We start from the raw sequence: 230,686 nt of genomic DNA, 5'->3' as shown, positions 1-230,686 counted from the left end.
GATCGTTGGTCTGAACAGCCGTGACACCGACATGGGCGTTAACCCTACCAAGGGCAAGAAGCTCGACAACATGCGTGCTTCGGGTAAAGACGAAACCATCGCTCTGGTTCCACCGGTGAAATTCACCCTGGAACAAGCTCTGGAATTCATCCAGGACGACGAGCTGTGTGAAGTGACACCTAAGTCCATCCGTCTTCGTAAGAAGATCCTGGACGAAGGCGAGCGTACCCGCGCTGCCAAAAAAGCCAAAAACTAAGTCACTTAGTTAGCGGTTACAAAAACGCCCCCGACCTTGCGGTCGGGGGCGTTTTTTTGTGTCCGGGATTTGCTCTGTAGCCGCTGCCGCAGGCTGCGATGGGCCGCGCAGCGGCGTTGCGAACTCGTATCGCAGCCTGCGGCAGCGGCTACAGGGCCGAGGGTTAGAACACCATCAGCTTCTCGCTGCTGTTTTTACGTTCAACGGCCTTGGGGATGTACGCGCAATAGCCAGGGCGTGGGCCTACTCGCGGGTGGTTGCGGCACGTGTCGGGGCGCTTTTCGTAGATGGTGCACATGCGCGATTTTCGATCCAGAAACAGGCAGTCGTTATTGCTCATGCGCTGCAGGGTGAAAATCCCCGACTTCTGGTTGAAGCGCTCTACGATCCCTTCTTTCTGCAGGCGCTTGGCGATGTTCTTGGGCGGGTCACCCAGCTCGAACTCATCGACGAGGCCGATGCGGACAAGGTCCTTGACCTTGACCTCGACCGGCAAGGTGCAGCAGCTGGAAATGCAGGAGCCGCACATGGGCGCGGAGTATTTGGCCCAGGTATCGAGACGGTCGATTTCCGCGGCGGCAATCAGGTTGGACTTCATCAGGCTTATATTCCAGCGTGCATCAGGGCGCGCGATCATACCGGGGTTGGTGAACGCGTGAACAACCATTTGCCGGATTTTCTCTCAAGGCCATGTTTTGAGGCGCTTTGCGGTCGGCCTGCCTCGTTTTGGGGCGGTGTGCATTCGGTCAGTTTTATTGCGCATATCAGCAAAAAAAACCCGAATCAAAGCACGTCCTGTCGGTCGAACGGTCTAGTCTGAACCCATTCTTTCTTCGAATCGCTTCATCTCGCTGAGGTTGTATCGATGGCTCAGGAACCGCTTGTTTGTGACGCACAGGTGGCCGCTTTTCGCGCTGCCGTCCTCGCCAAACTGACTTACGCGGTGGGTAAGGACCCGGATCACGCGTTTGACCATGACTGGTTTGAAGCCATTGCACTGGCTGCCCGCGACCATATGGTCGAGCACTGGATGGACCACACGCGGCAGATTTATCGCAAAGGCCAGAAGCGGGTGTATTACCTCTCGCTGGAGTTTCTGATCGGGCGGTTGCTGTACGACAGCCTGAGCAACCTGGGGCTGCTGGATGTGGCGCGTGAGGCCATGGCCGAGCTTGGGGTCGACCTGGAGCGCATTCGCCTGCTGGAGCCTGATGCGGCCCTTGGCAACGGTGGCCTGGGTCGATTGGCTGCGTGTTTCATGGAAAGCATGTCGAGTCTGGGAGTTGCTGCTCATGGTTACGGCATTCGCTATGAGCACGGGTTGTTCCGGCAGAGCATTGTCGATGGCTGGCAACAGGAGCAAACCGAGAACTGGCTGGATTTCGGCAACCCCTGGGAGTTTGAGCGCGCAGAGGTGGTGTACGACGTCGGCTTCGGTGGGGCGGTTGAAACCCGGCTGGACGAGCACGACGAGCCGCACCAGACCTGGTGGCCCGGTGAAACCGTGCGGGCCGTGGCCTATGACACGCCGGTTGTCGGCTGGCGCGGGGTCAGTGTCAACACCTTGCGTTTGTGGCGGGCGAGGGCGCTGCACGATCTGCACCTGGAGCGTTTCAATGCCGGTGATCACTTGGGTGCTGTCGCCGAGGTGGTCCGTGCAGAAAGCATTTCGCGGGTGCTGTACCCGGCAGACAGCAATGATGCGGGGCAGGAGCTGCGGCTGCGCCAGGAATACTTCTTTGTCTCGGCCTCGTTACAGGACCTGATCCGGCGTCATCTTAACCAGCACGATTCATTGCTCAGCCTGGGCGAGCATGTGTCGATTCAACTGAACGACACGCATCCGTCGATTGCGGTCGCGGAACTGATGCGGGTGCTGGTCGATGAGCATGGCATTGCATGGGAAGAAGCCTGGAAGGTCACCGTCGATACCTTGTCGTACACCAATCACACTTTGCTTCCCGAAGCCCTTGAGACATGGCCGGTAGGGCTGATGGAGCGTCTGTTGCCGCGGCACATGCAGATTATTTATTTGATAAACGCACACCATATCGATGCGTTGCGGGCCAAGGGGATCCACGATTTCGACGTGCTGCGTGCGGTGTCGCTGATCGAAGAAGACCACGGTCGCCGGGTTCGCATGGGCAACCTGGCGTTTTTGGGCTCCCACAGCGTCAACGGTGTGTCCGGGCTGCACACGCAATTGATGCGCAGCACGGTCTTTTCCGAACTGCATGCGCTCTACCCGAACCGGATCAACAACAAGACCAACGGCATTACCTTTCGCCGCTGGCTGTACCAGGCCAATCCGGCCCTGACCTCGATGCTGGTCAAGGCGCTCGGCAAGGAAGTCCTCGATCGGCCCGAGCAAAAACTGATCGAACTGGAACCTTTTGCCGAGCAGCCACAGTTCCGCATCCAGTTCGCCGAGCAACGCCTGAAGAGCAAATGCACCCTGGCGGCGCTGATTCAGGAACGGCTGGGGATCACGGTCAATCCGGAAGCCCTGTTTGATGTGCAGGTCAAACGCATCCATGAGTACAAGCGCCAGTTGCTCAACCTCTTGCACACCGTGGCGTTGTATCAGGCGATTCGGGCCGAGCCGGGAACCAACTGGGTGCCGCGGGTGAAAATCTTCGCTGGCAAGGCCGCCGCCAGTTACCACCAGGCCAAGCTGATCATCAAACTGTCCAACGACATCGCCCGGATCGTGAACAACGACCCAACGGTACGGGGTCTGCTCAAAGTGGTGTTTATCCCCAACTACAACGTCAGCCTGGCGGAAAGCATCATCCCGGCAGCGGATTTGTCCGAGCAGATTTCTACCGCCGGCTACGAGGCTTCAGGTACCAGCAACATGAAGTTCGGTCTGAACGGTGCCTTGACCATCGGCACGCTTGATGGCGCCAACGTCGAAATGTGCGAGCGGGTAGGGGCTGAGAACATGTTCATTTTTGGTCTGACTTCGCGTCAGGTCGAAGCGCGCAAGCGCAGCGGTGAATTCCATGCCGGGCCTGACATTGCGGCTTCGCAACGGCTCGATGAAGTGCTGCAGGCCATCCGCGGTGGCGTGTTCTCATACGACGATCCCGCACGTTACACCGGGTTGATCGACTCGCTGATCGAATATGACCGGTTTTTGGTGTGCGCTGACTTTGATGCGTACTGGGACGCTCAGATGCGGGTCGAGGCGCTCTGGCACGACAAGGATGCCTGGTGGCGCATGGCAGTATTGAATACGGCACGCATGGGCTGGTTTTCGTCGGACCGGACGATCCGGGAGTACGCGACCGAAATCTGGAAGGCCCTTGAATAGACCTTCTGCCCGCCTCAAACGACTGGGGCATATGCCGTTATTCGGCAGCCCCGGGCGGTTTATTTCACCCGTTAACTGAACCCGCTCGGCCGGATCTGCGTCTGACTAGAAGATTTGCACGACAACACGCGTTAAACTGCGCGGGTTTTTCGCCCTCTCCCCCTTGTTCGGAGCCTTACATGTCCCGCGTTACCCTGAGTCGCTATTTGATCGAGCAGACCCGCAGCAACAACACGCCTGCTGATTTGCGTTTCCTCATCGAAGTGGTGGCGCGTGCTTGCAAAGAGATCAGCCACGCCGTGTCCAAAGGCGCCCTGGGTGGTGTTCTGGGCAGCATGGGCACCGAAAACGTACAAGGTGAAGTGCAGAAGAAGCTCGACGTGATTTCCAACGAAATCCTGCTCGAAGCCAACGAATGGGGCGGTCACCTGGCCGGCATGGCGTCCGAAGAAATGGACAATGCCTACCAGATCCCGGGCAAATACCCGAAAGGTGCCTACCTGCTGGTATTCGACCCGCTGGACGGTTCGTCGAACATCGATATCAATGCGCCTGTCGGTACGATCTTCTCGGTGCTGCGTTGCCCGAACGAATACCTGACCCAGAACGAGCCGTTGAATGAAAAGGCTTTCCTGCAGCCAGGGACCCAACAGGTAGCTGCCGGTTACGCCATCTACGGCCCTCAGACCATGCTGGTACTGACCTTGGGCGACGGCGTCAAAGGCTTCACCCTGGACCGTGAAATGGGCAGCTTCGTACTGACTCACGAAGACATCACCATTCCTGACGCCACCCAGGAATTCGCCATCAACATGTCCAACCAGCGTCACTGGGAAGCCCCGGTACAGCGCTACGTCGACGAACTGCTGGCAGGCGAAGAAGGCCCGTTGAAAAAGAATTTCAACATGCGCTGGGTCGCGGCGATGGTTGCCGACGTACACCGTATTCTGACTCGCGGTGGCCTGTTCATGTACCCGCGCGATAGCCGCGAGCCATCCAAGCCGGGCAAACTGCGTTTGATGTACGAAGCCAACCCGATGTCGTTCCTTGTTGAGCAGGCGGGCGGCGCTTCTACTGACGGCCACCAGCGCATTCTCGACATTCAGCCAGAAGGCCTGCACCAGCGTGTAGCGGTGTTCCTGGGCTCGAAAGAAGAAGTGGCGCGCATTAGCTCGTACCACAAAGAGTAAGCCTCCATACCCTGTAGCCGCTGCCGGCGATGGGCTGCTCAGCAGCCCTGATGTCAAGGGCCCTCGGCCCTTATCGCAGCCTTTGGCAGCGGCTACAGTGTTTCAGCAAACATCACGAGTCGCGGCGTTTCAGACGGACCGCTATTTCTGGATTTACGATTGTTTCGCCATCGGACACAGCCTCGTTCCTTCGGTAGCGGCTACGGACAAAACCTCCCTCGCATTACCCCACCCAACAAATCCCTCTCCCCGCCGGGAACCTGCCCGCGCTTTTCTCTTCTAAGCTTGCATCTGGCAACTCTGCCGACTTTTCATCCAGGAGCTTTTCCATGAAGTTGCGTTATGTGGCGATGTTGTCGTTCTGCGTGTTGCTGACGGCGTGCAGCAAGGTTAATCAGGAGAACTACTCCAAGCTTTCGTCGGGCATGACCAAGGCCGAGGTTGAGAAGTTGCTCGGCACACCCACCGATTGTTCAGGTGCGCTGGGGATGTCGAGTTGCACCTGGGGCGACCAGACGAGCTTTATCAGCGTGCAATATGCGGGCGATAAAGTGCTGATCTTTTCGGGGCAGGGTTTGAAATAAGACGAACCAGGAGCGTTTAATATGACACGTCTTTTGGCCAGCTTTGGCATCGCGCTGTTGTTGGCAGGGTGTGCCTCGTCCGAGATGGATTCCCTGGCACCGAAAACCGTCGAAAGTGTCGACCTCAAGCGCTATCAGGGCACCTGGTACGAACAGGCGCGGCTGCCGATGATCTTCCAGCGCAACTGCGTACAGTCTGAAGCGCACTACACCCTCAAGCCCGATGGCAACGTGGCGGTGTTGAACCGTTGCCGCGATGCTCAGGGCAAGTGGCAGGAAGCCAAAGGTACAGCCAGCCCGCAAGTGGCCGGCAAAACCGATAAATTGTGGGTTGAGTTCGATAATTGGGTGTCGACCCTTCTGCCAGGCGTGACCAAAGGCGATTATTGGGTGCTGTACTTGGGGGACGACTACAGTACGGCGCTGGTGGGTAACCCCGACCGCCGTTATTTGTGGTTGCTGTCGCGCAAGCCGCACATCGATCAGCAAGCCCGTGACGAGCTGCTCAGCAAGGCTCAGCAACAGGGCTATGACACCACACGCTTGATTTGGCGAACGCCGGATTCAGAGATGCCTAAAGGCACGAAGTAACGAAGAAACGCCCCTCAACCTGCGTTGAGGGGCGCTGGCTGAGGGCTTAGCCGCGCAGCAGGGTCTTCCAGGCGCGGTTCTGGTAAACAGCGATGGCTTGTTGTTTGCGAGCGTTGAGCAATTCGTCGTTGCTCTCCAGGTCATCAGTGATTGGCTGGTTGGCCAGGTCCTGCAACTTGTTCATCTCGCCGTACAAACGGTCCACTTCCGGAATTTCCAGCACGCCGCGAGCCAGGCGCAACCAGGCCTGAATCCGCTCGATGCGTGGCAGTTGCTCAGCCAGGTCTTCAGGTTGCTGCTGGTAGCGATTCAAGCGCAAGGCAATCGCTTCGTCCGACAGCAGGCGCGGCAGCCAGCTGGCGAGCTGTGCAGCACCCTGGCGATTGCCACGGGTGGTACCGCGGTCGACGGTCCAGCTGCGGGCCATCAGCCAGCGTGAAGTATTCAGCGAGAACTGGCCCCAGCGCGGGTCTTCCAACTCCTCAAGGAACTGCTCAGGTGCGGCTTTACGCACGTCTTCGTCGTCCTGACCCACGTTGACCAGCGGGCGCCAGTCTTCGAGCAAGGCGTCGAGCGCGGCACGCAAGGCTTGCGTCGAAGGACGCGGAGCGGCTTGTCCAAGGCTGCTGACCAGCGCGCGCAGATCAATCAGCTGCTGAACCCAGTCTTGCAGCAGGCGCCAGTGGCCATTGAAACGATACTGCTCAGCCAGACGCTGGCTGCTGCCCAGCAGGTGCCAGGCCAGCGCGGTGAAAGCGTCGTCCAGCGGCATTTCAGGTGTCAGTTCGGGGGCTGGCAAGCTCACGGCGTAGCTGTTGGCGTCGAACAGGCGATAACCACGTTCGGCCTTGCTGATGTCACACGGCATCAGGGCCAGCTTTTCGGCCAGCTCGGCGGCCAGTTCCAGCAAAGCAGCCGGCTCACCTTCGCGCAGCTCGAGTTCCAGCTCGCAGATTTCTTCTTTCTGCTTGCCGGCGATGACGTGACCCAGGTCGAGAGCGGCCTCGATCACGACTTTGGCCTTGCCGCGGCCCCAGGAAATTTCAGCACGTTCACGGACGAAATCCGTGGTGAAAATCGGCTTCAGGGTTTTTTTGTCCAGCTCGGCCAGTTCTTCAGGCCAGCATTCGCCGTCGAGCTTTTTGATGTCGAGCTTGGCTTTGGGCAGGTTCCAGTCGTACTCGTTACGTTCAGACAGCCCGGCAATGCTTTGGCCACGGGTCTTGAGGGTCTGGATAACGTCTTCGCCGTCACGACGCAGGCGCAGGGCAACCTTGGCCTTGGCCAGGTCGCGCTCAGGCGTGTCGAAGTACTGGTTCAACAACTCACGGCTTTCCCAGCCACTTTTGTTGCGCTTTTTCAGCAAAGGGTGCTCGCGCAGGGCGGCGAGGGTTTCGCGGCTGACGCGGAGTTTGATTTCGGTTTCTTTCTGCATGGCCGGAAAATCCAGGATCGGTGCGCAGCCGGGAAAAGTGTGGCTGCCAAGGCCGTGCAGTGTACAGGACAAGCCGGCCTGGCGGGCCGCGCGGGTTTATTCTGCAGCACAGATGGCTCTATGATGGGACTTGCCCAGCTAACAGGATGTCAGCGCATGCCTTTACCTTCCCTGAAAGAGCAATTCGCTGCCTTGATTGGCACGCCGTCGGTCAGTTGCACCCAAGCCCATCTGGATCAATCCAATCGTGCCGTTATCGACTTGCTGGCCACCTGGCTCGCTGAATTGGGTTTCAGTTGCGATATCCAGCAGGTCAGTCCCGGCAAATTCAATTTGCTCGCCAGTTTTGGCAGCGGGCCCGGCGGGCTGGTGCTGGCAGGTCACAGCGACACCGTGCCCTACGATGAAGCACTGTGGCAGACCGATCCGCTCATGTTGACCGAAGTCGATAATCGCTGGGTTGGCCTGGGCAGTTGCGACATGAAAGGTTTTTTCGCCCTGATCATCGAAGCCGTTCGCCCGCTGCTCGATCAACCGTTCAAGCAACCGCTGCTGATTCTTGCCACCTGCGACGAAGAAACTTCCATGGCCGGCGCCAGGGCCCTGGTTGAAGCGGGCCGTCCGCTGGGGCGTGTGGCGATCATTGGCGAGCCCACCGGGCTCAAGCCGATCCGCATGCACAAGGGCGTGATGATGGAGCGTATCGACATTTTGGGGCGTAGCGGCCACTCGTCCGATCCAAGCCTGGGCCACAGCGCCCTGGAAGCCATGCATGATGCCATCAGCGAGTTGAAAGGCCTGCGTCAGCAATGGCTGCACGAATATCGCAACTCCCAGTTCAGTGTGCCGCAGCCGACCCTGAACTTCGGCTGCATCCACGGTGGCGATAATCCCAACCGGATTTGCGGTCAATGTTCGCTGGAGTTCGACCTGCGACCTTTGCCGGGGATGGACCCGAACGCATTGCGTGCAATCATTCGCAGCAAGCTGCAGCCTTTGGCCGAGCGGCATCAAGTGAAGATCGATTTTGCCCCGATTGCGGCCGGTGTGCCGCCGTTCGAACAGGCCGCCGATGCCGAGTTGGTGCGTGTCGCCGAGCGCCTCACTGGGCATCGCGCCGAAGCAGTAGCGTTTGGCACCGAAGCGCCTTATCTTCAGCAGCTTGGCTGCGAAACCGTGGTGCTGGGCCCGGGCGACATCGCCTGCGCGCATCAGCCGGGGGAATACCTCGAAATGTCACGTTTGCAGCCGACAGTGCGTCTATTAAGTCAACTGATCACCCACTATTGCCTGACCCCTTCGGCGCAGTAAATCGCCGATGCCCAGGTCCGTACACACAAGGAGAGCACGCGTGTCGCCAAGACTGTTTCGACGATAACTATCAGCCCGTTGTGCGTTAGCTGTTTCTCCCCTTTTTAGGCGGCTCATTTTTTACAGGCTTTAGTTATGCCCGATTACGTTAACTGGCTGCGTCACGCGTCTCCCTACATCAACGCCCACCGCGATTGCACTTTCGTGGTCATGCTCCCCGGCGACGGTGTGGCGCATTCCAACTTTGGCAATATCGTTCACGACCTGGTGCTGTTGCACAGCCTGGGTGTGCGGTTGGTGCTGGTCCATGGTTCGCGCCCGCAAATCGAAAGCCGCCTCGAAGCCCGGGGTCTGGTTCCGCATTACCACAAGGGCATGCGCATCACCGATGCACCGACCCTGGAATGTGTGATCGACGCCGTAGGCCAGTTGCGCATAGCGATTGAAGCGCGCTTGTCGATGGACATGGCGTCATCGCCGATGCAAGGGTCGCGCTTGCGTGTCGCCAGCGGCAACCTGGTCACCGCACGCCCGATCGGGGTGCTGGATGGTGTGGACTATCACCACACCGGCGAAGTGCGCCGGGTTGATCGCAAGGGCATCAATCGCTTGCTGGATGAGCGTTCGATCGTGCTGCTTTCGCCATTGGGTTACTCACCGACCGGTGAAATTTTCAATTTGGCCTGTGAAGATGTCGCCACCCGTGCGGCCATCGACCTGGGCGCAGACAAACTGCTGCTGTTCGGCGCTGAATCGGGTTTGCTCGACGAGCAAGGGCGATTGGTACGCGAGTTGCGCCCCCAGCAGGTGCCGGCTCACATGCGGCGTCTGGGCAGCGATTACCAGGCCGAATTGCTCGAAGCTGCGGCTGAGGCGTGCAGTGGCGGCGTGGCCCGCAGCCATATCGTCAGCTACGCCGAAGATGGCGCGCTGCTGACCGAGTTGTTCACCCGCAATGGTGGCGGCACGCTGGTGGCGCAAGAGCAGTTTGAAGTGACGCGTGAAGCGGCGATTGAAGACGTTGGCGGCTTGCTCGACCTGATCAGCCCGCTGGAAGAGCAGGGCATTCTGGTGCGCCGCTCGCGGGAAGTGCTGGAACGCGAGATCGAACAGTTCAGCGTGGTTGAGCGTGAAGGCATGATCATCGCCTGTGCGGCGCTGTACCAGATTGCCGATTCGGACGCGGGTGAGCTGGCGTGCCTGGCGGTGAATCCGGAGTACCGTCATGGTCGTCGTGGCGATGAACTGCTGGAACGCATCGAAAACCGTGCGCGGACGCAGGGCTTGAAGACCTTGTTCGTCCTCACGACCCGTACTGCCCATTGGTTCCGTGAGCGCGGCTTTGAGCCAAGCAGCGTGGAGCGCCTGCCAGCGGCGCGGGCCTCGCTGTACAACTTCCAGCGTAATTCGAAGATCTTCGAGAAAGCTCTTTAAAGCCACACCCTTCTGCATGAGCGAGCGTGCTCGCGACAGGATCAGCGCGGTCTGTCATCCCAACCGCGTTGTCTGCATCGCGAGCAAGCTCGCTCCTACAGGGTTGTGGTGTGTCTGCGGCCCCTCAAAACTCCTGCAAACACAGTTCATCGATCACGGCCTTGCCCATGTCGCACAAATAGTGCGAAGCCCAGGCATGACGCTCCCCCGTCTTTATCCAGCGCGGCATCGAGTGCCAGCTTTTTGGCGCAATACTCAATTACTGATCGCCAGAATGCTCGCTTGGTACGAGGCTACAAACAGGTCGAAGTCGCCTTCTTCCTTTTGTTCGGTCTCGGTTTGTTCGAGCAAGGACTGACGGGCTTTTTCTTCGAAAGCAGCCAGGTCTTCAGGGCTTAGCGGTTCGCTGCGGAAGAACTCGGCGTGCGCCAGACTCTGGCGCATCGAGAACTGGGCGAAGCTTTCCTTGTGCTCGACCATGCTGGCCAGGACTTTGGCTGACGGGGTCAGCGATACGTCCTTGACCTTGTTCAGTTGTTCATTCAGCGCTTTGCTGTGCAGGTCGCTGCCGTGGCTTTGATCGAGCAAGGCCGCCAGTGGGGCAATGCGTTCCATCAGCTCGGTGGCCCATTCCTTCATGTCGACGGCTTGGCCGTCGCGCTGCAATTGCAGGCCCGGACGGCGACCTTCCTTGACCACGCTCAAGAAGTTCGAGGTGCAGCTGCCACAGGCCGAACTGTCGAATTGCGGGCTTTCTTCCAGCGCGCAATACAGCAGGAAGGCGTCCAGGAAGCGGGATTCCGGCAGATCAATGCCCACGGGAAGGAACGGGTTGATGTCGAGCAGACGCACTTCAACGTATTGCACGCCACGCGACACCAGGGCCTGGATCGGACGTTCGCCGGTATAGGTCACGCGCTTGGGGCGGATGTTGGAGTAGTACTCGTTTTCGATTTGCAGGATGTTGGTGTTCAGTTGTACCCACTCGCCATCCTTGTGCGTACCGATTTCGACGTAGGGTGCATAAGGCGTGGCGACGGCTTTGCGCAGGCTGTCGGTGTAACTGTCGAGGTCGTTGTAGCACGGCGTCAAACCGGCCTGGGCATTGCTCTGGTAGCCCAGGTCGCTCATGCGCAGGCTGGTGGCATACGGCAGGTAAAGCGTTTCGGCATCCAGCTGTTCCAGCTGATGTGCACGACCGCGCAGGAAGCCGGCATCCAGTGCAGGCGAGGCGCCAAACAGGTACATCAGCAGCCAGCTGTAGCGGCGGAAGTTACGAATCAGCGCGATGTAGGCGCTCGACTGGTAGTCGCGGTCGGTGCCGACAAAACCTTCGGCCTGCTTGAGTACGGGCCACAGCGCTTCGGGCAGCGAGAAGTTGTAATGGATCCCGGCGATGCACTGCATGGTCTTGCCGTAACGCAGCGCCAGGCCCTTGCGATAAACGTACTTGAGCTGCCCGATATTGGACGTGCCGTAGTACGCGATCGGGATATCTTCTTCGGCCGGCAACGGGCACGGCATCGAAGGGCTCCACAGGTACTCGTCGCCGAGCTTGCTGTAGGCAAAGCGATGGATCTTGTCGAGGCTGGCCAGCGTGTCTGCCGGGTCTGGCAGGGCCGGGGTGATGAATTCCAGCAGCGACTCGGAATAGTCGGTGGTGATCTGATCGTTGGTCAGGGCCGAGCCCAGTTCTTCGGGGTGCGGGGTCTGCGCCAAACGGGCATCCGCGGTAACGCGCAAGCATTCACGTTCGATACCGTGCAGGCATTGCCCCAGCAAGGTGAGATGAGTGTGCTCGCTGAGCAGAGCCAGGCGGCGGTTGAGAAGTTGGCTCAAGTTGGATTCCTTCACGCGTCAGTCGCCCCAATATGGGGGTGGTCAGGACGGTCTACAAGGGTGAAGTTGAAACTGGCGTGGTCGCCTGGCGTTGGTAAGTAAAACGTTGTTGCATGCCTGTATTCGGCCCTTGGCGCTCCGAGCGCATTTCAGCACCGCATTTGCAGTGCCGAAATTAACTCAAATGACCCAGGGACCGCTACAGGACAGCGAAGGTGCCTTGTGCTTTTGCGACCAGCTTGTCGCCTTGCAACACGTCAGCTTCGACCACCAGCGTGCGTCTGCCCGGGTGGATGACTTTGGCGATGCACAGCACATCGCCTTCAGACACGGCCCGCATGTAGTTGATCTTGCACTCGATGGTGGCGCTCTGCTGGTCGAAGCCGTGGGAGCTGGAGCACGCCAGGCCCATGCTGATATCAACCAGGCTGAACAGGGCGCCTCCGTGCAGCTTGCCGGCGCGGTTGCGCAGCTGAGGTTCCAGGCTCAGCGCAACGTGCGCTACGCCGTTTTCCACAGACTGCACGCGGCAACCGATTAATGTGCTGTAGGCACTTTGGGTCAGGCTATCGGGGAGCGACATTAGCGTTTCTTCAACTGTTTGGCGTTGGCAAACAGCGAAGCCATCGCATTATTGCTCGGCGCGGCGGCAACGCTTTCTTTGCGTGGCGCCGTGTTGTGCTGGCGTGGGGCCGAGCCGGGGCGTGCGCCGCGAGCACCGTCGATTTTCTCGCCGGGGGTGTCGCTCATGCGCATCGACAGGCCGACACGTTTGCGCGGGATGTCGATTTCCATGACCTTGACCTTGACCACGTCACCGGCTTTCACGGCTTCACGCGGGTCTTTGATGAACTTCTCGGACAAGGCCGAGATGTGCACCAGACCGTCCTGGTGTACGCCGATATCGACGAAGGCCCCAAAGTTGGTCACGTTGGTGACGACACCTTCCAGAATCATCCCTAGTTGCAGGTCTTTGAGGTCTTCGACGCCTTCCTGGAATTCGGCAGTCTTGAATTCAGGGCGGGGGTCGCGACCGGGTTTTTCCAGCTCTTGCAGGATGTCGGTGACCGTTGGCAGGCCGAAAGTTTCATCGGTGAATTTCTTGGGATCAAGGCGTTTGAGGAAGCTGGCGTCACCGATCAGCGAGCGAATGTCGCGCTCGGTGTCCGAAGCAATGCGCTTGACCAGCGGGTAGGCTTCCGGGTGAACGGCCGAGCTGTCCAGAGGGTTGTCGCCATTCATCACACGCAAAAAGCCTGCGGCTTGTTCGAAGGTTTTTTCGCCCAGACGGCTGACTTTCTTCAGCGCTGCCCGGGTTTTGAACGCGCCGTTTTCGTCACGATGATTGACGATGTTTTGTGCCAGTGTGGCGTTGAGCCCGGAAATACGGGCCAGCAGCGCGACTGACGCCGTGTTCACGTCCACGCCGACGGCGTTCACGCAGTCTTCAACCACCGCGTCCAGCCCGCGTGCCAGCTTGAGCTGGGACACGTCGTGCTGGTATTGACCGACGCCGATGGATTTCGGATCGATCTTCACCAGTTCGGCCAGTGGATCTTGCAGGCGTCGGGCAATCGACACCGCACCACGGATCGATACGTCCAGATCGGGAAATTCCTTGGCGGCCAGTTCCGACGCCGAGTACACCGAGGCACCTGCTTCCGAAACCATCACTTTGGTGACTTTCAGTGCCGGGTATTTTTTGGCCAGATCGGCCACCAGTTTGTCGCTTTCACGGCTGGCGGTGCCGTTGCCAATGGCGATCAGCTCAACCGAATGCTTGGCGCACAGGGCGGCCATGACGGCGATGGTCTGGTCCCACTTGTTGTGCGGTACGTGGGGGTAGACGGTGGCGTACTCGAGCAGTTTGCCCGTGGCATCGACCACGGCCAGTTTGCAGCCGGTGCGCAGGCCCGGGTCCAGGCCGAGGGTTGCACGCGGGCCCGCGGGAGCGGACAGCAGCAAGTCATGCAGGTTGTGGGCGAACACATTGATCGCTTCGGTTTCTGCGGCGTCACGCAGTTCACCCAGCAAGTCGGTTTCGAGGTGGGTGTACAGCTTGACCTTCCAGGTCCAGCGCACCACTTCACTCAGCCATTTGTCTGCCGGGCGGTTTTGATTCTGCAGGCCGAAGCGCTCGGCGATCATCATCTCCCCGGGGTGCATGCTGCCGGGCAGCTCTTCACCCACTTTGAGCGAGGAGCTGAGAATCCCTTCGTTGCGGCCACGGAAAATCGCCAGTGCGCGGTGCGACGGCATGCTTTTGAGCGGCTCGTCGTGTTCGAAGTAGTCGCGGAACTTGGCGCCTTCCTCTTCCTTGCCCGGGATCACACGGGCGCTGAGGGTGGCTTCCTGCTTCAGGAAGCTGCGCAGCTTGTCCAGCAGGCTGGCGTCTTCAGCGAAGCGCTCCATGAGGATGTACTTGGCGCCATCGAGTGCTGCCTTGACGTCGGCGACCCCTTTTTCGGCGTCGACAAAGCGTGCGGCTTCGGTTTCAGGGCTCAGGCCAGGATCGTTGAACAGGCCGTCAGCCAGCTCGCCGAGGCCGGCTTCCAGGGCGATCTGGCCCTTGGTGCGGCGCTTTTGCTTGTACGGCAGATACAAGTCTTCGAGGCGGGTCTTGGTGTCAGCGAGCTTGATGTCGCGGGCCAGCTCGGGGGTCAATTTTCCTTGCTCTTCGATGCTGGCGAGGATGCTGATACGCCGTTCGTCGAGTTCACGCAGGTAGCGCAGGCGTTCTTCCAGATGGCGTAACTGGGTGTCATCCAGGCTGCCTGTCACTTCCTTACGGTAGCGAGAAATGAAGGGTACGGTGGAGCCTTCATCCAGAAGAGCGACGGCCGCTTCGACCTGCTGCGGGCGCACGCCAAGTTCTTCGGCGATGCGGCTGTTGATGCTGTCCATAAATCCACCTGACAAATTGTGATGCAGGCTCGCACGCCCGGGCTTTAAGGCTTGCGAGGCTGGTTGAGCGGCCTGGAAGGCACCGCTACCTGGGCCAAAAGGGCAGCCTGTTGACCCGCGAAATCAGAAAATTACGGCGTCCGTTGAAAAAATAAATCCTGCCGCAATCATTAAAAATCCAAGATTGCCTGACACAAAAGGCGGCGCATTATAACCAGCGTTCCCGGATTCAGGGGACAGCGCGCTGTGCTTGCAATGATCCTGGTGCTGGTTGTGAAGGAAAAATCTGCTAACAATGCACACGATGCGTATAACAGCAGCTAAGCCATAATGCGCGCCGAGATCAAAGGAGCATCCAATGAGCAGCACTGCACAAACTGCTGAAGGCGAAAAAATCCTCATCGTTGATGACGATCCCGGGCTGAGCAGCCTGCTGGAACGTTTCTTCGTCAGCAAGGGCTATCGTGCCCGCGCTGTGCCTAACGTTGAACAAATGGACCGTTTGCTGGCACGCGAGGTGTTCAACCTTGTGGTGCTGGACCTGATGCTGCCCGGTGAAGATGGCCTGTCAGCCTGCCGCCGTCTGCGCGCAGCGAACAATCGGGTACCGATCATCATGCTCACCGCCAAGGGCGATGAGTTGAGTCGTATCAAGGGCCTGGAACTGGGTGCCGACGACTACCTGGCCAAACCGTTCAACCCTGATGAGCTGATGGCCCGGGTGCGTGCGGTATTGCGCCGTCAATCGGCTCCGGTGCCGGGTGCACCGGGCAGCGAAGACGAAAGCGTCACCTTCGGTGATTACGAATTGTCGCTGGCAACCCGTGAGCTCAAGCGTGGCGATGAAGTTCACATGCTCACCACCGGTGAGTTCGCGGTGCTCAAAGCTCTGGTCATGCATGCCCGCGAGCCGTTGACCCGCGACAAGCTGATGAACCTGGCGCGTGGTCGTGAATGGGATGCCCTGGAGCGTTCAATCGACGTTCAAATTTCCCGCTTGCGCCGCATGATCGAACCCGATCCTTCCAAACCGCGCTATATCCAGACTGTCTGGGGCGTAGGTTATGTGTTCGTGCCGGATGGTAATGCCGCCAAGTGATTGATCATTTGTAGGAGCGAGCCACGCAGCGTGTCCCAGCGCCAGCGTGGCTCGCGATCCAACTTTTTGCGGGTCTCCGAACTCGCTCCTGCAAAGTGTAAAAGCAGCTGTCTATGAAAACCCCTCTCTGGTTTCCCCAAAGCTTTTTCTCCCGCACTCTCTGGCTGGTCCTGATCGTTGTCCTGTTTTCCAAGGCGCTGACGCTGGTTTATCTGTTGATGAACGAGGACGTGCTGGTTGATCGCCAATACAGTCACGGCGTGGCGCTGACCCTGCGGGCTTACTGGGCTGCGGATGAAGAAGACCGCAACAAGATTGCCGATGCGGCCGGTTTGATCCGTGTCGTGGGGGGCGGTGTGCCCGAGGGCGAGCAACACTGGCCTTACAGTGAAATTTACCAGCGTCAGATGCAGGCTGAGCTGGGGGCTGACACCGAGGTCCGGCTGCGGGTGCATGCGCCGCCTGCGTTGTGGGTGCGGGCACCGAGCCTGGGTGATGGATGGCTGAAAGTCCCGCTGTACCCGCATCCGTTGCGGGGGCAGAAGATCTGGAGTGTACTGGGGTGGTTCCTGGCCATCGGGTTGTTGTCCACCGCCTCGGCGTGGATTTTCGTCAGCCAGCTCAACCAGCCATTGAAACGCCTGGTCTATGCCGCACGTCAGTTGGGGCAGGGGCGCAGTGTGCGCCTGCCGATCAGCGACACGCCCAGTGAAATGACCGAGGTGTACAGTGCATTCAACCAAATGGCTGAGGATGTCGAGCAGGCGGGTCGTGAGCGCGAGCTGATGCTGGCGGGCGTGTCCCATGATCTGCGAACCCCGCTGACGCGCTTGCGGCTGTCTCTGGAGTTGATGGGTAACCACAGTGACCTGACAGACGACATGGTGCGCGACATTGAAGACATGGACGCCATCCTAGACCAGTTTCTGGCATTTATTCGAGATGGCCGAGATGAGCCGGTCGAAGAAGTCGACCTGTGTGAACTGATCCGTGAAGTGGTGGCGCCTTACAACCAGAATGAAGAGAAAGTGCGCTTGCGGCTGCAGCCCATTCAGCCGTTTCCGCTGCGCAGGGTGTCGATGAAGCGCCTGCTCAATAACCTGATCGGCAATGCTCTGCACCATGCGGGCGAAGATGTTGAAGTGGCGGCTTATGTATCTGGAGACACCAGCGCTCCCTATGTGGTGTTGAGTGTCATGGACCGCGGCATGGGGATTGATCCTGCCGAACTCGAAGACATCTTCAATCCGTTCATTCGCGGTGACCGGGCGCGAGGCGGCAAGGGCACAGGGTTGGGCCTTGCAATCGTCAAGCGTATCGCCTCCATGCACGGTGGCAATGTCGAGTTGCGTAACCGCGCGGGTGGAGGTCTGGAAGCACGGGTGCGCTTGCCACTGGGCCTGATGCTGCCACGAGGCGCAGTGTAGTCTCGACGGGAATTCTGTAGCCGCTGCCGCAGGCTGCGATGGGGTGCGCAGCGCCCCTGTTGTTCAAGGTTCTTCGGCCCTTATCGCAGCCTGCGGCAGCGGCTACATCAGTGCTTAGCCTTTGCCTTTGGTGCGGGTCATGTTCGGGCCGCTGTTCTTCTCGAGATGCTCAATGATGATCCCGGCTACGTCCTTGCCCGTGGTGGTTTCAATACCTTCCAGCCCTGGCGATGAGTTGACCTCCAGCACCAGAGGGCCGTGGTTGGAGCGCAGGATATCAACCCCGGCCACACTCAATCCCATGACCTTGGCAGCACGGATCGCGGTCATGCGCTCTTCGGGCGTGATTTTGATCAGGCTGGCGCTGCCACCCCGATGCAGGTTGGAGCGGAACTCCCCCGGCTTGGCCTGGCGCTTCATGGCTGCGATGACCTTGTCACCCACGACAAAGCAGCGAATATCGGCGCCGCCGGCTTCCTTGATGTATTCCTGCACCATGATGTTTTGCTTGAGGCCCATGAAGGCCTCGATCACCGACTCGGCAGCGGTGGCGGTTTCGCACAGCACCACACCGATGCCTTGCGTTCCTTCCAGTACCTTGATCACCAGCGGAGCACCGTTGACCATCTCGATCAAGTCGGGGATGTCATCCGGCGAGTGGGCAAATCCGGTGACCGGCAAGCCCAGGCCGCGGCGTGACAGCAGTTGCAGCGAGCGCAACTTGTCCCGCGAACGGGCAATGGCCACCGACTCGTTGAGCGGGAAGACCCCCATCATTTCGAACTGGCGCAAGACCGCGCAGCCATAAAACGTGACCGAAGCGCCAATGCGCGGGATCACCGCGTCAAAGCCTTCGATCGGCTTGCCGCGATAGTGGATCTGCGGCTTATGACTGGCAATGTTCATATAGGCGCGCAGGGTATCGATCACTACCATTTCATGGCCTCGTTCGGTCCCGGCTTCAACCAGACGACGAGTGGAATACAGACGCGGGTTACGCGACAGCACAGCGATCTTCATGCAACACCTGTGGCAGAGGTAGTAGTGACCGGAAATACCGGCTTGTCTTGTACGTATTTGAGCCCCGGGTTAACGACCAATTGACCGTGGACCAGGGCTTTGGAGCCCAGTAGCAGGCGATAGCGCATGGATTTTCGGCAGGCGAGGGTGAATTCGACCTCCCAGACGCGATCACCCAGTGCCAGGCCCGTGCGAATCACATAGCGCACCTGCGCATGGCCGTTGGAGCTTTTAATGGTTTTCATCGCAACCAGCGGCGCTTCGCAGTGGCGGTGACGCAACTGGACCAAGGTGCCCAGATGGGCATTGAAACGAACCCATTTCACACCGTCGCGCTCGAATGGCTCGATTTCGGTAGCGTGCAGGCTGGAGGTACTGGCACCGGTGTCGATTTTCGCCCGCAGGCCCGCGACTCCCAGATCGGGAAGCGCCACCCACTCGCGCAGACCGACAACGGTCAAATGGTCAAAAGTCTTCAATATAAATAACCAGCGTTTAACGTATCCGGGCAGCAGGAGAAACCCTGCAGGTCAATCATCGGCGAGGGCTGGAAAGCCTTCAGCGGTATTCACGCAGAATATCCGGCAAATGGCGACAGTTATCTACGTGTAGGCTACTCCCGTGCTGGGCATTCTATCGGCTGGTTTGATTCCTTGGATCATCAGAAGTGGTAGTACAGTTCCGACTATTTGAAAGAAGAGGAATCCAAATGGCGCAGAAGCAGGCAGAGGACGACAAGATCCGGCTGGACAAGTGGCTATGGGCGGCACGTTTTTATAAAACCCGTGCCTTGGCCAAAGCAGCGATCGAGAGCGGCAAGGTTCACTGTCGCGGCGAGCGCTGCAAGCCGGGCAAGGAGCCACGCGTGGGCGATGAACTGCAAATTCGCGTAGGGCTTGAAGAGCGCACCGTTGAAGTCAAAGCGCTGTCTACGGTGCGGGGTGGTGCTCCACAAGCCCAGTTGCTGTACGCCGAAACCGAGCAAAGCATCGTCAAGCGTGAAAACGCAGCCGCCTTGCGCAAAGCGGGAGCGATGGGCATCAGTACGGACGGCAAGCCGACCAAGAAACAACGCCGTCAACTGCATCAATTTCATGGCGCCGGCAGTGTGGAGTGAGCCAGTCCTGAAGGCCGTACGTCGAGTCTGTGCACGTATGACTTGTAACCGTCCATGTACGGCGCCATATAGGTTTATTAGTTTGCGGGCTGTTCCCGCTGTCAGCGTTTGATTCCGCGCTTTGTTAGACTTGAACACATTTTGTCACCCATTCAGAACTCTATTCTTATGTCCGATTTACACAAAACAGATGCTACACAACGTTTCATGTTCGACAGCAATGACGCCCGCGGCGAGTTGGCTTCTCTGGAGCACAGCTACGCCGAAGTGTTGGCCAAACACAACTATCCACAGCCGGTACAACAGCTGTTGGGCGAGCTGATGGCGGCGGCTGCGTTGCTGGTGGGCAACCAGAAGATTGACGGTTTGCTTAGCCTGCAGGCCCGCTCTGAAGGCCCGGTGCCCTTGTTGATGATCGAGTGCACCAGTGAGCGTGAAATACGCGGTCTGGCACGTTTCGACGCGGACAAGATCGCGGCGGATGCCACCCTGGCAGACCTGCTGCCCAACGGCGTGTTGGCCATTACCATTGACCCGACCGTGGGCAAGCGCTACCAGGGCATCGTAGATCTGAACGGCACAACGCTGGCAGATTGCTTCACCAACTATTTTGTGATGTCCGAGCAAGTGCCGACCCGTTTCTGGCTGGTCGCTGATGGGCAGCGTGCTCGAGGCATGTTCTTGCAGCAACTGCCTGCCGACGTCATCGAAGACGAAGACGAGCGTGCCGACAGTTGGAGCAAGTTACTGATGCTGGGCGATACGCTCAAGGCCGAGGAGTTGCTGGGGCTGGATAACGAAACTATTTTGCATCGCCTCTATCACGAAGAAACAGTACGTCTGTTTGACGGTCAGGCCATTGAGTTCAAGTGCAGCTGTTCGCGTGAGCGCTCCGGTAATGCATTGACCAGCCTGGGCCTGGAAGATGCACAAAAAGTGGTCAGTGAGCACGGCGGCCATCTCGAAATTGACTGCCAATTTTGTAACGAGCGTTACCTGTTCGATGCTGCAGACGTGGATCAATTGTTTGCCGGTGCCGGGGTTGAGTCGCCTTCCGGGACTCAGCACTAAAACGTTTCAGCGCAGGTAAAACACCTGTCAAAGCCCGTTCTTACGCGGTTCTGACAGGTGGGGCCTACTCTTTTTGGGCTTTTCTGGCATAATCCGGCCCACTTTTTTCGCGGTAGTAGTGCAATTTTTTCTACTACAAAACGTTTGGCGCAATCGGCCAATGGCCGACGGGGAACCTAATGACGCAAGCTAATAACGCCGTGTACACCGATCTGAGCATCGACGATCTGGTCAAAGAAGCCCTGAGCCGTGGTGAAGGCGAGCTTGCCGACACCGGCGCACTGGTTGTCAAAACCGGACACCGTACCGGCCGTTCACCGGCTGACCGTTTCATTGTTGAAGAGCCGACCACTCAGGCTGCAATTGCCTGGGGCCCGATCAACCGCAAGTTCCCGGCTGACAAGTTCGATGCCCTGTGGGATCGCGTTGAGGCTTTCAACAACGTGCAAGAGCATTTCGTTTCCTACGTGCATGTAGGGGCTTCCGAAGACCACTACCTGGCCGTGAAAATGACCACCCAGACTGCCTGGCAGAATCTGTTCGGTCGTTGCCTGTTCATCAACCCGGCTCAGTACAACCCGGCTGGCCGTGACGAGTGGCAAGTGCTCAATGTGGCCAACTTCGAGTGCGTACCTGAGCGCGATGGCACCAACTCCGACGGTTGCGTGATTCTCAACTTCGCCCAGAAAAAAGTGCTGATCGCCGGCATGCGTTACGCCGGTGAAATGAAGAAAGCCATGTTCTCGGTGCAGAACTTCCTGCTGCCTGCTGCCGACGTACTGCCGATGCACTGCGCCGCCAACATTGGTGAAGAAGGCGATGTGACCCTGTTCTTCGGCCTGTCCGGCACCGGTAAAACCACCCTGTCCGCTGATGAAAGCCGTTACCTGATCGGTGATGATGAACACGGCTGGGGCGAAGGCGTGGTGTTCAACATCGAAGGCGGTTGCTATGCCAAGTGCATCGACCTGTCCGAGAAGAACGAGCCGGTCATCTGGAAAGCCATCAAGCACGGTGCCGTCCTGGAAAACGTTGTAATCGACGAGGCCAAGCACGCCGACTATGCCGATGTCAGCCTGACCCAGAACAGCCGTGCCGCCTATCCGCTGGAGCACGTTGCCAAGCGTTCCGAGAAGAACCTGGGCGGGGAGCCAAACGCTGTGATCTTCCTGACCTGCGACCTGACTGGCGTCTTGCCACCGGTGTCGATCCTCAGCGAAGAGCAAGCGGCTTACCACTTCCTGTCTGGCTACACCGCACTGGTGGGCTCGACTGAAATGGGTTCGGGCAGCGGCATCAAGTCGACATTCTCCACCTGCTTTGGTGCACCGTTCTTCCCGCGTCCGGCTGGCGAATACGCTGAGCTGCTGATCAAGCGCATCCGCGGCTTCGGCTCCAAGGTTTACCTGGTCAACACCGGCTGGACCGGTGGTGGCTACGGTGTTGGCAAGCGTTTCAACATCCCGACTACCCGTGCGGTGATTGCAGCGATCCAGAGCGGTGTTCTGGTTGGCGCCGAAACCGAGCACCTCGACACCATCAACCTTGACGTGCCGTTGGCCGTTCCGGGCGTCGACACTGTTCTGCTCAACCCACGCAACACGTGGGCTGACACCGCTGCCTACGACGAAGCTGCCAAAGCATTGGCTGGCCTGTTCGCTGAGAACTTCAAGAAGTTCGACGTCAGCGACGCGATCAAGGCTGCCGGCCCGAAGGCGTAAGCATTCGGCCAGTGCGTTGATCCACAAAAAAACCGCCTGAAAGGGCGGTTTTTTTGTGTCTGCGATTCAGCCTTCCAGGGTTCGCGTATCCCATTGGCCGCTCTGGATGGCCGCATACAGCATGCCGATGGTCAGTGGCACCTTGTCGCCCCGGCCTTTGGCGCTGCGCTTGAAGTGCGGGTCATTGCCCGCGGGCTGAAAATAACGGTACGCATCGTAATCGGCCAGTTCCAGCCCGAATCGTTCCTCAAGTGTTTCCATCAGGTGTTGGGCATCCGAGCCATTGCAGCCCAAGTCCCCGTTGATTGATGTCCTCAGGCTGATGGTTTTGTGTTCCGGCAGGCCGATTTCTTCATGCAGCAACTGCATCAGCTCGCGCAGGGTGTGGGTGTCAGGGAGGTCGGCGGCGAGTTTCATCATGGAAGGTCCGTAAGGCGGTTTACTTGATGTTAAGTGTGCTTTTAAAGGTGTCTTTGAACATTCTTTTGATGGTGCTGCTTTCGGTGCTGGTTAGTCGATTCCCAGAGGGTGAGTTTTATTCAGCGCCTGCATTCAACCTCTGGCATCGAGGCATTCTGACTCAGAAGATTTACACGCATAAGGAATGAGTCACCCCTCACACACAGATATGAGGTCATATCATGACACTTGCCATGCTCGCTAAAGTCGCTGCCTCTGTAACCGATCTGAAAAAGACCCCAGGGGCACCTACGTGAAAGCGGGGGATATTTCTATTATCGCTTGGTGGTTCTGGTGCTTGATGTAGGTCGACGTGATGACAATGGCGCCTGCAAAGCAGCAAAAAAACGCCTTCACTGAGGTTTTCGTCTGCATTCGAGGCATCCCGCCTGACCCTGTATCATCCCCTCTCAATTTGCCCCCGACCTTTTCTCGATCGACTGTATATCTCGCGATAAAGTTTTGCGCTTTGCAGCGGTCAATGGAGTGACAGTGATGCATAACACCCTGGAACAGGTTTTCGGCTATCCCCAGTTTCGTGCCGGGCAAGAAGCGGCGATCGGTGCCGTGCTGGACGGGCGTTCGGCGGCGGCGATTTTTCCGACGGGGTCGGGCAAGTCTTTGTGTTACCAACTGCCTGCGCTGCTCTTGCCGCACCTGACACTGGTGGTGTCGCCTCTGCTGGCGTTGATGCAGGATCAACTGGCGTTTTTGCAACGCCACGGGATTGCCGCGGCCAGTATTGATTCGGCCCAAAGCCGGGAGGACGCCAGTGCGGTGATGGCACGGGCCAAAGCCGGCGAACTGAAGATTCTGATGATTTCGGTCGAGCGCCTGAAGAACGAGCGCTTCCGTAACTTTTTGCAGCAGGTACCGATTTCATTGCTGGTGGTGGATGAAGCGCACTGTATTTCCGAATGGGGGCATAACTTCCGCCCGGATTACTTGAAGCTCCCCGACTACCAGCGCCAGTTCAACATCCCGCAGGCCTTGTTGCTGACGGCGACCGCGACGCCGAATGTGATTGCGGACATGCAGGCCAAATTTTCGATTGCAGAATCGGACGTTGTCACCACCGGTTTCTATCGCGCCAATCTCGATCTGTGGGTCGAACCCGTCTCCGGTGCCGCCAAGCGTGAGCGTCTGGTGCAGTGGATGGGCGAACGCAGCGGCCAGCCGAGCATTGTGTATGTCACCTTGCAAAAGACCGCCGAGCAGATTGCCTATCACCTGAACCAGCATGGCATCAGCGCCAACGCTTATCACGCCGGGTTGCCTCATGATCAGCGTGAAGGCATTCAGCGCCAGTTCATGAGCGGGCAATTGAATTGCATCGTGGCGACCATTGCATTTGGCATGGGGATCGATAAAAGCGATATCCGTAATGTGGTGCATTTCGACTTGCCCAAGTCGATTGAGAACTACAGTCAGGAAATTGGCCGGGCTGGGCGCGATGGCCAGCCATCCGAGTGTCTGGTGCTTGCCAATCGTGACAGCCTCAACGTGTTGGAAAACTTTGTGTACGGCGATACGCCTGAGCTGCAAGGTATCCGCTGTGTGCTCGATGAACTGCGGGCAGCGATTCCCGAAGGGCAGTGGGAATTCATGCTGTTACCTTTGTCCGATCAGAGCAATATTCGTCAGTTGCCGCTCAAAACCTTGTTGGTGCAGCTGGAATTACGGGGCCTGATTGCGCCGCGTTATGCCTACTTTGCCGAATACCGCTTCAAGTTCCTGATTGACCCTGAAGTCCTGCTGGCCAGGTTCGAGGGTGAGCGCCAGCAGTTTGTTTCAGCGATCATCCAGACCTCCAGCCGCGCCCGAACCTGGGCCACGGTCAATTTCGACGCGTTGTACGCGCAGCACCAGGCCGACCGCAATCGGGTGGTCAAAGCGCTGGATTACTTCCAGGAGAAGGGCTGGATCGAGCTTGAAAGCAAGCAAATGACAGAGGTCTACAGCGTGCTGGTGAGTGACTTCGATCCGCAAGCACTGAGTCAGGAGCTGCACCGTTACTTCACGGCCCATGAGCACGGCGAGATCGTGCGCATCCATGCAATGCTGGCGTTATTTGCCAGTGATACCTGCCTGAGCTATCGTCTGGCGCAGTATTTTGGTGACGAGCAGGCGCCGCAGCTGTGCGGGCATTGTTCGGTGTGCGCGGGTCAGGTCGCACAGTTGCCTGAGCCTCCTGCACTGTTGCCGCTTGTGGATAAAAACGTTGCAGCGCTGTGCGGCGATTTTATCCACAGGCATCAGGCGTTCGTCGGGAGTTATCCCCCGGCGGAACGCCTGACACGTTTTCTGTGCGGAATCAGTGTGCCGTTGTTTACCAAAATGAAGGCACGAGCCATTCCGGGATTTGCGGCTTTGGAAAACTATCCGTACGCCGACGTCCGTGAATGGGCTGCGAAAGAACTGCTTTCTCTGTAGATACTCTGTTGCCGATCAAGCACCGCAGCTTTGCGACTACAGATCGTAGCAGTTGCCGAGCTCAGCGAGGCTACGTCCGGCTGCGCAGCAGTCGTAAAGCCCGATTGGATGCGCCACCTCTACGGATTCCGCCCGTGTAGCCCCTGCGGCGGCTACACGGGCGGGTATTGGCTAGCCCAACAGCTCGCGCAGCACCCGGGTGAAATCGCGGCAACTGGCTTCTTCATCGGCGTGGCGGCCATCGCGAACCACCCACTGGCCGTTCACCAGCACATCGCGTACCTGGCGATCGCCGCCGGCAAACAACCAGCGATTGAGAATGGCGTCGTCCTGAGCCGTGGCCAGGTACGGGTCGTTACCGTCGAGCACCAGCCAGTCGGCGCGCTGGCCAACGGCCAGACCGGCAACCGGTTGGCCCATGGCTTGTGCACCACCGGCCAGAGCTGCGTCGTACAGGGTTCGGCCCACCATTGGCTGATCGCTGCGATACAACCGGTTACGGCGCTGATCACGCAAGCGCTGGCCATACTCCAGCCACCGCAGCTCTTCGACCACGCTTAACGAGACATGGCTGTCCGAGCCGATGCCCAGACGGCCTCCTTGGGCGAGGTAATCCACTGCCGGGAAAATACCGTCTCCCAGGTTGGCTTCGGTGGTCAGGCACAGCCCGGCTACGGCCTGGCTTTGCGCCATCAGACGGACTTCGTCAGCGTTGGCATGGGTGGCGTGCACCAGGCACCAGCGTGCATCGACATCAACATTGTCATACAGCCACTGGATGGGGCGTTTGCCGCTCCATCCCAAGCAGTCGTCGACTTCCTTTTGCTGTTCGGCAATGTGGATATGCACCGGGCAGGTCGAATCGCTGGCGTGCAAGACCTGCTGGATTTGTTCCGGGGTGACGGCGCGCAGCGAGTGGAAACACAGACCCAGCTGTTGCATCGGGTGTTGCGCCAGCAGCGGCTTGAGTTGCTGTTGCAGTTTCAGGTACTGCTCGGTGCTGTTGATAAAGCGGCGCTGACCTTCATTCGGGGTCTGGCCGCCAAAACCTGCATGGCTGTAGAGAACCGGCAGCAAGGTCAGGCCGATCCCTGTCGAACTTGCGGCTTCGCTGATGCGCAGCGCCAGCTCCGCCGGATTGGCATAGGGCTGTCCGGCGGTATCGTGATGCACGTAATGGAACTCCGCGACCGAGGTGTAACCGGCCTTGAGCATCTCGATATACAACTGACGGGCGATGACGCCGAGCTGCTCGGGGCTGATTTTACCCACCAGCCGATACATCAGGTCGCGCCAGGTCCAGAAGCTGTCATTCGGGTTGCCGGCCACTTCAGCCAAACCGGCCATTGCACGCTGGAACGCATGGGAATGCAGATTCGGCATGCCCGGCAGCAGAGGCCCGTTGAGACGTTCGGCGCCGTGTGCGTCGGCATTGGTATGAATGTGAGTCAGATAGCCTTCGGCGCTGACCTCAATACGGACATCGGTAGCCCAGCCTGTCGGTAAGAGCGCACGCTCAGCAAAAAAGACGGACATCGGTTCAGACCCCATGGTTTGTTATTTGTATATACATATACAGACGTTTGCCTGCCCGGTAAACTCCGGCAAGCTACGTCCCCTAACTCATGAACAAGGATTGCCTGTGTCGACTCCGCCTGTCGTGTCCCCGCTGGCTGCCCACATGGGCGACAGCCCGGCACCGCTTTACGCCCGAGTAAAGCAGATGATCACTCAACAAATTCAGAGTGGTAACTGGCCGCCGCATTACCGCGTGCCTTCTGAAAGCGAACTGGTCAGCCAGTTGGGTTTCAGCCGCATGACCATTAACCGTGCGCTGCGTGAGATGACCGCCGACGGCTTGTTGGTCCGCATGCAGGGTGTCGGTACATTCGTAGCTGAACCCAAAACCCAATCGGCGTTGTTTGAAGTCAACAATATCGCCGATGAAATTGCTGCACGCGGCCATCAGCACAGCTGCAAGGTCATTACCCTGGGCGAAGAAACTGCAGGCTCCGAACGTGCCGCCGTACTCGATATGCGCGAAGGGCAGAAGGTCTTTCACTCGTTGATCGTCCATTACGAAAACGGGATTGCCGTGCAAATTGAGGACCGTTTCGTGAATGCCCAGGTGGCACCGGACTACCTCAAGCAAGATTTCACTCTGCAAACGCCTTACGCCTATTTGTCCCAGGTCGCGCCGCTGACAGAAGGCGAGCACGTGGTTGAAGCGATTCTCGCTGACCCGCAAGAGTGCAAGCTGCTGCAAATCGAGCCCAGCGAGCCCTGCTTGCTGATACGCCGCCGCACATGGTCAGGCCGCCAGCCCGTGACGGCTGCCCGCCTGATTCACCCCGGTTCCCGTCATCGTCTCGAAGGACGTTTCAGTAAATGAACGAGCTGAAAGTGTTACGCGCCGCCGATTACCCGCGCATGCCCTGGAAAAATGGCGGCGGCAGTACCGAAGAAATCACCCGCGATGCCGGCGAGGGCCTTGAAGGCTTTGGCTGGCGTCTGTCGATTGCAGATATCGGCGAGTCAGGCGGGTTTTCCCGTTTTGACGGCTATCAGCGCGTGATCAGCGTGCTTCAAGGTGCGGGCATGAGCCTGGACGTTGATGGTCAATTGACCCGACCACTGTTGCCGTTCGACGCTTTCGCCTTCAAGGGTGAAAGTGCAGTCAACTGCACGCTCACGGATGGACCGATTCGCGACTTCAACCTGATCTATGCCCCTGACCGTTACAGGGCACGGTTGCAATGGCTGGACGCTGCCACGCCACAGAAGTTGTTCAGTTCGGCCCATACGGTGCTGATTTTCAGCGCCAGCGAACAGGTCTATGCGCAGCTGGGTAACACCCATCACGAACAGCTGGGGCGCTACGATTGCCTGCAGCTCAACGGCAACCATGAATTGCTGGACATCATGGTCAAGGGTCGTTGTTGCCTGATCGAGTTGAGCGCGATCTAAACCTCTGCACTGAAACTGCAGGGGCGAGCTTGCTCCTGCAGGCGACGCGATCTGCCTGATACACCCCATCGATCTGATCGCGAGCACGCACGCGCCTGCAGGTGTGGGATCAGATGATTGATTTGTTCCTCAGCCTGTTACCGAACGCCCCAAAAAGACGCATCAAGTAACAACTTTGCGTTTTACGCGTCCTCCCCCAGAAATGCCCCACTTCGTTTAAAGCCTGTATTTACGGGACTTTCAATATTTTCATTGACGGATTCATCAGGTTGGCCGTTTACTTGCATATGCTTGTATGTACAAGTACATAAGTGTGCGTCTGCCCATTTTTGCCTGACGCATCTGCCCATCGCTGAGGAGTTACCCGTGACTTCAACTACCCCAAAATCGCCTGCTGCGTTCACCCGCCACCGTGACGGTGAAATCCGTGCAGCACGCGGCACCCAGCTCACCGCCAAGAGCTGGATGACCGAAGCACCGTTGCGGATGCTGATGAACAACCTCGACCCGCAAGTGGCCGAGAACCCGACCGAGCTGGTGGTGTATGGCGGTATTGGTCGCGCGGCGCGTAACTGGGAGTGCTACGACAAGATTGTCGAGAGCCTGACCAACCTCAACGATGACGAAACCCTGCTGGTGCAGTCGGGCAAGCCGGTCGGTGTGTTCAAAACCCACAGCAACGCGCCCCGTGTGCTGATCGCCAACTCCAACCTGGTGCCACACTGGGCCACGTGGGAGCACTTCAACGAACTCGACGCCAAGGGCCTGGCCATGTATGGGCAGATGACCGCTGGCAGTTGGATCTACATCGGTAGCCAGGGCATCGTTCAGGGCACGTACGAGACCTTCGTTGAAGCCGGGCGCCAGCATTACAACGGCAGCCTGGTGGGCAAATGGGTACTCACCGCCGGCCTGGGTGGCATGGGCGGTGCGCAGCCTCTGGCCGCCACTCTGGCCGGTGCCTGCTCGCTGAACATCGAATGCCAGCAGAGTCGCATCGATTTCCGTCTGGCGACCCGTTATGTCGACGAACAAGCCGTGGACCTGGATGACGCGCTGGCGCGTATCGCGAAATACACCGCTGAGGGCAAAGCCATTTCTATCGCCCTGTGCGGGAATGCTGCCGAATTGCTGCCAGAAATGGTCCGCCGTGGCGTACGTCCGGACATGGTCACCGACCAGACCAGCGCTCACGACCCGCTTAACGGCTACCTGCCCAAAGGCTGGACCTGGGAACAGTACCGCGACCGCGCCGTGACCGATCCGGCTGCCGTGGTCAAAGCCGCCAAAGCCTCCATGGGCGAACACGTCGAAGCCATGCTGGCGTTCCAGAAAGCCGGTATTCCGACCTTCGACTACGGTAACAACATCCGTCAGATGGCCAAGGAAGTCGGCGTCGAAAACGCCTTCGACTTCCCGGGTTTTGTACCGGCTTATATCCGTCCCTTGTTCTGCCGTGGCGTAGGCCCGTTCCGCTGGGTTGCGCTGTCGGGTGATCCGGAAGACATTTACAAAACCGACGCCAAGGTCAAAGAACTGATTGCCGACGACGCCCACCTGCACAACTGGCTGGACATGGCCCGCGAGCGCATCAGCTTCCAGGGTCTGCCGGCACGTATCTGCTGGGTTGGCCTGGGTCAGCGCGCCAAGCTCGGCCTGGCGTTCAACGAAATGGTACGCAGCGGTGAGTTGAAAGCACCGATCGTGATCGGTCGCGACCACCTGGATTCGGGTTCGGTGTCCAGCCCGAACCGCGAAACCGAATCGATGAAGGATGGCTCGGATGCAGTCTCCGACTGGCCGCTGCTCAACGCCTTGCTCAACACCGCGAGCGGCGCGACCTGGGTTTCGCTGCACCACGGCGGTGGCGTTGGCATGGGCTTCTCGCAGCATTCGGGGATGGTGATCGTGTGTGATGGCACCGACGAAGCGGCCGAACGCATTGCCCGCGTCCTGCACAACGACCCGGCCACCGGGGTGATGCGCCATGCCGATGCCGGCTACGACATCGCCATTGACTGCGCCAACGAGCAGGGCCTGAACCTGCCGATGGTTAACGGCTGATTGCAGGCCTTTGTAGCCGCTGCCAAAGGCTGCGATCGAGCCCGAAGGGGCCGCGCTCTTTCAAAAGATAAGGCCCTGGGGGCCTTATCGCACTGCGGTGGCTACACATACGGTTTTTAAAAATTTCGCAACGCGTGAAGGAGTATTAACGTGCTTGAGCTAAACCTGATTCCCGGCCAATTGAGCCTTGCCCAACTGCGTGACATTTATCAACAGCCGGTCGCCCTCACGCTGGACGACAGCGCCTCGGCGCAGATCGATGCCAGCGTGGCGTGCGTTGAGCAGATCCTTGCCGAGAACCGCACCACCTACGGGATCAATACCGGTTTTGGCTTGTTGGCATCAACCAAGATTGCCAGCGAAGACCTGGAAAACCTCCAGCGTTCGCTGGTGCTGTCCCATGCCGCCGGTATTGGCGAGCCGATCAGCGATGCGCTGGTGCGCCTGATCATGGTGCTCAAGGTCAACAGCCTGGGCCGTGGTTTCTCCGGGATTCGCCGGGTAGTGATCGATGCCCTGATTGCACTGATCAACGCCGAGGTTTACCCGCATATCCCGCTCAAGGGCTCCGTCGGAGCCTCGGGTGACCTGGCGCCTTTGGCCCATATGTCGCTGGTGCTGCTGGGCGAAGGCAAGGCGCGCTACAAAGGTGAATGGCTGGATGCCGTCACTGCCTTGAAGCAAGCAGGCTTGCAACCTCTGACGCTGGCCGCCAAAGAAGGCCTGGCGCTGCTCAATGGCACCCAAGTGTCCACAGCGTTTGCCCTGCGTGGCCTGTTTGAAGGGGAAGACCTGTTTGCAGCCGCTATGGCGTGCGGCGGCTTGACGGTTGAAGCGGTGCTGGGTTCGCGCTCGCCGTTTGATCCGCGCATTCACGCAGCCCGCGGCCAGCGTGGCCAGATCGACGCGGCAGCGATTTATCGTGATCTGTTGGGCACCCGCAGTGAAGTTTCCGAGTCGCACAAAAACTGCGACAAAGTACAAGATCCGTACTCCCTGCGTTGCCAGCCACAAGTCATGGGTGCCTGCCTGACCCAATTGCGCCAGGCTGCTGAAGTACTGGGTATCGAAGCCAACGCCGTGTCGGATAACCCGCTGGTATTTGCCGAGCAGGGCGATGTGATTTCTGGCGGTAACTTCCACGCCGAACCGGTGGCGATGGCTGCCGACAACATGGCGCTGGCGATTGCCGAGATCGGTTCGCTGAGCGAGCGCCGTATTTCGCTGATGATGGACAAGCACATGTCTCAGTTGCCGCCATTTCTGGTGGCCAACGGTGGCGTCAACTCCGGCTTTATGATCGCCCAGGTGACCGCCGCGGCCTTGGCCAGTGAGAACAAAGCGTTGTCGCACCCACACAGCGTCGATAGCATTCCTACGTCGGCGAACCAGGAAGACCACGTGTCGATGGCTCCTGCGGCGGGCAAGCGTTTGTGGGAAATGGCCGAAAACGTACGCGGCGTGCTGGCTGTCGAGTGGCTGGCTGCATGCCAGGGGCTGGATTTGCGTGATGGCCTGAAAACCTCGCCCAAGCTTGAAATCGCACGCAGCACGTTGCGCAGCAAGGTCGCGTTCTATGAAAAAGACCGCTTCTTCGCCCCGGATATCGATGCCGCGATTCAGTTGCTGGCTTCGCGCTGCCTGAATGCATTGGTGCCTGCCCAGATCCTTCCAAGCCTGTAACTCTCAGACGCAGGGGGTCATTCGGCCCTCTGCGTGTCTGTTTTCGCCGACAAAAATAATTAAGGACGCGAAATGCAAAGCCAAACTCAAGGTTTGAAACGCGGGTTATCTGCTCGCCACATTCGTTTCATGGCGCTGGGCTCAGCGATCGGAACGGGTCTTTTTTATGGTTCAGCCGCTGCCATCCAGATGGCTGGACCTGCGGTGCTACTGGCGTACCTGATCGGGGGTGCGGCGGTCTTTATGGTGATGCGCGCCCTGGGTGAAATGGCCGTGCGCAATCCAGTCTCAGGATCGTTTGGCCAATACGCCACGACGTATTTGGGGCCGATGGCAGGTTTTATTCTCGGCTGGACCTACGCCTTTGAAATGATCATTGTGTGCCTGGCCGACATCACGGCCTTTGGCATTTACATGGGGTTCTGGTTCCCTGAGGTCTCGCGCTGGATCTGGGTGCTGGGCATCGTGCTGCTGATCGGTGGCCTCAACCTGTGCAGCGTCAAAGTCTTCGGTGAGATGGAGTTTTGGCTGTCCCTGCTTAAGGTTGCCGCAATTGTGGCGATGATCCTCGCAGGCTTCGGCATCATGCTGTTTGGCATTGGTGCGGCGGGTAGCACCGACGCTGCGGCGACCGGTATCAGCAACCTCTGGGCTCACGGTGGTTTCCTGCCCAATGGTGTCGGCGGGTTGATCGCTTCGTTTGCGGTGGTGATGTTTGCGTTTGGCGGTATTGAAATCATTGGCATTACCGCGGGTGAAGCCAAAGACCCGCAACGCGTTATCCCCAAGGCGATCAACGCCGTGCCGTTGCGGATTCTGCTGTTCTATGTGCTGACCCTGTTCGTGTTGATGGCCATTTACCCATGGACTCAGATCGGCAGCCAAGGCAGCCCGTTTGTACAGATTTTCGACAGCCTGGGCATCAGCTCTGCGGCCACCATTCTTAATATCGTGGTGATCTCGGCGGCCGTGTCGGCGATCAACAGCGACATCTTCGGGGCTGGGCGCATGATGTTTGGTCTCGCTCAGCAAGGGCAGGCCCCCAAAGGCTTTGCCAAAATCTCCAAGCACGGTGTGCCATGGATGACGGTGTTGGTGATGGGCGCCACGTTGCTGGGCGGTGTAGTGCTGAACTACCTGATTCCGGAAAACATCTTCCTGGTCATCGCCTCGATTGCCACGTTCGCCACCGTGTGGGTGTGGTTGATGATTCTGGTGACTCAAGTGGCCATGCGCCGTTCCATGACCCGCGAAGAAGTGGCTGAGCTCAAGTTCCCGGTTCCGTTCTGGCCGTATGCGCCGATCGCAGCCATCGCGTTTATGGTGTTTATCTTTGGCGTGCTCGGCTACTTCCCTGAAACCCAGGCTGCGTTGATGGTGGGTGCAGTCTGGATTGGCTTGTTGGTAGTGGCTTATCTGTTGTGGGTCAAGCCGCTGGCCGGACGGGCGGTTAAAGTGGCTGCCGAGCTTTCCTGAGTATTTGATCCTGTACGGAGTGATGCAATGAAAACCCTTTGGCAGCACTGCAATGTCGCAACCATGGCCAATGGCGCTTACTCGATTATCGAGGATGCGGCCATCGTCACCCGTGATGAATACATTGAGTGGATTGGCCCGCGTTTACAGTTACCCGAGGACGAATATGGCCAGGTTTATGGCCTGGAGGGCGCGTGGGTGACGCCGGGGCTGATCGATTGCCACACGCATACGGTGTTTGGCGGCAATCGTAGCGGCGAATTCGAGCAGCGCCTGCAAGGGGTGAGCTATGCCGAAATCTCTGCGGCCGGGGGAGGGATTGCCAGCACCGTGCGTGCGACTCGCGCTGCAAGCGAAGAGGAGCTGTTCGCCACTGCGCGTCAGCGTTTGATTTGTTTGTTGCGTGACGGTGTGACCAGTGTCGAGATCAAGTCAGGTTATGGTCTGTGTCTCGAGAGTGAGCGCAAAATCCTGCGGGTGATTCGTCGTCTTGGCGAATCCCTGCCGGTGACGGTACGCAGTACGTGCCTGGCAGCTCATGCCCTGCCACCGGAATACAAGGACCGGGCAGACGATTATATCGATCACATCTGCCACGAAATGCTGCCCGCGCTGGCAGCAGAAGGGCTGGTGGACGCGGTCGATGCGTTCTGTGAATACCTGGCGTTTTCACCTGCTCAGGTTGAACGGGTGTTTGTTGTGGCGAAGCAGTTGGGCTTACCGGTCAAACTGCATGCCGAGCAGTTGTCATCGTTGCACGGCTCCAGTCTGGCGGCGCGTTATCAGGCGTTGTCGGCGGACCACCTGGAGTTCATGACCGAAGAAGACGCCCAGGCGATGGCGGAGGCCGGAACAGTGGCCGTGTTGTTGCCCGGTGCGTTTTACTTCCTGCGTGAAACCCAACTGCCGCCGATGGACGCCTTGCGCAAGCACGGGGTGAAAATCGCTATCGCCAGCGACCTCAATCCGGGTACTTCGCCGGCGTTGTCGCTGCGTCTGATGATGAACATGGCCTGTACCCTGTTCCGCATGACCCCCGAAGAAGTCCTGGCGGGTGTGACCCAGCACGCTGCTACTGCCTTGGGCATGGGTGAAACCCATGGCTCGCTGGAACCCGGTAAGGTTGCTGACTTTGTGGCCTGGAACATTGATCGGCCGGCGGATCTGGCGTATTGGCTGGGTGGTGATCTGGACAAACGCGTCGTGCGCAATGGCGTGGACGCAGTGCTTTAGGAGAAAAAGTTGTGGATAAGGTTCTGACATTCAAACAAGGCCGCGTGCCATTGCTGATCAGCATGCCTCACGCGGGCTTGCGCCTGACGCCTGCGGTTGAAACCGGGCTGATTCCCGAAGCACAAAGCCTGCCGGACACCGACTGGCACATTCCCAGGCTTTATGAGTTTGCGGCTGAGCTGGGGGCCAGCACCCTGGCGGCAGAGTATTCGCGCTTCGTCATCGACCTCAATCGGCCCGAAGATGATGCGCCAATGTATGTAGGAGCGACTACGGGGCTGTTCCCGGCCACGCTGTTTGACGGCGTGCCGCTGTTCCGGGAAGGCCAGGTGCCGACCGCGGCCGAGCGGGCGACCTACCTGGAGCACATCTGGAAGCCCTATCACCAGACGCTTCAGCAAGAGCTGGCACGGCTCAAGGACGAGTTTGGCTACGCCCTGCTGTTCGATGCCCATTCAATCCGCTCCCACGTCCCGCACCTGTTTGAGGGTCGGCTGCCGGACTTCAACCTGGGCACGTTCAATGGTGCCAGCTGCAATCCGGCGCTGGCCAGCGAGCTGGAAGCGATTTGCGCCGGATACCCGGCCTACAGCCATGTGCTCAACGGGCGCTTCAAGGGTGGCCATATTACCCGTCATTACGGCAGCCCTGCCGACAACATTCATGCGGTGCAACTGGAGCTGGCCCAGTGCACATATATGGAAGAGGTAGAGCCTTTCACTTACCGCGAAGACCTGGCCGCACCGACCCAAGTCGTGCTCAAGCAGTTGCTGGCACGGATTATTGAATGGGGCCGCGAACGTCACGCCTGACCCTTGCAGGAGCCAGTGCGCTCGATGGCAGACGTGTGGAACACCTGAGAAACAGCGTTCCACCACCGCGCGAGCAAGGTCGCTCCTGTGAAATTATTCACACTTTTTTAAGCGCATGCTCATTGGGGCCAATCGGGTTTATGATGCCAGACGGCAACATTTTCCAGCCCCATGGAGTGCGTAATGCAAACCTTGTTCCCGCAGATCAAACCCTACGCCCGGCATGAGCTGGCAGTTGACGCACCCCATGTGCTTTACGTTGACGAGAGTGGCTCGCCCGACGGCTTGCCTGTGGTGTTCGTTCACGGTGGTCCGGGTTCGGGATGCGATGCCAATAGTCGCTGCTATTTCGATCCCAACCTGTACCGCATCATCACCTTCGATCAGCGTGGTTGCGGGCGGTCGACGCCGCACGCCAGTCTTGAAAGCAACACCACGTGGGATCTGGTCGCCGACATGGAGCGCATCCGCTCGTATCTGGGCATCGATAAATGGGTGCTGTTTGGCGGTTCATGGGGTTCCACCTTGTCATTGGCGTATGCGCAAAGTCACCCCGAACGTGTTCACGGCTTGATCCTGCGCGGTATTTTTCTGTCCCGGCCACAAGAGATCGAGTGGTTCTACCAGGCAGGTGCCAGCCGCATTTTCCCGGATTACTGGCAAGACTATGTGGCACCGATTCCAGAAGAAGAGCGGCACGACTTGCTTGGCGCGTTCCACAAACGCCTGACCGGCAATGACCAGATTGCCCAGATGCACGCGGCCAAAGCCTGGTCGACGTGGGAGGGGCGCACTGCGACGCTGCGACCCAACCCGCAAGTGGTCGACCGCTTTTGCGAGTCGCATCGGGCGCTGTCGATTGCCCGTATCGAATGCCATTACTTCACCAACAGTGCGTTTCTTGAACCCAATCAGTTGATTCGCGACATGTACAAGATTGCCCACTTGCCGGGGGTCATTGTTCATGGTCGCTATGACGTCATTTGCCCGCTGGACAACGCATGGGAGCTGCATCAGGCCTGGCCGGACAGCGAATTGCAGGTTATCCGCGACGCCGGTCACTCCGCGACTGAGCCGGGAATTACCGATGCGCTGGTGCGTGCCACCGAACAAATGGCCCGTCGTCTGCTCAACCTGCAGCCCGATGAAGCATGAAGGGCTTACTGCAACGTGTGACGGGTGCGCGGGTTGAAGTGGCGGGGGAGGTCGTAGGCGCCATCGATCAGGGGCTGCTGGTGCTGGTGGCCGTCGAGCCTGGCGATACACAGGCCAATGCAGCCAAGTTGTTGAACAAGCTGCTCAACTACCGCGTGTTCAGCGATGCCGAGGGCAAAATGAACCGGTCGCTGGCCGATATCGGCGGTGGTTTGTTGCTGGTGTCCCAGTTCACTCTGGCAGCCGACACTCAAAATGGCTTGCGCCCGAGCTTTTCCACGGCCGCCCCTCCCGCATTGGCACAGGCACTGTTTGACCACCTGTTGACCGAGGCCAAGCGCCTGCATCCACGGGTCGAATCAGGGCGTTTTGGGGCCGATATGCAGGTGCATTTGGTGAATGATGGCCCCGTGACTTTTATGTTACAAACCTAATACCCAGAAATACCGTGTTTTCGTCCGAAAACAGGGGGTTTTCACATGAAATACTTACGGACAGTGGATGCGTTGTAGCGCGGCCTACTAGATAATCTCGCGTTACACAGAGACCTATCCGGCACGTCAGGGGAATCATTTATTCCTTCGGCTGTCGGAACAGTGCTCGCCAACCCGGCATGTAGATCGCTGGCCGTTGGTTTCATCATCTGTATTCGGCGAGGTTTGCTCGTGATTGTTAGTCCAATTAATGCACCAAAAATGTCTGCCAAGCGGTTGCGTAATGCACTGGTGACGGGCTCTGCGCTCTTTTGTTTGTTCGGTGCGGGTCAACTGTGGGCATTTAGTCTGGATGACGTGGCGGCTGAGGCGAAAACCCTCGCCGAACAGAAGTACCAAGCCCCACGCAGTAATTTGCCTAAAGAATTCCGCGACATGAAATTCGCGGATTATCAAAAAATCCGTTTTATCGGCGACAAGGCCCAGTGGGCGGATCAAAAGACACCTTTCAAGCTGTCCTTCTATCACCAGGGCATGCATTTCGACACGCCGGTAAAAATCAACGAAGTGACCGCCACCAAGGTGGAAGAAATCAAGTACGACTCAAGTCGTTTTGATTTCGGTGACGTTCAGTTCGATCCTAAAGTGACCGAAAACCTCGGCTGGGCCGGTTTCCGCGTGCTGTATCCGATCAACAAGGCGGACAAGCAGGACGAGATCATGACTATGCTGGGCGCGAGCTATTTCCGCGTAATCGGCAAAGGTCAAACCTACGGCCTGTCGGCACGCGGCATGGCGATCGATACTGCTTTGCCCTCGGGCGAAGAGTTCCCGCGTTTCACCGAGTTCTGGATCGAGCGTCCAAAGGCAGGTGACAAGCATCTGGTGATCTTCGCCTTGCTGGATTCGCCTCGTGCCACTGGCGCCTATCGTTTCACCTTGCGTCCGGGTCTGGACACGGTGGTTGATGTCAAATCGCAATTGTTCCTGCGCGACAAGGTGACCAAACTGGGCATCGCGCCGCTGACGAGCATGTACCTGTTCGGAGCCAATCAGCCGTCCAAAGTGCTGAATTACCGCCGCGAACTGCACGATTCGTCGGGCCTGGCGATTCACGCCGGCAACGGCGAGTGGATCTGGCGTCCATTGAACAACCCGAAACACTTGTCGGTGAGCAACTTCTCGGTTGAAAACCCGCGCGGCTTTGGCTTGCTGCAACGTGGTCGTGACTTCAGCCACTACGAAGACCTCGATGACCGCTACGACAAGCGCCCGAGTGCCTGGATCGAGCCACAAGGTGATTGGGGCAAAGGCTCCGTTGACCTGGTAGAGATTCCGACCGCAGATGAGACCAACGACAACATCGTTGCGTTCTGGAGCCCGGACACGTTGCCGGAGCCCGGCAAGCCAGTTGACTTTGCCTACCGTCTGCACTGGACGCTGGACGAAGCGGCGCTGCACCCGACTGACAGCGCCTGGGTCAAACAAACCCTGCGTTCCACCGGTGATGTCAAACAGTCCAACCTGATTCGCCAGCCAGATGGCAGCGTGGCTTACCTGATCGACTTCGAAGGTCCTTCGCTCAAGGCCTTGCCTGAAGATGCGCCGGTGCGCAGCCAGGTCAGCGTGGGTGACAACGCCGAACTGGTTGAAAACAACGTGCGCTACAACCCTGTTACCAAGGGCTGGCGTTTGACCTTGCGCCTGAAGCTCAAGGACCCGAGCAAGTCCACCGAGTTGCGCGCAGCATTGGTTCAAGACGTCGTAACGCCAGCACCAAAACCTGCAGCGCTGACTAAGGCTGAAAAAGCCGCGGCCAAGGCTCAGGAGAAGAAAGCACACGCGGCCAAGGACGCAAACAAACCTGCAGCCGAAGCGACCCCTGCCACGCCAGAACCGGTGAAGACTGAGAAAGTGTTGACCGAAACCTGGAGCTACCAGTTGCCAGCCGATGAGTAATATTAACGTTCCGTCAGTCTCGCTTGACGAGTACTTGGCGCATTTGCCGTTGAGCGATGAGCAACGCGCCGAGTTGGCGAGCTGTGAGTCGTTCGCCGAGCTGCACGCGAGGTTGTCGGCGCAAGCGGACACTGATGCCCAAGAGGCCGCCCAGGCCTCGGTCGGCACGCGTCTGAACCTCAGCTCGGCTGCGGAGCTGGAGGAAGCAGAAATGCTTGGCCTCGATGCCAGCGGCCGCGTGATGCTCAAGGCGACGCCACCGATTCGGCGCACCAAAGTGGTGCCCGAGCCTTGGCGAACCAATATTCTGGTTCGTGGCTGGCGGCGCCTGACCGGGCGCAGCAATCCCCCGGCTCCCAAAATTGACGAGCGTGTGCTGCCGCATGCGCGCTGGCGCACGGTGGGGTCGATACGCCGCTACATCCTGTTGGTGCTGATGCTTGGTCAGACCATCGTCGCGGGCTGGTACATGAAAGGCATCATGCCGTACCAGGGCTGGTCGTTCGTCGATCTCGAAGAGATCATGCACCAGCCGTTGATGCAAACCGCACAGCAAGTACTGCCCTATGCCTTGCAGACCAGCATCCTGATCCTGTTCGGAATTCTGTTTTGCTGGGTGTCGGCGGGTTTCTGGACAGCCCTCATGGGCTTCCTGGAGTTGCTCACCGGCCACGACAAGTACCGGATTTCCGGTGCCAGCGCGGGCAACGAGCCGATCCCGGAACAAGCACGTACCGCGTTGGTAATGCCGATCTGTAATGAAGACGTGACCCGCGTATTTGCGGGCTTGCGTGCCACGTACGAATCGGTTGCGGCCACGGGTGACCTGGATCGCTTCGACTTCTTCGTCCTCAGTGACAGTAACGACCCCGATATTTGTGTCGCCGAGCAGCAGGCCTGGCTGGATGTGTGTCGCGAAACAGAAGGCTTCGGCCGGATCTTCTATCGTCGTCGCCGTCGCCGGGTGAAACGTAAAAGTGGCAACCTCGACGACTTTTGCCGTCGCTGGGGCGGCGATTACAAGTACATGGTGGTGCTGGACGCCGACAGCGTCATGAGCGGCGAGTGCCTGACCAGCCTGGTGCGCCTGATGGAAGCCACACCAGACGCCGGCATCATCCAGACCGCGCCACGTGCGTCGGGCATGGATACGCTGTATGCGCGCATGCAGCAGTTCGCCACCCGGGTCTACGGGCCACTGTTTACCGCGGGTCTGCACTTCTGGCAGTTGGGTGAATCCCACTACTGGGGCCACAACGCGATCATCCGGATGAAACCGTTTATCGAGCACTGCGCCCTGGCGCCGTTGCCTGGCAAAGGTGCATTTGCGGGTGCGATTCTGTCTCACGACTTCGTTGAAGCCGCGTTGATGCGCCGTGCCGGTTGGGGCGTGTGGATTGCCTACGACCTGCCGGGCAGCTATGAAGAACTGCCGCCGAACCTGCTGGACGAACTCAAGCGTGACCGTCGCTGGTGCCACGGCAACTTGATGAACTTCCGCCTGTTCCTGGTTAAAGGCATGCACCCGGTGCACCGTGCGGTGTTCCTGACCGGCGTCATGTCGTATCTCTCGGCGCCGTTGTGGTTCTTCTTCCTGCTGCTGTCGACGGCCCTGCTGGCGGTCAATACGCTGATGGAGCCGCAATACTTCATGGAACCTCGTCAGCTTTATCCGCTGTGGCCACAATGGCATCCGGAAAAAGCCGTTGCCTTGTTCTCGACGACCATCGTGCTGCTGTTCCTGCCTAAATTGCTCAGCATCATTCTGATCTGGACCAAGGGCGCCAAGGCGTTCGGTGGCAAGTTCAAGGTCACGTTGTCGATGTTGCTGGAAATGCTGTTCTCGATGCTGCTGGCACCGGTGCGCATGATCTTCCACACCCGCTTCGTACTGGCTGCATTCCTCGGCTGGGCGGCAACCTGGAACTCACCACAACGTGACGACGACTCCACCCCGTGGAGCGAAGCCATACGGCGCCATGGTCCGCAAACCCTGCTGGGTGCGGCCTGGGCTGCGTTGGTGTTGTGGTTGAACCCAAGCTTCCTGTGGTGGCTGGTGCCGATTGTCGGTTCGCTGATGCTGTCGATTCCGGTGTCAGTGATCTCCAGCCGGGTCAAGCTGGGCCTCAAGTCCCGCGACGAAAGCCTGTTCCTGATTCCTGAGGAATACGCGCCGCCACGTGAATTGTCAGCCACCGCTGAATACACCTACGAGAACCGTTACCGCGCACTCAACGACGGTTTTGTCCGGGCCGTGGTTGATCCGCAGCAGAACGCCCTGGCCTGTGCCCTGGCGACCTCGCGTCACCGCGAAGCCGAGCCGATTGAGTGGCTGCGCGCCGAGCGCGTACGTCAGGCCCTCAAGCTGGGGCCCAAAGCGATCGACAATAACCTGCGCATGGCACTGCTGAGTGACCCTGTTGCGTTGGCACGCTTGCACGCGCTGGTGTGGAACGAGGGGCACGAAGACTGGTTGAACGCCTGGCGTGAATCAGTGGCCGCAGACCCTCACGCGCCACTGCTGCCATTGAAACCTGCTGCCTGATCCCTATCGCGAGCACGCTCGCTTCTGCAGAGTGATTGAATCACCTGCAGGAGCGAGCGTTTTCGCGATGAGGACGCTGTTACCCCCGCCTGCCGTGCTTTTCCATCGCAAAACTCGTCTCATAACCCTTCAGTGAGTTAGCATCCGTCTCCGAATGGGTGAGTGCCCGGCTGTGCTGGCTTTCAGTATTGAGTCCGCCGCAGGTCAATGCCTTTATTGAGTAGGTTCAGGGGAGTTGATGATGAAGAAGTTTCTATCGAAACTGCTGTTCGGTGTCACTGCACTATTGGCGGTTAACGCAGCCCATGCTGGCGCCATTGATGACGCGGTCAAGCGCGGCACGTTGAAGGTGGGCATGGACCCGACCTACATGCCCTTCGAGATGACTAACAAGCGCGGCCAGATCATCGGTTTCGAAGTCGACCTGCTCAAGGCCATGGCCAAGTCCATGGGCGTTAAGCTGGAAATGGTTTCCACCGGTTATGACGGCATCATTCCCGCCTTGATGACCAACAAGTTCGACATGATCGGCAGCGGCATGACCCTGACCCAGGAACGCAACCTGCGCCTGAACTTCAGCGAACCCTTCATCGTCGTCGGTCAGACCTTGCTGATTCGCAAGGAGCTTGAAGGCAAGATCAAGTCCTACAAAGACCTCAATGACCCGCAATACCGCCTGACGTCGAAGATCGGCACCACGGGTGAGATGATCGCCCGCAAGCTGATGTCCAAAGCTCAATACCACGGCTATGACAATGAGCCAGAAGGCGTGCTGGATGTGGTCAATGGCAAGGCTGATGCTTTCGTCTACGACGCACCTTACAACGTTGTTGCCGTGAACAAGTTCGGCAACGGAAAACTGGTGTTCCTCGACAAGCCCTTCACCTACGAGCCGCTGGCTTTTGGTCTGAAGAAAGGCGACTACGACAGCATCAACTTCATCAATAACTTCCTGCACCAGATCCACGAAGACGGTACTTACGATCGCATCCATGACAAGTGGTTCAAGGACACCGCCTGGCTCAAAGACATGGAGTAAGTGCGATTCCCTGTAGCCGCTGCCGCAGGCTGCGATAAGGCCCGCAGGACCTTCAAGATTTCAGGACTGCTTTGCAGTCCATCGCAGCCTGCGGCAGCGGCTACATAAAGCCGTCCGCGCTGACCTCTACGGAAATATTGCAAAGTGATAAAACAAAAAAAAGCCCAGTGGCCATGGCATGTATTGACCGTGCTGGTGCTGATCGGTCTGGCAGGTGCGTTGTATTACGCCACCTCCCTCATGTCATACGAATGGCGCTGGAACCGTGTTCCGCAGTACTTCGCCTATCAGGCTGAAGAAGCCCAGCGAGCCGCTGAAACCTCGACGGTCATTGAGCTGGTACGCAAAGGCGACAACGCCGAAGTCGTGCTGCGCGCCGATGATGGCAGCGAGCAGCGCCTGACCGTTGCCGACAACAGTCTGCAGCTGGCTGAAGGCGACGATGTGGACGAAGGCGATGTGGTTGGCGTTAACCGGCATTGGGCCGCAGGGCCGTTACTTTTAGGCTTGTGGACGACCGTCTGGTTGTCGTTGGTGTCCGGGATCCTGGGTTTGATCATCGGATTGGCCACAGGCCTGTGCCGGTTGTCGAATAATCCGACCCTGCGCGACCTGTCGACACTGTACGTCGAACTGGTGCGCGGGACGCCGCTGCTGGTGCAGATTTTCATCTTCTACTTCTTTATTGGCACCGTACTCAACCTGTCCCGCGAATTTGCCGGCATTGCCGCGCTGTCGTTGTTCACCGGGGCGTATGTGGCCGAGATCGTGCGTTCGGGCGTGCAGTCCATTGCTCGCGGACAAAACGAAGCGGCACGCTCGCTGGGCCTCAACGCCAGCCAGTCGATGCGCTACGTTGTACTGCCGCAAGCCTTCAAGCGTGTGCTGCCACCGTTGGCCGGGCAGTTTATCAGCCTGGTCAAAGACACCTCGCTGGTGTCGGTAATCGCCATTACCGAGCTGCTGAAAAGTGGCCGCGAAGTCATCACCACCTCGTTTTCGCCGTTCGAAATTCTGTTCTGCGTGGCGGGCCTGTACCTGTTGATCAACCTGCCGCTGTCGCATTTGGCCAGCCGGCTTGAGCGGAGGCTTGCACAAAGTGATTGAAGTTCGCGAACTGGTAAAAGTCTTCGATACCCGTGGGCAGGTTGTCCGTGCCGTCGACAACGTCAGCACCACTGTCGCCAAAGGCGAAGTCCTGGTGGTGATTGGGCCGTCGGGCTCGGGTAAATCGACCTTTTTACGCTGCCTCAATGGCCTGGAAGAATTCGATTCCGGCTCGGTCAGCATCGACGGTGTCGACCTGGCCAACCCGAAAACCGACGTCAACGCCTATCGGCGTGAAGTCGGTATGGTGTTCCAGCATTTCAACCTGTTCCCGCACATGACCGTGCTTGAAAACCTGTGTCTGGCACAGAAGGTCGTGCGCAAGCGAAATAAGACTGAGCGTGAGGCCAAGGCCCGGGCCTTGCTGGAAAAGGTGGGTATCGGGCAGAAAGCCAATGAATACCCGTCGCGCCTTTCGGGTGGGCAACAGCAGCGTGTGGCGATTGCCCGGGCGCTGGCGATGGAGCCCAAGGTGATGTTGTTTGACGAACCCACCTCGGCGCTCGACCCGGAGATGGTGGGCGAAGTGCTGGACGTGATGAAGACCCTGGCCCGCGAAGGCATGACCATGGTCTGTGTGACCCACGAAATGGGCTTTGCCCGGGAAGTGGCGAACCGCGTTCTGTTCTTTGATCATGGCAAGTTGCTGGAAGACTCTGCGCCGGAGGACTTCTTCAACTCACCTAAAGACCTGCGTGCCCAGGCGTTCTTGCGTCAGGTACTGTAAAACCCCCTGTAGGCGCGAGCCTGCTCGCGCCTACAGGGTGATGATCAAACCTTGAAACGCCCCACCAGTGTCTGCAAATGCGTACCCAGTCGTGCCAGCTCGATGCTGGACGCTGCGGTTTCTTCGCTGGCAGCGGCGGTCTGTTCTGATACGTCACGCACGTTAATCACGCTGCGGTTGATCTCTTCCGCTACCGCACTTTGTTGCTCGGCAGCTGCCGCGATTTGCTGGTTCATCCCCTGAATGGTCGACACGGTGCGGGTAATGTTGCTCAGCGATTCACCTGCGCGGCGGGTGAGTTCGACGCTGTTATCGGTCAGCAGGCGGCTGCTGTCCATGCTGCTGGACACTTGCAGGGTGCCGCTTTGTAAACCTTCGATGAGCTCTTCAATCTCTTCGGTGGACTTCTGGGTACGTTGCGCCAGGCTACGCACTTCATCGGCAACCACGGCAAATCCCCGGCCGGCTTCGCCGGCCCGTGCTGCTTCGATGGCCGCGTTGAGCGCCAGCAGGTTGGTTTGCTGGGCGACCGATTTGATCACGTCGAGCACGCTGCCAATCTTGTCGCTTTCGCGCTTGAGATGGCCCATGGCTTCGGTTGAATGGCCCACTTCCAGGGCCAGTTTTTCGATCTGGGCGATGGCTTCCCCGACGACTTTGTCGCCTTCGCGAGCTTGCTGGTCGGCGGCGAATGCAGCTTCGCGGGCTTCTTCTGCGTTACGTGCCACTTCCTGCACCGTTGCGGCCATTTCGTGCATGGCGGTCGCCACCTGATCGGTTTCGACTTTCTGGCTGTTTACCCCGGCACTGGTTTGCTCGGTGACCGCTGACAGCTCTTCGGCAGCACTGGCAATTTGAGTGATGCCATCGCTTATGCCGCCAATCAACTCGCGCAGACTCTCGGTCATTCGCTGAATAGCCTGCTGCAGCTGGCCCAGCTCGTCGCTGCGGTCGGTTTGGGTGTTATGAGTAAGGTCACCTGCCGCAATGTATTCAACGGTCTTCAGCGTGCGCTGCAGCGGGATGACGATCTGGCGGGTAATGGCCCAGGCGGCCATGATCCCGATCAGCAGTGCCAGCACCGCACAACTGATCAGCAGAGTTTTGGCTTGCTGGCTGTCCTGGTTGCGCTTAACCATTTGCAACGTCGAGAGCTTCTGGCTCAAGTCGATCAGGACATTGCCCTGCTGCTGCATGCGCTCAAATGCTTGAGCTTGGCTCTGAGCGCCCTGGTGCATGTCGGCAAAAGCACGGCGGTAGTCGGTGACAGCGTTCAGTTGCTGCTGCACCAGCACGATATCCTCAGGTGTGACCAGTTGTTTGCGCGACACCTCCAGTGCGGCGTCCAACTCGCCCAGGCGGTTATTCACTTCGCGTTGCGTGTCTGGCGTGGGTTGTCGCTCATAGGTAAAACGGGCAATGCGCAGGTCTTTGGTCAGGGCGGTGATGGTCGAAATGGTCGCCAGCTTGTTGCCCCGGTCGATCACTGAAACCAGGCCATTCCAGCCGGTTGCGGTGATCAGCAAGGTCAATATCAATACCAGACCGAAGCCCAGGCTGAGCTTACGATTGACGCTTATGTTGCCGAGAAACTGAGCCAGCCAGCGGTACATGATGATGCTCCTGAAATAACCCGATCGCCTGTGCTTCTCGGTCTTTAGTGGGGTATCAGGGCATCGGCGCGGCAGACAGGAACTGTAGAGCAGTGACGGAATGTGTGACGCAGGTCAAATGTAGCCGCTGCCGCAGGTATCGCACCCTGCTGCAGCGGCTACAGATTCCGGGAAGGCTAGAACAGGCGGGCGAGCAGGGCGGTAACGGCGGTTTCAACCCTCAGGATGCGAGCACCCAGTTGAACCGGCTGCAAGCCAGCCTTGGTCAGCAGATCGATTTCATAAGGGATCCAGCCGCCTTCAGGGCCGATGGCCAGTGTCACCGCCTCACTCAGCCCGCGGGGGCAGGCCGGATAATCACCAGGATGGCCAACCAGGCCCAGCGTGCCTTCCACCAGAGCTGGCAGTCGGTCTTCGACGAACGGTTTGAAGCGCTTTTCGATAATGATCTCAGGCAATACGCTGTCGCGTGACTGTTCCAGGCCCAGAATCAACTGTTCACGAATGGCTTCGGGCTCCAGGAACGGGGTTTGCCAGAAGCTCTTCTCGACCCGGTAACTGTTTACCAGCACCACTTGAGGCACACCCATCGACGCTACGGTTTGCAGAACCCGGCGCAGCATTTTCGGGCGCGGCAGGGCGAGCAACAGCGTGAGGGGCAGTTTTTCCGGCGGTGGCTGGTCAAGACTGAGGATTTTAAGCTCGGCTTCCCGGGGTTCAAGGCGCACCAGTTCGGCACTGCCCATCAACCCGCCGATACGGCCCACCCGCAGACTGTCGCCAATGGCGGCCCGGTGAACCTCCTGCATGTGAGTCAGGCGCCGATCGCGCAGGATCACGCGGTCGGCAGCGATGAAATCAGCCTCTTCGAGGAGCAGCAGGTTCACGCGTGTGGCGCTGGCGGTTGGGCATTGTTGTCGCTGTCAGCCGGTTGATCGTCAGGGTGGTCGCCACGCTTGCTGATCAAGCTGCCAAACAGAATGCCGATTTCAAACAGCATCCACATCGGGATCGCCAGCAGGGTCTGGGAAAAGATGTCCGGCGGGGTCAGGATCATGCCGATCACGAAGCAGCCGATGATCACGTACGGTCGGATCTTGCGCAGGTATTTGACATCGACAATGCCGATCCATACCAGCAGAACCACCGCGACCGGGATCTCAAAGGCCACGCCGAACGCAAAAAACAGGGTCATGACGAAATCAAGGTAGCTGCTGATGTCGGTCATCATCGAGACCCCTTCAGGGGTTGCCGCGGCGAAGAACTTGAACACCAGCGGGAACACCAGAAAGTAGGCAAAGGCCATTCCGGCATAGAACAGGAAGATACTGGAGACCAGCAGCGGCACGGCAATGCGCTTTTCGTGCTTGTACAGGCCCGGAGCGATAAAGCCCCAGATCTGGTGCAGGATCACCGGAATCGCAATAAACAGCGAGACCATCATGGTCAGCTTGAGCGGAGTGAGGAACGGCGAAGCCACGTCAGTAGCGATCATCGTGGCACCCACGGGCAGATATTCACGCAATGGTGTGGAAACCAGGGTGTAGATCTGCTGCGTGAAGGCGAACAGCCCGGCGAAGATCAGGAAAATTGCCGCGATGCAGCGCAACAGACGGGTACGCAGTTCAGTCAAGTGCGAAACCAGCGGCATTGGCTGGTCGTCTTCGGGCTTCTCGTTTCTGGGGATGTCGCTCATGCGCTTAAGGGGCTCGCGGTGGCAGGGTTGAGTCGTGTGGCGCTGCCGGTTGAGGCGCAGGGTCGGATGGGGGCTTGGTCAGGCTCACGGGCGCAGGGCTGGCCGGCTCGACCGCAGTTGCAGGGGCAACTGGCGGCGTGACTGGCGGCTTTACGACGTCGTGCAGAGGCGCCAGGATCTTCTTGGCTTCCTCTTCCATCGACATGATGTGTTCGTTGTGCAGCTGCCGACGAATTTCGTCAGCGCCGATTTCACGTTCAACTTCCTGTTTGATCGCATTGAAACTGCGTTTCAAGCGCCCGACCCACAGCCCCGCGGTTCGCGCGGCGCCTGGCAAGCGCTCTGGACCGAGCACCAGCAGGGCCACGAGGCCGACGAGCAGCAGTTCACTGAAGCTGATACCGAACATTAGTTTTGGCTCACACGTCTTTGCGGGTCGGCTCTTCGACTTTTTGTGCCTGCACGTCAATCGTGTGCGGCTCGTTCAAGGTCGAAGTGGTGTGTGGCTGTTGTGGCGCAGCGGTGGGCTGTGCAGGCGGAACCACGGGTTCAGCGGGTTTTTCGTCGTCGTTCATGGCCTTGCGAAAGCCTTTGATCGATTCGCCGACGTCAGTACCCAGGTTTTTCAGTTTTTTGGTGCCGAAAACCAGGACCACGACGATCAGAATGACGACCCAGTGTTTCCAGTCAAAAATGCCCATGATGAGCTCCTTAGCGAAGAGGTTTAGGCGGAAGGCCGCGAGGCTTTTTCCACGTGGCCGGAGGTGCCGATGCGGCGTTCGAGTTCATCCAGCACAGCCTGTGGATGCTGGCCCAGTTGAGCGAGCATGATCATGCTGTGGAACCACAGGTCTGCCGTTTCATAGATGACATCGCTGCAGTCACCGCTGATGGCGGCGTCCTTGGCTGCGATGATGGTCTCGATCGACTCTTCCCCGACCTTCTCCAGTATCTTGTTCAGGCCCTTGTGGTAAAGGCTGGCGACATAGGAGCTGTCTGGCGTGGCGCCTTTGCGTGCCTCAAGCACTTGGGCGACGCGGCTCAAGGTGTCAGTCATGGGAATGTCCTGCGTTATAAATGGCATGTGGATCTTTAAGCACCGGGTCTACTGTTTTCCACGCGGCGTTTTCGTAGACGCGGTAGAAGCAGCTCTGACGACCGGTATGGCAGGCGATGTCACCGATTTGCTCAACCATCAGGATGATGACGTCGGCGTCACAGTCCAGGCGCATTTCATGCAGTTTTTGCACATGGCCGGACTCTTCACCCTTGCGCCACAGTTTGCCACGCGAACGTGACCAGTAGATGGCACGGTTTTCGGCAGCCGTCAGGGCCAGCGATTCGCGGTTCATCCAGGCCATCATCAGGACGCGCCCGGTTTTGTGGTCTTGGGCAATCGCCGGCACCAGGCCGTCGCTGTCCCATTTGATCTCGTCCAGCCAGTCTTTCATGTTTGACTCCAACAACGGCTCTTGGCCTTATGGCTCAGGCCGGCGATTTCATAGTTTGCCAGCCTCACCCAGTAGTGGCTAGAACTCCTGCGGAGTTGCCATTTATCGGCGCACGATCAGGTACAAGCCTACGGCCAGCAGGATCCCGGCCGGCCAATAGCCAGCGGTGTGCAGCGGGCCGACACTGGCCAGCAGGGCCCCCGCGGCCAGATGCCCGGCACCCAGCAAGCGCAGGAACCAGCCGTCCTTGGGCTCGCGCACGATCAGCTGCTGATTTTTGGCGTGAGGTTGTGACATGCGCTCCAGCAGATCGCGGGTCATACCGGCCAGATGCGGGATTTGCTCGACCTGGCTATGCAGGTTGCGCAGCAACGTTTTGGGGCTGACGCGTTCACGCATCCAGCGTTCAAGGAACGGTTGGGCCGTGCTCCACAGATCGAGGTCGGGGTACAGCTGGCGGCCCAGGCCTTCAATGTTGAGCAGGGTTTTTTGCAACAGGACCAACTGCGGCTGGACTTCCATGTTGAAGCGTCGCGCGGTCTGGAACAAACGCATCAGCACCTGGCCGAAGGAGATTTCTTTCAGTGGCTTTTCGAATATCGGCTCGCACACGGTGCGGATCGCTGCTTCAAACTCGTTGAGCTTGGTGTGTGCCGGTACCCAGCCCGAATCGATATGCAGCTGAGCCACACGCCGGTAATCACGCTTGAAAAAGGCGAACAGGTTGCGGGCGAGGTAGTCCTGGTCTTCGGGGGTCAGGCTGCCCACGATGCCGCAGTCGATGGCGATGTACTGCGGGCTCCACGGGCTGACGGTGCTGACGAAGATGTTGCCCGGGTGCATGTCGGCGTGAAAGAAACTGTCACGGAACACTTGGGTGAAGAAAATCTCGACCCCGCGCTCAGCCAGCAGCTTCATGTCCGTGCGCTGGTCGGCAAGGGTGGCCAGATCGGTGACCTGGACCCCGTAGATACGCTCCATGACCAGGACTTTGGGGCGGCACCAGTCCCAGTAAATCTGGGGTACGTAGAGCAGCGGCGAACCTTCGAAGTTACGCTTGAGCTGGCTGGCGTTGGCAGCCTCGCGCAGCAGGTCGAGCTCGTCGTAGATGGTTTTTTCGTAGTCGCTGACGACGTCCACCGGGTGCAACAAACGCGCATCGGCACTCAGGCGCTCGGCGGTTTTGGCCAGAATGAACAGCCAGGCCAGGTCAGAGCCGATGATCGGTTTGAGGCCCGGACGCACAACCTTGACCACCACTTCTTCGCCGGTCTTGAGCTTGGCCGAGTGCACCTGGGCAACGGAGGCTGACGCCAGCGGTTCGATGTCAAAACGGCTGAACACGTCGTTGATCGTTGCCCCCAGCTGTTCTTCGATCAGTTTGACCGCCAGTTGCGGATCGAACGGCGGCACGCGGTCTTGCAACAGCATCAGCTCATCAGCGATATCGGCAGGCAGCAAGTCGCGACGCGTGGACAGGATTTGCCCGAACTTGATGAAAATCGGCCCCAGGTCCTGCAATGCCAGACGCAGGGCTGCGCCCCGGCTCAGCTCCAGCTTTTTACGGGGAAACCAGCGCCACGGCAGCGCATAGCGCAGTGAGAGCATCCACCAGGGTAATGGCAGGGCAAACAGCAAATCATCAAGGCGGTAGCGAATGACGACGCGCTGGATACGAAACAAACGGCGTATGGCAAGCAGCTTCATGCGTTATCGCTGGAATTGAGGGATCGGGAAAGGCGCTCAAAGCGCGCCTCAAGGCGATCCAGATCGAGTTTGAGCTGGTCGAGTTCGTCAAAGCGCGCTTGCGCTTCATTTTCACCGACCAACGTGCGGGCTTCTTCGCTCAGGTATTCGGCCAGGTTCTGGTTGAGACTGGCGAACCCCTGCTGATACCAGTTGGCGCGGCTGCGCAGATGGCCGCCGATCAATGCCGTGGCCACGGGACCGATCCAGCGCGAGAGTTGGTACTCCCAGTCCAGCTCCAGGTCTTGCAGCACTGCCGCCAGTTCCATCAGCACGGCGCTGTCGCCTTCGAGTTCGACCTCGGGGCTGTGCAACAGGGTGCTTTTGTCTTTGCTCAGTGCCAGGCGCATCAAGCTGGAAACGGGGGCTCGCAGTGTGCAATCAGCGTCGGCCGCCCAGTGGGCAGCCAGCAGCAGGCCTTCATCGCCAGGCATGATAAACAGGTGCAGGGACGGGCTCGCGCATTCGACCGCAATCACTTTGCCGGTCAAGGGCTGCAAGCGCGCCAAGGCAGTGCTGTCCAGGCGCAAGACGCGGTTGATACCGCCCTCGACGCTGGCGAGAAGGCCACTGAGCAACATCAGGGCTTGATGCCGCGGTGCAGCGCGACGATGCCTGAGGTCATGTTGTGGTAGGTCACACGGTCAAAACCGGCTTCGACCATCATCGACTTCAGCGTCTCCTGGTTAGGGTGCATGCGGATCGATTCGGCCAGGTAGCGATAGCTCTCCGGGTCGTTGAGGATCAGCTTGCCCACCATTGGCATAAAGGCGAACGAATAGGCGTCGTAGACTTTGGACATCAATGCGTTGGTCGGCTTGGAGAACTCCAGGACCAACAAACGGCCGCCCGGCTTGAGTACGCGCAGCATGGAGCGCAGGGCGTCTTCTTTGTGGGTCACGTTGCGCAGGCCGAAAGCGATGGTCACGCAATCGAAGTGGTTGTCCGGGAACGGCAGCTTTTCAGCGTCGGCCTGAACGAACTCAATGTTGCCCGCCACGCCTTTGTCCAGCAGCCGATCGCGGCCGACCTTGAGCATGGAGGCGTTGATGTCGGCCAGCACGACCTGGCCGGTGGGGCCTACCAGGTGCGAAAACTTGCGGGCGAGGTCGCCGGTGCCGCCCGCGATGTCCAGCACCCGGTTACCTGGGCGTACGCCAGAGAGCTCGATGGTGAAGCGCTTCCACAGGCGGTGCATGCCGCCCGACAGAACGTCGTTCATCAAGTCATATTTACCGGCTACCGAATGGAACACCTCGGCGACTTTTTCCGCCTTTTGGCTTTCCGGTACGTTTTTGAAGCCGAAGTGAGTGGTGGGTTCGGCATCGCTGCCTTTGCGCTGATCAGTCATATCGCTGTCACCAGAAGAGAATGCTGGCCATTCTAATCCCGGTGGCCGGCTTTGTCTTGACGAGGGTGAAGGTAAGTATAGTGACGGCCTTATCTATCTGGAGTGAACCAATGGCACATATCAGTGTTGAACGTACCCACAGCCTGGGCCTTGAAGCTGCACGTGAAAAAGCCAGGCCACTGGTGGAAAAGCTGGCAGGGCAGTACGGGCTGACCCCTGACTGGTCGGGTGACACGGTAAAACTCAAGCGTTCCGGGGTTAACGGTACATTGGCGATTGGCGAAAAAACCATCAAGGTTGATGTGCAACTGGGGCTATTGATGTCGGCGATGAGCGGCATGATTCAAGCTGAAATCGAGCGCTCACTGGATAAAGCGCTGGCCTGAGGGTGAACGCAGCGTTGCTGCCAGCTTCTGATTCGACTGGCAGCAAGCGGACTTAGCGTCTACACCTGATTCAGGTGAGCATTTTGTTCATCTTGATGATTCGACGATCTGGCTCACTGACGTCGCGACTGCACATTGAGGGGAACACGATGGCTGCTAAGAAACCGGCTGCAAAAGAAAGCAATACGTGGGCAAGCAAGGTTGAAGAGTATTCACGCAAAATCTGGCTGGCAGGCTTGGGCGTGTACTCAAAGATTGACGCAGACGGCAGCAAGCTGTTTGACAGTCTGGTCAAGGATGGCGAAAAGGCGGAGAAACTGACCAAGGCTTCAGGGCCCAAGGCGACAACGTCCACCCGTTCCAAGGTCGAAGACGTTAAAGAATTGGCGCTGGGTAAATGGAGTGAATTGGAGGAAGCCTTCGACAAGCGCCTGAGCAGCGCGATTTCGCGCATGGGTGTACCGAGTCGTGATGAGGTCAAGGCCCTGCACGCCAAGGTTGAGACACTCACCAAGCACATTGAAAAACTGACGGCGGCCGCTGCCAAGGTGACGGCCACCAAAACCACGGCGGCCAGCAAGCCGGCTCCGGCTAGGGCTACGGTTAAAGCGGCCGCGAAACCTGCGCCAAAAGTGGCTGCCAAACCGGCGGCTAAAGCGGCAGCCAAACCCGCCGCAAAACCAGCGACCAAACCGGCCTCCAAGCCCGCGGTGAAACCCGCTGCAGCCAAACCTGCAGCCGCTAAAAAGCCTGCGGCCAAAAAACCGGCTGCGAGTAAAAAACCGACCGCCGCAAAAGCCCCTGCCGCCCCGACATCAACCGCTTCTGAAGTTAAACCGGCTACGCCAGCTTCTTGAGACGGTTGTGCCTGCAGGAGCGACCCGCGCGCTTCTGCAGGGCTTGCGGTGCGGTTACAGCATCAATTTGACGATGGATTCGGAAGGGTCGCGGGATTTTCCGGCTTTTTTCAGTTCGGCCAGATAGTCGGCCCACAAATCTTCCTGGCGTTGACCCAATTGATACAGGTAATCCCAGGTAAACAGGCCGCTGTCGTGGCCGTCGTCAAAGGTCAACTTCAAGGCGTACTGGCCAGCAGGTTCGACCTTGCTCAGGCCAACATTGATTTTGCCAAATTGCAGAATCGGCTTGCCGTGGCCTTGAACCTCGGCGGAGGGGGAATGCACGCGCAGAAATTCGGCAGGCAGATGAAACTCTTCGCCTGACGGGTATTTGAGGGTGAGGGTCTTCGAGGCTTTGTGCAGGTTGATGGCGCTGGGAATCATGGTCATAACCTATGGTCATCGCATAAGCACTGTAGCCGCTGCCGCAGGTTGCGATAAGGCCAAAGGCCTTCAGTGATCTCAAGATCCTGCGCCAACGAGGTTGGCGATCGCAGCCTGCAGCAGCGGCTACAAGGTGTGCACGCGGGCTTACAAGATGTAGCGCGAGAGGTCTTCGTTTTCGGCCAGCTCGCCCAGATGGCTGTTCACGTAGTCGGCGTCGATGCGAATCGGCTCGTCTTTTTGTGCACTGGCGATATCACCGGCACTGAAAGAAACCTCTTCGAGCAAACGCTCAAGCAGCGTGTGCAGGCGGCGAGCACCGATGTTCTCGGTTTTTTCGTTCACCTGCCAGGCGATTTCGGCCAGGCGCTTGATCCCTTCAGGCTGGAACTCGATGTTCAGGCCTTCGGTTTTCAGCAGCTCGCGGTATTGCTCGGTCAGCGAAGCATGTGGCTCGCTGAGAATGCGTTCGAAGTCTTCTGGTGTCAGCGCCTTGAGTTCGACCCGGATTGGCAGGCGACCTTGTAGTTCGGGCACCAGATCGCTTGGCTTGCTCAGGTGGAACGCACCGGACGCGATAAACAGGATGTGGTCGGTTTTGACCATGCCCAGTTTGGTGTTGACGGTGCAGCCTTCGATCAAGGGCAACAGGTCGCGTTGAACGCCTTCACGGGACACATCGGCGCCGCCGACATTACCGCGCTTGGCAACCTTGTCGATTTCATCGATAAACACAATGCCGTGCTGCTCAACCGCTTCCAGGGCCTTGGCCTTGAGTTCTTCATCATTGACCAGACGGCCGGCTTCTTCGTCACGCACCATTTTCAGGGCTTCTTTGACTTTCAGCTTGCGGCTTTTGCGCTTGCCTTTACCCATGTTGGCAAACAGGCTTTGCAGCTGATTGGTCATCTCTTCCATGCCAGGTGGCGCGGAGATATCAACCCCCGCCACATCGGCGACTTCGATTTCGATTTCCTTGTCGTCCAGCTGGCCTTCACGCAGACGCTTGCGGAACAGCTGGCGGGTGTTGGAGTCCTGCGGTACGGCGGCTTCTTCGCCGAACGTGCGCGCTGGCGGCAGCAGGGCGTCCAGAATGCGCTCTTCAGCGGCATCTTCGGCACGATGGCGAACCTTGACGATCTCTTGCTCGCGCAGCAGCTTGATGGCGGCGTCAGCCAGATCACGAATGATCGACTCGACGTCACGACCGACATAACCAACTTCGGTGAACTTGGTGGCTTCAACCTTGATGAACGGTGCGTTGGCCAGTTTGGCCAGGCGACGTGCGATTTCGGTTTTGCCGACACCGGTCGGGCCGATCATCAGGATGTTTTTCGGGGTGACCTCAACGCGCAGCTCTTCGGGCAGCTGCATCCGGCGCCAGCGGTTACGCAGGGCAATGGCAACGGCGCGCTTGGCGTCGTCCTGGCCGATGATGTGGCGATTGAGTTCGTGGACAATTTCGCGGGGAGTCATGGACATAGTAATTGGCGTTCCTCTAGCTGAATCAAGGTACACAAACGGGCCGGCAATGGGCCCGACAAGTGGCTTACTCGGCGAGGTCCTGCTCCTCAATAGTGATGTTGTGGTTGGTGAACACGCAGATGTCGCCAGCAATGCCGAGTGCTGTTTCGGCGATTTCACGGGCCGAAAGCTCGGTTTTCATCAACAGGGCGCGGGCTGCTGCTTGGGCGAATGCACCGCCTGAGCCCATAGCGATCAAGCCGTCTTCCGGCTCAACCACGTCACCGTTACCGGTGATGATCAAGGACGCGTCTTTGTTGGCCACGGCCAGCATGGCTTCAAGGCGGCTCAGCGAGCGGTCGGTACGCCATTCTTTGGCCAACTCGACAGCGGCGCGAACCAGATGGCCCTGGTGTTTTTCCAGTTGGCCTTCAAAGCGTTCGAACAGGGTAAATGCATCAGCGGTGGCACCGGCGAAACCGGCGATAACCTGGCCGTGATAGAGACGACGGACTTTTTTCGCGTTGCCTTTCATCACGGTATTGCCAAGGGAAACCTGGCCGTCGCCAGCCATGACGACTTTGCCGTGGCGGCGTACTGAAACGATGGTGGTCAAGGGAGAGTCTCCACGCAGCGGGGCGAAAATGCCTGATGGAGATACATATGGGGGTTGTCGCGGATATTTCAACAGCGGGGAGGGAATGCGGATGAATGGAGGGACGTCATCGTGAGCACGCTCGCGCTGCCTGCAGGCGCGAGCGTGCTCGTGATGGTCAGCGGCGTTGTTGCAGCAACAGGTTGTTGAACCCGCCACTCGCCAATTGCTTTTGGGCCACGGTCAGTTGTTCGCGGTTACTGAACGGGCCGACCAGCACTCGATACCAGGTTTCGTCTTTCACCGTGCCCGATTCGACCGAGGCGGACTGGCCGAGCAGGATGATTTGCGCACGCACCTTGTCGGCATCGGCTTGCTTGCGGAACGAGCCCGCTTGCAGGAAGAACTTGGTCACCGGTGCCGCCTTGGCCACCGGTGGCGCAGGTGGCGGGGTGAGGCCATTCAGGGCGGCCTGAGCACGGACCGTGTCGATTTTTGCCGCCTCGGCAGGCGTCACCGGCTTCAATGGCGCAGTTTGTGGCGTCGGCAGGGTTTTTTCCGGTACGGCCTCTGGCGGCACGATCACTTCAGACTCGGGCAGCAGCGTATAGAAGTCGTACTTTGGCTTGACCGGCTGCGTCGGGCTCGGAGCGGTTTTATTGGCCTCAGCGACTTGCGAAGCCTTTTGCTGCTCTTGCTTGACCCGTTTGACGTCGTCGCCCTTGCCAGGCTCGAGCTTCATCAAAAAAACGATAAAGGCGCCTACGGTCAGGCCGATGGCCATCCATAGCCAACCCGGGATCGGTTTTTTGGTCGGTGCCTGATACCGGCTGGCGCCGCGCTTTGGGGCAGGTTTTTTCTTGGCGGCCAACTTACATGCGCTCCAGAGTTTCCAGACCCAGCAGTTCCAGGCCTTGCTTGAGAGTACGGCCGGCCAGTGCTGCCAGGCGCAGGCGGCTTTGTTTCTGTGCTTCGTCTTCGGCGTTCAGGATCGGGCAGTTCTCGTAGAAGCTGGAGAACAGGCCTGCCACATCGTACAGGTACGTGCACAGGGTGTGCGGCGTGCCTTTTTCTGCAACGTTGTTCAGGACTTCACCGAACTGAGCCAGTTTGGCTGCCAGCTCTTGTTCTTGCGGCGCTGCCAGCACGATATGGCCGTCTACTTGATCGAAACGCTTGCCCAGCTTGCGGAAAACACCTGCCACACGGGTGTAGGCATACAGCAGGTACGGTGCGGTATTGCCTTCGAAATTCAACATCAGGTCGAAGTTGAAGCTGTAGTCGCTGGTACGGTGCTTGGACAAGTCCGCGTATTTCACGGCACCAATGCCGACCACTTTGGCGATTGCGCGCAGTTCTTCTTCCGCCAGTTCCGGGTTTTTCTCTTTAACCAGCGTGTAGGCGCGCTCTTTGGCTTCGTTGAGCAGGTCGATCAGTTTTACCGTGCCACCGTCGCGGGTCTTGAACGGACGGCCGTCAGCACCGTTCATGGTGCCGAAGCCCATGTGTTCCATTTCCATCGGGTGGGTGATGAAACCGGCCTTGCGTGCTACGGCGAACACCTGCTGGAAGTGCAGCGCCTGACGCTGGTCAACGAAGTACAGGACGCGATCGGCTTTCAATACACCGCTGCGATAGCGGATGGCTGCCAAGTCGGTAGTGGCGTACAGATAGCCACCGTCAGCCTTGACGATGATGACGGGCAGCGGCTCGCCTTCGGCGTTCTTGAACTCGTCGAGGAACACGCACTGAGCGCCGTTACTCTCGACCAGCATGCCCTTGGCCTTGAGGTCATTGACCACATTGATCAGGTCGTCGTTGTAGGCGCTTTCGCCCATCACGTCGGCCATGGTCAGTTTTACGTTCAAGAGTTCGTAGATTTTCTGGCAATGCGACAGCGAGATGTCTTTGAACTTTGTCCACAGGGCCAGGCAGTCCGCGTCGCCGGCTTGCAGCTTGACCACCAGGCTGCGGGCGCGATCCGCAAACTCGGGCGATTCGTCAAAGCGTTGCTTGGCCGCACGGTAGAAGTTCTCGAGATCAGACAACTCGTCGCTGGTGATCGGGTTTTCTTCCAGATAGGCCATCAGCATGCCGAACTGGGTGCCCCAGTCGCCCACGTGGTTTTGACGAATGACGTCGTCGCCGAGGAATTCCAGGACGCGCGCCACGCCGTCGCCAATGATGGTCGAGCGCAAGTGGCCGACGTGCATCTCTTTGGCCAGGTTGGGCGCGGACATGTCGATGACGGTGCGCATGGCTGGAGCAGCCTTGCGGACGCCGATGTGGGTATCGGCCAGGGCTGCGTCCAGGCGCGAGGCCAGGGCCTGTGTGTTCTGGAAGAAGTTCAGGAAGCCCGGGCCGGCGATTTCAGTCTTGCTGATTTGCTCATCGGCCGGCAGCGCGGCGATGATTTTTTCGGCCAGGTCGCGGGGCTTCATGCCGGCCGGCTTGGCCAGCATCATGGCGATGTTGCTGGCGAAGTCGCCGTGAGTCTTGTCACGGGCGTTTTCCACCTGAATCGCTGGCGTCAGGCCTTCAGGCAACACACCTTCTGTGACGAGTTGAGCTAGGGCTTGTTGAATCAGCTGGCGAATGGTGTCTTTCATGGTCTTCTCTTTCGACCGCAAGCGCGGTAGCGCTTCAGTGCGCAGGTGGAAAAACTGGGTATTGTCCGCTAACGGGGCGGCAAGCTTCAAGCCTTAAGCCGCAAGCCGGTAGCGATGCTTCATGGGGTGACACGTATTCATTTATAACGTGTGACTGCGTCAGCTTAGTAAAGGTCGACCGGATCGACGTCCAGCGACCAGCGTACCTGACGGCCACTGGGCATTTGCTCCAGGATCAGCAGCCATTGGTTGAGCAGTCGATGCAGGGGCGCCCGGGCAGTGGCTTGCAGTAAAAACTGGGCACGATAGCGCCCGGCACGGCGCTCCATGGGGGCCGGTACCGGGCCGAGCAACTCGATGCCGCCCAGGTTAAGTTCGACCAGCAGGCGTTCGGCTTCAGTGCAGGCTTCATCCAGAAAGCCTTCGGCCTGGCCCGGCTTGTGGGCTTCGGCGCGCAGCAGTGCCAAGTGCGCAAACGGCGGTAAACCGGCCGCCCGACGCTCGCTCAAGGCTTGCTCGGCGAAAGCGAAGTAACCTTGTTCGGTCAATTGAATCAGCAGCGGATGGTCAGCCAGATGGGTCTGGATGATCACTTTGCCCGGTTCTTCGGCGCGCCCCGCACGGCCAGCGACCTGGACGATCAATTGAGCCATGCGCTCGCTGGCGCGGAAGTCACCTGAGAATAAACCGCCATCGGCATCCAGAATCGAAACCAGGGTCACCCGCGGGAAGTGATGACCTTTGGCGAGCATTTGCGTGCCGATCAAAATACACGGCTGGCCCTTTTGAATCGTGGCAAACAACTGATTCATCGCGTCCTTGCGCGAGGTGCTGTCGCGATCGACCCGCAGTACGGGGTAATCAGGAAACAAAATTCCCAGTCGTTCTTCTGCCCGTTCGGTGCCTGCGCCCACGGGCCGCAGATCGACCTTGCCGCATTGCGGGCAATTGCGCGGCACGCGCTCGACATAGCCGCAGTGGTGGCAGCGCAGTTCTCCAGAGCGCTGATGAACGGTCATTCGGGCATCGCAACGCTGGCACTCCGACATCCAGCCGCAGTCATGACACAGCAGCGTAGGGGCGAAGCCGCGACGGTTGAGGAACACCAGCACTTGCTGGCCTGCCGCGAGGGTCTGGCCAATGGCTTGTTGCATGGGGCCGGAAATACCGCTGTCCAGCGGGCGACTTTTAACATCCAGCCGCAGGAAACGGGGTTGTTTGGCCCCGCCTGCACGTTCATTCAGGCGCAGCAGACCATAGCGGCCGGTGTAGGCGTTATGCAGGCTTTCGAGGGATGGCGTGGCGGAACCGAGCACGATCGGGATGTTTTCCTGACGCGCACGCACCAGTGCCAGGTCCCGGGCGTGGTAGCGCAACCCTTCCTGCTGCTTATAAGAGCCGTCATGTTCTTCGTCGATGATGATCAGCCCCGGGTTTTTCATCGGGGTGAACAGCGCCGAGCGGGTGCCGATAATAATGTCGGCCTCTCCATCGCGGGCGGCGAGCCAGCTTTCAAGGCGCTCGCGGTCGTTGACGGCCGAATGCACCAGGGCGATGCGCGCATTGAAACGCTGTTCGAAGCGAGCCAGGGTTTGCGGCCCCAGGTTGATCTCGGGGATCAGCACCAGCGCTTGCTTGCCGGCCAGCAGGGTTTCGCGGATCAGTTGCAAATACACTTCGGTCTTGCCGCTGCCTGTGACCCCAGCGAGCAAAAAGGCATGAAAGCTGTCGAAGCCTGCGCGAATGGCTTCATAGGCTGCGCGCTGTTCGCTGTTGAGCGGCAATTCGGGCTGTGCCAGCCAGTGTTCGTGGCGCTCGCTCGGCGCATGACGGCGAATCTCGACCTGCACCAGCTCTTTGGCCAGCAGCAGATCGAGGCTGTCCTTGCTCAGCATCAACTTGCTCAGCAGTTGATGGGCGACGCCATGGGGGTGCTGGGCAAGGGTCGCCAGGGCTTCACGCTGGCGCGGGGCACGGGCGATGCGCGGGTCGTCGAGTCTGGCCCCGGGGGCAATTTGCCAGAAGCGTTCCTGACGGGTTTCGGCCAGTTCACCCTGGCGCAACAGTACGGGCAGCGCCCAGCTCAGTGTGTCGCCCAAGCTGTGCTGGTAATACTGCGAGGTCCACAGGCACAGCTTGAATAATGAGGCGGGCAGCGGCGAGGTGGCATCGAGCAGGGCGATGGCCGGTTTGAGCTTGTCTGCAGGCACTTCACTGTGATCGACCACCTCGACCAGAATGCCGATCATTTCACGCCGCCCGAACGGTACCCGCAAGCGCATGCCAGGCTGTAATTGATGGCGCAGCACGCCGGCCGGCGCCCGGTAATCGAACAGGCGGCGCAAGGGGGAAGGCAGGGCAAGGCGCAAAATGGCGTCGGGCACGCGGGGCTCTCAAGTGATGAACGGCAAATATGGCCCGGAGCCTAGCAGACAACGCGGTCGGGGACTAAAAGGCCAGGCGTTTACAGATGAATGAATAGTGAAGGAGCATGCTTGGCCGCTTGCGTCAATGTAAAGGTCTGGTATTATCGGCGCCCTAAATTTACGTGCGGTATTCAACAATGGTGTTGAGTGGCGGCACGCTAGCCTGAGGAATACCCCATGAAAGCCGATATCCATCCAGCGTACGAAGTGATCGAAGTAACTTGCAGCTGCGGCAACAAGTTCCAGACTCGCTCCAACCTGTGCAAAGCACTGGCGACTGACGTATGCAACGAGTGCCACCCGTTCTACACCGGTAAGCAAAAAACTCTGGACGTTGGCGGTCGTGTTGATCGCTTCAAAACTCGTTTCGGTGCTTTCGGCGCAACGAAAAAAGCCGCCGAGTAAGGCGCATGACTTTGGACGGTCCTTTTGGTCTGGCCAGGTTATTGAAAAAGGCGTCCCTCGCGGGCGCCTTTTTTGTGCCTGCGATTTGGCTGTCGAATGTGCTGGCCGGGCCGTTGTGCCCTGCGCCGGGGGGCTTGTCTTATGCCCGGGTGCAGCAAGTGGTCGATGGCGACACGTTGCGCCTCAAGGATGGACGCAGCGTGCGCATGATTGGCCTCAATGCCCCCGAAACGGGTAAAAAAGGCCAATCCGCCGAGCCCTTCGCCGACGCCGCCCGCAAGCGGCTGCAAAACCTGGTCGCGCAGAGTGGTGGGCGTGTCGGGTTGTTGGCAGGCAAGCAGCCCCAGGACCGTTATGGACGTACGCTGGCCCATGTCTTTGGTGTCGATGGCAGTAACCTTGAAGCTAAAGTGCTGGCCGATGGTCTGGCGTATCAGGTGGCGATCGCCCCGAATGTCGAGCTGCTCGACTGTCAGCAAGCGGCTGAGCGTACTGCGCGGGCTGCGAGGTTGGGCCTTTGGCGACAGTCGCCGGTGCTCGCGCCGCAGCAAATAAGCCGCTCCGGATTTGCTGTAGTGGGGGGCACGGTGAGCAAGGTCCAGCGTAATCGCGGTGGCCTCTGGATCGATCTTCAGGGCGGTGTGGTGCTGCATATTGCAGCCGGTCAATTGAAACATTTCGATCAGCAAGACCTTGCCCGTCTGCAGGGCTCTAAGCTTGAAGCGCGTGGTTGGGTGCTGGATCGTTCTCGACGTGGAGGGCTCAAGCCGGGGCAGGCGCGCTGGATGCTCTCATTGACTCATCCAGGGATGATAAACGTCGGCGCGAAGTAAAATTGTAGACAATTTTAAAATAAGATTGTGGACACTATAACCCTTGCCGGGCGCGGCTCTTGGGCCAAAGTCTTAAGGCAAAGCCCTTGACACTGCTGACTGGTCAGTCTTGTCGGGACTTTGCGACACGCGTATGCTCGGCGATCCGTCTGTCCAACAGCAAAAAAGCGGAATGCCCACATGTCTGATTTGAAAACCGCCGCTCTCGAATATCATGCCCAGCCCCGCCCAGGGAAACTGAGTGTCGAGCTTACCAAACCTACCGCTACCGCCCGCGATCTAGCGCTGGCCTATAGCCCGGGTGTAGCCGAACCAGTGCGCGAAATCGCCCGCGACCCTGAGCTTGCCTACCAATACACCGGCAAAGGCAACCTGGTCGCCGTGATTTCTGATGGCACCGCGATTCTGGGCCTGGGTAACCTCGGCCCATTGGCCTCCAAGCCGGTTATGGAAGGCAAAGGCGTGCTGTTCAAGCGCTTTGCCGGTATCGATGTGTTCGACATTGAAGTCGACTCCGAAAGTCCGCAAGCCTTCATTGACACCGTTAAACGCATTTCCATCACCTTCGGTGGCATCAACCTCGAAGACATCAAAGCCCCTGAGTGCTTTGAGATCGAGCGCGCGCTGATCGAGCAATGCGACATCCCGGTGTTCCACGATGACCAGCATGGCACCGCTATCGTGACGGCTGCCGGCATGATCAACGCCCTGGAAATCGCTGGCAAAACCCTGGCTGAAGCCAAGATCGTTTGCCTGGGCGCCGGCGCTGCAGCCATCTCCTGCATGAAGTTGCTGGTGAGCATGGGTGCAACGATCGAAAACATCTACATGGTCGACCGTACCGGCGTCATCCACTCCGGCCGTGACGATCTGAACCAGTACAAAGCGGTGTTTGCACACGCGACTGAAAAACGCACATTGGCAGACGCAATGGAAGGCGCTGACGTGTTTGTCGGTCTGTCGGGTCCTAACCTGCTGAGCCCTGAGAACCTGCTGCGCATGGCGCCAAACCCGATCGTGTTCGCTTGCTCGAACCCGGACCCGGAAATCGCTCCAGAGCTGGCGCACGCCACGCGTGACGATGTGATCATGGCCACTGGCCGTTCGGACTACCCGAACCAGGTCAACAACGTACTGGGCTTCCCGTTCATCTTCCGTGGTGCTCTGGACGTTCGCGCCAAGCGCATCAACGAAGAAATGAAAATCGCGGCGGCCAACGCACTGCGTGAACTGGCCAAACTGCCAGTGCCGCAAGAAGTGTGTGACGCTTACGGCGGCATCAAGCTGGAATTCGGTCGTGAGTACATCATCCCGAAACCAATGGACGTGCGCCTGATCACCCTGATCTCCGATGCTGTCGCCAAAGCGGCCATCGAGACCGGCGTCGCCACCCTGCCGTACCCGAAGAACTACCCGCTGAAAAGCGTGGATGACGTGTTCAACGGCTAATTCCGTAGAACGTCTTCCCCAAACCCCGGCACGCAAGTGCCGGGGTTTTTTGTGAGCGACGATCAGAACCTGTCGGAGCGAATAGGCTCGCGACGGGTAAAAGATCGCTGCATTTACCCAATGGACACACGCGTTACCGCTCGCGCCTGCAGAGATTTTTTCGCTTAAAGGGCGGGTATTACAGCTGTTGGGATGAACAAACTTGTACTGATTTATCTACTTCTTCTGGCAATTAGAGAAGTCTCCTACATCCGCTGCTAGGCCCATCCGTTAGCGTTTACCTCCTTGTTGTGGGCGCCTTTGTTCTGAAGCGTGCCCTCTACGTTTGAGGAGCCACGGATGCCCACGATTGACCGTCATAAGCGCTTTAGCCTGAGTATCAACGCTGCCGAATCCGAGTTTCAGGTACTGGGGTTTACCGGCGATGAAGCCATCAGCACGCCCTTTGCCTTTACCGTCGAACTGGTCAGCGAGCGCGCTGATCTGGCGCTCGACGCGTTGCTGCATCAGCCGGCTTATCTGGCGTTTGACGGCGAGGGCAACGGTGTTCACGGGAAGATTTCCAGCATCGCCCTGAGCAGCCCGGGCCCGCGGCTGACGCACTACCGTCTGACGCTGGTGCCGCAACTGGCCTACCTGGAACATCGCACCAACCAGCGAATTTTCCAGCGGCAGACCGTGCAGCAAATCATCGAAACCGTGCTTGAAGAGCACGGCATTTTCAGCAATGCCTACCTGTTCAATTCACTCTCGTCCTACCCGCCTCGGGAGTACTGCGTGCAGTACGGCGAATCGGACCTGCACTTTATTCAGCGCCTGTGTTTTGAAGAGGGTTTTCACTACCATTTTCGGCATTCGCCTGACGGCCATGTGCTGGTGTTCGGTGATAAACAACAGGCGTTCAGCCTGCTCACGCGGCCTACACCTTACGTGCAAGATGCCGGGATGGTGGCCAGGGAACCGTCGATCGAGCGCTTTGGCTTGCACCTCGAAACCCGGACCAACCGCACGGTGCGTCGCGATTATGACTTCGAAAAAGCCAGCCGCATCCTGCAGGCTGAAAGCAGCGCCGACCCCGATAGGCAGGTCCTCGAACACTACAGCTACCCCGGCGGCTTCAGCGCAACCGCCCACGGTGAACAACAAAATCAGCGGGCCCTTGAGCACCATCAAACCGGTTATCGCCAGGGCAATGGCAGCAGTGACCAACCGTGCCTGAGCAGCGGTCACTTTCTGACCATCAGCGAGCACCCGCATGCGGCCTGGAATGCCCGCTGGTTGCTGACCCGGGTTCACCACGAGGGCAAACAACCGCAAGCACTCGAAGAGCAAGGCCGCATCCCGCAGATGACCGCTTCGAACGGCTTTACCCAGGGCTACCGCAACACTTTTCACGTCACCCCTGAAGACGTGACCTACCGCCCGCAACAGGTTTTCGCCAAGCCGAGGATCCTCGGCAGCCAGACCGCCCGCGTAACTGGCCCGGCGGGGGAAGACATCCATTGCGATCAGTTTGGCCGGGTTCGGGTCAGCTTTCATTGGGATCGCAGCGCAATCAACGACGATCAAAGCAGTTGCTGGGTGCGGGTAGCGTCGAGCTGGGCCGGAGACCGCTATGGCAGCGTGACCATCCCCCGGGTGGGCATGGAAGTGCTGGTGACGTATCTGGACGGCGACCCCGACAGGCCGATCATTTCCGGTTGCCTGGTCAACAGCCTCAACCCGGCGCCGCTGGTATTGCCTGCAGACAAAACCCAAAGCGTGTTTCGCAGTCGCAGCACGCCGGGTGGCAGCGGTTTCAACGAACTGCGCATCGAGGACCGCAAAGGCCAGGAGCTGATCTACCTGCACGCCCAGCGCGATCTGGAACAACACGTCAAACATGACAGCCGCGTGCAGATTGATGGCAAGTCCGAAGCGACCATCAGCGGGGACAGCGTGGCGGTGCTCGAAGCCGAAGAGCAACGCACCGTCAGCGGTGACCGCAAGGTGCAACTCAATGCCAACGACCACCTGAACATCGCCGCCAGCAGCCACACCCGCGTCGGCCAGGCGCTGGTGGCCGAAGCCGGGCTGGAAGTCCACCTCAAGGCCGGCGCGCGGTTGGTACTCGATGCCGGCGCCAGCATCACCCTGATGGCCGGTGGGCAACACATCGTGATCAGCGCGGCGGGGATCTACAGCAGCAGCCCGATTGTGCCCGGCGGCGTACCGGTGCCGGGGACGCCGGCGAATCCGTTGTTGCCGGGTGAGTCTGAACGCCTGCTTGCGCCGCAAGCCTTGCCGGCCCCCCTCGCGTCTTATCAGCAAAGACTGATGACCTCAACGCATGACTCAGGCGTTGAATTCTGCCCGCTGTGCGAGGCCTGCGAAAACGCTATGTGCTTGCCTGAAGGAGGCCTGTGATGAGCCCTGTATCACCCTGGCAATGGATAGAAGAGCAACACCGTCAAGGTCGTGAGCTGTGCCTGATTCTGGACTCGCTGGGCGAGATGGAGACCCGACAGACGCTGCTCAATGGTCGCGCTTGCGACCGCTATGCCAGCGTTTATGACCAAACATCGGTGGCCCGGTTGGCGAATGCCGGGCCGTACCTGATTTTGCTCAGCAGGGCTGACACTGAGGCCTTGTCCGGCCTTTTGGGCGCGCCCGAACGTAACTGGGGTTGGCTGGCCAGTATCGCTCAAGGTGATCTGCCAGCGTTGCTGGAGCATTGGCGCCAACGATTTTTGCTCGACTCGCGCCCCAATCAAGCGCTGTACCGTTTTCACGACAACCGAACGCTAACCCGTGCGCTTGATCATCTATCGCCAGATGCACTCCCGCCTTACCTGGGCCCCACGATCAGCCTGTGCTACTGGCAGGGCGAACACTGGCTTGCTTTAGACAACCCGGCGCCCGGGGAGTACCCGTTGCCAGCCATGCCTGAATGGCTGCAGGTCCCAACGCCAGGCCGTCTGCGCGGACAGGTGCATGTCATCAATGTGTACCGCTACTTATTGGCCCACCATTACGAGGCACTTCGGCAATTGGCCAGGCATCGAAGGCCTCTTGCGTGGATACATGCGCAACGGATGCAGGCTGAACAGTGGGGGTGGCTGGAACAAGAACACCTGCAATTTCTAGCGCTGCACAGCCTTCCGCGCCCCGGCTACGGCGTCCCGGATGCGTGGAACCCACGGCCTGATGAAACGCCACACATGCACTTCGAAAGAGTCAGCCAGATGGCAGGGTTCTCGCAAGGCGAGGGTGTTTTGTGAAGAGCGTATTCAAGGGGCTGGTGTTGTTCTGTGGCCTGTTGAGTCTCTCGGGCTGTTCACCGAGCAAGTCGGAGACCTTTACCTTCACCGCCGAGTTGCCGCCCAATGTTTATTATCGTGCTTCCGCTGTTTATGTTCCGGCCAAAGGCGAGACGTGCAGGGTGCCCGGTGGCAAGAATACTTGGGTTGGATTTAATCGGCATTGGCGAAAAGAGTACAAGCCCGATTCGACGATAGCCCTTTATCGCACCGTGAGTGGTTGCCCGTTGGTGATTAGTCATATCAGGCTGGATATTAACGCTGTTTATGGTGAGGACTGGGGTGATCAGGGTGGGGATAGCGCTGGCGTGGCCATCCGTGAAGAGCTGCCCATTGAATATAAAGAGCATTTTAACGCCGGCGGTGTAAGTACCTTTTACGGACAATGCCAGTGGTTGTTTCGCACATCGGGCTCGAAGCGGCGAATAGTAAAAATTCTTGATTGTAAAGATACCGATGCCACGGGGGCGTTAACCCGTGGTCGCCCTGTTGCGGGTTATACCCTGGATCAATTACCCGGCAAGACGGTGAAGATGAAAATCAAACTGCTGGCGGAAGAAAGGCCCTATATGGGTGATACGTGGGTGAAAGTACCTAATGGTTGGAAACGCTGTATGGGTGAAAGTTTTGAGGATCAATATGCTTTTTGTGATGAAAATTATAAAGACTTCAGCCATTTCATGATGCCAGACGGAAGACAGTGCACTGTTTATCCGGGCTGTACGGAATAAGGGGGTCTGTTGATGAAGAGCGTATTTAAGGGGCTGGTGTTGGTCTGTGGCCTGTTGAGTCTCTCGGGCTGTTCACCGAGCAAGTCGGAGACCTTTACCTTCACCGCCGAGTTGCCGCCCAATGTTTATTATCGTGCTTCCGCTGTTTATGTTCCGGCCAAAGGCGAGACGTGCAGGGTGCCCGGTGGCAAGAATACTTGGGTTGGATTTAATCGGCATTGGCGAAAAGAGTACAAGCCCGATTCGAAGATAGCGCTTTATCGCACCGTGAGTGGTTGCCCGTTGGTGATTAGTCATATCAGGCTGGATATTAACGCTGTTTATGGTGCGGGCTGGAGCGATCAGGGCGGAGATAGTGCTGGGGTCGTGTTTCGTGAAGAGCTGCCCATTGAATATAAAGAGCATTTTAACGCCGACGGTGTAAGTACTTTTTACGGGCAATGTCAGTGGTTGTTTCGTACGTCGGGTAAACCCCGCGTTCTTAGAAAGATTCTTGATTGTAAAGATACCGATGCCACGGGGGCGTTAACCCGTGGTCGCCCTGTTGCGGGTTATACCCTGGATCAATTACCCGGTAAGACAGTGAAGATGAAAATCAAACTGCTGGCGGAAGAAAGACCTTATAAGCGAGACACTTGGGTGAAAGTGCCAAATGGCTGGAAGCGCTGTATGGGTAAGGGGTTTGAGGATCCATATGCTTTTTGTAGAGGGAATTATAAAGACTTCAGTCATTTCATGATGCCGGACGGCAAGCAGTGCATTGTTTATCCAGGCTGTACGGAATAAAAGGGGTGGCAAGTGATCAAGTCTGACAGCATTAAAAGTTTTGATTTGAAAGGGCGGATGTTTTCGTGCTCTGTACAAGGCAAACAGACCAGCTTTCAGTTGGTCGATGAATTTGGTTCAGGAATGCCGTATGCGGGGCTTGCCTATGAGGTTGTTGATTTTGAAGGGTTGCAGTACAGCGGTTTTTTGGATTCAACTGGTGTGGGGCGTGTTAAAAATCATTGTGCTGGATCCATTGCAGTGACAATGATGACTCCCTATAAAGATGCTAAGGATTACTATTATGATCTTATAACGCGTGAGCACTACCCTCTTGAAATTACCGAGCTTCAAGTCAGAGCCGAAAATACCCGGTACTTCAACAAGGACGGTTCGCGAACTGTACAAAAACCGGCGCTGAGCAACGCCACGGATGAATATTATCAAATCGAAGTTCGGCACTTGGTCAAGCATGTTTCGCACTTGCCGCCGAAAGTGCCGCGGCACTTTCCACTGGACGTGGGGCCTCGCCGTTTGATGTGGCCGCGGGGGGAGTTCGGTGTTTGCCTTGCGCCAGATCGCCATACCGTGCTGGAAGTTCGCCCGCTACGGGCTTTGCGGCCGATGCTGTCGACCGATCCGGCCTTTTGCGCACTTAACCTGTATCAATTGGCCTTGATGGCGACGTTGAGCTATTGCCCTTTTGGCCAGGAGCCCGACGAGCAGCCGGTCACCACTCCCACGGTCAGCTTTCCGCTGGAACCGAGTGTGGGCAACTGGTTTGGCGATAGGCTCGCCACGTTCAAGGAAAACTGGCAGGTCAACCCCGAGCAGACCGAGCCCTATTACCCGTTGTATGAAGACGTGCCGTATTCCAGGCGGCTGGAGATCGTGCCCTTTGACCCGGAGTTATACCCGGCCAATAACCCTTTGTTGGGGCCGGATCAGGAGAACCCCGCCAACCTTCACTTTCTCGATGATACCAAGGAGGGGGCAGAAGGTACCGACACCCAGGCCTTTGTCAGCCATAACGATGAGGTCGTTGTGATCGCCGTTCGCGGCACCAGTGCAGGAGCGGATTTTTTGCGTGATGCCGATGCACTGCAAGTGCCTTTTGAGGAGGGAGAGGGCAAGGTGCATCGTGGTTTTTATGAGGCTGCAAAAGTGGCGGCGGCCTTTGTAAGCAGGTACCTCGACAAATTCCACGCCGGCCAAAAAATTCTGATTTGTGGTCACAGCCTTGGCGGAGCCATTGCGTTGATTCTTTCGCAAATGCTGTGCAAGCGACCTGAAGGATACGACGTCCTGCTCTACACCTACGGCGCGCCCCGCGCTGGCGACGCCACGTTTGTCAGCGCCGCGCAGTCGCTGGTGCATCACCGAACCGTCAACCACAACGACCCGATCCCCAGTGTGCCGGCGACCTGGATGAATACCAAATCCCCGGTGTATGGCACAGGTGCTGTGCTCACCTTCAGCAATGTACCGGTTGGGCTCTCGGTGTTCGCGCTGGGGCTGACCAACCTGACCGGCGAGCCTTATCAGCATCACGGCACGCTTCGCCATTTTATGCCCGTGGAATTGGGGCTGGGCGGGGTGTCGCATCTGTTATGGGCGCCGGCATGCGACACGGTTATTCAGCATGCCGTGAGCAGTGCCGCGCTCGGGCAAAATAACGGCTTACCCGCGCGCGACAGCTTTCTTCGCCAGTTAATCGACATGGCTCATCACTTTATGGTGGACAGTTATATCCCCAATTGCTGGGCTGCACTGCGTCGCTATAAAGAGGCGCTGGAGAACCGCACTTCACGGGTGAGCAGTCGTGAGTTTGATTTCGTCGACCAGGCGTTCAAGCAAATCTCTGGGCAATTGCGTACTCAATTCATCGAGATGGCGACGCTGCCGGACAAGAAAGTGCAGGCGCAAGCGAGCGCCAGAACGCTGCTGATACGCGAGCACAACCGGGTCGATGTCACACGTACGCGTTTGAACAGCATGAGGTTTGAGGTGCCTACGCAGGCTGATGTCTACGGCCATTTCGCACAACAGCCTGAGCAGTTGACGGACAGCCTGGAGCGATGGCTTGCCCACAGCAAAAACACCCGCGCTGAACCATTGGCCATGGCACCTCAGGAGGCGGAGGTGCGAGTCGATATGGCTTCACTGGATGATCCCCTGCGTGATCACGTGATCGGCGCGTGTTACACAGGGGATATTCTGGATTTGGGTTAGATCGCAGCAAGCGTCCGTCTTGCTGCATACCCATAGCGCCCTCTATCAGAAGAGGTCGATTGGCGCCCCTTCGTCTGCCGGCAGCGGTGTACCTGGCGCAGAGCCATTTCCAAACTCGCTGTTGGTCGGTGGCGTGTCTTCGCTCTTGAACAGCTCGAAATAGGCGCCAGGCGTGCCTGGAGACGCAATGCGGCCGCTTGTCGGGTCGATGCGCAGGCTCAGGATCCCTTCAGGCTCGGGCTGGGTGTGTGCCGGTTTGTCCTTGAGCGCACCGCCCATGTAGCTGATCCAGATCGGCAGCGCGACAGTGCCGCCGTATTCGCGACGGCCGAGGCTTTCGGGTTGGTCAAAGCCGGTCCACACGGTGGTGACATAGTCGGCGTTGTAACCGGAGAACCAGGCATCCTTGGATTCGTTGGTCGTACCGGTTTTGCCCGCCAGGTCTGTACGGCCCAGCGAGAGGGCACGGCGGCCGGTACCGCGCTTGATCACGTCCTGCAGCATGCTGGTGAGGATGTAGGCGGTGCGGCCGTCGATGATGCGCTCAGCCACGGCCCGGGTTTCGACGGTCGGCAGGCCAGGTGCGGCGTTAATGGTGTCGATGGTCAGTGCTTCGGCTTCCTGCGGTACATCCTTGCGGGCTGCTTCAGGCACTTGAGGCGGATTGGCCACGAACAGACTCTCGCCGTTACGGCTTTCGATCCTGTCGATCAGGTACGGTGTGATTTTGTACCCGCCGTTGGCAAATGTGCTCCAGCCGGTGGCGATTTCCATCGGGGTCAGGGTGGCAGTGCCCAGGGCCAGCGACAGGTTGCGCGGCAGGTCCTGTTTGTTGAAACCGAACTTGCTGATGTAGTCGATGGTGCGGTCGACGCCCAGGCTTTGCAGCAAGCGGATCGAAACCAGGTTGCGCGACTTGTACAGTGCTTCGCGCACACGGATCGGGCCGAGGAATGTATTGGTGTCGTTTTTCGGGCGCCAGACTTTATCCAGATACTCGTCGACGAACACGATCGGAGCGTCGTTCACCAGGGTGGCGGCGGTGTAGCCGTTATCCAGGGCAGCGCTGTAGACGAAAGGCTTGAAGCTTGAGCCCGGCTGACGCTTGGCCTGCATGGCGCGGTTGTAGTTGCTCTGCTCGAATGCAAAGCCGCCGACCAGTGAGCGAATGGCGCCGTTGTTCGGATCAAGCGACACCAGCGCACCTTGTACGTTGGGCACCTGGCTGAATTTGAGGCTGCCGTCGGCTTGCGGCTGGACGCGAATCAGGTCGCCGACTTGTGCCACATCCGAAGGTTGCTTGGGCATCGGCCCCATGCTGTTGGTGTTGAGAAAACGCCGGGCCCATTTCATCGTGTCCCACGCGACACGGCCTTCACCGCTTCGGGTCAGGACTTGCAGGCCGTCTTTGTCGACCCGGGTCACGATGGCCGGTTCAAGGCCGCTGAATGGACGCTGTTTGGCGAGCTCCTGGCTCCAGGTGTCGAGGGTCTTTCCGGGCAGGCGTGACTCTGGGCCGCGGTAGCCGTGGCGCTGGTCGTAGATGATCAGGCCTTCATGAACCGAATCGTTGGCCAGCACCTGCAGGTCGCTCGGCACCGTGGTGGTCACGCGATAGCCTTCAGTGTAAGCCTCGCTGCCATAGCGCCCGACCATCTCGGCGCGGGCCATTTCTGCGATGTAAGGTGCGCTGACTTCCGGGGTCGGTACGTGATAAGTGGCGTTGACCGGTTCTGCAATGGCCGCTTCGTAGCTGGCCTGATCAATTTTGCCCAGCTTGTACATGCGCCCCAGGATCCAGTCGCGGCGCTCTTTGCTGCGTACCGGATTGGCCAGCGGGTTAAAGCGCGAAGGGGCTTTAGGCAGGCCGGCAATCATGGCCATCTGCGCCAGGCTGAGATCGCGGATCGATTTGCCGTAGTAAACCTGTGCGGCAGCTTCGATGCCGTAAGCACGGTTGCCCAGGTAAATCTTGTTCACGTACAGCTCAAGAATCTCGTTCTTGGTCAGTTCGCGTTCGATTTGCAGGGCCAGCAGGATTTCGTTGGTTTTGCGGGAAAAGCTGCGTTCGCTGGACAGGAAATAGTTCTTCGCCACCTGCATGGTGATGGTGCTGCCCCCCGATTGTATGTGTCCGCTTTTTACAAGCTGGGTCGCGGCACGCATCAGGCTACTGGGGTCGACCCCGTAATGATGGGCGAAGTTGTCATCTTCTGCTGAGAGCAAAGCATTGATGAAATTGGGCGGAATGTCGGCGAACTTGATCGGAGAGCGGCGCATTTCGCCAAACTCTGCGATCAGTTTTCCATCGCTTGTGTAGACCCGCAAAGGAATCTGCAACTGGATACTTCTCAACGACTCTACGGACGGCAAGCCAGGACTAAGATAGAGAAACGCGCCGCTCAGCGCGAGCAGGAGCCCGCAGAACACAGCAACGAAAGACCACCCGAAAAACTTCAGCAGACGAATCAAGGCTTTTGGATTTCCAGATTAAGAAATGGGTGTGCACGTCAGGGTAGTGCGCAGCTGCGCCGGGTCGACGATACGGAAAAAAACGCCCGGCATTATAAGCATTTTTCGCCCAAGGGCGTCATGGGCCACATGTCAGAACGGGTTATGAACGGATCTCATTTTTTACCCTCCCGTAAGTCACGGATTGGATTAAGGAAAATACCAATGTCCGGATTATTTTTTGAAACACGCCCGCGGTACGTGGGTGTTCACATCAGCGGCCAGTCGATAAAAGTGGTCGAACTGAGCCGCATGGGCAATACGTTTGAGCTGCATGCCTATGCCATAGAACCGCTGTCGGCCGGCTATGTCGATGATCTGACCAGCACCGGGGCAAAAAGTGTCGCACAGGTGTTGCGTCGGGCGCTGGGCAATACTGGCGTAATGGCGCGTGATGCTGTCACGGCACTGCCGGATACGCAGGTCATCTGTAAAACCCTTGAAGTGGAAACAGGCTTGAGCGAGAACGAACTCGAGCTTTACGTCCGCCTCGAAGCCGAGCAATACGTCCCTTATGCCCTTGAGGAGATGGCCCTGGATTACGACGTCCAGGATGTTGCCCCCCGACATTCGGATCAGGTCGAGATCGTGCTGGTGGCGTGCCGCCAGGAGGTGCTTGAGTGGCACCAGGAGGTTCTGCTGAGTGCGGGGTTGAAGCCGCATGTTATCGATGTGCAGGCTCTGGCGCTGGTGCGCGGACTCGACTGGGTGCTGCGCTCGGTCACGGGTTCGAGTGCCCGCGAAGCAGTGGCCGTGGCGGATTTTTCGCCCCCTTTAGCGCGGCTGAGCATTGTGTCGCAAAGCCGGGTCATCTATTGCCATGAGTGGTTGTTTGAGCGGGGTTCTCTGGGCGATGACGCCTTCAAGTCCGCGGCCGTGGAGCATCTCGGGCGTGAGATCGGCTTGTCTGCCGAATCGGCTGTCGGGGCGAAGGTCGGGTTGATCGTGCTGGCTGGTGCAGCCGCCGGCAGCACCGGACTGAGCCAATGGGTCGAGGCCCGGCTTGGTATTCCAACTCGCGTTGCCGATCCGTTTGCAGCCATGAAACTGAACCCTGCTCTCGCACCCGAAGCCTTGTTCTGCGATGCTCCTGTGCTATTGACTGCCTGTGGTCTGGCCTTGAGAGGGTTTGATTAATGGCGAAGATCAATTTGTTGCCATGGCGTGCTGCGTTGCGTGAAAAACGACACAGGCGTTTCTTGATCGTATTGGGTGCCCTCTCAGTAGCGGTGATGGGGGGGTTGTTTGTTCTTGATCGTTTGATCGATAGCGCCGTAGAGCGGCAGCTGGCGCGTAACGGGTTGATCCGCAGTGCGATGGCGCAACTGGATGGGCGGGCCGAGCAAATCGATGCGTTGAAAATGCGCCGCGAACAGTTGCTTGAGCGAATGCAGACGATCGAGACGCTTCAGGGCAATCGATCGGACAGCGGAATCATTCTTGAGCAGTTGGCGCGCAGCTTGCCGGACGGGGTGCATTTCACCGACGTCAAAATGACTGAGGGCACCATCGTCATTACCGGGTCGGCTCAGTCCAGTAATCTGCTTGCGCAACTGATGCGCAATCTCGATGCTTCGCACTGGCTGGAAACGCCGACGCTGATTGATGTGAAGGCAGGCCCGGAGCGGGAGGGCGGGCATGACCGGTTGTTTCAGATGACGGTACGTCAGACCCTGCACGCGGGCGGGCCATTCTGATGCCTGCGCAATGGCTGGAACGCCTGCGCAGTCTTGATCTGCGAGAGTTGGGTCATGAGCAGATTGGCGCATGGTCACCAAGGCGCAAGGCGGTCATGGCAGTGGTATGGATGGCCATCCTGTTGGCGCTGGGGTATGCGCTGGTGCTCCACTTGCCGCTGACTCAGCTCCAACAACAGCGCGAGGCTGAAGCCGCGCTTAAAACCGAATTTGAATCTACGGCTTCGCGGGCCGCGGGCCTGGAGGCCTACGCAGCCCAGGTGAGGGTGCTGGAAGCGTCATTCAGCACGCTCTTGAAGCGCTTGCCCGGTCAGTCGGAGTTCCCCGGCCTGCTTGATGAAATCTCTCGCCTGAGCATGGCCAGCGGCCTGTTTGTCGAGTACATCGAGTGGTCGCCGGAGGTGCTTCAGTCTTTTTACGCCGAACTGCCCTTGCACATGAGCCTCACAGGCAGCTATCACGCGCTGGGTGTATTCATCAGTGGCCTGTCGAGCTTGTCCCGCATTGTCACGGCGCATGACTTCACTCTCGCCCCACTCGGTAACGGCGCTGACGGTCAGTTGCGCATGACGCTGCTGGCCAGAACTTATCGCAATCACGATCAGGGGCTGATCCCGTGAGCGGCAAGCTCGGGTTGCTGGTCCCAGGCCTTTTGGCAGGGCTGGCGGGTTGCGACAGTGCGCAAAGCACGACGCAGCTACACGCGTACTTGCGGGCCGCGCAGGCTCCTCAAACCACCGCCATTGCGACTGTCCCCGAGGTACAGCCGCGCAAGGCACCGGCCTACGGTGCAATGGCGCTGCGCAGCCCGTTTCAGGCGTCGGACGAGGGCAATACGGGGAGTTGGCAGCCGAGCCAGGTAGATGGTACGTCAGAGGTCGCCCGGGTCAGAGCGTTTCTGGAAGAGGTCGAACTGGCCCGGTTCGAAATGGTAGGCACGCTTTCCAATGACCTGGGGATCAGTGTCTTGCTCCGGACCAATGGCGCCATCCACCGCCTGGAGCAGGGGGATTACCTGGGGCGCAACAATGGCCGGATTGCCTCGATTGAAGCGACTGGCGTTGAAGTATTTGAACTGATTTCAGATGGTCGGGGTGGCTGGATGGAAAGAACCCTGACGATCCCTTTAAAACAACAGTCTTAACGGAATACACCATGAAAAGGATTTTCCTGGTCTGCGGGCTGGCGCTATGGAATGCGCTGAATTCGCAGCAATCACTGGCGACTGCACACGACAGTTTTTCTTCACGTGCAACCCCGGATGCCGAGCACATCCGGGCAGAGCTGCCTATGAAGGCGCCTGCCGAAGGGCCGTTATCCCTGAACTTTCAGGATATTGAAGTGCGTGCGGCGCTTCAGTTGCTGGCTGATTTTGCCGGTTTGAATCTGGTGGTCAGCGATGCGGTGCAGGGCAGCATTACCCTTAATTTGCGGGATGTGCCCAGGGATCAGGCGCTCGATCTGGTTCTTAAAAGCAAAAACCTCGACAAGCGTCTTGAGGGCAATGTGTTGTTGATCGCCCCTGCCGAAGAAATTGCCGCCCATGAGCGCCAGGCGCTTGAGGCACGCCATCAGTTGGCTGAGCTGGCGCCTTTGCGCCGGGAGCTGGTGCAGGTCAATTACGCCAAGGCGCAAGATATCGCCAAATTGTTCCAGTCGGTCACCCGTGGCGAAGCCGTCTCCCCGGAGCGTGGTTCGATCACGGTGGATGAGCGCACCAACAACATCATCGCGTTTCAATCGGATGAGCGGTTGCAGGAGTTGCGACGCATTGTCATGCAACTGGATATACCGGTCCGTCAGGTGATGATCGAGGCGCGGATCGTTGAAGCCGGCGTGGATTTCGAAAAAAGCCTGGGCGTACGCTGGGGCGGAGCGTTTCGCGGTGCGGGCAACTGGAAGGCCGGCGGGATAGTCCGCTCGGGTGCAGGGCAAACCGGTGAGGCCAGTGCGCCGTTTGTTGATTTGGGCGTGGCAAACCCTGCGTCCGGGCTGGGGATTGCCTTCATCACCAACAACACGTTGCTGGACCTCGAATTGAGCGCCATGGAAAAAACCGGCAATGGCGAAATCATCTCCCAGCCCAAAGTCGTGACCTCGGACAAAGAGACCGCCAAAATCCTCAAGGGCACTGAAATTCCGTATCAGGAGACCAGCGCCAGCGGGGCAACGTCGGTGTCGTTCAAGGAAGCCTCGTTGTCATTGGAGGTGACGCCACAGATTACCCCCGACAACAGCATCATCATGGCGGTGCTGGTGACCAAGGATGAGCCCGATTACATGAACATGGTCAACCATGTGCCGCCGATCAAAAAGAATGAGGTTGAGGCCAAAGTGCTGGTCAAGGACGGTGAAACCATCGTGATTGGGGGGGTGTTCTCAAATACTCAAAGCAAAGTAGTAGATAAAGTGCCATTTTTTGGCGATCTGCCGTATGTTGGCCGACTTTTCCGTAAAGACCTTATGCTGGAAAAAAAATCCGAGCTGCTGGTGTTCCTGACTCCGCGTATCATGAACAACCAGGCGATTGCTGTGAGTCATTGATTCTGTGCGAAATTTGATTCTTGTTGGGCCAATGGGGGCTGGAAAAAGCACCATTGGACGTTTGCTGGCCAAAGAGCTGCACCTGCCGTTCAAGGATTCCGATAAGGAAATTGAATTGCGCACGGGTGCCAATATCCCGTGGATCTTCGATAAAGAAGGCGAGCCGGGTTTTCGGGATCGTGAAGAGGCGATGATTGCCGAGCTCTGCGAGGCCGATGGCGTGGTCCTGGCCACCGGCGGTGGAGCGGTCATGCGCCCCGAAAACCGCAAGGCGCTGCGCGCCGGCGGTCGTGTCGTGTATTTGCATGCCTCCGTTGAGCAGCAGGTCGGGCGTACAGCGCGCGATCGCAATCGGCCTTTGCTGCGCACGGCCAATCCCGAGAAAACCTTGCGTGACTTGTTGACGGTCCGTGATCCGCTCTATCGAGAAATCGCCGACCTGGTGGTCGAAACCGATGAGCGGCCACCACGAATGGTGGTTCTGGATATTCTTGAGCGTCTGGCGCAGCTTCCCCCCCGTTAAAGCGCGACGCGAAATGCGCTATCCTCGGTGCCAGCCATGCCCTCTCATCGGTATGGACTAAGGCTATTGGGTCGCGTCAACACTCGATGCGGCCTTCACTTGATTATTGCGAGGCAGGCCGCTGGCGTCCTGTTTCAACGCGGGGATTCATGCAGACACTGAAGGTTGATCTAGGCGAGCGTAGCTATCCGATTCATATTGGCGAAGGTTTGTTGGATCAGCCGCAGTTGCTGGCCCCTCACATCGCCGGTCGCCAAGTGGCAATCGTGACCAATGAAACCGTCGCGCCACTCTATCTAGAGCGCCTGACCCGCAGCCTTGCACAGTATTCCGTCTTGCCGATCATCCTGCCCGATGGCGAATCGTTCAAGAACTGGGAAACCCTGCAACTCATTTTCGATGGCCTGCTCACGGCTCGCCATGACCGTCGTACCACCGTCATTGCTTTGGGTGGCGGCGTGATCGGTGACATGGCCGGCTTTGCCGCCGCGTGCTACCAGCGTGGGGTTGATTTCATCCAGGTGCCTACCACATTGCTGTCCCAGGTCGATTCGTCGGTGGGCGGGAAAACCGGGATCAATCATCCGCTGGGCAAGAACATGGTCGGAGCGTTCTATCAGCCCAACCTGGTCCTGATCGACACCAGGACACTTGAAACCCTGCCAAGTCGCGAGCTGTCGGCGGGCCTGGCTGAGGTCATCAAATACGGCCTGATCTGCGACGAACCCTTCCTGACCTGGCTTGAAGACAACATGGATGCCTTGCGCGCCCTGGATCAGGTTGCATTGACGGCGGCGATCCAGCGTTCATGCGCAGCCAAGGCTGAAGTGGTCGGTGCCGACGAGCGCGAGTCGGGTGTGCGAGCCACCCTCAACCTGGGTCATACCTTCGGCCATGCCATCGAAACCCATATGGGCTATGGCGTATGGTTACATGGCGAAGCGGTGGCTGCGGGCACGGTGATGGCGCTGGAAATGTCCGCGCGTCTGGGCTGGATCAGCCACGCAGAGCGTGACCGCGGGATCCGGTTGTTCCAGCGCGCCGGTTTGCCGGTGGTGCCGCCCAGCGAAATGAGCGAAGCCGATTTCATGGAACACATGTCAGTTGATAAAAAAGTGATCGACGGTCGTTTGCGCCTGGTGCTGTTGCGCCGGATGGGCGAAGCCACAGTGACTGACGATTATCCACAAGAGGTTCTACAAGCCACGCTGGGTGCGGATTACCGCGCACTGGCTCAGCTTAAAGGTTAATAAGATCCCGATGACTAGTTTGCATGCCGACGAGGCGTTCCTCGGCCACTTCCAGCTCAACCACGACCCTTTTGCACCGCGGGTGCCGGGTTTCAAGTTCTTCCCGGCCCAGCGCAAGCCGGTGCTGGGGCAGTTGCATCATCTGGCCCGCTACAGCCAGCTGCTGCTGGTGGTCACCGGGCCTGAGGGCAGCGGCAAGACTTTGCTGCGCCAGGCGCTGGTCGCGAGTACCAACAAGCAGTCTGTACAGAGTGTTGTGGTGTCGGCGCGGGGGGCTGGCGATGCGGCTGGTATCTTGCGTCAGGTGGCACAGACGCTGAACGTTGCCCATGCCGACGTAGGTTCGATTCTGGCGCAGGTGGTGCAGTTGGCGTTGACGGGGCAAGAGGTCTATTTGCTGGTCGATGATGCCGAACAGCTCGACGACTCCGCCCTGGAAGCCTTGCTGGGGCTGGCGGAGGGTGCGCCGGAAGGCCGGCCGCATGTGTTCCTGTTCGGTGAACCGTCGATGATCGCCGGGCTCGAGCAGTTAAGCGGGGATGAAGAGCGCTTCCATGTCATTGAGCTTCAACCTTATACCGAAGAGGAAACCCGCGAATACCTGACTCAGCGGCTGGAAGGTGCCGGGGCAGGAATCGAACTCTTTAGCGCACAGCAGATCTCAGATATTCACGAGAGCTCCGAAGGCTGGCCTGGCACTATCAATCAGGTCGCCCGGGATGCAATGATCGAAGCCATGATTGCTAGCCGCTCCGCGGTCAAGCGTCCAAGTATGGGGTTCAACATGCCGAAAAAACACGTATTGGCCATTGGTGCAGTAGTGGTCGTGGCCGTCGCCGCAGCTATTTTGATACCGGGTCGCGGCAAGGCGCCGACTGCACCGGATGCCGAGCAGGGTCAATTGCCGTTGGGTCAGGCTGCGCCGAATGGCGGGGCTAATCCTTCGATAGATTTCGCGGGTTCTTCGCAGCCAATGCCGTTGCCGCTGGTCGGCCAGTCGCAGCCGGTGATGCGTGGCCCTCTGGCTGAGGCTGCGGGTGGCATTGCTGAAGGTGACGACGGCGGTGTACCGGCCGTTGACGGCGGTGTGGCTCAGCCGCCTACCGTGACCACTACCGCGCCACCGGCGGGCGTGCCATCAGGCCCGGCGCCTGTCGAAACCCCACGCCCGGCGCCACCTGTAGCGGCAGCCAAGCCAGCGCCAGTGGCCAAGCCTGCTCCGGCACCTGCGGCCAAACCCGTGGTCAAGCCGGTCGAGAAGCCGGTTACGCTGGCCAAGGCCGCACCGGGTAGCAGCTGGTACGCCAGCCAGTCGGCCAATAACTATGTGGTGCAGCTCGTAGGTACCAGCTCCGAAGCGTCTGCACAAAATGTCGTCAAAGAAGTGGGCGGCGAATCCCGCTATTTCAAGAAAACATTGAACGGCAAGCCGTTTTACGTTGTCACCTACGGCAATTTCTCAAGCCGTGATGCAGCAGCCGCTGCAATCAAGAACTTGCCAGCGAAGATCCAGGCTGGTAAACCTTGGCCTCGCACAGTCGCCAGCGTCCAAAAAGAACTGGCTGCAGTTCGCTGATATTCCGGCGACCTTACCCAGGTCGCCGTTTCAGCACACCAATATTCCTGCTTGAGCATGCGGCTTTACTAAGCCGTGTGCCTTGTGGTGTCTGCGCCCCGTGACAGCCAACATCAAAAATGTTTTGACTAGCACAGGCAATCGCTTTAAACCTTCATAAATGCGACACGAATTTACGGTTAATCGCCGTTTGATTTGTGGGCCTTTACGACGGCGTGTAGAATGACCACCCTTTTGCCCCTGCCAAGCTGGCGTACGTTCAGCGCGGGAAGCAAGTGGTTGAATTAAAAGAAATTTGCCCCTTTTTGGGGCAGCCTGGTGAGAAAGTGTCTATGAAAGCAGGTCTGTACCACCCCGACGAATTCAAGGATAACTGTGGTTTCGGCCTGATTGCCCACATGCAGGGCGAGCCCAGTCATACCCTTCTGCAAACAGCCATTGAGGCCCTGACCTGCATGACCCACCGCGGTGGGATCAACGCAGATGGCAAGACCGGCGACGGCTGTGGCCTGCTGATTCAAAAACCTGATCTGTTCCTGCGTGCAGTTGCCAAGGAACACTTCGGTAGCGATTTACCCAAGCAATACGCGGTCGGCATGGTGTTTTTCAACCAGGACCCGATCAAGGCCGAAGCGGCCCGTAACAACATGAACCGCGAAATTCTCGCGGCGGGCCTGCAATTGGTGGGCTGGCGTAAAGTGCCGATCGATACCAGCGTGCTGGGCCGCCTGGCCCTGGAGCGTTTGCCGCAGATCGAACAAGTGTTCATCGGTGGTGAAGGCCTGAGCGATCAGGACATGGCGATCAAACTGTTCAGTGCGCGCCGCCGTTCTTCGGTGAGCAATGCCGCTGACACCGATCACTACATCTGCAGCTTTTCCCACAAGACCATTATTTACAAAGGCCTGATGATGCCGGCGGACCTTACCGCCTTCTATCCGGACCTGAGCGATGAGCGTCTGCAAACCGCGATCTGCGTGTTCCACCAGCGCTTCTCCACCAACACTCTGCCGAAATGGCCGCTGGCTCAGCCATTCCGTTTTCTCGCCCACAACGGCGAGATCAACACCATCACCGGCAACCGCAACTGGGCTTTGGCCCGTCGTACCAAGTTCGCCAATGACCTGATCGGCGACCTCGAAGAGCTCGGCCCGCTGGTCAACCGCGTGGGTTCTGACTCTTCGAGCATGGACAACATGCTGGAGCTGATGGTTACCGGAGGCATCGACCTGTTCCGTGGCGTGCGCATGTTGATTCCACCTGCGTGGCAAAACGTTGAAACCATGGACCCCGACCTGCGGGCGTTCTATGAGTACAACTCGATGCACATGGAGCCGTGGGATGGCCCGGCGGGCGTGGTCATGACCGACGGTCGTTACGCCGTCTGCCTGCTCGACCGCAACGGCCTGCGCCCGGCGCGCTGGGTCACGACCACCAATGGCTACATCACCATTGCCTCGGAAATCGGCGTGTGGAACTACCAGCCGGCAGATGTCATTGCCAAAGGCCGCGTAGGGCCGGGCCAGATTCTGGCGGTCGACACCGAAACCGGTCAGGTGCTGGATACCGATTCCATCGATAACCGCCTGAAGTCGCGTCATCCCTACAAGCAATGGCTGCGCAAGAATGCCCTGCGCATTCAGGCCACCATCGATGACCACGATCACGGCTCGGCGTTTTACGACGTCGATCAGCTCAAGCAGTACATGAAGATGTATCAGGTCACGTTCGAAGAGCGCGACCAAGTACTGCGCCCGCTCGGCGAACAGGGCTACGAAGCCGTGGGCTCGATGGGTGACGACACGCCGATGGCGGTGTTGTCCCAGCGTGTCCGCACGCCTTACGATTACTTCCGCCAGCAGTTCGCGCAGGTGACCAACCCGCCGATCGATCCGCTGCGTGAAGCCATCGTCATGTCGCTGGAAATCTGCCTGGGTGCCGAGCGCAACATCTTTCAGGAATCGCCGGAGCACGCTTCCCGCGTGATCCTCAGCTCGCCGGTCATCTCGCCTGCCAAATGGCGCTCGTTGATGAACCTCGACCTGCCGGGTTTCGAGCGTCAGATCATCGACCTCAACTACGATCAGGGTCTGGGTCTGGAAGCTGCGGTGCGCAACATCGCCGATCAAGCTGAAGAAGCCGTGCGTGCCGGTCGTACCCAAATTGTCTTGAGCGACCGTCATATCGCACCGGGCAAGTTGCCGGTTCATGCTTCTCTGGCTGTCGGTGCAGTACACCACCGCCTGACCGAGAAAGGCCTGCGTTGCGACAGCAACATTCTGGTTGAAACCGCGACCGCCCGTGACCCGCATCACTTTGCGGTGCTGATCGGTTTCGGTGCCTCGGCGGTTTATCCGTTCCTGGCCTACGAAGTGCTGGGTGACTTGATTCGCACCGGTGAAGTACTGGGCGACCTTTACGAGGTGTTCAAGAACTACCGCAAAGGTATCACCAAGGGTCTGCTCAAGATCATCTCCAAAATGGGCATCTCGACCATTACTTCGTACCGTGGTGCGCAGCTGTTCGAGGCCATCGGCCTGTCCGAAGAAGTGTGTGACCTGAGCTTCCGTGGCGTGCCAAGCCGCATCAAGGGCGCGCGCTTCGTTGACCTTGAAGCCGAGCAAAAGCTGCTGGCTGCCGAAGCCTGGAGCCCGCGCAAGCCGATCCAGCAAGGCGGCCTGCTCAAATACGTGCACGGTGGCGAATACCACGCTTACAACCCGGACGTGGTGGCAACCCTGCAAGCGGCTGTCCAGCAGGGCGACTACAGCAAGTTCAAGGAATACACCGCGCTGGTCGACAAGCGTCCGGTGTCGATGATTCGCGACCTGTTACAGGTCAAGACTCTGGACACCCCGCTGGCCATCGACGAAATCGAACCGCTGGACTCGATCCTCAAGCGCTTCGACTCGGCAGGCATCTCGCTCGGCGCCCTGTCGCCGGAAGCACACGAAGCCCTGGCCGAAGCCATGAACCGTCTGGGCGCACGCTCCAACTCCGGTGAAGGCGGCGAAGACCCGGCGCGCTACGGCACGATCAAAAGCTCGAAAATCAAGCAAGTGGCCACCGGCCGCTTTGGTGTGACTCCGGAATACCTGGTCAACGCTGAAGTGCTGCAGATCAAGGTCGCGCAAGGCGCCAAGCCGGGTGAGGGCGGGCAACTGCCTGGCGGCAAGGTCAACGGCCTGATCGCCAAGTTGCGTTATGCCGTACCTGGCGTAACCCTGATCTCGCCACCGCCGCACCACGATATTTATTCCATTGAAGACTTGTCGCAGCTGATCTTTGACCTCAAGCAGGTCAACCCGAAAGCGCTGGTCTCGGTCAAGCTGGTTGCCGAGGCGGGTGTGGGCACCATCGCTGCCGGCGTGGCCAAGGCCTATGCCGACCTGATCACCATTTCGGGTTATGACGGCGGCACCGGCGCATCGCCGCTGACGTCGATCAAATACGCCGGCGCACCGTGGGAGCTGGGGCTGGCTGAAACTCACCAGACCCTGCGTGGCAACGACCTGCGCGGCAAAGTAAGGGTGCAAACTGACGGTGGCCTGAAAACCGGCCTCGACGTGATCAAGGCGGCGATCCTTGGCGCTGAAAGCTTCGGCTTTGGCACCGCGCCAATGATCGCGCTGGGGTGCAAATACCTGCGTATTTGCCACCTGAACAACTGCGCCACGGGGGTTGCCACCCAAAACGAATCGCTGCGTAAAAATCACTACATCGGCACCGTCGACATGGTGGTCAACTTCTTCACCTACGTGGCTGAAGAAACCCGCGAATGGCTGGCGAAACTGGGTGTGCGCACCCTTGAAGAGCTGATCGGGCGTACTGACCTGCTGGAAATCCTGCAGGGCGAGACGGCCAAACAGCACAACCTCGACCTGACGCCTTTGCTGGGCAGCGACCACATTCCGGCCGACAAGCCGCAGTTCTGCCAGGTTGATCGCAACCCGCCATTCGACAAAGGCCTGCTGGCCGAGAAGATGCTCGACATGGCGCGCTCAGCGATCAACGACCTGAGCGGCGCCGAGTTCGAACTGGATATCTGCAACTGCGACCGTTCGATCGGTGCCCGTATTTCGGGTGAAATCGCTCGTACCCACGGCAACCAGGGCATGGCCAAGGCGCCCATCACGTTCCGCTTCAAAGGCACTGCTGGCCAGAGCTTTGGCGTGTGGAACGCAGGCGGACTGAACCTGTACCTCGAAGGCGATGCCAACGATTACGTGGGCAAGGGCATGACCGGCGGCAAGCTGGTGATCGTGCCGCCAGCGGGCAGCGTCTACAAAACCCAGGACAGCGCGATTATCGGCAACACCTGTCTGTACGGAGCCACCGGCGGCAAGCTGTTCGCCGCAGGCACGGCGGGCGAGCGTTTCGCCGTGCGCAACTCTGGTGCTCACACCGTGGTTGAAGGCACAGGCGATCATTGCTGCGAATACATGACGGGCGGTTTCGTCTGCGTGTTGGGCAAAACCGGTTACAACTTCGGCTCGGGCATGACGGGCGGTTTCGCCTACGTGCTGGATCAGGACAACACCTTCGTCGACCGGGTGAACCACGAACTGGTGGAGATCCAGCGGATCAGTGGCGAAGCGATGGAGGCATACCGCAACCATCTGCAACACGTGCTGGACGAATACGTCGAGGAAACCAACAGCGAGTGGGGTCGTAACCTCTCGGAAAACCTCGATGATTACCTGCGTCGTTTCTGGATGGTCAAGCCTAAGGCTGCCAGCTTGAAATCGTTGCTTTCCAGCATCCGTGCCAACCCGCAGTGATATGCGCCTGAAGAGTTTGATGAGGTTTTAACAATGGCTGAACGTCTGAGTAACGACTTCCAGTTCATCGATGTCGGGCGCAAAGATCCGAAGAAGAAACTGTTACGTCAACGCAAAAAAGAGTTCGTGGAAATCTACGAACCCTTCAAACCCCAGCAGTCGGCCGAGCAGGCCCACCGCTGCCTGGGTTGCGGTAACCCGTACTGTGAATGGAAATGCCCTGTGCATAACTTCATTCCCAACTGGCTCAAGCTGGTGGCCGAGGGCAACATCCTCGCCGCCGCCGAGCTGTCGCACCAGACCAACACCCTGCCTGAAGTCTGTGGTCGGGTGTGTCCGCAAGACCGTCTGTGCGAGGGTGCCTGCACCCTGAACGACGGCTTCGGTGCGGTGACCATCGGGTCGGTCGAGAAATACATCACCGACACCGCCTTTGCCATGGGCTGGCGCCCGGACATGTCCAAGGTCGTGCCGACAGGCAAGCGCGTGGCAATTATCGGTGCGGGCCCGGCTGGCCTGGGCTGTGCCGACGTACTGGTGCGCGGTGGCGTGACCCCGGTGGTCTTCGACAAGAACCCGGAAATCGGCGGTCTGCTGACCTTCGGCATCCCGGAATTCAAACTCGAAAAAACCGTGCTCAGCCACCGTCGTGACGTGTTTACCGGCATGGGTATCGAGTTCCGCCTCAATACCGAAATCGGTAAAGACATCAGCATGGAACAGCTGCTGGAAGAGTACGACGCAGTGTTCATGGGCATGGGCACCTACACCTACATGAAAGGTGGCTTTGCCGGTGAAGACCTGCCGGGCGTGCATGATGCGCTGGATTTCCTGATCGCCAACGTTAACCGCAACCTGGGCTTTGAAAAGTCGCCGGAAGACTTCGTCGACATGAAAGGCAAAAAAATCGTGGTGCTCGGCGGTGGCGACACGGCCATGGACTGCAACCGGACGTCGATTCGTCAGGGCGCCAAGACCGTGACCTGCGCCTATCGTCGTGACGAAGCGAACATGCCCGGCTCGCGTAAAGAGGTGAAAAACGCCAAGGAAGAAGGCGTGAAGTTCCTTTATAACCGCCAGCCGATTGCCATTGTTGGCGAAGACCGGGTCGAAGGCGTGAAGGTGGTCGAGACCCGTCTCGGCGAACCGGATGCCCGTGGCCGTCGCAGCCCTGAGCCGATTCCGGGTTCCGAAGAGATCATCCCGGCAGATGCCGTGATCATCGCGTTTGGTTTCCGTCCAAGTCCGGCCTCCTGGTTTGAGCAGTTCGATATCCAGACCGACAGCCAGGGTCGCGTGATTGCTCCCGAGCAGTCGAAGTTCAAGCACCAGACCAGCCACCCGAAGATTTTCGCCGGTGGTGACATGGTGCGCGGTTCGGACCTGGTGGTAACGGCTATCTTCGAAGGCCGCACGGCTGCCGAAGGGATCATGGATTACCTGGGCGTGTAGAGCCCTTGTAGCCGCTGCCGAAGGTTGCGAAGGGTTGAGTGGCGACCCTGAATCCTGAGGGCTCTTGGGTCCTTTTCGCAGCCTGTGGCAGCGGCAACAGGGCGCCGGTTTTGCGGCTAAAACCGCGTCAAATTGCCCCGATAGATAAAAGGCACGGCTCTTGCCGTGCCTTTTGTGTCCGTCTCTGAGAAAATGCCCACACTTTTTTCCCGGATGCCGACATGACTGTTCTCAAGAATGACCGTTTCCTTCGCGCTCTGCTCAAGCAACCTGTCGATGTAACGCCTGTCTGGATGATGCGTCAGGCCGGTCGCTACCTGCCGGAATACCGCGCCAGCCGTGCCAAGGCGGGCGATTTCATGAGCCTGTGCAAGAATGCCGAATTCGCGTGTGAAGTCACCCTGCAGCCTCTGGACCGCTTCCCTGAGCTGGATGCGGCCATCCTGTTCTCCGACATCCTGACCATCCCCGATGCCATGGGTCAGGGCCTGTACTTCGAGACCGGTGAAGGTCCGCGTTTCAAAAAAGTCGTCAGCACCCTGGCTGACATCGAAGCTTTGCCGATTCCTGACCCGCACAAAGACCTTGGCTACGTGATGAATGCCGTCAGCACCATCCGCCGCGAACTTAACGGTCGCGTCCCGCTGATTGGTTTCTCCGGCAGCCCGTGGACCCTGGCGACCTACATGGTCGAAGGCGGCTCCTCGAAAGACTTCCGTAAAACCAAGGCCATGCTCTACGACACGCCGCAAGCCATGCACTTGTTGCTCGACAAGCTGGCGCAGTCCGTGACCTCTTACCTCAACGCACAGATTCTGGCCGGCGCCCAAGCCGTGCAGATCTTCGACACCTGGGGCGGTAACCTGTCGGCTGCGGCCTATCAGGAGTTCTCCCTGGCTTACATGCGCAAAATCGTCAGCGGCCTGATCCGTGAACACGAAGGCCGTAAAGTGCCCGTGATCCTGTTCACCAAGAACGGAGGCCTGTGGCTCGAAAGCATTGCGGATGCAGGTGCAGATGCGTTGGGTCTGGACTGGACCTGTGACCTGGGTGAAGCCCGTCAACGCGTGGGCAACAAGGTTGCGCTACAGGGCAACATGGACCCGACAGTGCTGTATGCCAACCCGCAAGCCATCCGTACCGAAGTCCAGCGCATTCTCGCCAGCTACGGCAAGGGCTCCGGCCATGTGTTCAACCTGGGCCACGGCATCACCCCGGAAGTGAAGCCGGAGCACGCAGGCGCCTTTATCAGCGCGGTGCACGAGTTCTCGGGTCAGTATCACCAGTAATAGTGAGTGGTTTACCCCAAACGCCCGGCTTATGCCGGGCGTTTTTGTTTGTGCTTTTTGTAAGGGATCAGCATCTGCAATCGATGACTTTTAGCCCATGAATAATGCCTGGATTCTGTATTGATAGATGGATAACTCTAATTAATACGTGCGTTTAAATACTTACCCTTAAATGCTTCGGGTTTTTCCTACAGGCCAATGAGGAATGCCTTACATCTTAATTATCGGAACTAAGTAAAATCTCCGACCTCCGAAACGGACGATTATTGATTTTCAAGGATTTAGAAAAAGAGCTGTGGTCTTTTTCCGAATGCCTATGGTCGTTTGTGGCGGAGTAATAAGTGTCATGTTTCTGTGTTTGTTATGTGCGCACTTCTAATAAAAGTGCATAACTTTCTCTCTGTTATATAAAGAATAAACCGGAGTTTTATATGAGTACGAATCGTGCACTTGCAACGTCACGTGCAGTGATGGGGTGTGCATCTTCCCTGGCATTGATGGCGGCATTGTTTGCTTCTCAGCAAGTGGCTGCGCACGGCTATATGGATGAACCGCCTTCCCGTGCTTTCGCCTGTAAGCAGAAGCTGAATGCCAATTGTGGCCAGGCTGAATATGAGCCGCAAACTGTGGGTGAGGCGCCTAAGGGCTTCCCTGAGTTCGGTCCTGCGGATGGCCAGATTCCGAGCGGTGGCAATGCCACCTTTGCTGCCCTGAATGCCCAGTCGCCAACGCGCTGGCACCAGACTGAAGTCAATAACCGCAATATGGAGTTCAGCTGGTTCTTCACGGCGGCGCATAAAACCACCAAGTGGGAATACTTCATCACCAAGACCGGCTGGAACCCAAACCTGCCACTGACCCGCGACACCTTCGAACTGACGCCGTTCTGTAGCGTAGACGGTGGCGGCGCCGTTCCGGTTGACGGCTCGGCAGGCAGCACCGGCCCTATCGCCCAGAAGCACGCATGCGTGATTCCGTCTGATCGCAGCGGCCAGCATGTGATTCTGGGTGCCTGGACTGTCGATGACACGGCGGCCAGCTTCTACGACGTGGTTGACGTGAACATCACCGCTGACGGCGGTACTGATCCGACCGATCCTAAACCAGAGCCGGATGGCTGGCAGAACGTGGGTGTGATTGCACCGACCCAGGCGCTGTTGCCAGGTGACACGGTCAAGGCCCGCGCCTTCACCGGCAGCACCGAAAGCCCGGAATACAGCTTCACCGTAGGTATCGATTCGGTACAGGACGGTCAGCCTGAAAACTGGTCGTTCAAACTGGCACAAGCCGTGAACGCTGCGGACAAGCCGGTGCGTGCAGGCGTGCGTAACGAAGACGGCAGCATCGAGCCGATCAAGGGTACCAACACCTTCTACGCCAAGGCTGAAACCGGTGTGACCAGCTACCAGATGTTGACCACCATGGTTCCGGACCCATCGGCCTACATGCATGTCCATGACGTAGCGTCTGAATACGTCCTGGAAAAAGGCCGTGGCACCGTTGGTTTCACCCTGATGACCAACAAAAACATCACCGTTGAAGCGACTGTTTACGACGAAGCCAACAAACAGGTCGGTTTCACCAAGCAAGCCCTGGATGCCTCCACCGCCACTGTAAACGTTGATGTCTCCAGCGCACCGGGTGCTCACACCCTGAAGCTGATTGCCAGCAGCAAAGACGGTCGTGAAAACTTCCAGGAAACCAAAACCCTGAACCTGACCGGTGAAGGCGGCAGCCAGGAATACGACGCTGTATTCCCTGAAGGCGTAAAAAATTACAAGGCCGGTACTTTGGTCTTGCAAGAAAAAACCGGAAAGGTCTACGAGTGCCAGCCGTTCCCGAATTCGGGTTACTGCGTGCAGTTCACACCGACGGCCACCCAGTTCGAACCCGGTGTAGGTTCGCATTGGAACATGGCCTGGACTGAGAAGTAACCAGTCCTGTCCGAGGCCGGATCGTTTTAACTAACGATCCGGCTTTAATAGAACGCACTCAGGATGAGGACGAATTGAAATCGTGAGTTAAAGAGGTTTTTCCCGTGCGCGAAACAACGTATTCAAGTTTGCAGAAATGGCTGCATGCCGTGTCGATGATTATTATTGTCTGGTTAATGATGTCCGGATATTACGCCGCGCTTATTAGTCAGTCGCCCAGTCTTAAAGAGGCGATTGGCGCTTTTAATGTTTCATTGGGTGCCGTGTTTACACCGGTGTTCTTTTACAGAATGTATGTGTCATTTGGTAAAGGCTTTTCCCAGGTTTTAAGATCCAAAGATGCCATGCAGCACATGGCTTTTATTGCCCACTCGATGATCTACCTGTCGACCGCCGTCGTGCTGATCAGCGGGGTGCTGATGATGGGCAGGGATATCAGTATTTTCGGTATTTTTTCGATTCCTTTTTTAGTGACCGATGTTCAGTTCCTCAGCCTGTTTTCCGTGATTCACAACGTGGCCTGCATGTGCCTGGGGCTGCTGTTGCTTCTGCATGTGGCGGCGGTGATCAAGCATCAGCTATGCGGACACGCGGTGCTCAAGCGCATGTTCGCCTGACACGTCGGTGAATCCATATCGATTTTTATAACGGGCTGTACGGGCATTCAGATGAGCAGGTTTTGAATATTTCAGCATTTGCCACCCGCCGCTTCGTGCGGGGTGTGCTCGGGGTGTTTTTGGCGGGATTGCCCTTGGCCTATGGCACGTATCAGGCCTGGCAGGAGTGGATGTACCGCACCACCGTGCGTGCTGTGCCGGTCTTCGCTCCCCTTGATTCAGGCACTGCGCCCCCGCCAGCCACGTTCAGGCCGGATGCAATCGCAACGGTCATGGGGCTTTCACCCCAGGGCGAGCAGGCACGCAGCGCCGAGCCACTGGAACTGCGCGCCAGTCTGGTTGCCAGCCAGGGCGCGTCACGTGCGTTGCTGGCTGGCGCCAATGAAGCGCGTTTTTACAGCGTCGGCGAACGCCTGCCGGGTGGCAGCGTTCTGCGTCGGGTAGAGGTGACACACGTGGTGCTGTGGCGTAACGGTCGTGAGGAACGCCTCGCACTCAAGTCGGCCGGCCAGTACCTGTTGCCGGCTACCAAGGCGACGGTCCCGAAAGCGGCTCCGACCTCCACTTATTTGCGGCCCCTTGCCGAACAACCTTAGAGATACATCATGAACAGGCCAAACAGGCTCGGCCTCGGCCGTCTTTTTTTATGCAGTACTGCCCTGAGCGCACTGTTATTCCAAAGTGTTGCGCTTGCCGATGAGCAGTATTGGCAGTTGGCAATGAAAGACGCAGAGCTGCGCGATGTCGTGCAGCAAATATCCACAGTACTCGGTTCCACCGTGGTGCTGGACCCTCGGGTCCAGGGCCGGATAACCGTGATTTCTGACGAGGCCCTTAATCGCGAAGGGGTTCGCAAGCTGTTCTATTCGGTGCTGGACGCTCAGGGATTTGCCATTGTCGATCAGGGCGACCGCTTACTGATTGTTCCGGCAGCCGACGCCAAGGCCCGTGCGGGCAATACTGAAAACCGCGAGGTGCCGGACCAGGAGTTTGTCACCCAGGTCATCGAACTCAACGCCAGCGTTGCGGCTGATTTGTCCGGGTTGCTGCGCCCTCTGGTGTCCAACAACGGTTATGTCGGCCCGTCCGCCTCTGCCAATGCGTTGGTCATCACCGATACTGCGGCCAATACCCAGCGTATTGCCCGGCTTGTTCGCCAACTCGATGCCGGTACGCAATATGGGCATACGGTCATTGAGTTGCGCCACGGCCTGGCCAGCGATATCGCCAGCGTGATGGACAAATCCCTCGACAAAAAAAGTGCAGGTAGCGTCAGCCAGGTCATCGCCGACAGTACCTCCAACCGCTTGGTGATCATCGGTACGGAAGCCGTGCGTTTGCGCTTGAGCACACTGGCTCACTCGCTGGACAAGCCCGCGAGTACCCGGCAAGAGAACGCCCGGGTCATCCGTTTGCGCCACAGCGATGCCAAGCAACTGGCTGAGGTGCTCGATGCAGTGGGGCAAAGCGCCAAGCAAGACACCGCTTTGGCCGGTGCCACCCAAACTGCGTCCAGACGTGAAGTGATGGTCGCTGCCGATATCAGCCAGAACGCCTTGGTGGTCATGGCCGACCCGGCGCAGGTTCGCTCCGTGGAAGACATCGTGCGTGAACTCGACCAGCCGCGCTCGCAAGTGCTGATCCATGCCGCCATCGTTGAAATCTCCGGCGATATCGCGCAAACCCTCGGCGTGCAATGGGGCGTGAGCACCGGTGGGGCTCAAGGCGGGATTACCTTTCCGGGCACCAACATCCAGATTGGCGCGTTGTCGGGCGGGGACGTGAAGTTGCCCGAAGGTGCCGTGTTGCAAGTGGGCGGTGACCGCTTCAATGCGCTGATCTCGGCCTTGGCCAGCGACACCAAGAACAATGTCCTGTCTACGCCGAGCCTGCTGACCCTGGACAATCAGGAGGCCGAAATCCTGGTGGGGCAAAACGTGCCGTTCAAGACCGGTTCCTATACCGGGTCGGGCGAAAGCTCGGATAACCCGTTCACCACCGTGACGCGTCAGGACATCGGCATCAGCCTCAAGATCAAGCCGCACATCAACGATGGTTCCTCGTTGCGGCTCGAAGTCGAGCAGGAGAACTCCGAGCTTGCACCCTCGCTGCAAGGGGTCGATTCCACTGATTTGATTACCAACAAGCGCTCGCTCAAAAGCACGATCCTGGCGGAAGACGGTGAAATCATCGTGATCGGTGGCTTGATCAAGGACAGCGTACGCCAACAGGTCAGCGGCGTGCCGTTGTTGCGCAGCATCCCGTACCTAGGCGCGATGTTTCGCTGGAACAAAGACACTCACACCAAAACCAACCTGATGGTATTCCTGCGGCCGACCATAGTGCGCAGCAAGCAGGACATTCGCCAGATCAGCGCCAGCCGCTACAAGGCATTGCGCACACTCAGCCAGCCGGGCGCCAAAGACGACAACTCATTGCTGCTGCCCAGCGATCCGCAGCACATGTTTGATGACCACGAGTCAGCACCTGCAGCGGGTCGGCCATGACCGCGCCGAGTCCACGTTTGCCTTTCGGTTTCGCCCGGCGTTTCGGGGTGCTGCTGGATGCGCGCTCGACCCCGGCGGTATTGCTGATGCGCGACGGTGCACCCCTGACCGCCTTGGCCGAAGTGCAGCGCCGGACAGGGGGCGAGCTGGCAGTGCAGCGAGTCAGCGATGAGGACTTCAGCGACGCCCTGGCCGGCACTTACAGCGCCGGTCAAAGCGCTGCCGAGCAAGTGGCCCAGGGACTCGACAGTGAGCTCGACCTGATGAGCCTGGCCGAGCAAGTACCGCAAACCGCAGATTTGCTGGAACAAGAAGGCGATGCACCGATCATTCGCCTGATCAACGCCCTGTTGCGTGAAGCGATGCGTGAAAAAGCCTCCGACGTGCACCTGGAAACCTTCGAGCATTACCTGTCGGTGCGCATGCGCATCGATGGCCAATTGCGCGAAGTGCTCAGGCCCAAGCGCGAACTGGCCAACTTGCTGGTGTCACGGATCAAAGTCATGGCCCGCCTGGATATCGCAGAAAAGCGCGTGCCGCAAGATGGCCGGATCAGCTTGCGTCTGGCCGGGCATGAGGTCGATGTGCGGGTTTCGACCTTGCCTTCGGCACACGGTGAGCGGGTGGTGATGCGCTTGCTCGACAAGCAGGCCGGTCGCCTGGACCTCAAATGCCTGGGCATGCCGCCTCAAACCCTGGGGCGCTTTGAACAGGTGCTGGCGCGGCCCCACGGGATATTCCTGGTCACAGGCCCGACCGGGTCGGGCAAAACCACCAGCCTGTATGCCGCACTGAGCCATCTCAATCATCAGTCGCGCAACATCCTGACGATCGAAGACCCGGTGGAATATCACTTGCCGGGCATCGGCCAGACCCCGGTCAACACCAAGGTCGACATGACGTTTGCCCGCGGCTTGCGAGCGATCCTGCGTCAGGATCCGGACGTGGTCATGGTGGGTGAAATCCGCGATCAGGAAACCGCCGAAATTGCTGTGCAGGCTTCGCTGACCGGGCACCTGGTGTTGTCGACCCTGCACACCAACAGCGCCATTGGCGCGGTCACGCGGCTGGTCGACATGGGCGTCGATGCCTACCTGCTGGCGTCGTCGCTGGTGGGGGTATTGGCTCAGCGCCTGCTGCGCAACCTGTGCGCCGATTGCAAGGTGGCGTACAGCGCCGCCCCGGACTTGTGCGAGCGCCTGGGGCTCGCCCCGCAGGCCGGGGTGACGCTGTATCGCGCTCACGGCTGCAAACGATGCCAGCAAGGTTATCGCGGGCGCACCGGGATCTACGAACTGGTGAACATCAGCCCGGCCCTGGCCGCATTGATCCATCAGGGCGCGAGCGAGCCGCAGTTGGTCCGTGAGGCCCGGGTGCTGTCGCCCAGCCTGTTTCAGCACGGTCAGCGGCTGGTTCTTGAGGGCCAGACCAGCCTTGATGAACTGCTGCGCGTCACCCAGGAAGACTGACCATGCCCACCTTTGACTATCAAGCGCAGGACGCGAACGGGCGTAGTTGCCGCGGGCTGCAAGACGCCGACAGTGCGCGCCATGCGCGACAGATTCTGCGCGAGCGGGGCCTGCGCCTGACGCGCCTGGGCGAGGCCGGTGCAGGCCGTCCGGGAGGGCGCCAGGTGCACGCGGGGACGCGGCTTGGGGTCACCGATCTGGCGCTGTTGACCCGGCAATTATCGACCCTGATCCATGCCGGCTTGCCCCTCGAAGAAGCCTTGGCGGCGGTCATGGCACAAAGTGAGAAAAGGGTGGTCAGCAGCCTGCTGGCTGCCGTGCGCAGCCGTGTCATCGAAGGTCATGCGCTGGTCACCGCGTTGTCGGCGTTCCCCCGGGCATTCCCCGAACTGTTCCGGGCCACCGTCGCGGCGGGTGAGCGCAGCGGTCATTTGGGCCATGTCCTGGAACAGCTGGCGGACTACACCGAAGCCCGTCAGGCCTCCCGCCAGAAAATCCAGCTGGCGCTGGTCTACCCGATGATCCTGCTTTTTGCCTCGCTGGCGATTGTCGGTTTCTTGCTGGGCTACGTGGTGCCGGACGTGGTGAAGATTTTCGTCAACAGCGGCCAACCGTTGCCTGTGCTGACTCAGGCCATGATTGCCCTGAGTAGCGGCTTGCGCACCTATGGCTGGCTGCTGCTGGTCGTACTGCTGTCAGGTACCGGCGTTGCCCGCTGGGCCTTGCGCCAGCCACGGCTGAAAGTGCGCTGGCATGTGTTGCTGCTCAATGCGCCGCTGGTGGGCGGGGTGTTGCGGGCGATGGAAGCTGCACGTTTTGCCAGCACCCTGTCGATTCTGGGCAAAAGTGCGGTGCCGTTGGTGGACGCCCTGGAAATCTCGGCCACGGTCATTGCCAACCGTGCCATTCGCCAGCGCATGGTGGATGTCGCCCGCTCCGTACGCGAGGGCGGCACCCTGGCCCGGGGCCTGGAACGCAGTGGTGACATCCCGCCCATGATGCTGCACCTGATAGCCAGCGGTGAACGCGCCGGCGAGCTGGACAACATGCTGGCACGGGCCGCCGAACAGCAGGAAAAAGCGCTCGCGGCTCGTATCGCGCTGGTTGTGAGCTTGTTCGAGCCGATCATGCTGGTGCTCATGGGCGGAGTCGTTCTGCTGATCGTCATGGCCATCTTGTTGCCCATTCTTAGCCTTAATCAACTGGTGAGTTGACCTATGAAAACTGCCTCAAAATCTTCTCAACGCGGTTTCACCCTGATTGAAATCATGGTGGTCGTGGTCATTATCGGTGTGCTCGGTGCAATCGTGGTGCCGCAGTTCATGAGCCGCCCCGATCAGGCCAAAGTGACGGCTGCCCGCACGGACATTCAGGCGATTGCCACGGCCCTTGAAATGTACCGTCTCGACACCTTCAGCTACCCCTCCACCCAACAGGGCCTTGAAGCGCTGAGCAAGCGTCCGTCCGGTACCCCGGTGGCAAAAAACTGGAACCCGCAGGGCTATCTCAAAAGCATGCCGCTGGACCCGTGGGGCACGCCTTACCAGTACCTGAGCCCGGGTACCCGCTCGCCGGGTTATGACCTCTATTCCTTTGGCTCGGACGGTGTGGCCGGGGGTGAAGAGCATGCCGCCGATATCGGCAACTGGAGCAACTGAAGCATGCGACGCGCGGCAGCAGGTTTTACCTTGATCGAGCTGATGGTGGTCATTGTGCTGATCGGCGTGCTGGCTTCTATGGTGCACATCAGCCTGGGCGACAACAACGCCCGGCAAGCGCGTCAGGAAGCGGACGTGTTGCTCGCGGTGATGCACGGTTTGCGTGAAAAAGCCGTGCTCGAGGGGCAGGAATATGGCCTGCGACTGGAGCCCGGGGCCTACCAGCTCATGCGTTTTGACGATGAGCAATGGCGAGCGATTGAGCCCAAAGTTCACCTGCCGGAAGGGCTGGTGCTGGCCCTGACACTCGAAGGGCAACCTCAGCCCCTGATCGCAGGTTCGGACACCCCGCACTTGTTGTGGATGAGCAGCGATGAGAACACTGCGTTCGACCTGCATTTCGAGAGCCCGCCGCTGCGCTGGCGCAGCATCGTCAGCGATGGCCTCGGCGAGGCGCGGATCGATGACAACGAGGTGCCTTTGTGAAGGCTGAAAAAGGATTCACCTTGCTCGAAGTCATGATCGCGCTGGCGGTGTTCGCCACGCTGTCGGCGGCGGTCCTGTCTGCCAGCAGCTATGTGCTGGGGCAGAGCGCGGGGGTCGAGGCGCGGTTGTTCGCCGCGTGGCTGGCCGACAACCACCTCAGCGAACTGCAGTTGCAAACGCCGCCAGTGGCTCAAGGGCGAAAGACCCTCGCCGTGAGCTTTGCGCAACGCGATTGGCGTATTGAGCAGCGTATCGAGCCTGAACCCGGCAGCGGCTTGCTGAGGGTCGAACTGACGGTCAGCCCGGCGGGTAGCGAACAGGCCGTACAGTCAGTCACGCAGTGGATTGTGGCCCGAAATGAATAAGCCACAGGCAGGCTTTACCTTGCTCGAACTGGTGATTGCCATCGCGATTTTCTCGTTGCTGGGCATTGGCTGCTGGCGCCTGTTTGATGGCGTGGTGCGGGCCGAACGCAGCAGCAGTGCCCATGAGCAATCACTGCGCAGCTTGCAGCGGGCCGTGGCATTGATCGAGCGCGATGTGTTGCAGGTGCAGACCTCGCGGCGCAACCCGGGTGTGGTGCTTTACCCCAACCAGCTCAACCTGCGTCGCGGTAACTGGCGAAACCCGTTGGGCCAACCGCGCAGCGAGCTGCAAGACATCAGCTACCGGCTCGAAAACGGCGTGCTTTGGCGTTACAGCCGCGGCCTGGATTTACCCGGGCTGCAAAAGCAAAAGCTGCTGAGTGATGTGCGCAAGGTGAGTTGGCGCCTGTTCGACAGCAACACCGGATGGCGCAGCGAGTGGCCGGGCGCAGGGGGTGTGCGCAACAAGGCCCCGCGCGCCCTGGAGCTCCAGCTGTCGGTGGGACGCTTCGAGAACGTGCGGCGCGTCCTGTTGCTGGCGGAGGGCGAATGATGCGCCGTGACCAACAAGGCATTGCCCTGATTACCGTGTTGCTGGTGATGAGCCTGGCGCTGTTGATAACCGCCGGCATGTTGCGCAGCCAGCGCCTGTCACTTCACAGCAATGCCCAGCAGCTTCATCAGTTGCAGTTGCGTCAATTGGGCTTTGCCGGCGAAGCCTGGGCACGGCAGCGGTTGCGCGAGCATTTGCCCGACCCCAAGGGGGTTGTCGCCGCCGGTCAGAGCTGGGCCAAAGAGCAGCCGGACATGCCGATCGACAACGGCCGCATCGAGGTCGAGATTGAAGACCTGGCGGGGCGTTTCAATGTGGCGGCCTTGCTCACCAAAGGGCCGGTCGACAAGGTCGTGGCGCAGCGCTGGTTGCAGTTGCAAACCGGGCTCAAGGTTCCTTTGCTGGATGCCAGCGCGCTCCAGGGCCTGAGCTTGAGTGACATCAGTCAGTTGCGTCAGGTCGAAGGGGTGGATGCGCTGTGGTTTTCACGGATGCAGCCCTGGATCGCGCTGCTGGACAAAGGCACGGCACTCAACATCAACACCGCCTCCGCAGGCTTGCTCGCGACGCTGGAAGGCGTGACCCCCGACATGGCCCGAAGGTTGGTGGCCCAGCGCCCCCAGCAGGGGTATGCCGACATTGAAGACTTCACCTTTACCCCGATGCTCAGGGGGCTCGGCGTTCACGCCAGCGGCCTGGGCACCCAGAGTAGATGGTTTCGGATCACCACCCATGTGCGCCTGGGACAAAGCCGCTTGCGTCTCGAAAGTGATGTGGCGCGTCACCTTAAAACCGGCGAATGGCACCTTTTGCAGCGGCGCTTTTTAGCGCCCACACACACAGTGAATCCCTCTGATGAACAGCTGGCTTTATCTCACCGCTGAAGGCTTTGCCGGCAGCGGCGAAACCGACTTTGATCACGCCCCGGTCTACTTCTGGCAGGACGACACGGCGGTGTGTCGTGGCCTCCCAGGCGCTGCCGCCGAAGCGTTCAAACTCAATGCAGTGAACCTCATCCTGCCCATGGAAATGTGCAGCTGGCTGCTCACTGAGCCTTGGCCGAACAAACGTCGGCCTGGCGTCCAGGCCTTGGCATTTGCTGTCGAGGACCAACTGGCCGACGACCTGGAAGACTTGCATATTGCTGTCGGGCCAGCAGACGCTCAGCAGCGCTATCCATTGCTGATCATTGACCGGCAGCGCTTCAAGTCCTTGCTGGCGCAGTTACAGGCCTGTGGCTTGAATATCGTCAGTGTGCAGGTCGATGCCGATCTGTTGCCGACAGATCGGCCCTGCAGAGCCTGGTGGGATGGACGCTGGATCGTGGGCGGAGCGCTGGAGGCAAGGCTGGCGTTGTCGGCCCCGGCCCTGGAGGCGCTCGAAGGCGGGCTGGGTGCCACGTTGACCGAGCTGGCGCTTGATACCGATACCGGTCTCGACAGCCTGCTGAACCGTCAGCCAGGCAATGCCATCAACTTGCTGCAGGGCGAGTTCCAGCGCATGACGCCGGTGTGGCCGTGGCGTTCAGTCAGCGCTGTGGTGTTGCTGATGGGTATCCTGGCGCTGGGGTTTACCCACGTGCGCAGCAGTTTTCTTGAAGGGGAAGCGGCGCGCCTGTATGCCTTGAGCGAACAGCGATTCCACGCCCTGTATCCCGGGCAAACGCGCATTGTTGATCTGTCGGCGCAACTCAAGGCTCTGCAACAGCGGGGCGCCGACCCGCAAAGCGGTCACATGGCCCGGTTGGTCCAGCTCACCGAGCGGGTGATTGGTGCCAGCAGTGTCGAAGTGCAACGCATGGAGTGGCGAGCCGATACGGGCTGGGCGCTGAGCATCACGGCGGGCAGCTTCGCAGAACTGGAACAGCTGCGTGCGCAAGGTGTGCAAAGCGGACTGCCGATCACCCTGGGCAACGCCCGCCAACAAGGTAACCGGGTGCAGGTCATCCTCACCCTGGAGGACGCCGCATGAAAGCCCGTTCAAGTGTGTTGCGTGATCGTTGGCAGCATCTTCCACCGCGGGACCGGACCTTGTGCCGGGTGCTGGCGGTGTTCCTGCTGGGTGTGTTCAGCGTGTACGGTCTTTGGCTGCCCGCGCAACAACGCCTGGCGGCGGCTCAAGTGCTCTACACGAAAACCCTGCAGCAGGCGGCTGAAGTGCAGCAGGCCAAACCCACGTCCGCGGTCAAGGTCTTCGATCAACCCTTGTCGATCCGGCTCAGTGAAAGCGCGGCTGAATCGGGGTTGAATGTGCAACAGTTTGAAATGGACGCCGAGGTGTTGCGCATCACCTTGAAAGGCGATGCGCTGACGCTCTTGAACTGGCTTGCGCGCAGCGAGCGGGAAGGGGCGCAGTTCGAAACCTTGAGCCTGGAAAAGCATGACCAGAGCCTTGAGGCCCGGCTACTGGTCAATACCGTGGAATAACCCGCGTACGTGTGTTCCTGCCGGGCATTCAGTGACCAGGTTCACGGGTTTCTGGCATTGCCCGGCAGCACCGGCAATTTGGCCAAGTGCAACGCCACCAGCAAGGCGATCACCAGTAACCCGCCAATAAACGTACCGATGCCGTTCCAGCCCGCGTAATGCCAGAACACCCCGCCCAGCGTACCGGCGATGCTCGACCCGGCGTAATAACTGAACAGGTACAGCGACGAGGCCTGGCCCTTGGCTTTGAGAGCGCGACGACCGATCCAGCTGCTGGCCACCGAGTGGGCGCCGAAGAAACCAAAGGTGAACAGCAACATGCCGATCATCACGCAGGCGATGGGCTCGAGCATGGTCAGTGCGATCCCGACCAGCATCAGCACGATCACCGCCCACAGCACCCGGCGTCGGCCGAGTCTGTCGGCCAGTGCGCCGATTTGCGCCGAGCTGTAGATCCCCGACAGATACACCACAGACAACAGGCCCACCAACGCCTGGCTCATGTTGTACGGGTCAGCCAGCAGGCGATAACCGATGTAGTTGAACAGCGTCACAAAACTGCCCATCAGCAAGAACGCTTCGAGAAACAGCCAGGGCAACCCGGCATCGCGAAAATGCACGGTGAAGCCGTCCAGCAAACTGCGCGGGTTGATGGAGCGGGGGCGGAAGTTGCGCGACTCAGGCAGGATTTTCACAAAGACCAGTGCCGCCACCAGCGCTAACCCGCCGATGACCAGCATCGCCGTGTGCCAGCTCACGAAGTCGATCAATACACCGCTGATCAGTCGCCCGCTCATGCCGCCGATGGCATTGCCGCCGATATAGAGCCCCATCGCCAGGCCAATGTGCTGGGGGTGAATTTCTTCACTCAGATAGGTCATGGCCACTGCGGCCAGGCCGCTCAGCGACAGCCCCACGAGTGCGCGCGTGAGCAGCACGCCTTCCCAGCTTGGCATCAGCGAACTGAGCAGGGTAAAGCCGGCTGCCGAAAACAGCGCAAACACCATCACCGGTTTGCGACCGAAGGCATCGGAAATGGGGCCGGTAATCAACAAGCCAACGGCCAGCATGGCGGTCGCCACGGACAAAATCAGGCTGCTCTGCGCCGCGTTGATCCCGTACTCGTGGGACAGCAACGGCATCATCGGTTGTACGCAATACAGCAGGGCAAAGGTTGCAAATCCACCCGAGAACAGGGCCAGCACCGTGCGCATAAAAAGCGGTGTGCCTTTTTCGATAAACACGTCATTCAACGGGGCGACTGCATCACCCGGGACGGGAGGTGGAATGTCGTGGGCGAGTGGAGCGACAGCAGTTTTCACGGGGACCTCAAAAGAGCGCAAAGCCGAACGGCAATGACAAAAGAATATAGGCCACTAACGATTCTTTCCAATATATTGTTCGACCTGTTTGATAGGTTATACGACTCAATGGAGCCTTCATGGAATTGCGTCATTTGCGCTACTTCATTGCCGTCGCCGAAGAGCTGCACTTCGGCCGTGCAGCCCAGGTGCTGGGCATTTCGCAACCACCTTTAAGTCAGCAAATCCAGGCGCTGGAGCAAGAACTGGGGGCGCGGCTGTTTGATCGGACCAACCGTCGGGTTGAGCTGAGCGAAGCCGGGCGATTGTTTCTGGAAGAGGCGCGACGGGTACTGGCTCAGGTCGACAAAGCGGCTGATGTGGCCCGGCGTGCGCAGTTGGGTGAGCTGGGTGAACTGAAGATCGGGTTTACCTCTTCGGCGCCGTTCAGTTCGAGTATTCCCCAGGCTATTTTTTCATTTCGCCAGGCCTTCCCGGCCGTACACCTGAACCTGCAGGAGATGAGCAGCCGCGAAGTGGCCGAAGCGCTGGTGGACGAGTCCATCGAAGTTGGCATGATGCGTCCGTTGGTGTTGCCCGAATCATTGAGTGCGGTGGAATTGTTTCGTGAGCCCCTGGTGGCGGTCATTCGTGCCGACCATCCATTGGCCGAAGGCAGCGAGCACGGCCTGCACCTGGCGGCACTGGCGAACGAACCCTTTGTTTTCTTCCCGCGCAGCTATGGCAGCGGGTTATACGCACAGTTGCTCAGCCTGGCGCGGCAAGCCGGTTTCAGCCCGCACTTCTCACAGGAAGCCGGTGAAGCCATGACCATCATCGGCCTGGTCTCGGCGGGCTTGGGCGTGTCGGTACTGCCGGCCTCGTTCCAGCACATGCGAATCAAAGGGGTGGTCTACCGGCCGTTGCTGGACCCGGATGCCAACACGGCAGTGTGGCTGGTGCAACGCAAGGGCACGCCATCTCCCATGGCGAATACGTTTGCGCAACTGCTGACGCGCAAGACGGTACAGCCCTCACCTTGAAACACCGGGAGTGGTTTTTCGTGTGACGTTTTGCGACGGCTAGGCCGCCGGACGCGGCCTCGTTCCACTCGTGCGCTGCGGCAGAGGGGGGACGGCAAACGAGCGGCAGCGGGCCGGATTGATTACCCCGGCAGTAACTTATCCACAGCCAGTGCCACATCGCGGTTCAGGCCCTGCAGATTATCGGCCGATGAGGCCGTCGCGAGGGCGCAACGCAGCAGTTCATGGGTGTGTTCGAGGGTTTCTTCGTATTCGGGTGTGTGGGTCATGGTTTAGCTCTCTACGTCAATTTGGAGTGCTCACCATTTGCTTGCACACAAGAGGGTGGCAGCTGTACGTGGGTGTGCAAGACCGAGGACATAGAACTCGGCAGGCTCGAAAGCCTCCCACGCGCAGCCGCCATAAATCGGGCTGATGCTGCAGCACTATGTCTAACGGACTTGCACGTCCGGTCACCCTGGGGGATGACGAAACGGAGGCTAGCGATCGAAAGAGACAGGCGCAAGGCCCAAGGATTCTCTAGGAATCGTCCTGCGAATGAAAGGGAGTGCTCTTGCGCAGGGCCGTCTTATGCACGGCCGACGTGCAAAAAACCTGTAGGAGCGAGCTTGCTCGCGATGCTCGTTAACGATAACGCGTGTGTTTGCTGGATCACCACAGCGGTTTTGCAACTATCGCGAGCAAGCTTGCTCCTACAAGGATCCTGGGCAACCCGCCAACAGGTCCGTCTGTTTGCAAAAAAAGGCGCCGAAAGGCGCCTTTTTCATGTCTGGAGCCGCTGTTCAGCAGCCTTCAGTTCACCTTCGACAAATCTCCTTTCAACGCCACGCCCGCGATCACGGCGCCGGCATGGCATTCGTAGGTTTTCGGGTCTTTGCGCTCGTTGCGTTTGTAGAAGCTGGCGATGTTGGTCACGGCGTTGGCGCCGACTTTTTTCGCGGCATCGTGCAGGGTGATCAACGCCGATTGCAGCGCCCAGGAGCAAGCCTGTTCGTCGCTCTTGTTAAACGCATTGGTTTTTTTGTTGGTTACCGCGCCCGGGCTGATGACGCTGACTTTGCCGGCCGGGGTGTTGCCAGCCAGGTAGAACTTGACGCTGCCGTCGATCTTGCCGGTGCTGATGGCTTCTGTGACGACCTGATCAAATGGCAGATACAGGGCGGTATCACGAGCCTGGCTGATTGCGGGCAGGGCGCACAGCAGCAGTGTGGTGGTGGCCGCGAACGTTTTGAATTGCATGTAGGTAGTCTCCTTGACGTTACACCCAGCGACGGAAGATCAACGACGTGTTGACCCCGCCAAAGGCAAAGTTGTTGTTCATGACATATTCGTTGTGCAACTGGCGGAATTCACCGCGCAGGTAGTCCAGTTCACCACAGCGCGGGTCGACGTCATCCAGGTTGAGCGTCGGCACGTAGCGGTCGTGGTTCATCATTTCGATGCTGAACCACGACTCCAGCGCTCCGCAGGCACCCAGGGTATGGCCCAAAAAGCTCTTCTGTGAACTGATCGGCATGTGTTTGCCGAACAATTCGCTGGTGGCCTGGGTTTCGGCGATATCGCCCTGTTCGGTGGCGGTGCCGTGGCCGTTCACATAGCCGATGGCCTCGGCACCGATGCCGGCGTCTTCCAGGGCGAGTTCCATCGCCCGGCGCATGGTACTGATCTCGGGGCGCGTGGTGTGCTGGCCGTCGGCATTGCTGCCGAAGCCGACGATCTCGGCATGGATGTGGGCGCCACGGGCCAATGCGTGCTCCAGTTCTTCGAGCACCAGCATGCCGCCCCCTTCACCGATGACCAGACCGTCGCGGCCACTGTCGTAAGGGCGCGGGCTGGTGTGCGGGGCGTCGTTTTTCAGGCTGGTGGCGTACAGCGCGTCAAACACCATGGCTTCGGTCGGGCACAGTTCTTCGGCGCCACCGGCCAGCATCAGCGGCAAGCGGCCGAACTTGATCGCTTCGTAGGCATAGCCGATGCCCTGGCTGCCGCTGGTGCAGGCGCTGGAAGTGGGAATCAGACGCCCGGTGAGGCCAAAGAAGATGCTGATATTGGCCGCTGTGGTGTGCGGCATCATGCGTACGTAGCTGTTGGCGTTGAGGCCGTCGGCGACGGAGTTGAGCAACATGTTGCCAAACGCCTTGATCTCGTCGGTGCTGCCGGTGGACGAGCCGCAGGCCACGCCCATGCGCCCGTCCCGAATGATCGGATTACCCAGTAAACCGGCGTCGAGCAGCGCCTGCTCGGCTGCACCGACTGCCAGCCGGGACACCCGGCCCATGCTGCGCAGTTGTTTGCGCGTCCAGTGCGCCGGCACCACAAAATCGTCAATCGGCCCGGCCAGGCGCGTATTGAGTTCGGTAAAGCGATCCCACTCGTCCATGCGCCGGATACCGCTACGGCCAGCGATAAAGTTGGCTTCGATGCTGGCCCAGTCACTGCCCAGCGAAGTGATGCCGGCCATGCCGGTGACGACGACGCGCTTCATCAGCACAGGCCTCCATTGACGGCCAACACCTGGCGAGTGATATAGCCAGCTTCCGCTGACATCAAAAAGTTGACGGCGCCCGCAACTTCATCCGGGGTGCCCATGCGTTGGGCGGGGATCATTTTCATCAGTTCTTCTACGGGAACGTTTTCGTCGAGCATGGCCGTGTCGATCAGGCCCGGCGCGACGCAGTTCACGGTGATTTTACGCTTGCCCAGCTCGATGGCCAGCGCTTTGGCGGCGCCGATCAGCCCAGCTTTGGAGGCGCTGTAGTTGACCTGGCCACGGTTGCCGATCAGGCCGGACACCGAGGTAATGCACACGATGCGCCCGGCCTGGCGGCGGCGGATCATCGGCATCATGACCGGGTGCAGCACGTTGTAAAAACCGTCGAGGTTGGTGCGCATCACCACGTCCCAGTCGTCCTCGCTGAGGGCCGGGAAGGCGCCGTCGCGGGTCAGGCCGGCATTGAGGACCACGCCGTAATACGCACCGTGGGTTTCGACATCGGCCTCGAGAATGTCCCGGCACTGTGCCCGGTCCGAGACGTCAAATTGCAGCATCCGGGCGCTGCGGCCCAGCGCTTGCACCTCGGCCATCACCGCATCGGCTTCCGGGCGGCCACTGCGGCAATGCAGCACCAGGTCAAAGCCGGCCCGGGCCAGGCGCAAAGCAATGGCGCGACCGATGCCACGGCTTGAACCGGTGACTAAAACAGACTCAGTCATGGCGAGGCTCCTGGGGTTTTTGTGTGAGGTAGTTTTCAGCCTGAGGTGGACGGAATACGTTCAGGCGGGCGGTAGCATGAATGCCGGGGCCGGTAAGGTGGCATTCAAATACGCCCATGCCGTTGTCGTCTTCCAGCGAGCGCTGGGCGTGGATGCGCAGTTCGGCCCCGAGCGCAAAGTGCTCGACGTTGCATTCGAACTTGCGAGTGCCGAGCAAAAAGCCCAGAACCACCGGGTTGCCTTCAAGGCGCGCGCGGCAACCGGCATAGGCGGCCACGCTTTGCGCCATCAATTCAATCCCGACCCAGGCCGGGAGGCTGCCATCGTCGCGGTTGAACAGGCCGCCAGCACGCACGGTGAGGCGGGTCTGGATGTGCTCTTCATCAAACGCCAGCACCTGATCGATCAAGATCATGTCGCCAGCGTGGGGCAGCAATTCGGCGAGCGGCCAATCAATCATGGGGCGTCTCCGATAATCAGGCTGACGTTATTGCCGCCGAAGGCAAACGAATTGCTCATCAGGCAGCGTGTTGGGGCGGATGCCAGGGTTTGGCCCGGGGTGACCCAGTTCAGTGCGGGCAGTGCCGGGTCGGGCTGTCCGTCCCACAGGTGCGGGGGCAAGGCGTTGCCACGGGTCAGGCTCAACCAGCAAAACGCGGCCTCCAGCGCGCCGGCTGCGCCCAGGGTGTGGCCGGTCATGGGCTTGGTCGACGAGCACGGTACGCCATGCGGGAAGACCTGGCTCACGGCGTGGCTTTCCATTGCATCATTGTGCTGGGTGGCGGTGCCATGCAGGTTCAGGTAGCCGATCTGGCTGGCGGACACCCCCGCTTGTAGCAGGGCGCTGTGCATGGCCTGAATGGCACCGCGGCCGCTGGGTTCGGGGGCCGAAATATGGTGCGCATCCGAGCTGGCGCCCGCGCCGAGCAGGGCAATCGAATGTGAGCTGGCGGGTTGCTTGCTCATTAAAAACAGCACAGCTGCTTCGCCGATATTGATCCCGCTGCGGTTCGCTGAAAAGGGATTGCAGCGTTCCTCGGACACCGCTTCAAGTGCCGAAAAGCCATTGAGCGTCAGTTTGCACAGACTGTCGACGCCACCGCACAGCACCACGTCGCACAGGTTCATGTCCAGTAACCGTCGGGCGCTCATTAACGCACGGGCACTGGAGGTGCAAGCGGTGGAAATGACATAGGCCGGGCCGCTGATGTTCAGCCAGTCGGCAAGGAAGTTGGCCGGCGCGCTCAGCTCTTGCTGCTGGTAGTCATAGTCACCGGGGAACTGCTGATTCTGTAGATAGTGGGCAATGCCCCGGCTGGCTTCATCGATTCCCGAGGTGCTGGTGCCCAGCACAATGGCAATGCGCTCGCGGCCATAGGTGGTGATCGCGTGTTCGATGTCGCCGCGAATCTGTAGCGCGGCCTCCAGCAGCAACTGATTGTTGCGACTGCTTTGTTGATCGAGTGCGGGCGGGATCGTTGCCAGCTCGCCGCGAACGGCCCCCACGGTCAGCGCCCGCTCCGGGACCCAGCCGCTTTCGCGTTGCATGCCGGAGCAATCGCCGGCAAACAGATGCCGAGCGACTTCATCCGGGGTACGGCCCAGTGAGCAGATGATACCCAGCGCATTCAGGTAGGCGGTCATGGGGCGCCCTCAGCGTTCAACGGGGTGATGGTGTAGTGCAGGTCGTCCTTCATGTCGATGCGAAAGACCTGCGGCCGGGTGTACTGCACCTGCCAGCGCTGCCCCAGTATTCGCACGTCAGCTTCAGAGTTTGCCTGTGGATAATTGTGCGCCAGTTCTGTTGGCGGGGTGAGCGCAAACAGCAAGGCTGCGAACAGTTCCCGGGCCTGGGGGTTGGGTGGTAGCAACCCGTCGGCGTGCCAGTGGCCATCTTGCAAGCGCTGGCGTGCCAGCGGGATCCCCAGCGGGTCCATCAGCGACCAGCGCAGCCCGGCGTCTTCCTGTTGAATCACCAGCAACCAGTCCTGGCGCTGATCGGCCTGTTCGCGTTGCACATGCAGTTGCATGGGCAACGCCAGCGTTGGCGTGTGTTGCGGCAGTGGCAGGCTCATGCAGCCGCTCAACAGCAGAGCGACAAACAACCCTGCCGGTGCGAGCTTGCTCGCGACCCGGGCCGCGTGGTTTAACAGGTTCACGGCGTTGGTCCCATCGCGAGCGAGCTCGCGCCTGCAGGGTTCAGGGGTTTGCGTGCGACCACGTTTACCAGCGTTTCTTCACGCTCACCGACTGGCTTGACGCGGCGCAGACCCAAACGCTCCAGCAGGCCGAAGTCCTTGGAACGGCTCCACCACAGGTACGGGTACGACACGTTCTGTGCATCGAACAGGAAGCCCTGATCGCGGATCATCTCCAGGTACTGCGCAGCGCTTTTCTGGACATGCATGGGGTGGCGGAACAGCCAGCGAATCACCCAGGTGTCGATGTAGGCTTCGGTGGATTCGGCAAACAGCAGATAGCCTCCCGGCTTGAGCACGCGATAGAACTCGGCCAGTGCCCGGTCCTGCTGCACCAGATGGTGGAAAGTCTGGTGACAGAACAGCATGTCGACGCTGGCGTCCGGGAGTTCCAGTTCTGCACAGTCACTGCCGATCAACTCAATATTGATGTCTTGGCGGCGGGCTTCTTCGCGGCTCAGGGTCAGGCTCAGCGGGTCTGCGTCGAGGCCGATCAAACGCTTCGGGGCGAAGGTGTTCTGCAGGTACTGGAACGACTTGCCCTGACCGCAGCCGGCATCGAGGATCACCGGTGCAGCGGGCAGGGGGTCGCTGAACAGGTTGCGCAAATCGTTGATGGCCACCCGCAGCACGTGGTGCTGCCAGGTGTGGCTGCGCAGGAACCAAAACCCGAAGCGGGTTTCTTCAACGTAGGTATCGCTCAGAGGTTTCATTCGTTCTCCGTGGCGCAGACGTCCGACAGCATGCGCAAACGGCGCTTGGGTTCGCTGACGAACGGGTTGCGTTCATCCCAGGCATAGCCCGCCAGAATCGAGCTGATCATGCGGCGTATCTGGGGCGAGCTGCCGGGGTGGTAAATCACATCCTGGAAGGTCCCGGCGTACCAGCCTTCGACGTAGCAGCGGAAGGTATCGACCCCGCGTTTGAGGGGCTCGGCAAACTCGGTTTGCCAGTCAACGGTTTCACCTTGCAGTTGGCGGTGCAGCACGGCGGCGGCCATGCTGGCGGAACGCATGGCGATGGTGACGCCTGAAGAAAACACCGGGTCGAGAAACTCGGCGGCATTGCCCAGCAGTGCAAAGCCGGGACCGTGCAGGGTTTTGACGTTGGCCGAGTAGCCACCAATGGTTCTCGCAGGGGTGTCCCACAACGCATTGGCCAGCACCCGCTGCAGGCTTGGGGTTTCGTCGATAAAACTGCGCAGGCATTGATCCAGGTTTTCACTGCGCCCGACAAAATGCTCGGCCGCCGCCACCACGCCGACCGAGCACCGGCCATTACTGAACGGGATGGTCCAGAACCAGATGTCGCGTTGGGTCGGGTGAGTTGTGATGAGGATTTTTTCGCGCTCGAAACCTGCGCAATCAATGCGGTCTTCAATGTGGGTGAATACGGCTTGGCGCACCGGGAAGTTCGACGGTGCTTCGAGGTCGAGCAAGCGTGGCAGCACCCGGCCATAACCGCTGGCGTCGAGGATAAAGTCAGCCTCGATCTGATAGCGGCTGCCGTCTTCGCGTTCAACGTCGAGCAGTGGTTTGGCGCGCACGATATCCGCCAGGGTCACGGTTTGCCCGTAGCGGATCTCGACGCCCTGCAGCTCGGCCTGATCAGCCAGCACCTTGTCAAAGTCAGCGCGCTGGACCTGAAACGTGGTGGGTTTGCCGTTGCTGAAGGTGTCGCCAAAATCGAAGGCGCTGTAACGGTCGCCCCAGGCAAAGGCCGCCCCGTTTTTAAGCTGGAAACCAGCGGCCTGAACGGCGTCGAGCATGCCGGCTTCTTCGATGAAGTCGATGCAGTGCGACAGCAGACTCTCGCCAATGGAGAAACGCGGAAAATGCTGGCGTTCGATGATCACGACATCGTGACCTTTGCGTTTGAGCAGGGTGGCGGCAATCGCACCCGATGGTCCTGCACCAATAACCACGATCTGACGATGTTCCATTTCTACGACTGACACAGAGGCTCCTTGCCGGGGGGGACGGCAGACTTCAATAGGGGTTTGTTCATGCCCGCCAGCGCTGGTAGCAGCGTGGCGAACAACCCCATCAGCATCAGCGCGAAGTACAGCGCGGGACTGATGAGGTGTTGTTGCAGCAACAGGTTGAGGAACACGATTTCACTCAACCCGCGAATATTCAGCAGCAGGCTTTCACGCCACTTGCTGGCACCGGCAAACGACGGTGTGGCCCAGCTCAGGCCAAGCCAGTTGCCCAGCAGTTTGCTGACCACCGGCAGCAGCAACAGAGCGGTCATCTGCAGCACGTTGATCTCGTCCAGCGCGCTGTGAAGGTTGATCTGCACAATGCCGAACGTGAGGATAAGCGGTACGGCATAGCGGGTTTGCACAAGCTCAAGCCAGGTGGCCTTTAACGGCATCACCAGCGGGATCTTGAGCCAGGCCATGCACAACAGGTAACCGACGCCGAACACCAGTGCGTTAAGGCGGAAATGTTCGGCCACCACCAGTAGCGCGAAGAAGCTCAGGCTGTAACACAGCGGCTGACGAATTCTTAGAGCGCGCAACAGCAACGGCAGCAAGGCACCGGCCAGTGGCAGCAGCAGGCTGTTGAGGTCCAGGCTGCCCTGGGCCAGACCGAACAGGCTCCAGCAGGTCAGGTCGATCAGGATCGCGCTTTGTACCAGGCGGCGGGCTGCAGCGGGTGGATAGTCGATATGACGCAAATACAGGTACAGCACCGGGATGGCCGTGATCGCAAACACCAGCCCCACGGCCAGCGAACTCAGCCAGGGCTGAGCGGGAAGCAGCCACATCGCACAGGCCAGCCCACAAAGAAACGGTACGGCAAAGCTCGGCAGTGCGATTTTCAGGCATTGGCGGTCGATGCGCAGATCGATCGCATCGCTGAGGATGTGCCCCAGCAACAAGGCAAAGCTCAGGCTGTAGAGGCTTTTCAGCCACAGCGGTGCAACCAGTTGTGCACCGCTGAGCTGCCAGTACGGTTCGACCCACAGCCCCATCAACAACGGCAGACCGATGGACGCCAGCAGTAACTGGCTGACAATCGGAATCAGGCCAGCACGGCGACCTACGCGGGTTGCGACGGCAAACAGGATCAGGGCCAGGAGCCAGAATGCGACGGTCAGCATGGGCTGTGTTCCTGCTTGCCGGCCCAAGGCGCGAGGATGAAACTGAAGGCCAGCCCCAGACTGACCGCCAGGCCGAAGTTGCTCACCGCAGGCGTGCTCGACACCGCCAGCAGGCCGAACGACAGCCAGGTGGTCAGCGCCGCCAGCAGCGTACCGAGCAGGCTGACGGCAGCGCCGCCGATTTGTTCACGCATCAGGATGGCGTAATCAACGCTGATCGCCGTGACCAGCAACAGGCCGAACAGGCTGAACAGCGTCAATGGCTGACCCAGCCAGCCAAGGCTGGCCAGGCTGCACAGCGCCGCCAGCAATGGCAGGGCGACGATGCGCAGTGCGCCACCGAAGCCAAAGGGCGCGATCAACAGCAGCACAATTAATACGCAGGACAACAGCTTCAATTCGGCCGCGCTGATTTGCGTGGCGGCGAATACCGTGCTCAAGTCGCCCAGGCGATCCACCAACTGCACCCCCGGCAAGTCCTGGGCCTGAACCCGTAGCAGGCTGGCGTTATTCAGGCCTTGCAGGCTGACCATCGCCGCCACGCCGGCCTCTTGCTTGCCCAGCCACAGCATGCGCCAGGGTTCCGCCAGCGGCCCGCGCAGCGCGTCATCGATGGTTTGCTCGGGCAGGGCCTTGAGCTGCGCCAATTCGGCTTGCAGGGCTGTTTCGGGCACACCCAGATCCAGCAGGGGCTGCCAGTGCTGCGGCAGTTGATCAAGGGCGACGCGCACGTGCTGTTGCTCGCTCGGCAGGCCGACCAGTTGATTCAGTGCCAGATAACTCTGCAACTTGTCCATATGCACCAACTGATCGAGGCGCTCGCTCAGTGCGGTGTGTCGCTCCAGCAATTGCTGCTCGTTGTCGGCGCGCACCAGAAAGAACTGGCTGGTAACCGGTAATCCGGGCAATGGCCTGGGCTTCGGCCATCAGGCCGGGCGGAGCGCCCACCCACTGGCGGATATCGTTTTTGCTGGTCAGTTGCCACAGGCCGATGGCACAAAACACCAGCAGCAAGCCCAGCAGGGCAGGTGTCGGCAGCCTTTTGAGCAGCGTTTCCCGCACATTGAGCAAGGCTTGGGCGATGTTCAGCGGCCATTGCGCCGGGCGCAGCTCCACGCCCTTGAGCAATGCGGGCAACAGGCACACGGCGCTCAGGTAGGCACCGACCAATCCGGCGGCGGAGAAGATCGCGATCTGGGTCAGTGCCGGAAACGGGGTAAAGGCCAGCGCCAGGTAACCGATGCAACTGGTGGCCAGACTCAGGCTCAAACCGGGCAAGGTCAGGCGCAAGGCAGGCCAGCTGCGCCAGGGTTTCAGGCTCCAGCTTTTGGACAGGTAGTGCAGGGGATAATCCACTGCCACTCCGATCAGGCTCGAGCCCAGCACCAGCGTCATCACATGCATGCTGCCAAAGAGCGCGACACAGGCCACGGCCCCGAACAGCATGCCCACGAGTACCGGTACGAATGCCAGCAGCACTCGCCAACGTCGGAATGCCAGCAGCAACAACAGCAGAATCCCGACGGTGGCACCGCCGCCGACCCACGTGATTTCGCGGGTGGCCTGTTGCTGACCGCTTGCCGCGTACAGCAGGCCGCTGGCAGCAAGCAGTTGCACACCATCATGTGCCGCCTGCTCGCGGCTTTGTTCAAGCAGAGCCGCCACGCGCAATGGCAGCTTCATGTCAAAGGCATTGCCGTGGGTACGGGCGCGCAGCAGTACCCAGCTTTTGCCGTCGGCATCAGCGATCAAGGCGCCGCTGCCGATGTCCAGTTGCACCGCGCCACGCTGTGGCTGGCTGTTCTGGATACGCCCGGTGAGGCCCAGCCAATCGTCCTGGCTGGGCACCAGGCTGAACCCGGTAAACGGGTCAAACAGGGTTTGCACCCGTTGCTGGATAAAGGCATCGGGGTGCGCAATCAGCTGTGTGCGATCGTCGCGGGACAGCATGGCCAGACGCCCGCGCAACAGTTGCTCACGCAAGGCAGGCAGATCGGCTTGCAGGTTCCACTGGACCTTTTCGAACACGCCGCTGGCTTGCCATTGCTCGGCGATCTGTTGAGCAGTGGTGATGGCTTGCTGGCGATCATCACTGCCAACCAAAACCAGCATTTCGCGGTTGAGCGGCTCTTGCATGCGCTGCTCGGCGCCAAGCTCCAGCGCGTCCGGCGACTCGCCGGGTACCAGATCCATCAGGTTGGCGGACAGCGGTGGGCCGTCACGCCATTGCCAGCCGGCCATGGCCAGCACAGTCAGCAGCAGAATCAAAAAGCCTCGTGGCAACCAGCGTTCACTGCACAAAGTCGTGTTGCTCCGCGTCGCTCAACGCTTGGTTGCTGACGCTGTCTTGCATGCGCAGCAGAGTGCTGTCGCCTTGGGTTTCTTGCAGCTCGATGCGTTGCACCAACTCGCCGCCATCGATGGTGATGCGGTTGAACACTTGCTTGAGCAACAGCGAGCGCGGCGTCAGGGTCAGGGTCCAGCGATCGGCCTCACCTTGCAGCTGCAGCTCGAAATCCCGCTGCAGACCGCTGCTGTCGCCCTGCAACACGGCGAGAAACAGGCGGTTTTGCTCGGCACCCGCACTTTTGCCCGGGAGCATTTGCCAGCCGTTGGAGCTACGGCGGGCGATACCTTGTGCAGTGATGCGATAGTCCTGTTGCAACGGTGTTTTCAGTTGCCAGAGCAGGCCGTGGTCCTTGGCCAGCACGAAGGTCCCGGTGCTGGTCAGCGGTTTGGGCAGGGCGCGCAAGTGTTTCTCTTGCACGAACTGGCCATGGATGACCTGGGGCTTGGCCAGTTGTTCGCTGAGTTGTTGCAGGTCGAAGGCGTGGGCGGATGAGCAAAACAGCAGTGCGACAACGGCTGCAGGAGCGAGCTTGCTCGCGATGCAGGCGCTGCAGACTTTCTGCCAGAGCGTATTGAGGCGGTCGCGACCAAGCTCGCGCCTCCAGGCCAACCGGTTCATGGCAGCACCTTGGCGACGGCGTCGGTAAAGCATGCAGGCGAGGCCATTTGCATCTCGCGGCTGGCGATTTCGACGGCCACTTGTACGGTACTTGCCCGGGTCAGGCGTTCGCCAGTAGCCAGATCGGTGATCAGGTAATTGATCTTCAGGCGGTTTTCCCATTCCACCAGGCTGGCGCGTACGTTGATCCGCTGGCCAAAGGTGGCTCCGCGTACATAGCGCAACTGCATGTCGATCACCGGCCAGGCATAACCCGCCTCCAGCATCTGGGTGTAGGTGTGGCCGAGGTGCTCGAGCAAGGCGCAGCGAGCAACCTCCAGGTATTTGACGTAATGCCCGTGCCACACCACGTGCATGGTGTCGATATCAAAAAAAGGCACCAGAATTTCAGTGTCGACATGCAACACGCCTTTGCTACGCATGCAGCCTCCAGTGTTGTTCAGCGATTCGGGTCAGGCACAGGCGCAGCTCGGCTTCGAGGGCGCGGTCTTCGATCACCGGCGGGAAGTCCACGGCCAGTTCGGCGTGCATGGCGGCCAGCGCGGGTGGCAAGGGACGTGCATCTTCGGTGCGGCTGCGCAGCCAGACGCCCTGATTGGCCGCGAGCAAGGTGGCGGCGGCGACCTGTTCGGTCAGCTCCAGCACCCGGATCGCATCCCGGGCGGCAATGGTGCCCATGCTCACTTTGTCCTGGTTGTGGCACTCGGTGGAGCGTGAGAACACGCTGGCCGGCATGGTGTTTTTCAACGCTTCGGCCGTCCACGCGCTGGTACCGATCTGTACGGCTTTGAAGCCGTGGTTGAGCATCGCCCGTTCAGCACTGGCGCCGGACAGGTTGCTCGGCAGGCCGTGGTTGTAACGCACGTCCACCAGCAGCGCGAGCTGGCGATCCAGCAAATCGGCAACGTTGGCCACCAGGGTCTTGAGGCTGTCCATGGCGAAGGCGATATGGCCGCCGTAGAAGTGCCCGCCATGCAGTACGCGTTCCTCCTCAGCGTCGATGATCGGGTTGTCGTTGGCGCTGTTGAGTTCAATTTCGATAAATGAACGCAACCAGTTCAGGCTGTCGGCCAGCACGCCCAGCACGTGGGGGGCGCAACGCAACGAATAGCGGTCTTGCAGGCGATGCAGTGGCGCGGTCGGGGCATCGATAGCCAGATCCTGGCGGATCCAGGCGGCGACCTGCATTTGCCCCGGATGCGGCTTGGCGGCGAACAGGCGCTCGTCGAAGTGCTCGGGGTTGCCTTGCAGCGCCACCACATTGAGGGCGGTGATGCGCGTGGCGAGCTTGAGCAGATAGTCGGCGCGGGCATAGGCGAGGCAGGCGAGGCCGGTCATCACAGCGGTGCCGTTCATCAGTGCCAGGGCTTCCTTAGGCCGTAGCACCAGCGGCGTCCAGCCCAGTTCACGGTGTACGTCTGCCGCGCTGCGGCGTTCGCCCTTGAACAGCACGTCGCGCTCGCCAGACAAGGTGGCGGCCACGTAAGACAGCGGCGTCAGGTCGCCGCTGGCGCCGACTGAGCCTTCTTCAGGGATCAGCGGCAGGATGTCGTGAGCGATGAACGCGTGCAAGCGCTCCAGCAGTTCAACCCGAACCCCGGACACGCCGTGGCACAGCGACTGCAAACGCGCAGCGAGCACGGCGCGGGTGGCCTGGGCGTCGAGCAGTTTGCCCAGCCCGCAACCGTGAAAGGTATAGAGGTGACGCGGCAAGGCTTCGACATGTTCCAGCGGCACCGCCACCACGCACGAATCGCCATAGCCGGTGGTCACGCCGTAGATCACGCCTTCTTTGTCCAGCAGCGAATCGAGAAAGCGCGCACCTTTGGCGATACGCTCGCGGTAAGGGGCGTCGTCTTGCAGGTGGGTGGGCACCTGACGATTGGCCAGGGCCAGCACGTCTTCGATGCGCAATGGGGTTTGGCCGAAGGTTACTGGCTCATGCGGATGCGTCGTCATCGGTCTTCCAGAATGGGTAAAAGTTAAACCACTGTTGCGGTGCTTCGAGGCAGTAATGGCCCAGGCGTTCGGCATAGCGTGTCGCCCATTCGGCGATCACCTGTTCGCGGTCGCTGCGTCGCCACTGCACGGCATCGGCGAAGGGTTCGAGGGTCACTCGATAACGGCCTTCGTGCTTCAGACAAAACAGCAAGTTGACCGGGCATTTGAGCAGCCCGGCCAGCAGCCAGGGGCCCTGTGGGAACGGTGCCGGATGCCCGAGAAAGTTCACCTGCACATTGCGCCCGCCATGCAGCGGCACGCGGTCTCCGGCAATCGCCAGCCATTCGCCGTTCTCCAGGCGCTGGCTGAGTTGCAGCATGACGGCGGGGTTGAGCTCGCTGACCTGGATCAGACGCAGGCTGGTGGCCCCGGCCTCGCCCAGCAGGCGGTTGAAACGTTCGGCGTGCCGGGTGTGTACCAGCACATTCATGGTGACTTTTTCGCCCAGCTCGGCCAGGGCCCGGCACACTTCAAGGTTGCCCAGATGGGCGCCCACCAGCATCTGGCCGCGCTCACCGCGCAGCTGGTCGCGCAGGTGGGCCGGGTCGACGATCTCGATGTCTTCGAACTTGAGTCGCCCATTCCACATGTCGAGCTTGTCGAGCAGGGCATCGGCAAAGGCCATGAACTGGCCGAAGATTCGCCATTGCGTCGGGCGCAATGAGCTTCGTCCGCTCCAGTCGGCCAGATGTTGCTGGTAGTCGCGGATGCTGTGGCGGGCGCGGCGTCCGAAGATAAAGAAGTACAGCACGATGCCGTACAGCACCGGTGTGAGCAGGCGCCGGCCAAGGAGTTTGATCCCGAACGCGGTGAATTTCATCAGCCAGAAACTGCCGCGTTCCTTGTGATCGGCCCAGTGCTGTTGAGGTTCGCTCATGCCTTCCAGCGCCTCCAGAGGATGCTCGGCAAGCGCACCAGCATCCCGAAGAACAGCTTGGCATGCATGCTGGAAATCAGCGCGTTGTCGTGTAACAGGCGAAAGTGCGACAGGCCGTCTTGCGGGTAATGCACCCGGGTTGGCAGCCAGCACATGGGTTGGTTGCGCCAGGCCAGGCGCACCAGGATCTCGGGGTCGAAGTCCATGCGCTTGCCGAGTTTGACCGAGTTGATCAACGCCAGTGTCGGAGCCAGAGGATAGACCCGGAAACCGCACATCGAGTCGGGGATTTTCAGCGACAGGCTGTTGATCCACACCCACACGTGGGTCAGGTAGCGCGCATAAAACCGGCCCTTGGGCACACTGGCGTCGTACTGTGGATAACCGCAGATCAGGGCGTCGGGATTGAGTTGCGACAATTGCATGAAGGGCGCAACGTCGTGCAGGTCATGCTGACCGTCAGCGTCTACTTGCAGGGCGTGAGTAAAGCCCAGCCGAGCGGCTTCGCGCAGGCCGGCCATGACCGCGCCGCCCTTGCCCTGGTTGACGGCCAGGCCCACCAGAAAGATCTGTTCGCCTTGCGCCAGTTGTTCCAGCACGGCACGGCACGCCGGGCTGCTGGCATCATCCACCAGCACGCAGGGCAAACCTGCGGCCAGCAAGGTTTCGACCACGGCAGGTACAGCGGTTTCGTGGTTGTAAACCGGGATCACGGCGCAGGGTTTATGCAGGGCGCGTTTGTTATCCACAGGTTGGCTCCAGCACGATGCGGCCGCTGGAGCATGCGGCGTTGGCATTACGGTAGGCAAAGTGCAATTTGCTGCGCTCGGGGTCGAAGCGCAGGGTCAGTTCGAGCTGGTCGCCCGGGCGCACCAGTTGCTGAAATTTGAGGACTTCCATACCGGCAAAACGTGGTGGCAGGACGAGCAACTGCTGGCCCAGGTTGAGCGCCCAATCCACCTGCACTACGCCGGGCAACACCGGGGTTTTGGGAAAGTGGCCGCTGAAGAATGCCAGGTCCGGCGGGATGCCAAGGGTGAGGGTCCATTGGCCGTCATCCTCGGTTTGGCTCAGCACTTCAGGCAGTTTCGGGCGGGGTGCCAGCAGCAGCGCATCGATCTGCGCCTGGGGCAGTTTGCCTTGGCTGTTGAGCGGTAATTGGCGCAGCAACCGCCAGCGACGGGGCAGAGCCAGCGCCTCGCAGTGCTGGCTCAAATGCTGGCGCAAGTATTGGGTCAGCGCGCGGCGGCCATGCTCACGCAGGGCAAACAAGCCGCTGTCGCTCAGTACCAGCAGGGCGCCCAGCGACGCCCGTTGTTCATTGACCACTCCCAGGCGGGCCTCACGTACCCAGTCATGCTTGACCAGCGCCAGCTCCAGCATGGGCAGGGAGATGCGCTTCTCTTCCAGTTTGACGATACGGTCCAGACGGCCGAGCAGTTCAAAACGGCCATCGGCTTCAATTCGCGCGGCATCAGCGGTTTGCTCGACATGACCGGCAGGCAGGTAGGTTGAGGCAATACGCAAGGCGCCGTCTTCGCTTTGGCTGAGTTGCACGTCGCTGAAGGGTTGCCACAGGTTCAGGCCCTGGCGCCAGGCGATGCCGCCGGTTTCAGAACTGCCGAGAATTTCGGTTGGCCATTGGCCCAAACGCTGATGCAGCGCTTGGGCGGCTTCGGCCGGCAAGGCACCGCCCGAGGAGAACACCCGGCGTACCGGACTCAAGGCCGGCCAGTCGAGGTTGTCAGTCATTCTTTTGAGAAGCGCCGGGCTGGCAACCCAGGCAAAGGATGCGTGCTGGCGGCTGGCGCGCTGCATGTCTTCGGGGAATGCCAACTGCTGGCGGATAAAGCAGCGGCCGGCGCACAGGGGCCACAGCACACGGAATAACAGGCCGTAAATATGCTGCGCCGCCACGCTGGCGATGATGCAGGCTTCGCCGAGCTCGGTGCCCCACAACTGCTCAAGGGCTTCAACTTCATTGGCCATTTGGCGCAGGCTTTTGTCGATGCGCTTGGGCTCGCCACTGGAGCCTGACGTGCAAAGGCTCAATTGGCACCGATCAAGGTCCAGCTCGGCTGCGGTCAGCGGCGTGGCGTACAAGGCCTTGAGCTCAAGGTTGTTGGTCAGCCATAAATCGACCTGGGTATTCCAGCGCTGGCGGGTTTGCGGTTGCAGGTCGGCGGGCAGTAACACGCTGACCCCGGCCCGCCATGCACCGAACAGAGCGATGGCCAGGACGGCGGCATCGTCCAGGTGTACGGCAATCCGTTGCACACCCCGTTGCTGCAATCCACCCGCCAGGCGCAAGGCCTGCTCACGGAAGGTGGCGTGGTTCAGCGTCGGCTCAACCGTGACCGCACGGTCGATGTGCCCCTCAAGCAGCAACTGCTCAAGTTTTATCCAATTCATGCCTGGTCTCTTACCTTTTGTCGTATCAGCCATTCAATGGCAAACAGCAACCCCATCAGCCCGTAGGCGATCAGGCCGTTGTACAACGTCCACCAGGCCAGTGGCGCCCACAGCGTCAAGCTGGCGGCGACTAGCCCGTTGAGCAGAAAAAACAGGCACCAGACTCTGGTCACCTGTCGTGTGTAATGGATGGCCACCGGTGGCAGCACCGGTTCGCGCAAACGCGCCAGACGCTCGATCATCGGCGGGCCGAACTTCAGGCTCAGGCCAAACAGGCTGAGCATGAATGTGCTGATCAGCACGGGGTACCAGCGCAGCAATGTCGGGCTGTTAAACAGGGCCAGCAGGGCGCAGAACACCAGCGCGACAAGGGCCATCATCAGGCTGCCGGGCCGTCGTTCCCCGGTCAGGGCGCGCGCCAGCCAGAGGCTGCCGAGTAACAGGGCAAATTGCCATGGAGCGAAGTGGGCCATGCCGAAATACACCGCGAACGGGTACAGCAGGCCGGCCATCAGCAGGCCCAGGCCGATCAGCCGGCTCATGCGGCGGGATGAACCAGGCGGTAAACTGCCTCAACCACGTCGTTGACGGTGCGCACCGACTTGAACTCTTCGGCGGCGATTTTTTTGCCGGTTTTGCGTTTGATGTGGTCAATCAGGTCAACGGCATCGATGCTGTCGATTTCCAGATCCTGATACAGGTTGGCGTCCAGGGTCACGCGCTCGGGCTCAAGCTCGAACAATTCGACCAGAGCGGTGCGCAGGGTATTGAAGATGTCGTCACGGGTTTGCATGGTTCGGTCTCAGGCTGCCTGTTTGGCGGTGACAAAAGCCGCAAGGCTGGCCACGCTGGAAAAGTGATCACGGGTGTCTTTGGCGTCGGCGTCTATCTTGATGCCGTAGGTTTTTTGAATCGCCAGGCCCAGCTCTAGGGCGTCAACCGAGTCGAGCCCCAGGCCTTCGCCGAACAAGGTCTGGTCGTCGCCGATGTCCTGGGTGCTGATGTCTTCGAGGCCCAGGGCGTCGATGATCAATTGCTTGATTTCAGTGTGTAGAGTGCTCATCTGTGGCGAGCTCCTTAATGAAGTAGTCATGCACGAAGTCATTGAGCAAGCGCGAGGCTTTAGGTGGCGGACCTTGCGCTGCAAACGTATGTGGATCTATATCGGCACCGACCCGAAAACTGAAATGCACGCGGCGTTTCGGGATCCGGTACCAGGGTTCAGCCTTGGTCAGCGTGGTCGGCCTGACCTTGATCACCACCGGGGTGAGGATCTTCGCACCCCGTAACGCAATGGCGGCGGCGCCGCGATGAAAGGCAGGCACCTGTCCTGGCCGGGTGCGGGTGCCCTCCGGGAAGATAATCAGGGTCTGACCTTCTTGCAGCGCCGCCGCTGCGTTATCGAGCATGTCGACACTGCCGTCATTGCTGATGTACTGGGTGGCGCGTACGGGGCTGCGAGTGAACGGGTTTTGCCAAAGACTTTGTTTGACCACGCAATTGGCGTTACGCACCAGACCGATTAAAAAAACCACATCAATAAGCGACGGATGGTTGGCGATGATCATTTGTCCGGCGCGACCGAGCCGTTCGGCACCTTGCACCTCGTAGGTCAACACGCCCATGCGCGCCATGAAGCGGATAAACAGCCAGAACAGTCGACTGACCGTGTAACGCGCACGCTCGCGATGGCGCACCGCGTCACCTGGTATCACGCTCAACAAGGGGAATATCACCAGCCTCAGACCCACGCATCCGAGCCCGAAGAGCATAAAGCTCAGGGCGGTGGCGACCAGGCGCCAGAAATAGGCATCTCGACGCCTGTTCACGGGGTGCGTTGCCAGTTCCAGACACGGTTTTTCCAGGCGTGCTGGAACGTGGTGGGTTCACCGTGCATATGCCGCAACAGCTCCAGGGCATGAGGCCAGCGGGTTTTGACCGGTACTGAGGTGCAGGTGGCCAGTGAGAGCTGCCATTGCTCGCCTGGTGTCAGCAACAGGCCCACGGCATACGGAAAAGGGACGTCATCGATCCACTGCGCATAAGCCTCGGGCGGCTGTTCTTCGGTGACGATCAGCAGCACGGCGGGGGCGCCTTCATTGAGCAGGCCGCACGCTTCGATCAGGCCATGTTCCAGACCATCGCCGGCAGCGGCGAGGGCGGTCATTTCGCTCGTCTCGCCCCGCAGGATCGACCACAGACCAATCACCGCATTGTGCACCGAGAGGCTGAACTGCGTGGGCGACAGGGGTTGATCAGCGGCAAGGTCTCTGAGGATGTCGAAGGTGCGCGGGGTTTCACCGTGGCGAGAGATGAAGACCAGCGGCAGCGCCTCATGGCCTTCAGCCAATGGCCAGCCGACGCTGAAGGCCATGCGGGCGAGGCGGCTCAGCCGCCGACGTTGCATGGCGGGTAGAAACGAGACATCAGGGGCGGCATCGCTGGGGGCGAGTACCTCGGGTTGCTGGCTCCAGGCCTGCCAGTCGGCCGCGCTCTCGAGGCCCGGAGCCCATGCGCGCCATGCGGCAATGTTGAAGTTGATCACTGGAGTTTCATCCCGCCCTGGCGGGCTTCCTTGGTGCAAGAGGGCAACAGCGGTTGATGCGGCACCCGTAACAGAATGGTGACATTATCCGGGTGCAGTTGGTTGGTAGCAAATATTGCTTACAGTTGGAGCGTGGTTTTTTCGTGTACGACACAAAATTACTGTCATTTAGCCATGATTGGCCGGTGAGTAAGTTTCAACCAGCGCAGAAAGTAGATATGTTCATGTGCGTTTGCAGATATAGAGACTAGAGCTGTAGTTCATTTCTCGGCGAGGTAGCGAAGCCGCTCAAAGGGCCTCTACACTCAGGCACTCATTGATACACGGAGGTTTTGAAATGCGTCGTGTGGTGTTCAATCAAAAAGGCGGTGTGGGCAAGTCCAGCATCGCGTGCAACCTGGCGGCGGTCAGCGCTAGCGAGGGTTACAGGACCTTGCTGGTAGATCTGGATGCCCAGGCTAACTCCACTCAATACCTCACCGGGCTCACCGGCGACGACATTCCGATGGGGATCGCGGACTTCTTCAAGCACAGTTTGTCTGCGGGTGTCGGCTCAAAGAAAAATCGGGTCGATATTTACGAAACGCCTTTCGAAAATCTACACGTGATTACCGCCACTGCTGAACTGGCCGATCTGCAGCCAAAACTGGAAGCCAAGCACAAGATCAACAAGCTGCGTAAGTTGCTCGATGAGCTGGCCGAAGATTATGACCGCATTTATGTCGACACGCCGCCGGCCCTGAACTTCTATGCCGTGTCGGCATTGATCGCCTGTGACCGTGTGCTGATTCCGTTTGATTGCGACAGTTTTTCGCGTCAAGCGCTCTACGGGCTGCTGGCCGAGATCGACGAACTGAAAGATGATCACAACGAAGCGCTGATGGTGGAAGGCATCGTGGTCAACCAGTTTCAGGCCCGGGCCAGTTTGCCGCAGCAAATGCTCGATGAGCTCATCGCTGAAAGCCTGCCTGTCTTACCGGTGTACCTCAGCAGTTCAGTACGTATGCGTGAGTCGCATCAGGCCAGCCAGCCGCTGGTTTACTTCGACCCGCGACACAAGCTGACTCAGCAATTCATTGAGCTGCACGATTATCTGGATCAGAACGCTTAAGCGCTGACCCCGTGGCTATGTAGCCAGGCCTTGAGCTGTTGAAGGGGGAAAGCGCCACTTTGACGGGCGATTTCCTGGCCGTTCTTGTAGAGGATCAGGCTGGGGATCGAGCGTATCCCCAGTTGCACCGCCAGTTGCTGATTGGCTTCACTGTCGAGCTTGGCCAGTCGGCAGGTGTTGGCCAGTTGGCCGGCAGCCTGTTCGAATATAGGAGCAAAGGCTTTGCACGGCCCGCACCATTCAGCCCACACATCCACCAAGAGCGGCAGATCGCCTTTGATCTGACTGGGGTAATCGGCTTGTTTCAAATCAAAGGGTTTGCCGGTCAGCACTTCGTTTTTACAGCGTCCGCATTTGGGGTGTTCATCCAGACGTGCGGCCGGGATGCGATTCAGGCCATTGCAGTGCGGGCAGGGAATCAGCAGTGGATCGGTCATGAGGAGGCTCCTGCAGGTCGTGTGAAGCTGAGTTCAGCAGACTATCGGTCAGCCCGCCACCGGTGTCAGCGGCCAGATCCAGGGGATTATCAGCATTCCGACAATCAGCATCAGCACATTCAACGGGACACCGATGCGCAGGAAGTCGCTGAATTTATAGCCGCCAGCGTTATACACGAAGGTGTTGGTCTGGTAGCCGATGGGGGTGGCGAAACTGGCGCTGGCGGCGAACATGACCGCGACCACGAAGGGGCGGGGATCGACCCCCATCTGTTGTGCGACGCCAATGGCAATCGGTGTCAGCAATACGGCCACCGCATTATTGGAGAGAATTTCGGTCAGGATGGTCGTCAGCAAGTACACGAAACCCAGCATCAGCAGTGGGCCTGCATTGGGCACCGCGGCCATGGTCTGGTTGACCACCAGGTTGATCAGGCCGACTTTCTCCATCGCAATACTAATGGCCAGCATGCCGAAAATAAGGCTGAGAATCTTCCAGTCCACGGCCTTGTAGGCGTCTTGTACATCCAGGCAGCGCGTAGCGACCACGGTCACGGCGGCAATCAATGCCAACCCCTCGATGGGCATGACTTCCAGCGCAGCCAGTAGCATCACTGCCAGGGTGGCGATAATGGCGATGGGCGCCTTGTCGCGGCGATAAGCACGCTCCAGTACGGTATTGAGGCTGATCAGATCGCCGTTCTCGGCAAAGCGGCGAATCTGCGCCGGCGTGCCTTCTACCAGCATCACGTCGCCAAACTGCAAGTGCAGATCGTCGAGGTTGCCTTGAATGTTTTCGTCCTGGCGATGCACGGCCAGCACGGCGATGCCATAGCGCGCTGTCAGGTCGAGGTCGCGCATGGGGCGGTGGCTGTAACGGGAGTTACGGCCGACGATAGCCTCGGCCACAATCACGTCATGGCTGCTGATGGTCTCGAAAGCGTTGCCGCGGTTGAAGGTCAGCACGCCGCTTTCGCGCAGCTCTACCACATTGTGCACTTGCCCGTGGAGCACCAGCCGGTCGCCGCTGCGCAGTTGAGTGTTGGATTCCGGGCTGCTCAGCTCTTGCTCTTCGCGAAAGATCTTCAGAACTTGCAAGCCACTGCCGCCATTGAGATTGGCTTCGGCCAGGGTTTTGCCAATCGCCGACGAGTCATGCGGCACCAGCAGCTCGCTCATGAATGTGCGGGCCAGATCCGGCCGCAGTTGCTTGGACAGGCTGTCGCGATCAGGCAACAAGCGGTTGCTGAACAGCATCAAATAGACAAAACCGACCGCTGCAAACATCAGCCCGGCCTGGGTGATTTCAAACATGCCGAAAGGCGCGAGTCCGGCTTTGCGGGCTACGCCGTCCACCAGAATGTTGGTCGAGGTGCCGATCATGGTCAGCATGCCGCCCAGCACGGTGGCATAGGACAAGGGAATCAGCAGCTTGGAGGGCGAGGTGTGGGCGCGCTTGGCCAGGGCAATCGCTACAGGGGTCAAAATGGCGACCACCGGTGTGTTGTTCAAAAACGCCGAAATCACCAGTGCAGTGATCATCAGGCCGCCGAGTACCCGCAGTGGCCGGTCTCCCACCAGATTGCCCAGCCAATTGCCCAATGCATCAATACAGCCGGTGCGCTCCAGTGCGGCGGAGAGCACGAACATGCAGGCAATCGTGGCCGGTGCCGAGTTGCTCAGCACACTCAGCACTTCGTGCGGGGTCAGGATCTGCGTGACCAGCAAGGCTGCAACACCGATCGCGGCCACCACATCGGCGCTCCACTTCTCGCGCACAAACGACACCAGCAACCACACCAGCAAGGCAGCGACGAACAACAGGGGAAGTGAGTCCCAGGACATGGACGTTCCTTAAGCAACGAATCTCGTATGAGGTATCGGGCAACCCGGAGCCGCCACGCGGGCGTCACGATAGTGAGCGTGAGTTATTTCGTCTAAGACTGTTTGGGAAGGTTGATATGCGATTTGGTTATGCAGAGAGGGCAGGTGCTGCTCATTCGCTCACAAAGTCTCTGTGTGGTGAGGGAATGAGTTGGTCAGGTTTTGGGAATCTATCAGGCGTAGAGCCGTTGTCATCAATGTGGCAACGGCGTGATTCACGGGTTGTTCACGACGAACAGCTAATCTCCAGATGTTTGCCCCATTCCGGCGGCCGCTCGGCATAGGCTTCCATGCCAGGCTGTTCGGTAAACGGCCGGGTCAGTACCCGATGCAGTTGCCGTACTTCGCTGTAGTCTCCGGCTTGCGCTGCGTCGATGGCTTTTTGTGCCAGGTAGTTGCGCAGGATGTACAGCGGGTTGACCGCATGCATGCGTTCTCGTCGCGCATTGTCATCGGGCGGACCTTCGCGATTGACCCGTGCCACATACCGCTCCGCCCATTCGTCAAAGCCCTTGAGGTCAATGAAGTCATCGCGCAGGCGGGCCACGGCCAGCTCGGCCGGTTGATCCCCCAGGCGGCGGAAGAACAGGGTGTAGTCCACGGCGCTGCCTTGCATCCGTTGCAGCAGATCTTCGATCAATGCCTGATCGCCGCCCTCAGCGCGGGTCAGGCCCAGGCGGCGGCGCATCAGGTCGAGGTAGTGCGCCTGATACAGCGGCAGGTACAACCCCAAGGTCTCGCGCAGGGCTTCAACGGTAATGAACGGTGTCAGTGCCTGGGCCAGTGCACTGAGGTTCCATTGACCAATGGGTACCTGATTGCTGAAGGAGTAACGCCCTTCCTGGTCGGAGTGGTTGCAAATGAAGTGGGCGTCGAAGTCGTCCAGAAAGGCGAAAGGCCCGAAGTCGAAGGTGATGCCCAAAATCGACATGTTGTCGGTATTCATCACGCCGTGGCAAAAGCCGTAAGCCTGCCATTTGGCGATCAACTCGGCGTTGCGCTCGACGATTTCGCGGAACATCGCCAGCCAGGGTTCTGGCTGTTCCAGGCACTGTGCAAAGTGTTGCGCCAGCACGTACTCGCCCAGTTGCTTTTGGGCCTCGGGTTGCTTGGTGTAATAGAAATACTCGAAGTGTCCAAAGCGGACATGGCTCGGCGCCAGGCGCAGCACCATGGCCGCTCGTTCTTGTTGCTCGCGCCACACCGGGGTGTCGGAGCCAATCACGCACAGCGCGCGGCTGCTGGGGATGTCGAGCGAGTGCAAGGCCTCGGAGGCAAGAAACTCGCGAATCGAGGAGCGCAGCACGGCCCGGCCATCGCCCATGCGCGAGTAAGGCGTCATGCCTGCACCCTTGAGGTGCAGGTCCCAATGCTCGCCCGCACTGTTGTAGACCTCGCCCAATAACAGCCCGCGACCATCACCCAGCCGCGGATTGTAGGAGCCGAACTGGTGGCCGGAATAGACCATCGCCCGCGGCTCGGCATCTGCCCACAGGGTATGGCCGCCGAACAGTTTGGCAAACACCGGGTCTTCGGCCACGGCGGGGTCCAGGTCGAGCAAGCGCATGGCGGCTTCGCTGGCCACCACCAGCCGCGGTGCGTCGATGGGGTCTGGAAGCACGTGGGTTGAGAAGGTGTCTCCCAAGCGGGCGAAACGGTTGTCGAAGGTCAGTTCGTCGAGGGCTTTCAACGGCCATCTCCAGCAAACAAAAGTGGGTAAGCCTCAGGCTCCATGCAGGAGCTGGCGTGTCTCGCGAAGCAGGCAACGCGGTGGTGTGTTGCAGCGCGGTGAGGCTATTGCGAGCACGCCCGCGCTGCTCGGTCGATGTCAGTCCTTGGGCGGTTCGTGCTTGCCCAACTGCGGCTTTTGCACAGGGGCTGGCTCAGTGGCGCCAGGCTCGCCTTGGGGTTTGATCGGTACCACCTTGTATTCCTGAGCATCCATGTTCTTAAGGTACACCTCAATCTGTTGGAACGAGATGTTGATGCTGTGTTTCTTGAACTCGCGGTTGATAAAGCGGTTCACTTCGTCGAGTACCGGGTTGCGGTCGCCCAGATCGCGTACGTGCATGCGCAGCTCATGATCAAGGGTGCTTTGGCCGAAGTTCAGGAAGTACACCAGCGGCTCTGGATCCTTGAGCACACGGGGGTTCTCGCGTGCGGCCTTGAGCAGCAGGTCGCGGACCAGGTCGAGGTCAGAGCCGTAGTCGACCCCCAGTTTCAGGGTGACGCGGGTCACAGTATCGGTGAGCGACCAGTTGATCAGTTGCCCGGTGATGAACGTTTTGTTCGGGACGATGATGTCTTTGCGGTCGAAGTCGGTAATGGTGGTAGCCCGGATCCGGATTTTGCTCACCGTGCCTGACAGGTTGCCAATGGTGATGGTGTCGCCAATACGTACCGGGCGCTCGAAGAGGATCATGATCCCGGAAATGAAGTTGGCGAAGATTTCCTGCATGCCGAAACCCAGGCCGACCGAGAGCGCGGCTACCAGCCATTGCAGCTTGTCCCAGCTCACGCCGAGTGTGGACAGGGTTGAAACAAATCCGACGCCGACGATGACATAGGTCAGCAACGTGGTGGTGGCGTAGGCGCTGCCTTGACCCAGGTCGAGCCGCGACAGCACCAGAACCTCAAGCAGGCCTGGCAGGTTGCGCGCCAGGGCAATGCTGATGCCAATGATGACGAGCGCGCCGATCATGTCACCCATGCTGATGGGCACCATGCTCATGGTGGCACCACTGCCGCTGGTGTACTCGTAGAGGGTAAAGTTGTCGAGGTAGGAGAATACTGAAATCAAATCGGCCCACACCCAATACAGTCCGCCGACAAAAGCTGCGAGCAAGGCCAGGCGAATCAGGCGCAGCGATTGCTGGTTGACCTGCTCGATGTCCAGTGTCGGCTCTTCGATCACCGTGTCATTCCCTTCGCCAGCTTCTTTGGCGGCCTGACGCTTGGCCAGTGCCCGGTGATACGCAAGGCGTCGCGCAGCCACTGCCAGGCCGCGTACAAAGGCGGCTTCGACCACAAGCCAGAACATCAGCAGGTACAGCGTGTTGATCAGTCGATCACTGAGTTTGAGGGCGGTGTAGTAGTAGCCAAAACACACCGCCACAAACAGGGCGATGGGCAGGATAGCCACCATCAGGCCCAGCAGTTTGCGCAAGCGATAGGCTTTCTTGTCGAGCGGGTTATTGAGCAGCAGGCGCATCAGCAACCAGGCCATGGCGGCATAGCAGCCGAGTACGATCAGAATCCCCAGTACATCGTCTGCCAGCGCAGCGGGCTGTTGCTCGGCGAAGGCGACGACCGCCACCAATGCCAGCACCACCAGCCCGAGCCGGCGAATCCAGCCTTGGAGAAACTCAACCAGCGGTTTTTCCCAGCGGAAATGCAGTTCGGCCACGCCGCCCGGTGCCAGAATGCGATATGCGGTGTAGAACACCAGCCAGGCCTCGGCCATCTGGATCAACGAAGCCCCGAGGTTTGCGTTCATGCCTCGGGCATCGGTTTGCAGGGCATAGCCGCACAGTGCCAGGGCCATTGAGATTGGCATGGCCAACAGGATGTTGATCAGGATTGCCATCGGCGTGTGCCATTGGCTGTCGCGCTTGAAGTGGCCCACGTCCTGGTGAATGCGGTTGAGTTTCTTGTACAGGAATTTACGCTTCCACAGCAGGGCGACAATCACCAGCAGCAACGGCGAAAACAACCACGGTCGCTGCGCCAGGCCGTCGGCCAGCTCGCTGAAACCTGTGGTCCAGGGCAGTGTCACGATTTGTTGCTCAAAGCGGCGAGGGGCTTCTTGCAGCCATTCCAGGTCCAGCGGTTTGTTGCTGGGGATCCAGAACATCTGTTCGTCCAGGGTCGCACGCAGACTCTGGGCGGTGTTGAGCAATTGCTTCTGGTTAAGTTGCAGGGTGATGGTTTCGTTGAGCAGAGCGCTCAACTCGCGACTTAACCGGTCCAGCAAGTCGCTGCGGGTGGACACGAGTTCGGTCAGCGTCTTGCGCATTTGCGGCGTCACTTCAGCCGCGGGTTGCGTCGACAACAGGTTGTCGACATAGCTGGTCGGATTGTTGATCAGCTCGCGTTGCTGGTTGACCTCAAACTGATAGAGGCGGATGTCGGCAATTTCGTCTGCCAGGTTTTTGTCCATTTTTTGCAGATGCGGCAGGGCCTGCTTCTGTTTGTAGAGAATCTTGGACAGCAGCAGGCTGCCCTTGAGCACGCTGATCTGCTCGTCCAGCGCCTGATCGCTTTGGGTGACGTTATCCAGTTGCTGTTTGGTTTCAAGGTTCTGCTGGGTCACCTCGTTCAAGCGGTCCGTGCTGCGTAACAGGTAGTCGGACAGTTTGAGGTTGATCGCACTTTCGGTGGCCAGCAGGCTGCTGCTGCCGGACTTTTGCGCCTCGATCGATTGTTCGGTGACAGTCTGCTGGGACTCTGCCAGTCGCTTCTGATTGATCAGGGTTTGCAGCTCTTGAATTTCCTGATCCTGACGCGTGGTTTTTTCCAGCAGCAAGTCGTGCTGGCTGCTGCTCAGGTCCTGTAATTGATTGTTGCCTGCCAGTTCCTGGCGGCGCAGAGCAATCAGCGCTGTCAGCGAAGCGATTTCGGCATTGAGCAGGTTGCGCTGGTCAGCGTTGAGCACCTTACCGTTTTCGCGCCCCGCCTTCAGGGTGTTGTTGATCTGCTGAATGCGTGTCTGGCTGGTGCTGATCTCGGCTTGCGCCCGTTCCGGACGGGTCTGTGCGGCGATGGTCATGCTGTTGGCGCTGGCCAGGGCCTTTTGCAGCTCGCCCTGCTGCGTCGTACGCTCGGCCAGCAGTTGCTCCAGCTGCGGCACCGACAGGTTGTTATAGCGCTGGGCCACAGGCACTACGGTGCTGGTTTTCAGGCGGGCCAGTTCGCGCTGGTTTTCGCTGGTTTTATGAGGCGCACTGCTCAGTTGCTGTTTGACTTCGCTCAAGCGCTGCTCGTAATCGGCCTTGTTGGCCAACTCATTGAGGGTCTGCTCGAGTACCGCCTGTAACGCCTTTTGATCAGCATCGGGCAGTTTGCGATCAGCAATTTTATCCAGGCTCTGCTGAACCGCTTCGGGTGCGGGCGGTTCGGCAGCCTGGAGCATGCCGACGGAAAGGCTCAGCCCAAGCAGGGCTGTTGCGAAGAATGTGCGCAAAGTTGGCATAGATACCGGTCATACAAGCGTAGGAAAGTTTGGAGTTTAGAGGAACAACCCGGGACCCGGGGCACTTCCTTCCGGGAATCTGACGCCCACCTTGCCTATCTTGTTCCCGTCCATCACGGCCACGGTCCAAATGGTGTTGTTCCATTCCACCTGGTCGCCGACGACCGGAGCTCCGCCGACTTTTTGCGCAATGAACGTACTGAGTGGCAGATCGGGGTCGATGCCCTCAAGCTTCAGGCCATACAGCGCCGACACAGCGCCCAGCCGGGCGTCGCCTTCGAGCACAAAGTCGCCGAAGAACCGCAGGTCGAGACCGCGGGTCGGAGGTTTGCTGAACAGCTTGCCCAGCGCCGGCAAGTTATGTTCGTGACCGATCACGCAGAGCAGATCACCAATTTCGAGGGTGGTACTGCCCGACGGGTGGAGCAGTTGCTGGCCACGAAACAGTGCAGCGATACGGGTGCCTTCGGGCATTTTCAGTTCACGCAGGGCAGCACCGATACACCAGTTCTGCGCATCGAGGCGGTATACAAATAGCTCCCACTCGCTGGTGACGTGTACCTCAAGCGCCGCCCGGGAGATGGGTGCAAGATCGGGTGGTACGGTGACTTTGAGCAGCTTGGCGACCCAGGGCAGGCTGGTGCCTTGCACCAGCAGCGAGACCAGAACGATAAAGAAGGCCAGGTTGAAATACAGCTGTGCGTTGGGCAGCCCGGCCATCAGCGGGAACACCGCGAGAATGATCGGTACCGCGCCGCGCAGACCCACCCAGGAGATGAAGGCTTTTTCCCGGGTGTGGAATGCTTTGAAGGGCAGCAGGCCTACGATGACTGACAGGGGGCGGGCGAACAGAATCATCCACAGGGCCAAGGCCAGTGCCGGGGCCGCGATGGGCAGCAAGTCATGGGGGGTCACCAGCAGGCCCAGTACCAGGAACATGCCGATCTGGGCCAGCCAGGCCATGCCGTCCAGCATGTGCAAAATGCCGTGGCGGCTGCGGATCGGGCGGTTACCCAGGACCAGCCCGCACAGGTACACCGCAAGGAAGCCGCTGCCGTGAAGGGCGTTGGTCAGGGCGAACACCAGCAGCCCGCCCGCGATCACTAGGATCGGGTACAGGCCGTTGGCAAGGTTGATCCGGTTGACCATTTGCAGCATCAGCCAGCCGCCCGCCAGACCTACCGTGCCGCCGATACCGAACTCGCGCAACAAGTTGAGCAGCAGGCTCCAGTGCAGGCTGGTTTCGCCGCTGGCGAGCATGTCGATCAGGGTCACGGTGAGGAACACCGCCATCGGATCGTTGCTCCCGGACTCGATCTCAAGACTTGCCGAGACCCGTTCGTTCAGGCCTTTTCCGCCCAGCAGGGAGAACACCGCGGCGGCGTCGGTCGAGCCGACAATGGCGCCGATCAGCAAGCCCTGGATCATGTTGAGGTTGAACAGCCAGGCGGCCATCATGCCGGTCAGTCCAGTGGTGATCATGACCCCGACCGTTGCCAGCGACAGGGCTGGCCATAACGCCACCCGGAAGCTTGATACCCGCGTGCGCAAGCCGCCGTCGAGCAAAATCACCGCCAGAGCAAGGTTGCCGACCAGGTAGGCCGTTGGGTAGTTGTCGAAAATAATGCCGCCACCGTCGACACCTGCGGCCATGCCCACCGCCAGGATGATGACCAGAATCGGAATGCCCAGGCGTGAGGACAGAGAACTCACCAGAATGCTTGCACCCACCAGCAACGCGCCGATCAAGAACAGGCTGTTGATGGTCGTCGCATTCAAAGGCAGTACTCCAGGAAACTAGATAGGCGGGGCGCGAACTGCACATGCAGTCTGCGTGCCAGCGATTCTAACCTGTGGGCTTGGCGCACTGTCAAAAAGCTTTTGAGGGAAATGAACGGCGACTGTCAGAAGGGGGTGTCAGGAGGGGAGAGCCAATGAGTTGGTATTTTTCCTACGTGATAATTGGATTTAGATGGCATTTTTATGTTGGTCAGATTGTGTCTACTTCGCGCCTCCTCTATTAATGCATGGATGTGTGATGAAGCTCACCCCTACACCTGATATGCCGTTGTCAGACCGGAAAATACCGTCTGATGATGCAAAAAACGCACTGTATGTCGTGTCGATCAGCAAGTTTGTGTGGCTGTATGTGCTGACGGGCAGTGGTTACATTTTTTATTGGTCCTACCGCAATTGGGCATCCTACAGAGCGGCCACCGGCGTCGACATCATGCCGATCATGCGCGGGGTGTTCTGGCCGTTCTTTATCCTCTCCCTGTTCGAGAAGGTTCAGAACGGTCTCGAGACGGCAGGGCGTTCGTGCCAGTGGTACCCGGAGGCCCGTGGCTTATTGATCATGCTGCTGGTCTTGATCTCTGTGCTGTTGAACCCGTTCTTTAGTCCCCCCTCGGGCACGCTGTTTGTCTTTATTGCCGACATGGTGCTGATCGCCGCTGGCACCGGGCTGTTTGTCGGGGCGCAGCGCGCGATCAATCTGCTGCATGATGACCCGCAAGGCAGGAGTAACAGCGTGTTGAGCGTCGGGAATCTGGTGTGGATGGTGCTGGGAGGGCTGCACCTGTTTTTCGTCGCGATTGTCGCGATTGTTACGTTGATGGTTGCGGGGTATTTGGCGCTCACATAGCTGTTCGATGCGTGCATAAAAAAACCGGGCACCTGCGAAGGTGCCCGGTTTTTCAGGGTTCAGCCAGTGGTCAGCCGATGGTCATCAAGCTCGCGTTACCGCCAGCAGCAGCGGTGTTGACGCTCAAGGCGCGCTCAATCACCAGGCGCTCCAGAGCGATGTTGGTTTCGCCCTGAGACAACCCTTGCACACCGACGATGGCGCCAGCGCGCTTGGCCACTCGCTGGCAAACGTCACGCAGCTGGTCACTGTCGCCATGATGCAGCACGGCGTCGAAGATCACCTCGTCCCGAGTCCAGTCGGCTACCCGCGTGATGCGCGCTTGCACCTCTTTTGGCAGACGGGCGAACAGGGCTTTGGCCATGTCGCTTTCAGGCACTACCGCCGAGCTGCCCACGGCCAGTACGGCGGCCAGTTGCGTCAGCAGGTCGCTTTCGACTTCAGCCAGGCACAGTACATGCTCGCGCGGCAGGATGGCGTAGCTGTTGCGTTCGCCGGTCGGGCCGTTGAGCAGGCGGGTGATGCCGCTTTGCGAGTGAGCCGCGAACTCGCTGCACAGTTCGGCCAGCGCTGTGAGTTGCTGGCTGGTCGCCCAGCCTTGCAGTGCCACGAGCGGTTTGCTCAGGGCTTCGCGGGCCTGGGTGTCTGGAGCGGTGATGGCGTCGACCTTGGCGAATGATTGCTCGATCGCGTTGTTTGGACGGGTCGACAGCAGGCGGTACAGGTACAGCGGGCCACCGGCTTTAGGACCAGTACCGGACAGACCTTCGCCGCCGAACGGCTGGACGCCGACCACAGCGCCTACGATGTTACGGTTGACGTAGACGTTACCGGCATTGACGTTGTTGACCACCTTGGCGATGGTTTCGTCGATACGGGTGTGTACGCCCAGCGTCAGGCCGTAGCCCGAAGCGTTGATCTGTGCGATCAACTGATCGATATCCTTGCGCTTGTAGCGCACCACGTGGAGTACCGGCCCGAAGATTTCGCGTTCCAGCTCGTCGAAGCTTTCCAGCTCAATCAGGGTCGGCATCACGAAGGTACCGCGCTTGCACTCTTCGATGTCGGCAATGGCCATTTGGTAAACGGTGCGGCCTTTGTCGCGCATCCCCTGGATGTGTTGCTCGATCCCGGCTTTGGCTTCGGCATCGATCACCGGGCCAATGTCGACGGACAGGCGTTCCGGGTTACCCATGCGCGATTCGGCCATCGCGCCTTTGAGCATTTCGATCACCCGATCAGCCGAGTCTTCCTGCAGGCACAGTACGCGCAATGCAGAGCAACGCTGACCGGCGCTGTCGAAGGCCGAGGACACAACGTCGATGACCACTTGTTCGGTCAGTGCCGACGAGTCGACGATCATTGCGTTCTGGCCACCGGTTTCGGCGATCAGCGGGATTGGTCGGCCCTGAGCATCCAGGCGACCTGCGATATTGCGTTGCAGCAAGCGTGCAACTTCGGTGGAACCGGTGAACATGACACCTTTCACCCGATCGTCGCCGACCAGACGGGCGCCAACGGTTTCGCCGCGTCCCGGCAACAGTTGCAGCACGCCTTCAGGAATACCGGCCTCGAGCATCAAGCGCACGGCTTGAGCAGCCACCAGCGGCGTTTGTTCAGCAGGCTTGGCCAGAACCGGGTTACCGGCTGCCAGTGCCGCTGCCACTTGACCACTGAAGATTGCCAGCGGGAAGTTCCACGGGCTGATGCAGACCACGGGGCCCAGCGGACGGTGGGCATCGTTGGTCAGGTCGTTGCGTGCCTGTACGGCGTAATAACGCAGGAAGTCGACGGCTTCACGGACTTCAGCAATGGCGTTGGCGTAGGTCTTGCCGGCTTCACGGGCCAGCAGGCCCATCAGTGGCTGGATCTCGGCTTCCATCAGGTCTGCGGCACGCTCCAGAATCGCGGCACGCTCGGCGGGCGGAGTTGCCTGCCAGATAGGCGCAACGTTCAGGGCGCACTGGATTGCGTTGTCGGCATCTTCAACGGTTGCTTCTTGTACGTGGCCAACCACGTCACGCAGGTCGGACGGGTTGAGCACCGCTGCCGGCGCTTCGTTGCTGGACGCGCAGCCGAGCATCGGTGCCGCTTTCCAGTCGTTGTGTGCGGTAGCCAGCAAGGCACAGGACAACGACGCCAGGCGGTGTTCGTTGGCCATGTCGATGCCGCTGGAGTTGGCGCGTTCGCTGCCATACAGGTCGCGTGGCAATGGAATGCGCGGGTGCGGCAGGCCAAAGCCGCCTTCTTGCGTGGCCATTTGCTCGATGCTGCTGATCGGGTCGGCAACCAGTTCCTGGATTGAAATGGTGTGGTCGGCGATGCGGTTGACAAACGAGGTGTTTGCGCCGTTTTCCAGCAGGCGGCGGACCAGATAGGCCAGCAGTGTTTCGTGAGTGCCGACCGGAGCGTACACGCGGCACGGACGGTTCAGCTTGCCTTCAGAGACCTTGCCTACGACTTGCTCGTACAGCGGTTCGCCCATGCCGTGCAGGCACTGGAACTCGTACTGGCCAGGGTAGTAGTTCTGACCGGCGATATGGTAAATCGCGGCCAGGGTCTGGGCGTTGTGCGTGGCGAATTGCGGGTAGATGGCTTCAGGCACGGCCAGCAATTTTCTTGCGCAGGCGATGTAGGACACGTCGGTGTACACCTTGCGGGTGTAGACCGGATAGCCTTCCAGGCCTTCGACCTGGGCGCGCTTGATTTCGCTGTCCCAGTAGGCGCCTTTTACCAGGCGGATCATCAGGCGATGACGGCTGCGGCGAGCCAGGTCGATCACGTAGTCGATTACGTACGGGCAACGCTTCTGGTAGGCCTGGATCACGAAGCCAATACCGTTCCAGCCGCTCAGCTGCGGCTCGAAGCACAGGCGCTCGAGCAGGTCGAGCGACAGCTCCAGGCGGTCGGCTTCTTCAGCATCGATGTTCAGGCCGATGTCGTACTGCTTGGCCAGCAAGGTCAGCGACAGCAGGCGCGGGTACAGCTCTTCCATTACGCGCTCGTACTGGGCACGGCTGTAACGCGGGTGCAGGGCCGAGAGCTTGATCGAAATGCCCGGGCCTTCATAAATGCCGCGACCATGGGAGGCTTTGCCGATCGAGTGGATGGCTTGCTCGTAAGAAGCCAGGTATTTCTGTGCGTCATGTTCGGTCAGTGCTGCTTCGCCGAGCATGTCGTAGGAGTAACGGAAGCCCTTGGCTTCAAAGCGCGTGGCGTTGGCCAGGGCTTCGGCGATGGTTTCGCCGGTTACAAATTGTTCGCCCATAAGGCGCATGGCCATGTCGACGCCCTTGCGGATCATCGGCTCGCCGCTTTTGCCGATAATGCGGCTCAGGGAGGAGGTCAGGCCCGCTTCGTTGTGGGTCGACACCAGCTTGCCGGTAAGCAGCAGGCCCCAGGTTGCCGCGTTGACGAACAGCGACGGGCTGTTGCCCAGGTGCGGGTGCCAGTTACCGGTGCTGATCTTGTCGCGAATCAGGGCGTCGCGAGTGCCTTTGTCCGGGATGCGCAGCAGCGCCTCGGCCAGGCACATCAGAGCCACGCCTTCCTGGGACGACAGGGAGAATTCTTGCAGCAGGCCTTGCACGATGCCGGCACGGCCGCCAGCGCTCTTTTGATTGCGCAGTTTTTCGGCAATCGAGGCGGCCAGGGCCTGGGTGGCTTCGGCCATCGGAGCCGGCAGGCGTGCCTGTTCCAGCAGCATCGGAACCACTTCGGGTTCCGGACGACGGTAAGCGGAAGTGATCGCGGCGCGCAGTACGGATTGCGGCAGGATGCTCTCGGCGAATTCGAGGAAGCATTGATGCGCATGATCGGCCTGTACGTCGTCGGCGTCATCACTGTCTTTGCCAGGGATGCCGCTCAACTCGTTCAGGGTTGCACCACCCTCGAGTTTTTCCAGGTAATTGAAGATTGCCTGCTTGATCAGCCAGTGTGGCGTGCGATCAATCGAGGTCGCGGCGGCTTTGAGGCGCTCGCGGGTTGGGTCGTCAAGTTTGACCCCAAGGGTGGTAGTAGCCATATTTTTATCCTCATGGGTGCCACATCTGCGCGGCATCAGCTGGCGGCAAGATTAGCGCTGCACAAGCAGAGGTGCAACCTAGTGCAACCCGTTTTTTTGTGGATTGATCGACGCTTCGTCAGGAATTTTCAGTGAAGCCCGGATCGCTGCACAGGCTTGGAGCTTTTTCATTGCTTTTGCTCTGTTCTTGCTCCGAAAAGGAGCAAAAAAGAGCTATTGCGAGGAAAAGACGACAAGGTGCAACTGCCCTGACAGAAATTGGTTGCACCTTATTTGGTTTGTTGCATAGCATTCGCGTCCAAGGTGCAACCCTCGACAAGTTAGATTCTCTCTACACTCAGTTTTTGGTTCATCAGCTGATGGTTTTCCTGGGGAAACGTCAGTCATAAATGCGCGGCAATGTTCTACGTCTCAAACAGGATGTTTGTGAGCGTTCAACCAGACCGCTGCTAAACATAAAAACAATGCCAGGGCTTAATTCAATGAGTTTAAATAACCCAACCCTGATCACGTTCGTGATCTATATCGTGGCAATGGTGCTGATTGGCCTAATGGCCTATCGCTCCACCAATAACCTTTCGGACTATATTCTCGGTGGCCGCAGCTTGGGCAGCGTCGTGACAGCATTGTCCGCTGGCGCCTCGGACATGAGCGGCTGGTTGTTGATGGGTTTGCCGGGTGCGATTTATGTTTCCGGCCTGTCGGAGAGCTGGATCGCCATCGGTCTGGTAACCGGTGCCTACCTGAACTGGCTGTTCGTTGCAGGCCGCCTGCGGGTGCAGACCGAACACAACGGTGATGCACTCACCCTGCCGGATTATTTTTCCAGCCGTTTTGAAGATACAAGTGGGCTGCTGCGGATTATCTCGGCCGTTGTGATCCTGGTGTTCTTCACTATCTACTGTGCCTCTGGCATCGTGGCCGGTGCCCGTCTGTTTGAAAGCACCTTCGGCATGACCTACGAAACAGCCCTGTGGGCGGGTGCTGCAGCGACCATCGCTTACACCTTCATCGGCGGCTTCCTGGCAGTGAGCTGGACGGACACCGTTCAAGCAACCCTGATGATTTTCGCGCTGATTCTCACGCCGATCTTCGTGCTCCTGGCCACCGGTGGCGTTGACACCACATTCCTGGCCATCGAAGCCAGTGATCCAACCAACTTCGACATGCTGAAAAACACCTCCTTCATCGGCATCATCTCGCTGATGGGCTGGGGGCTGGGTTACTTCGGTCAGCCGCACATCCTGGCGCGTTTCATGGCGGCCGATTCGGTCAAGTCCATTGCCAAGGCGCGTCGCATCTCCATGGCCTGGATGATCCTGTGCCTGGCCGGTACCGTGGGTGTTGGCTTCTTCGGTATCGCCTACTTCGCGGCGCACCCGGAAGTAGCCGGTCCTGTGACCGAAAACCCGGAGCGCGTGTTCATCGAACTGGCCAAGCTGCTGTTCAACCCATGGATTGCCGGTGTCCTGCTGTCGGCCATCCTGGCGGCGGTCATGAGCACCTTGAGCTGCCAGTTGCTGGTGTGCTCCAGCGCCTTGACCGAAGACTTCTACAAAACCTTCCTGCGTAAACATGCTTCTCAGCGGGAGCTGGTTTGGGTTGGCCGGATCATGGTTCTGGCGGTTGCACTGATTGCCATCGCGCTGGCTGCCAACCCTGAGAACCGTGTACTGGGTCTGGTGAGCTACGCATGGGCAGGCTTCGGTGCTGCTTTCGGTCCAGTGGTACTGATCTCGGTACTGTGGAAAGGCATGACCCGTAATGGTGCATTGGCCGGTATTGTGGTCGGCGCCATCACTGTGATCGTGTGGAAGCACTTCGAACTGCTGGGTCTGTACGAAATCATCCCGGGCTTCATCTTCGCCAGCTTGGCCATTTATGTGGTCAGCACCATGGGCCAAGGCCCAAGCAAGAAGATGATCGAGCGTTTCGCCGCTGCCGAAAAAGATTTCCAGCAAAACCACTGAGTCCTTTGAGCCACGGCTCGATTGATCGCAGATGAAAACGGCCCGCCCCTTAAAAGGCGGGCCGTTTTTTTGCCTGTAACCGGTGCCTGGCACGGTTTCAGGCTGCCGTCGGGCGCTACCCGCGGCTTAACCCCTGACGGTGATGCGCTGTAACAGGTAAACTTCGCCACCTGCGCAGGAGCAATCATGAATTATCGTCACGCCTTCCACGCCGGCAACCACGCCGACGTCTTCAAACATGTGGTCTTGACCCGCCTCATCGCCCTGATGTCGCGTAAAGAGCAGCCTTTTGCTTACCTCGATACTCACGCCGGTATTGGTTTGTATGACCTCAAAGGCGACCAGGCCAATCGCACGGGTGAGTACCTGGAGGGCATCGCGCGCTTGTGGGGCCAGAAAGACCTGCCCGCGGTGACTGCTGATTACATGCAGGTGTTGCACAAGATGAACCCCGATGGCGAACTGCGCTATTACCCGGGTTCGCCTGAGCTGGCGCGGCGCTTGACCCGTTCTCAGGATCGCGTGCTGCTGAATGAAAAACACCCTGAAGACGGTGTGATGCTGAAAGACAACATGCGTGGCGACCGTCGCGTGGCCGTGCATCTGGGCGAAGGCTGGCATGTGCCGCGTGCGCTGCTGCCAGTGGCTGAAAAACGGGGACTGATGCTGATTGATCCGCCGTTTGAAAAGCTCGATGAGATGAAGCGCTGCGCCGAGTCGTTGAAAGACGCGATCAGCCGCATGCGCCAGAGCGTGGTCGCGATCTGGTATCCGATCAAGGACAAGCGCCAGCTGCGTCGTTTTTATCAGGATCTGGCGGGCTCAGGCGCGCCGAAACTGCTTCAGGTGGAGTTGTTCGTGCACCCGCTGGACACCCCGAACAGCCTGAATGGCTCGGGCCTGGCCATTGCCAATCCGCCGTGGGGCCTGGAAGAAGAGCTGCGCGAGCTGCTGCCATGGCTGGCCAAAAAACTCGGCCAGACCCAGGGCGGTTGGCAGATGGAGTGGTTGATCGCTGAGTAAACCCCTGCCGCAATCTGCAGCAGCGGTCGCGTCGAGCTGCGCCACGGCGCTTTACGCGAACCTCCTGTAGCCGCTGCCGCAGGCTGCGAAGTGGGACGAAGCGCCCCGCTATTTGAGGGCCTTGTCGCACCCTCAGCAACGGCTACAGTCAAATCAGATCGGGCAGGTCACGCCTGTGCCGCCAATGCCGCAATAGCCTTCGGGGTTCTTTGCCAGGTATTGCTGATGATAGGCCTCGGCGAAGTACACCGTCGGGGCTTGTTCGATTTCAGTGGTAATGGCGCCCAGCCCCGCCTTTTCCAGCTCGGCCTGGAAGACCTTCTTGCTCTCCAGTGCTTCTTCCAGCTGCTCAGGCGTCGTGCAGTAGATGACCGAACGATACTGCGTGCCGATATCGTTGCCCTGACGCATGCCCTGGGTTGGGTTGTGCAGCTCCCAGAACATCGCCAACAGCTCTTTGTAGCTGACCTTGTCCTGATCGTAGACAACCAGCACCACTTCGGTGTGGCCCGTCAGCCCGGAGCAGACTTCTTCGTAGGTCGGGTTTGGCGTGTAGCCGCCGGCATAACCAACGACAGTGCTGACCACGCCTTCACGTTGCCAGAACTTGCGTTCTGCACCCCAGAAGCAACCCAGGCCGAAAATGGCGAAGCCTACATTGCCCAGGAAGGGACCCAGCAGCGGTTCACCGGTTACGTAGTGTTTTTCGGGCAGCTCCACGAAGGTGGTGCGGCCGGGCAATGCTTGTTCTTTAGTGGGTAACACGTTTTTGTTCACCAGGATTTCCGAGCGCAAGACCATGTTGCAAGTCCTCTCAGTCAGCGTGTAGGGAGTTAGGCCATCAGTGTGCCCGAGTGTTCCGGTGCTGTCAGGCCGGGCCGCGTGGATAGCGTTTGAGCTTCTCTGCCAGCTCTCTGCCGGGGATGGGGCGATCAAACAGATAGCCTTGGCCCACATCACAGCGATGGCGACGCAGGAACGCTAACTGTGCAGCGGTTTCGATGCCTTCGGCAACCACTTTGAGCTTGAGATTATGCGCCATGGCGATCACGGCGGAGGTGATCTCCATATCGTGTTGGTTGTCCGGGATATCGTTGATAAAACTGCGGTCGATTTTGATGATATCGATCGGGAATTTCTTCAGGTAACTGAGCGAGGAATAGCCCGTGCCGAAATCGTCCATGGCCAGGCTCAGGCCGAGTTTTTTGAGTTGCTCGAGTTGCTGGCGGGTGCCGGCAGTAGCCTCCAGCAGCAGGCCCTCGGTCAATTCAAGCTCAAGCAAGGTGGCGGGCAGTTGTTCTTCCTTGAGGATGCTGGCAAACGACGGCACCAGGTCCGGGTCGGCAAACTGCTTGGGTGACACATTAATTGCCACTTGCAGATTGCCCAGACCAGCGGCACTCAGTTGCTTGCTCATGCGGCAGGCCTGGCGGGCGACCCATTTGCCAATGGGGATGATCAGTCCGGTTTCTTCGGCCACGCTGATGAACTGATCAGGGCGAATCATGCCGTTCTTGGGGTGATTCCAGCGCAGCAAGGCTTCCATGCCCAGCAGCCGTCCGGTACGCAAGCAGAGCTTGGGCTGGTAAAACACGTCGAGTTCGTTTTGTGTCAGGGCGCGCCGCAGGTTGTTTTCCACAAACAGCTTGTAGCTGGCTTCGGCATTCAAGGTCTCGGTAAACACTTGCACCTGATGCTTGCCGTTGGCTTTGGCCTTGTGCAGGGCCAGGCCGGCGTTGCGCATCAGGGTTTGCGGCTCGCGGCCATGCAGCGGCGCGCAGGCGACCCCGACGGAGCCGGTGACGCTGATCAACTGGTTGTCGACGAACATCGGCTTGTCGAGGGTCAGCAGCAGTTGGCTGGCTGTCTGCTGGCCGGTCTCGATAGTCGTGTCATTGAGCAGAACGGCAAATTCGTTACTGGCAAAACGCGCCAGGCCATCGCCGGGGCTCAGGCTGTTGCGCAGGCGGCGGGCGAGGCTGATCAGCAGTTTGTCGCCGGTTTGATGGCCGAGGCTGTCATTGATCCGCTTGAAGTTGTCGATGTCCACCAGCAGCAGGCAAACCGGGGTGGTGCTGTCACGGGCAAAGCGTTCGTCAAGATTGCGGATGAAGGCCGGGCGGTTTTCCAGGTTGGTCAGGTTGTCTGTATACGCCAGGCGCTCGATACGCTGTTGGGCCAGCTTTGCACCGGTGATGTCTTCATAAATGCCGATGTAGTGGGTCAGCTCGCGGTTGTCACCATAGACCTTGGAAATCGACATCTGGCCCCAGTAGGGTTCCAGGTTTTTGCGTCGGCTTTTGAATTCACCTTGCCAACTGTTGCCTTTGCTCAGGCTTGAGTGCGCATCGAACAACAGGTCGCTGAGGTTCTCAAGGGCGGGCAGTTCGGACAGTTTTTGGCCTTGAACTTCTTCGGTGCTGTATTGAGTGATTGCGGTAAAGCTGGGGTTTACGTACTCCACCACACCTTCACAGTTGACCAGCAAAAAGGCGTTGGCACTCTGCTCGACCGCGCGCTGGAACAGGTGCAGGGCGTTGGTCGCCGTGCGCAAGTGTTGCAGTTGCTCTTGCTGGGCGTGCTGGTTGAGTTCCAGAGCGATTTGCAGGCGAGAGTTTTGGCTTTCCAGGTCGGCCAGCGGAGCCGAGCTGGCTTCATTGAGCCGTGCGAAACGCGGCACGTCGGGCCGCAAAGGCACGGGCAACTGCGTTACGACCTCGGCTGCCATGCGCAGGGCAGCATCGGGTTGGCTTTTCATTGAGACACTCGCTTCACAGATATGGATTGCGTACGGGCAATCTGCTACCCAAGGTTATCGGCCGACGAGGGCGCTTCTGAAGGACGATAGGGGGGATTACACATTTTGTAAGTGCGTGCTCTCGTTTTACTCGTCCGGGGCGACGCAATGCAACGGAATCACGATAGTCCAGGCAAAAAAAAGCCCCGCCAAACGGGCGGGGTTGAGGTACGAGCGTGGCGCTCGGAAAACAGTGCGTTGCCCCGGCCTTCGGTGAAGAAGGCCGGGACGTGGCTTACAGCAGGATGGTGCGGATGTCGGCCAGCAAGTCGCTCAGGCGCTTGGTGAAGCGCGCTGCTGCAGCACCGTTGATCACACGGTGATCGTAGGACAGCGACAGTGGCAGCATCAGTTTCGGCTGGAAGGCTTTGCCGTCCCAGACTGGCTGGATGGTTGCCTTGGAAACACCCAGGATCGCCACTTCCGGCGCGTTGACGATCGGCGTGAAGCCGGTGCCGCCAATGTGGCCGAGGCTGGAGATGGTGAAGCAAGCGCCTTGCATGTCGTCAGCGGTGAGCTTCTTGTCACGGGCTTTGGCGGCCAGTGCAGCGGCTTCGGCTGCCAGTTGCAGCAGGCTCTTCTGATCGACGTTCTTGATCACAGGGACCAGCAAGCCATCCGGGGTGTCCACGGCGAAGCCGATGTTCACGTACTTCTTGCGGATGATCGCCTTGCCGCTTGGCGCGAGCGAGCTGTTGAAGTCCGGCATTTCCTTGAGCAGGTGCGCGCAGGACTTGAGCAGCAGTGGCAGTACGGTCAGTTTCACACCGGCTTTTTCGGCGACGGCTTTTTGTGCGACGCGGAAAGCTTCCAGCTCGGTGATGTCAGCCTGGTCGAACTGAGTCACGTGCGGGATGTTCAGCCAGCTGCGGTGCAGGCTCGACGCGCCGATTTGCATCAGGCGGGTCATGGCCACTTCTTCAACTTCACCGAAACGGCTGAAGTCGACCACCGGAATCGGAGGAATGCCTGCGCCGCCGGTTGCGCCGGCAGCCGGTGCTTCCTTGGCCTTCTGCATCATGGCTTTGACGTACACCTGCACGTCTTCCTTGAGCACGCGACCGTGCGGACCGCTTGCGCTGACCGCGCTCAGCTCGACACCAAACTCGCGCGCCAGTTGGCGAACGGCAGGGCCGGCATGGGCCTTGGCACCTTTTGGCGCAGGCGCGGCGGCCGGGGCAGGGGCTGCCTCGGCTTTGGCGGCAGGCGCAGGTGCCGGTGCGGCAGCAGCAGGCGCGGCAGGCGCTTCAGCTTTTGCAGCAGGCGCTGGAGCAGCCGGCGCCGCGGCGCCTGCTACCTTGAGCTTGAGGATAAAGTCACCGGTGCCGACTTCGTCATCCAGCTTGACCGCAATGCTTTCAACCACACCGGCGGCTGGCGATGGAATTTCCATGCTGGCCTTGTCGGATTCGAGGGTGATCAGCGATTGATCAGCCTCGACGGTATCGCCGGCCTTGACCAGGATCTCGATGATTTTGGCTTTGCCCGACGAACCGATGTCCGGGACATGAATGTCCTGCACGGTCGAGCTGGCCGGCGCCGCAGCGGCCGGCGCCGCAGGGGCCTCGGCAGCAGGTGCGGCAGCAGGCTTTTCAGCTGCAGCCGGGGCTGGCGCTTCAGGGGCTGCAGCGCCACCTTCGACTTCCAGTTCCAGCAGTTCGTCGCCCTCTTTCAAGCGGTCGCCCAGCTTTACTTTCAGGCTTTTGACGATGCCGGACTTGGGAGCAGGAATTTCCATGCTCGCCTTGTCCGATTCCAGCGTCAGGATGCTCTGGTCGGCTTCAATACGATCGCCAACCTTGACCATCAGCTCGATAACTTCACCTTCACCGCTGCCGATGTCAGGTACTCGAATGAGTTCGCTCACAAATATTCTCCTCAGCAGTCCAGTGGGTTGCGTTTTTCCGGGTTGATACCGAACTTGACGATGGCTTCAGCCACCACCTTGGGTTCGATATCGCCACGGTCAGCCAGGGCTTCCAGGGCTGCCAACACCACGAAGTGACGGTCTACTTCAAAGAAGTGACGCAGTTTTTTGCGGCTGTCGCTGCGGCCGAAACCGTCAGTGCCCAGCACTTTGAATTCCTTGACCGGAACCCACTGGCGAATCTGCTCGGCGAACAGCTTCATGTAGTCGGTGGAGGCAATGACTGGACCCTTACGGCCGGTCAGGCACTCTTCGACGTAGCTCAGCTTAGGCTTCTGGCCCGGGTGCAGACGGTTGGTGCGCTCAACGGCCAGGCCGTCGCGACGCAATTCGTTGAAGCTGGTAACGCTCCATACGTCCGCGCCGATGTTGAACTCGTCACGCAGAATCTTCGCCGCTTCACGGACTTCACGCAGGATGGTGCCGGAGCCCATCAGCTGTACGTGGTGCGCCGCTTCGCGGGTGTCTTCTTCGAGCAGGTACATGCCCTTGACGATGCCTTCCTCGACACCGGCCGGCATGGCTGGCTGCTGGTAAGACTCGTTCATCACGGTGATGTAGTAGAAGACGTCCTGTTGCTCTTCGGTCATCTTCTTCATGCCGTCCTGGATGATCACCGCCAGCTCGTAGCCGTAGGTTGGATCGAAGGTGCGGCAGTTCGGGATGGTTGCGGCCAGGATGTGGCTGTGACCGTCTTCGTGTTGCAGGCCTTCGCCGTTCAGCGTGGTCCGGCCGGCGGTGCCGCCGATCAGGAAACCACGGGTACGGCTGTCGCCGGCAGCCCAGGCCAGGTCGCCGATGCGCTGGAAGCCGAACATCGAGTAGAAGATGTAGAACGGCAGCATTGGCTGGTTGTGGTTCGAGTACGAAGTACCGGCCGCGATGAAGGAGCTCATGGCGCCTGCTTCGTTGATGCCTTCTTCGAGAATCTGGCCTTTTTTGTCTTCCTTGTAGAACATCACCTGGTCTTTATCGACTGGCTCGTAGAGCTGGCCGACAGACGAGTAGATGCCCAACTGACGGAACATGCCTTCCATACCGAAGGTGCGCGCTTCGTCCGGGATGATCGGCACGATGCGGGAACCGATTTCCTTGTCCTTGACCAGCTGCGCCAGGATGCGCACGAAAGCCATGGTGGTGGAAATTTCACGGTCGCCCGAGCCGTCTAGGATCGCCTTGAGGGTGTCCAGCGGCGGGGTCGGAATGCTGATGCTTTGAGCGCGACGCTGAGGCACGAAACCGCCCAGCGCAGTACGGCGCTCGCTGAGGTAACGGGCTTCGGCGCTGCCTTCTTCCGGCTTGAAGAATGGCAGGTTTTCGATCTCGTCATCCTTGACCGGGATGTCGAAGCGATCGCGGAACAACTTCAGGCTGTCGACATCGACTTTCTTGGTGTTGTGCGCAGTGTTTTTCGCTTCGCCGGCACCGGTGCCATAACCTTTGATGGTCTTGGCCAGGATAACGGTCGGCTGTTCTTTGTGGTTGACCGCTTCGTGGTACGCCGCGTAGACCTTGTACGGGTCGTGGCCGCCACGGTTGAGTTTCCAGATCTCGTCGTCGGACAGATCAGCAACCATCGCCTTGAGTTCAGGCGTGTTGAAGAAGTGTTCACGTACAAACGCGCCGTCTTTGGCTTTGTAGTTCTGGTACTCGCCGTCGATGACTTCGTCCATGCGACGTTGCAGGATACCGTCGACGTCCTTGGCCAGCAGCGGATCCCAGAAACGGCCCCAGATGACTTTGGTCACGTTCCACTGAGCACCGCGGAATACGCCTTCGAGCTCCTGGATGATCTTGCCGTTGCCACGAACAGGGCCATCAAGGCGCTGCAGGTTGCAGTTGATCACGAAGATCAGGTTGTCCAGTTTTTCGCGGCCAGCCAGCGAGATGGCGCCCAGGGATTCCGGCTCGTCGCACTCGCCGTCGCCCAGGAAACACCAGACTTTCTGTTTGCCGGCAGGGATGTAGCCGCGGGCTTCCAGGTACTTCATGAAACGTGCCTGGTAGATCGCCTGGATCGGACCAAGGCCCATCGAAACGGTCGGGAACTGCCAGAAATCAGGCATCAGCCAAGGGTGCGGATAGGACGAAAGGCCCTGGCCGTCGACTTCCTGGCGGAAGTTGTTCATTTGTTCTTCGGTGATACGGCCTTCCATGAACGCACGGGCGTAAACGCCTGGCGAAGTGTGGCCCTGGAAGTAGATCAGGTCGCCGCCGTGTTCGTCGGTCGGGGCCTGGAAGAAATAGTTGAAGCCGATGTCATACAGCGTTGCACTGGACGCGAAGCTGGAGATATGACCGCCCAGGTCAGAATCTTTCAAGTTCGTGCGCATTACCATGGCCATCGCGTTCCAGCGAACCAACGAGCGAATGCGGCGTTCCATGAACAGGTCGCCAGGCATGCGTGCTTCGTGGGTGACAGGAATCGTGTTGCGGTATGGCGTGGTGATGGCGTACGGCAGCTGCGAACCGGTGCGGGTAGCGAGCTCACCCATACGGGTCATCAGGTAGTGAGCACGGTCTTCGCCTTCTTTGTCGAGAACCGATTCCAGGGCGTCCAGCCATTCCTGGGTTTCGACGGGATCGAGGTCTTGCATGGCTTGCTCCAGGGCGGAAAGGCTTCCAGAATCGGTTGCCTGAGTTTGCGACTGGCCTTGTGGGCAGACGACATAAATTCTTGGATGACCGGAGGGTTGTTTCCGGCGTTGTGTAGTTTTACTACAAATCGTCGGCCATTTCAGCCTTTCAAGTGTGTGACTCAGTAGTAAAACTACAGGAAAGGTCCAGATGGCCACCTGTTTCGTTGTGTGAAAAATCGATATTGTTGGTTCTATTTGCGAGACTCAGCCTTTAAAGCGAAGGCTGGATGCTAATTTAAAGTGTTTTAAAGCTATTTATAACCTTTGTTCGACAGTCGGATTTAACCGCTGTTTCTTCCTGTCACCGTACTCGGCATCACCTTCGCCGATCAAGGATAGACCATGAGCCTTCCCTCGCTTGCTGCCATTCCGTCCCTTTTATTGCCATTGGTCAGTCGTGCCGAACAGTCCTGGCGTGCGGCGGTAGCCGGGTCTGAAGGCGAAACGGCGCTGGAGGACTGGTCGGCTGAGCGATGGGCTGAATTCAACCGGGTCAGCGCGGCCAGCGACTTCTTTATTGAACAGTCATTGCGTGACCCTTTGATGTTACTGGCGCTGGTGCGTTCCGGAGAACTGGATCGCAGCTTCAGGCCGGGTGAGTTGTGCGGGCAGATTGCCGAGGCTGTCCAGCAGACCGGCACCGATGACGAACTGGGGCGCGAGTTGCGCCGGCAACGTACGCGTCAGCAAATCCGGATCATCTGGCGCGACCTGACGCGCCAGGCCGACTTGATCGAAACCTGCCGCGACTTGTCGGACATGGCCGATGCGTGCATTGATCAGGCTTACCGCTGGTTGTATCAGCGTCATTGCCAGCAGTTCGGCACGCCCACCGGGCACCGCAGTGGCGAGCCACAGCAGATGGTGGTGCTGGGGATGGGCAAGCTCGGCGCTGTGGAGCTGAACCTGTCTTCGGACATTGACCTGATCTTTGCCTACCCCGAAGGCGGTGAAACAGTCGGGGCCAAACGTGCGCTGGATAATCAGGAGTTCTTTATCCGCCTCGGCCAGCGGCTGATCAAGGCCCTGGACCCGATGACCGTCGACGGATTCGTGTTCCGCGTCGACATGCGTTTGCGGCCGTATGGTTCGTCAGGCGCGCTGGTGCTGAGTTTCAATGCGCTGGAGCAGTACTACCAGGATCAGGGCCGTGACTGGGAACGTTACGCCATGATCAAGGCGCGGGTGGTGGCTGGGGATCAGGTGATGGGCGCGCAGTTGCTCGATTTGCTGCGGCCGTTCGTTTATCGGCGCTACCTGGACTTCTCGGCGATTGAAGCGCTGCGCACCATGAAGCAGCTGATTCAGCAGGAAGTGCGGCGCAAGGGCATGGCCGACAACATCAAGCTGGGGGCCGGCGGGATTCGTGAGGTCGAGTTTATTGCCCAGGCGTTCCAGTTGATCCACGGTGGGCGCGACCTCAGCCTGCAACAGCGACCGCTGCTTAAAGTGCTGGGGATCCTTGAAGGTCAGGGCTATTTGCCGCCTGCCGTCATCAGTGAGTTGCGTGAAGGTTATGAGTTTTTACGCTACACCGAACATGCGATTCAGGCCATTGGCGACCGACAGACCCAGATGCTGCCGGACACGGCGCAGGACCAGGCGCGCATCGCGTTCATGATGGGCTTCGACAGCTGGGCGGCCTTCCACGAGCAGTTAATGATATGGCGTGGGCGCATCGACTGGCATTTCCGTCAGGTCATCGCCGACCCGGATGATGAGGATGATATCGACGACGGTGAAATGATCGTCGGGGGTGAATGGCTGCCGCTATGGGAAGAAGTGCAGGACGATGCCGCTGCCTGTGCTCAGTTGCAGGAAGCCGGGTTTGTCGACGCGCCCAATGCGCTCAAACAACTGGCAAGCCTACGCTCCAGCCCGCAATTGCGGGCTATGCAACGCCTTGGGCGGGAGCGGCTGGATGCTTTTATCCCGCGCTTGCTGGCCCAGGCGGTGGAGCACGCCAACCCTGATCTGGTGCTGGAGCGGGTGCTGCCGCTGGTCGAGGCCGTCGCCCGGCGTTCGGCGTACCTGGTGTTGTTGACCGAAAACCCCGATGCGCTGCGCCGCTTGCTGACCCTGTGCGCGGCGAGCCCGTGGATTGCCGAGCAAATAACCCGTTTCCCGTTGCTGCTCGATGAGCTGCTCAACGAGGGCCGTTTGTTTAAACCCCCTTTGGCACCCGAGCTGGCGGCCGAGTTGCGCGAGCGGCTGACGCGCATTCCCGAAGATGACCTTGAGCAACAGATGGAGGCTTTGCGTAACTTCAAGTTGGCCCACCGGCTGCGGGTCGCCGCTTCGGAAATCGCCGGCAGCTTGCCTTTAATGAAGGTCAGCGATTACCTGACCTGGCTGGCCGAGGCGATTCTGGAGCAAGTGCTGGCGCTGTCCTGGCGCCAGACTGTCGCCAAATACGGGACCCCGCAGCGTTCGGACGGCAGCCTGTGTGATCCCGGCTTTATTATCGTGGGTTACGGCAAGGTAGGCGGGATTGAGCTGGGGCATGGCTCGGACCTGGATCTGGTGTTTATTCACGACGGGGATCCGAACGCTGAAACCGACGGTGCCAAGCCGATCGACAGCGCGCAGTTCTTTACTCGCCTGGGGCAGCGGATCATCCATTTGCTGACCGCACAAACCAACTCCGGTCAACTGTATGACGTCGACATGCGTTTGCGTCCCTCGGGTGCTTCGGGGTTGCTGGTCAGTTCGCTGGGGGCCTTTGAGCGCTATCAGCAAAACGAAGCCTGGACCTGGGAGCACCAGGCGCTTGTGCGGGCGCGGGTGCTGGTGGGGTGCAAGCAGGTGGGGGCGGCTTTCGAAAAAGTGCGCGCCAGCGTGCTGGGTCGCGAGCGGGATTTGCCGACATTACGCCAGGAGGTCAGCGAGATGCGGGCCAAAATGCGCGATAACCTCGGGACTCGTATCACCGCTGCCGGAACCGGCGAAAATGCCTTCCAGGCCTCGGTGCCCTTCGACCTCAAGCAGGACGCGGGAGGTATCGTCGATATTGAATTTATGGTGCAATACGCGGCCTTGGCATGGTCCAGGGAACACCCGGCGTTACTGCGCTACACCGACAACATCCGCATTCTGGAAGGGCTGGAACAGGTCGGGCTGATGCCCGTCACCGATGCCAGCCTGTTGCGCGAGGCTTACAAGGCCTTTCGCGCCGTCGCTCACCGGCAAGCCTTGCAGAAGGAGGCCGGGGTGGTGACGGGGGATCAATTTGTCGTCGAGCGTCAACACGTGCGACGCATTTGGTCCGAGCTGGGATTGAGCCTGTTCTCCAAGGCTCAAGCTGGAACACAGAATTAAAGCTGTAAAACGTATCCGGCGGGTCCATAAGGCCCGTCCAACTTGCCTGAAGCCTCATGGCACAGGTGCTGGATTCTTTGAGGAGCGTAATGATGTCGATGGCTGATCGTGATGGTGTGATCTGGTATGACGGCAAGCTGGTGCCGTGGCGTGATGCAACAACCCACGTGCTGACCCATACCCTGCATTACGGCATGGGCGTGTTTGAAGGTGTGCGCGCATACGAAACCCCGCAGGGCGCGGCTATTTTCCGCTTGCAGGCGCACACTGACCGCCTGTTCGACTCGGCCCACATCATGGGCATGAAGATCCCGTTCAGCAAAGACGAAATCAACGAAGCGACCCGCGTAGCGGTGCGTGAAAACAACCTCGACAGCGCCTACATTCGCCCGATGGTGTTCTACGGATCCGAAGCCATGGGGCTGCGGGCAACCGGCCTGAAGGTTCACGTGATCATCGCGCCGTGGAGCTGGGGCGCCTACATGGGTGCCGAAGCGCTTGAAGTCGGGATCAAGGTGCGTACCAGCTCCTTTACCCGCCATCACGTGAATATTTCCATGACCCGGGCCAAGGCCAACGGTCACTACATCAACTCGATGCTGGCCCTGCAGGAAGCGATTTCCGGTGGTGCCGACGAAGCCTTGTTGCTGGACCCTGAAGGCTTTGTGGCCGAAGGCTCGGGCGAAAACGTATTCCTGGTCAAGGATGGCGTGATTTACACCCCGGACGTGACGGCCTGCCTGAACGGCATTACCCGCAGCACGATCCTGACCCTGGCCACTGAGCTTGGTTTCAAGTTTGTTGAAAAACGCATCACCCGCGACGAGGTGTACATCGCCGACGAAGCGTTCTTCACCGGTACGGCCGCTGAAGTGACGCCGATCCGTGAAGTCGACGGCCGCCTGATTGGTATCGGCCGTCGTGGTCCGATCACCGAAAAACTGCAAAAGGCTTACTTCGATCTGGTGACCGGCAAAACGACGGCCCACCCAGAGTGGCGTACACTGGTCAAATAAAGGCATATGGCATCAAAGCGGGGAGGCGAAGCCTGATACCCGTCAGTTGAGAGGGGCGTTGTCCCTGTGGGAGCGAGCGTGCTCGCGATGGTCGTTAACGATAACGCGTGTTTACGGTATAAACGCGGCGCTCATCAGGCCATTGCGAGCACGCTCGCTCCTGCAGTTGATTGCCCTTGACTGACGAGTATCAGGCAAATGCCTCCCTTGCTTGTTTATGGAAACTTATGAATATTCTGATCGTTGGGCCCAGCTGGGTCGGTGACATGGTGATGGCGCAGACACTGTTCCAGTGCCTCAAACAGCGCCACCCGCAATGCGAAATCGATGTGCTGGCCCCCGAGTGGAGCCGGCCCATCCTTGAACGCATGCCTGAGGTTCGCCAAGCCTTGAGCTTTCCGCTCGGCCACGGTGCGCTCGAACTGGCCACGCGACGCAAGATCGGCAAGTCCCTCAAGGGCCAATACGATCAGGCCATCTTGCTGCCCAATTCCCTGAAGTCGGCCCTGGTGCCGTTTTTTGCCGCTATTCCCAAGCGCACGGGCTGGCGCGGCGAATTCCGCTACGGTCTGCTCAACGATGTACGCACCCTCGACAAGCAGCGTTATCCGCTGATGATCGAGCGTTTCATGGCGCTGGCGTATGAGCCGGGGGCCGAACTGTCCAAGCCGTACCCGCGTCCTGACCTGCAGATTGACCCGGTGAGCCGCGATGCGGCCCTGACCAAGTTTGGCTTGGCATTGGACCGCCCGGTGCTGGCGCTGTGCCCTGGTGCCGAGTTTGGCGAATCCAAGCGCTGGCCATCCGAGCACTACGCCAAAGTGGCCGAGCAAAAGATCCGCGAAGGCTGGCAGGTGTGGCTGTTCGGCTCGAAAAACGACCACGGCGTGGGCGAAGATATCCGCTCCCGGCTGATCCCGGGTCTGCGCGAAGAGTCGGTCAACCTCAGCGGCGAAACCTCGCTGGCCGAAGCCATTGACCTGTTGTCGTGCGCCGACGCCGTGGTGTCCAACGATTCGGGCCTGATGCACGTGGCCGCAGCGCTCAACCGCCCGCTGGTGGCGGTCTATGGCTCGACCTCACCCGGTTTCACCCCGCCGCTGGCGGACAAGGTCGAAATCGTGCGGTTAGGCCTTGAATGCAGTCCCTGTTTTGACCGGACCTGCCGTTTTGGTCACTACAACTGCCTGCGTGAATTGATGCCGCAGTCGGTAGTTGAAGCCCTGCAGCGCTTGCAGGGCTCACCGGTCGAGGTTCAATAGGTGCGCGTTCTGTTGGTGAAAACCTCGTCCCTGGGAGATGTGATTCATGCCTTGCCGGCCTTGACCGATGCGGCACGGGCGATCCCGGGGATCACGTTCGACTGGGTGGTGGAGGAAGGCTTTGCCGAAATCCCGACCTGGCACCCGGCCGTGGGCAAGGTGATCCCGGTGGCGATTCGCCGCTGGCGCAAGAACCTCTGGCAAACCTTCAAGAGCGGCGAATGGCGACGCTTCAAGCAAAGCCTGCGCGCCGAGCATTACGACCTGGTGATCGACGCTCAAGGCCTGTTCAAAAGTGCCTGGCTGACCCGTTACGTGAAAGCCCCGGTGGCGGGCCTTGACCAGAACTCCGCCCGTGAACCCTTGGCCAGCCGCTTTTACCAGCGTCGTCTGGCCGTGGCCCGCGGGCAGCATGCGGTGGAGCGCTTGCGCCAATTGTTCGCCCTGGCGTTGGGGTATGACTTGCCCAAAGGTCTGGGCGATTACGGACTGGATGTCGACAGGCTGGTGGAGTTGCCGCGTAACAAACCTTATGTGCTGTTTTTGCACGGTACGACCTGGGACACCAAGCACTGGCCTGAAGTGTATTGGCGCGATCTGGCCCTGCGGATGGGGCATATGGGCGTCGAAGTCCGCTTGCCCTGGGGCAACCCGGCAGAAAAAGCCCGTGCCGAACGTATTGCCAATGGCCTGGGCAACGCCGTGGTATTGCCCAAGCTGAACCTGGCGGGAGTTGCCAAAGTGTTGGCCAGTGCCAGCGCCTGTGTGGCCGTCGATACCGGCCTGGGTCATTTGGCCGCGGCTCTGGATGTGCCGACGATTTCCTTGTTCGGTCCGACCAACCCCGGCCTGACCGGCGCCTATGGCAAGGCACAAATCCACCTTGCCAGCGACTTTCCGTGCGCGCCGTGCCTGCAGAAAAAATGCACTTACCAGCCGACTGCGCAGGATCAGCAGCGGTTTGACCTGAAAACCGAGTGGCCTTTGTGTTTCACTCGTTTGAATCCCGAGCGTGTCGCGAGTCGATTAAGCACGTTGTTACTGGCTGAGGAACTGCGCTGATGCAACTGGCTTTTGTGCTGTACAAATATTTCCCGTTTGGCGGGCTGCAACGCGATTTCATGCGCATTGCGCTGGAGTGCCAGAAGCGCGGGCACCAGATCCGTGTGTACACCATGATCTGGGAAGGTGACATCCCGCCGGGTTTTGAAGTGCTGGTAGCGCCGGTCAAGGCGTTCTTCAATCACACCCGCAACGAAAAAATGCTGGCCTGGATGCAGGCAGACCTGGCCAAGCGCCCGGTCGACCGCCTGATCGGCTTTAACAAAATGCCGGGGCTGGACGTTTACTACGCGGCCGACGGCTGTTTTGAAGACAAGGCGCAGAACCTGCGCCACTCGATGTATCGCTACTTCAAACGTTATCGGCACTTTGCCGAGTACGAGCGCGCGGTGTTCGACAAGAACGCCAAGACCGAAATCCTGATGATTTCCGAAGTCCAGCAGCCGTTGTTCATCAAGTACTACGACACGCCGCTGCAGCGCTTCCATTTGCTGCCCCCGGGTATTGCGCTGGACCGTCGTGCGCCGCCGAATGCAGCGCAAATCCGGGCTGAATTCCGTCGCGAGTTCAAGCTGGACGACGACGATCTGTTGCTGGTGCAGATCGGCTCCGGGTTCAAGACCAAGGGCGTGGATCGCAGCCTTAAAGCCGTGGCGGCGTTGCCCGCCGAGCTTAAAAAACGCACCCGGCTGTTTGTAATCGGTCAGGACGACCCCAAAGTCTTTCAGTTACAGAGCGCCACACTGGGGCTGGGTGATCACGTGCGGTTCCTCAAGGGCCGCAGCGATATCCCCCGTTTCCTGTTGGGCGCGGACGTGCTGATCCATCCGGCTTACAACGAAAACACCGGCACCGTATTGCTTGAAGCTTTGGTGGCGGGTTTGCCGGTACTGGTCAGTGCGGTATGCGGCTACGCCCACTACATCAGCGATGCCGACAGTGGTCGGGTGTTGGACGAGCCGTTCGAGCAGGCACAACTCAATGAGTACCTGACCCATATGTTGTCCGATGATGCTGCGCGTGCGGCCTGGAGCCGAAACGGCCTGGCCTACGCGCAGACGGCCGACCTCTATAGCATGCCGCAGCATGCTGCGGATGTGATTCTGGCGGAGCAACACTGATGAAACTGATTCTTGCCGAACCGTTCAAAAGCTTATGGGCTGGACGCGATGCGTTCACCGAAGTCGAGCGTCTGGAAGGCGAGGTTTACCGCGAGCTGGAAGGCCGGCGTACCTTGCGTACCGAAGTCGACGGGCGTGGTTTCTTTGTAAAAATTCACCGTGGCATTGGCTGGGGTGAAGTGTTTAAAAACCTGCTGACTGCCAAGTTGCCGGTGCTGGGCGCTGGTCAGGAGTGGCGGGCAATCAATCGCCTTCACGAAGTCGGCGTACCGACCATGACCGCAGTCGCCTATGGCGAAAAAGGCAGCAATCCGGCCGCACAGCACTCGTTCATCATCACCGAAGAGCTGGCACCCACGGTCAGCCTCGAAGATTTCAGCCTCAACTGGATCGCGCAGCCGCCGCAACCCAAGCTCAAGCATGCTCTGATCGCAGAAGTGGCCCGTATGACCGGTATGATGCATCGTGCCGGCGTTAACCACCGCGATTGCTACATTTGCCACTTTTTGCTGCACACCGATAAGCCGGTGACCGCCGAAGACTTTCGTTTGTCGGTGATCGATTTGCACCGTGCCCAGACCCACACCGTGATCAGCAAGCGCTGGCGCAACAAAGACCTGGCAGCGCTGTATTTCTCTGCGCTGGACATTGGCCTGACCCAGCGTGACAAGCTGCGGTTCTTGCGCGGCTACTTCCAATTGCCGTTGCGTCAGATCCTGCGCGAAGAAGCCCGCCTGCTGGCGTGGCTGGAAGGCAAGGCGAAAAAGCTCTACGCACGCAAACTGCGTTACGGGGATGCACTGTAATGGCGGGTTGGAATCTGGAACCGGCTTACAGCTCATTGGCAGACGACTTTGGCACTCTGGACGCGGTCTTCGCCCTGCAGGGCGAGCATCTGACCCGGGATCCTTTGTCGGATGTCATCCGTGTCGAGCGCGAGGGCGTCAACTACTACGTCAAGCGCTACACCGGCGCCGGCAAGGGGTTGCGCCGCTATCTGGGGCGGCCACGGGTCAAGTCCGAATGGCAGAACCTCAAGCGTTTCGCCAAGTGGGGGATCCCGACCGCCGAAGTGGTGGCCTGGGGCCTTGAGCGGCGCGGCGCGGCCTATGATCGTGGGGCCTTGATCACCCGCGAGCTGCCGAACACCCGGGACCTGTCCGAGCTGGCCGAGCATAATGACCCGCTGCTCAAGAACCGTGCCTGGGTGGATGGCTTGAGCCGCCAGTTGGCGCGTTACACGCGGATCATGCACGATCACCGCTTTACTCATAACGATCTGAAGTGGCGCAACTTGCTGATCGACGATCAGGCCCGACTGTTCTTGATCGACTGCCCCAATGGCGATTTCTGGCGTGGATTCTGGCTCAAGTACCGCATCACCAAAGACCTGGCGTGCCTCGACAAAGTGGCCAAATACCAGCTGTCTGCGACTCAGCGCCTGCGTTTCTATCTTCAATACACCGGGCGTTCTAGGCTCAATGCGGCGGACAAAAAACGGGTCCGTCATATCGTGCGTTTTTTTGAGGGCCGGGAATGACTGATTTTTTGGCGGCCGCCGACCGGACGTTGCTGGAGCGCAACGGACTGGCTGACTTCGATGCCTTATGGGCCTTGCAGCTTGAGGCGGTTGACGAGCCCAACACCAGCGGTGGTGGCTGGAGCAGCGTGTTTCGCCTGGACCTTGAAGGCCAGGGGTTTTACCTCAAGCGCCAGAACAACTACCTGACTCGCACGCTGTACAGCCCGTTGGGTGAGCCGAGTTTTGCCCGTGAGTTTCGTAATATCCAGCGCTATCAGCAGATGGGTATTCCGGCATTGGACGCGGTATTTTTTGGTGAACGCAAGGCGCCGGGTGAGCGCCGGGCGATCCTGATGACCCGTGCGCTGGACGGCTGGAATGATCTGGATTCGCTGCTGGAGCAATGGCCGCAGCTGACAGCCGAGCAGCAGCAGAAGATTTTGCAAGCCTGCGGGCAGCTGGCGCGGCGTCTGCATGCCGCACGCCAGGTGCACGGTTGTTTCTATCCCAAGCACATTTTTTTGCAGCCCGAGGGCTCAGGCTATCGCGCTCAATTGATCGACCTGGAAAAAACCCGGCCTTTGTTGCTGGGTCAGCGTGACCGGGTCAAGGATATCGAGCCCTTGTTGCGCCGGGCCCGGGTCTGGACCGAGGCCGAGGTGCGCACCTTGCTTGCCGCGTATCTGGAGCAACCGCTCGACAGTAGCCTGGTTGAGGCGTGGTTTCGCCGCCTGAATCTGCGTCGCAGTCACAAGGAGAGCCGCTGATGCGCTTGTCCGAATTGCACAAAGCCGGGCGTGCGCCCGAACTGCCGCTCAGCATAACCCTGGCGGACGCGGCCGGGCCTGCGCAGTTGCAACTGTTGAGTTTGCTGCGCGTGTTGCCCGGCCAGCGTTATGTCGGCGCCGGTGTATGGCGCGGACGTCCGGTGCTGGCCAAGTTGTTGGTGGGCAGCAAGGCCGCGCGTAATTTTGAGCGTGAGCTGGCAGGCGTGCGGCTGTTGGCCGAGCAAGGCCTGACCACCCCGTTACTGCTGGCCGATGGCTTGCAGGCAGGCGAGGGCGGCTGGCTGCTGTTCGAGTTTCTGGAGCAGGCCGAGAGCCTGGCCGAGGCCTGGAGCGCCGTGCAGGACCTGCCTCTGCTGGCAGACGAGCAGCAGGCAGTTTTGGCTGATGCGTTGTCGGCGATCGGGCAAATGCACCTCAAGGGGTTGTGGCAAGAAGACCTGCACCTGGACAACCTGCTGCGTCAGAACGGTCGCTTGTATTTGATCGACGGTGCGGGGATTTGCGCCGAGCAGCCGGGCAAGCCGCTGTCGCGCAATAAGGTGCTGGAAAATCTCGGCGTGTTTTTCGCCCAGTTGCCGAAAAATCTTGAGCCGTTTATCGAAGAGCTGCTGGTGCATTACCTGCTGAGCAACGGCGAGCACGCCTTGCCGCTGGAAGCTCTGCTCAAACAGGTCGAAAAAGTCCGTGCCTGGCGCTTGAACGATTTTCTGAACAAGGTCGGACGCGAGTGCACGCTGTTTAGCGTGCAGCGTGGGGCCTTTGCCTTGCGCGCCATCCGTCGCGAAGAAGAAGCGGTGATGCTGCCGGTGCTGGCCAGGGCCGATGACCTGCTGGAGCAGAGTCACCTGTACAAGACCGGCGGCGCGGCCAGCGTTGGTAAAGTCGACGTGGCGGGTCGCGCGCTGGTGGTCAAACGCTACAACATCAAAGGCTTCGCCCATTGGCTCAAGCGCTTCTGGCGCCCGAGCCGGGCCTGGCATTCCTGGCGCGAGGGCAATCGACTGGCGTTTTTGGGCATTGCCACACCCAAACCGCTGGCGTTGCTGGAAACCCGCTTTTTGTGGCTGCGCTGCAAGGCGTATCTGGTGACCGAGTACTTGCCCGGCCCGGATATCATCGAGCGCTTTGCACCTTATATCGAGCACGGCGATGCCCCCGAATCCGAGTTGCAGGCGCTGGATGTCCTGTTTGCCGATTTGATTCGCGAGCGCATCAGCCACGGCGATCTCAAGGGGCATAACGTGTTCTGGGATGACGGCCGCTGGGCGTTGATCGATCTGGATTCGATGTGCCAGCACCGTTCGTTGAGCAGCTTTGCTCCGGCCTATGCCCGGGACCGGGCGCGCTTCATGCGTAACTGGCCAGTGGGCAGTGGGCTGTATCAAGTGATTGATGGGCGATTGCCAAAATTGTAGGAGCGGGCTTGCTCGCGATGCAGGCGACGCGGTTGTGTTACCAAACCGCATTGAGGCTATCGCGAGCAAGCTCGCTCTGACAGGTTGGGGGGGGCAGTACGCAGGTTTTAAAAGCTGTACTGAGCCCCGGCGCCGGCATACCACGAACGACCGGGTGCCGACTCGTAGTAGCGATTGTTACTGTCACCGACAATCACCGACCCCACGTATTGGCGATCCAGCAGGTTGTCCAGGCGCAGGGTCTGGTGGAAGGTCCAGTGTTCGACCTTCTGTTCAAACTTCGCACGCCAGTTGAAGACGGTGTAGGCCGGTGCCGGTTTTTCGGTGTTGGTGTCTTCGACATACACCTTGCTGCGGTACATGCCTTCGATGGCGGTGCTGACCCAATCCGCGGGCTTCCAGTTCACTTCGGCAAACAGCGTGGTTTGCGGCACGCCCGGCAGGTAGTTGCCTTTGTCCACGGCGCCCTTGGCGCTGGCAAAGTCACGGTCGTAAGTGGCTTGCAGACGAGTGTAGGCCAGGGTCGTGGTCCAGTGTTCGCTGAGCTGGCTTTCGACGCCCAGTTCAAAGCCGCGGCGCAGGGTGCGTCCAGCATTTTGATAGGTTGTGCGCCCCCCGGTGTTGCTCAAGACCACCAGTTCGTCTTCTGTGGTGATCTGAAAGATCGCGGCATTGATGCGGGTGTTGTTGAGCTGGGCTTTCAATCCCATTTCGTATTGAGTGCTTTCGGAAGGCTTGAGACCAAAATTGAAACCCTGGCCACTCGGTGAGTACGCCAGTTCAGCCTGAGTCGGCGTCTCAAACCCTTTGCCGGCACTGACATAGCCATGCAGTTCTGGTGTGAAGGCGTACATCACGCTCATCGATGGCGTGGCTTTTTCATAGCGCTTGGTGCCGCTGTCGTCGCCGTTGCTCAAAAATTGATCATCGACGTCCATTTCCATCGTGCTGTAGCGCAAGCCGGTCTGCACCGTCCAGTTGTCGATGGCCCAGTTAGCTTGCACATACGGGTCGAGGCTACGTGCAGTGTCGACTTCGTCACGCACCAGAGCACCTTTCACGCCCAGCAGGTCGCCGCTGAAGTTTTGATAACCGTGGCGGCTGTCCTGACTCTGGTCATAGTCCAGGCCTGCGATCAAGGTTAGATCGCCCGGAACGCTGTACACCGGCTGCAGCCAGCGCAGGCTGCCACCGTGGAACTTGCGGTCGAACTGAACCACGCCGCCGCCTTGTTTATTGCCCGCCGCGAACGGTGGAATCGCCAAATACTGAATCACGCTCCGCGTCCCGGTGTACGCATTGACTTGCAAGGTTGCGTCGCCGAAGTAGCGCTCGTAGTTCAGTCCCACTTGCTGGTGGTCGATGCTTTTGCGCGTGTTGTAGGTCAGGGCGTTTGGCGTGACCGAGCGCGGGTCGGCCTTGTAGGCGTCCCAGCTTTGACCCAGTGGATCCTGCGTGCCGTTTTGCTCAAGGCTGCTGTAGATCAGCGCCAGTTTGCTGTCTTCATCTGGCTTGAGATTGAGCTTGGCGAAGGTCTGGTCGCGGCGCGCGGCGCTGTGCTCACGGTAGCCGTCGGTGTCCATGCGCGAGGCGTCGAGTACAAAACCCACGTCATCGGTAGCGCCTTCGGCCGTCAGATGGTTTTTACTCATGCCGTCGCTGCCGATCAGGGTTTCGGCGCCAATGCGCGGCGGACCTTCGCCATCACGGGAAAACATTTGAATTACGCCGCCGGCGTTGCTGCCGTACAGAGTGGCTGCCGGGCCGCGCAGGACTTCGATGCGTTCGGCGGTGTCGAGGTTAAACGTTGCCGCCTGACCCTGGCCGTCCGGGGTGCTGGCCGGGATGCCGTCTGCGATCAGCTTGATGCCACGGACGCCGAATGCCGAACGAGCGCCAAAACCGCGGGATGAGATTTGCAGGTCTTGTGCATAATTTTGGCGGTTCTGCACCACCAGCCCTGGTACCCGAGACAGCACTTCAGAGGCATTGATGCCGAGTTGACCGTCATTGATTTGTTGCTGGTTGATACTGTCGACCGAGTACGGCAGGTCAAAACTTGGGCTGGCGCTGCGCGAACCGGTGATCACGCTGGGGTCGAGCAGCAGCGGCTCATTGTCGCCCAGGGCAAGGGGGCTCAAGGACAGGCAAGGCAGCAGCAGGACGAAATGTGCAGGGGTCAAAACTTTCATGGAGGGTATCGGAGTTCCGTGTGACGCGACCCGGCCGGGCAGCCGGGTATCAGGCTAGCAAAGGTTGCGGAGTTTAGCCGCTGGCGCGGCAAATAGCGCTGAGTCATTACCTTGCTCTTTACGCTATAATCCCGCCCTTTAGTTGTTTCTCGCACGGCGAGAGGCACACCATTTTCTCAGGCGCCCGCCGCCTGCCTGCATTTTAAAGAGGCTAAACCAGTGGCATTGACGATTCTTGGCCTGTCCGGCGCCCTTAGCCATGATCCCTCCGCAGCCCTCTATATCGACGGCAAGCTGGTCGCAGCAGCAGAGGAAGAGCGTTTTGTCCGCGATAAGCATGCAAAGAACCGCATGCCTTACGAGTCGGCAAAGTTCTGTCTTGAACAAGCCGGTATCAAACCTTCCGACGTTGACGTAGTGGCGATTCCCTTCGCTCCGATCAGCTTGTTCGGCAAGGCGCGCTGGCATTACGCCAAGCGTTATTGGTACGCCCCGGATCGCGCGCTCGATGCGATCCTGATGGGTAATCGTCGTTACAAACGCTATCGCAACAAGATTGTGTTCTGCCTTGAGCAACTGGGTTTCGATCCGAAAAAAATCAAGATCGAGCCGGTTGAGCACCACTTGGCCCACGCCTCCAGCGCTTATCACTGCTCCGGTTTCAAAGAGAAAACCGCGATCCTGGGTATCGACGGCAAGGGCGAGTACGCCACGACCTTCTTTGGTTATGGCGAAAACGGCAAGATCCACAAGATCAAGGAGTTCTTCGATCCGGATTCCCTGGGTGGTCTGTACGGCGCAATCACCGAGTTCCTCGGTTTCGAGATGCTCGACGGCGAGTTCAAGGTCATGGGCATGGCGCCGTACGGCGATGCCAGCAAATATGATTTCTCGCGCCTGGCTTCGTTTGAAAACGGCGAATTGGTGATCAACACCGAATACGCCAACGTCATCGGCCTGCGTCGCTACAAGGAAAACGGCAAGGGTTTCTACTTTTCGCCAAAACTGATCGAGTGGCTGGGGCCCAAGCGTGAAGGCGATATCGCCGATGAACCTTACATCCACTACGCGGCGAGCATGCAGGCGCTGTTTGAAAAACTGTCGCTGCAAATGATCGATTACTATCTGGGCGACATCCTCAAGGAAACCGGCAAGATCGCTTTTGCGGGCGGCTGCGCGTTGAACGTGAAGCTGAACCAAAAGATCATTGCCCGCCCCGAGGTCAAGGAGCTGTTCGTGCAGCCAGCGTCCGGCGATGCCGGGACTGCCGTGGGTGCCGCCGCTTATGTATCCCACGCCCGTGGCGTACCGGTCGAGAAAATGGAGCACGTTTATCTCGGCCCTGCGTACAGCAACGAAGACGTCATTGCCGCCTGTGCCCGTCACCCGGGCAAGCCGGCATGCCGCAAGATCGAAAACACCCCGGAGCGCATTGCCAAGATCATGGTCGATGGCAACCCGGTAGCCTGGTTCCAGGGCCGCATGGAGTTCGGTCCGCGTGCCTTGGGCGGACGTTCGATCATCGGTTGCCCGAGCAGCGAAGGCGTGGCTGACCGTATCAACGAACAGATCAAGTTCCGCGAGCGCTGGAGGCCTTTCTGCCCGTCGATGCTCGACACCGTGGGCCCGCAGATGATCAAGGTCGATCACCCGGCACCCTTCATGACCTTCACCTTTGAAGTGGCTGAAGAGTGGAAAACCCGTGTTCCGGAAGTTGTCCATGAAGATGGCACCTCCCGTGCACAGGTACTCAAGCGCGAATACAACCCGCGCTACTACGACATGATGAAAGCCCTTGAAGTGCTGACCGGTAACGGCGTGTCACTGAACACCTCGCTCAACCGCCGTGGCGAGCCGATGGTGTGCTCGCCGACCGACGCGCTGAACATGTTCTTCGGCTCCGATCTGCAGTACCTGATCATGGAAGATATTCTGGTTGTCAAAGCTGGCGCGGAAACTTATGAATCGCTCGACTGAGCGCCATGTTCTGCAGTTCTGTCACGGCTATGACGGGCCGTTTCTGGACTGCGCCCGTCAGTACGCCAGCCTGTTCGCCGGCACCGGTTATCGCGTCACCACGGTCTTCTTGACCGGGGTGGCAGATCCCGAGGTGGCAGCAAACTGTGCGTCCGATGAAGTGCTGTTCATGGAGTTCAGCTCCAAGGCCATTCGTGGCCTGAAGCTGGGCGCCATCCGTGAGCTGCGTAAAATTGCAGCGTCGCGCTCTTTCAGCTTTTGCATTGCCCACCGCTTCAAGCCGATCTACATCGCCTTGCTGGCCACCGGCTTGCCGGTGATCGGCGTGCATCACGCGTTTGGTGACTATGAACGCGGTAGCCGCAAACTGTTTGCCAACCTGTTCCGCAAGCGCCTGAGTCTGCTCGGTGTGTCGGACGCGGTGCGCGATGACATGCGCCAGTGCTTGCCCAAGTGGCCGACCGGACGCATTCGCACGCTGTACAACCGCATCGATATCGATGCCGTACAAGCCGGCCAATTGCCGGGCACTCAGGCGCGTGAAGCGCTGGGGTTGTCGGTCAATGGCTTTATTGTCGGCAATGTTGGGCGCCTGCATCCCGACAAGGACCAGGCGACGTTGATCCAGGGGTTTGCCAAGGCTTTGCCGGGCTTGCCTGCTGATAGCCAGCTGGCGATCATGGGTACCGGGCGGCTGGAACAAGACCTCAAGGAGCTGGCCAACGAACTCGGGATTGGCGCGCAGGTGAATTTCCTCGGCCAGGTTCCTGACGCCCGTCGTTTCTTCCGTGCTTTCGATGTGTTTGCCCTGAGCTCCGATCATGAGCCTTTCGGCATGGTTCTGCTTGAGGCGATGGCCGCCGGGGTTCCGCTGCTGGCGACGGCCTGCGGTGGTGCCAAGGAAGTGGTCGAGGGTGTGGGCGTGCTGTTCCCGCTGGGGGATGCCGAACACCTGGCCCAAGGTCTACAGCATCTGTCGCGGCTTGACGACGAACAACGCAAGGTGTGCGCTGAGCAGATGCTGACGCGCCTGCATGAGCGGTTCTCGGACCAGGCTGTGCGTAATGTGTTCTGGCATTTGCCACAAGTTACCGACCTGACAGCGGAGTCCTGATGCTTAATCGATTTCAGGGCTGGCGCGAGCGCGGCTGGAACGTGGTGGATGCGTGTACGTACGCTGACGCCTGGCAGCGTTTCGGTGGCAGTGTCGCGACTCACCCAATGGTTATTGACCGATTGGCGCAACTTGCCGGCATCCCGGTGCGTTATCTGGCCTGGGAGCAGGGGGGTGAGCTAAAAGCGGCGATCCCGACCTGGGGCCGGGATCTGGCGTTGTCCAAGGACGTGCTCAAGCGTCACGGTAAAAAAGGCCTGTTCGACCTCGGCAATGCCGAGTTCATACTGCCGGCAGCCGTTGATGCCCAAGCGCCTTTGCGCCATCGTGGACGCTACCTGTCAGCGCTCAATGAAGGCCGCTTCAGCACGCTGGTCCCGCAAGCCGAACAGTTGGCCATGGCCCGTACACCTGAAGAACTTTCGAAAAAGTTCCGCTATAACCAGCGCCGTGAACTGCGTCTGCTGGAGGAAGCGGGCGGGGTTGTACGCCCGGTGTCGGAGTTTTCCAGCGCCGAATTGGCGAGCATTTATTGCGACTTGTTTCTGCGACGCTGGGGCTTTGTGGCCACCGGTGCCGAACGCATGGCTGAAGTGATTGAGTTGTTGCGTGAGCTGTTGATAGGCTCGGTGATCTTCCTCAACGATGCGCCCATCGCGATTCAACTGGTGTATCGGGTTGAGTCACCTGAATGGATCAGTGTGGAGTACGTCAATGGGGGTGTCGACCCCGAAACCCGCGCATTCAGCCCCGGCAGTGTATTGAGTTTTCTCAATACGCAATCGGCCTGGGAACAGGCTCGCAGCGTCAATAAGCCCCTGCGCTTCTCGTTCGGTCGTGCTGATCGCGAGTATAAAGAGCGATGGTGTAATCCGGTGCCTGTTTTCAAGGTTTGAATGATCTTCTGCAGGCACGGGCTTGCGCGCGATGGCATCACTTCGGTGAATCAGACAGGCCGAACATGTTGCATCGCAAGCCAGTTCGCTCCTGCAGGGGCTAAATACAAGAGCCAAACCATGAGCGAACCCCTTTCTCGAAAGCAACAGTTACTCAAGCGTCATCGACGCAACAAGCGGATGGGCTTGCTGGTGGGTTTGATCGTGCTGATCGCCTGCGGCGTGCTGCTGGCCTGGTGGTTGCCACCCGTGTTGGCGGTTTTGGGCTGGATCGCCCATGAAGCCTGGTTTGCCGACCATCTGTTTTACTCTCCCCAAGACGATTATCAGTACAGCTTTCCTGCGGATAGCGAGCGCCCGGGTGTTCGCCTTGAGGGGGAGCGCCTGTTGCTGGATCAACCGCTAAATGTTGCCGGCGATGAAACCCTGATGCTGGCAATCAGGGTCAAGAGCGGCTGGGCAGGACGGTTTCTTGATCCTTTCGTCACGCTCTCGGGATCCGGGCATGCCGACCGACAAACCTTTGAACGGGGTGTCAACGGGCTGCGCTATTTGAATCTGAGTGATCATGCCGAAGCCTTGAGCCGGGGCGAGTTGCGCATTCGCGGGCGCTTTTGCAGCGTGCAGGGCCAGCCTGAACTGTGGCTGTTGCGTCAGCCCGACTATCGCGAACAGCGGGTGATGGTCATCGCGCCCCACGCCGACGATGCCGAGCTGGCGGCCTTTGGTCTGTACAGCCAGGCCCGTGAAGCCTGGATCGTGACCCTGACCGCAGGGGAGATCGAGGCCGAGCATTATCAGCAGATGGGCCTTGAGCGCGCTGACGCTGCGCGGCTCAAAGGGCGTTTGCGTGCCTGGGACAGTCTGGCTGTACCTCGCTGGGCGGGTGTGCCAGAGGCTCATTGTGCGCAGCTTGGATATTTTTGCCTGCAACTGCCTGCCATGCAGGCTGCTCCCGATCAACCGATTGCCTCGCGAGAAGCCGACCTGAACGACACCCGTCTGTTCAGGCAGCTCAATCCGTTCCTGCTCCCGGGCGATCAAGACGGTGCGCCGACCTGGCATAACCTGCTGGCAGACTTGCGTGCGCTGATTGAAAGGGCCCGTCCCGAAGTCATCGTGCTGCCGCACCCCTCAATCGACCCTCACCCGGACCACATCTGTGCCCACACGGCGGTGATGCAAGCCCTGGAAGGGTTGGCCTGGCAGCCGACAAGTGTGCTCGGTTATGCCAATCACTTGCATGACAATGATCGCTGGCCGATGGGTAATAGCTCAGACGGTATTACCTTGCCGCCGATGTTCGATGCTGCGATCCGAGTGCACCCTTGCTCCTTGCCGTTGTCTCTTGAACAGCAGCGCAACAAGGCGATGGCGCTGGGCATGATGCACGACCTGCAACCGCGAGCGGTGCTCAAGCGCCGGTTGCGACGGGCGATCCAGCAAGTACTGGCAGGTCGCAAGCCATCACCGTATGGCGAGAATGAATTCTTTCGTAAAGCGGTCCGGCGGCATGAACTGTTTTGGCACCTCCCGGTGCCGCAAGGAAAACCATGAACGTTCTATTTCTAGTACAGAAAGAGCAGCGGGCCATTCTGGATCGCTTGTATGACGGCGTATCGGCCCACTGCAACTGTGATATCCGCTGGCTGAGCAGCGACGAGCAGCGCAACCTGCGCCGTTACTTTCGCGATGAAGTCGATGTGTCGCGTTACGACCGGATCGTGTTTTTCCTGCGCTTCAAGCAGGAAATCCGGCAGGTCGGCTTTATCCGCACGTTGCCCAACCTGGTGATTCTTGAACACGATGCTTATCAGAACTACATCGAGTGCAAGTACACCGGAAAATTCAGCGCGCACTATCGCCAATTGCCCTGGGCCCGGATCATCAGCTCCGGCTTTATGGTGACCGAGCGTCTGCGCGAAGAAGGTTTCGATGCGGTGTTCGTGCCCAAGGGCTACGACGAGACGCTGCTGCAGGACCTGGGCCTTGAGCGAAACATCGAGCTGGCGTTTGTCGGCAGCACCAACAGCGTGGCCTACAGCGGCCGCAAAGCCTTGCTCGACGAGCTGGCCAGTGTCGAACCGCTGGTGGTAACCCGCACCAAGTCCGGCGATGAATACCGCGACACCCTCAACCGCATCCGCTTTTTTGTCAGCGCAGACGTGGGGATGGGTGAGTACATGATCAAAAACTTCGAAGCGATGGCCTGCGGTTGTGTATTGCTGGCGTTCGATCAGGGCGAGGCCGAAAACCGCGCCCTGGGCTTTGAAGACATGCACAACATGGTTTTTTACCGCGACATCCCTGAATTGCAGGAAAAGCTCGCCCGCCTGCGTGCCGATCCGGAGCTGGCCGCTGCCATCGCCCGGCGCGGCCGTGATCTGGCCATGTCGCAGTACAGTTTTGCGCGTATAGGCCAACGTATCGTTGAAGCGCTGGAGCCTGCCTTGCGCCCCCATCCTCCGTTGTCCTGGCTGGACCGGGTTCGGTTGAAGCTGGGTGGGCATCGAGGCGTTGGCGGATGAGCATCATCAATGTGATGTGGTCAGGCGGCTCGCCGTATGCCTCTGTGCACAAGGTCCATCAGCAAATCCTGTCCCAGGCCGCCCCGGGTGCATGCATCAAAACCTGGCTGCTTCAGGACAAGGCCACTGCTTGCCTGAGGGATGTCGGCGAAGTGCGGGCCTGGCAGTTGTCTTCAAAGGTGTTGAAAGGTCGCGGGATCCGGGCGTTGTCCGGTTTTTGGCTGCGGCGTGGTTTTCACAAGGCATTGTTGGCCGATGATGCCCGGGTTGTATTGATCGATGGAGTGGGCGTTGCGCGGGTGCTGTTGCCGGTATTGCGCACGTTGCCTCACGTGCGTGCGGTGGTGATGTTTCATGGCGCTACCCGGCTCAACGATAAAGAAATCAACCTGCTTCGTGATTTTCCCCCGGAGCAGCTCACCTTGTGTGCGGTATCGCAAACGCTGGCGGCTTCCATTGAGGCCGACACCCGGTTGCCCGTGGTGACACTGCGTTGTGCGCTCGACCCCCAGGCCTTTCAAAGCCAGTTGTTGTCCCGCGAACAGGCCCGTGAGCAGTTGGGGATTGCGCTCGACCAGGCTCAGGTGTTTGGCGCTGTCGGCCGGTTAGTCGCAGGCAAGGGCTTCGACTGTTTGATCCGCGCCTTTGCCCGGACACTCCAGCAGGCACCGGACCGGCTGCTGGTGATTGTCGGTGAAGGTCCTGCGCGAGCTGAGCTTGAAGCCAGGATCCAGTCACTGGGACTGCAAGGCAAGGTGCTGCTGCCTGGCCACTTGATCGGCGTGGCGAGTTTGTATCGAGCGTTTGACTGGGTGTTGATCCCTTCGCAGGAGGAAGGCCTGGGGCTGATCGTGCAAGAGGCAGTCATTGCTCATGTGCCCGTTCTGGTCAGTGATCTGCCGGTATTTGAGGAGCAGCTGGGTGAGTCGGGCCGCTACGTGCCAGTAGACGATGAGGCCGCGTGGGTGCAGGCCATTGAGGCGACTGCGGTTGTTTCTGCGCGGGACGTGGCAGCGCGCCAATACGCAGCGATTGCTCCGGAGCAGGCGTGGCAGCACTTCAGTCACGCCTGCTCCGTGGTGCTTTCAGGCCGGTAAAAAAGATTCTTGCAGTGCATCGACGGGAAACTTGTCGGTCAAATTTTCCCGTTGGATGTAGCGCACGAAATGTTGAAGATTGCGTTGTGCCAGCTTTTTGGACAGAGGGGCTTTGAAAAAGCGCATGTCTGCGATATCGATCAATCCCCACTGGTTCTGCGGGGTGACCACAATGTTGCCCAGGTGCAAGGAGCGAAAGTAAATACCAGCCGCATGAAGGCGGCGGATCAGTTCAATCAGCTTAGGCAGGTTGTCTTTCCAGTCAAACCCGTTCTTTTCCGCGATCTGACGCAGTGTCTCGCCCGGTAATGGGCTATACAGCACAGCAGTCATGCCGGGCTTGTCCAGACGATAAAACGCCAGAACCTTGAGGGTCGGAATGCCGAGGTGTTCAAGCTGCGCGGCATTGTCGATGAAGCGTTTTGAATAAGGGCGTAGCAAAGCAGATGAGAACAGTCGCTTGCGCCGGAACAGCTTCATGATGTTCCCGTCTTGGAGCAGGTAGACTTTTGCGCCGTAACTGTCGGCTTCAAGAATTTTGGCGCCTTCAATCATTTGATTCAAAGCGGCTTGTGGAAGCCGTGAACATTGCATCGTAGAACCCTTGCGAGCAGTCAGACAGGCAATGATGCCGAAAAAGTCATGTTTTAACCATGCCAGCGTTGGCGGGTGTTTTATTTAGGAGTTGGACGATGTACGAAAGTCGGTGGGCGAAAGGCCTGATGACATGTGGTTTATTGTGGTTCATGTGGGCCATTGCATTAGCGCCCACCAATAAGCTGTATCAGCAGGGGCTGGTGTTGTTCATCTGGGTTCCCACGCTGTTCGTGGCATGGTCAGCACGCGCGCTGATTGCTCAGGTCTGGCAGACCCAGCGCGTACTTTGCCTGGCACTCATCGGTCTGGCGACATGGGCGTTGATCAGTTGGAGCTGGAGTGAAGCACCGCTGCGTGAGGCCAAGACCATGGCCTACATTGCCTTGTTTATCCTGTCATTCCCGATTCTTGCCAATGGCCGGCCTGAACGTGTCGTGCGCTTGCTGCAATGGGGCGGGCTGGGGCTGGCCCTCATCGCACTGGTGGCGATGGTGCGCTTCTACTTTGTCCTGGGACACGGCTGGACTGAGCGCCTGGAAGGCCTGGGTCAGCTGGCGCACCCTATTTTGGGCGCCTACGCGATAGGCGTGGCATGTGTCTGGATGCTGCACTGGGTGCCTCAGGGGCGCGGCATGAAAATGTTGTGGCTGGTAGCCCTGGGACTTTTGGGTGGCTTTGTCGTGTTGACGCAAAGCCGTGGTGCGGCCGTTGCACTGTTGCTGACGGTTCTGGCGATGCCGCTCTGGCGGCGTGACCGACGTACCGTGATGCTCGCTATTGCGGGGCTGATAGGCGCAGGCGTGGTGTTTTGGTATATGCAGGCGCTGATGCTGGAGCGAGGTTCTTCCTATCGCCCCGAAATATTCATGGCCAGCGTGGAGATGATCAAATCACATTTCTGGACCGGTCTGGGGCTGGGGATGCGCTATCACGTCACGTCTGTCGGCTTGACCTTTGATCACTCGCATAACTTGTTCACCAGTGTAGGGATTGTTTATGGTCTGCCGGGCTTGATCTTCTGGAGTGTCGCCTGGTTCTCAGTCCTGTTCTACGCTTGGCGTGCACGTACGACTGTTCTCGGTCAGGGTGTGATCGGGGTTTGGGTGTTTTCGATGCTGGCCATGCAATTTGATGCTGCCAGCCTGCTGGATTCACCCCGTGCAGAGTGGTTCATTACCTGGCTGCCGGTGGCCCTTGCGACTCTTTTGACGTTCAAGAAGGCGTCGATTGACGCCTGTGATAAAATTTCGCGTTTTCCCTAATTCAGTGAGCTCTACGATGAGTGATGCACCGCGTGAAGCGGAACAGAGTTCAAGCCTGAAAATATACTTTCGGCTTTTGACTTATGTGAAACCCTATATCGGCCTTTTCCTGCTGAGTATTCTCGGGTTTCTGATTTTCGCTTCGACCCAGCCAATGCTTGGTTACATCCTCAAGTATTTCGTCGACGGCTTGTCCAATCCGGATGCCGTGTTGTTTCCTTCCGTCCCGTACCTGCGCGATTTGCGTCTGCTGCAGGCCGTGCCGTTGCTGATTGTGTTCATCGCGGCCTGGCAAGGACTGGGATCATTCCTGGGCAACTACTTCCTGGCCAAAGTATCGCTTGGGCTGGTGCACGACCTGCGGGTCCAGTTGTTCAACAACCTGCTGGTGTTGCCGAACCGTTATTTTGACCAGCACAACTCGGGTCACCTGATTTCCCGTATCACCTTCAACGTGACGATGGTGACCGGTGCCGCTACAGATGCGATCAAGGTCGTTATCCGTGAAGGCATGACGGTGGTTTTCCTGTTTGCTTCATTGCTGTGGATGAACTGGCGCCTGACGCTGGTAATGATCGCCATCCTGCCGCTGATTGCGGTGATGGTCAGCACGGCCAGCAAGAAATTCCGCAAGCAGAGCAAGAAAATCCAGGCGGCAATGGGCGATGTCACCCATGTGGCTTCGGAAACCATTCAGGGCTATCGCGTGGTTCGCAGCTTCGGCGGCGAAACCTACGAGCAGAAGCGCTTCCTGGAAGCCAGCCAGAGCAACACTGACAAGCAATTGCGCATGACCCGCACCGGGGCGATTTATACCCCGATGCTGCAACTGGTCATTTACATCGCCATGGGCATCCTGATGTTCCTGGTGCTGTACCTGCGCGGTGATGCCTCGGCGGGTGACATGATTGCCTATATCACCCTGGCCGGCCTGTTGCCCAAGCCGATTCGCCAGCTGTCGGAAGTCAGCTCGACGATTCAGAAAGGTGTGGCGGGTGCTGAAAGCATCTTTGAACAACTGGATGAAAAACCGGAAGTCGACACGGGCACCGTTGAGCGTGATCACGTCAGCGGACGGCTTGAGGTGCGTCACCTCAACTTCACCTATCCGGGGACCGATCGCCAGGTGCTCAAGGATGTGACGTTCTCGGTTGAGCCCGGGCAGATGGTGGCGCTGGTAGGGCGTTCGGGCAGTGGTAAATCAACGCTGGCCAACCTGATTCCGCGTTTCTATCACCATAACTCGGGCGAAATCCTGCTCGACGGCGTCGAGATCGAGCAGTACCGCCTGATCAACCTGCGTCGTCACATTGCGCAGGTGACCCAGCACGTGACCCTGTTCAGCGATACCGTGGCCAATAACATTGCCTACGGCGATCTGGCCGGTGCACCTCGTGAGGAGATCGAGAAAGCCGCGCGGGATGCCTACGCGATGGACTTTATCGAGCAACTGCCACAAGGGCTGGACACCCAGGTCGGTGAAAACGGCGTATTGCTTTCCGGCGGTCAGCGCCAGCGTCTGGCAATCGCCCGGGCCCTGCTTAAAAATGCTCCGTTGCTGATTCTCGATGAAGCGACCTCCGCGCTGGATACCGAGTCCGAGCGTCACATTCAGGCAGCGCTGGACCATGTCATGCAGGGCCGAACCACGCTGGTGATCGCTCACCGCCTGACGACCATCGAAAAAGCCGACCTGATTCTGGTCATGGACCAGGGTCAGATTGTAGAGCGCGGCACGCACGCCGAGCTGCTGGCACAAAATGGTTATTACGCCAGACTGCACTCGATGGGGCTCGATACCCCTGAGACCTCTGGCGATATCGCCTGAGGTCGATACAGCCCTTGCAGGAGCCGTGTGCTCCTGCAAGGGCTGTATCAATTCTGGCAGGCCATGTGTTGTAGCTCTCTTCTGATTCTCATTCGTTGCGATTAATACCGTGAACTGACCTGCGTTCACCCTGTGTTAATATCGCGCCCCTGTTCATTTTGTATGTGGGTTCTCCATGAAGTTGTCCATGCCGCAATTCGATCAAGCCCCTGTCTTGGTGGTAGGCGATGTCATGCTCGACCGTTATTGGCATGGCGGGACCTCACGGATTTCCCCTGAGGCGCCGGTGCCGGTAGTCAAGGTCGAGCAAATCGAAGACCGTCCGGGCGGTGCTGCCAACGTTGCGCTAAACATCGCTGCACTCGGTGCGCCTGCCTCGCTGGTCGGTGTGACCGGTGACGACGAAGCTGCCAATAGTCTGGCCAACAGCCTTGAAGGCGCTGGCGTACGTGCTCTGTTCCAGCGCATCGCGCATCAACCGACCATCGTCAAACTGCGGGTCATGAGCCGTCACCAACAACTGCTGCGTATCGACTTTGAAGAACCGTTCGCTACCGATGCTCTGGCATTGGGCGCTGAAGTCGACAACCTGCTTGAAGGCATCAAGGTGCTGGTGCTGTCGGACTACGGCAAAGGTGCGCTGAAAAACCATCAGGTGCTGATCCAGGCCGCACGTGCCCGGGGTATTCCGGTGCTGGCAGATCCTAAAGGCAAGGACTTCTCGATCTATCGGGGCGCCAGCCTGATCACGCCGAATCTCAGCGAGTTCGAAACCATCGTGGGCGGTTGCGCCGACGAGGCCGAACTGGTGGCCAAAGGTGCCAAGCTGATGGCTGACCTGGATTTGGGTGCCTTGCTGGTTACCCGTGGCGAGCACGGTATGACCTTGCTGCGTCCCGGCTTTGCCGCGATGCACCTGCCAGCCCGGGCCCGTGAAGTGTTTGACGTCACAGGCGCTGGCGATACCGTTATTTCGACCCTGGCCGCGGCTATCGCTGCCGGCGAAGAGCTGCCCCACGCCGTGGCACTGGCCAATCTGGCGGCCGGCATTGTGGTCGGCAAACTGGGTACGGCGGCCATCAGCGCGCCGGAGTTGCGCCGCGCCATTCAACGTGAAGAAGGTTCGGAGCGGGGCGTATTGAGCCTCGATCAGTTGTTGCTGGCCATCGATGATGCACGGGCCCACAACGAGACAATCGTCTTCACCAATGGCTGCTTCGACATTTTGCATGCCGGGCATGTGACCTATCTGGAGCAGGCGCGGGCCCAGGGCGACCGATTGATCGTTGCCGTCAACGATGATGCCTCCGTGAGCCGCCTGAAAGGGCCTGGGCGCCCGATCAACAGCGTGGATCGCCGCATGGCGGTACTGGCTGGCCTTGGTGCGGTGGACTGGGTGATCAGCTTCCCGGAAGCCACACCGGAGAACCTGTTGACTCAGCTCAAGCCGGATGTGCTGGTCAAGGGTGGCGATTACGGGATCGACCAAGTGGTCGGCGCCGACATCGTGGCGGCTTACGGCGGGACCGTGAAAGTGCTGGGGCTGGTAGAAAACAGCTCGACCACGGCCATCGTCGATAAAATCCGCGGTCAGTGACGGCAGCCTTTATCCGGGCAGCTCAAAAGTCTGTAGGAGCGAGCTTGCTCGTTCCTACAGAGGGCTTTTGGTTTTCACCACCTTTCTGAAGATCTGCCGGGCCTTGCCGGTCAGGCGTTGTAGCCCTGACGCCTTGCGTGGTGCGCTCAAGCCTTGCTGTATGAGCCAGTCTTTCCAGCGTATGCGTTCCTCGCGGACTACCCAGCCTTCCTGATGCGCAAAGCTCTCCGCCAGATACAACCCTCGGGTGCTGGCACTGTGGAGCCGGTCTTTGTGCAACGTATATAACTCGGCACAGGGTTGCCCATCGCTCAGCGGCATCAGGTACAGGTCCGGTCGCTTGCGGTCCAGCCGTGCCACCAGTTGATCACCTTCCAGTCGCTCATCAACATGGAACAGGCTCAGGGATTTGGCCTCTTTGGGCACTTCCAGGCGCAAGTCGTAAATCAACTGCAACGAGGCGGTGGGCAAGTGCACATAGCCCCGTGGGCGCTCCAGCAAAGTCTGGGTGCCACAACGAACCGGGCGGGCGGCGCCGGATAACGGCGTGAGGCGAAAGGGCAGGGCTTCACGGTAGTGCAGCGCCGCAGAATACGGTGCGGGTAGCCATGTTTCGTTAAAACGGCCGCTGAGCCAGCCTTCGGGGGTTTCCAGCAAGCACTCCTCGGCTATCTCCTGAATGGCAGTGTGCAAAGGCAGATTGATCTCGTGGGCGGGTACATAGCCCGAAATCAATTTGAGCACCACGTCCCCCCGATCCTGGCGCCGCTGGCGCACCAATACCCAGTAATCACGTCCATGCCAATTCAGGGTCAGGCGCACCGACACCCCGAGGTTGGCCAACTCCAGCGAGAAACGCTCGGTATCGGTCACCGTGACCTGTCGGCGTTTGTGCAGGGTTTGTGCAAAGTTCAGGGGCATCCCGATGCTTTGATAGTTCAAGCCCTCAGGCGTGGCCTCGACAAACAACGGCAGGGTTTTGAAGTCGCTGGGATTCTTGCGGATAAGTGAACGCGGCATGTCGGCACCTTCTTGCGTCGGGGTCGGCCGCGTCGGCGGCATCAGAGGTTACGCAAAACCTGCGCAACGGTTGCCACGTTATGGGCCAAGTGCAAAGGGTTGATGGTGCCGACAATAGCACTGGCAACCCCATGATGACCAAACACCAGTTCGAAGCTGGCGCGTACTGGATCAACGCCCGGGCTCAAACAGACATGACCACTGGCCAGGGCTTTCTTTACCAGAATCGCCTTGCCGTGAGCCGCGGCATAATCAATGACAGGCTTTTCTGCCTGTTCATTCAGGTTGTAAGTAACCATTGCACAGTCGCCGCTTTCCAGGGCTTTGAGCCCACCCTCAACGGTTTTTCCCGACAGCCCGAAGCCACGAATTTTACCTTCGCGTTTCAGGTCTTCCAGCGTGGCATACACCTCACACTGGTTGAGGATCGCCAGGTCATTGCCGTCAGAGTGCACCAGCACCAGATCGATGAAATCAGTTTCCAGACGTTGCAGGCTGCGTTCCACCGAATACCGGGTGTGCGCCGCACTGAAGTCGTGACTCGACTGACCGTTGACGAACTCTTCGCCCACCTTGCTGACAATCACCCACGCTTGCCGTTGGCCGCGCAGCAGAGGCCCGAGACGCTCTTCACTGCGGCCATAGGCGGGGGCGGTGTCGATCAGGTTGATGCCCAGATCGCGGCTCAGCTTGAGCAGCATCCGCGCTTCATCGTCGTCCGGGATCTGGAAGCCATTGGGGTACTTCACCCCTTGATCACGGCCCAGCTTGACCGTGCCCAGCCCTAGCGGCGAAACCATCAGTCCGGTACTGCCCAATGGGCGGTGATGCGCGTGCAGGGTCGCCTGGCTCATGGCAGCAGTTGCTCCCAGGCCGTTTTACCCAGTGGAGGACGCGGGAATTCCGGCAGCGCAGGGGCATTGCCCGGTTTTATGCCGTCATGCTCCAGTGCTTGCAATACGCGGTCCGAGAAATCGGGGGCCAGCGCCAGTTTGGTCGGCCAGCCCACCAGCAGGCGCCCTTGATCGGCGAGGAAGGCGTTGTCGGGACGCACCAGGCCCGATTGCGCGGGCTCGGCACGGCTGACCCGCAGCGTGGCCCATTGCGCCTGACTCAGGTCCACCCAGGGCAGCAGGTTGCCCAGTTCTTTTTGGGCCACCGCGATTTGCTCGGCAGGTTCGCGGGCTACACCATCGGCTTCGGCAATGTCACCGCCCAAATACCAGACCCACTCACCATCGGCGGCTGGGTGGGTGGTGACCGTGATGCGTGGCTTGGACCCGCCACCCAGGCAATGAGCGTACAGGGGTTTCAGGCTGGGGCCTTTGACCAGCACCATGTGCAGGGGGCGCAGTTGTTGCGCGGGAACGCTGATGCCTACGCCGGCCAGAAGCTCGGCATTACCGGCGCCGGCGCTGAATACAATGCGCTGGGCATGAATCTCACGCCCGTCGACTCGCAGGCCGATCAGCTCGTTGTTTTCGAACAGGGGCTCGATGTTCTGCCCTGCCAGCAGGCCGTCACCGGCCAGTTGGGCGAGACGCTCGATCAGGCTCGGCACGTCGACCACCAGTTCGGCCAGGCGATAGACCTTGCCCTTGAAACGAGGGTTTTGCAGGGCCGGCGGCAATTGGTCGCCCTTGACCTGGTCAACCCGGCCGCGCACGGCCTTGCTGGCAAAAAAACTGGTCAGATTGCCGGCCAGAGTGCCGGGCGACCACAGGTAATGGGCTTCGGAAAGCAGGCGCACGCCGCTCAGGTCCAGCTCGCCGTCACCGGCAAGGGCTTCGCGCCAGCGGCGTGGCATATCGGCAATGGCTTCAGAAGCGCCGGTGAGCGCACCATGCAGCGCGTACTTGGCACCGCCATGAATGATGCCCTGAGACTTGACCGTCTGTGCACCTCCGAGCGTCCCGTTCTCGACCAGCACGGTAGAAAACCCCTGACGGCGCAGGCGGGCATTGAGCCAGAGGCCTGCAACCCCAGCGCCGACAATCAGTACGTCGGTGGAAATAACAGATGGCATGGTCGACCTCAGCGTTCAAAGACAAAGCCGCAAGTATACAGCCTCATTCTCAACCTGCCCGCGTGGTCTAGTGCCCCGCTGTTTTGGAAAACAGCTGGATTACCACCACGCCCAGTACGATCAGGCCCATGCCGAGCATGGCCGGCACATCGAGTTTTTGCCCGTAGATAAATAGCGCGGCAATACTCACCAGCACAATGCCCAGCCCCGCCCATACCGCATAAGCCACACCCACCGGAATGGTGCGCACCACCAGGGTCAGCATCCAGAACGCCGTCGCATAACCGGCAATCACCAATATCAGGGGCAACGGTGTGCTGAACCCCTTGATCGCTTTCATTGAAACGGTGGCAATCACTTCGGCGCCAATGGCGATGGCCAGATAGTAGTAAGCGTTCATGATGGAGTCCTGAAGGTGGAACGGAGCAATTTAACAGCAAGGCATTCTAGTGGTTGTAAAAGTGTGTAGTGGGTTTTTGTTGTGGTAAGCGCAGGAGGCTTCTGGATTTTAGCGGTGAAGCTTTGGACGGCGAAATCAGCCCTTGGAATTCCTGACCCACGTTGATTCAGTAATGTATGGGGCAGTAGGCACAGCAACCGGATTTTCCAAGGAAACATTACTCCGAGCCGCTGGCGTAGCTCAATCACGAGCAGGTACAAGTAACCGCTTGTTTGGGAGTTGGTGGTCTGGCGCTTCCTATGGTGATGATCGCGGGCAATGAAACATTCCGGGCACACACAATTCCATCATCGTAAACTCTGCCCCCATGAATAGAACTCTCTACACCTTGCTGTTTCATCTGGGGCTGCCGTTGGTGGCGATTCGCTTATGGTTGCGGGCGCGCAAGGCGCCGGCGTATGCCAAGCGCATTGGTGAGCGTTTTGCCGTGAATTTGCCGGCCTTGCACCCCGGGGGAATTTGGGTGCATGCGGTGTCGGTGGGCGAGAGCATCGCGGCGGCGCCGATGATTCGGGCACTGCTCAAGCGTTATCCCGAACTGCCGATTACGGTCACGTGCATGACGCCTACCGGTTCCGAGCGGATTCAGGCCATGTTCGCCGACGAACCACGGATTCAGCATTGCTACTTGCCTTACGACTTGCCATGGGCCGCTGCGCGGTTTTTGGCCCGGGTGCAGCCCAAACTGGCGGTCATTATGGAAACCGAGCTGTGGCCCAACCATATCCATCAGTGCGCTAAACGCGGTATCCCGGTGGCGTTGGCCAATGCCCGGCTGTCGGCACGTTCGGCCAAGGGCTATGCCCGTTTCGCCGGACTGACACGGCCAATGCTCGAAGAGATGAGCCTGATCGCCGTGCAGACCGAAACCGAGGCCGAGCGCTTTCGCCAGCTGGGTGCGCGCCCTGAATGCGTGGAGGTGACGGGTTCGATCAAGTTCGACCTGAGCATCGATCCGCAGTTGCTGATCAAGGCCTGTGAGTTGCGTGAGTCCTGGCAGGCGCAGGAGCGCCCGGTATGGATTGCTGCCAGTACCCATGAAGGCGAAGACGAGATTGTCCTGAATGCTCACCGTCAGTTGTTGGCCAATTATCCGGACGCTTTGCTGATTCTGGTGCCGCGTCACCCGGAACGCTTCAACGCAGTGTTTGAGCGGTGTCAGCGTGAAGGGTTTGCCAGCGTGCGGCGCTCCACGGGTGAGCCGGTCAATGCCCGGACGCAGGTGCTGGTGGGTGACACCATGGGCGAGTTGCTGCTCTTGTATGCACTGGCAGACAGCGCATTCGTCGGCGGCAGCCTGGTGCCCAATGGCGGGCACAACCTGCTGGAGCCCGCGGCGCTGGCCAAGCCGGTGTTGAGTGGCCCCCACCTGTTCAACTTCCTCGAAATCGCCGCCATGTTGCGTGAAGCGGGCGCGCTGGAAGAGGTAGAAGATGCCCAAGGGCTTGCGCTGGCGGTGCAGCGTTTATTCGAGTTGCCGCAAGATGCGCAGCGCATGGCACAGGCGGGCCTGAATGTGATGCAGGCCAATCAAGGCGCCTTGCAGCGCCTGCTGGACGGGCTGGCCCGGTTGCTGAAGGGGTGATCCGAACCCTGCACCCCGTAGCAGCTGTCGAAGGCTGCGTCTGACGACGCAGTCGTCAAACCTGAGCATGGGGGTGTCGGTCGAGTTCGACAACTTGCCTTTATGATTGCTGCGCAATCGGACGTAGCCTTCGGCAACGGCTACACGATCTGATTGCGCCGCAAATCGGGCGCTTCAATTCCCCGGCGAGCGCAAGTTGGCTTCGGCCGCTTTGGCCAGGTCCGGTGGCAGGAAATCCTTGTCCGGGTTGTAGTCGGCTTTCAGATACCGCGACAGTGCTTCCAGGTCACCCGGATTCAGCGTGCCCGCTGCCTGCTTCAAGCGCAGGTTGTCGAGGATGTAGTCGTAGCGGGTGTTGTTGTAGTCGCGCACCGAGGTGTACAGCTGGCGCTGGGTGTCGAGGACATCGACGATGTTGCGTGTTCCCACCTGATAGCCGATTTCGGTGGCCTCCAGTGCACTCTGGTTAGAGATGATCGACTGTTTGCGGGCCTGAACCTGCTCGACATCGGTGTTCACGGCACGGTGCAGGTTGCGGGTGTTTTCGACCACCTGGCGTCGCAGGGCTTCGCGTTGCTGTTCGGTCTGGCTCAGGCGCGAGTACGACTCTCGTACCTGTGAGCTGGTCAGGCCGCCGCTGTACAGCGGAATGTTTAATTGCAGACCGATGCTGCGCTGCGACACGTCGCCGCGATAACGCTGATTCAGTGCATTCGGATTGCTCAGGCCAAAACCATCGTTGTCGCCGGTCTTGTATTGCGCCACGGCGTCCAGGGTCGGCGCATGGCCGGCCTTGCGCTGCTTGAGGGTTTCTTCGGCTGCACTCACCGCGTAATTGCTGGCCAGCAGATTCAGGTTTTGCTGCGCCGCCGTCTCCACCCAGGTCGTGGCGTTATTGGGGGTGGGCGGCAAAATCGGCAAGGTGTGGGCAATACCTTCAATCGACCGGTACTGACGGTTGGTCAGGGTCATCAGCGCTTCAAAGGCGTCCTCGACCTGGCGCTGAGCCAGAAGCCGGTTGGCCCGTGCCGTGTCGTAGCTGGCCTGGGATTGCAGGACGTCGGTCTTGTCCGACAGGCCGACATCAAAGCGTTCGCGCGATTGATCCAGCTGGCGCTTGAACGCGGCTTCTTCAGCCTTGGTCGAGGCCAGCGTGTCCTGGGCGCGCAACACGGCGAAATACGATTCGGCGGTTTGCAGGATCAGATTTTGTTCGGTGGCCGATAATTGCAGCGCGGCCTGTTCATTCACGGACTCGGCTGCTTTCAATTGGAACCAGCGGTCCGCGCGGAAAATCGGTTGGGCGAGCGTCGCCTGATACACCACGGCACTGCGGGTGGTCGTCAGCGATGGCTGGTCGATCGAGGTGCGCACGCTGCTTGATTCGGCGCCCCCCGAGAGGTTGGGCAGCAACCCGGCACGGGCCTGGGGCACGACTTCCTTTTGCGCCGCGTAATCAGCGCGAGCGGCCGCCAGGTCGGCGTTGTTGTTTACCGCTTCATGGTAAACGCTGACCAGGTCGGTCTTGCTGGACACAGGGGGTTGTCCGTCCAGAGCCATTGCGCTGGTCGCACAAGACACAGCAATAGCCAGCGAGAGTTTGCGCAGCATGAGCGATCCCTAGTTCAATAATGCGAAAAATAAAGGCCCGAGGCCGTGTTCCGGCGCTCGTGGTGTCGAGACGTAGCGAGTGTAGTAGCCGTGTCATCTTGCAACAATGCCGTTATCACGCCTTTCATCATGCGGTTTATTTCGGTGTTGGCGTTCTGCTTCACTCTTGTCTAGACTGCACGGGTTCTTGTCGGGGTGCCTTGCTATGAGGCTGAGATCGAATAATTTCGGATCCCGTTGAACCTGATCAGGTTAGCGCCTGCGTAGGGAACAAGATTTCTCGTCTCCCGGCGAGTCCTCTTGAGTACCGTCCGGGATCGATTGTTCAAAAAATGAACAGTCGTTCGAGGTCGTCACTCAGCATCCGGTCCTTGGGTGCGTCCGTGCTTTTTTCAGGTTCTCCCTCCGACAATCCGCCTGGATGCAGTCTGGAGAGCCGTGATGAGTACAACACTAAAAAACGCGATCAATCTCAGCGATTCGGCCAAGGTCGATGAGCAATCGGTCAAGCCGTTTACCCGCTCACAAAAAGTCTATGTACAGGGTTCGCGCCCTGACATTCTGGTGCCGATGCGTGAAGTCAGCCTGGATGTCACACCCACGGATTTTGGCGGGGAAATCAACGCCCCGGTATTGATCTACGACACCTCCGGCCCGTATACCGACCCGTCTGTGCAAATTGATGTGCGTAAAGGTTTGGGCGACGTGCGTTCAGCGTGGATCGATGACCGCGGCGACACGGAGCGCCTGCCAGGCCTGAGCTCCCACTTCGGGCAGATGCGTCTCGACGATGCCGAGCTGACCAAGCTGCGTTTTGCGCACGTGAAAAACCCGCGTCGGGCCAAGGCCGGGGTTAACGTCAGCCAGATGCATTATGCGCGTCAGGGCATCATTACGGCCGAGATGGAATACGTCGCCATCCGCGAAAACATGAAGCTGCAAGAAGCCCGTGCTGCCGGTTTGCTTGAACAGCAGCACGCCGGCCACAGCTTTGGCGCCAACATCCCGAAAGAAATCACTCCGGAGTTCGTGCGCGAAGAAATCGCCCGCGGTCGCGCCATCATTCCAGCCAACATCAACCACGTTGAACTGGAACCGATGATCATTGGCCGTAACTTCCTGGTGAAGATCAACGGCAACATCGGCAACAGTGCGCTGGGCTCTTCGATCGAGGAAGAAGTGGCCAAGCTGACCTGGGGCATTCGCTGGGGGTCGGACACGGTCATGGATTTGTCCACCGGCAAACACATTCACGAAACCCGCGAGTGGATCATCCGCAACTCGCCGGTTCCGATTGGCACCGTGCCGATTTACCAGGCGCTGGAAAAAGTTAACGGTGTCGCCGAAGACCTGACCTGGGAACTGTTCCGCGACACGCTGATCGAGCAGGCCGAGCAGGGCGTTGACTACTTCACCATTCACGCCGGCGTGTTGCTGCGCTACGTGCCGCTGACCGCCAAGCGTGTAACGGGCATTGTTTCTCGTGGCGGCTCGATCATGGCCAAGTGGTGCCTGGCGCACCACAAAGAGAACTTCCTCTACACCCATTTCGACGAAATCTGCGAAATCATGAAGGCCTATGACGTCAGCTTCTCGCTGGGTGATGGCCTGCGCCCGGGTTCGATTGCCGACGCCAACGATGCGGCGCAATTCGGTGAACTGGAAACCCTCGGCGAGCTGACTAAAATTGCCTGGAAACACGATGTGCAGTGCATGATCGAAGGCCCTGGCCACGTGCCGATGCAACTGATCAAAGAGAACATGGACAAGCAGCTGGAGTGCTGCGACGAGGCACCGTTCTACACCCTGGGCCCGCTGACCACCGACATTGCGCCGGGTTACGACCACATCACCTCGGGCATCGGCGCGGCCATGATCGGCTGGTTCGGTTGCGCCATGCTCTGCTACGTCACGCCCAAAGAGCACCTGGGTCTGCCGAACAAGGATGACGTGAAGACCGGGATCATCACTTACAAGATCGCGGCCCACGCGGCTGACCTGGCCAAAGGGCACCCGGGCGCACAAATCCGCGACAACGCATTGAGCAAGGCGCGTTTTGAGTTCCGTTGGGAAGACCAGTTCAACCTCGGTCTGGATCCGGACACCGCGCGTTCGTACCACGACGAAACCTTGCCCAAGGATTCGGCCAAGGTCGCGCATTTCTGCTCGATGTGCGGGCCGAAATTCTGCTCGATGAAAATCACCCAGGAAGTGCGGATCTACGCCGCCAACCAACGCATCGAAGCCGTCGACGTTGACGTGGCCAAAGGCTTGGCCGAGCAGGCTGAACGCTTCAAGCAGGAAGGCAGCCAGCTGTACAAAAAGGTGTGATGTAAACGCGCCAGCCAGTCTGGCGCAATTCCTGTAGCCGCTGCCGAAGGCTGCGAAGCGGTCCTTTTGGCAGTCTTCGGCAGCGGCTACGGGGGCGAGTGCGTGTATTCCCTCTTTGAGATCCAACCCTTGAACACACCCAGCACCTATTCACCGGATATTGCTGTGCCTTCTCATCAGCGCGTGTTCGGTGCCCGTGATCTGTTTTCTCTGTGGTTTTCCCTCGGCATTGGCCTGATGGTGTTGCAGACCGGCGCGTTGCTTGCGCCGGGGCTGGGCCTGTCGGGTTCGTTGCTGGCGATTTTTCTCGGCACGTTGGTCGGTGTGGCCTTGCTGGCGTCGGTCGGGGTCATTGGCAGCGACAGCGGTCTGTCTTCGATGGCCGCGCTCAAGCTCAGCCTGGGGTCCCGTGGCGCGAGCCTGCCGGCGTTGCTCAATGTGCTGCAGTTGGTCGGCTGGGGCTCGTTCGAAATTATCGTAATGCGCGATGCCGCGAGCCTGCTCGGTGCCCGGGCGTTCAGCGAGGGCAGCCTGTGGAGCCATCCCTTGCTGTGGACGGTGTTCTTCGGCGCTTTGGCCACGTTGCTTGCTGTCAGCGGGCCTTTGACGTTTGTCCGGAAAATTCTGCGCAAATGGGGCATCTGGTTGTTGCTGGCGGCCTGTATATGGCTGACCTTGAACTTGTTCGCCAAGGCTGATCTGGCCGCGCTCTGGGCGCAAAAGGGCGATGGTTCGCTGCCGTTTGCCGTAGGTTTTGACATTGCCATCGCCATGCCGCTGTCGTGGCTGCCGCTGATCGCCGATTACTCGCGTTTTGGCAAGCGAGCCAAAAATGTGTTTGGCGGGACGGCACTGGGTTTCTTTATCGGCAACTTCTGGTTGATGAGCCTGGGGGTGGCCTACACGCTGGCATTTGCACCAAGCGGTGAAGTCAACGCGTTGCTATTGGCGCTGGCGGGGGGCGGGCTGGGGATTCCGTTGCTGCTGATCTTGCTGGACGAGTCTGAAAACGCGTTTGCCGATATTCATTCGGCGGCGGTTTCCGGCGGGACCTTGCTGCGCCTGAAAGTCGAGCACCTGGCCTTGGCCATCGGTGTGATCTGCACCCTGATCGCTTGCTTTGCACCGCTGGCGCAGTACCAGAACTTTCTGCTGTTGATCGGTTCAGTGTTTGCGCCACTGTTTGGCGTGGTGCTGGTGGATCACTTCATCCTGCGCAAGCGCAGCGCTGAAGTGACCCCCGGGCTGTTCCACGGGGCGACGTTGCTGGCCTGGTTGGGCGGGGTGGTGACGTATCACCTGCTGGCAAACCTGCTTCCGGACGTGGGCGCGACTTTGCCGGCATTACTGTTGGCAGGGCTGCTGCAATGGGTGCTGGGGCGCAAGGGTTCATAAGCGCTATGGATCGGCTGCAGGGGCGAACCTATTCGCGCCTGCAGCCGATCTGGCGGCTTATCCTCGACCCGGGAACCACTCCGGCTTGAGGATGCCGCGCAGGCGCGAGTAAGGGATCTTCAGCTCAACATGGCCTTCAGAGTACGGTGCAATGCTGTACACATCGTATTTGAGGACGACGTTGTCCTTGAGCAGCGCGACGTGCGGTGTTTGCTGGAACGGCCAGTTTTTGACGAATTCCGGGTCGTTGCCGAAACGAGTGCTGATCAGCCAGTTGTTGTGTGCGACCTTTCCGGCAGCCCAAAAAGCGTTTTCCTGACCCGGTACCAACATGTCCTGCAAGGTCACTTCTTTTTGATTCTGGCGCGAATAGTTGATAAAGCCACGGCCCGGTATGCCATGAGCGCCGCCTGTATCCAGATAGCTGGACAGCTCAACAATCACCAATCCGTCATGCTGTTCACGTACTTTGGCCTGCAAATAGCTGCTGTTGCGGCTTTCGGCGGTGCGCAGGAATTGCTCACGGTAAGCCTCGAGCGAAGGCGCGAGTTTATCTTCGGGTGAAAAGACGGTCATTTTCAGCAGGCGTTGTTCGATCAGCGCATCGAGCTTTGGCTCGTCGGCCACGTGCACGGTATCAATGTTCACCAGTGGGCATTCCTGGCCGCTGCAACCTGCCTTGAGCTGCTCGGAGCGGTCAGCGGTGAATGTCAGGGGCTTTTGTACCGAGGGCTGGAACACGCTTTGGCAGGCGCCCAGCGTCAGGGCGATGCAGGTCATGGAAGCAAATTTTAAAAGCGACATGGTCGTCCTTCATTAATAAAAGAAAATTGAAAAATATGGTGGTTCGACTGCCAACAACAGCATCAGTTCGCCACTAAGCTTATAAGTGTCAATTAGAGTTGTTTTGCAGGCGATCCGTCTATCTCCGTGTCATAAAAGGGGCTGCATCCCCAAGTGCTGGCGCGTTAGGATGCCCGTTGCCGAGGTCCACTCCCGGCATGAATTCGCCAGCAAGAGGTTTTGAATGACTGATATCACTAAGGCCACGCCAAGCGTTGTTGAGATCGTAAAGCGCGAAAACGGCTATCAGGGTTTCTACAAACTTGATCGTGTACACCTGCGCCATGAGCTGTTCGCCGGTGGCATGAGCCGTGAGATCAGTCGCGAAGTCTTTGTGCGCCATGATGCGGTCTGCGTATTGCCTTACGACCCGCAGCGCGATGAAGTGGTGTTGATCGAGCAATTCCGCGTCGGGGCCATGGACAAGGCTGATACACCCTGGCTGATCGAGCTGGTCGCCGGCCTGATCGATAAAGATGAACAGCCCGAAGAAGTCGCCCATCGTGAAGGCGAAGAAGAGGCAGGGCTAACGTTTTCGTCTTTGTGGCCGGTTACCCGGTATTTCCCGTCGCCGGGAGGCAGCACCGAGTTTGTGCACTTGTACCTGGGCCGTTGCAGCACCGAGGGCGTGGGCGGGTTGCACGGTCTGGAAGAAGAAGCAGAAGATATCAGGGTTACAGTGTGGGCTTATGAAGATGCCATGCAGGCCGTGCGAGATGGACGTATTTCCAATGCAGCGAGCATTATTGCCCTGCAATGGCTGGCGCTAAACCGCGCTGAAGTGAGGGGGTTATGGTCGTAAACGGGGTGCGCGATCGTTATCGGGTCGATTTGATCGGACTGCAGGCTGCCTGCGAGGCCAACTATGCCCGTTTGATGCGCTTGCTGCCCGATATGCGTGAGCAACCCAGCGCCCGACGCATCGCCTTGACCCAGGGTGACCAGATGCTCGGTGTGCTGACCCTTGAGGTGATCCTCGACTGCCCCTACACCAGCACCTTGCGCGTGCGCCAGGAGCACAGCTTGCCGTGGCTGCCGGTGCCTGAACTGCAGGTTCAGGTTTACCACGACGCGCGCATGGCCGAAGTCATTGGTGCCGAACACGCCCGGCGTTTTCGCAGTATTTACCCGTATCCCAACGTCGCGATGCATCAACCTGATGAAAAGGCCCAGCTCAATGTGTTCCTGGGCGAATGGTTGAGTCATTGTCTAGCCTGCGGGCATGAGTACGCCGAGGTTCGCTAGAAACCTCGACGGTGTGCGTTGTCTGCTCTGATGGCATGAGTACGCCGAGGTTCGCTAGAAACCTCGACGGTGTGCGTTGTCTGCTCTGATGGCATAATCTCGCCATTCGTTCATGGCGTTGTACCGGGAGACCCCCTTGCCGAGTGTATCCTCGCTGACCACCGAAGACCCGGTGCTGCTGGTGCAGCTGTCCGACAGTCATTTGTTTGCCGACGCAAACGGTGCGCTGCTGGGGCTCAAGACCGCCCATAGCTTGCAGCAAGTGGTTGATCTCGCTTGCGCCGAGCAGCCCCGCCCCGACCTGCTGCTGGCCACCGGGGATTTGGCCCAGGATGGCAGCGTTGAGGCTTATCAACATTTCCGCCGGCTGACGACCCCGCTGTCGGCCACGGCGCGCTGGATACCCGGTAATCACGACCAACTGGCGCACATGCGCGAGGCAGCGGTGCAAAGCCGCTTGCTTGAGCCGGTGGTCGATATCGGTAATTGGCGCATCACCTTGCTCGACTCGGCGGTACCGCATTCCACCCCCGGTTATCTGGAAGACAGGCAATTGCAGTTGCTCGCCCAGTCCTTGAGTGAAGCGCCTGAGCGCCACCATCTGGTGTGCCTGCATCACCATCCCGTGTCGGTGGGTTGCCCGTGGCTTGAGCCGATTGGTTTGCGTAACGCCAATGAGTTCTGGAAAGTGCTGGATCGCTACCCGCAAGTGCGTGCGGTGCTCTGGGGGCACGTCCATCAGGCGTTTGATCAGCAGCGAAATGGCGTCAGGCTGCTGGCATCGCCCTCGACCTGCATTCAGTTCGCCCCGGGCAGTGAGGATTTCAACGTCAGCAACGAAGCGCCCGGCTATCGCTGGTTGCGTCTGCAACCGGACGGCAGCCTGGAAACCGGCGTATCACGTCTGGCGGATTTTGAGTTCGAACCGGACTACAGCGCCGGTAATTACTGAGTGATTGTCGGGCGGATCTACCTTGAGGAGGGTCATTACCCTTGAGTCAGGCTAAACTGCGCGTCTTTATAGAGACTGTGTTTGGCTTAATTTGCACTCGGGAGTAATTGCATGTCGGGTTCCATCTTGTATATCCACGGTTTCAACAGCGCTCCCGAGTCCAAAAAGGCCACGCAGTTGTCGTCGCTGATGCAGCGCATCGGTTGCAGTGATCAGTTGCGGGTACCGGCCTTGCACCATCACCCGCGTGAGGCCATCGCCCAGCTGCAGGCGGCAATCAGCGACCTGGGCAGGCCATTGCTGGTCGGCAGCTCGCTCGGCGGCTACTATGCGACGTATCTGGCCGAGCAGCATGGTCTCAAGGCCTTGCTGGTCAACCCGGCCGTCAGTCCGCACCGGATGTTTGACGGTTATCTCGGCACGCAAACCAACCTGTACAGTGGCCAGACCTGGGAGCTGACCCACGATCATGTCACGGCCCTGGCTGAGCTTGAAGTGGCGGCGCCTCAAGACCCGGAGCGCTATCAGGTTTGGCTGCAGACGGCCGACGAAACCCTGGACTATCGCCTTGCCGAAAAATACTACAAGGCATGTGCCTTGCGTATTCAGGCCGGAGGCGACCACAGTTACCAAGGGTTCGCCCAGCAACTGCCCGCGCTGCTGAACTTTGCCGGGATTGGCGCAGAACAGTATCAAACCATCGATTTTGCGGCCCTGTAAGGCGCCTGTCGAATGGCCCTTATTTTTCACTTACGACTAACGACGAGACCCTATGGCCACTCCCAGCGCTAGCTCTTATAACGCAGACGCCATCGAAGTCCTCTCGGGCCTCGACCCGGTGCGCAAACGCCCCGGGATGTACACCGACACCAGCCGGCCCAACCACTTGGCTCAGGAAGTCATCGACAACAGTGTCGACGAAGCCCTGGCCGGTCACGCCAAATCGGTACAAGTCATCCTGCACGCCGACCACTCGCTCGAAGTCAGCGATGACGGGCGCGGCATGCCCGTGGACATTCACCCTGAAGAAGGGGTGTCCGGTGTTGAGCTGATCCTCACCAAGCTCCATGCGGGCGGCAAGTTCTCCAACAAAAACTACCAGTTCTCCGGCGGCCTGCACGGCGTCGGCATTTCGGTGGTCAACGCCCTGTCGACGCTGGTCCGGGTCAAGGTCAAGCGTGACGGCAACGAGTACCAGATGACGTTCGCCGATGGCTACAAAGCCACGGATCTTGAAGTCATCGGCACCGTCGGCAAACGCAACACCGGGACCAGCGTGTACTTCGCGCCGGATCCCAAGTACTTCGATTCGCCCAAGTTCTCGGTCAGCCGCCTCAAGCATGTGCTCAAGGCCAAGGCCGTACTGTGCCCGGGGCTGCTGGTCAGCTTTGAAGACAAAAACACCGGCGAAAAGGTCGAGTGGCACTACGAAGACGGCCTGCGTTCTTACCTGGTCGACGCGGTCAGTGAGTTCGAGCGCCTGCCGAACGAGCCGTTCTGTGGCAGCCTGGCGGGTAATAAAGAAGCCATCGACTGGGCGCTGCTGTGGTTGCCCGAGGGCGGGGACAGTGTTCAGGAAAGCTACGTCAACCTGATCCCGACCGCTCAGGGCGGTACCCACGTCAACGGCTTGCGCCAGGGCTTGCTCGATGCGATGCGCGAGTTCTGTGAGTTCCGCAGCCTGTTGCCGCGTGGTGTGAAGCTGGCCCCCGAAGACGTCTGGGAGCGCATTGCGTTCGTGGTGTCGATGAAAATGCAGGAGCCTCAGTTCTCGGGTCAGACCAAAGAGCGTCTGTCATCCCGTGAAGCAGCGGCCTTTGTCTCGGGTGTGGTCAAGGATGCCTTCAGCCTGTGGCTCAATGCCAATCCTGAGCTGGGCATGCAACTGGCTGAACTGGCAATCAACAACGCCGGGCGACGTCTCAAGGCCAGCAAAAAGGTTGAGCGCAAGCGCATTACCCAGGGGCCGGCCTTGCCCGGCAAGCTGGCAGACTGCGCCGGGCAGGACCCGATGCGCTCCGAACTGTTTCTGGTCGAAGGGGATTCTGCAGGCGGTTCGGCCAAGCAAGCGCGGGACAAAGAGTTCCAGGCGATCCTGCCGTTGCGCGGCAAGATCCTCAACACGTGGGAAGTCGACGGCAGCGAAGTGCTGGCCAGCCAGGAAGTGCACAACATCGCCGTCGCCATTGGCGTCGATCCGGGCGCGGCCGACATCAGCCAACTGCGCTACGGCAAAATCTGCATCCTCGCCGACGCCGACTCCGACGGCCTGCACATTGCGACTTTGCTCTGTGCTTTGTTTGTGCAGCATTTCCGCCCGCTGGTGGATGCCGGTCATGTGTACGTGGCCATGCCGCCGCTGTACCGAATCGACCTGGGCAAAGAGATCTACTACGCCCTGGACGAAGCCGAGCGCGACGGCATTCTTGATCGCCTGGTGGCCGAGAAGAAGCGCGGCAAGCCGCAGGTCACTCGATTCAAGGGGCTGGGTGAGATGAATCCACCGCAGCTGCGTGAAACCACCATGGATCCGAATACCCGGCGTCTGGTGCAATTGACGCTGGAAGACTTCGCCGCCACTTCGGAAATGATGGACATGCTGCTGGCCAAAAAACGCGCGGGCGACCGCAAGTCCTGGCTTGAATCCAAAGGCAACCTGGCACAGGTGCTGGCTTGATGCGCAAAGCCTTGATGGCGTTGCTGTGTGCAGGGGCTACACCGGTGCTGGCGGATGCCTGGCCTGAATTGACATTGCAGTCCGAACATCCCGTCGAAGGCATGCGCGGCGCCAATCTGTCTGGCTTGGCGATGTGCCAGGGCGAACTATGGGCCGTGTCCGATCGCGACGATGACCAGGTTTACCGGCTGGACAACCGCTATGCGCAGTGGCACGCCGAGGCTGTTGGCTTTGATGCGCCGCCTGTGCCTGAAAGCGGTCTGCCGTGGGGCGTACGGATGATGGGTAAAGCCTTCAGCCCCTTGCGGGGCGGAGATCTGGATCTCGAAGGCATCACCTGTGACGAGGCGGGCAACCGTTACGTTGTCAGTGAGAGCCATGCCGCGGTGCTGCAACTTCCGCAGGTGGGCTCGCCTTCCTGGTTGAAAATTGATCCGGCGCTAGTGCGTCAAGCCCGCGCCAGCGGCATGTTGCTGCACTTCAATGCACTGTTTGAAGGCATTGCCGTCAACCCGCAAGGCAACCAGATCTGGTTGGCAGCAGAACGAGAGCGACGCGGGTTGCTGAGTATCCGCAAAAAGCAGAGTGTGTGGGATTGCGAAGAGAGTTGTGTCTTGATGAGTGAGGGCGGCCCGGAACAGCCACCGCCCGAGCTCAAGGTCAAGCCGCAACAAAAGGACTTTGCCGACCTGGCCTTGTTCCAGGGCAAGTTGTTCACTCTGGAACGCATGGCTTACCGTATTTGTCGTCGCAGCCCGGATACGGGGGAGGTCGAACGCTGCTGGTCGTTTGCCCGCGATGGTTTGACCGATGCCCGGCAGTACAACACCCGGTATGGTCATGCCGAAGCCTTGAGCCTGGACGCTGGCGGAGCCTGGATCGGTGTCGATAACGGCAATCACGTGCGCGCTGATGGCGAAGCACGCCCGATCGTCTGGCGCTTCGCTGCACCGCAGGGTGGCTGGAGTGCCGGGTTATGAGTGACCAAGCCCCGGGTAAGGGTGTCGGCCGGATTTTCATGATCGTGGCCTGGTGCGCTGGCTTGTACCTGGCGACCCAATTTTTCGGGCGTTGGGAACAGCGCCAGGAAACCCCTAATACCGAGGTGATCTCGCAGCAAGGCGAGGGTTATATAGAAGTCAAACTGTTGGGTAACGCGCAGGGCCACTTCGTGGCCAGCGGCCGGATCAACAATGTGCCGGTGGAATTTTTGCTCGATACCGGAGCCACCGATGTAGCGGTTCCGCTGGAACTGGCCAGGCAACTGGCGCTGCCCAAGGGTGTGCCCGTGACCTTGAATACGGCCAATGGCCGGGCTCAGGGCTATCGTACTCAGATCGACCGCCTGCAACTGGGTGCCATCGTATTACGCAATGTGCGTGCGGTGGCCGCGCCGGGTCTTGAAGGTGAGCAAGTGCTGCTGGGCATGAGCGCTTTGAACAAACTTGAATTTACTCAGCGCAGCGGCAGCATGCTGTTGCGCCAGACAACGAACTGAATGAGGTCCGCATGAGCGACTCCCTTGATCTCAGCCTCGACGGCGTAGAACGCCGGTCCCTGGCCGACTTCACCGAACAGGCCTACCTCAACTATTCCATGTACGTAATCATGGATCGCGCCTTGCCGCATATCGGCGACGGCCTCAAGCCGGTACAGCGACGTATCGTCTATGCGATGAGCGAGTTGGGCCTGGACGCAGATTCCAAGCATAAAAAATCGGCGCGTACGGTCGGTGACGTGCTCGGCAAGTTTCACCCTCACGGTGATTCCGCGTGTTACGAAGCGATGGTGCTGATGGCTCAGCCGTTCAGCTATCGCTACACCCTGGTCGATGGCCAGGGCAACTGGGGGGCGCCGGACGATCCCAAGTCGTTCGCGGCCATGCGTTACACCGAAGCCCGTTTGTCGCGCTATTCCGAAGTGCTGCTCAGCGAGTTGGGGCAGGGCACGGCTGACTGGGTGCCAAACTTCGACGGTACGCTCGATGAGCCAGCGGTATTGCCCGCGCGCTTGCCGAACATCCTGCTCAATGGCACAACAGGCATCGCCGTTGGCATGGCCACAGACGTGCCGCCGCACAACCTGCGAGAAGTCGCCACCGCCTGTGTGCGCCTGCTCGACGAGCCCAAGGCCACGGTTGAGCAGCTCTGTGAGCACATTCAGGGCCCGGATTACCCGACTGAAGCCGAGATCATTACCCCGCGCGCGGATTTGCTGAAGATCTACCAGACCGGTCGTGGTTCGGTGCGCATGCGTGCCGTCTATCACATCGAAGACGGCGACATCGTCGTTACCGCATTGCCGCATCAGGTGTCGGGCGCCAAGGTACTGGAGCAGATTGCTGCGCTGATGCAGGCCAAGCCGACCAAGCTGGCGATGGTGACCGACTTGCGCGATGAGTCGGACCACGAAAACCCGTGCCGTATCGTGATCATCCCGCGTAACAACAAGGTCGATCTCGATGAGCTGATGCAGCATTTGTTTGCAGTGACGGAGCTTGAGTCGACCTTCCGCGTCAACATCAACATCATTGGCCTGGACGGCAAGCCGCAGCTGAAAAACCTGCGTGCGTTGCTGGTGGAATGGCTGGAGTTCCGCATCAATACCGTCCGCCGCCGGCTTCAGTTCCGCCTCGACAAGGTCGAGCGTCGCCTGCACCTGTTGGACGGTTTGCTCACCGCCTACCTTAACCTCGATGAAGTGATCCACATCATTCGCACCGAGGAACACCCCAAGGCGGAGCTGATTGCGCGCTTTGCCCTGAGTGAAATCCAGGCTGACTACATCCTCGACACGCGTTTGCGCCAGTTGGCACGTCTGGAAGAGATGAAGCTGCGTGACGAGCAAGACGCGTTGCGCAAAGAACAAGCCAAGCTGCAAGCCCTGCTGGGCAGCGAAGCCAAGCTCAAGAAGCTGGTACGCACCGAGTTGCTTGAAGACGCCAAAACCTACGGTGATGATCGTCGCTCGCCAATCGTTGCTCGCGCAGAAGCCAAGGCTCTGTCGGAAAACGAACTGGTACCCACCGAGCCGGTCACCGTTGTTCTATCTGAAAAGGGTTGGGTGCGTTGCGGTAAAGGTCACGACCTTGATGCAACCGGCTTGTCCTATAAAGCCGGCGATGGCTACAAGACGGCGGCCGCCGGTCGCTCCAATCAATTTGCAGTGTTTATCGACTCCACCGGGCGCAGTTATTCGGTGGCGGCGCATACCTTGCCGTCGGCCCGAGGTCAGGGTGAGCCGCTGACCGGGCGCCTGACGCCGCCACCGGGTGCGACTTTCGAGTGTGTGTTGTTGCCTGAAGACGACGCGCTGTACGTGATTGCCTCCGATGCCGGGTACGGGTTCGTGGTGAAAGGTGAAGACCTGCAAGCCAAGAACAAGGCCGGTAAGGCTTTGCTTAGCCTGCCTAAAGGCGCGCAAGTCATGCAGCCACGTCCAGTCAGCGATCGTGAGCAGAACTGGCTGGCAGCCGTGACCACTGAAGGCCGGCTGTTGATTTTCAAAGTCAGCGACCTGCCGCAGCTGGGCAAAGGCAAAGGCAACAAAATCATCGGGATTCCGGGTGATCGCGTGGCCAGTCGTGAAGAGTATGTGACCGACATCGCCGTGCTGCCCGAGGCCGCAACGCTGGTGTTGCAGGCTGGCAAGCGGACCCTGTCGCTCAAGGCTGATGACCTGGAACACTACAAGGGTGAGCGGGGCCGTCGAGGCAATAAACTGCCCCGGGGTTTCCAGCGCGTGGACGCTTTGCTGGTAGAAATACCGGGTCAAGGTTGAGGGGCTGGAGACCCTTTTGAGCGCTCGATCTGCGTTTTATCGCGCAGATCGACGCAACAACGCTGGAGTCGAACCGGATATTCGCGGATGATATGGCGCTCTTGTGGTACGGCATATGGCCATGTGCCCGGCGAATTTTTCAAGAATCACACTGTGGCGCGCACTGCGGCGACCACCTGGATGGAATGATGAACGTTCTGCGCCTTCCTTTAATCGCGTTGCTGGCCGGTGTGCTTGGCCTGGCCGGGTGCAGCGTGCATCAGCCAGCGTCCCTGTATCAACTGGACAGCGGCACTCCTGGTCAGCCCAAGCAAGCTGAGGGCATGGCCGTGGTACTTGGCCCTGTCACCGTGGCTGATTACCTGCAACGTGAAACCCTGCTGCAGCGTCAGGAGGATGGCAGCCTGAGTGCTGCGACCGACGGCCGTTGGGCGGGCAGCCTGTCTGCCGATATCGATCAATTGCTGGTGCGTCAACTGGCCTGGCGCCTGGATAGCCAGCGCGTGGTGCTTGCGCCGGCCATCGCGAGCTTTAGCCCGGACGTGCAAGTGCTGCTGACGATTACACGTCTGGATTCGGGTAAAGACCAGCCGGCTGTGCTGGATGCACAATGGCGCCTGATCGACCGTCGTGGTCATGTGCGTGATAACCGCATGGTCCACCTCGAAAAGCTGCACGAAGGCAGCACGGCCGATCAGGTCAAGGCTCAAGGTGAGTTGTTGCAGCAATTGAGTGAGCAACTGGCAGTGGCCCTCAAACCACTGGCCAACCAGCCGCCGCTTGTTGAGCCGCGCAAACCCGAATCAAAGCCGGCCCCCAAGAAAAGCGCCGACAGACCAAAAATCCCGATGGCTTCACCGATCCGCACTGATCTGGAAGTGTTCCGTTTCTGAGACAGTGATCAACGCTTTTGAAAATCCCGCTGGTGTGCGGGATTTTTTTTGGGCCAGATAAAAGCCCCTGCCCCCTCCCTCGGGGGAGAGGGTCAGGGTGAGGGGCTTTTATTGTGACGGTGCTTTAGACGCGGGTCTCATGCATCCGCGCCAACTGGCGCTCAAGCATGGACGGGTACGGCTCCATCAGGCGCTCAACGCAGCAGGCACCTTCAGGGCTGGCAATCGGGCGGATACGAGCGCGCTGACGGATCAGCGGGTCGTCGCTGATCTTGCGCTCAACCAGCAGCAGGTTGCGGCTGTGTTGCGAGAGCGCCAGGGCATCCTGGGCCGTCTCGGTCAGTAGCAGGTCTATCTGGCTCAAGCCGTTCATGCCTTCACCCAGCACCAGACCCAGCTGCAATTGCAGGGTGATGCCGCTATCGGCGACTTCGATCTGCAAGGCATGACCCAGGGCGCGTAGCAGTTCACCGCAGCAAATGGCGTTGGTCAGGTAGTCGTCACCGCTGTCTTCGCTGTGGAACAGCATCAGTGTGCTGCCATCGTTCAGTGTGTGCAGCTCGCTTTGGTACAGCGAGGCCGCCTGGTTCAGGCAGTCGCGGTAACGTTCCAGCAATTCCATCAGACGGGCGCGGGGCAGGCGTCGCAGTTGTTCCTGTGCACCCAGTTGTACCGCAAGCACGGCGCTTGGCTGTGGCGTGGCCGGTGCTGAAGGTTGTGGCTTGCTCAGGACAACCGGTACCGCAGTGCCGGTGTCGCGCAGGTCTGCAAACGGGTCTTCTTCGTTGTCGTCGTCTTCTTCGGTGCTGATCACCTGGCGCGGTGCCGCTTTAGGCGCCGGTGCTGCAGGTGCCTCATCAAAACTCGGGTCGCGCAGATTGCGGACTTCGAAGGTCGGCTCGTTGTCTTCAACGTCGTCGTCGATCTCGTCCTGCTCTTCTGGCTCAGGCTCTGGCTCAGGTGCTTCCGGGGCCAGACGGGCGTGGAGCTGGCGTGCCAGGTCGCCGATTTCGTCCTGGCGCTGGATGGCCGGGGTGTGAGGATCGGGTTCACGCAGCCACACTCGCAACTGCAGCAGCGGAGTGGTGATATGACGGCCCAGGCGCAAGCTCAAGGCCAGCGCCAACGCCAGCAAAATGGCGCTCAGGATACCCATGCTTTGCAGGCTGATGGTCATTGGCTGTTCAAACTGCTGCATGTCCAGGCTGATGCGCAAATGGCCGGCGGTCACGTCCTGAAAGGTGATCTTGGTCTGATAGACACCTTCTGTTTCACCCAGCAGGCTGTTTTTTGGGCGCTCCCCGGCTTCAGCAAGGATGCGGTTATCGACGCTATAGATTGCAGCGTGCGCCACCAGCGGGTTTTTGGTCAGGTTATTGAGCAGCACGTTGAGGCTGAGGATGTCGTTGGACACCAGCAGCTCGGTCGCCGACGTAGCGGTTTGCGTGGTCAGGCTCTGCCCCAGGGCGTCGGCTTGTTCGTGCATGGCCTGCTTGAACTGCAGGCCCATCACCACGGCATAAATGACCAGCGCCAGGGCGACCAGAATCACGTTATGGCTGGCAATACGCAGCGCCAATGGAATGCGACGATCGCGCAGGGCTCGAAAGATCAGCAGGAAGAAGTTATCGGTTTTGACAGGCGATGGCCGGTTCACTGAGCGCGGCTCTTAGTCCGTTAAGTTGGAGCGCAGTATAACGAGCAGCCTAGAGGCGGCAAAGCCTTGGTGATGCCCGATGGTCACTGAAAGTGAGTAGAATGCGTTTTTTTTAGGAAATGGGGGTGTGCCTTGCGCGAAATCGTCCTGATAAACATCACGGGTGAGGACCGTCCGGGTCTCACTGCGGCCATTACCGGTGTATTGGCCAACAATGGTGTGAGCATTCTCGACATCGGTCAGGCTGTCATCCATGACTTTTTGTCGTTGGGCATCCTGGTCGAAATTCCGGGGACCGAGCAGGCATCGTCTGTGCTCAAAGACATTCAGCAATTGGTCAGCGCTCTCGACCAGCAGGTGCGCTTTGCCCCTATTTCAGAAGCCGACTACCAGCACTGGGTGACCGAGCAAAGCCAGAAGCGCCATGTACTGACACTGATGAGCCGTCAGGTCACGGCTCATCAGTTGCAGCGCGTGACGACGATCATCAGCCAGTACGGGCTGAATATCGAGCATATCGATCGCCTGTCTGGCCGAGTGCCGCTGGATGCGCCGCTTGAGCTGAGCAAAAGCTGCATCGAGTTCCGCGTGTGCGGTGAGGCAACCGACATTCAGGCCTTGCGCGCCGAGTTCTTCAACCTGGCGCAAGAGCTCAATGTCGACATCGCTTTTCAGGAAGACACGCTGTTCCGTCGCAATCGCCGTTTGGCGGTCTTCGATATGGACTCGACCTTGATCGAAGCTGAAGTCATCGATGAACTGGCGAAAGCAGCCGGTGTGGGCGAGCAAGTGTCGGCCATTACCGAGCGTGCGATGGCTGGCGAGCTGGATTTCAAGGCCAGTTTCAAGGAGCGTCTGGCACTGCTCAAGGGGCTGGACGTCAGCGTACTGGATTCCATCGGTGCGTCGCTGCGGCTGACAGAGGGCACTGAGGTGCTGTTCGCCGAACTCAAGCGCCTGGGCTACAAGACGGCCATCCTGTCGGGCGGCTTTACCTATTTCGCCAAGCAGCTGCAGGCGAAGCTGGGCATCGACTACGTGTTCGCCAATGAGTTGGGTGTGGTGGATGGCAAGGTGACGGGGGTGGCGGTTGAGCCGATTGTTGACGCACAGCGCAAGGCAGACTTGCTGCGTGAGCTGGCGCAAAAGGAAGGTTTGAGCCTGGAGCAGACCATTGCGGTCGGTGATGGTGCCAACGACCTGCCGATGCTGGCCATTGCCGGGCTGGGTGTTGCGTTCCGCGCCAAGCCACTGGTCAAGCAGTCGGCCAAACAGGCGATCTCGAACCTGGGGCTGGATGGCGTGTTGTACCTGTTGGGTCAGCGCGACCGTAACAGCCAGGGCTGATAATCGCCCTTTCCCTGTAGGCGCTGTCGAAGGCTGCGATCTTTCTCAATATCAAAAGATCGCAGCCTTCGTGCCTCGTCAGCGCCTGCGGGCCGTTGCGTTTATACGGTTTGAGCCGCTGGCGCACCGATGCTCTGTCCCATCGTTACCGGCGAACCGGCTGCCAGGTTTTCAGCCCATTTCACTTGCTCCGGCCCGAACAGCACGATAGCGGTCGAACCCAGCTTGAAGCGTCCCAGCTCGGCACCTTTTTCCAGATGGATCGGTGCACGCGCAGCTTCGTCGTAACGGAAGGTTTTCAGCTCGCGCTTGGGCGGTGTTACCAGGCCCGCAAACACGGTTTCGATCGATGCCACGATCATGGCGCCCACCAATACCACGGCCATCGGGCCGCGCTCGGTATCAAAAATACACACCGCACGTTCGTTGCGGGCAAACAGCTCTGGCACGTTTTCGGCTGTGGTCTGGTTGACCGAAAAGAGACGGCCCGGCACATAGATCATTTCGCGCAGGGTGCCGGCCAGCGGCATGTGCACGCGGTGGTAATCCTTGGGCGACAGGTAAATGGTCGCAAAGTCGCCGCCCATGAATTGCGCGGCCACGCCAGCATCGCCACCCACCAGTTCCAGCACGCTGAAGCTGTGGCCTTTGGCCTGGAACACGCGACCATGCTCAATCGGGCCCAGCTGGCTCACGGCACCATCGGCCGGGCTGAGCACGGCACCCGGGGTTTGATCCAGCGGGCGGGCGCCCTCTTTCAGGGCACGGGTGAAGAACGCATTGAAGTGTTCGTATGCAGTCACGTCCTCAACCAATGCCTGGGACATATCCACCTGGTAACGCTTGGCGAACCAGGTGGTGAATGCATTTTTGAACCAGCGCACGCGGCACTCGGCAATACAGCCAGCCAGACGCGACAGCAGGTGATGCGGCAACAGGTACTGGCTGAGGAGGAATAAACGCTTTTTCATTCAAGGTCCTTAATTTTTTGCAGGCAGTTCGACGGGCGTATCGGGGTGGTTGCCCCATTCGCCCCAGGAACCGGCGTAGCCTTTAACGCGCGGGTAACCGAGCGATTTGGCAACGAGATAAGTAAAGCCAGAGCGATGGTGGGTCTGGCAGTGGGTAATCACTTCTTTGTCTTTGCTGATGCCCAGATCGTTGAGGATCTGGGCCATGTCGGTGCGGATACGCAGGTGGCGGGTTTTATCCATGCCAGCGGTCCATTCAAAGTGTTTGGCGCCGGGTATATGCCCGCCTTTGGCCGCCAGTACTTTCTCACCGGTGTACTCGCCTTCGCTGCGTGCATCCCAGATCACCAGGTCGGTGGCACCCAGACGGCTTTGCAGGTACTCGCGGGTGGCCGTGGGTTCGTCGTGCAACGTCAGGGCAACCGGGCCGCCAGCAGCGGGCGCGGCCTCGGTGGACAATGGCAAACCTTCTGCGATCCAGGCGTGAAGCCCGCCGTCCAGGTAGTGGTAGGCCTTGTGCCCGATCACATCCAGCAGCCAGATAAAACGCCCGGCCCAGCCACCGCCTTCATCGTCATAGACCACGTAGATCGCGTCAGGGTTGTGCCCCAGTTCGCCAAACAGGGATTGCAGCGAAGCCTGGGTCGGCAGCAACCCGGGAGCCGGGGGCAGACCCAGTTGTGTCCGTTTCGGGTCGACAAAACGAGCGCCCGGAATGTGCCCGGCCTCGTAGCGCGCCACGCTGGTCAGGTCGACCACAATCAGATTGGGTGTTTCGAGCCGGGCGAGCAGGTCGCTGGGCTCAATCACCAGCGGCAAGCCAGAGAAGTCAGGCATGTGAGGTCTCCAGAGCGAAAGGGGGCGAATTGTAGCGCAAGCGTTAGCGCCCGCGAGCAGTAAAGCTGTTCAGCGCTTTCTCGATACATTGCGCTGTTTTACCAAAGGCTTGCACGCTGGTCTGTGAAAACGGACCGCCGCCCTGGTCAGCGACTATCAGCATCACCGTTCGGCCATGGTTGCTCAATGAGCGCAACAACAGGTGCTCCCCCGGGAAAAGGCTGCGCAGGCTATCGGGTAAAACGGCAGAAATCACCTTGTTATTTTCGGGTGTCAGGCGCACTTGGGCCGGGTGCTCCATCAACCGTTGCAGCGCGGTGCTTTGATTGATGGGCAGGCTCAGATCGAAGACTTCCTTGGGCAGCCCCGAGATTTGATGCACGCGCAGGGTGGATGAGGTCTTGTCGGCCATCAGCAACATTACCCGGCGCATGCCGCAGGCCATCAGGGCGTCGCAGGCGCAGGTGGTCAGGTGCATGGAGTTGCTGAACACGCTCGGTTCGGCCAGCAATTTTCCGCAGTGTTTGCGCCACAACGCCAGTGCTTCGGCCGAAGGTGGCGCGGCGGGCTGCAGCAGGCCCTGATTCGTGCGGCGCATGTCCCACGGCCAGAGCAGTGACTGTGCCGGGTGCCAGAGGTCGGGCAGCGCGTGATAGCGCCCGCTGCTCGCCGCGTTCTGATGCACTTGCTGTTGCAGTTCATCCAGAGGCATTTGCAGGTACAGGCTGGTCAGGTATTGCCAGCGCAGGTTATGCGGTGAGTCCCAGGCCTGTTGCGCGGACAGCGCCAGGCCGTTGGCCAGCAGCACGGTATGGGCGGGCTGACCCAGCCAGCGCCGCAGTGCCGGATTGGCGTCCAGGCGCTGCTGTTGGCGCAGGGGATTCTGGCTGTCACGGGCGATGTGCAGCACGCTGACCAGCGTGCGTTGTTCTTCGGTAATCACGGCATAGCCTTGCAGCACCCACTCGGGCAGTCGCCACAACACCGCCAGTGCCCGGCAGATTTCAAACAGGCGCACCCCGAACAGCCGCTGCTCAACCTTGCTGGCGCATTCGCCCTGATGAAACACTCGCCGTTCCCATTCATCAAGCTGTTGCGGGTGGGTCAGGGCCATGGCCCACAGTGGCGAGAGAAACAGCAGGCTGCCCCAGTAGATTTCGTGCCAGAGCCGTGCCAGACGATTGCCGAACAACCCGCTGGCTTGCTGCGCGGCGTGCTGGCTGATGAGTTGTATTTGCCGGAATGCCAAGGGCATTTCTTCAGCCGGTAAGGCCGGTAAACGCTCAAGCAGCGCCTGGGTGCGTTGCAGGCCGAGGCGGTTGATGGCCACTTCAAGGCTCTCGCTCGGCTCGCTCAGACTACCGTGGGCGTGGTAATTGGCCTCGCGGATCAGGCTTAGCGCCAGCGCCGGGCTGTCTTGCATGACCTCGGCAATTTCACGCAGGGAGCGTCGACTGTCGTTGAGTGCCTGGCAGACCAGTGTGTGGCTGTGCAGCGGGATCGGCAGGTTGACGGCGTCGAGGTGTTTGACCCAGGCATCGAGGGTAGAAGGCGTTGAGGGTACGGCGAGGGTTTCGTAGGTCATGATGGGAACGCAGTCATCATCCATTGTGTGCACGCCCTGACGGGGCAAATGGCTTTTCGCCGTTGCAAGCTATAGTCTGGCGCAGATTTGCCGATAAGGAGAAGAAGAGTTTTAGCGGCGCCGGACAATCATCTTGAACCTGACTCAATAAGTACCTTTATCCCTATGGCTAAAATTATCGGCATCATCGTCGTGTTCGCGAGCGTGCTCGGCGGTTACGTGCTTTCCCATGGCAAGATCGGGGCGCTGATTCAGCCATTCGAAGTCTTGATTATTGGCGGTGCGGCTTTCGGTGCGTTCCTGCAGGCGAACCCGGGCTACATGACCCTGCACGTGATCAAGAAATCCATCAGCATGTTCGGTTCGCGTTTTTCCCACGCGTTCTACCTTGAAGTGCTGGGCCTGGTTTACGACATTCTGAATAAAAGTCGTCGCGAAGGCATGATGGCCATCGAAGGCGATATCGAAGATGCAGCGGCCAGTCCGATCTTTGCCAAGTACCCGACCGTGCTTAAAGACGAACGCATGACGGCGTTTATCTGTGACTATCTGCGCATCATGTCGTCCGGCAACATGGCGCCCCATGAGCTTGAGGGGCTGTTCGACATGGAGCTGTACAACCTCAAGGAAGAGCTGGATCACCCGTCCCATGCGGTGACCGGTATTGCCGACGGCATGCCCGGGTTCGGTATCGTGGCCGCGGTGCTGGGGATTGTCGTGACCATGGCTTCGCTGGGTGAAGGCGATCAGGCCGCGATCGGCATGCACGTCGGTGCAGCCCTGGTGGGTACGTTCTTCGGGATCCTGGCCGCGTATGGCTTCTTCGGGCCGCTGGCGACTTCTCTGGCACACGATGCCAAGGAGGAGCTCAACATCTACGAATCGATCAAGGCCTCACTGGTGGCTTCCGCCTCGGGCATGCCGCCGTCGCTGGCGGTCGAATTCGGTCGCAAAGTGTTGTACCCCAAGCACCGGCCGAGTTTTTCCGAGCTGGAACAAGTGGTTCGCGGTCGCTGATTTATGGAGAACAATCAGCCAATCATCATCAAGCGCGTCAAGCGCTATGCCGCAGGCCATCACGGTGGTGCATGGAAAATCGCGTTCGCTGACTTCGCCACGGCGATGATGGCGTTTTTCCTGGTGATGTGGCTAATGACTGCGGCGACCCCAGAACAGAAAATCGCCATCGGCGGCTACTTCAAAGACCCGATCGGCTTCAGTGAGAGCGGCACGCCGTATGTGATCGACCTCGGCGGCACCCCCGAGCTGGCACCTGAAAAAACCCTTAACCCCGAACAAACGCTGCAGCCGCAACCGGACAAAGTGCCGCTCGATGCTTACCAGGCCGAAAGCGTGGCCGATCAGGTTGAGAAAGAGCGCCTCGAACTGTTGCTGCAAGAACTGCAGAACAAGGTTGAAGAAAACCCGGAGTTGCGCAAATTCAAGGATCAACTGCTGTTTGAAATCGCCCCGGACGGCCTGCGCATCCAGATCATGGATGCCGAGAGCCGGCCGATGTTTGATGTCGGCAGTGCGCGCCTGAAGCCGTATTTTGAAGACATTTTGCTGGCCCTGGCCGACACCATTAAAGCGGTGCCCAATAAAGTCAGTATCAGCGGCCATACCGATGCCGCGCCGTATGCCGGCAATGGTGATTTCGGCAACTGGGAGTTATCGGCCAATCGCGCCAATGCGGCGCGACGGGCGCTGGTGGCAGGCAGTTACCCAGAGGCACAGGTGGCGCGAGTCGTGGGGTATGCCTCGTCCCAATTGTTCAACAAAACCAACCCGCTGAGCCCGATCAACCGGCGCATCGACATTGTGGTGCTGACCAAAAAGGCCCAGCAGGCGATTGAAGGCGAGCAGGGCGCGCCCAAGGCCAAGGCTGAAACACCGACAACGCCGATTGATCCGATCGTATTGCCGGCCGACCAGCAGCCACCACCTGCCCATGAAGAGCGGAAAAAGCTGAATTTATTTGACGATAAGGCCCCGTAGTCCAGCAGGCGCGAGCGTGTTCGCGCCTGCTGGGCTTCTGCGGTTTAGTAGCTGCTTTCGGGCAGGCTGGCGATGATCGAGCGGTAGCTGTTCATGCGCTGCTGCTGTACGCGGCCATCTTCCAGAGCCATTAATAGTGCACAGCCCGGTTCGCGGTCGTGTTTGCAATCGCGGAAGCGGCAACGGCCGATCAGGTCGTTGAACTCGATAAACCCGGCTTCAACATCAGCCCGGCTCACGTGCCCCAGACCAAACTCGCGAATACCCGGGGAGTCGATCAGGTCGCCACCGCCCGGGAAGTGGAACAGCCGTGCGGTGGTCGTGGTGTGCGTGCCCTGCCCGGAAATCTCGGACAGCGGCCCGACCCGCAAGTTGACCTCTGGCAACAAGCTGTTGACCAGGGACGACTTGCCCACGCCGGACTGACCCACAAACACACTGATGTGCCCATCCAGCTGTGCTTGCAGTTGCTGCATGCCATTGCCGTGATGCGCCGACACTTCCAGCACCGGGTACCCCAGCTGTCGATAAACACCTAGCAACGCATTAAGCGCCGGGGCATTTTGATCGTCGATCAGGTCGGCTTTGTTGAGCAGCAATAGCGGGCGGATCCCGGCGTGCTCGGCAGCCACCAGATAACGGTCGATCAGGTTGGCATGGGGCTCGGGCATTGGCGCGAAGACAATCACAATCATATCGACGTTGGCAGCGACCGGCTTGAGCTGGCCACGGCTGTCCGGACGGCACAGCTCGGTTTTACGCGGCAGCTGGGCGACGATTACCCCGATGCCCTGATTGCCGGCGCGCCATACAACGGTGTCGCCGGTGACCAGTGCGGGCAGGTTGGCGCGCAGGTGGCAACGGAACATCTGGCCTTTCAGTTCGCCTTCCTGGGCTTCGACTTCGACTTGTACGCCAAAGTGCGCGATGACCAGGCCGAGCTGCTCGGGGCCCAGATCGCCGCCCTCAAGCGCCTCAACGGCACTGGATTCACGTTTGGCGGCGCGTGCAGCGCGCTCGCCCTGGATCTTTTCGATGCGCCAATTCTGACGACGATTGAGCTGGCGTTTGGCCATGGGTGTTCCGTGTTGATAAAGCGATAAGGAGATGAAACGCCGCCGAGTTTAGCACGTGGGCCGCACGCCTAAGCTAAACTGCGCGACTAAGCCCGGGAGCCCTTTATGAACAACGCGCAGAACCTGATCTGGATCGACTTGGAAATGACCGGTCTGGACCCTGACAACGACGTCATTATCGAAATGGCCACCATTGTCACCGACAGCAACCTCAACACCCTTGCCGAAGGCCCGGTCATTGCCATCCACCACAGCGATGAAGTGCTGGCCCGCATGGACGAATGGAACACCCGCACCCACGGCGGCAGCGGTCTGACCCAGCGCGTCAAGGACAGCACCACCAGCATGGCCGAGGCCGAGGCGCAAACCATTGCCTTCCTTGAGCAATGGGTGCCAAAAGGCAAGTCACCGATCTGCGGCAACAGCATCTGCCAGGACCGGCGTTTCCTGTACACCCACATGAAAACCCTCGAAAGCTACTTCCACTACCGCAACCTGGACGTGTCGACCCTCAAGGAGCTGGTTGCCCGCTGGGCTCCGGAAGTTCGCGACAGCCTGGTCAAAAAAGGGACGCACCTGGCGCTGGATGACATTCGCGAGTCGATCGCCGAGCTGCAGCACTACCGTAAGCACTTCATCAAGTTCTAACGCGGTAAGCGCACTTTCCAGGCGCTGTCGAGATACGAGGCTGCGTCCGGCGGCGCAGCCCTCGTGAAATCAGGCAAGCGATGTGCCGGATTTACCCTGTACTCAGGTTTACGATTGCTTGGCAATCGGACGTAACTTTCGGCAGCGGCTACGGGATCGTTGCAAACCTTCAGCGTCGCCCCCTTTTGGTGCTGGCGCCAACTGAGTAGACTGCGCGCCTTATCGCAAGGATCGCTGCCATGTTGCTGATGCTCTATTTAGTTGCCATTACCGCAGAAGCCATGACCGGCGCGCTGTCAGCCGGGCGTCGAGGCATGGACTGGTTCGGGGTGGTGCTGATTGCGTGTGTCACGGCGCTGGGCGGCGGTTCAGTACGCGATGTGTTGCTGGGGCATTACCCGCTGACGTGGGTGAAGCACCCGGAATACCTGGTGCTGACGACCTTTGCCGCGCTGGTGACGATCTTTATCGCGCCACTGATGCGCCATTTGCGCTCGCTGTTTTTGGTGCTCGATGCACTGGGGCTGGTGGCGTTTACGCTGATTGGCTGCATGACTGCCCTGGAAATGGGCCAAGGCATGCTGGTGGCTTCGGTCAGCGGGGTCATTACCGGTGTGTTCGGCGGCATCTTGCGAGACATCTTTTGCAACGATATCCCATTGATCTTTCGCCGTGAACTCTATGCCAGCGTGTCCTTCGCTGCCGCGTGGTGCTTCCTGCTCTGCACCTGGCTTGAAATGCCCAACGAACAGGCGATTCTCGTCACCTTGTTCGGCGGCCTGCTGCTGCGCTTGCTGGCGATCCGCTTCAACTGGGAAATGCCCAAGTTCGTCTACAACGACGAGCACTAGGCCTTCGGTAGCGGCCTACAGAATGTCTCCAAATCTGTAGCCGTTGACGAGCTCCGCGAGGCTACGGTCGAGGGCGGAGTCCTCGGTACCCATGGCGTACTTCGATGCACGACGGCTATCTAGCCGGACGCAGCCTCGTTGCGTGGACAACAGCTGTCTTCAGGCCCGCTCAGCGTGTTGCTTCAATGCCCATGCCACATGTTCCTGCACCAGCTGCGAGGGATATTCACGGCGGGCCTTCAAGGCTTCCAGCACCGGAATGCTCGACGGTGCATTGCCCAGGCCCACCGCCAAATTGCGCAGCCAGCGCTCATAACCGGCCCGGCGCAGGGGAGAGCCTTCGGTGCTGCTCAGGAACTTGTCTTCATCCCACATAAACAGTTCGGCCAGTTCGGCGTTGTCCAGGTTATGTCGCGGCTTGAAGTCACCTTCTGTTGTGGGGCGGGCGAAACGGTTCCAGGGGCAGACGATCTGGCAGTCATCGCAGCCAAATACCCGATTACCAATCAGTGGGCGCAGGTCCTCGGGGATAGCAGTTTTAAGCTCGATGGTCAGGTATGAGATGCAGCGCCGGGCATCCAGCACATAGGGCCCGACAAACGCATTGGTTGGGCAAATGTCCAGGCACGCCGTGCAGCGCCCGCAATGTTCAGTCTCGTGGGGCGGGTCTTCGGGCAGCGGCAAGTCGACAAACAGCTCACTCAGAAAGAAGTAGCTGCCCGCCTTGCGATTGAGCACCAGGGTGTTTTTGCCGATCCAGCCCAGGCCGGCTTTTTGCGCGATGGCTTTTTCCAGGACGGGGGCACTGTCGACGAACGCACGAAAGCCGAAAGGGCCGATGGCCGCCTGAATGCGGTCGGCGAGCTGTTGCACGCGTTTACGGATCAGCTTGTGATAATCGCGGCCCAAGGCGTAGCGCGACACGTAGGCTTTTTCGGGTTGGGCGAGCAATTGCGCCATGTGGGTGTCTCCGGGCAGGTAATCCATACGCAGGGAAACCACCCGCAACGTGCCGGGAACCAACTCTTCGGGATGTGAGCGTTTGCTGCCATGGGCGCCCATGTATTCCATGTCGCCGTGGTAGCCGGCGGCGAGCCAGCGCTCCAGATGCTGTTCGTGTTCGCCCAGATCGAGGCCGGCAATGGCGACTTGTTGGAAGCCCAGCTCACGGCCCCATTCCTTGATGGACTGAGCAAGTGCGGGGAGGTCGACAGTAATAGCAGGCATGAGGCAAGAGAAACCGGGGCTGAGATGCGTATAATTCTGCCAGACATCGGAGTCCAACACGCATGCCGCAGACCAAACACCTGTTTCCCGAGCCCACGCCGCTTCATGCAGAGACTCTGCCGCGCCTGCCTGCGCGTACAACCAGTGCCCACAAGGGCCAGTTCGGGCATGTGCTGTTGATCGGTGGCGACAGGGGGTTCGGCGGCGCCATTACCCTGAGTGCACAGGCTGCATTGCGCTGTGGCGCGGGCCTGGTGTCGCTGGCGACCCGGCCCGAGCACGTGCCTGCAGCCTTGACCCGCTTGCCCGAAGTCATGGCCTTGGGCGTGTCGTCGGCCAATCAGCTGATGGACGTGCTGGCACACGCGTCGGTGTTGGTGGTCGGGCCGGGCTTGGGGCAGGCCGCATGGGGGCGCAGCCTGTTGTCGGCAGCGGTCCAGGTAAAAATGCCGCAGGTCTGGGATGCCGATGCGCTGAATCTGTTGTCCAACGCTGACTTTAAGCTAACGTCAGGTTCAGTGATCACTCCGCACCCTGGCGAAGCCGCGCGTTTGCTCGGTATCAGTACGAGCCAGGTGCAGGGCGACCGCCCGGCTGCGGCACGGGCCCTGGTTAAAAAATACTCAGTGGCGTGCGTTCTCAAAGGGGCAGGCAGTTTGATTTCCGATGTGGATGGCCGTTTGGCCCTGTGTGATCACGGGCATCCGGCGATGGCCACGGCCGGTTTGGGGGATGTGCTGGCAGGCGTGATCGGCGCGCTGCTGGCTCAAGGCATGAGCGCGTTTGATGCCGCGTGCCTGGCGGTGTGGCTGCATGCCCGTGCCGGGGAGCAACAAGGATCAATGGGCCGTGGGCTGGCGGCCAGTGATTTGATTCCAGTCATTCGTCAGTTGTTGGAGGAGCAAGCACCGTGTCTGAATTAACACTGCCACTGGCTGATGAAGAAGCCATGGTCGCATTTGGCGGGCAGTTGGCTCGCGTCACTCAAGGGCGGGGGGTGATTTTCCTTGAAGGGGATCTGGGCGCCGGTAAAACGACCCTGTCGCGGGGCATTATTCGCGGCCTTGGGCATGTTGGCGCAGTAAAAAGTCCTACATTTACCTTGGTAGAGCCCTATGAGATCGGTGAGGTCCGGGCCTTTCACTTTGATCTCTATCGCCTGGAAGATCCTGAAGAGCTGGAATTCATGGGCATCCGGGATTATTTCGATGGCGATACATTGTGTCTGATTGAATGGCCTCAAAAAGGTGCAGGCTTTTTGCCAAAGCCTGACCTGACCATTACCATTAGCCCCCTTGATGCCGGGCGCTCGCTGAAGTTGTCGGCCCAGGGTTCGCGTGGCGAGTCCTGGTGTGAGACTTTGGCATTGGAATTCAAATAATGATGGGGTTTGGTATGCGCTTTCGCGCGTTAGTGAGTGTCGTTGGTCTGTTGCTCAGTGTCATGGCGGTGAATGCCGTTGCGGCAACTCAGGTGAAAAGCGTGCGTTTGTGGCGCGCACCGGACAACACGCGATTAGTATTTGACCTCACGGGCCCCGTGCAACACAGCGTCTTTACGCTGACGGCACCTGATCGTCTGGTGATCGATATCAATGGCGCGACCCTGGCCGGCGCATTGAATGTGCCGATGGCCAACACGCCCATTACCAGCATGCGCTCGGCACAGCGCACGCCTCAGGATTTGCGTGTGGTCATCGACCTGAAGCAGTCCGTGACCCCGAAGAGTTTTACCCTGCCGCCAAACGCGCAGTACGGCAACCGCCTGGTGGTCGACCTCTATGACCAGGGCGCCGACCTGACGCCAAGCCTGCCGCCCACCAACGTGGCTAAAGTGCCGGTGGTGCCGGTCACCCCGACTCAGCCGGAAGTGAAGCTGACCCCCGTTCCTGTGCCGAAGGGCAAGCGCAACGTGGTGGTGGTGATTGATGCCGGTCACGGTGGCGAAGACCCGGGGGCTTCGGGCTCGGCCGGCCAGCGCGAAAAAGACGTGGTGTTGGCGATTGCCAAAGAACTGCAGCGTCAAATCAACGGCATGAAAGGCTTCAAGGCCGAACTGACCCGTACCGGCGACTACTTTATTCCGCTGCGCGGTCGTACCGAAATCGCCCGCAAGAAGGGCGCCGATCTGTTTGTGTCGATTCACGCAGACGCCGCACCGTCCAGGGCCGCATTCGGCGCCTCGGTGTTTGCCTTGTCTGAACGGGGTGCTACCTCCGAGACCGCCCGTTGGCTGGCAGACAGTGAAAACCGTTCCGACTTGATCGGCGGTGCTGGCAACGTCAGCCTCGATGACAAGGACCGGATGCTGGCGGGCGTGTTGCTCGACCTGTCGATGACCGCTTCGCTGACTTCCAGTCTGAACGTTGGCCAAAAGGTCTTGAGCAACATTGGCCGCGTGACCCCCTTGCACAAGCGCCGCGTGGAACAAGCCGGATTCATGGTGCTCAAGTCGCCGGACATTCCGTCGATCCTGGTCGAGACCGGCTTCATCTCCAATGCCAACGAGGCATCCAAGCTGTCTTCGTCCAATCACCAGCAAGCGCTGGCGCGTTCGATCAGCAGTGGCGTACGCCAGTTCTTCCAGCAAAACCCGCCGCCGGGCACGTATATCGCCTGGTTGCGCGACACAGGCAAAATCGCCCAGAGCGCCCGGGAACACACGGTTCGCCCCGGCGAAACCCTGGCGATGATCGCTGTGCGCTATCAAGTGGGCGTGGCCAGCTTGCGTTCCAGCAACAGCTTGAAAACTGACGAACTGAAAATCGGCCAGACCCTGAATATCCCTGTCGCTGAGTTGGTAACCCGCCAATGAGTGATGAGGCGTTGAACAGTAGCGCGCGGATCGAACTGCTCAGTCCACGGCTGGCTAACCAGATTGCAGCGGGCGAGGTGGTCGAGCGTCCCGCTTCGGTGATTAAAGAGTTGCTGGAAAACAGCCTCGACTCGGGCGCCAAGCGTATCGATGTGGATGTTGAACAAGCAGGTATCAAGCTGCTGCGAGTGCGTGATGATGGTAGCGGTATCTCCAGCGACGACTTGCCGCTGGCGTTGGCGCGTCACGCCACCAGCAAGATTCGTGACCTCGAAGACCTTGAGCGGGTGATGAGCCTGGGGTTTCGTGGCGAGGCACTGGCGTCGATCAGCTCGGTAGCCCGTCTCACGCTGACCTCGCGAACCCGTGGCGCAGATCAGGCGTGGCAGGTTGAAACCGAAGGCCGCGACATGGCGCCCCGCGTACAACCGGCAGCGCATCCGGTCGGCACTTCCGTGGAAGTGCGCGATCTGTTTTTCAATACCCCGGCGCGACGCAAGTTTCTTAAAACCGAAAAAACTGAGTTCGATCACCTGCAAGAAGTGATCAAACGCTTGGCGCTGGCCCGCTTCGATGTGGCGTTCAACCTGCGCCATAACGGCAAAACCATCCTCAATCTGCATGAAGCCCATGACGACACCGCCCGTGCGCGGCGTGTGGCTGCTGTGTGTGGTTCGGCATTCCTGGAGCAGGCACTGCCGATCGAGATTGAGCGCAATGGGTTGCATTTGTGGGGCTGGGTCGGTTTGCCGACCTTTTCCCGCAGCCAGGCCGACTTGCAGTACTTCTATGTGAATGGTCGTGCGGTGCGCGACAAACTGGTGGCTCACGCCGTACGCCAGGCCTATCGCGATGTGCTGTTCAATGGCCGGCATCCGACGTTCGTGCTGTTTTTTGAAGTCGACCCTTCGGTGGTCGATGTCAACGTGCACCCGACCAAGCACGAAGTGCGTTTCCGTGACGGGCGCATGGTTCACGACTTTTTGTACGGCACCTTGCACCGTGCCCTGGGTGACGTGCGTCCAGAGGATCAATTGGCCGCGCCTGCACCGGTTCCCGGTGCCGAGCGCCCGACCGGCCTCGATGCCGGGGAATTCGGCCCTCAGGGTGAAATGCGTCTGGCCGCGCATCTGCTGGAGCAGCCGCAAGCGGCTCCTGTGCAGTCGCAGTCTGCGCCGGGCTCGGGTGTTGGAGCCGGTTACCAGTATCAATACCGGCCGCAGTCTTCCACCCCTTCAGTATCCGTCAGCGAGGCGAAAAACGCCTATCGCGAATTCTTTGCGCCCTTGCCTGAGGCAAACGCAGCGCCGCTGCCTGAGGGGCAGGGTGATATACCGCCGCTGGGCTTTGCCCTGGCGCAGCTCAAGGGTATCTACATTCTTTCTGAAAACGCCCAGGGCCTGGTGCTGGTGGATATGCATGCCGCGCATGAGCGCATCATGTATGAACGCCTGAAAATCGCCATGGCCAGCGAAGGCCTGAGCGGGCAGCCGCTGCTGGTGCCAGAGTCGATTGCAGTCAGCCAGCGCGAAGCCGATTGCGCTGAAGAGCATGGCGAATGGTTCCAGCGCCTTGGCTTCGAGTTGCAGCGCCTGGGTCCCGAAACCCTGGCGATCCGTCAGATTCCGGCCTTGCTCAAGCAGGCCGAGGCTCAGCGCCTGGTGCACGATGTGTTGGCAGACTTGATGGAATACGGCACCAGTGACCGGATCCAGGCCCACCTCAATGAGTTGCTCGGCACGATGGCTTGCCACGGTGCGATCCGGGCCAATCGTCGATTGGCCATCCCGGAAATGAACGGCTTGTTGCGTGACATGGAAAACACCGAGCGCAGCGGTCAGTGCAATCATGGTCGTCCGACCTGGACCCAAATGGGCCTGGACGACTTGGACAAACTCTTTTTGCGCGGTCGCTGATGACAGGTTCCAACGTTTTACCCCCCGCCATTTTTTTGATGGGGCCAACTGCTGCGGGTAAAACCGATCTGGCGATCGAGCTGAGCAAAGTCTTGCCGTGCGAGTTGATCAGTGTCGACTCGGCATTGGTGTATCGCGGCATGGACATTGGCACGGCCAAGCCGTCCAAGGACATTCTGGCTCGGCACCCGCACCAATTGATCGATATTATCGATCCGGCCGACAGCTATTCGGCAGCCGACTTTCGCCGTGATGCGCTGCAGGCCATGGCCGAGATCACCGCGCGCGGAAATATTCCGCTGCTGGTGGGCGGCACCATGCTCTATTACAAGGCGCTGAGTGAAGGCCTGGCGGACATGCCGGCTGCCGACGCCGAGGTGCGTGCCGAGCTTGAAGAGGAGGCCCGGCGCCTGGGCTGGCAAGCCCTGCACGACCAGTTGGCGGCGATAGATCCCGAGTCGGCGGCACGTATCCATCCCAATGATCCACAGCGTCTGACCCGTGCGCTAGAGGTTTATCGGGTCAGCGGTATGAGCATGACAGCCCACCGGCAAAAACAATCTGAAGAAACGACTAAAGCAGCGGCTTCTGGACAGGGACAATTGCCCTATACTGTCGCGAATCTGGCCATCGCTCCGGCGAATCGTCAGGTATTGCATGAACGAATTGCACAAAGATTCGGGCAGATGCTGGAACAGGGGTTCATTGACGAGGTCCTAGCACTGCGCAGCAGAAGTGACTTGCATTCAGGTTTGCCGTCTATACGTGCTGTAGGCTATCGGCAAGTCTGGGATTACCTCGACGGCAAACTGACGGCAGCCGAGATGCAGGAGCGCGGCATCATTGCTACGCGCCAATTGGCAAAGCGTCAGTTCACCTGGTTGCGCAGCTGGAGTGATCTCCATTGGCTGGACAGCCTGGACTGCGACAATCTGCCACGAGCCTTGAAATACCTGGGATCGGTCTCCATATTGAGCTGAGTCTCAGGAAATGCCGTCTATCCTATGGATGTGGCGTCATCAGCCATCTAATTTTTGTTTCTATTTTTATTTATCCTTACAGGAGTGCGGCATATGTCAAAAGGGCATTCGCTACAAGACCCTTACTTGAATACTTTGCGTAAAGAGAAGGTTGGCGTTTCCATCTACTTGGTCAACGGGATCAAGCTGCAGGGGACCATCGAATCTTTCGATCAGTTCGTTATTCTGCTGAAAAACACTGTTAGCCAAATGGTTTACAAACACGCTATCTCGACAGTAGTACCAGTTCGCCCAATTCGTTTGCCTAGCGCAGCTGAATCGGAACTGGCAGATGCTGAACCAGGTAACGCCTGATAGGAGTCTGCTTTGTTCTTTGAGCGCCACGGTGGTGGTGAGCGAGCGATCCTCGTTCACTTGGAAGGTCAGGACCCTGAGGCGCGCGAAGATCCGCAGGAGTTCCAGGAGTTAGCTGTATCGGCCGGCGCCGAGACCGTCGCGTTTTTTAACGTGCCGCGTCATCGGCCATCGGCCAAGTACCTGATTGGCAGTGGCAAGGTCGAGGAGCTACGCGACCTGGTCAAGGCCGAGAAGGTCGATATTGTGATTTTCAATCACGTCCTCACGCCCAGTCAGGAGCGAAATCTCGAACGTGTTTTCGAGTGTCGCGTGCTTGACCGTACAGGGCTGATTCTCGATATCTTCGCTCAGCGCGCCCGCACCCATGAAGGCAAGCTCCAGGTCGAACTGGCCCAGCTTGACCACATGAGCACGCGTCTCGTACGCGGCTGGACCCACCTTGAGCGTCAGGGTGGCGGCATTGGCATGCGCGGGCCGGGTGAGACCCAGCTCGAAACCGACCGCCGTCTGTTGCGCGTGCGTATCAGCCAGATCAAGGCCCGCCTGAAAAAAGTCCGCAGTCAACGCGAGCAGTCCCGTAGAGGGCGTCAACGCGCCGACATTCCTACGGTGTCGCTGGTGGGCTATACCAACGCCGGTAAATCCACGCTGTTCAACGCGGTCACCGGTTCAGACGTTTTTGCCGCCGACCAATTGTTCGCCACGCTCGACCCGACCTTGCGCCGCCTCGATCTGGGCGACCTGGGGCCGATTGTTCTGGCCGATACCGTGGGCTTTATTCGTCACCTTCCGCACAAGCTAGTTGAAGCTTTCCGGTCTACGCTCGAAGAGTCGAGCAATTCCGATTTGCTGCTGCATGTGATCGACGCGCACGAACCTGAACGCATGGCGCAGATCGAGCAGGTGATGGTGGTGCTGGGCGAGATTGGTGCCCAGGACTTGCCGATCCTTGAGGTCTACAACAAAATCGATTTGCTTGAAGGCGTCGAGCCGCAGATTCAGCGCGATGCCGACGGCAAACCGCAGCGGGTCTGGTTGTCGGCCCGCGACGGTCAAGGGTTGGAGTTGCTTGAGCAAGCCATCGCCGAGTTGCTGGGCAATGATTTGTTCGTTGGGACCTTGCGCTTGGAGCAGCGTTTTGCTCGACTGCGTGCACAGTTCTTTGAATTGGGTGTTGTGCAAAAAGAAGAGCATGACGATGAGGGGGCCAGTCTGTTGGACGTGCGCCTGCCGCGATCCGAGCTCAACCGCTTGGTCAGCCGCGAAGGGATGCAGCCGCTGGAATTCATCGAAGAACACACTTTGCAATAAAAGCCTCGCAAAGCGGCTGTGCCGCTGTGATAGGCATTCTGTAGCATTGGTCGGCGCGCCGTGGGCGCGTCTTTGCTTTATCAGATGGAGAGCGCTATGGCTTGGAATGAGCCGGGTGGCAACTCGAACAATCAAGATCCTTGGGGTGGCAAACGCCCGAATAATGGCGGCCGCAAGGGACCACCGGATCTCGACGAGGCCTTCCGCAAGCTGCAGGAAAGCCTGAATGGGTTGTTCGGTAGTGGAAAGAAACGTGGTGGCAGCGAAGGCGGATCGGGCGGCAAGGGCGCCGGTTTCGGTCTGCTCGGCATCGGCCTGGTCGTATTGGCTGCGGCATGGCTGTACAGCGCGGTCTATGTGGTCGATGAGCAGGAGCAAGCCGTTGTGCTGCGCCTGGGCAAGTACTACGACACTGTCGGGCCGGGCCTGAACATCTACTTCCCGCCGTTCGACAAAAAGTACCTGGAGAACGTGACGCGTGAGCGTGCCTACTCCAAGCAGGGCCAGATGCTCACTGAAGACGAAAACATCGTCGAAGTGCCACTGACCGTGCAGTACAAGATCAGCAACCTGCGCGACTTCGTGCTTAACGTTGATCAGCCGGAAATCAGCCTGCAGCAGGCGACCGAAAGTGCCCTGCGCCATGTCGTGGGTTCCACGGCAATGGACCAGGTCCTGACCGAAGGTCGTGAGCAGATGGCGGTTGAGATCAAAGAGCGCTTGCAGCGTTTCCTTGATACCTACAAGACCGGTATCACCGTGACCCAGGTGAACGTACAGAGCGCAGCAGCACCGCGTGAAGTGCAGGAAGCCTTTGATGACGTGATTCGCGCCCGTGAAGACGAGCAGCGTGCCCGCAACCAGGCAGAAAGCTACGCCAATGGCGTGGTGCCGGAAGCGCGTGGTCAGGCTCAGCGCATCATCGAAAACGCCAACGGCTATCGTGATGAAGTGATCTCTCGCGCCAAGGGTGAAGCAGACCGCTTTACCAAGCTGGTGGCCGAGTATCGCAAAAACCCTGAAGTGACCCGGGACCGTCTGTACCTCGACACCATGCAGGAAGTCTTCAGCAACACCAGCAAGGTGCTCGTGACCGGTAACAAGGACGGCCAGAACAACCTGCTTTACTTGCCGCTGGACAAAATGATCGAAGGCCGTAGTGGCAGCACGCCGGCAACGGGTTCGGCCGCAGCAGCGGGTAATAACGATGCTGGCTCGAACGCCAAAACAGATCTGCCGCCGCAAGCGCGTACCAGGGAGAGTCGCTGATGAGCAATAAATCGCTGGTCGCCCTTATTGTGGCCGTTGTCGTGGCGATCGTTGCCTGGAACAGCTTCTACATCGTCTCGCAAACCGAGCGTGCGGTACTGCTGCGTTTCGGTCGTGTGGTTGAGACCGATGTCCAGCCGGGCCTGCATGTGAAGATTCCTTACGTTAACCAGGTGCGCAAGTTCGACGCCCGCCTGATGACGCTGGATGCTCCGACGCAGCGTTTCCTGACGCTGGAAAAGAAAGCCGTAATGGTTGATGCCTTCGCCAAGTGGCGCGTGAAAGATGCCGAGCGCTTCTACACCGCTACATCGGGTCTCAAGCAGATTGCTGACGAGCGTTTGTCGCGTCGTCTGGAATCCGGCCTGCGTGACCAGTTCGGCAAGCGCACCTTGCACGAGGTTGTGTCCGGTGAGCGTGATGCGCTGATGGCTGACCTGACGGCTTCGTTGAACAGAATGGCCGAGAAAGAACTGGGTATCGAAGTGATCGATGTCCGGGTCAAGGCCATCGACCTGCCGAAGGAAGTTAACCGCAGCGTGTTCGAGCGCATGAGCAGTGAGCGTGAGCGTGAAGCTCGTGAGCACCGCGCCAAGGGTAACGAGCTGGCCGAAGGTATTCGTGCTGACGCCGATCGTCAAAGCCGTGTGCTGTTGGCTGAGGCGTATCGTGAGTCCGAAGAGTCTCGCGGTGACGGTGATGCCCAGGCTGCTGCAATCTACTCCAAGGCTTACAGCCAGGATCAAGAGTTCTACAAGTTCTATCGCAGCCTGCGCGCTTACCGCGAAAGCTTTGCGAACAAGAGCGATGTCCTGGTTCTGGATCCAAGCAGCGATTTCTTCCGCTACCTGGAAAAATCCAAGCCTTCGCAATAACAAGGGCCATGCCTTGGGTTGTATGCCTGCGGGCAGCAATCCAGGGCATGAGTTCACTCCGCTGGGCGGGCAAATTGTCTGGCGGGGTGATCCTTTGAGAAAACGTGTGTATGATACGGCAGCCGGGAAATTCCCGGCTTTTTTGCGTCTGCATGTTTGATTGACCGAGCGGCTGTTACAGCGTCGGCAGATTTTTCGAGGAATGTTGCTGCGTAAGCCCGTCGTTTTGGGCTTTTTTGCTGTGCGCGTTCAAGACGCAGCCACGTTCTGCTTTACTCAAGGCTCGCCTGCTGGCTGGCCGCCCGGATCATAGGGGAATGGTGTAATGGCAACGGTAGACCGCTGGCTCTTGCCAGATGGCATCGAAGAAGTACTTCCGCCCGAGGCTGCCCGCATTGAAGTTGCGCGGCGTCAGGTGCTGGATCTGTTCCAGAGCTGGGGCTATGAGTTCGTCGTCACCCCGCATATCGAATACCTGGAGTCTCTGCTGACAGGGGCTGGCCAGGACCTCGACTTGCGGACCTTCAAGGTTATTGACCCGCAAACGGGTCGCCAGATGGGTTTTCGTGCCGACATCACGCCGCAAGTGGCGCGCATCGATGCGCATACACTGCGTCGTGAAGGGCCGAGCCGTCTGTGCTACGCCGGCAGTGTGCTGCATGCCCAGCCCCGAGCGTTGTCATCCTCGCGCAGCCCGATTCAACTGGGTGCCGAGTTGTATGGCGATGCCAGCCCGAGCAGCGACGTTGAAGTCATCAGCCTGATGCTGGCGATGCTGCAACTGGCCGATGTTCCGGATGTGCACATGGATCTGGGGCACGTAGGTATTTATCGCGGGCTGGCCCGTGCGGCCAACCTGTCGGTTGAAGTGGAACAACAATTGTTCGACGCCCTGCAACGCAAGGCGATCGACGAAGTAACGGCCTTGACCGAAGGTTTGCCGGCTGATTTGGCGGGCATGCTGCAGGCATTGGTTAATTTGTGTGGTGGCCGTGAGGTACTGGCTGCTGCGCGTGAGCGACTGGCCAAGGCTCCGGCCCCGGTGCTGGCTGCTCTGGACGATCTGCTGGCGATTGCCGAGCGGTTGTCTGTGCGTTTCCCGCTGTTGCCGCTGTATTTTGACCTGGGTGAGTTGCGTGGTTATCACTACCACACAGGTGTGGTGTTTGCGGTTTTTGTACCGGGCGTTGGGGACTCCATCGCTCAGGGCGGTCGTTATGATGATATCGGCGCTGACTTCGGTCGCGCCCGTCCCGCTACCGGCTTCTCGACCGATTTGAAAACCCTGGTGACCCTGGGGCGTGCTGAAGTCGAGCTACCGTCTGGTGGTATCTGGATGCCTGACAGCACGGATGCGGCACTCTGGCAGCAGGTTTGCCAGCTTCGCAGTGAAGGTCAGCGTGTGGTTCAGGCGTTGCCTGGGCAGCTACAGGCCGCCGCCCGTGATGCGGACTGCGACCGCCAATTGATTCTGCAGAATGGCTTGTGGCAAGTAGTGCCGCTGGCTTCTTGAGTTTTCCTGCCGGCGGCTGCCGGCACCAAGTTTGCGCGAATGAGGACAAGTGTTATGGGTAAGAATGTCGTAGTCCTGGGCACCCAATGGGGTGATGAGGGCAAAGGCAAGATCGTTGATCTGCTGACCGAACATGCTGCCGCTGTAGTGCGCTACCAAGGTGGCCACAACGCTGGCCACACCTTGGTGATCGACGGCGAAAAAACCGTTCTGCACCTGATTCCGTCGGGCGTTCTGCGCGAAGGCGTGCAGTGCCTGATCGGCAACGGTGTCGTGGTTGCTCCCGACGCGTTGCTGCGTGAAATCATCAAGCTGGAAGAGAAAGGCGTACCGGTGCGCGAGCGCCTGCGTATCAGTCCGTCTTGCCCGCTGATCCTGTCGTTCCACGTCGCGCTGGACCAGGCCCGTGAAAAGGCCCGTGGCGAGCTGAAGATCGGTACTACCGGTCGCGGCATCGGCCCGGCGTACGAAGACAAAGTAGCCCGTCGTGGCCTGCGTGTTGGCGATCTGCTGAACATGCCGCGCTTTGAAGCCAAGCTGCGTGAACTGGTGGAATACCACAACTTCATGCTGGTCGGGTTCTACAAAGAACCAGCCATCGACTTCGACAAGACCCTGGCCGAGTGCAAGGAATACGCTGAGCTGCTCAAGCCGTTGATGCTGGACGTCACTGCTGAGCTGCACGGCCTGCGTCGCGCTGGCAAGGACATCATGTTCGAAGGTGCCCAGGGCTCGTTGCTGGACATCGATCACGGTACCTACCCGTACGTGACCAGCTCCAACACCACGGCTGGCGGCGTAGCCACCGGTTCGGGCGTTGGCCCGATGTTCCTGGATTACATCCTGGGCATCACCAAGGCATACACCACGCGCGTAGGTTCGGGTCCTTTCCCGACTGAGCTGTTCGACGACGTCGGCGCTCACCTGGCCAAGCAGGGTCATGAGTTCGGTGCTACCACCGGGCGTGCCCGTCGTTGTGGCTGGTTCGACGCTGTTATCCTGCGTCGCGCTATCGATGTGAACAGCATCTCGGGTATCTGCCTGACCAAGCTGGACGTACTCGACGGTCTGGAAACCATCAACATTTGCGTCGGCTACAAAGATGCAAACGGTGCTGTGCTGGTTGACGCACCGACTGATGCTGACAGCTACGAAGGCCTTGAGCCTGTGTACGAGTCGGTGCCGGGCTGGACCGAGTCGACCGTGGGTGCCAAGACCCTGGAAGAGCTGCCAGAAAACGCGCGTGCTTACATCAAGCGCGTTGAAGCGTTGATCGGCGCGCCGATCGACATCATCTCGACCGGTCCGGACCGCAACGAAACCATCGTTCTGCGTCATCCGTTCGCTTAAAGCGTCGCAGATGTAAAACAAAGGGCCCTTCGGGGCCCTTTGTCGTTTGGTGCTGTTTGCAAAGCCGTTGCGGCAACAGATCGTCTCAGCGGCTCAAGTACATCTTCGTCGTCAGTAAATACACCGGTAACCCCGACACCAGAATCAATAGCGCCGCATAGGGTGCAGCTGCGGCGAATTCGACGTTTGAGGTGTGGGCCCAGACTTGCGTGGCCAGAGTGTTAAGTCCGGTCGGGCTGAGCAGCAAGGTCGCGGTCAGTTCCTTCATGGCGTCCAGGAACACCAGCGCAAAGGCGGCGCCCAGGGCTGGGAAGATGATCGGCAGGGTCACCCGGCAAAACGCAGAGAACGACGAGGCTCCCAAGGTGCGTGCGGCTTCTTCAAGTTGTGGCGCGGCCTTGTTCAGTGCGGTACGGATCGGTGCCTGAGCCAATGGCAAAAACAACAAGGCGTAGGCAATCAGCAGCAGGGCAGAGGTTTGATACAGCGCCGGTACGTAGTGCAGGGCGAAATACACCAATGCCAATGCGATGACCAGGCCGGGCAGTGCATGCAGCAAATACGGCAGGCGTTCGGCCCAGATCGCCAGCTGCCCTTTGTAGCGCACCACCAGCAAGCCCACCGGAACCGCCAGCACCAGGCACAGTGCGGCGCCGCCTAGAGCCAGTGACAAGGACGAAAGCAGCGCTTCGGCAATGGCTGCCACCGGAAATGCCGCCGAGCTGCCTTTGACTAGCCAGTACGCCAGCATGCCCAGGGGGATGCCGCTGCCGATAACGGCCAGAGCCAGGCAATACAGCTGGCCCACTACGGCAAATTTGCCCAGGCGCACCTGTTCGGCATGCCGTGCGGCGCCCTGGCCGATGCGGATGTGTCGGCCTTTGCCGCGTACTTTCAATTCCAGCCATAACAGGCTCAGGCACATTACCAGCAGCACCGCCGAGAGCATGGCTGCGTTGGCGTTGCTGAACTCCAGTTCGAACTGTTGGTAAATCGCGGTGGTGAAGGTTTGCAGGCCAATGATCGACAGCGCACCGAACTCCACCAGCATGTGCAGGGCAATCAGTAGAGAGCCGGCCAGCAGCGAGGGCCAAAGCAGCGGCAAGGTGATCCGGAAAAACACCCCCCAGCGGCTCTGTCCCAGTGTACGGGCCGATTCTTCCAGGGCTGGGTCCAGGTTGCGCAGGGTGGCTGCGACCGGCAGGAAAATCAGCGGGTACTTGGACAGGCTCATGACCAGAATGGCTCCGCCCAGGCCCTCGAAGCTCGAGCTGAGCGAGACCCAGGTAAAGCTGCTGACGAACGCAGGGACGGCAAACGGCAAGCACAGGATCACGCCCCACAGGCGTCGTCCCGGCAGGTTGCTGCGCTCCAGCAACCAGGCCAGCGTAAGCCCGAGCAGTGCGCAGGTCACGGTGACGCCGACCATCAGCATCAATGTGTTGCGCATCAAGCCAAAGACATAAGGCCGCCACAACAGGTTCACCGCTTGTGCCCAGCCGGCCTCCCAGGTTTTGCTGCCGACATACCACAATGGCAACAGGCTTAAGCCCACCAGCAGTGCGACAGGCAGCAATAGCCAGATCGAAGGTCGTTTGCGTTTAGGGATAAAGCGTGCGGATTGAGTGGCGGACAGCATCAGAGCAAGCCAACGTCGCGTTCGAGCTCCAGCGCTTCTTCAGCATTGCCCAGGTCGGTCGGCGTCACTTTGGGTGGCTGCAGCTCTTCAAACGGTTTAAGGCCGCGATCCGAGACCATGCCTTTACGCATCGGGTATTCCGCCGAAGTGTTGGTGATCACGCGCTGACCTTCTTCGCTGGCCATGAATGCCAGCAGTTGTTGCGCTTCTTTCGGGTGTTTGCTGGATTTCAGCGCGGCTGCGCTGGACACGGTAATCAGGCCGCCGGCATCGCCATCGGTGAAGTAGTGCAGTTTGGAGTCCAGCTTGCCTTTTTCTTTCTCCAGGGCAAACCAGTAGTAGTTGTTCACCAGTACGCTGGCCACTTCGCCATTTTCGACTGCTTTCAGGGCAACCATGTTGTTGGTGTAGGTTTTGCCGAACGCCCGCAGCCCTGTCAGCCATTCTTCGGCGGCCTCACGTCCGTGAAGCTTGATGATGGCCACCGCCTGCTCCTGGAATGCGCCGCTGGTAGGTACAAAACCCACCTTGCCTTGCCATTCAGGGTCAGCGAAATCCAGTACCGACTTGGGCAGCTCTTCTTCCTTGATCAGTTTGGGGTTGAATGCCACCACGCGGGTACGTGCCGTTACGCCCATCCAGGTGCCATTGGCGCCTACGTATTCCTTGGGCAGCACATCAAGTGTGCTGGCGTCGATCTTGGCCAAAAAACCCTGCTCGCCCAGATTGTTCAGGGGAGGGGATTCTTCGGTGTAGATCACGTCCGCCGGGGAGCGGTCGCCTTCCTCGACAATCTGGCTGGCCAGTTGGTTGCTGCTGCCTTTGCGCACGTTGACGTGAATGCCAGTCTTGGCTTCGAAGGCTGCGGCGAGGTTGTCGCCGACTTCCTTGTGTTGACCGTTGTACAGCGTCAGAGACACAGGATCGGCAGCGTAGGTGGAGGGAGCGGTCAGGGTCAGACCAAGAGCGGCGATGGACAAGCCGCGCACAAGCCATGTCGCAAGCTGGGTATTTCGGAGCATCATTCGCTGGGTTCCTCGCTTGGGTACTACAAAACTTGTAACAATAATAAACGATATTGTTTCTCAAGTGCGATTGACCCAGCGTCGAATTGTGCAAGTGCGACGAACTGTGATGCCCGTGGAGGGGAGGGTTTACAGCGTGTTGCCGAAAGCTGCGAGAGGAAGTGGTGCATGCAGCCTGGACGGCTGGCGGAAGGTATTTCTGGTGGCGGCGCATCGGAAACTAAAAAGCCCGCTGTCGCGGGCTTTTTGAGTGGTTTACAGCGTGAATCTGCAAACCTGAATTGGTGCCCAGAAGAAGACTCGAACTTCCACGACCTTGCGGTCACCAGCACCTGAAGCTGGCGTGTCTACCAATTTCACCATCTGGGCAGTATCAGCAACGTTGCCGCTGTTGATGTGGCGCACTATACGGATAGCTTTTAAATCTGTAAACCCCTGTTTTAGTTTTAATAAATCAGTGGCTTAGAATGCAAAAACCCGCTTTCGCGGGTTTTTGTGTGAGGCTGGAGATTGTACTAATCTCCATCTCTAAATTGGTGCCCAGAAGAAGACTCGAACTTCCACGACCTTGCGGTCACCAGCACCTGAAGCTGGCGTGTCTACCAATTTCACCATCTGGGCAGCATCTTCAACGTTGCCGTTGTCGATGGCGCGCACTATACGGATACCCCTTTGACCTGTAAAGCGTTGTGAATAAAAATATCCAAAATATTTCGCGAACGGTGGGTGGGCAGCAGCAAAGCGCGTCAGAAAGGGCTAATACGGCATTGAGTGAGCCTGAAATTTCCCGTTTCAATACGCGTATGCCAAACTAACCCGCATATAGACAAGGTGAAAACTATCTAATGGCCGATTGGCAGACCCTCGATCCCGAGGCCGCACGTGAAGCGGAAAAATACGATAACCCTATCCCTAGCCGCGAGCTGATCCTTCAGCATCTGGCCGAGCGTGGTTCGCCGGCTGCTCGTGAGCAGTTGGTAGAAGAGTTCGGTCTGACTACTGAAGACCAGATAGAGGCCCTGCGTCGTCGCCTGCGTGCTATGGAGCGCGATGCCCAGCTGATTTACACCCGTCGGGGCACTTATGCGCCGGTGGACAAGCTCGACCTGATTCTCGGTCGCATCAGCGGTCACCGCGACGGCTTTGGCTTCCTGATCCCGGATGACGGCAGCGACGACCTGTTCATGAGTCCGTCGCAAATGCGCCTGGTGTTCGATGGCGACCGTGCGCTGGCCCGTGTTTCGGGTCTTGATCGTCGTGGTCGCCGTGAAGGCGTGATTGTGGAAGTGGTCTCGCGTGCTCACGAAACCATCGTGGGTCGCTACTTCGAAGAAGGTGGCATTGGCTTTGTAGTGGCCGATAACCCGAAAATCCAGCAGGAAGTGCTGGTAACGCCGGGTCGCAACGCTGGCGCCAAGGTAGGTCAGTTCGTTGAAGTGAAGATCACTCACTGGCCGACGCCGCGCTTCCAGCCGCAAGGCGATGTGCTCGAAGTGGTGGGCAACTACATGGCGCCAGGCATGGAAATCGACATTGCCCTGCGCACCTACGATATTCCGCACGTCTGGCCGGAAGCCGTGCTCAAGGAAGCCGCCAAACTCAAGCCGGAAGTCGAGGAAAAGGACAAAGAGAAGCGCATCGACCTGCGTCATCTGCCGTTCGTCACCATTGACGGCGAAGATGCTCGGGACTTCGATGATGCGGTTTACTGCGAAGCCAAGCCGGGCAAGCTGCGACTGTTCTCGGGTGGCTGGAAGTTGTACGTGGCGATTGCCGATGTCTCCAGCTACGTGAAAATCGGTTCGGCGCTGGATGCCGAATCACAGGTTCGTGGTAACTCGGTGTACTTCCCTGAGCGCGTGATCCCGATGCTGCCGGAGCAGCTATCCAACGGGTTGTGCTCCTTGAACCCGAAAGTCGATCGTTTGGCGATGGTTTGTGAAATGACCCTCTCCAAGACCGGCGAAATGACGGACTACCAGTTCTACGAAGCGGTGATCCATTCTCAGGCGCGTCTGACCTACAACAAAGTCAGCACCATCCTGGAACAGCCGAAAACCAGCGAAGCCAAGCAGCTGCGCGGCGAATACGCTGATGTTGTGCCGCACCTCAAGCAGCTTTACTCGCTGTACAAGGTTCTGCTGGCTGCCCGTCATACCCGTGGCGCGATTGATTTTGAAACGCAGGAAACCCGGATCATCTTCGGTTCCGAGCGCAAAATTGCTGAAATTCGCCCGACGACGCGTAATGACGCTCACAAGCTGATTGAAGAATGCATGCTGGCGGCCAACGTGGCCACCGCCGAATTCCTCAAAAAGCACGAAATTCCTGCACTCTATCGTGTGCATGATGGTCCGCCGCCTGAGCGTCTGGAAAAACTGCGCGCCTTCCTGGGTGAGCTGGGTCTGTCCTTGCACAAAGGCAAGGATGGTCCATCGCCGAAGGATTATCAGGCGTTGCTGGCCAGCATCAAGGATCGTCCGGACTTCCACCTGATCCAGACCGTCATGCTGCGTTCGTTGAGTCAGGCAGTGTACAGCGCTGATAACCAGGGCCACTTCGGTCTGAATTATGAAGCCTATACCCACTTCACCTCGCCGATTCGCCGCTACCCGGACTTGCTCACGCACCGGGCGATTCGTAGCGTAATCCATTCCAAAATGGACACCCCGCACGTTCGTCGTGCGGGTGCGATGACGATCCCCAAGGCGCGTATCTATCCGTACGACGAGGCCATTCTGGAGCAGCTCGGCGAGCAGTGTTCCATGAGTGAGCGTCGTGCGGACGAAGCAACGCGTGACGTGACCAATTGGCTCAAATGCGAGTTCATGAAGGATCGCGTTGGCGAATCGTTCCCGGGCGTGGTGACTGCGGTGACGGGTTTCGGCCTGTTCGTCGAATTGACGGACATCTACGTCGAAGGTCTGGTTCACGTAACCGCCTTGCCAGGTGACTACTACCACTTCGACCCTGTGCATCACCGCTTGGCGGGCGAGCGCACCGGTCGTAGCTTCCGCTTGGGCGACACGGTTGAAGTGCGCGTGATGCGTGTTGATCTCGATGAGCGCAAAATCGACTTCGAAATGGCTGAGAAAACCCTCAGTGCGCCGATCGGTCGTAAAAACCGTGGCACTGAAAAGCCGGCGGCCAAGACCAAGCCGGCTGGCAAGCCAAGCAGCTACGAGACTGAAAAGCCTGCGGAGCCTGCGAAAACCAGCCGTCGTGCGCCAGCGAAGAAAACGACTAAAGGCTCTGATGACGTCTATCGCTCAAGCGATGCGGCGGCAAAGAATGCCGAGCTGCGCAAAAGCCGTGAATTGAAGCAGGCGTTGTTGGCCGAATCGAAAAGCGGCGGTCGGACATCGGAGCCGGGAAAGTCGGGGAGGGTGGCGCCTGCTAAAGATGCAGGCAAGCCTTCCAAGCCGAGCAAACATCGTAAAGGCCCGCCAAAAACGGGCACCGCTCCTGCTGCCAAAAGCGGCGGGGCGCGCAAACCTAAGGCCAAACCATGAGTCAGTTGGAAAAAATCTACGGCATTCACGCTGTAGAGGCGTTGCTGCGTCACCACCCAAAACGCGTCAAGCAAGTGTGGCTGGCTGAGGGTCGTAGCGACCCTCGCGTGCAGACCTTGATTGCGCTGGCTGACGAAAGCCGGGTTCCGGTGGGTAACGCCGAACGTCGCGAAATGGACGTTTGGGTCGAAGGCGTGCACCAGGGTGTCGTGGCAGATGTCAGTCCGAGCCAGGTGTGGGGCGAGGCCATGCTCAATGAGCTGCTGGATCGCACCGAAGGTGCTCCACTGATTCTGGTGCTGGATGGCGTGACGGATCCGCACAATCTGGGGGCCTGCTTGCGTACCGCCGATGCGGCTGGCGCGCTGGCCGTTATCGTACCGAAGGACAAGTCAGCAACCCTGACCCCGACTGTACGAAAAGTGGCTTGCGGCGCGGCAGAGGTTATTCCGTTGGTCGCAGTCACCAACCTGGCTGCCACGCTGAAGAAGCTTCAGCAGCGCGGTTTGTGGATCGTCGGCACGGCTGGCGAAGCCGAGCAGGAGCTGTACGAGCAAGACCTGACCGGCCCGACTATCCTGATCATGGGTGCAGAAGGCAAAGGCATGCGCCGCCTGACCCGTGAGCACTGCGATTACCTGGTGCGGCTGCCAATGGCTGGTAGCGTCAGCAGCCTGAACGTTTCCGTGGCTACCGGCGTGTGCCTGTTCGAAGCCCTGCGCCAGCGCAGCGTCAAGGCAGCGTCTTCCTCCAAGAAGAAGTAACGCCATCTGTAGCCATTGCCGAGGACTGCGATAAGGGCCGAAGGCCCTTCAAGGGCGGGGTCGCTTCGCATCTGCGGCAGCGGCTACAGTGTTTGTGGTGATTGTGAGGCAGGATTGCTCAAATAATCACCAATTGCCTTGCGCGCCTCTTGTCCCTTCTCTACAATTGCGCCCCTTGCCGTCATGGCGGGCGCATATGTGCCTCTCTAGGCAAGACACACAAGTGTCATTCACTCCTTGTCTGACCCGCTTTCAGTTAGCGGCAGGCTACAACCCGTAAGGAGCATTCATGCGTCATTACGAAATCATCTTTTTGGTCCACCCGGATCAAAGCGAACAAGTCGGCGGCATGGTAGAGCGTTACACCAAGCTGATCGAAGAAGACGGCGGCAAAATCCACCGTCTGGAAGATTGGGGCCGTCGTCAACTGGCCTACGCAATCAACAATGTTCACAAGGCTCACTACGTGATGCTGAACGTTGAGTGCACTGGCAAAGCCCTGGCTGAGCTGGAAGACAACTTCCGTTACAACGATGCTGTGATCCGTAACCTGGTCATCCGTCGCGACGAAGCCGTAACTGGCCAGTCCGAGATGCTCAAGGCTGAAGAGAACCGCAGTGAGCGCCGTGAGCGTCGTGACCGTCCTGAGCATTCTGACAGCGCCGATGGCGATGACAGCGATAACAGCGACGCCAGCGATAACGCTGACGAGTAATCCACGGACCTTTTGAGGAGCCAATTACATGGCACGTTTCTTCCGTCGTCGTAAATTCTGCCGCTTCACCGCAGAAGAAGTGAAAGAGATCGATTACAAGGATCTCAACACTCTGAAAGCTTACGTATCCGAGACCGGCAAAATTGTTCCAAGCCGTATCACCGGTACCAAAGCTCGTTATCAGCGTCAGCTGGCCACCGCTATCAAGCGCGCCCGCTTCCTGGCCCTGCTGGCCTACACCGACAGCCACGGCCGCTGAGACCGGGCAGTCGACAAGTAGTAAGGGATTGAAAGCATGCGCGCCTTAGCTGAGTTCATCATGCGAGGCCGTGTGCAGGCCACGTTAATCGTGGCCGGATGTGCGGCATTGCCGTTTTTGTTCTGGTTGAGTGCTGCTGCGGGATGCCTTGTGCTTCTGCGGCGCGGTCCGAGAGATGCCTTTAGCATCCTCACATGGGCTTTACTGCCGGCCTTGGTCTGGTGGTTTATCGGAGAACCTCGCACCCTCATGGTGCTGCTGGGAACTCTGGGATTGGCGATGTTGTTACGCGCCGGTCAGCCCTGGTATCGCGTGCTGCTGGTCAGCGTGGCGTTGGGTGTGGTGTATGGCGTGATCCTGGGCACGGTTTTCCGCGAACCCATTGGTGTGATGGCGCAGGAGTTGGAAAAACTTCTGCCGCAGGTCCTCAGTGGTCTCTACGACAAGTTATCTGACGTAGAGCGAGCGCGCCTTGGAGCATTGGTTGCACCCGTACTCACCGGTTTGATTGCAGCTTTGATGCAGGTCGTCAGCGTGCTAGCCCTGATTATCGGGCGTTATTGGCAGGCGTTGTTGTACAACCCGGGCGGTTTTGCCAGCGAGTTTCGCAGCATCCGCCTACCGCTTGGTCCAGCGTTACTGTTGCTGGCGTGCATGCTTGTAGGGCCGAACTTCGGTCCTCAAATGGCCATGCTTACGCCGTTGTGCAGCGTAGCGTTGTTCTTCGCCGGGCTGGCCCTGATTCATGGGCTGGTGGCGCAAAAGCGACTGGGCCGTTTCTGGCTGGTGGGGTTGTACGTCACGCTGTTGCTGTTTATGCAGCTGATCTATCCGTTGCTCGTGGTCTTGGCCATTGTCGACAGCCTGATTGATTTTCGCGGACGTCTGGCGCCGAAAGACGCTGATAAAGACTCTGCGGACGGTGAAGGTTAAAAGTTAAGAGGATTTTCACATGCAACTGATCCTTCTGGAAAAAGTCGCTAACCTGGGCAACCTGGGCGACAAAGTAAATGTTAAGGCCGGTTACGGTCGTAACTACCTGCTGCCGTACGGCAAAGCTACCGCTGCAACCGCTGCCAACCTGGCTGCGTTTGAAGAGCGTCGTGCTGAGCTGGAACAAGCTGCTGCAGACAAGAAAGCTTCGGCTGAAACACGCGCTGCCCAACTGGCTGAGCTGGAAGTGACTATCACTGCCACCGCTGGCGACGAAGGCAAGCTGTTCGGTTCGATCGGTACTCACGACATCGCTGATGCACTGACCGCCTCCGGCGTTGAAGTTGCTAAGAGCGAAGTTCGTCTGCCGAACGGCACTATCCGCAACGTTGGCGAATTCGACGTGGCCGTGCACCTGCACGCCGAAGTTGAAGCAACCGTACGCGTTGTTGTGGTAGCTGCTTAAGCAGTCTTAACTGACTGGCACCTTGTGTGCCGGACGGTTAACATCGGGCACGATCCTGTTTACAGGTCGTGCCTTTTGTTTTTGTGCAGTTCCTGTTTTTTTACCTATTCCAAGTGGCCATGAACGATATCTCCGCTCCTGAGCAATACGATCTACAAACCGCAGCCCTGAAGGTGCCTCCGCATTCCATCGAGGCCGAACAGGCTGTGCTCGGTGGTTTGATGCTGGATAACAACGCCTGGGAACGCGTGCTGGATCAGGTCTCGGACGGTGATTTCTATCGACATGACCACCGCCTGATTTTCCGTGCCATCGCCAAGCTGGCAGACCAGAACTCCCCGATCGACGTCGTGACCCTTGCCGAGCAATTGGACAAGGAAGGTCAGACGTCGCAAGTCGGTGGCCTGGGTTACCTGGGAGAGCTGGCAAAAAACACGCCGTCGGTCGCCAACATCAAGGCGTACGCGCAGATCGTGCGTCAGCGTGCAACCTTGCGCCAGCTCATCGGCATCAGTACCGAGATTGCCGACAGTGCCTTCAACCCTGAAGGCCGCAGCGCCGAGGAAATTCTCGACGAGGCAGAGCGCCAGATCTTTGCGATTGCCGAGGCCCGGCCAAAAACCGGTGGCCCGGTGAGCGTGAATGACCTGCTGACCAAGGCCATTGACCGTATCGACACGTTGTTCAACACCGACAACGCCATCACCGGCCTGTCCACGGGTTATACCGACCTGGATGGCATGACCAGCGGCTTGCAGCCAGCAGACTTGATCATCGTCGCCGGGCGTCCATCGATGGGTAAAACCACGTTTGCGATGAACCTGGTGGAAAACGCTGTATTACGCAGTGAGAAAGCGGTGCTGGTTTACTCGCTCGAGATGCCAGGTGAATCGCTGATCATGCGTATGTTGTCTTCCCTGGGGCGCATCGACCAGACCAAGGTGCGGGCGGGTCGACTTGAGGATGACGATTGGCCGCGCCTGACCTCGGCGGTCAACCTGCTCAATGACCGCAAGCTGTTTATCGATGACACTGCGGGCATCAGCCCTTCGGAAATGCGGGCGCGGACTCGACGCCTGGTGCGTGAGCACGGGGACATCGGCCTGATCATGATCGACTACCTGCAGTTGATGCAGATTCCGGGTTCTGGCGGTGATAACCGGACCAACGAAATCTCCGAGATCTCCCGCTCGTTGAAAGCGCTGGCCAAAGAGTTCAATTGCCCGGTGGTGGCGCTCTCGCAGCTCAACCGTTCCCTTGAACAGCGTCCGAACAAGCGCCCGATCAACTCAGACTTGCGTGAATCCGGAGCCATCGAGCAGGATGCCGACGTCATCATGTTCGTGTATCGGGATGAGGTGTATCACCCCGAAACCGAGCACAAGGGCATTGCTGAAATCATCATCGGCAAGCAGCGTAACGGCCCTATCGGTACCACGCGCCTGGCATTCATCGGCAAGTACACGCGTTTTGAAAACCTGGCGCCGGGCAGCTACAACTTTGATGACGATTAATCGCCTGATACGGCTGGTGGCCTGATCAGGGGCCGGTTGTGAGCAGCGGTATTGTTCAAGAGAACAAATGCTGGATGTCCCGTTCGGTGTAGGCGTAGTTCCAGCGCAGCTCCGTACCGGGCTCAATGGTCTCGCTGGCGAACATGCCCGTCAGCATGTACTTCTCTTTGACGC

The 230,686-nt window shown here is 59.2% G+C and carries 195 protein-coding genes, 2 tRNA genes, 2 pseudogenes and 1 riboswitch (2 of these 200 only partly in view); of the genes and pseudogenes, 120 read left to right on the top strand and 79 right to left on the bottom strand.

Features of this window, described 5'->3' with window-relative positions; genetic code table 11:
- On the top strand, positions 1 to 256 hold the end of the coding sequence (typA, locus tag DQN55_RS21045; protein WP_048383986.1) for a translational GTPase TypA. The gene continues 1,565 nt to the left of window position 1, outside the view; 256 of the gene's 1,821 nt are visible here — the last part of the coding sequence; the start codon falls outside the window, past its left edge; the stop codon is at positions 254 to 256.
- A gap of 163 nt (positions 257 to 419) precedes the next feature.
- Here typA and DQN55_RS21040 read toward each other — a convergent pair whose 3' ends face one another.
- Positions 420 to 857 (bottom strand): YkgJ family cysteine cluster protein, encoded by a 438-nt coding sequence (locus DQN55_RS21040; protein WP_048384039.1) that lies wholly within the window; start codon positions 855 to 857, stop codon positions 420 to 422.
- 264 nt (positions 858 to 1,121) lie between these two features.
- Here DQN55_RS21040 and DQN55_RS21035 point away from each other — a divergent pair, with 264 nt between their 5' ends.
- The 4 genes from DQN55_RS21035 to DQN55_RS21020 all read left to right on the top strand — a co-directional run bounded on the left by DQN55_RS21035 (position 1,122) and on the right by DQN55_RS21020 (position 5,937).
- Positions 1,122 to 3,572, top strand: a complete 2,451-nt coding sequence (locus DQN55_RS21035) for a glycogen/starch/alpha-glucan phosphorylase (RefSeq protein ID WP_048383987.1) — start codon at positions 1,122 to 1,124, stop codon at positions 3,570 to 3,572.
- 179 nt (positions 3,573 to 3,751) lie between these two features.
- On the top strand, positions 3,752 to 4,762 hold the full coding sequence (locus tag DQN55_RS21030; RefSeq protein ID WP_048383988.1) for a class 1 fructose-bisphosphatase: 1,011 nt from the start codon (positions 3,752 to 3,754) through the stop codon (positions 4,760 to 4,762).
- A gap of 329 nt (positions 4,763 to 5,091) precedes the next feature.
- Positions 5,092 to 5,346, top strand: a complete 255-nt coding sequence (bamE, locus tag DQN55_RS21025) for an outer membrane protein assembly factor BamE domain-containing protein (RefSeq protein WP_048383990.1) — start codon at positions 5,092 to 5,094, stop codon at positions 5,344 to 5,346.
- A 21-nt stretch (positions 5,347 to 5,367) separates the two neighbouring features.
- Positions 5,368 to 5,937, top strand: a complete 570-nt coding sequence (locus DQN55_RS21020) for a lipocalin family protein (protein ID WP_048383993.1) — start codon at positions 5,368 to 5,370, stop codon at positions 5,935 to 5,937.
- A 46-nt stretch (positions 5,938 to 5,983) separates the two neighbouring features.
- Here DQN55_RS21020 and DQN55_RS21015 read toward each other — a convergent pair whose 3' ends face one another.
- The gene (locus tag DQN55_RS21015) at positions 5,984 to 7,372 is read right to left on the bottom strand and encodes a CYTH domain-containing protein (protein ID WP_048383995.1); all 1,389 of its coding nucleotides are present in this window, start codon (positions 7,370 to 7,372) and stop codon (positions 5,984 to 5,986) included.
- Positions 7,373 to 7,528: 156 nt separating this feature from the next.
- Between DQN55_RS21015 and argE the strand changes: the two genes are divergently transcribed.
- Positions 7,529 to 8,683 (top strand): acetylornithine deacetylase, encoded by a 1,155-nt coding sequence (gene argE, locus DQN55_RS21010; RefSeq protein ID WP_048383997.1) that lies wholly within the window; start codon positions 7,529 to 7,531, stop codon positions 8,681 to 8,683.
- Between the two features lie 135 nt (positions 8,684 to 8,818).
- A complete protein-coding gene (argA, locus tag DQN55_RS21005; RefSeq protein ID WP_048383999.1) occupies positions 8,819 to 10,117 on the top strand; it encodes an amino-acid N-acetyltransferase in 1,299 nt (432 codons plus the stop codon).
- 124 nt (positions 10,118 to 10,241) lie between these two features.
- Here the strand turns inward: argA and DQN55_RS21000 are convergent, their stop codons facing one another.
- From DQN55_RS21000 to DQN55_RS20985, 4 genes are all read right to left on the bottom strand, one after another.
- Positions 10,242 to 10,346 (bottom strand): DUF3077 domain-containing protein, encoded by a 105-nt coding sequence (locus DQN55_RS21000; protein WP_328587167.1) that lies wholly within the window; start codon positions 10,344 to 10,346, stop codon positions 10,242 to 10,244.
- 26 nt (positions 10,347 to 10,372) lie between these two features.
- Complete coding sequence (gene gshA / locus DQN55_RS20995) at positions 10,373 to 11,956, bottom strand: glutamate--cysteine ligase (protein WP_048384000.1); 1,584 nt, start codon at positions 11,954 to 11,956, stop codon at positions 10,373 to 10,375.
- Positions 11,957 to 12,155: 199 nt separating this feature from the next.
- Complete coding sequence (locus DQN55_RS20990) at positions 12,156 to 12,539, bottom strand: PaaI family thioesterase (protein WP_048384002.1); 384 nt, start codon at positions 12,537 to 12,539, stop codon at positions 12,156 to 12,158.
- Entirely contained in the window at positions 12,539 to 14,860 is a 2,322-nt protein-coding gene (locus DQN55_RS20985; RefSeq protein WP_048384003.1) for a Tex family protein, read from the bottom strand. Before DQN55_RS20985 ends, DQN55_RS20990 begins: the two co-directional genes overlap by 1 nt.
- A gap of 358 nt (positions 14,861 to 15,218) precedes the next feature.
- Here DQN55_RS20985 and ompR point away from each other — a divergent pair, with 358 nt between their 5' ends.
- Positions 15,219 to 15,959, top strand: a complete 741-nt coding sequence (ompR, locus tag DQN55_RS20980; RefSeq protein ID WP_048384004.1) for an osmolarity response regulator transcription factor OmpR — start codon at positions 15,219 to 15,221, stop codon at positions 15,957 to 15,959.
- Positions 15,960 to 16,072: 113 nt separating this feature from the next.
- On the top strand, positions 16,073 to 17,386 hold the full coding sequence (locus DQN55_RS20975) for an ATP-binding protein (RefSeq protein ID WP_048384005.1): 1,314 nt from the start codon (positions 16,073 to 16,075) through the stop codon (positions 17,384 to 17,386).
- Positions 17,387 to 17,500: 114 nt separating this feature from the next.
- Here the strand turns inward: DQN55_RS20975 and rimK are convergent, their stop codons facing one another.
- Positions 17,501 to 18,406, bottom strand: a complete 906-nt coding sequence (gene rimK / locus DQN55_RS20970) for a 30S ribosomal protein S6--L-glutamate ligase (RefSeq protein WP_048384007.1) — start codon at positions 18,404 to 18,406, stop codon at positions 17,501 to 17,503.
- Positions 18,403 to 18,885: a retropepsin-like aspartic endopeptidase RimB gene (rimB, locus tag DQN55_RS20965; RefSeq protein ID WP_048384009.1), complete on the bottom strand. Its 483-nt coding sequence runs from the start codon at positions 18,883 to 18,885 to the stop codon at positions 18,403 to 18,405. The genes rimK and rimB overlap by 4 nt, the downstream gene beginning before the upstream one ends.
- Before the next feature lie 230 nt (positions 18,886 to 19,115).
- Here rimB and DQN55_RS20960 point away from each other — a divergent pair, with 230 nt between their 5' ends.
- The 3 genes from DQN55_RS20960 (at position 19,116) to DQN55_RS20950 (ending at position 22,315) form a co-directional block, all read left to right on the top strand.
- The gene (locus DQN55_RS20960; RefSeq protein ID WP_048384011.1) at positions 19,116 to 19,523 is read left to right on the top strand and encodes an RNA-binding S4 domain-containing protein; all 408 of its coding nucleotides are present in this window, start codon (positions 19,116 to 19,118) and stop codon (positions 19,521 to 19,523) included.
- 168 nt (positions 19,524 to 19,691) lie between these two features.
- A complete protein-coding gene (hslO, locus tag DQN55_RS20955) occupies positions 19,692 to 20,594 on the top strand; it encodes an Hsp33 family molecular chaperone HslO (protein ID WP_048384012.1) in 903 nt (300 codons plus the stop codon).
- Positions 20,595 to 20,773: 179 nt separating this feature from the next.
- Positions 20,774 to 22,315 (top strand): phosphoenolpyruvate carboxykinase, encoded by a 1,542-nt coding sequence (locus DQN55_RS20950; protein ID WP_048384013.1) that lies wholly within the window; start codon positions 20,774 to 20,776, stop codon positions 22,313 to 22,315.
- 66 nt (positions 22,316 to 22,381) lie between these two features.
- Here DQN55_RS20950 and DQN55_RS20945 read toward each other — a convergent pair whose 3' ends face one another.
- Positions 22,382 to 22,732 carry a DUF1493 family protein gene (locus DQN55_RS20945; protein ID WP_048384014.1) on the bottom strand — a complete coding sequence of 117 codons (351 nt, stop codon included), beginning with the start codon at positions 22,730 to 22,732 and terminating at the stop codon, positions 22,382 to 22,384.
- Between the two features lie 537 nt (positions 22,733 to 23,269).
- Between DQN55_RS20945 and DQN55_RS20935 the strand changes: the two genes are divergently transcribed.
- Positions 23,270 to 25,207 (top strand): RecQ family ATP-dependent DNA helicase, encoded by a 1,938-nt coding sequence (locus DQN55_RS20935; RefSeq protein WP_048384015.1) that lies wholly within the window; start codon positions 23,270 to 23,272, stop codon positions 25,205 to 25,207.
- Positions 25,208 to 25,378: 171 nt separating this feature from the next.
- Here DQN55_RS20935 and DQN55_RS20930 read toward each other — a convergent pair whose 3' ends face one another.
- On the bottom strand, positions 25,379 to 26,743 hold the full coding sequence (locus tag DQN55_RS20930) for a formimidoylglutamate deiminase (protein WP_048384041.1): 1,365 nt from the start codon (positions 26,741 to 26,743) through the stop codon (positions 25,379 to 25,381).
- 145 nt (positions 26,744 to 26,888) lie between these two features.
- Between DQN55_RS20930 and hutC the strand changes: the two genes are divergently transcribed.
- From hutC to DQN55_RS20860, 14 genes are all read left to right on the top strand, one after another.
- Positions 26,889 to 27,599 carry a histidine utilization repressor gene (hutC, locus tag DQN55_RS20925; protein WP_172601068.1) on the top strand — a complete coding sequence of 237 codons (711 nt, stop codon included), beginning with the start codon at positions 26,889 to 26,891 and terminating at the stop codon, positions 27,597 to 27,599.
- Positions 27,596 to 28,174 carry a HutD/Ves family protein gene (locus DQN55_RS20920; RefSeq protein WP_048384019.1) on the top strand — a complete coding sequence of 193 codons (579 nt, stop codon included), beginning with the start codon at positions 27,596 to 27,598 and terminating at the stop codon, positions 28,172 to 28,174. Before hutC ends, DQN55_RS20920 begins: the two co-directional genes overlap by 4 nt.
- A gap of 366 nt (positions 28,175 to 28,540) precedes the next feature.
- The gene (gene hutU, locus DQN55_RS20915; protein WP_074703062.1) at positions 28,541 to 30,238 is read left to right on the top strand and encodes a urocanate hydratase; all 1,698 of its coding nucleotides are present in this window, start codon (positions 28,541 to 28,543) and stop codon (positions 30,236 to 30,238) included.
- 150 nt (positions 30,239 to 30,388) lie between these two features.
- Entirely contained in the window at positions 30,389 to 31,921 is a 1,533-nt protein-coding gene (gene hutH, locus DQN55_RS20910) for a histidine ammonia-lyase (RefSeq protein WP_048384099.1), read from the top strand.
- A gap of 72 nt (positions 31,922 to 31,993) precedes the next feature.
- A complete protein-coding gene (locus DQN55_RS20905; protein ID WP_048384096.1) occupies positions 31,994 to 33,397 on the top strand; it encodes an amino acid permease in 1,404 nt (467 codons plus the stop codon).
- Positions 33,398 to 33,424: 27 nt separating this feature from the next.
- Complete coding sequence (hutI, locus tag DQN55_RS20900) at positions 33,425 to 34,630, top strand: imidazolonepropionase (RefSeq protein ID WP_048384094.1); 1,206 nt, start codon at positions 33,425 to 33,427, stop codon at positions 34,628 to 34,630.
- An 11-nt stretch (positions 34,631 to 34,641) separates the two neighbouring features.
- Positions 34,642 to 35,442 (top strand): N-formylglutamate deformylase, encoded by an 801-nt coding sequence (hutG, locus tag DQN55_RS20895; protein WP_048384092.1) that lies wholly within the window; start codon positions 34,642 to 34,644, stop codon positions 35,440 to 35,442.
- Between the two features lie 183 nt (positions 35,443 to 35,625).
- A complete protein-coding gene (gene pip / locus DQN55_RS20890) occupies positions 35,626 to 36,597 on the top strand; it encodes a prolyl aminopeptidase (protein WP_048384090.1) in 972 nt (323 codons plus the stop codon).
- Entirely contained in the window at positions 36,594 to 37,031 is a 438-nt protein-coding gene (gene dtd, locus DQN55_RS20885; RefSeq protein WP_048384088.1) for a D-aminoacyl-tRNA deacylase, read from the top strand. The genes pip and dtd overlap by 4 nt, the downstream gene beginning before the upstream one ends.
- 231 nt (positions 37,032 to 37,262) lie before the next feature.
- Positions 37,263 to 38,990, top strand: a complete 1,728-nt coding sequence (locus tag DQN55_RS20880) for a glucan biosynthesis protein G (RefSeq protein WP_048384085.1) — start codon at positions 37,263 to 37,265, stop codon at positions 38,988 to 38,990.
- Positions 38,983 to 41,535, top strand: coding sequence for a glucans biosynthesis glucosyltransferase MdoH (gene mdoH / locus DQN55_RS20875; protein WP_048384083.1), 2,553 nt, complete (start codon positions 38,983 to 38,985; stop codon positions 41,533 to 41,535). Before DQN55_RS20880 ends, mdoH begins: the two co-directional genes overlap by 8 nt.
- A 241-nt stretch (positions 41,536 to 41,776) precedes the next feature.
- Positions 41,777 to 42,574 (top strand): transporter substrate-binding domain-containing protein, encoded by a 798-nt coding sequence (locus DQN55_RS20870; protein ID WP_048384080.1) that lies wholly within the window; start codon positions 41,777 to 41,779, stop codon positions 42,572 to 42,574.
- A gap of 147 nt (positions 42,575 to 42,721) precedes the next feature.
- On the top strand, positions 42,722 to 43,681 hold the full coding sequence (locus DQN55_RS20865; RefSeq protein WP_408634605.1) for an amino acid ABC transporter permease: 960 nt from the start codon (positions 42,722 to 42,724) through the stop codon (positions 43,679 to 43,681).
- Entirely contained in the window at positions 43,674 to 44,408 is a 735-nt protein-coding gene (locus DQN55_RS20860) for an amino acid ABC transporter ATP-binding protein (RefSeq protein ID WP_048384103.1), read from the top strand. The genes DQN55_RS20865 and DQN55_RS20860 overlap by 8 nt, the downstream gene beginning before the upstream one ends.
- 44 nt (positions 44,409 to 44,452) lie before the next feature.
- On the opposite strand, the gene DQN55_RS20855 is transcribed toward DQN55_RS20860, so the two are convergent.
- The 10 genes from DQN55_RS20855 to ubiE all read right to left on the bottom strand — a co-directional run bounded on the left by DQN55_RS20855 (position 44,453) and on the right by ubiE (position 52,265).
- The gene (locus DQN55_RS20855; protein WP_048384076.1) at positions 44,453 to 46,021 is read right to left on the bottom strand and encodes a methyl-accepting chemotaxis protein; all 1,569 of its coding nucleotides are present in this window, start codon (positions 46,019 to 46,021) and stop codon (positions 44,453 to 44,455) included.
- Positions 46,022 to 46,197: 176 nt separating this feature from the next.
- Positions 46,198 to 46,908 (bottom strand): 16S rRNA (uracil(1498)-N(3))-methyltransferase, encoded by a 711-nt coding sequence (locus tag DQN55_RS20850; protein ID WP_048384074.1) that lies wholly within the window; start codon positions 46,906 to 46,908, stop codon positions 46,198 to 46,200.
- Complete coding sequence (gene tatC, locus DQN55_RS20845; protein ID WP_048384072.1) at positions 46,905 to 47,717, bottom strand: twin-arginine translocase subunit TatC; 813 nt, start codon at positions 47,715 to 47,717, stop codon at positions 46,905 to 46,907. The genes DQN55_RS20850 and tatC overlap by 4 nt, the downstream gene beginning before the upstream one ends.
- A 4-nt stretch (positions 47,718 to 47,721) precedes the next feature.
- Complete coding sequence (gene tatB, locus DQN55_RS20840; RefSeq protein ID WP_048384070.1) at positions 47,722 to 48,126, bottom strand: Sec-independent protein translocase protein TatB; 405 nt, start codon at positions 48,124 to 48,126, stop codon at positions 47,722 to 47,724.
- A 10-nt stretch (positions 48,127 to 48,136) separates the two neighbouring features.
- Positions 48,137 to 48,418 carry a twin-arginine translocase TatA/TatE family subunit gene (locus tag DQN55_RS20835; RefSeq protein WP_048384068.1) on the bottom strand — a complete coding sequence of 94 codons (282 nt, stop codon included), beginning with the start codon at positions 48,416 to 48,418 and terminating at the stop codon, positions 48,137 to 48,139.
- Positions 48,419 to 48,441: 23 nt separating this feature from the next.
- Positions 48,442 to 48,774, bottom strand: a complete 333-nt coding sequence (locus tag DQN55_RS20830) for a phosphoribosyl-ATP diphosphatase (RefSeq protein ID WP_016783168.1) — start codon at positions 48,772 to 48,774, stop codon at positions 48,442 to 48,444.
- Complete coding sequence (gene hisI, locus DQN55_RS20825) at positions 48,767 to 49,168, bottom strand: phosphoribosyl-AMP cyclohydrolase (protein ID WP_048384065.1); 402 nt, start codon at positions 49,166 to 49,168, stop codon at positions 48,767 to 48,769. Before hisI ends, DQN55_RS20830 begins: the two co-directional genes overlap by 8 nt.
- Positions 49,169 to 49,270: 102 nt before the next feature.
- Positions 49,271 to 50,875 carry a ubiquinone biosynthesis regulatory protein kinase UbiB gene (gene ubiB / locus DQN55_RS20820; protein ID WP_048384064.1) on the bottom strand — a complete coding sequence of 535 codons (1,605 nt, stop codon included), beginning with the start codon at positions 50,873 to 50,875 and terminating at the stop codon, positions 49,271 to 49,273.
- The gene (locus tag DQN55_RS20815; RefSeq protein WP_074703060.1) at positions 50,872 to 51,495 is read right to left on the bottom strand and encodes a ubiquinone biosynthesis accessory factor UbiJ; all 624 of its coding nucleotides are present in this window, start codon (positions 51,493 to 51,495) and stop codon (positions 50,872 to 50,874) included. The genes ubiB and DQN55_RS20815 overlap by 4 nt, the downstream gene beginning before the upstream one ends.
- Entirely contained in the window at positions 51,495 to 52,265 is a 771-nt protein-coding gene (gene ubiE / locus DQN55_RS20810) for a bifunctional demethylmenaquinone methyltransferase/2-methoxy-6-polyprenyl-1,4-benzoquinol methylase UbiE (RefSeq protein ID WP_048384063.1), read from the bottom strand. The genes DQN55_RS20815 and ubiE overlap by 1 nt, the downstream gene beginning before the upstream one ends.
- A 110-nt stretch (positions 52,266 to 52,375) precedes the next feature.
- On the opposite strand from ubiE, the gene DQN55_RS20805 reads away from it, so the two are divergent.
- Both DQN55_RS20805 and DQN55_RS20800 read left to right on the top strand, forming a co-directional pair.
- Positions 52,376 to 52,651, top strand: a complete 276-nt coding sequence (locus DQN55_RS20805; protein ID WP_048384058.1) for a polyhydroxyalkanoic acid system family protein — start codon at positions 52,376 to 52,378, stop codon at positions 52,649 to 52,651.
- Positions 52,652 to 52,800: 149 nt separating this feature from the next.
- A complete protein-coding gene (locus DQN55_RS20800; RefSeq protein ID WP_048384057.1) occupies positions 52,801 to 53,508 on the top strand; it encodes a phasin family protein in 708 nt (235 codons plus the stop codon).
- A gap of 54 nt (positions 53,509 to 53,562) precedes the next feature.
- Here the strand turns inward: DQN55_RS20800 and DQN55_RS20795 are convergent, their stop codons facing one another.
- The 6 genes from DQN55_RS20795 to DQN55_RS20770 form a co-directional block, all read right to left on the bottom strand.
- Positions 53,563 to 53,934, bottom strand: coding sequence for a gamma-butyrobetaine hydroxylase family protein (locus tag DQN55_RS20795; protein ID WP_172601067.1), 372 nt, complete (start codon positions 53,932 to 53,934; stop codon positions 53,563 to 53,565).
- A gap of 147 nt (positions 53,935 to 54,081) precedes the next feature.
- Entirely contained in the window at positions 54,082 to 55,416 is a 1,335-nt protein-coding gene (hslU, locus tag DQN55_RS20790; protein WP_048384054.1) for an ATP-dependent protease ATPase subunit HslU, read from the bottom strand.
- Between the two features lie 67 nt (positions 55,417 to 55,483).
- Entirely contained in the window at positions 55,484 to 56,014 is a 531-nt protein-coding gene (gene hslV, locus DQN55_RS20785) for an ATP-dependent protease subunit HslV (RefSeq protein WP_016783176.1), read from the bottom strand.
- 157 nt (positions 56,015 to 56,171) lie between these two features.
- Positions 56,172 to 56,864: an SPOR domain-containing protein gene (locus tag DQN55_RS20780; protein WP_048384052.1), complete on the bottom strand. Its 693-nt coding sequence runs from the start codon at positions 56,862 to 56,864 to the stop codon at positions 56,172 to 56,174.
- Position 56,865: 1 nt separating this feature from the next.
- Positions 56,866 to 58,602 (bottom strand): arginine--tRNA ligase, encoded by a 1,737-nt coding sequence (argS, locus tag DQN55_RS20775; protein ID WP_048384050.1) that lies wholly within the window; start codon positions 58,600 to 58,602, stop codon positions 56,866 to 56,868.
- 164 nt (positions 58,603 to 58,766) lie between these two features.
- Positions 58,767 to 60,986 carry a primosomal protein N' gene (locus DQN55_RS20770; protein ID WP_048384048.1) on the bottom strand — a complete coding sequence of 740 codons (2,220 nt, stop codon included), beginning with the start codon at positions 60,984 to 60,986 and terminating at the stop codon, positions 58,767 to 58,769.
- Between the two features lie 219 nt (positions 60,987 to 61,205).
- Between DQN55_RS20770 and rpmE the strand changes: the two genes are divergently transcribed.
- The 8 genes from rpmE to DQN55_RS20730 all read left to right on the top strand — a co-directional run bounded on the left by rpmE (position 61,206) and on the right by DQN55_RS20730 (position 70,742).
- Positions 61,206 to 61,433 carry a 50S ribosomal protein L31 gene (gene rpmE / locus DQN55_RS20765; RefSeq protein WP_048384046.1) on the top strand — a complete coding sequence of 76 codons (228 nt, stop codon included), beginning with the start codon at positions 61,206 to 61,208 and terminating at the stop codon, positions 61,431 to 61,433.
- A gap of 5 nt (positions 61,434 to 61,438) precedes the next feature.
- On the top strand, positions 61,439 to 62,266 hold the full coding sequence (locus DQN55_RS20760; RefSeq protein ID WP_048384044.1) for a thermonuclease family protein: 828 nt from the start codon (positions 61,439 to 61,441) through the stop codon (positions 62,264 to 62,266).
- Between the two features lie 180 nt (positions 62,267 to 62,446).
- Positions 62,447 to 63,715 carry a malic enzyme-like NAD(P)-binding protein gene (locus DQN55_RS20755; protein WP_048384043.1) on the top strand — a complete coding sequence of 423 codons (1,269 nt, stop codon included), beginning with the start codon at positions 62,447 to 62,449 and terminating at the stop codon, positions 63,713 to 63,715.
- Between the two features lie 339 nt (positions 63,716 to 64,054).
- The gene (locus DQN55_RS20750) at positions 64,055 to 66,121 is read left to right on the top strand and encodes a type VI secretion system Vgr family protein (RefSeq protein ID WP_074703058.1); all 2,067 of its coding nucleotides are present in this window, start codon (positions 64,055 to 64,057) and stop codon (positions 66,119 to 66,121) included.
- Positions 66,121 to 66,975: a DUF4123 domain-containing protein gene (locus DQN55_RS20745; RefSeq protein WP_048382895.1), complete on the top strand. Its 855-nt coding sequence runs from the start codon at positions 66,121 to 66,123 to the stop codon at positions 66,973 to 66,975. Before DQN55_RS20750 ends, DQN55_RS20745 begins: the two co-directional genes overlap by 1 nt.
- On the top strand, positions 66,972 to 67,745 hold the full coding sequence (locus tag DQN55_RS20740; RefSeq protein ID WP_048382894.1) for a hypothetical protein: 774 nt from the start codon (positions 66,972 to 66,974) through the stop codon (positions 67,743 to 67,745). The genes DQN55_RS20745 and DQN55_RS20740 overlap by 4 nt, the downstream gene beginning before the upstream one ends.
- Before the next feature lie 12 nt (positions 67,746 to 67,757).
- The gene (locus tag DQN55_RS20735; RefSeq protein ID WP_074703056.1) at positions 67,758 to 68,531 is read left to right on the top strand and encodes a hypothetical protein; all 774 of its coding nucleotides are present in this window, start codon (positions 67,758 to 67,760) and stop codon (positions 68,529 to 68,531) included.
- A gap of 12 nt (positions 68,532 to 68,543) precedes the next feature.
- Entirely contained in the window at positions 68,544 to 70,742 is a 2,199-nt protein-coding gene (locus DQN55_RS20730; protein ID WP_231995628.1) for a lipase family protein, read from the top strand.
- A gap of 45 nt (positions 70,743 to 70,787) precedes the next feature.
- Here the strand turns inward: DQN55_RS20730 and DQN55_RS20725 are convergent, their stop codons facing one another.
- The gene (locus DQN55_RS20725) at positions 70,788 to 73,211 is read right to left on the bottom strand and encodes a penicillin-binding protein 1A (protein WP_408634604.1); all 2,424 of its coding nucleotides are present in this window, start codon (positions 73,209 to 73,211) and stop codon (positions 70,788 to 70,790) included.
- A 207-nt stretch (positions 73,212 to 73,418) separates the two neighbouring features.
- On the opposite strand from DQN55_RS20725, the gene pilM reads away from it, so the two are divergent.
- The 24 genes and pseudogenes from pilM (at position 73,419) to gspM (ending at position 100,380) form a co-directional block, all read left to right on the top strand.
- The gene (pilM, locus tag DQN55_RS20720; RefSeq protein ID WP_048382891.1) at positions 73,419 to 74,390 is read left to right on the top strand and encodes a type IV pilus biogenesis protein PilM; all 972 of its coding nucleotides are present in this window, start codon (positions 73,419 to 73,421) and stop codon (positions 74,388 to 74,390) included.
- A complete protein-coding gene (locus DQN55_RS20715) occupies positions 74,390 to 74,950 on the top strand; it encodes a PilN domain-containing protein (RefSeq protein WP_048382890.1) in 561 nt (186 codons plus the stop codon). Before pilM ends, DQN55_RS20715 begins: the two co-directional genes overlap by 1 nt.
- Positions 74,950 to 75,570 carry a type IV pilus inner membrane component PilO gene (locus tag DQN55_RS20710; RefSeq protein WP_048382889.1) on the top strand — a complete coding sequence of 207 codons (621 nt, stop codon included), beginning with the start codon at positions 74,950 to 74,952 and terminating at the stop codon, positions 75,568 to 75,570. The genes DQN55_RS20715 and DQN55_RS20710 overlap by 1 nt, the downstream gene beginning before the upstream one ends.
- Positions 75,567 to 76,094, top strand: a complete 528-nt coding sequence (locus DQN55_RS20705) for a pilus assembly protein PilP (RefSeq protein ID WP_048382888.1) — start codon at positions 75,567 to 75,569, stop codon at positions 76,092 to 76,094. Before DQN55_RS20710 ends, DQN55_RS20705 begins: the two co-directional genes overlap by 4 nt.
- Before the next feature lie 170 nt (positions 76,095 to 76,264).
- Positions 76,265 to 77,494 (top strand): annotated as a pseudogene (locus DQN55_RS20700) (type IV pilus secretin PilQ); the annotation flags it as partial.
- Positions 77,495 to 77,498: 4 nt separating this feature from the next.
- Positions 77,499 to 78,017 (top strand): shikimate kinase AroK, encoded by a 519-nt coding sequence (aroK, locus tag DQN55_RS20695; RefSeq protein WP_048382886.1) that lies wholly within the window; start codon positions 77,499 to 77,501, stop codon positions 78,015 to 78,017.
- Positions 78,018 to 78,166: 149 nt separating this feature from the next.
- On the top strand, positions 78,167 to 79,267 hold the full coding sequence (gene aroB / locus DQN55_RS20690) for a 3-dehydroquinate synthase (protein WP_048382885.1): 1,101 nt from the start codon (positions 78,167 to 78,169) through the stop codon (positions 79,265 to 79,267).
- Between the two features lie 10 nt (positions 79,268 to 79,277).
- Entirely contained in the window at positions 79,278 to 80,843 is a 1,566-nt protein-coding gene (locus DQN55_RS20685; RefSeq protein WP_048382884.1) for an AAA family ATPase, read from the top strand.
- Between the two features lie 332 nt (positions 80,844 to 81,175).
- Positions 81,176 to 85,624 (top strand): glutamate synthase large subunit, encoded by a 4,449-nt coding sequence (gltB, locus tag DQN55_RS20675; RefSeq protein WP_048382883.1) that lies wholly within the window; start codon positions 81,176 to 81,178, stop codon positions 85,622 to 85,624.
- Positions 85,625 to 85,657: 33 nt separating this feature from the next.
- Positions 85,658 to 87,076 carry an FAD-dependent oxidoreductase gene (locus DQN55_RS20670; RefSeq protein WP_048382882.1) on the top strand — a complete coding sequence of 473 codons (1,419 nt, stop codon included), beginning with the start codon at positions 85,658 to 85,660 and terminating at the stop codon, positions 87,074 to 87,076.
- Between the two features lie 221 nt (positions 87,077 to 87,297).
- A complete protein-coding gene (hemE, locus tag DQN55_RS20665) occupies positions 87,298 to 88,365 on the top strand; it encodes a uroporphyrinogen decarboxylase (RefSeq protein WP_048382881.1) in 1,068 nt (355 codons plus the stop codon).
- A gap of 431 nt (positions 88,366 to 88,796) precedes the next feature.
- On the top strand, positions 88,797 to 90,299 hold the full coding sequence (gene gbpA / locus DQN55_RS20660; RefSeq protein ID WP_048382880.1) for an N-acetylglucosamine-binding protein GbpA: 1,503 nt from the start codon (positions 88,797 to 88,799) through the stop codon (positions 90,297 to 90,299).
- Positions 90,300 to 90,403: 104 nt separating this feature from the next.
- Entirely contained in the window at positions 90,404 to 90,916 is a 513-nt protein-coding gene (locus tag DQN55_RS20655; protein WP_082150766.1) for a cytochrome b, read from the top strand.
- Positions 90,917 to 90,978: 62 nt separating this feature from the next.
- Positions 90,979 to 91,512, top strand: a complete 534-nt coding sequence (locus tag DQN55_RS20650; RefSeq protein ID WP_231995627.1) for a type II secretion system protein N — start codon at positions 90,979 to 90,981, stop codon at positions 91,510 to 91,512.
- 9 nt (positions 91,513 to 91,521) lie between these two features.
- Positions 91,522 to 93,423 (top strand): type II secretion system secretin GspD, encoded by a 1,902-nt coding sequence (gspD, locus tag DQN55_RS20645; protein WP_048382879.1) that lies wholly within the window; start codon positions 91,522 to 91,524, stop codon positions 93,421 to 93,423.
- A complete protein-coding gene (gene gspE / locus DQN55_RS20640) occupies positions 93,420 to 94,892 on the top strand; it encodes a type II secretion system ATPase GspE (RefSeq protein WP_048382878.1) in 1,473 nt (490 codons plus the stop codon). Before gspD ends, gspE begins: the two co-directional genes overlap by 4 nt.
- Positions 94,893 to 94,894: 2 nt before the next feature.
- Positions 94,895 to 96,106, top strand: a complete 1,212-nt coding sequence (gene gspF / locus DQN55_RS20635) for a type II secretion system inner membrane protein GspF (RefSeq protein ID WP_048382877.1) — start codon at positions 94,895 to 94,897, stop codon at positions 96,104 to 96,106.
- Between the two features lie 3 nt (positions 96,107 to 96,109).
- Entirely contained in the window at positions 96,110 to 96,550 is a 441-nt protein-coding gene (gene gspG, locus DQN55_RS20630; protein WP_048382876.1) for a type II secretion system major pseudopilin GspG, read from the top strand.
- Between the two features lie 3 nt (positions 96,551 to 96,553).
- A complete protein-coding gene (gspH, locus tag DQN55_RS20625) occupies positions 96,554 to 97,036 on the top strand; it encodes a type II secretion system minor pseudopilin GspH (RefSeq protein WP_048382875.1) in 483 nt (160 codons plus the stop codon).
- A complete protein-coding gene (gene gspI, locus DQN55_RS20620) occupies positions 97,033 to 97,401 on the top strand; it encodes a type II secretion system minor pseudopilin GspI (RefSeq protein ID WP_048382874.1) in 369 nt (122 codons plus the stop codon). The genes gspH and gspI overlap by 4 nt, the downstream gene beginning before the upstream one ends.
- Positions 97,394 to 97,954 (top strand): type II secretion system protein GspJ, encoded by a 561-nt coding sequence (locus DQN55_RS20615; RefSeq protein ID WP_048382873.1) that lies wholly within the window; start codon positions 97,394 to 97,396, stop codon positions 97,952 to 97,954. Before gspI ends, DQN55_RS20615 begins: the two co-directional genes overlap by 8 nt.
- The gene (locus DQN55_RS20610; protein WP_053070940.1) at positions 97,951 to 98,838 is read left to right on the top strand and encodes a type II secretion system minor pseudopilin; all 888 of its coding nucleotides are present in this window, start codon (positions 97,951 to 97,953) and stop codon (positions 98,836 to 98,838) included. Before DQN55_RS20615 ends, DQN55_RS20610 begins: the two co-directional genes overlap by 4 nt.
- Entirely contained in the window at positions 98,810 to 99,925 is a 1,116-nt protein-coding gene (gene gspL, locus DQN55_RS20605; protein ID WP_048382872.1) for a type II secretion system protein GspL, read from the top strand. Before DQN55_RS20610 ends, gspL begins: the two co-directional genes overlap by 29 nt.
- A complete protein-coding gene (gspM, locus tag DQN55_RS20600; RefSeq protein WP_048382871.1) occupies positions 99,922 to 100,380 on the top strand; it encodes a type II secretion system protein GspM in 459 nt (152 codons plus the stop codon). Before gspL ends, gspM begins: the two co-directional genes overlap by 4 nt.
- Before the next feature lie 41 nt (positions 100,381 to 100,421).
- On the opposite strand, the gene DQN55_RS20595 is transcribed toward gspM, so the two are convergent.
- Positions 100,422 to 101,669, bottom strand: a complete 1,248-nt coding sequence (locus DQN55_RS20595; protein WP_413037943.1) for an MFS transporter — start codon at positions 101,667 to 101,669, stop codon at positions 100,422 to 100,424.
- Between the two features lie 152 nt (positions 101,670 to 101,821).
- Here DQN55_RS20595 and DQN55_RS20590 point away from each other — a divergent pair, with 152 nt between their 5' ends.
- Entirely contained in the window at positions 101,822 to 102,724 is a 903-nt protein-coding gene (locus DQN55_RS20590) for a LysR family transcriptional regulator (RefSeq protein WP_048382869.1), read from the top strand.
- Positions 102,725 to 102,846: 122 nt separating this feature from the next.
- On the opposite strand, the gene DQN55_RS22320 is transcribed toward DQN55_RS20590, so the two are convergent.
- From DQN55_RS22320 to DQN55_RS20485, 22 genes and pseudogenes are all read right to left on the bottom strand, one after another.
- Positions 102,847 to 102,993 (bottom strand): DUF6124 family protein, encoded by a 147-nt coding sequence (locus DQN55_RS22320; RefSeq protein ID WP_162837541.1) that lies wholly within the window; start codon positions 102,991 to 102,993, stop codon positions 102,847 to 102,849.
- Positions 102,994 to 103,516: 523 nt separating this feature from the next.
- Positions 103,517 to 103,963, bottom strand: coding sequence for a hypothetical protein (locus DQN55_RS20585; protein ID WP_048382868.1), 447 nt, complete (start codon positions 103,961 to 103,963; stop codon positions 103,517 to 103,519).
- A gap of 19 nt (positions 103,964 to 103,982) precedes the next feature.
- Positions 103,983 to 105,209, bottom strand: coding sequence for a beta-ketoacyl-ACP synthase (locus DQN55_RS20580; RefSeq protein ID WP_048382867.1), 1,227 nt, complete (start codon positions 105,207 to 105,209; stop codon positions 103,983 to 103,985).
- Positions 105,209 to 105,937 (bottom strand): 3-oxoacyl-ACP reductase FabG, encoded by a 729-nt coding sequence (fabG, locus tag DQN55_RS20575; protein WP_048382866.1) that lies wholly within the window; start codon positions 105,935 to 105,937, stop codon positions 105,209 to 105,211. The genes DQN55_RS20580 and fabG overlap by 1 nt, the downstream gene beginning before the upstream one ends.
- Complete coding sequence (locus DQN55_RS20570) at positions 105,930 to 106,397, bottom strand: hotdog family protein (protein WP_048382865.1); 468 nt, start codon at positions 106,395 to 106,397, stop codon at positions 105,930 to 105,932. The genes fabG and DQN55_RS20570 overlap by 8 nt, the downstream gene beginning before the upstream one ends.
- Positions 106,394 to 107,581 carry a beta-ketoacyl-[acyl-carrier-protein] synthase family protein gene (locus DQN55_RS20565; protein WP_048382864.1) on the bottom strand — a complete coding sequence of 396 codons (1,188 nt, stop codon included), beginning with the start codon at positions 107,579 to 107,581 and terminating at the stop codon, positions 106,394 to 106,396. The genes DQN55_RS20570 and DQN55_RS20565 overlap by 4 nt, the downstream gene beginning before the upstream one ends.
- Complete coding sequence (locus tag DQN55_RS20560) at positions 107,578 to 108,012, bottom strand: DUF3261 domain-containing protein (RefSeq protein WP_159434156.1); 435 nt, start codon at positions 108,010 to 108,012, stop codon at positions 107,578 to 107,580. Before DQN55_RS20560 ends, DQN55_RS20565 begins: the two co-directional genes overlap by 4 nt.
- Before the next feature lie 80 nt (positions 108,013 to 108,092).
- Positions 108,093 to 108,848: a class I SAM-dependent methyltransferase gene (locus DQN55_RS20555; protein WP_048382862.1), complete on the bottom strand. Its 756-nt coding sequence runs from the start codon at positions 108,846 to 108,848 to the stop codon at positions 108,093 to 108,095.
- Positions 108,845 to 110,092, bottom strand: coding sequence for an NAD(P)/FAD-dependent oxidoreductase (locus tag DQN55_RS20550; RefSeq protein WP_082150765.1), 1,248 nt, complete (start codon positions 110,090 to 110,092; stop codon positions 108,845 to 108,847). Before DQN55_RS20550 ends, DQN55_RS20555 begins: the two co-directional genes overlap by 4 nt.
- Positions 110,080 to 111,243, bottom strand: coding sequence for a cation:proton antiporter (locus DQN55_RS20545; RefSeq protein ID WP_048382860.1), 1,164 nt, complete (start codon positions 111,241 to 111,243; stop codon positions 110,080 to 110,082). The genes DQN55_RS20550 and DQN55_RS20545 overlap by 13 nt, the downstream gene beginning before the upstream one ends.
- Positions 111,237 to 113,484: pseudogene (locus tag DQN55_RS20540) on the bottom strand (MMPL family transporter). Before DQN55_RS20540 ends, DQN55_RS20545 begins: the two are co-directional and overlap by 7 nt.
- 49 nt (positions 113,485 to 113,533) lie before the next feature.
- Positions 113,534 to 114,211: an outer membrane lipoprotein carrier protein LolA gene (locus DQN55_RS20535; protein ID WP_048382859.1), complete on the bottom strand. Its 678-nt coding sequence runs from the start codon at positions 114,209 to 114,211 to the stop codon at positions 113,534 to 113,536.
- Complete coding sequence (locus tag DQN55_RS20530) at positions 114,208 to 114,633, bottom strand: acyl-CoA thioesterase (RefSeq protein WP_048382858.1); 426 nt, start codon at positions 114,631 to 114,633, stop codon at positions 114,208 to 114,210. Before DQN55_RS20530 ends, DQN55_RS20535 begins: the two co-directional genes overlap by 4 nt.
- Positions 114,626 to 116,170 carry an HAL/PAL/TAL family ammonia-lyase gene (locus DQN55_RS20525; protein ID WP_048382857.1) on the bottom strand — a complete coding sequence of 515 codons (1,545 nt, stop codon included), beginning with the start codon at positions 116,168 to 116,170 and terminating at the stop codon, positions 114,626 to 114,628. Before DQN55_RS20525 ends, DQN55_RS20530 begins: the two co-directional genes overlap by 8 nt.
- A complete protein-coding gene (locus DQN55_RS20520) occupies positions 116,151 to 117,089 on the bottom strand; it encodes an LpxL/LpxP family acyltransferase (RefSeq protein WP_048382856.1) in 939 nt (312 codons plus the stop codon). The genes DQN55_RS20525 and DQN55_RS20520 overlap by 20 nt, the downstream gene beginning before the upstream one ends.
- Positions 117,086 to 117,820, bottom strand: coding sequence for a glycosyltransferase family 2 protein (locus DQN55_RS20515; protein ID WP_048382912.1), 735 nt, complete (start codon positions 117,818 to 117,820; stop codon positions 117,086 to 117,088). Before DQN55_RS20515 ends, DQN55_RS20520 begins: the two co-directional genes overlap by 4 nt.
- Positions 117,821 to 117,830: 10 nt before the next feature.
- Complete coding sequence (locus tag DQN55_RS20510) at positions 117,831 to 119,501, bottom strand: acyl-CoA synthetase family protein (protein ID WP_048382855.1); 1,671 nt, start codon at positions 119,499 to 119,501, stop codon at positions 117,831 to 117,833.
- On the bottom strand, positions 119,498 to 120,043 hold the full coding sequence (locus DQN55_RS20505; RefSeq protein WP_048382854.1) for a COG4648 family protein: 546 nt from the start codon (positions 120,041 to 120,043) through the stop codon (positions 119,498 to 119,500). The genes DQN55_RS20510 and DQN55_RS20505 overlap by 4 nt, the downstream gene beginning before the upstream one ends.
- Positions 120,040 to 120,294 (bottom strand): acyl carrier protein, encoded by a 255-nt coding sequence (locus tag DQN55_RS20500; protein ID WP_048382853.1) that lies wholly within the window; start codon positions 120,292 to 120,294, stop codon positions 120,040 to 120,042. The genes DQN55_RS20505 and DQN55_RS20500 overlap by 4 nt, the downstream gene beginning before the upstream one ends.
- Before the next feature lie 9 nt (positions 120,295 to 120,303).
- Positions 120,304 to 120,564, bottom strand: coding sequence for a phosphopantetheine-binding protein (locus tag DQN55_RS20495; protein WP_048382852.1), 261 nt, complete (start codon positions 120,562 to 120,564; stop codon positions 120,304 to 120,306).
- Positions 120,545 to 121,351, bottom strand: a complete 807-nt coding sequence (locus DQN55_RS20490; protein WP_074703054.1) for a lysophospholipid acyltransferase family protein — start codon at positions 121,349 to 121,351, stop codon at positions 120,545 to 120,547. Before DQN55_RS20490 ends, DQN55_RS20495 begins: the two co-directional genes overlap by 20 nt.
- Entirely contained in the window at positions 121,327 to 122,046 is a 720-nt protein-coding gene (locus DQN55_RS20485) for a beta-ketoacyl synthase chain length factor (RefSeq protein ID WP_048382850.1), read from the bottom strand. Before DQN55_RS20485 ends, DQN55_RS20490 begins: the two co-directional genes overlap by 25 nt.
- A gap of 337 nt (positions 122,047 to 122,383) precedes the next feature.
- On the opposite strand from DQN55_RS20485, the gene DQN55_RS20480 reads away from it, so the two are divergent.
- Positions 122,384 to 123,157 carry a ParA family protein gene (locus DQN55_RS20480; protein WP_048382848.1) on the top strand — a complete coding sequence of 258 codons (774 nt, stop codon included), beginning with the start codon at positions 122,384 to 122,386 and terminating at the stop codon, positions 123,155 to 123,157.
- Here DQN55_RS20480 and trxC read toward each other — a convergent pair.
- The 5 genes from trxC to DQN55_RS20455 form a co-directional block, all read right to left on the bottom strand.
- On the bottom strand, positions 123,154 to 123,594 hold the full coding sequence (gene trxC, locus DQN55_RS20475) for a thioredoxin TrxC (protein ID WP_048382846.1): 441 nt from the start codon (positions 123,592 to 123,594) through the stop codon (positions 123,154 to 123,156). The two genes, DQN55_RS20480 and trxC, sit on opposite strands and share 4 nt — an antisense overlap.
- 48 nt (positions 123,595 to 123,642) lie before the next feature.
- The gene (locus tag DQN55_RS20470; RefSeq protein WP_048382844.1) at positions 123,643 to 125,439 is read right to left on the bottom strand and encodes an SLC13 family permease; all 1,797 of its coding nucleotides are present in this window, start codon (positions 125,437 to 125,439) and stop codon (positions 123,643 to 123,645) included.
- 265 nt (positions 125,440 to 125,704) lie between these two features.
- Positions 125,705 to 127,168: a protein adenylyltransferase SelO gene (selO, locus tag DQN55_RS20465; RefSeq protein ID WP_048382842.1), complete on the bottom strand. Its 1,464-nt coding sequence runs from the start codon at positions 127,166 to 127,168 to the stop codon at positions 125,705 to 125,707.
- Positions 127,169 to 127,306: 138 nt separating this feature from the next.
- Entirely contained in the window at positions 127,307 to 130,669 is a 3,363-nt protein-coding gene (mscK, locus tag DQN55_RS20460; RefSeq protein ID WP_048382840.1) for a mechanosensitive channel MscK, read from the bottom strand.
- Between the two features lie 36 nt (positions 130,670 to 130,705).
- On the bottom strand, positions 130,706 to 132,448 hold the full coding sequence (locus tag DQN55_RS20455) for a potassium/proton antiporter (protein ID WP_048382839.1): 1,743 nt from the start codon (positions 132,446 to 132,448) through the stop codon (positions 130,706 to 130,708).
- 259 nt (positions 132,449 to 132,707) lie between these two features.
- On the opposite strand from DQN55_RS20455, the gene DQN55_RS20450 reads away from it, so the two are divergent.
- On the top strand, positions 132,708 to 133,313 hold the full coding sequence (locus tag DQN55_RS20450; protein ID WP_231995625.1) for a hypothetical protein: 606 nt from the start codon (positions 132,708 to 132,710) through the stop codon (positions 133,311 to 133,313).
- Between the two features lie 70 nt (positions 133,314 to 133,383).
- Here DQN55_RS20450 and putA read toward each other — a convergent pair whose 3' ends face one another.
- On the bottom strand, positions 133,384 to 137,337 hold the full coding sequence (gene putA / locus DQN55_RS20445; protein ID WP_048382837.1) for a trifunctional transcriptional regulator/proline dehydrogenase/L-glutamate gamma-semialdehyde dehydrogenase: 3,954 nt from the start codon (positions 137,335 to 137,337) through the stop codon (positions 133,384 to 133,386).
- A gap of 482 nt (positions 137,338 to 137,819) precedes the next feature.
- Between putA and putP the strand changes: the two genes are divergently transcribed.
- Both putP and DQN55_RS20435 read left to right on the top strand, forming a co-directional pair.
- A complete protein-coding gene (gene putP / locus DQN55_RS20440; protein WP_048382836.1) occupies positions 137,820 to 139,307 on the top strand; it encodes a sodium/proline symporter PutP in 1,488 nt (495 codons plus the stop codon).
- Between the two features lie 186 nt (positions 139,308 to 139,493).
- Entirely contained in the window at positions 139,494 to 140,330 is an 837-nt protein-coding gene (locus DQN55_RS20435) for a 23S rRNA (adenine(2030)-N(6))-methyltransferase RlmJ (RefSeq protein ID WP_048382834.1), read from the top strand.
- A 153-nt stretch (positions 140,331 to 140,483) separates the two neighbouring features.
- On the opposite strand, the gene msrA is transcribed toward DQN55_RS20435, so the two are convergent.
- From msrA to aceE, 4 genes are all read right to left on the bottom strand, one after another.
- Positions 140,484 to 141,131, bottom strand: coding sequence for a peptide-methionine (S)-S-oxide reductase MsrA (gene msrA / locus DQN55_RS20430; RefSeq protein ID WP_048382832.1), 648 nt, complete (start codon positions 141,129 to 141,131; stop codon positions 140,484 to 140,486).
- Between the two features lie 67 nt (positions 141,132 to 141,198).
- Complete coding sequence (locus DQN55_RS20425) at positions 141,199 to 143,028, bottom strand: putative bifunctional diguanylate cyclase/phosphodiesterase (RefSeq protein ID WP_408634603.1); 1,830 nt, start codon at positions 143,026 to 143,028, stop codon at positions 141,199 to 141,201.
- 334 nt (positions 143,029 to 143,362) lie between these two features.
- Positions 143,363 to 144,994 carry a dihydrolipoyllysine-residue acetyltransferase gene (gene aceF / locus DQN55_RS20420; RefSeq protein WP_048382830.1) on the bottom strand — a complete coding sequence of 544 codons (1,632 nt, stop codon included), beginning with the start codon at positions 144,992 to 144,994 and terminating at the stop codon, positions 143,363 to 143,365.
- 11 nt (positions 144,995 to 145,005) lie between these two features.
- Positions 145,006 to 147,651 (bottom strand): pyruvate dehydrogenase (acetyl-transferring), homodimeric type, encoded by a 2,646-nt coding sequence (gene aceE, locus DQN55_RS20415; RefSeq protein WP_048382828.1) that lies wholly within the window; start codon positions 147,649 to 147,651, stop codon positions 145,006 to 145,008.
- Positions 147,652 to 148,035: 384 nt separating this feature from the next.
- Between aceE and glnE the strand changes: the two genes are divergently transcribed.
- From glnE to DQN55_RS20370, 9 genes are all read left to right on the top strand, one after another.
- Positions 148,036 to 151,011: a bifunctional [glutamate--ammonia ligase]-adenylyl-L-tyrosine phosphorylase/[glutamate--ammonia-ligase] adenylyltransferase gene (gene glnE, locus DQN55_RS20410; protein WP_048382826.1), complete on the top strand. Its 2,976-nt coding sequence runs from the start codon at positions 148,036 to 148,038 to the stop codon at positions 151,009 to 151,011.
- 92 nt (positions 151,012 to 151,103) lie between these two features.
- A complete protein-coding gene (locus tag DQN55_RS20405) occupies positions 151,104 to 152,027 on the top strand; it encodes a branched-chain amino acid transaminase (protein ID WP_048382825.1) in 924 nt (307 codons plus the stop codon).
- Positions 152,028 to 152,254: 227 nt separating this feature from the next.
- Entirely contained in the window at positions 152,255 to 153,289 is a 1,035-nt protein-coding gene (gene waaF, locus DQN55_RS20400; protein WP_048382823.1) for a lipopolysaccharide heptosyltransferase II, read from the top strand.
- Positions 153,290 to 154,351 carry a lipopolysaccharide heptosyltransferase I gene (gene waaC / locus DQN55_RS20395; protein ID WP_048382821.1) on the top strand — a complete coding sequence of 354 codons (1,062 nt, stop codon included), beginning with the start codon at positions 153,290 to 153,292 and terminating at the stop codon, positions 154,349 to 154,351.
- Positions 154,351 to 155,472, top strand: coding sequence for a glycosyltransferase family 4 protein (locus DQN55_RS20390; protein WP_048382819.1), 1,122 nt, complete (start codon positions 154,351 to 154,353; stop codon positions 155,470 to 155,472). Before waaC ends, DQN55_RS20390 begins: the two co-directional genes overlap by 1 nt.
- Positions 155,472 to 156,278: a lipopolysaccharide core heptose(I) kinase RfaP gene (rfaP, locus tag DQN55_RS20385; protein ID WP_048382817.1), complete on the top strand. Its 807-nt coding sequence runs from the start codon at positions 155,472 to 155,474 to the stop codon at positions 156,276 to 156,278. Before DQN55_RS20390 ends, rfaP begins: the two co-directional genes overlap by 1 nt.
- Positions 156,278 to 157,012 (top strand): lipopolysaccharide kinase InaA family protein, encoded by a 735-nt coding sequence (locus DQN55_RS20380; RefSeq protein ID WP_048382815.1) that lies wholly within the window; start codon positions 156,278 to 156,280, stop codon positions 157,010 to 157,012. The genes rfaP and DQN55_RS20380 overlap by 1 nt, the downstream gene beginning before the upstream one ends.
- A complete protein-coding gene (locus DQN55_RS20375) occupies positions 157,009 to 157,761 on the top strand; it encodes a lipopolysaccharide kinase InaA family protein (protein ID WP_048382813.1) in 753 nt (250 codons plus the stop codon). The genes DQN55_RS20380 and DQN55_RS20375 overlap by 4 nt, the downstream gene beginning before the upstream one ends.
- On the top strand, positions 157,761 to 159,197 hold the full coding sequence (locus tag DQN55_RS20370; protein WP_048382811.1) for a lipopolysaccharide kinase InaA family protein: 1,437 nt from the start codon (positions 157,761 to 157,763) through the stop codon (positions 159,195 to 159,197). Before DQN55_RS20375 ends, DQN55_RS20370 begins: the two co-directional genes overlap by 1 nt.
- A 107-nt stretch (positions 159,198 to 159,304) precedes the next feature.
- Here DQN55_RS20370 and DQN55_RS20365 read toward each other — a convergent pair whose 3' ends face one another.
- Positions 159,305 to 161,389: a TonB-dependent receptor family protein gene (locus DQN55_RS20365; protein WP_048382810.1), complete on the bottom strand. Its 2,085-nt coding sequence runs from the start codon at positions 161,387 to 161,389 to the stop codon at positions 159,305 to 159,307.
- 219 nt (positions 161,390 to 161,608) lie between these two features.
- Between DQN55_RS20365 and DQN55_RS20360 the strand changes: the two genes are divergently transcribed.
- The 6 genes from DQN55_RS20360 (at position 161,609) to DQN55_RS20335 (ending at position 169,001) form a co-directional block, all read left to right on the top strand.
- Positions 161,609 to 163,366, top strand: a complete 1,758-nt coding sequence (locus DQN55_RS20360; RefSeq protein ID WP_048382808.1) for a carbamoyltransferase family protein — start codon at positions 161,609 to 161,611, stop codon at positions 163,364 to 163,366.
- Positions 163,350 to 164,480, top strand: a complete 1,131-nt coding sequence (locus tag DQN55_RS20355; protein ID WP_048382805.1) for a glycosyltransferase — start codon at positions 163,350 to 163,352, stop codon at positions 164,478 to 164,480. The genes DQN55_RS20360 and DQN55_RS20355 overlap by 17 nt, the downstream gene beginning before the upstream one ends.
- On the top strand, positions 164,480 to 165,376 hold the full coding sequence (locus DQN55_RS20350; RefSeq protein ID WP_048382803.1) for an antimicrobial resistance protein Mig-14: 897 nt from the start codon (positions 164,480 to 164,482) through the stop codon (positions 165,374 to 165,376). The genes DQN55_RS20355 and DQN55_RS20350 overlap by 1 nt, the downstream gene beginning before the upstream one ends.
- 120 nt (positions 165,377 to 165,496) lie before the next feature.
- The gene (locus DQN55_RS20345; RefSeq protein WP_048382801.1) at positions 165,497 to 166,933 is read left to right on the top strand and encodes a PIG-L deacetylase family protein; all 1,437 of its coding nucleotides are present in this window, start codon (positions 165,497 to 165,499) and stop codon (positions 166,931 to 166,933) included.
- Complete coding sequence (locus tag DQN55_RS20340) at positions 166,930 to 167,904, top strand: glycosyltransferase family protein (protein ID WP_048382799.1); 975 nt, start codon at positions 166,930 to 166,932, stop codon at positions 167,902 to 167,904. The genes DQN55_RS20345 and DQN55_RS20340 overlap by 4 nt, the downstream gene beginning before the upstream one ends.
- Positions 167,901 to 169,001: a glycosyltransferase gene (locus DQN55_RS20335; protein WP_048382798.1), complete on the top strand. Its 1,101-nt coding sequence runs from the start codon at positions 167,901 to 167,903 to the stop codon at positions 168,999 to 169,001. The genes DQN55_RS20340 and DQN55_RS20335 overlap by 4 nt, the downstream gene beginning before the upstream one ends.
- Here DQN55_RS20335 and DQN55_RS20330 read toward each other — a convergent pair.
- Positions 168,990 to 169,595 carry a BUD32 family EKC/KEOPS complex subunit gene (locus tag DQN55_RS20330; RefSeq protein WP_048382797.1) on the bottom strand — a complete coding sequence of 202 codons (606 nt, stop codon included), beginning with the start codon at positions 169,593 to 169,595 and terminating at the stop codon, positions 168,990 to 168,992. The genes DQN55_RS20335 and DQN55_RS20330 overlap by 12 nt on opposite strands.
- 98 nt (positions 169,596 to 169,693) lie before the next feature.
- Here DQN55_RS20330 and DQN55_RS20325 point away from each other — a divergent pair, with 98 nt between their 5' ends.
- From DQN55_RS20325 to hldE, 3 genes are all read left to right on the top strand, one after another.
- The gene (locus tag DQN55_RS20325) at positions 169,694 to 170,860 is read left to right on the top strand and encodes an O-antigen ligase family protein (RefSeq protein WP_048382796.1); all 1,167 of its coding nucleotides are present in this window, start codon (positions 169,694 to 169,696) and stop codon (positions 170,858 to 170,860) included.
- Positions 170,861 to 170,876: 16 nt separating this feature from the next.
- Entirely contained in the window at positions 170,877 to 172,688 is a 1,812-nt protein-coding gene (gene msbA, locus DQN55_RS20320; protein ID WP_048382794.1) for a lipid A export permease/ATP-binding protein MsbA, read from the top strand.
- Between the two features lie 175 nt (positions 172,689 to 172,863).
- On the top strand, positions 172,864 to 174,285 hold the full coding sequence (gene hldE / locus DQN55_RS20315; protein WP_048382792.1) for a bifunctional D-glycero-beta-D-manno-heptose-7-phosphate kinase/D-glycero-beta-D-manno-heptose 1-phosphate adenylyltransferase HldE: 1,422 nt from the start codon (positions 172,864 to 172,866) through the stop codon (positions 174,283 to 174,285).
- A gap of 54 nt (positions 174,286 to 174,339) precedes the next feature.
- On the opposite strand, the gene DQN55_RS20310 is transcribed toward hldE, so the two are convergent.
- The 4 genes from DQN55_RS20310 to DQN55_RS20295 all read right to left on the bottom strand — a co-directional run bounded on the left by DQN55_RS20310 (position 174,340) and on the right by DQN55_RS20295 (position 177,731).
- A complete protein-coding gene (locus DQN55_RS20310; RefSeq protein WP_048382909.1) occupies positions 174,340 to 175,305 on the bottom strand; it encodes a hypothetical protein in 966 nt (321 codons plus the stop codon).
- Between the two features lie 41 nt (positions 175,306 to 175,346).
- Entirely contained in the window at positions 175,347 to 176,159 is an 813-nt protein-coding gene (locus DQN55_RS20305; RefSeq protein ID WP_048382791.1) for an aldo/keto reductase, read from the bottom strand.
- Positions 176,156 to 177,331: an NAD(P)/FAD-dependent oxidoreductase gene (locus DQN55_RS20300; protein WP_048382790.1), complete on the bottom strand. Its 1,176-nt coding sequence runs from the start codon at positions 177,329 to 177,331 to the stop codon at positions 176,156 to 176,158. The genes DQN55_RS20305 and DQN55_RS20300 overlap by 4 nt, the downstream gene beginning before the upstream one ends.
- Before the next feature lie 67 nt (positions 177,332 to 177,398).
- The gene (locus tag DQN55_RS20295) at positions 177,399 to 177,731 is read right to left on the bottom strand and encodes a DMT family transporter (RefSeq protein WP_048382789.1); all 333 of its coding nucleotides are present in this window, start codon (positions 177,729 to 177,731) and stop codon (positions 177,399 to 177,401) included.
- 172 nt (positions 177,732 to 177,903) lie between these two features.
- On the opposite strand from DQN55_RS20295, the gene DQN55_RS20290 reads away from it, so the two are divergent.
- Together DQN55_RS20290 and waaA are read left to right on the top strand one after the other, a co-directional pair.
- A complete protein-coding gene (locus tag DQN55_RS20290; RefSeq protein ID WP_082150764.1) occupies positions 177,904 to 178,053 on the top strand; it encodes a polymorphic toxin type 44 domain-containing protein in 150 nt (49 codons plus the stop codon).
- Between the two features lie 45 nt (positions 178,054 to 178,098).
- Complete coding sequence (gene waaA, locus DQN55_RS20285; protein WP_048382787.1) at positions 178,099 to 179,376, top strand: lipid IV(A) 3-deoxy-D-manno-octulosonic acid transferase; 1,278 nt, start codon at positions 178,099 to 178,101, stop codon at positions 179,374 to 179,376.
- 174 nt (positions 179,377 to 179,550) lie between these two features.
- On the opposite strand, the gene DQN55_RS20280 is transcribed toward waaA, so the two are convergent.
- A complete protein-coding gene (locus DQN55_RS20280; protein WP_048382785.1) occupies positions 179,551 to 180,987 on the bottom strand; it encodes a TolC family outer membrane protein in 1,437 nt (478 codons plus the stop codon).
- A gap of 181 nt (positions 180,988 to 181,168) precedes the next feature.
- A riboswitch (TPP riboswitch) is annotated at positions 181,169 to 181,274 on the top strand.
- A 154-nt stretch (positions 181,275 to 181,428) separates the two neighbouring features.
- On the opposite strand from DQN55_RS20280, the gene thiC reads away from it, so the two are divergent.
- A complete protein-coding gene (gene thiC / locus DQN55_RS20275) occupies positions 181,429 to 183,318 on the top strand; it encodes a phosphomethylpyrimidine synthase ThiC (RefSeq protein ID WP_048382784.1) in 1,890 nt (629 codons plus the stop codon).
- A 129-nt stretch (positions 183,319 to 183,447) separates the two neighbouring features.
- On the top strand, positions 183,448 to 184,713 hold the full coding sequence (cytX, locus tag DQN55_RS20270; RefSeq protein WP_172601036.1) for a putative hydroxymethylpyrimidine transporter CytX: 1,266 nt from the start codon (positions 183,448 to 183,450) through the stop codon (positions 184,711 to 184,713).
- Between the two features lie 57 nt (positions 184,714 to 184,770).
- Here cytX and DQN55_RS20265 read toward each other — a convergent pair whose 3' ends face one another.
- A complete protein-coding gene (locus tag DQN55_RS20265) occupies positions 184,771 to 185,517 on the bottom strand; it encodes an RsiV family protein (protein ID WP_048382783.1) in 747 nt (248 codons plus the stop codon).
- A gap of 223 nt (positions 185,518 to 185,740) precedes the next feature.
- Here DQN55_RS20265 and DQN55_RS20260 point away from each other — a divergent pair, with 223 nt between their 5' ends.
- From DQN55_RS20260 to DQN55_RS20220, 9 genes are all read left to right on the top strand, one after another.
- Entirely contained in the window at positions 185,741 to 186,358 is a 618-nt protein-coding gene (locus DQN55_RS20260; RefSeq protein WP_048382781.1) for an NUDIX domain-containing protein, read from the top strand.
- Entirely contained in the window at positions 186,349 to 186,801 is a 453-nt protein-coding gene (locus DQN55_RS20255) for a DUF1249 domain-containing protein (RefSeq protein WP_048382780.1), read from the top strand. Before DQN55_RS20260 ends, DQN55_RS20255 begins: the two co-directional genes overlap by 10 nt.
- 136 nt (positions 186,802 to 186,937) lie before the next feature.
- Positions 186,938 to 187,753, top strand: a complete 816-nt coding sequence (gene cpdA / locus DQN55_RS20250) for a 3',5'-cyclic-AMP phosphodiesterase (RefSeq protein WP_048382907.1) — start codon at positions 186,938 to 186,940, stop codon at positions 187,751 to 187,753.
- 111 nt (positions 187,754 to 187,864) lie between these two features.
- Entirely contained in the window at positions 187,865 to 188,473 is a 609-nt protein-coding gene (locus tag DQN55_RS20245; protein WP_048382779.1) for a YqiA/YcfP family alpha/beta fold hydrolase, read from the top strand.
- A 52-nt stretch (positions 188,474 to 188,525) separates the two neighbouring features.
- Positions 188,526 to 190,430, top strand: a complete 1,905-nt coding sequence (parE, locus tag DQN55_RS20240; RefSeq protein WP_048382778.1) for a DNA topoisomerase IV subunit B — start codon at positions 188,526 to 188,528, stop codon at positions 190,428 to 190,430.
- The gene (locus DQN55_RS20235) at positions 190,430 to 191,410 is read left to right on the top strand and encodes an esterase-like activity of phytase family protein (RefSeq protein ID WP_048382777.1); all 981 of its coding nucleotides are present in this window, start codon (positions 190,430 to 190,432) and stop codon (positions 191,408 to 191,410) included. The genes parE and DQN55_RS20235 overlap by 1 nt, the downstream gene beginning before the upstream one ends.
- Positions 191,407 to 191,928, top strand: a complete 522-nt coding sequence (locus DQN55_RS20230; RefSeq protein WP_048382776.1) for a retropepsin-like aspartic protease family protein — start codon at positions 191,407 to 191,409, stop codon at positions 191,926 to 191,928. The genes DQN55_RS20235 and DQN55_RS20230 overlap by 4 nt, the downstream gene beginning before the upstream one ends.
- A gap of 11 nt (positions 191,929 to 191,939) precedes the next feature.
- Positions 191,940 to 194,210 (top strand): DNA topoisomerase IV subunit A, encoded by a 2,271-nt coding sequence (gene parC, locus DQN55_RS20225; RefSeq protein ID WP_048382775.1) that lies wholly within the window; start codon positions 191,940 to 191,942, stop codon positions 194,208 to 194,210.
- 188 nt (positions 194,211 to 194,398) lie between these two features.
- Complete coding sequence (locus DQN55_RS20220; protein WP_172601035.1) at positions 194,399 to 195,103, top strand: PqiC family protein; 705 nt, start codon at positions 194,399 to 194,401, stop codon at positions 195,101 to 195,103.
- Positions 195,104 to 195,227: 124 nt separating this feature from the next.
- Here DQN55_RS20220 and DQN55_RS20215 read toward each other — a convergent pair whose 3' ends face one another.
- Positions 195,228 to 196,760 carry an AhpA/YtjB family protein gene (locus tag DQN55_RS20215; protein WP_048382772.1) on the bottom strand — a complete coding sequence of 511 codons (1,533 nt, stop codon included), beginning with the start codon at positions 196,758 to 196,760 and terminating at the stop codon, positions 195,228 to 195,230.
- A 132-nt stretch (positions 196,761 to 196,892) separates the two neighbouring features.
- Here DQN55_RS20215 and serB point away from each other — a divergent pair, with 132 nt between their 5' ends.
- On the top strand, positions 196,893 to 198,107 hold the full coding sequence (gene serB / locus DQN55_RS20210; RefSeq protein ID WP_048382771.1) for a phosphoserine phosphatase SerB: 1,215 nt from the start codon (positions 196,893 to 196,895) through the stop codon (positions 198,105 to 198,107).
- 101 nt (positions 198,108 to 198,208) lie between these two features.
- Here the strand turns inward: serB and asd are convergent, their stop codons facing one another.
- Genes asd through DQN55_RS20195 form a run of 3 tightly spaced genes read right to left on the bottom strand, consistent with a single transcriptional unit; the run spans position 198,209 to position 201,500 of the window.
- Positions 198,209 to 199,078, bottom strand: coding sequence for an archaetidylserine decarboxylase (gene asd, locus DQN55_RS20205; protein WP_048382770.1), 870 nt, complete (start codon positions 199,076 to 199,078; stop codon positions 198,209 to 198,211).
- A 9-nt stretch (positions 199,079 to 199,087) separates the two neighbouring features.
- Positions 199,088 to 199,915 carry a rhodanese-like domain-containing protein gene (locus tag DQN55_RS20200; RefSeq protein WP_048382769.1) on the bottom strand — a complete coding sequence of 276 codons (828 nt, stop codon included), beginning with the start codon at positions 199,913 to 199,915 and terminating at the stop codon, positions 199,088 to 199,090.
- 43 nt (positions 199,916 to 199,958) lie between these two features.
- Entirely contained in the window at positions 199,959 to 201,500 is a 1,542-nt protein-coding gene (locus tag DQN55_RS20195) for an HDOD domain-containing protein (protein ID WP_048382906.1), read from the bottom strand.
- A 165-nt stretch (positions 201,501 to 201,665) separates the two neighbouring features.
- Between DQN55_RS20195 and motA the strand changes: the two genes are divergently transcribed.
- Both motA and motB read left to right on the top strand, forming a co-directional pair.
- The gene (gene motA / locus DQN55_RS20190) at positions 201,666 to 202,517 is read left to right on the top strand and encodes a flagellar motor stator protein MotA (RefSeq protein WP_048382767.1); all 852 of its coding nucleotides are present in this window, start codon (positions 201,666 to 201,668) and stop codon (positions 202,515 to 202,517) included.
- Positions 202,518 to 202,520: 3 nt separating this feature from the next.
- Positions 202,521 to 203,498, top strand: a complete 978-nt coding sequence (gene motB / locus DQN55_RS20185) for a flagellar motor protein MotB (RefSeq protein ID WP_048382766.1) — start codon at positions 202,521 to 202,523, stop codon at positions 203,496 to 203,498.
- Between the two features lie 44 nt (positions 203,499 to 203,542).
- Here the strand turns inward: motB and rsgA are convergent, their stop codons facing one another.
- Positions 203,543 to 204,574 carry a small ribosomal subunit biogenesis GTPase RsgA gene (gene rsgA / locus DQN55_RS20180; RefSeq protein ID WP_048382764.1) on the bottom strand — a complete coding sequence of 344 codons (1,032 nt, stop codon included), beginning with the start codon at positions 204,572 to 204,574 and terminating at the stop codon, positions 203,543 to 203,545.
- Positions 204,575 to 204,679: 105 nt separating this feature from the next.
- Between rsgA and orn the strand changes: the two genes are divergently transcribed.
- Together orn and DQN55_RS20170 are read left to right on the top strand one after the other, a co-directional pair.
- The gene (orn, locus tag DQN55_RS20175; protein ID WP_048382763.1) at positions 204,680 to 205,222 is read left to right on the top strand and encodes an oligoribonuclease; all 543 of its coding nucleotides are present in this window, start codon (positions 204,680 to 204,682) and stop codon (positions 205,220 to 205,222) included.
- Between the two features lie 239 nt (positions 205,223 to 205,461).
- Entirely contained in the window at positions 205,462 to 206,073 is a 612-nt protein-coding gene (locus DQN55_RS20170) for a trimeric intracellular cation channel family protein (RefSeq protein ID WP_048382761.1), read from the top strand.
- A 159-nt stretch (positions 206,074 to 206,232) separates the two neighbouring features.
- Here DQN55_RS20170 and queG read toward each other — a convergent pair whose 3' ends face one another.
- On the bottom strand, positions 206,233 to 207,300 hold the full coding sequence (gene queG / locus DQN55_RS20165; RefSeq protein WP_048382760.1) for a tRNA epoxyqueuosine(34) reductase QueG: 1,068 nt from the start codon (positions 207,298 to 207,300) through the stop codon (positions 206,233 to 206,235).
- 62 nt (positions 207,301 to 207,362) lie between these two features.
- On the opposite strand from queG, the gene DQN55_RS20160 reads away from it, so the two are divergent.
- The 11 genes from DQN55_RS20160 (at position 207,363) to DQN55_RS20110 (ending at position 219,685) form a co-directional block, all read left to right on the top strand.
- Complete coding sequence (locus DQN55_RS20160; RefSeq protein WP_048382759.1) at positions 207,363 to 208,223, top strand: NAD(P)H-hydrate dehydratase; 861 nt, start codon at positions 207,363 to 207,365, stop codon at positions 208,221 to 208,223.
- A complete protein-coding gene (gene tsaE, locus DQN55_RS20155) occupies positions 208,211 to 208,681 on the top strand; it encodes a tRNA (adenosine(37)-N6)-threonylcarbamoyltransferase complex ATPase subunit type 1 TsaE (protein ID WP_048382758.1) in 471 nt (156 codons plus the stop codon). Before DQN55_RS20160 ends, tsaE begins: the two co-directional genes overlap by 13 nt.
- Positions 208,682 to 208,683: 2 nt before the next feature.
- Entirely contained in the window at positions 208,684 to 210,114 is a 1,431-nt protein-coding gene (locus tag DQN55_RS20150; protein WP_197714167.1) for an N-acetylmuramoyl-L-alanine amidase, read from the top strand.
- The gene (gene mutL / locus DQN55_RS20145; protein WP_048382757.1) at positions 210,111 to 212,030 is read left to right on the top strand and encodes a DNA mismatch repair endonuclease MutL; all 1,920 of its coding nucleotides are present in this window, start codon (positions 210,111 to 210,113) and stop codon (positions 212,028 to 212,030) included. The genes DQN55_RS20150 and mutL overlap by 4 nt, the downstream gene beginning before the upstream one ends.
- Positions 212,030 to 213,010 carry a tRNA (adenosine(37)-N6)-dimethylallyltransferase MiaA gene (miaA, locus tag DQN55_RS20140; RefSeq protein ID WP_048382756.1) on the top strand — a complete coding sequence of 327 codons (981 nt, stop codon included), beginning with the start codon at positions 212,030 to 212,032 and terminating at the stop codon, positions 213,008 to 213,010. Before mutL ends, miaA begins: the two co-directional genes overlap by 1 nt.
- Before the next feature lie 93 nt (positions 213,011 to 213,103).
- A complete protein-coding gene (gene hfq, locus DQN55_RS20135; RefSeq protein ID WP_003439025.1) occupies positions 213,104 to 213,364 on the top strand; it encodes an RNA chaperone Hfq in 261 nt (86 codons plus the stop codon).
- Positions 213,365 to 213,376: 12 nt separating this feature from the next.
- Positions 213,377 to 214,678 carry a ribosome rescue GTPase HflX gene (gene hflX, locus DQN55_RS20130; protein ID WP_048382754.1) on the top strand — a complete coding sequence of 434 codons (1,302 nt, stop codon included), beginning with the start codon at positions 213,377 to 213,379 and terminating at the stop codon, positions 214,676 to 214,678.
- Between the two features lie 96 nt (positions 214,679 to 214,774).
- Positions 214,775 to 215,947, top strand: a complete 1,173-nt coding sequence (hflK, locus tag DQN55_RS20125) for an FtsH protease activity modulator HflK (protein WP_048382753.1) — start codon at positions 214,775 to 214,777, stop codon at positions 215,945 to 215,947.
- Positions 215,947 to 216,822, top strand: a complete 876-nt coding sequence (hflC, locus tag DQN55_RS20120; protein ID WP_048382752.1) for a protease modulator HflC — start codon at positions 215,947 to 215,949, stop codon at positions 216,820 to 216,822. Before hflK ends, hflC begins: the two co-directional genes overlap by 1 nt.
- Positions 216,823 to 217,147: 325 nt before the next feature.
- On the top strand, positions 217,148 to 218,335 hold the full coding sequence (locus tag DQN55_RS20115) for an ATP phosphoribosyltransferase regulatory subunit (protein ID WP_048382751.1): 1,188 nt from the start codon (positions 217,148 to 217,150) through the stop codon (positions 218,333 to 218,335).
- A 54-nt stretch (positions 218,336 to 218,389) separates the two neighbouring features.
- Positions 218,390 to 219,685: an adenylosuccinate synthase gene (locus tag DQN55_RS20110; protein ID WP_048382750.1), complete on the top strand. Its 1,296-nt coding sequence runs from the start codon at positions 218,390 to 218,392 to the stop codon at positions 219,683 to 219,685.
- Between the two features lie 85 nt (positions 219,686 to 219,770).
- Here the strand turns inward: DQN55_RS20110 and DQN55_RS20105 are convergent, their stop codons facing one another.
- From DQN55_RS20105 to DQN55_RS20090, 4 genes are all read right to left on the bottom strand, one after another.
- Entirely contained in the window at positions 219,771 to 221,324 is a 1,554-nt protein-coding gene (locus DQN55_RS20105) for an ABC transporter permease (RefSeq protein ID WP_074703052.1), read from the bottom strand.
- Positions 221,324 to 222,349, bottom strand: coding sequence for an iron ABC transporter substrate-binding protein (locus tag DQN55_RS20100; protein WP_048382748.1), 1,026 nt, complete (start codon positions 222,347 to 222,349; stop codon positions 221,324 to 221,326). The genes DQN55_RS20105 and DQN55_RS20100 overlap by 1 nt, the downstream gene beginning before the upstream one ends.
- 282 nt (positions 222,350 to 222,631) lie before the next feature.
- Positions 222,632 to 222,718 (bottom strand) — tRNA-Leu (locus tag DQN55_RS20095).
- Positions 222,719 to 222,883: 165 nt separating this feature from the next.
- Positions 222,884 to 222,970: transfer RNA gene (locus DQN55_RS20090), tRNA-Leu, on the bottom strand.
- Positions 222,971 to 223,194: 224 nt separating this feature from the next.
- Between DQN55_RS20090 and rnr the strand changes: the two genes are divergently transcribed.
- The 7 genes from rnr to dnaB all read left to right on the top strand — a co-directional run bounded on the left by rnr (position 223,195) and on the right by dnaB (position 230,512).
- Entirely contained in the window at positions 223,195 to 225,861 is a 2,667-nt protein-coding gene (gene rnr / locus DQN55_RS20085; RefSeq protein WP_048382747.1) for a ribonuclease R, read from the top strand.
- Positions 225,858 to 226,625, top strand: a complete 768-nt coding sequence (rlmB, locus tag DQN55_RS20080; protein WP_048382746.1) for a 23S rRNA (guanosine(2251)-2'-O)-methyltransferase RlmB — start codon at positions 225,858 to 225,860, stop codon at positions 226,623 to 226,625. Before rnr ends, rlmB begins: the two co-directional genes overlap by 4 nt.
- Before the next feature lie 289 nt (positions 226,626 to 226,914).
- The gene (gene rpsF, locus DQN55_RS20075; protein ID WP_003439045.1) at positions 226,915 to 227,340 is read left to right on the top strand and encodes a 30S ribosomal protein S6; all 426 of its coding nucleotides are present in this window, start codon (positions 226,915 to 226,917) and stop codon (positions 227,338 to 227,340) included.
- Positions 227,341 to 227,368: 28 nt separating this feature from the next.
- Positions 227,369 to 227,599 carry a 30S ribosomal protein S18 gene (gene rpsR / locus DQN55_RS20070; RefSeq protein WP_003171373.1) on the top strand — a complete coding sequence of 77 codons (231 nt, stop codon included), beginning with the start codon at positions 227,369 to 227,371 and terminating at the stop codon, positions 227,597 to 227,599.
- A gap of 36 nt (positions 227,600 to 227,635) precedes the next feature.
- Entirely contained in the window at positions 227,636 to 228,532 is an 897-nt protein-coding gene (locus DQN55_RS20065) for a YybS family protein (protein WP_048382744.1), read from the top strand.
- A gap of 19 nt (positions 228,533 to 228,551) precedes the next feature.
- Positions 228,552 to 228,998: a 50S ribosomal protein L9 gene (rplI, locus tag DQN55_RS20060; RefSeq protein WP_003439047.1), complete on the top strand. Its 447-nt coding sequence runs from the start codon at positions 228,552 to 228,554 to the stop codon at positions 228,996 to 228,998.
- A gap of 119 nt (positions 228,999 to 229,117) precedes the next feature.
- Positions 229,118 to 230,512, top strand: a complete 1,395-nt coding sequence (gene dnaB / locus DQN55_RS20055; protein WP_016783319.1) for a replicative DNA helicase — start codon at positions 229,118 to 229,120, stop codon at positions 230,510 to 230,512.
- A gap of 55 nt (positions 230,513 to 230,567) precedes the next feature.
- Here dnaB and DQN55_RS20050 read toward each other — a convergent pair whose 3' ends face one another.
- Positions 230,568 to 230,686, bottom strand: partial view of a dermonecrotic toxin domain-containing protein gene (locus tag DQN55_RS20050; RefSeq protein ID WP_048382743.1) — the end only. 3,898 nt of this gene lie beyond the right edge of the window; the window shows 119 of its 4,017 coding nt (coding positions 3,899–4,017); its start codon lies beyond the right edge, outside the window — the gene reads right to left on this strand; its stop codon occupies positions 230,568 to 230,570.

This window comes from Pseudomonas taetrolens, assembly GCF_900475285.1.
Classification (GTDB): Bacteria; Pseudomonadota; Gammaproteobacteria; order Pseudomonadales; family Pseudomonadaceae; genus Aquipseudomonas; species Aquipseudomonas taetrolens.
The sequence above is the reverse complement of the archived record's forward strand: the minus strand, read 5'-3'. Positions and strand labels throughout refer to the sequence as shown.

What these genes read in the sequence shown, in the direction of transcription:
- argA (WP_048383999.1), top strand. Translation starts at nt 8,819, where the DNA reads ATGCCCGATTACGTTAACTGGCTGCGTCACGCGTCTCCCTACATCAAC.
- DQN55_RS20930 (WP_048384041.1), bottom strand. Translation starts at nt 26,743, where the DNA reads ATGTCCGTCTTTTTTGCTGAGCGTGCGCTCTTACCGACAGGCTGGGCT.
- DQN55_RS20760 (WP_048384044.1), top strand. Translation starts at nt 61,439, where the DNA reads ATGACTTTGGACGGTCCTTTTGGTCTGGCCAGGTTATTGAAAAAGGCG.
- hflC (WP_048382752.1), top strand. Translation starts at nt 215,947, where the DNA reads ATGAGCAATAAATCGCTGGTCGCCCTTATTGTGGCCGTTGTCGTGGCG.
- DQN55_RS20330 (WP_048382797.1), bottom strand. Translation starts at nt 169,595, where the DNA reads ATGCAATGTTCACGGCTTCCACAAGCCGCTTTGAATCAAATGATTGAA.
- putA (WP_048382837.1), bottom strand. Translation starts at nt 137,337, where the DNA reads ATGGCTACTACCACCCTTGGGGTCAAACTTGACGACCCAACCCGCGAG.
- waaF (WP_048382823.1), top strand. Translation starts at nt 152,255, where the DNA reads ATGAATATTCTGATCGTTGGGCCCAGCTGGGTCGGTGACATGGTGATG.
- DQN55_RS20545 (WP_048382860.1), bottom strand. Translation starts at nt 111,243, where the DNA reads ATGCTGACCGTCGCATTCTGGCTCCTGGCCCTGATCCTGTTTGCCGTC.
- fabG (WP_048382866.1), bottom strand. Translation starts at nt 105,937, where the DNA reads ATGACTGAGTCTGTTTTAGTCACCGGTTCAAGCCGTGGCATCGGTCGC.
- DQN55_RS20715 (WP_048382890.1), top strand. Translation starts at nt 74,390, where the DNA reads ATGGCGAAGATCAATTTGTTGCCATGGCGTGCTGCGTTGCGTGAAAAA.
- DQN55_RS20105 (WP_074703052.1), bottom strand. Translation starts at nt 221,324, where the DNA reads ATGCTGTCCGCCACTCAATCCGCACGCTTTATCCCTAAACGCAAACGA.
- hutI (WP_048384094.1), top strand. Translation starts at nt 33,425, where the DNA reads ATGAAAACCCTTTGGCAGCACTGCAATGTCGCAACCATGGCCAATGGC.
- DQN55_RS20510 (WP_048382855.1), bottom strand. Translation starts at nt 119,501, where the DNA reads ATGAATTGGATAAAACTTGAGCAGTTGCTGCTTGAGGGGCACATCGAC.
- DQN55_RS20325 (WP_048382796.1), top strand. Translation starts at nt 169,694, where the DNA reads ATGTACGAAAGTCGGTGGGCGAAAGGCCTGATGACATGTGGTTTATTG.
- hemE (WP_048382881.1), top strand. Translation starts at nt 87,298, where the DNA reads ATGACTGTTCTCAAGAATGACCGTTTCCTTCGCGCTCTGCTCAAGCAA.
- DQN55_RS20245 (WP_048382779.1), top strand. Translation starts at nt 187,865, where the DNA reads ATGTCGGGTTCCATCTTGTATATCCACGGTTTCAACAGCGCTCCCGAG.
- DQN55_RS20555 (WP_048382862.1), bottom strand. Translation starts at nt 108,848, where the DNA reads ATGAAACCTCTGAGCGATACCTACGTTGAAGAAACCCGCTTCGGGTTT.
- DQN55_RS20295 (WP_048382789.1), bottom strand. Translation starts at nt 177,731, where the DNA reads ATGAACGCTTACTACTATCTGGCCATCGCCATTGGCGCCGAAGTGATT.
- rnr (WP_048382747.1), top strand. Translation starts at nt 223,195, where the DNA reads ATGGCCGATTGGCAGACCCTCGATCCCGAGGCCGCACGTGAAGCGGAA.
- DQN55_RS20710 (WP_048382889.1), top strand. Translation starts at nt 74,950, where the DNA reads ATGCCTGCGCAATGGCTGGAACGCCTGCGCAGTCTTGATCTGCGAGAG.
- DQN55_RS20615 (WP_048382873.1), top strand. Translation starts at nt 97,394, where the DNA reads ATGAATAAGCCACAGGCAGGCTTTACCTTGCTCGAACTGGTGATTGCC.
- parE (WP_048382778.1), top strand. Translation starts at nt 188,526, where the DNA reads ATGGCCACTCCCAGCGCTAGCTCTTATAACGCAGACGCCATCGAAGTC.
- mscK (WP_048382840.1), bottom strand. Translation starts at nt 130,669, where the DNA reads ATGCCAACTTTGCGCACATTCTTCGCAACAGCCCTGCTTGGGCTGAGC.
- hutC (WP_172601068.1), top strand. Translation starts at nt 26,889, where the DNA reads ATGGGCGACAGCCCGGCACCGCTTTACGCCCGAGTAAAGCAGATGATC.
- DQN55_RS20160 (WP_048382759.1), top strand. Translation starts at nt 207,363, where the DNA reads ATGCCGCAGACCAAACACCTGTTTCCCGAGCCCACGCCGCTTCATGCA.
- rsgA (WP_048382764.1), bottom strand. Translation starts at nt 204,574, where the DNA reads ATGGCCAAACGCCAGCTCAATCGTCGTCAGAATTGGCGCATCGAAAAG.
- DQN55_RS20610 (WP_053070940.1), top strand. Translation starts at nt 97,951, where the DNA reads ATGATGCGCCGTGACCAACAAGGCATTGCCCTGATTACCGTGTTGCTG.
- DQN55_RS20310 (WP_048382909.1), bottom strand. Translation starts at nt 175,305, where the DNA reads ATGCCGCGTTCACTTATCCGCAAGAATCCCAGCGACTTCAAAACCCTG.
- DQN55_RS20990 (WP_048384002.1), bottom strand. Translation starts at nt 12,539, where the DNA reads ATGTCGCTCCCCGATAGCCTGACCCAAAGTGCCTACAGCACATTAATC.
- DQN55_RS20260 (WP_048382781.1), top strand. Translation starts at nt 185,741, where the DNA reads ATGACTGATATCACTAAGGCCACGCCAAGCGTTGTTGAGATCGTAAAG.
- gspE (WP_048382878.1), top strand. Translation starts at nt 93,420, where the DNA reads ATGACCGCGCCGAGTCCACGTTTGCCTTTCGGTTTCGCCCGGCGTTTC.
- DQN55_RS20920 (WP_048384019.1), top strand. Translation starts at nt 27,596, where the DNA reads ATGAACGAGCTGAAAGTGTTACGCGCCGCCGATTACCCGCGCATGCCC.
- hflK (WP_048382753.1), top strand. Translation starts at nt 214,775, where the DNA reads ATGGCTTGGAATGAGCCGGGTGGCAACTCGAACAATCAAGATCCTTGG.
- argE (WP_048383997.1), top strand. Translation starts at nt 7,529, where the DNA reads ATGCCTTTACCTTCCCTGAAAGAGCAATTCGCTGCCTTGATTGGCACG.
- asd (WP_048382770.1), bottom strand. Translation starts at nt 199,078, where the DNA reads ATGAAAAAGCGTTTATTCCTCCTCAGCCAGTACCTGTTGCCGCATCAC.
- DQN55_RS20745 (WP_048382895.1), top strand. Translation starts at nt 66,121, where the DNA reads ATGAGCCCTGTATCACCCTGGCAATGGATAGAAGAGCAACACCGTCAA.
- DQN55_RS20570 (WP_048382865.1), bottom strand. Translation starts at nt 106,397, where the DNA reads ATGATTGATTGGCCGCTCGCCGAATTGCTGCCCCACGCTGGCGACATG.
- rfaP (WP_048382817.1), top strand. Translation starts at nt 155,472, where the DNA reads ATGAAACTGATTCTTGCCGAACCGTTCAAAAGCTTATGGGCTGGACGC.
- mdoH (WP_048384083.1), top strand. Translation starts at nt 38,983, where the DNA reads ATGAGTAATATTAACGTTCCGTCAGTCTCGCTTGACGAGTACTTGGCG.
- ubiE (WP_048384063.1), bottom strand. Translation starts at nt 52,265, where the DNA reads ATGACTGATCAGCGCAAAGGCAGCGATGCCGAACCCACCACTCACTTC.
- DQN55_RS20800 (WP_048384057.1), top strand. Translation starts at nt 52,801, where the DNA reads ATGGCTGCTAAGAAACCGGCTGCAAAAGAAAGCAATACGTGGGCAAGC.
- aroB (WP_048382885.1), top strand. Translation starts at nt 78,167, where the DNA reads ATGCAGACACTGAAGGTTGATCTAGGCGAGCGTAGCTATCCGATTCAT.
- gbpA (WP_048382880.1), top strand. Translation starts at nt 88,797, where the DNA reads ATGAGTACGAATCGTGCACTTGCAACGTCACGTGCAGTGATGGGGTGT.
- hfq (WP_003439025.1), top strand. Translation starts at nt 213,104, where the DNA reads ATGTCAAAAGGGCATTCGCTACAAGACCCTTACTTGAATACTTTGCGT.
- DQN55_RS20450 (WP_231995625.1), top strand. Translation starts at nt 132,708, where the DNA reads ATGAAGCTCACCCCTACACCTGATATGCCGTTGTCAGACCGGAAAATA.
- DQN55_RS20750 (WP_074703058.1), top strand. Translation starts at nt 64,055, where the DNA reads ATGCCCACGATTGACCGTCATAAGCGCTTTAGCCTGAGTATCAACGCT.
- waaA (WP_048382787.1), top strand. Translation starts at nt 178,099, where the DNA reads ATGAATAGAACTCTCTACACCTTGCTGTTTCATCTGGGGCTGCCGTTG.
- gspL (WP_048382872.1), top strand. Translation starts at nt 98,810, where the DNA reads ATGAACAGCTGGCTTTATCTCACCGCTGAAGGCTTTGCCGGCAGCGGC.
- DQN55_RS20200 (WP_048382769.1), bottom strand. Translation starts at nt 199,915, where the DNA reads ATGCCTGACTTCTCTGGCTTGCCGCTGGTGATTGAGCCCAGCGACCTG.
- DQN55_RS20960 (WP_048384011.1), top strand. Translation starts at nt 19,116, where the DNA reads ATGGCGCAGAAGCAGGCAGAGGACGACAAGATCCGGCTGGACAAGTGG.
- rplI (WP_003439047.1), top strand. Translation starts at nt 228,552, where the DNA reads ATGCAACTGATCCTTCTGGAAAAAGTCGCTAACCTGGGCAACCTGGGC.
- gltB (WP_048382883.1), top strand. Translation starts at nt 81,176, where the DNA reads ATGAAAGCAGGTCTGTACCACCCCGACGAATTCAAGGATAACTGTGGT.
- DQN55_RS20530 (WP_048382858.1), bottom strand. Translation starts at nt 114,633, where the DNA reads ATGCGTAGCAAAGGCGTGTTGCATGTCGACACTGAAATTCTGGTGCCT.
- DQN55_RS20815 (WP_074703060.1), bottom strand. Translation starts at nt 51,495, where the DNA reads ATGTTGCTCAGTGGCCTTCTCGCCAGCGTCGAGGGCGGTATCAACCGC.
- DQN55_RS20855 (WP_048384076.1), bottom strand. Translation starts at nt 46,021, where the DNA reads ATGTACCGCTGGCTGGCTCAGTTTCTCGGCAACATAAGCGTCAATCGT.
- DQN55_RS20835 (WP_048384068.1), bottom strand. Translation starts at nt 48,418, where the DNA reads ATGGGCATTTTTGACTGGAAACACTGGGTCGTCATTCTGATCGTCGTG.
- thiC (WP_048382784.1), top strand. Translation starts at nt 181,429, where the DNA reads ATGAGTACAACACTAAAAAACGCGATCAATCTCAGCGATTCGGCCAAG.
- parC (WP_048382775.1), top strand. Translation starts at nt 191,940, where the DNA reads ATGAGCGACTCCCTTGATCTCAGCCTCGACGGCGTAGAACGCCGGTCC.
- putP (WP_048382836.1), top strand. Translation starts at nt 137,820, where the DNA reads ATGAGTTTAAATAACCCAACCCTGATCACGTTCGTGATCTATATCGTG.
- gspM (WP_048382871.1), top strand. Translation starts at nt 99,922, where the DNA reads ATGAAAGCCCGTTCAAGTGTGTTGCGTGATCGTTGGCAGCATCTTCCA.
- ubiB (WP_048384064.1), bottom strand. Translation starts at nt 50,875, where the DNA reads ATGAAGCTGCTTGCCATACGCCGTTTGTTTCGTATCCAGCGCGTCGTC.
- DQN55_RS20935 (WP_048384015.1), top strand. Translation starts at nt 23,270, where the DNA reads ATGCATAACACCCTGGAACAGGTTTTCGGCTATCCCCAGTTTCGTGCC.
- aceE (WP_048382828.1), bottom strand. Translation starts at nt 147,651, where the DNA reads ATGCAAGACCTCGATCCCGTCGAAACCCAGGAATGGCTGGACGCCCTG.
- gspH (WP_048382875.1), top strand. Translation starts at nt 96,554, where the DNA reads ATGCGACGCGCGGCAGCAGGTTTTACCTTGATCGAGCTGATGGTGGTC.
- DQN55_RS22320 (WP_162837541.1), bottom strand. Translation starts at nt 102,993, where the DNA reads ATGACCCACACACCCGAATACGAAGAAACCCTCGAACACACCCATGAA.
- DQN55_RS21020 (WP_048383993.1), top strand. Translation starts at nt 5,368, where the DNA reads ATGACACGTCTTTTGGCCAGCTTTGGCATCGCGCTGTTGTTGGCAGGG.
- hslO (WP_048384012.1), top strand. Translation starts at nt 19,692, where the DNA reads ATGTCCGATTTACACAAAACAGATGCTACACAACGTTTCATGTTCGAC.
- DQN55_RS20235 (WP_048382777.1), top strand. Translation starts at nt 190,430, where the DNA reads ATGCGCAAAGCCTTGATGGCGTTGCTGTGTGCAGGGGCTACACCGGTG.
- DQN55_RS20985 (WP_048384003.1), bottom strand. Translation starts at nt 14,860, where the DNA reads ATGGACAGCATCAACAGCCGCATCGCCGAAGAACTTGGCGTGCGCCCG.
- DQN55_RS20755 (WP_048384043.1), top strand. Translation starts at nt 62,447, where the DNA reads ATGTCTGATTTGAAAACCGCCGCTCTCGAATATCATGCCCAGCCCCGC.
- DQN55_RS20365 (WP_048382810.1), bottom strand. Translation starts at nt 161,389, where the DNA reads ATGAAAGTTTTGACCCCTGCACATTTCGTCCTGCTGCTGCCTTGCCTG.
- mutL (WP_048382757.1), top strand. Translation starts at nt 210,111, where the DNA reads ATGAGTGATGAGGCGTTGAACAGTAGCGCGCGGATCGAACTGCTCAGT.
- hisI (WP_048384065.1), bottom strand. Translation starts at nt 49,168, where the DNA reads ATGAAAGACTGGCTGGACGAGATCAAATGGGACAGCGACGGCCTGGTG.
- dnaB (WP_016783319.1), top strand. Translation starts at nt 229,118, where the DNA reads ATGAACGATATCTCCGCTCCTGAGCAATACGATCTACAAACCGCAGCC.
- DQN55_RS20375 (WP_048382813.1), top strand. Translation starts at nt 157,009, where the DNA reads ATGACTGATTTTTTGGCGGCCGCCGACCGGACGTTGCTGGAGCGCAAC.
- DQN55_RS20100 (WP_048382748.1), bottom strand. Translation starts at nt 222,349, where the DNA reads ATGATGCTCCGAAATACCCAGCTTGCGACATGGCTTGTGCGCGGCTTG.
- miaA (WP_048382756.1), top strand. Translation starts at nt 212,030, where the DNA reads ATGACAGGTTCCAACGTTTTACCCCCCGCCATTTTTTTGATGGGGCCA.
- DQN55_RS20685 (WP_048382884.1), top strand. Translation starts at nt 79,278, where the DNA reads ATGACTAGTTTGCATGCCGACGAGGCGTTCCTCGGCCACTTCCAGCTC.
- DQN55_RS20345 (WP_048382801.1), top strand. Translation starts at nt 165,497, where the DNA reads ATGAGCGAACCCCTTTCTCGAAAGCAACAGTTACTCAAGCGTCATCGA.
- DQN55_RS20905 (WP_048384096.1), top strand. Translation starts at nt 31,994, where the DNA reads ATGCAAAGCCAAACTCAAGGTTTGAAACGCGGGTTATCTGCTCGCCAC.
- pip (WP_048384090.1), top strand. Translation starts at nt 35,626, where the DNA reads ATGCAAACCTTGTTCCCGCAGATCAAACCCTACGCCCGGCATGAGCTG.
- DQN55_RS20590 (WP_048382869.1), top strand. Translation starts at nt 101,822, where the DNA reads ATGGAATTGCGTCATTTGCGCTACTTCATTGCCGTCGCCGAAGAGCTG.
- tatB (WP_048384070.1), bottom strand. Translation starts at nt 48,126, where the DNA reads ATGTTCGGTATCAGCTTCAGTGAACTGCTGCTCGTCGGCCTCGTGGCC.
- DQN55_RS21030 (WP_048383988.1), top strand. Translation starts at nt 3,752, where the DNA reads ATGTCCCGCGTTACCCTGAGTCGCTATTTGATCGAGCAGACCCGCAGC.
- DQN55_RS20535 (WP_048382859.1), bottom strand. Translation starts at nt 114,211, where the DNA reads ATGAACCGGTTGGCCTGGAGGCGCGAGCTTGGTCGCGACCGCCTCAAT.
- DQN55_RS20300 (WP_048382790.1), bottom strand. Translation starts at nt 177,331, where the DNA reads ATGCCATCTGTTATTTCCACCGACGTACTGATTGTCGGCGCTGGGGTT.
- motB (WP_048382766.1), top strand. Translation starts at nt 202,521, where the DNA reads ATGGAGAACAATCAGCCAATCATCATCAAGCGCGTCAAGCGCTATGCC.
- DQN55_RS20405 (WP_048382825.1), top strand. Translation starts at nt 151,104, where the DNA reads ATGTCGATGGCTGATCGTGATGGTGTGATCTGGTATGACGGCAAGCTG.
- DQN55_RS20355 (WP_048382805.1), top strand. Translation starts at nt 163,350, where the DNA reads ATGAATCGCTCGACTGAGCGCCATGTTCTGCAGTTCTGTCACGGCTAT.
- DQN55_RS20065 (WP_048382744.1), top strand. Translation starts at nt 227,636, where the DNA reads ATGCGCGCCTTAGCTGAGTTCATCATGCGAGGCCGTGTGCAGGCCACG.
- argS (WP_048384050.1), bottom strand. Translation starts at nt 58,602, where the DNA reads ATGAAAGACACCATTCGCCAGCTGATTCAACAAGCCCTAGCTCAACTC.
- dtd (WP_048384088.1), top strand. Translation starts at nt 36,594, where the DNA reads ATGAAGGGCTTACTGCAACGTGTGACGGGTGCGCGGGTTGAAGTGGCG.
- DQN55_RS21015 (WP_048383995.1), bottom strand. Translation starts at nt 7,372, where the DNA reads ATGCAGAAAGAAACCGAAATCAAACTCCGCGTCAGCCGCGAAACCCTC.
- rimK (WP_048384007.1), bottom strand. Translation starts at nt 18,406, where the DNA reads ATGAAGATCGCTGTGCTGTCGCGTAACCCGCGTCTGTATTCCACTCGT.
- DQN55_RS20500 (WP_048382853.1), bottom strand. Translation starts at nt 120,294, where the DNA reads ATGCAAACCCGTGACGACATCTTCAATACCCTGCGCACCGCTCTGGTC.
- motA (WP_048382767.1), top strand. Translation starts at nt 201,666, where the DNA reads ATGGCTAAAATTATCGGCATCATCGTCGTGTTCGCGAGCGTGCTCGGC.
- ompR (WP_048384004.1), top strand. Translation starts at nt 15,219, where the DNA reads ATGAGCAGCACTGCACAAACTGCTGAAGGCGAAAAAATCCTCATCGTT.
- DQN55_RS20170 (WP_048382761.1), top strand. Translation starts at nt 205,462, where the DNA reads ATGTTGCTGATGCTCTATTTAGTTGCCATTACCGCAGAAGCCATGACC.
- DQN55_RS20495 (WP_048382852.1), bottom strand. Translation starts at nt 120,564, where the DNA reads ATGAGCACTCTACACACTGAAATCAAGCAATTGATCATCGACGCCCTG.
- DQN55_RS20110 (WP_048382750.1), top strand. Translation starts at nt 218,390, where the DNA reads ATGGGTAAGAATGTCGTAGTCCTGGGCACCCAATGGGGTGATGAGGGC.
- DQN55_RS20435 (WP_048382834.1), top strand. Translation starts at nt 139,494, where the DNA reads ATGAATTATCGTCACGCCTTCCACGCCGGCAACCACGCCGACGTCTTC.
- DQN55_RS20520 (WP_048382856.1), bottom strand. Translation starts at nt 117,089, where the DNA reads ATGAGCGAACCTCAACAGCACTGGGCCGATCACAAGGAACGCGGCAGT.
- glnE (WP_048382826.1), top strand. Translation starts at nt 148,036, where the DNA reads ATGAGCCTTCCCTCGCTTGCTGCCATTCCGTCCCTTTTATTGCCATTG.
- DQN55_RS20230 (WP_048382776.1), top strand. Translation starts at nt 191,407, where the DNA reads ATGAGTGACCAAGCCCCGGGTAAGGGTGTCGGCCGGATTTTCATGATC.
- rpmE (WP_048384046.1), top strand. Translation starts at nt 61,206, where the DNA reads ATGAAAGCCGATATCCATCCAGCGTACGAAGTGATCGAAGTAACTTGC.
- trxC (WP_048382846.1), bottom strand. Translation starts at nt 123,594, where the DNA reads ATGACCGATCCACTGCTGATTCCCTGCCCGCACTGCAATGGCCTGAAT.
- DQN55_RS20265 (WP_048382783.1), bottom strand. Translation starts at nt 185,517, where the DNA reads ATGTCGCTTTTAAAATTTGCTTCCATGACCTGCATCGCCCTGACGCTG.
- hslU (WP_048384054.1), bottom strand. Translation starts at nt 55,416, where the DNA reads ATGTCCATGACTCCCCGCGAAATTGTCCACGAACTCAATCGCCACATC.
- DQN55_RS20335 (WP_048382798.1), top strand. Translation starts at nt 167,901, where the DNA reads ATGAGCATCATCAATGTGATGTGGTCAGGCGGCTCGCCGTATGCCTCT.
- gspF (WP_048382877.1), top strand. Translation starts at nt 94,895, where the DNA reads ATGCCCACCTTTGACTATCAAGCGCAGGACGCGAACGGGCGTAGTTGC.
- DQN55_RS20870 (WP_048384080.1), top strand. Translation starts at nt 41,777, where the DNA reads ATGAAGAAGTTTCTATCGAAACTGCTGTTCGGTGTCACTGCACTATTG.
- bamE (WP_048383990.1), top strand. Translation starts at nt 5,092, where the DNA reads ATGAAGTTGCGTTATGTGGCGATGTTGTCGTTCTGCGTGTTGCTGACG.
- DQN55_RS20350 (WP_048382803.1), top strand. Translation starts at nt 164,480, where the DNA reads ATGCTTAATCGATTTCAGGGCTGGCGCGAGCGCGGCTGGAACGTGGTG.
- DQN55_RS20255 (WP_048382780.1), top strand. Translation starts at nt 186,349, where the DNA reads ATGGTCGTAAACGGGGTGCGCGATCGTTATCGGGTCGATTTGATCGGA.
- DQN55_RS20370 (WP_048382811.1), top strand. Translation starts at nt 157,761, where the DNA reads ATGCGCTTGTCCGAATTGCACAAAGCCGGGCGTGCGCCCGAACTGCCG.
- DQN55_RS20115 (WP_048382751.1), top strand. Translation starts at nt 217,148, where the DNA reads ATGGCAACGGTAGACCGCTGGCTCTTGCCAGATGGCATCGAAGAAGTA.
- hldE (WP_048382792.1), top strand. Translation starts at nt 172,864, where the DNA reads ATGAAGTTGTCCATGCCGCAATTCGATCAAGCCCCTGTCTTGGTGGTA.
- rlmB (WP_048382746.1), top strand. Translation starts at nt 225,858, where the DNA reads ATGAGTCAGTTGGAAAAAATCTACGGCATTCACGCTGTAGAGGCGTTG.
- DQN55_RS20340 (WP_048382799.1), top strand. Translation starts at nt 166,930, where the DNA reads ATGAACGTTCTATTTCTAGTACAGAAAGAGCAGCGGGCCATTCTGGAT.
- msrA (WP_048382832.1), bottom strand. Translation starts at nt 141,131, where the DNA reads ATGGTCTTGCGCTCGGAAATCCTGGTGAACAAAAACGTGTTACCCACT.
- DQN55_RS20950 (WP_048384013.1), top strand. Translation starts at nt 20,774, where the DNA reads ATGACGCAAGCTAATAACGCCGTGTACACCGATCTGAGCATCGACGAT.
- msbA (WP_048382794.1), top strand. Translation starts at nt 170,877, where the DNA reads ATGAGTGATGCACCGCGTGAAGCGGAACAGAGTTCAAGCCTGAAAATA.
- DQN55_RS20580 (WP_048382867.1), bottom strand. Translation starts at nt 105,209, where the DNA reads ATGAAGCGCGTCGTCGTCACCGGCATGGCCGGCATCACTTCGCTGGGC.
- DQN55_RS20390 (WP_048382819.1), top strand. Translation starts at nt 154,351, where the DNA reads ATGCAACTGGCTTTTGTGCTGTACAAATATTTCCCGTTTGGCGGGCTG.
- DQN55_RS20505 (WP_048382854.1), bottom strand. Translation starts at nt 120,043, where the DNA reads ATGAGCCGGCTGATCGGCCTGGGCCTGCTGATGGCCGGCCTGCTGTAC.
- DQN55_RS20380 (WP_048382815.1), top strand. Translation starts at nt 156,278, where the DNA reads ATGGCGGGTTGGAATCTGGAACCGGCTTACAGCTCATTGGCAGACGAC.
- DQN55_RS20220 (WP_172601035.1), top strand. Translation starts at nt 194,399, where the DNA reads ATGAACGTTCTGCGCCTTCCTTTAATCGCGTTGCTGGCCGGTGTGCTT.
- DQN55_RS20280 (WP_048382785.1), bottom strand. Translation starts at nt 180,987, where the DNA reads ATGCTGCGCAAACTCTCGCTGGCTATTGCTGTGTCTTGTGCGACCAGC.
- DQN55_RS20150 (WP_197714167.1), top strand. Translation starts at nt 208,684, where the DNA reads ATGGGGTTTGGTATGCGCTTTCGCGCGTTAGTGAGTGTCGTTGGTCTG.
- DQN55_RS20585 (WP_048382868.1), bottom strand. Translation starts at nt 103,963, where the DNA reads ATGCAATTCAAAACGTTCGCGGCCACCACCACACTGCTGCTGTGCGCC.
- rpsR (WP_003171373.1), top strand. Translation starts at nt 227,369, where the DNA reads ATGGCACGTTTCTTCCGTCGTCGTAAATTCTGCCGCTTCACCGCAGAA.
- gspD (WP_048382879.1), top strand. Translation starts at nt 91,522, where the DNA reads ATGAACAGGCCAAACAGGCTCGGCCTCGGCCGTCTTTTTTTATGCAGT.
- DQN55_RS20480 (WP_048382848.1), top strand. Translation starts at nt 122,384, where the DNA reads ATGCGTCGTGTGGTGTTCAATCAAAAAGGCGGTGTGGGCAAGTCCAGC.
- queG (WP_048382760.1), bottom strand. Translation starts at nt 207,300, where the DNA reads ATGCCTGCTATTACTGTCGACCTCCCCGCACTTGCTCAGTCCATCAAG.
- DQN55_RS20795 (WP_172601067.1), bottom strand. Translation starts at nt 53,934, where the DNA reads ATGATTCCCAGCGCCATCAACCTGCACAAAGCCTCGAAGACCCTCACC.
- DQN55_RS20945 (WP_048384014.1), bottom strand. Translation starts at nt 22,732, where the DNA reads ATGAAACTCGCCGCCGACCTCCCTGACACCCACACCCTGCGCGAGCTG.
- orn (WP_048382763.1), top strand. Translation starts at nt 204,680, where the DNA reads ATGAACAACGCGCAGAACCTGATCTGGATCGACTTGGAAATGACCGGT.
- DQN55_RS21000 (WP_328587167.1), bottom strand. Translation starts at nt 10,346, where the DNA reads ATGCCGCGCTGGATAAAGACGGGGGAGCGTCATGCCTGGGCTTCGCAC.
- DQN55_RS20735 (WP_074703056.1), top strand. Translation starts at nt 67,758, where the DNA reads ATGAAGAGCGTATTTAAGGGGCTGGTGTTGGTCTGTGGCCTGTTGAGT.
- DQN55_RS20805 (WP_048384058.1), top strand. Translation starts at nt 52,376, where the DNA reads ATGGCACATATCAGTGTTGAACGTACCCACAGCCTGGGCCTTGAAGCT.
- DQN55_RS20470 (WP_048382844.1), bottom strand. Translation starts at nt 125,439, where the DNA reads ATGTCCTGGGACTCACTTCCCCTGTTGTTCGTCGCTGCCTTGCTGGTG.
- DQN55_RS20305 (WP_048382791.1), bottom strand. Translation starts at nt 176,159, where the DNA reads ATGAGCCAGGCGACCCTGCACGCGCATCACCGCCCATTGGGCAGTACC.
- DQN55_RS20830 (WP_016783168.1), bottom strand. Translation starts at nt 48,774, where the DNA reads ATGACTGACACCTTGAGCCGCGTCGCCCAAGTGCTTGAGGCACGCAAA.
- DQN55_RS20290 (WP_082150764.1), top strand. Translation starts at nt 177,904, where the DNA reads ATGTATGGGGCAGTAGGCACAGCAACCGGATTTTCCAAGGAAACATTA.
- DQN55_RS20975 (WP_048384005.1), top strand. Translation starts at nt 16,073, where the DNA reads ATGAAAACCCCTCTCTGGTTTCCCCAAAGCTTTTTCTCCCGCACTCTC.
- DQN55_RS20565 (WP_048382864.1), bottom strand. Translation starts at nt 107,581, where the DNA reads ATGACCGCCTACCTGAATGCGCTGGGTATCATCTGCTCACTGGGCCGT.
- DQN55_RS20525 (WP_048382857.1), bottom strand. Translation starts at nt 116,170, where the DNA reads ATGACGACGCATCCGCATGAGCCAGTAACCTTCGGCCAAACCCCATTG.
- tatC (WP_048384072.1), bottom strand. Translation starts at nt 47,717, where the DNA reads ATGAGCGACATCCCCAGAAACGAGAAGCCCGAAGACGACCAGCCAATG.
- rpsF (WP_003439045.1), top strand. Translation starts at nt 226,915, where the DNA reads ATGCGTCATTACGAAATCATCTTTTTGGTCCACCCGGATCAAAGCGAA.
- DQN55_RS20195 (WP_048382906.1), bottom strand. Translation starts at nt 201,500, where the DNA reads ATGACCTACGAAACCCTCGCCGTACCCTCAACGCCTTCTACCCTCGAT.
- gspG (WP_048382876.1), top strand. Translation starts at nt 96,110, where the DNA reads ATGAAAACTGCCTCAAAATCTTCTCAACGCGGTTTCACCCTGATTGAA.
- DQN55_RS20560 (WP_159434156.1), bottom strand. Translation starts at nt 108,012, where the DNA reads ATGAGCCTGCCACTGCCGCAACACACGCCAACGCTGGCGTTGCCCATG.
- DQN55_RS21035 (WP_048383987.1), top strand. Translation starts at nt 1,122, where the DNA reads ATGGCTCAGGAACCGCTTGTTTGTGACGCACAGGTGGCCGCTTTTCGC.
- DQN55_RS20670 (WP_048382882.1), top strand. Translation starts at nt 85,658, where the DNA reads ATGGCTGAACGTCTGAGTAACGACTTCCAGTTCATCGATGTCGGGCGC.
- pilM (WP_048382891.1), top strand. Translation starts at nt 73,419, where the DNA reads ATGTCCGGATTATTTTTTGAAACACGCCCGCGGTACGTGGGTGTTCAC.